This window comes from Thermincola sp. GK-1, from assembly GCF_059412445.1.
The window spans coordinates 1-230,686 of the sequence record NZ_JBSQAT010000003.1; the positions used below are offsets into that span (position 1 = coordinate 1).

General features: G+C 45.7%; 231 protein-coding genes, 2 pseudogenes and 4 riboswitches. Of the genes and pseudogenes, 30 read left to right on the forward strand and 203 right to left on the reverse strand.

Going from position 1 to position 230,686, the window contains the following annotated elements; all coding sequences use genetic code 11:
- Positions 1–227: 227 nt before the first annotated feature.
- A complete protein-coding gene (locus ACSNJE_RS03245) occupies positions 228–1,031 on the reverse strand; it encodes a TIGR02391 family protein (RefSeq protein ID WP_495251980.1) in 804 nt (267 codons plus the stop codon).
- Positions 1,032–1,272: 241 nt separating this feature from the next.
- Here ACSNJE_RS03245 and ACSNJE_RS03250 point away from each other — a divergent pair, with 241 nt between their 5' ends.
- On the forward strand, positions 1,273–1,596 hold the full coding sequence (locus tag ACSNJE_RS03250; protein ID WP_495251981.1) for a tyrosine-type recombinase/integrase: 324 nt from the start codon (positions 1,273–1,275) through the stop codon (positions 1,594–1,596).
- A gap of 109 nt (positions 1,597–1,705) precedes the next feature.
- Here the strand turns inward: ACSNJE_RS03250 and ACSNJE_RS03255 are convergent, their stop codons facing one another.
- The 13 genes from ACSNJE_RS03255 to ACSNJE_RS03315 form a co-directional block, all read right to left on the reverse strand.
- The gene (locus tag ACSNJE_RS03255) at positions 1,706–2,371 is read right to left on the reverse strand and encodes a cobalamin B12-binding domain-containing protein (RefSeq protein ID WP_474773124.1); all 666 of its coding nucleotides are present in this window, start codon (positions 2,369–2,371) and stop codon (positions 1,706–1,708) included.
- A 45-nt stretch (positions 2,372–2,416) separates the two neighbouring features.
- Positions 2,417–3,304 carry a CobW family GTP-binding protein gene (locus tag ACSNJE_RS03260; RefSeq protein WP_474773125.1) on the reverse strand — a complete coding sequence of 296 codons (888 nt, stop codon included), beginning with the start codon at positions 3,302–3,304 and terminating at the stop codon, positions 2,417–2,419.
- A 141-nt stretch (positions 3,305–3,445) separates the two neighbouring features.
- Positions 3,446–4,522: a uroporphyrinogen decarboxylase family protein gene (locus tag ACSNJE_RS03265; RefSeq protein ID WP_474773126.1), complete on the reverse strand. Its 1,077-nt coding sequence runs from the start codon at positions 4,520–4,522 to the stop codon at positions 3,446–3,448.
- A 65-nt stretch (positions 4,523–4,587) separates the two neighbouring features.
- A complete protein-coding gene (locus ACSNJE_RS03270; protein WP_474773127.1) occupies positions 4,588–5,136 on the reverse strand; it encodes a DUF2284 domain-containing protein in 549 nt (182 codons plus the stop codon).
- 64 nt (positions 5,137–5,200) lie between these two features.
- Positions 5,201–8,155 carry a nitric oxide reductase activation protein NorD gene (locus ACSNJE_RS03275; RefSeq protein ID WP_495251982.1) on the reverse strand — a complete coding sequence of 985 codons (2,955 nt, stop codon included), beginning with the start codon at positions 8,153–8,155 and terminating at the stop codon, positions 5,201–5,203.
- Between the two features lie 27 nt (positions 8,156–8,182).
- Entirely contained in the window at positions 8,183–9,004 is an 822-nt protein-coding gene (locus tag ACSNJE_RS03280; protein ID WP_474773129.1) for a CbbQ/NirQ/NorQ/GpvN family protein, read from the reverse strand.
- 430 nt (positions 9,005–9,434) lie between these two features.
- On the reverse strand, positions 9,435–9,986 hold the full coding sequence (locus ACSNJE_RS03285; protein WP_495251983.1) for a DUF2284 domain-containing protein: 552 nt from the start codon (positions 9,984–9,986) through the stop codon (positions 9,435–9,437).
- Positions 9,987–10,042: 56 nt separating this feature from the next.
- Complete coding sequence (locus ACSNJE_RS03290) at positions 10,043–10,726, reverse strand: DUF1638 domain-containing protein (protein WP_495251984.1); 684 nt, start codon at positions 10,724–10,726, stop codon at positions 10,043–10,045.
- Between the two features lie 284 nt (positions 10,727–11,010).
- On the reverse strand, positions 11,011–11,454 hold the full coding sequence (locus ACSNJE_RS03295; protein WP_474773132.1) for a DUF2284 domain-containing protein: 444 nt from the start codon (positions 11,452–11,454) through the stop codon (positions 11,011–11,013).
- Positions 11,455–11,788: 334 nt separating this feature from the next.
- Positions 11,789–11,986 (reverse strand): DUF1638 domain-containing protein, encoded by a 198-nt coding sequence (locus ACSNJE_RS03300; protein WP_052218204.1) that lies wholly within the window; start codon positions 11,984–11,986, stop codon positions 11,789–11,791.
- Positions 11,987–12,204: 218 nt separating this feature from the next.
- Positions 12,205–14,913, reverse strand: coding sequence for an aminotransferase class III-fold pyridoxal phosphate-dependent enzyme (locus ACSNJE_RS03305; RefSeq protein ID WP_474773134.1), 2,709 nt, complete (start codon positions 14,911–14,913; stop codon positions 12,205–12,207).
- 149 nt (positions 14,914–15,062) lie between these two features.
- Positions 15,063–15,791, reverse strand: a complete 729-nt coding sequence (locus tag ACSNJE_RS03310; RefSeq protein ID WP_474773135.1) for a ferredoxin-like domain-containing protein — start codon at positions 15,789–15,791, stop codon at positions 15,063–15,065.
- Between the two features lie 39 nt (positions 15,792–15,830).
- A complete protein-coding gene (locus ACSNJE_RS03315) occupies positions 15,831–16,697 on the reverse strand; it encodes a DegV family protein (protein WP_495251985.1) in 867 nt (288 codons plus the stop codon).
- A gap of 244 nt (positions 16,698–16,941) precedes the next feature.
- Between ACSNJE_RS03315 and ACSNJE_RS03320 the strand changes: the two genes are divergently transcribed.
- The 3 genes from ACSNJE_RS03320 to ACSNJE_RS03330 all read left to right on the forward strand — a co-directional run bounded on the left by ACSNJE_RS03320 (position 16,942) and on the right by ACSNJE_RS03330 (position 19,328).
- A complete protein-coding gene (locus tag ACSNJE_RS03320) occupies positions 16,942–17,451 on the forward strand; it encodes a hypothetical protein (protein WP_495251986.1) in 510 nt (169 codons plus the stop codon).
- A 97-nt stretch (positions 17,452–17,548) separates the two neighbouring features.
- On the forward strand, positions 17,549–18,529 hold the full coding sequence (locus ACSNJE_RS03325) for an ABC transporter ATP-binding protein (RefSeq protein ID WP_495251987.1): 981 nt from the start codon (positions 17,549–17,551) through the stop codon (positions 18,527–18,529).
- The gene (locus ACSNJE_RS03330) at positions 18,522–19,328 is read left to right on the forward strand and encodes an ABC transporter permease (protein ID WP_013120319.1); all 807 of its coding nucleotides are present in this window, start codon (positions 18,522–18,524) and stop codon (positions 19,326–19,328) included. The genes ACSNJE_RS03325 and ACSNJE_RS03330 overlap by 8 nt, the downstream gene beginning before the upstream one ends.
- Here the strand turns inward: ACSNJE_RS03330 and ACSNJE_RS03335 are convergent.
- The 13 genes from ACSNJE_RS03335 to ACSNJE_RS03395 all read right to left on the reverse strand — a co-directional run bounded on the left by ACSNJE_RS03335 (position 19,318) and on the right by ACSNJE_RS03395 (position 34,114).
- Positions 19,318–20,355, reverse strand: a complete 1,038-nt coding sequence (locus tag ACSNJE_RS03335; RefSeq protein ID WP_495251988.1) for a uroporphyrinogen decarboxylase/cobalamine-independent methonine synthase family protein — start codon at positions 20,353–20,355, stop codon at positions 19,318–19,320. The two genes, ACSNJE_RS03330 and ACSNJE_RS03335, sit on opposite strands and share 11 nt — an antisense overlap.
- A 156-nt stretch (positions 20,356–20,511) precedes the next feature.
- Positions 20,512–21,123 carry a thiamine phosphate synthase gene (thiE, locus tag ACSNJE_RS03340; RefSeq protein WP_474773140.1) on the reverse strand — a complete coding sequence of 204 codons (612 nt, stop codon included), beginning with the start codon at positions 21,121–21,123 and terminating at the stop codon, positions 20,512–20,514.
- A 1-nt stretch (position 21,124) separates the two neighbouring features.
- Complete coding sequence (locus ACSNJE_RS03345; RefSeq protein ID WP_474773141.1) at positions 21,125–21,904, reverse strand: sulfide-dependent adenosine diphosphate thiazole synthase; 780 nt, start codon at positions 21,902–21,904, stop codon at positions 21,125–21,127.
- A gap of 84 nt (positions 21,905–21,988) precedes the next feature.
- Positions 21,989–22,097: riboswitch (TPP riboswitch) on the reverse strand.
- Positions 22,098–22,188: 91 nt separating this feature from the next.
- Complete coding sequence (locus ACSNJE_RS03350) at positions 22,189–22,407, reverse strand: ferredoxin family protein (protein WP_152909022.1); 219 nt, start codon at positions 22,405–22,407, stop codon at positions 22,189–22,191.
- An 18-nt stretch (positions 22,408–22,425) separates the two neighbouring features.
- Entirely contained in the window at positions 22,426–23,358 is a 933-nt protein-coding gene (locus ACSNJE_RS03355) for an HD-GYP domain-containing protein (protein WP_495251989.1), read from the reverse strand.
- 257 nt (positions 23,359–23,615) lie between these two features.
- Positions 23,616–25,205 carry a DEAD/DEAH box helicase gene (locus ACSNJE_RS03360; protein WP_052218234.1) on the reverse strand — a complete coding sequence of 530 codons (1,590 nt, stop codon included), beginning with the start codon at positions 25,203–25,205 and terminating at the stop codon, positions 23,616–23,618.
- Positions 25,206–25,244: 39 nt separating this feature from the next.
- Positions 25,245–26,651 carry a metallophosphoesterase family protein gene (locus ACSNJE_RS03365; RefSeq protein ID WP_495251990.1) on the reverse strand — a complete coding sequence of 469 codons (1,407 nt, stop codon included), beginning with the start codon at positions 26,649–26,651 and terminating at the stop codon, positions 25,245–25,247.
- 14 nt (positions 26,652–26,665) lie between these two features.
- Complete coding sequence (locus tag ACSNJE_RS03370; protein WP_495251991.1) at positions 26,666–27,910, reverse strand: competence/damage-inducible protein A; 1,245 nt, start codon at positions 27,908–27,910, stop codon at positions 26,666–26,668.
- 130 nt (positions 27,911–28,040) lie between these two features.
- Positions 28,041–29,540, reverse strand: a complete 1,500-nt coding sequence (locus ACSNJE_RS03375) for an AAA family ATPase (protein WP_474660107.1) — start codon at positions 29,538–29,540, stop codon at positions 28,041–28,043.
- Positions 29,524–30,096 (reverse strand): hypothetical protein, encoded by a 573-nt coding sequence (locus tag ACSNJE_RS03380; RefSeq protein WP_495251992.1) that lies wholly within the window; start codon positions 30,094–30,096, stop codon positions 29,524–29,526. Before ACSNJE_RS03380 ends, ACSNJE_RS03375 begins: the two co-directional genes overlap by 17 nt.
- A gap of 106 nt (positions 30,097–30,202) precedes the next feature.
- Positions 30,203–30,754, reverse strand: a complete 552-nt coding sequence (gene pgsA / locus ACSNJE_RS03385; RefSeq protein ID WP_013120308.1) for a CDP-diacylglycerol--glycerol-3-phosphate 3-phosphatidyltransferase — start codon at positions 30,752–30,754, stop codon at positions 30,203–30,205.
- Position 30,755: 1 nt separating this feature from the next.
- Positions 30,756–32,075: a 30S ribosomal protein S12 methylthiotransferase RimO gene (gene rimO, locus ACSNJE_RS03390; RefSeq protein ID WP_495251993.1), complete on the reverse strand. Its 1,320-nt coding sequence runs from the start codon at positions 32,073–32,075 to the stop codon at positions 30,756–30,758.
- A 98-nt stretch (positions 32,076–32,173) separates the two neighbouring features.
- Positions 32,174–34,114 carry a YgiQ family radical SAM protein gene (locus ACSNJE_RS03395; RefSeq protein ID WP_474773146.1) on the reverse strand — a complete coding sequence of 647 codons (1,941 nt, stop codon included), beginning with the start codon at positions 34,112–34,114 and terminating at the stop codon, positions 32,174–32,176.
- Positions 34,115–34,314: 200 nt separating this feature from the next.
- Here ACSNJE_RS03395 and ACSNJE_RS03400 point away from each other — a divergent pair, with 200 nt between their 5' ends.
- On the forward strand, positions 34,315–34,806 hold the full coding sequence (locus ACSNJE_RS03400) for a YajQ family cyclic di-GMP-binding protein (protein WP_052218187.1): 492 nt from the start codon (positions 34,315–34,317) through the stop codon (positions 34,804–34,806).
- Between the two features lie 26 nt (positions 34,807–34,832).
- On the opposite strand, the gene ACSNJE_RS03405 is transcribed toward ACSNJE_RS03400, so the two are convergent.
- The 12 genes from ACSNJE_RS03405 to mnmH all read right to left on the reverse strand — a co-directional run bounded on the left by ACSNJE_RS03405 (position 34,833) and on the right by mnmH (position 53,130).
- Complete coding sequence (locus ACSNJE_RS03405) at positions 34,833–35,390, reverse strand: hypothetical protein (protein ID WP_495251994.1); 558 nt, start codon at positions 35,388–35,390, stop codon at positions 34,833–34,835.
- A gap of 33 nt (positions 35,391–35,423) precedes the next feature.
- Positions 35,424–36,263: a cytochrome c biogenesis protein CcsA gene (ccsA, locus tag ACSNJE_RS03410; RefSeq protein ID WP_052218185.1), complete on the reverse strand. Its 840-nt coding sequence runs from the start codon at positions 36,261–36,263 to the stop codon at positions 35,424–35,426.
- Between the two features lie 7 nt (positions 36,264–36,270).
- A complete protein-coding gene (locus tag ACSNJE_RS03415; RefSeq protein WP_495251995.1) occupies positions 36,271–37,578 on the reverse strand; it encodes a cytochrome c biogenesis ResB family protein in 1,308 nt (435 codons plus the stop codon).
- A gap of 90 nt (positions 37,579–37,668) precedes the next feature.
- Positions 37,669–42,441, reverse strand: a complete 4,773-nt coding sequence (locus ACSNJE_RS03420; RefSeq protein ID WP_495251996.1) for a cytochrome c3 family protein — start codon at positions 42,439–42,441, stop codon at positions 37,669–37,671.
- A 17-nt stretch (positions 42,442–42,458) separates the two neighbouring features.
- Positions 42,459–43,421 (reverse strand): 6-bladed beta-propeller, encoded by a 963-nt coding sequence (locus ACSNJE_RS03425; RefSeq protein WP_495251997.1) that lies wholly within the window; start codon positions 43,419–43,421, stop codon positions 42,459–42,461.
- On the reverse strand, positions 43,390–46,746 hold the full coding sequence (locus ACSNJE_RS03430; protein WP_495251998.1) for an Ig-like domain-containing protein: 3,357 nt from the start codon (positions 46,744–46,746) through the stop codon (positions 43,390–43,392). The genes ACSNJE_RS03425 and ACSNJE_RS03430 overlap by 32 nt, the downstream gene beginning before the upstream one ends.
- 20 nt (positions 46,747–46,766) lie before the next feature.
- On the reverse strand, positions 46,767–47,708 hold the full coding sequence (locus ACSNJE_RS03435; RefSeq protein ID WP_052218180.1) for an NHL repeat-containing protein: 942 nt from the start codon (positions 47,706–47,708) through the stop codon (positions 46,767–46,769).
- Between the two features lie 80 nt (positions 47,709–47,788).
- Positions 47,789–49,117 (reverse strand): cytochrome c3 family protein, encoded by a 1,329-nt coding sequence (locus tag ACSNJE_RS03440; protein ID WP_495251999.1) that lies wholly within the window; start codon positions 49,115–49,117, stop codon positions 47,789–47,791.
- A gap of 20 nt (positions 49,118–49,137) precedes the next feature.
- Complete coding sequence (locus ACSNJE_RS03445; protein WP_495252000.1) at positions 49,138–50,106, reverse strand: SMP-30/gluconolactonase/LRE family protein; 969 nt, start codon at positions 50,104–50,106, stop codon at positions 49,138–49,140.
- A gap of 27 nt (positions 50,107–50,133) precedes the next feature.
- A complete protein-coding gene (locus ACSNJE_RS03450; RefSeq protein ID WP_495252001.1) occupies positions 50,134–50,802 on the reverse strand; it encodes a tetratricopeptide repeat protein in 669 nt (222 codons plus the stop codon).
- A 387-nt stretch (positions 50,803–51,189) separates the two neighbouring features.
- Complete coding sequence (locus ACSNJE_RS03455; RefSeq protein WP_495252002.1) at positions 51,190–52,077, reverse strand: helix-turn-helix domain-containing protein; 888 nt, start codon at positions 52,075–52,077, stop codon at positions 51,190–51,192.
- 6 nt (positions 52,078–52,083) lie between these two features.
- On the reverse strand, positions 52,084–53,130 hold the full coding sequence (gene mnmH / locus ACSNJE_RS03460; RefSeq protein WP_474773154.1) for a tRNA 2-selenouridine(34) synthase MnmH: 1,047 nt from the start codon (positions 53,128–53,130) through the stop codon (positions 52,084–52,086).
- A gap of 264 nt (positions 53,131–53,394) precedes the next feature.
- Here mnmH and ACSNJE_RS03465 point away from each other — a divergent pair, with 264 nt between their 5' ends.
- Positions 53,395–54,324, forward strand: a complete 930-nt coding sequence (locus tag ACSNJE_RS03465; RefSeq protein WP_495252003.1) for an SIR2 family protein — start codon at positions 53,395–53,397, stop codon at positions 54,322–54,324.
- A 158-nt stretch (positions 54,325–54,482) separates the two neighbouring features.
- Here ACSNJE_RS03465 and ACSNJE_RS03470 read toward each other — a convergent pair whose 3' ends face one another.
- Entirely contained in the window at positions 54,483–54,581 is a 99-nt protein-coding gene (locus ACSNJE_RS03470; RefSeq protein WP_013120289.1) for a DUF1858 domain-containing protein, read from the reverse strand.
- 159 nt (positions 54,582–54,740) lie between these two features.
- Here ACSNJE_RS03470 and ACSNJE_RS03475 point away from each other — a divergent pair, with 159 nt between their 5' ends.
- Complete coding sequence (locus tag ACSNJE_RS03475) at positions 54,741–55,796, forward strand: YkvI family membrane protein (RefSeq protein ID WP_495252004.1); 1,056 nt, start codon at positions 54,741–54,743, stop codon at positions 55,794–55,796.
- Between the two features lie 64 nt (positions 55,797–55,860).
- Here ACSNJE_RS03475 and ACSNJE_RS03480 read toward each other — a convergent pair whose 3' ends face one another.
- The 24 genes from ACSNJE_RS03480 to ACSNJE_RS03595 form a co-directional block, all read right to left on the reverse strand.
- On the reverse strand, positions 55,861–56,820 hold the full coding sequence (locus ACSNJE_RS03480; protein WP_495252005.1) for a glycosyltransferase family 87 protein: 960 nt from the start codon (positions 56,818–56,820) through the stop codon (positions 55,861–55,863).
- A gap of 24 nt (positions 56,821–56,844) precedes the next feature.
- The gene (locus tag ACSNJE_RS03485; RefSeq protein WP_495252006.1) at positions 56,845–58,641 is read right to left on the reverse strand and encodes an LTA synthase family protein; all 1,797 of its coding nucleotides are present in this window, start codon (positions 58,639–58,641) and stop codon (positions 56,845–56,847) included.
- 6 nt (positions 58,642–58,647) lie between these two features.
- Positions 58,648–59,403 carry a polyprenol monophosphomannose synthase gene (locus ACSNJE_RS03490; protein ID WP_495252007.1) on the reverse strand — a complete coding sequence of 252 codons (756 nt, stop codon included), beginning with the start codon at positions 59,401–59,403 and terminating at the stop codon, positions 58,648–58,650.
- Entirely contained in the window at positions 59,369–60,373 is a 1,005-nt protein-coding gene (locus ACSNJE_RS03495) for a lysylphosphatidylglycerol synthase transmembrane domain-containing protein (protein WP_495252008.1), read from the reverse strand. The genes ACSNJE_RS03490 and ACSNJE_RS03495 overlap by 35 nt, the downstream gene beginning before the upstream one ends.
- A 4-nt stretch (positions 60,374–60,377) precedes the next feature.
- The gene (locus tag ACSNJE_RS03500) at positions 60,378–61,823 is read right to left on the reverse strand and encodes a hypothetical protein (RefSeq protein WP_495252009.1); all 1,446 of its coding nucleotides are present in this window, start codon (positions 61,821–61,823) and stop codon (positions 60,378–60,380) included.
- Positions 61,820–63,304 (reverse strand): hypothetical protein, encoded by a 1,485-nt coding sequence (locus ACSNJE_RS03505; RefSeq protein ID WP_495252010.1) that lies wholly within the window; start codon positions 63,302–63,304, stop codon positions 61,820–61,822. Before ACSNJE_RS03505 ends, ACSNJE_RS03500 begins: the two co-directional genes overlap by 4 nt.
- A gap of 42 nt (positions 63,305–63,346) precedes the next feature.
- A complete protein-coding gene (locus ACSNJE_RS03510) occupies positions 63,347–64,756 on the reverse strand; it encodes a BMP family lipoprotein (protein ID WP_495252011.1) in 1,410 nt (469 codons plus the stop codon).
- Positions 64,757–64,803: 47 nt separating this feature from the next.
- The gene (locus tag ACSNJE_RS03515; RefSeq protein ID WP_495252012.1) at positions 64,804–67,128 is read right to left on the reverse strand and encodes an FtsK/SpoIIIE family DNA translocase; all 2,325 of its coding nucleotides are present in this window, start codon (positions 67,126–67,128) and stop codon (positions 64,804–64,806) included.
- Between the two features lie 144 nt (positions 67,129–67,272).
- On the reverse strand, positions 67,273–68,052 hold the full coding sequence (locus tag ACSNJE_RS03520) for an undecaprenyl-diphosphate phosphatase (protein ID WP_495252013.1): 780 nt from the start codon (positions 68,050–68,052) through the stop codon (positions 67,273–67,275).
- Between the two features lie 188 nt (positions 68,053–68,240).
- Positions 68,241–68,465 carry a YlzJ-like family protein gene (locus ACSNJE_RS03525; RefSeq protein WP_052218163.1) on the reverse strand — a complete coding sequence of 75 codons (225 nt, stop codon included), beginning with the start codon at positions 68,463–68,465 and terminating at the stop codon, positions 68,241–68,243.
- Complete coding sequence (locus ACSNJE_RS03530; protein WP_152909019.1) at positions 68,462–69,274, reverse strand: ClpP family protease; 813 nt, start codon at positions 69,272–69,274, stop codon at positions 68,462–68,464. The genes ACSNJE_RS03525 and ACSNJE_RS03530 overlap by 4 nt, the downstream gene beginning before the upstream one ends.
- Positions 69,275–69,354: 80 nt before the next feature.
- Complete coding sequence (locus ACSNJE_RS03535) at positions 69,355–71,019, reverse strand: ribonuclease J (RefSeq protein WP_495252014.1); 1,665 nt, start codon at positions 71,017–71,019, stop codon at positions 69,355–69,357.
- Between the two features lie 319 nt (positions 71,020–71,338).
- Entirely contained in the window at positions 71,339–72,223 is an 885-nt protein-coding gene (gene dapA, locus ACSNJE_RS03540; protein ID WP_052218161.1) for a 4-hydroxy-tetrahydrodipicolinate synthase, read from the reverse strand.
- 42 nt (positions 72,224–72,265) lie between these two features.
- Complete coding sequence (dapG, locus tag ACSNJE_RS03545; protein ID WP_474773166.1) at positions 72,266–73,486, reverse strand: aspartate kinase; 1,221 nt, start codon at positions 73,484–73,486, stop codon at positions 72,266–72,268.
- Positions 73,487–73,498: 12 nt separating this feature from the next.
- Complete coding sequence (locus ACSNJE_RS03550; protein WP_052218159.1) at positions 73,499–74,509, reverse strand: aspartate-semialdehyde dehydrogenase; 1,011 nt, start codon at positions 74,507–74,509, stop codon at positions 73,499–73,501.
- 67 nt (positions 74,510–74,576) lie between these two features.
- Positions 74,577–75,167 carry a dipicolinate synthase subunit B gene (locus ACSNJE_RS03555; RefSeq protein WP_474773167.1) on the reverse strand — a complete coding sequence of 197 codons (591 nt, stop codon included), beginning with the start codon at positions 75,165–75,167 and terminating at the stop codon, positions 74,577–74,579.
- A 14-nt stretch (positions 75,168–75,181) separates the two neighbouring features.
- Entirely contained in the window at positions 75,182–76,102 is a 921-nt protein-coding gene (gene dpsA, locus ACSNJE_RS03560; protein ID WP_495252015.1) for a dipicolinate synthase subunit DpsA, read from the reverse strand.
- A gap of 84 nt (positions 76,103–76,186) precedes the next feature.
- Positions 76,187–76,990 carry a 4-hydroxy-tetrahydrodipicolinate reductase gene (gene dapB, locus ACSNJE_RS03565; protein ID WP_474773205.1) on the reverse strand — a complete coding sequence of 268 codons (804 nt, stop codon included), beginning with the start codon at positions 76,988–76,990 and terminating at the stop codon, positions 76,187–76,189.
- Positions 76,991–77,299: 309 nt separating this feature from the next.
- Positions 77,300–77,569, reverse strand: coding sequence for a YlmC/YmxH family sporulation protein (locus ACSNJE_RS03570; protein ID WP_495252016.1), 270 nt, complete (start codon positions 77,567–77,569; stop codon positions 77,300–77,302).
- 15 nt (positions 77,570–77,584) lie between these two features.
- Positions 77,585–77,908, reverse strand: coding sequence for a hypothetical protein (locus ACSNJE_RS03575; RefSeq protein WP_013120268.1), 324 nt, complete (start codon positions 77,906–77,908; stop codon positions 77,585–77,587).
- A gap of 52 nt (positions 77,909–77,960) precedes the next feature.
- Positions 77,961–78,410, reverse strand: a complete 450-nt coding sequence (gene dut / locus ACSNJE_RS03580; RefSeq protein ID WP_052218156.1) for a dUTP diphosphatase — start codon at positions 78,408–78,410, stop codon at positions 77,961–77,963.
- An 18-nt stretch (positions 78,411–78,428) separates the two neighbouring features.
- Positions 78,429–79,673 (reverse strand): M16 family metallopeptidase, encoded by a 1,245-nt coding sequence (locus ACSNJE_RS03585; protein WP_495252017.1) that lies wholly within the window; start codon positions 79,671–79,673, stop codon positions 78,429–78,431.
- Positions 79,674–79,790: 117 nt separating this feature from the next.
- Positions 79,791–80,909: a D-alanyl-D-alanine carboxypeptidase family protein gene (locus ACSNJE_RS03590; RefSeq protein WP_495252018.1), complete on the reverse strand. Its 1,119-nt coding sequence runs from the start codon at positions 80,907–80,909 to the stop codon at positions 79,791–79,793.
- 13 nt (positions 80,910–80,922) lie between these two features.
- Entirely contained in the window at positions 80,923–81,645 is a 723-nt protein-coding gene (locus tag ACSNJE_RS03595) for a polysaccharide deacetylase family protein (RefSeq protein ID WP_013120264.1), read from the reverse strand.
- Between the two features lie 333 nt (positions 81,646–81,978).
- On the opposite strand from ACSNJE_RS03595, the gene ACSNJE_RS03600 reads away from it, so the two are divergent.
- Complete coding sequence (locus ACSNJE_RS03600; RefSeq protein WP_495252019.1) at positions 81,979–82,191, forward strand: hypothetical protein; 213 nt, start codon at positions 81,979–81,981, stop codon at positions 82,189–82,191.
- A 145-nt stretch (positions 82,192–82,336) separates the two neighbouring features.
- On the opposite strand, the gene ACSNJE_RS03605 is transcribed toward ACSNJE_RS03600, so the two are convergent.
- The 33 genes from ACSNJE_RS03605 to rpsB all read right to left on the reverse strand — a co-directional run bounded on the left by ACSNJE_RS03605 (position 82,337) and on the right by rpsB (position 116,409).
- The gene (locus tag ACSNJE_RS03605) at positions 82,337–83,479 is read right to left on the reverse strand and encodes a glycosyl hydrolase family 18 protein (RefSeq protein WP_495252020.1); all 1,143 of its coding nucleotides are present in this window, start codon (positions 83,477–83,479) and stop codon (positions 82,337–82,339) included.
- Positions 83,480–83,844: 365 nt separating this feature from the next.
- Positions 83,845–85,128, reverse strand: coding sequence for a LysM peptidoglycan-binding domain-containing protein (locus ACSNJE_RS03610; protein ID WP_495252021.1), 1,284 nt, complete (start codon positions 85,126–85,128; stop codon positions 83,845–83,847).
- A 184-nt stretch (positions 85,129–85,312) separates the two neighbouring features.
- Positions 85,313–86,050 (reverse strand): spore cortex-lytic enzyme, encoded by a 738-nt coding sequence (sleB, locus tag ACSNJE_RS03615; RefSeq protein WP_495252022.1) that lies wholly within the window; start codon positions 86,048–86,050, stop codon positions 85,313–85,315.
- Positions 86,051–86,447: 397 nt separating this feature from the next.
- Complete coding sequence (locus ACSNJE_RS03620; RefSeq protein WP_495252023.1) at positions 86,448–87,284, reverse strand: deoxyribonuclease IV; 837 nt, start codon at positions 87,282–87,284, stop codon at positions 86,448–86,450.
- Positions 87,285–87,408: 124 nt separating this feature from the next.
- Complete coding sequence (pnp, locus tag ACSNJE_RS03625) at positions 87,409–89,559, reverse strand: polyribonucleotide nucleotidyltransferase (RefSeq protein WP_495252104.1); 2,151 nt, start codon at positions 89,557–89,559, stop codon at positions 87,409–87,411.
- Between the two features lie 182 nt (positions 89,560–89,741).
- Entirely contained in the window at positions 89,742–90,011 is a 270-nt protein-coding gene (gene rpsO, locus ACSNJE_RS03630; RefSeq protein WP_013120258.1) for a 30S ribosomal protein S15, read from the reverse strand.
- Between the two features lie 123 nt (positions 90,012–90,134).
- The gene (locus ACSNJE_RS03635; protein ID WP_013120257.1) at positions 90,135–90,356 is read right to left on the reverse strand and encodes a hypothetical protein; all 222 of its coding nucleotides are present in this window, start codon (positions 90,354–90,356) and stop codon (positions 90,135–90,137) included.
- Between the two features lie 17 nt (positions 90,357–90,373).
- Positions 90,374–90,604, reverse strand: a complete 231-nt coding sequence (locus ACSNJE_RS03640) for a hypothetical protein (RefSeq protein ID WP_013120256.1) — start codon at positions 90,602–90,604, stop codon at positions 90,374–90,376.
- A 141-nt stretch (positions 90,605–90,745) separates the two neighbouring features.
- Entirely contained in the window at positions 90,746–91,687 is a 942-nt protein-coding gene (locus tag ACSNJE_RS03645; RefSeq protein ID WP_474773176.1) for a bifunctional riboflavin kinase/FAD synthetase, read from the reverse strand.
- A gap of 12 nt (positions 91,688–91,699) precedes the next feature.
- A complete protein-coding gene (gene truB, locus ACSNJE_RS03650) occupies positions 91,700–92,632 on the reverse strand; it encodes a tRNA pseudouridine(55) synthase TruB (protein ID WP_495252024.1) in 933 nt (310 codons plus the stop codon).
- A gap of 16 nt (positions 92,633–92,648) precedes the next feature.
- Positions 92,649–93,629 (reverse strand): DHH family phosphoesterase, encoded by a 981-nt coding sequence (locus ACSNJE_RS03655; protein ID WP_052219129.1) that lies wholly within the window; start codon positions 93,627–93,629, stop codon positions 92,649–92,651.
- The gene (gene rbfA / locus ACSNJE_RS03660; protein WP_013120252.1) at positions 93,619–93,981 is read right to left on the reverse strand and encodes a 30S ribosome-binding factor RbfA; all 363 of its coding nucleotides are present in this window, start codon (positions 93,979–93,981) and stop codon (positions 93,619–93,621) included. Before rbfA ends, ACSNJE_RS03655 begins: the two co-directional genes overlap by 11 nt.
- A 33-nt stretch (positions 93,982–94,014) precedes the next feature.
- On the reverse strand, positions 94,015–96,507 hold the full coding sequence (infB, locus tag ACSNJE_RS03665; RefSeq protein ID WP_495252025.1) for a translation initiation factor IF-2: 2,493 nt from the start codon (positions 96,505–96,507) through the stop codon (positions 94,015–94,017).
- 39 nt (positions 96,508–96,546) lie between these two features.
- Positions 96,547–96,855 (reverse strand): L7Ae/L30e/S12e/Gadd45 family ribosomal protein, encoded by a 309-nt coding sequence (locus ACSNJE_RS03670; RefSeq protein ID WP_052216577.1) that lies wholly within the window; start codon positions 96,853–96,855, stop codon positions 96,547–96,549.
- The gene (gene rnpM / locus ACSNJE_RS03675) at positions 96,836–97,117 is read right to left on the reverse strand and encodes an RNase P modulator RnpM (RefSeq protein ID WP_474773179.1); all 282 of its coding nucleotides are present in this window, start codon (positions 97,115–97,117) and stop codon (positions 96,836–96,838) included. The genes ACSNJE_RS03670 and rnpM overlap by 20 nt, the downstream gene beginning before the upstream one ends.
- A gap of 62 nt (positions 97,118–97,179) precedes the next feature.
- The gene (gene nusA, locus ACSNJE_RS03680) at positions 97,180–98,787 is read right to left on the reverse strand and encodes a transcription termination factor NusA (RefSeq protein ID WP_052216575.1); all 1,608 of its coding nucleotides are present in this window, start codon (positions 98,785–98,787) and stop codon (positions 97,180–97,182) included.
- A gap of 34 nt (positions 98,788–98,821) precedes the next feature.
- Positions 98,822–99,283, reverse strand: a complete 462-nt coding sequence (gene rimP, locus ACSNJE_RS03685; protein WP_052216574.1) for a ribosome maturation factor RimP — start codon at positions 99,281–99,283, stop codon at positions 98,822–98,824.
- 195 nt (positions 99,284–99,478) lie between these two features.
- A complete protein-coding gene (locus tag ACSNJE_RS03690) occupies positions 99,479–103,807 on the reverse strand; it encodes a PolC-type DNA polymerase III (protein WP_495252026.1) in 4,329 nt (1,442 codons plus the stop codon).
- 43 nt (positions 103,808–103,850) lie between these two features.
- On the reverse strand, positions 103,851–104,522 hold the full coding sequence (locus ACSNJE_RS03695; RefSeq protein ID WP_083436703.1) for an MgtC/SapB family protein: 672 nt from the start codon (positions 104,520–104,522) through the stop codon (positions 103,851–103,853).
- A gap of 48 nt (positions 104,523–104,570) precedes the next feature.
- A complete protein-coding gene (locus tag ACSNJE_RS03700) occupies positions 104,571–105,200 on the reverse strand; it encodes a glycosyltransferase family 2 protein (protein ID WP_474773181.1) in 630 nt (209 codons plus the stop codon).
- 59 nt (positions 105,201–105,259) lie between these two features.
- Positions 105,260–106,999: a proline--tRNA ligase gene (locus ACSNJE_RS03705; RefSeq protein ID WP_495252027.1), complete on the reverse strand. Its 1,740-nt coding sequence runs from the start codon at positions 106,997–106,999 to the stop codon at positions 105,260–105,262.
- On the reverse strand, positions 106,996–108,063 hold the full coding sequence (gene ispG / locus ACSNJE_RS03710; RefSeq protein ID WP_013120242.1) for a flavodoxin-dependent (E)-4-hydroxy-3-methylbut-2-enyl-diphosphate synthase: 1,068 nt from the start codon (positions 108,061–108,063) through the stop codon (positions 106,996–106,998). Before ispG ends, ACSNJE_RS03705 begins: the two co-directional genes overlap by 4 nt.
- 11 nt (positions 108,064–108,074) lie before the next feature.
- Entirely contained in the window at positions 108,075–109,175 is a 1,101-nt protein-coding gene (gene rseP / locus ACSNJE_RS03715) for an RIP metalloprotease RseP (protein WP_495252028.1), read from the reverse strand.
- 33 nt (positions 109,176–109,208) lie between these two features.
- Entirely contained in the window at positions 109,209–110,354 is a 1,146-nt protein-coding gene (locus ACSNJE_RS03720; protein ID WP_495252029.1) for a 1-deoxy-D-xylulose-5-phosphate reductoisomerase, read from the reverse strand.
- 29 nt (positions 110,355–110,383) lie between these two features.
- Positions 110,384–111,451 (reverse strand): sporulation integral membrane protein YtvI, encoded by a 1,068-nt coding sequence (gene ytvI / locus ACSNJE_RS03725; RefSeq protein ID WP_495252030.1) that lies wholly within the window; start codon positions 111,449–111,451, stop codon positions 110,384–110,386.
- Positions 111,452–111,462: 11 nt separating this feature from the next.
- On the reverse strand, positions 111,463–112,251 hold the full coding sequence (locus tag ACSNJE_RS03730; RefSeq protein WP_052216568.1) for a phosphatidate cytidylyltransferase: 789 nt from the start codon (positions 112,249–112,251) through the stop codon (positions 111,463–111,465).
- A gap of 20 nt (positions 112,252–112,271) precedes the next feature.
- Complete coding sequence (gene uppS, locus ACSNJE_RS03735; protein WP_052216567.1) at positions 112,272–113,051, reverse strand: undecaprenyl pyrophosphate synthase; 780 nt, start codon at positions 113,049–113,051, stop codon at positions 112,272–112,274.
- 68 nt (positions 113,052–113,119) lie between these two features.
- A complete protein-coding gene (gene fdxA, locus ACSNJE_RS03740; RefSeq protein ID WP_013120236.1) occupies positions 113,120–113,284 on the reverse strand; it encodes a 4Fe-4S ferredoxin in 165 nt (54 codons plus the stop codon).
- A 5-nt stretch (positions 113,285–113,289) separates the two neighbouring features.
- Positions 113,290–113,520 (reverse strand): hypothetical protein, encoded by a 231-nt coding sequence (locus ACSNJE_RS03745; RefSeq protein WP_013120235.1) that lies wholly within the window; start codon positions 113,518–113,520, stop codon positions 113,290–113,292.
- 2 nt (positions 113,521–113,522) lie between these two features.
- Positions 113,523–114,080: a ribosome recycling factor gene (frr, locus tag ACSNJE_RS03750; protein WP_052216566.1), complete on the reverse strand. Its 558-nt coding sequence runs from the start codon at positions 114,078–114,080 to the stop codon at positions 113,523–113,525.
- The gene (gene pyrH, locus ACSNJE_RS03755; RefSeq protein ID WP_013120233.1) at positions 114,061–114,801 is read right to left on the reverse strand and encodes a UMP kinase; all 741 of its coding nucleotides are present in this window, start codon (positions 114,799–114,801) and stop codon (positions 114,061–114,063) included. The genes frr and pyrH overlap by 20 nt, the downstream gene beginning before the upstream one ends.
- Positions 114,802–114,954: 153 nt before the next feature.
- Positions 114,955–115,602, reverse strand: coding sequence for a translation elongation factor Ts (gene tsf, locus ACSNJE_RS03760; protein ID WP_013120232.1), 648 nt, complete (start codon positions 115,600–115,602; stop codon positions 114,955–114,957).
- An 87-nt stretch (positions 115,603–115,689) separates the two neighbouring features.
- Positions 115,690–116,409 carry a 30S ribosomal protein S2 gene (gene rpsB, locus ACSNJE_RS03765; RefSeq protein ID WP_013120231.1) on the reverse strand — a complete coding sequence of 240 codons (720 nt, stop codon included), beginning with the start codon at positions 116,407–116,409 and terminating at the stop codon, positions 115,690–115,692.
- Between the two features lie 297 nt (positions 116,410–116,706).
- Between rpsB and ACSNJE_RS03770 the strand changes: the two genes are divergently transcribed.
- Complete coding sequence (locus ACSNJE_RS03770) at positions 116,707–117,159, forward strand: DUF441 domain-containing protein (protein ID WP_495252031.1); 453 nt, start codon at positions 116,707–116,709, stop codon at positions 117,157–117,159.
- A gap of 92 nt (positions 117,160–117,251) precedes the next feature.
- On the opposite strand, the gene ACSNJE_RS03775 is transcribed toward ACSNJE_RS03770, so the two are convergent.
- The 3 genes from ACSNJE_RS03775 to ACSNJE_RS03785 form a co-directional block, all read right to left on the reverse strand.
- Positions 117,252–118,142 carry a damage-control phosphatase ARMT1 family protein gene (locus ACSNJE_RS03775; protein ID WP_474773185.1) on the reverse strand — a complete coding sequence of 297 codons (891 nt, stop codon included), beginning with the start codon at positions 118,140–118,142 and terminating at the stop codon, positions 117,252–117,254.
- A 31-nt stretch (positions 118,143–118,173) separates the two neighbouring features.
- Positions 118,174–119,313 carry a DUF362 domain-containing protein gene (locus tag ACSNJE_RS03780; RefSeq protein WP_052216564.1) on the reverse strand — a complete coding sequence of 380 codons (1,140 nt, stop codon included), beginning with the start codon at positions 119,311–119,313 and terminating at the stop codon, positions 118,174–118,176.
- A 135-nt stretch (positions 119,314–119,448) separates the two neighbouring features.
- Positions 119,449–119,847, reverse strand: a complete 399-nt coding sequence (locus ACSNJE_RS03785; RefSeq protein WP_495252032.1) for a PilZ domain-containing protein — start codon at positions 119,845–119,847, stop codon at positions 119,449–119,451.
- Between the two features lie 162 nt (positions 119,848–120,009).
- Between ACSNJE_RS03785 and iadA the strand changes: the two genes are divergently transcribed.
- Entirely contained in the window at positions 120,010–121,203 is a 1,194-nt protein-coding gene (iadA, locus tag ACSNJE_RS03790) for a beta-aspartyl-peptidase (RefSeq protein ID WP_495252033.1), read from the forward strand.
- Here iadA and ACSNJE_RS03795 read toward each other — a convergent pair.
- From ACSNJE_RS03795 to ACSNJE_RS03805, 3 genes are all read right to left on the reverse strand, one after another.
- Positions 121,200–121,679 carry a hypothetical protein gene (locus ACSNJE_RS03795; RefSeq protein ID WP_495252034.1) on the reverse strand — a complete coding sequence of 160 codons (480 nt, stop codon included), beginning with the start codon at positions 121,677–121,679 and terminating at the stop codon, positions 121,200–121,202. The genes iadA and ACSNJE_RS03795 overlap by 4 nt on opposite strands.
- 72 nt (positions 121,680–121,751) lie before the next feature.
- Entirely contained in the window at positions 121,752–123,173 is a 1,422-nt protein-coding gene (locus ACSNJE_RS03800) for a sensor histidine kinase (RefSeq protein WP_052216560.1), read from the reverse strand.
- Positions 123,170–123,859, reverse strand: a complete 690-nt coding sequence (locus ACSNJE_RS03805; protein WP_052216559.1) for a winged helix-turn-helix domain-containing protein — start codon at positions 123,857–123,859, stop codon at positions 123,170–123,172. Before ACSNJE_RS03805 ends, ACSNJE_RS03800 begins: the two co-directional genes overlap by 4 nt.
- Positions 123,860–124,088: 229 nt before the next feature.
- On the opposite strand from ACSNJE_RS03805, the gene ACSNJE_RS03810 reads away from it, so the two are divergent.
- On the forward strand, positions 124,089–124,235 hold the full coding sequence (locus tag ACSNJE_RS03810) for a hypothetical protein (protein WP_495252035.1): 147 nt from the start codon (positions 124,089–124,091) through the stop codon (positions 124,233–124,235).
- Positions 124,236–124,455: 220 nt separating this feature from the next.
- Here the strand turns inward: ACSNJE_RS03810 and ACSNJE_RS03815 are convergent, their stop codons facing one another.
- Together ACSNJE_RS03815 and ACSNJE_RS03820 are read right to left on the reverse strand one after the other, a co-directional pair.
- Positions 124,456–124,716 carry a putative Se/S carrier protein gene (locus ACSNJE_RS03815; protein WP_013120221.1) on the reverse strand — a complete coding sequence of 87 codons (261 nt, stop codon included), beginning with the start codon at positions 124,714–124,716 and terminating at the stop codon, positions 124,456–124,458.
- Between the two features lie 143 nt (positions 124,717–124,859).
- Positions 124,860–125,276 carry a hypothetical protein gene (locus ACSNJE_RS03820; RefSeq protein WP_495252036.1) on the reverse strand — a complete coding sequence of 139 codons (417 nt, stop codon included), beginning with the start codon at positions 125,274–125,276 and terminating at the stop codon, positions 124,860–124,862.
- Positions 125,277–125,379: 103 nt separating this feature from the next.
- Here ACSNJE_RS03820 and ACSNJE_RS03825 point away from each other — a divergent pair, with 103 nt between their 5' ends.
- The gene (locus ACSNJE_RS03825) at positions 125,380–126,528 is read left to right on the forward strand and encodes a sensor domain-containing diguanylate cyclase (RefSeq protein ID WP_474773189.1); all 1,149 of its coding nucleotides are present in this window, start codon (positions 125,380–125,382) and stop codon (positions 126,526–126,528) included.
- A 209-nt stretch (positions 126,529–126,737) separates the two neighbouring features.
- Entirely contained in the window at positions 126,738–127,463 is a 726-nt protein-coding gene (gene minC, locus ACSNJE_RS03830) for a septum site-determining protein MinC (RefSeq protein ID WP_495252037.1), read from the forward strand.
- A 37-nt stretch (positions 127,464–127,500) separates the two neighbouring features.
- Here the strand turns inward: minC and ACSNJE_RS03835 are convergent, their stop codons facing one another.
- Together ACSNJE_RS03835 and ACSNJE_RS03840 are read right to left on the reverse strand one after the other, a co-directional pair.
- The gene (locus ACSNJE_RS03835) at positions 127,501–127,680 is read right to left on the reverse strand and encodes a 4Fe-4S dicluster domain-containing protein (protein WP_013120217.1); all 180 of its coding nucleotides are present in this window, start codon (positions 127,678–127,680) and stop codon (positions 127,501–127,503) included.
- Between the two features lie 87 nt (positions 127,681–127,767).
- Positions 127,768–127,899 carry a hypothetical protein gene (locus ACSNJE_RS03840; RefSeq protein ID WP_282432034.1) on the reverse strand — a complete coding sequence of 44 codons (132 nt, stop codon included), beginning with the start codon at positions 127,897–127,899 and terminating at the stop codon, positions 127,768–127,770.
- A 170-nt stretch (positions 127,900–128,069) separates the two neighbouring features.
- Here ACSNJE_RS03840 and ACSNJE_RS03845 point away from each other — a divergent pair, with 170 nt between their 5' ends.
- Both ACSNJE_RS03845 and ACSNJE_RS03850 read left to right on the forward strand, forming a co-directional pair.
- Positions 128,070–128,252: a small, acid-soluble spore protein, alpha/beta type gene (locus ACSNJE_RS03845; protein WP_013120215.1), complete on the forward strand. Its 183-nt coding sequence runs from the start codon at positions 128,070–128,072 to the stop codon at positions 128,250–128,252.
- A 55-nt stretch (positions 128,253–128,307) separates the two neighbouring features.
- The gene (locus tag ACSNJE_RS03850) at positions 128,308–128,403 is read left to right on the forward strand and encodes a DUF1858 domain-containing protein (RefSeq protein ID WP_160315508.1); all 96 of its coding nucleotides are present in this window, start codon (positions 128,308–128,310) and stop codon (positions 128,401–128,403) included.
- A 98-nt stretch (positions 128,404–128,501) separates the two neighbouring features.
- On the opposite strand, the gene ACSNJE_RS03855 is transcribed toward ACSNJE_RS03850, so the two are convergent.
- From ACSNJE_RS03855 to ACSNJE_RS03880, 6 genes are all read right to left on the reverse strand, one after another.
- Positions 128,502–129,044: an NUDIX domain-containing protein gene (locus ACSNJE_RS03855; protein ID WP_474773190.1), complete on the reverse strand. Its 543-nt coding sequence runs from the start codon at positions 129,042–129,044 to the stop codon at positions 128,502–128,504.
- Positions 129,041–131,170: an N-6 DNA methylase family protein gene (locus ACSNJE_RS03860; protein ID WP_495252038.1), complete on the reverse strand. Its 2,130-nt coding sequence runs from the start codon at positions 131,168–131,170 to the stop codon at positions 129,041–129,043. Before ACSNJE_RS03860 ends, ACSNJE_RS03855 begins: the two co-directional genes overlap by 4 nt.
- 98 nt (positions 131,171–131,268) lie before the next feature.
- Positions 131,269–132,405, reverse strand: coding sequence for a putative lipid II flippase FtsW (ftsW, locus tag ACSNJE_RS03865; RefSeq protein WP_495252039.1), 1,137 nt, complete (start codon positions 132,403–132,405; stop codon positions 131,269–131,271).
- A 107-nt stretch (positions 132,406–132,512) separates the two neighbouring features.
- Complete coding sequence (locus ACSNJE_RS03870; protein WP_474773193.1) at positions 132,513–133,136, reverse strand: DUF3786 domain-containing protein; 624 nt, start codon at positions 133,134–133,136, stop codon at positions 132,513–132,515.
- A gap of 85 nt (positions 133,137–133,221) precedes the next feature.
- The gene (locus ACSNJE_RS03875; RefSeq protein ID WP_474773194.1) at positions 133,222–134,331 is read right to left on the reverse strand and encodes an MGDG synthase family glycosyltransferase; all 1,110 of its coding nucleotides are present in this window, start codon (positions 134,329–134,331) and stop codon (positions 133,222–133,224) included.
- Positions 134,332–134,385: 54 nt separating this feature from the next.
- Positions 134,386–134,502, reverse strand: coding sequence for an RCKP-type rubredoxin-like domain-containing protein (locus ACSNJE_RS03880; protein WP_041587722.1), 117 nt, complete (start codon positions 134,500–134,502; stop codon positions 134,386–134,388).
- A 124-nt stretch (positions 134,503–134,626) separates the two neighbouring features.
- On the opposite strand from ACSNJE_RS03880, the gene ACSNJE_RS03885 reads away from it, so the two are divergent.
- Positions 134,627–134,986, forward strand: coding sequence for a sulfite exporter TauE/SafE family protein (locus tag ACSNJE_RS03885; RefSeq protein ID WP_013120207.1), 360 nt, complete (start codon positions 134,627–134,629; stop codon positions 134,984–134,986).
- The gene (locus tag ACSNJE_RS03890) at positions 134,986–135,342 is read left to right on the forward strand and encodes a sulfite exporter TauE/SafE family protein (RefSeq protein ID WP_495252040.1); all 357 of its coding nucleotides are present in this window, start codon (positions 134,986–134,988) and stop codon (positions 135,340–135,342) included. Before ACSNJE_RS03885 ends, ACSNJE_RS03890 begins: the two co-directional genes overlap by 1 nt.
- On the opposite strand, the gene ACSNJE_RS03895 is transcribed toward ACSNJE_RS03890, so the two are convergent.
- Positions 135,235–135,504, reverse strand: coding sequence for an ATP-binding cassette domain-containing protein (locus ACSNJE_RS03895; RefSeq protein WP_495252041.1), 270 nt, complete (start codon positions 135,502–135,504; stop codon positions 135,235–135,237). The genes ACSNJE_RS03890 and ACSNJE_RS03895 overlap by 108 nt on opposite strands.
- Before the next feature lie 278 nt (positions 135,505–135,782).
- Between ACSNJE_RS03895 and ACSNJE_RS03900 the strand changes: the two genes are divergently transcribed.
- Entirely contained in the window at positions 135,783–136,229 is a 447-nt protein-coding gene (locus tag ACSNJE_RS03900; protein ID WP_052216551.1) for a pyridoxamine 5'-phosphate oxidase family protein, read from the forward strand.
- A gap of 4 nt (positions 136,230–136,233) precedes the next feature.
- On the opposite strand, the gene ACSNJE_RS03905 is transcribed toward ACSNJE_RS03900, so the two are convergent.
- The 9 genes from ACSNJE_RS03905 to ACSNJE_RS03945 all read right to left on the reverse strand — a co-directional run bounded on the left by ACSNJE_RS03905 (position 136,234) and on the right by ACSNJE_RS03945 (position 144,269).
- On the reverse strand, positions 136,234–136,665 hold the full coding sequence (locus tag ACSNJE_RS03905; protein ID WP_013120204.1) for a Fur family transcriptional regulator: 432 nt from the start codon (positions 136,663–136,665) through the stop codon (positions 136,234–136,236).
- 186 nt (positions 136,666–136,851) lie between these two features.
- Positions 136,852–138,813: a ferrous iron transport protein B gene (gene feoB / locus ACSNJE_RS03910; RefSeq protein ID WP_474773197.1), complete on the reverse strand. Its 1,962-nt coding sequence runs from the start codon at positions 138,811–138,813 to the stop codon at positions 136,852–136,854.
- Positions 138,814–138,858: 45 nt separating this feature from the next.
- Positions 138,859–139,080, reverse strand: a complete 222-nt coding sequence (locus tag ACSNJE_RS03915) for a FeoA family protein (RefSeq protein ID WP_013120202.1) — start codon at positions 139,078–139,080, stop codon at positions 138,859–138,861.
- 156 nt (positions 139,081–139,236) lie between these two features.
- Positions 139,237–139,395 (reverse strand): aspartyl-phosphate phosphatase Spo0E family protein, encoded by a 159-nt coding sequence (locus ACSNJE_RS03920; protein ID WP_013120201.1) that lies wholly within the window; start codon positions 139,393–139,395, stop codon positions 139,237–139,239.
- A gap of 147 nt (positions 139,396–139,542) precedes the next feature.
- A complete protein-coding gene (locus ACSNJE_RS03925) occupies positions 139,543–140,958 on the reverse strand; it encodes a VWA domain-containing protein (RefSeq protein ID WP_495252042.1) in 1,416 nt (471 codons plus the stop codon).
- A 42-nt stretch (positions 140,959–141,000) separates the two neighbouring features.
- A complete protein-coding gene (locus tag ACSNJE_RS03930; RefSeq protein WP_495252043.1) occupies positions 141,001–141,864 on the reverse strand; it encodes an AAA family ATPase in 864 nt (287 codons plus the stop codon).
- A gap of 74 nt (positions 141,865–141,938) precedes the next feature.
- Complete coding sequence (locus ACSNJE_RS03935) at positions 141,939–142,235, reverse strand: hypothetical protein (RefSeq protein ID WP_474773199.1); 297 nt, start codon at positions 142,233–142,235, stop codon at positions 141,939–141,941.
- An 83-nt stretch (positions 142,236–142,318) separates the two neighbouring features.
- Positions 142,319–143,773: an IMP dehydrogenase gene (guaB, locus tag ACSNJE_RS03940; RefSeq protein ID WP_495252044.1), complete on the reverse strand. Its 1,455-nt coding sequence runs from the start codon at positions 143,771–143,773 to the stop codon at positions 142,319–142,321.
- Positions 143,774–143,876: 103 nt separating this feature from the next.
- A complete protein-coding gene (locus ACSNJE_RS03945; RefSeq protein WP_495252045.1) occupies positions 143,877–144,269 on the reverse strand; it encodes an FxsA family protein in 393 nt (130 codons plus the stop codon).
- 89 nt (positions 144,270–144,358) lie between these two features.
- On the opposite strand from ACSNJE_RS03945, the gene ACSNJE_RS03950 reads away from it, so the two are divergent.
- Entirely contained in the window at positions 144,359–144,559 is a 201-nt protein-coding gene (locus ACSNJE_RS03950; protein WP_495252046.1) for a hypothetical protein, read from the forward strand.
- On the opposite strand, the gene ACSNJE_RS03955 is transcribed toward ACSNJE_RS03950, so the two are convergent.
- The 11 genes from ACSNJE_RS03955 to cobU all read right to left on the reverse strand — a co-directional run bounded on the left by ACSNJE_RS03955 (position 144,556) and on the right by cobU (position 154,837).
- The gene (locus ACSNJE_RS03955) at positions 144,556–144,780 is read right to left on the reverse strand and encodes a helix-turn-helix domain-containing protein (protein ID WP_013120194.1); all 225 of its coding nucleotides are present in this window, start codon (positions 144,778–144,780) and stop codon (positions 144,556–144,558) included. The two genes, ACSNJE_RS03950 and ACSNJE_RS03955, sit on opposite strands and share 4 nt — an antisense overlap.
- Positions 144,781–144,926: 146 nt before the next feature.
- Positions 144,927–146,627, reverse strand: a complete 1,701-nt coding sequence (gene ade / locus ACSNJE_RS03960) for an adenine deaminase (RefSeq protein ID WP_495252047.1) — start codon at positions 146,625–146,627, stop codon at positions 144,927–144,929.
- 17 nt (positions 146,628–146,644) lie between these two features.
- Positions 146,645–146,932 (reverse strand): YkvA family protein, encoded by a 288-nt coding sequence (locus ACSNJE_RS03965; RefSeq protein ID WP_052216541.1) that lies wholly within the window; start codon positions 146,930–146,932, stop codon positions 146,645–146,647.
- Between the two features lie 50 nt (positions 146,933–146,982).
- The gene (gene cobC, locus ACSNJE_RS03970; protein WP_013120191.1) at positions 146,983–147,600 is read right to left on the reverse strand and encodes an alpha-ribazole phosphatase; all 618 of its coding nucleotides are present in this window, start codon (positions 147,598–147,600) and stop codon (positions 146,983–146,985) included.
- A 104-nt stretch (positions 147,601–147,704) separates the two neighbouring features.
- Positions 147,705–148,796: a threonine-phosphate decarboxylase CobD gene (gene cobD, locus ACSNJE_RS03975; RefSeq protein WP_495252048.1), complete on the reverse strand. Its 1,092-nt coding sequence runs from the start codon at positions 148,794–148,796 to the stop codon at positions 147,705–147,707.
- Positions 148,733–149,689 (reverse strand): GHMP family kinase ATP-binding protein, encoded by a 957-nt coding sequence (locus tag ACSNJE_RS03980; RefSeq protein ID WP_052216538.1) that lies wholly within the window; start codon positions 149,687–149,689, stop codon positions 148,733–148,735. Before ACSNJE_RS03980 ends, cobD begins: the two co-directional genes overlap by 64 nt.
- 29 nt (positions 149,690–149,718) lie before the next feature.
- A complete protein-coding gene (locus ACSNJE_RS03985; protein ID WP_052216537.1) occupies positions 149,719–150,312 on the reverse strand; it encodes a cob(I)yrinic acid a,c-diamide adenosyltransferase in 594 nt (197 codons plus the stop codon).
- Positions 150,309–151,703 (reverse strand): cobyrinic acid a,c-diamide synthase CobB, encoded by a 1,395-nt coding sequence (locus ACSNJE_RS03990; protein ID WP_495252049.1) that lies wholly within the window; start codon positions 151,701–151,703, stop codon positions 150,309–150,311. The genes ACSNJE_RS03985 and ACSNJE_RS03990 overlap by 4 nt, the downstream gene beginning before the upstream one ends.
- Positions 151,700–152,683 carry an adenosylcobinamide-phosphate synthase CbiB gene (cbiB, locus tag ACSNJE_RS03995; protein ID WP_495252050.1) on the reverse strand — a complete coding sequence of 328 codons (984 nt, stop codon included), beginning with the start codon at positions 152,681–152,683 and terminating at the stop codon, positions 151,700–151,702. The genes ACSNJE_RS03990 and cbiB overlap by 4 nt, the downstream gene beginning before the upstream one ends.
- 5 nt (positions 152,684–152,688) lie before the next feature.
- Positions 152,689–154,227 carry a cobyric acid synthase gene (locus ACSNJE_RS04000; protein WP_474659987.1) on the reverse strand — a complete coding sequence of 513 codons (1,539 nt, stop codon included), beginning with the start codon at positions 154,225–154,227 and terminating at the stop codon, positions 152,689–152,691.
- Position 154,228: 1 nt separating this feature from the next.
- On the reverse strand, positions 154,229–154,837 hold the full coding sequence (cobU, locus tag ACSNJE_RS04005) for a bifunctional adenosylcobinamide kinase/adenosylcobinamide-phosphate guanylyltransferase (protein WP_052216534.1): 609 nt from the start codon (positions 154,835–154,837) through the stop codon (positions 154,229–154,231).
- A gap of 103 nt (positions 154,838–154,940) precedes the next feature.
- A riboswitch (cobalamin riboswitch) is annotated at positions 154,941–155,118 on the reverse strand.
- A gap of 167 nt (positions 155,119–155,285) precedes the next feature.
- On the opposite strand from cobU, the gene ACSNJE_RS04010 reads away from it, so the two are divergent.
- Entirely contained in the window at positions 155,286–155,807 is a 522-nt protein-coding gene (locus ACSNJE_RS04010) for an HDIG domain-containing metalloprotein (RefSeq protein ID WP_041587718.1), read from the forward strand.
- 100 nt (positions 155,808–155,907) lie between these two features.
- On the opposite strand, the gene ACSNJE_RS04015 is transcribed toward ACSNJE_RS04010, so the two are convergent.
- Positions 155,908–156,069: a hypothetical protein gene (locus ACSNJE_RS04015; RefSeq protein ID WP_160315506.1), complete on the reverse strand. Its 162-nt coding sequence runs from the start codon at positions 156,067–156,069 to the stop codon at positions 155,908–155,910.
- 89 nt (positions 156,070–156,158) lie between these two features.
- Here ACSNJE_RS04015 and ACSNJE_RS04020 point away from each other — a divergent pair, with 89 nt between their 5' ends.
- The gene (locus ACSNJE_RS04020) at positions 156,159–156,284 is read left to right on the forward strand and encodes a hypothetical protein (protein ID WP_461569277.1); all 126 of its coding nucleotides are present in this window, start codon (positions 156,159–156,161) and stop codon (positions 156,282–156,284) included.
- Between the two features lie 280 nt (positions 156,285–156,564).
- Here ACSNJE_RS04020 and ACSNJE_RS04025 read toward each other — a convergent pair whose 3' ends face one another.
- From ACSNJE_RS04025 to hypF, 5 genes are read right to left on the reverse strand one after another with little or no spacing between them, the layout of a single operon-like run.
- Positions 156,565–156,969, reverse strand: coding sequence for a DUF3842 family protein (locus ACSNJE_RS04025; RefSeq protein ID WP_013120182.1), 405 nt, complete (start codon positions 156,967–156,969; stop codon positions 156,565–156,567).
- A gap of 27 nt (positions 156,970–156,996) precedes the next feature.
- Positions 156,997–158,007 carry a hydrogenase expression/formation protein HypE gene (gene hypE, locus ACSNJE_RS04030; RefSeq protein ID WP_474659992.1) on the reverse strand — a complete coding sequence of 337 codons (1,011 nt, stop codon included), beginning with the start codon at positions 158,005–158,007 and terminating at the stop codon, positions 156,997–156,999.
- Between the two features lie 3 nt (positions 158,008–158,010).
- Positions 158,011–159,102 carry a hydrogenase formation protein HypD gene (hypD, locus tag ACSNJE_RS04035; RefSeq protein WP_495252051.1) on the reverse strand — a complete coding sequence of 364 codons (1,092 nt, stop codon included), beginning with the start codon at positions 159,100–159,102 and terminating at the stop codon, positions 158,011–158,013.
- Positions 159,089–159,313: a HypC/HybG/HupF family hydrogenase formation chaperone gene (locus ACSNJE_RS04040; protein ID WP_013120179.1), complete on the reverse strand. Its 225-nt coding sequence runs from the start codon at positions 159,311–159,313 to the stop codon at positions 159,089–159,091. The genes hypD and ACSNJE_RS04040 overlap by 14 nt, the downstream gene beginning before the upstream one ends.
- Positions 159,314–161,605: a carbamoyltransferase HypF gene (gene hypF, locus ACSNJE_RS04045; RefSeq protein ID WP_495252052.1), complete on the reverse strand. Its 2,292-nt coding sequence runs from the start codon at positions 161,603–161,605 to the stop codon at positions 159,314–159,316.
- 140 nt (positions 161,606–161,745) lie between these two features.
- On the opposite strand from hypF, the gene ACSNJE_RS04050 reads away from it, so the two are divergent.
- Both ACSNJE_RS04050 and ACSNJE_RS04055 read left to right on the forward strand, forming a co-directional pair.
- Positions 161,746–162,414 (forward strand): ABC transporter ATP-binding protein, encoded by a 669-nt coding sequence (locus ACSNJE_RS04050; protein ID WP_052216529.1) that lies wholly within the window; start codon positions 161,746–161,748, stop codon positions 162,412–162,414.
- Complete coding sequence (locus ACSNJE_RS04055; RefSeq protein ID WP_052216528.1) at positions 162,415–163,647, forward strand: ABC transporter permease; 1,233 nt, start codon at positions 162,415–162,417, stop codon at positions 163,645–163,647.
- A 21-nt stretch (positions 163,648–163,668) separates the two neighbouring features.
- Here ACSNJE_RS04055 and ACSNJE_RS04060 read toward each other — a convergent pair whose 3' ends face one another.
- The gene (locus ACSNJE_RS04060) at positions 163,669–164,310 is read right to left on the reverse strand and encodes a LysE family translocator (RefSeq protein WP_013120175.1); all 642 of its coding nucleotides are present in this window, start codon (positions 164,308–164,310) and stop codon (positions 163,669–163,671) included.
- Between the two features lie 260 nt (positions 164,311–164,570).
- Here ACSNJE_RS04060 and ACSNJE_RS04065 point away from each other — a divergent pair, with 260 nt between their 5' ends.
- A complete protein-coding gene (locus ACSNJE_RS04065) occupies positions 164,571–164,918 on the forward strand; it encodes a hypothetical protein (RefSeq protein ID WP_495252053.1) in 348 nt (115 codons plus the stop codon).
- Between the two features lie 144 nt (positions 164,919–165,062).
- Here the strand turns inward: ACSNJE_RS04065 and ACSNJE_RS04070 are convergent, their stop codons facing one another.
- A complete protein-coding gene (locus ACSNJE_RS04070) occupies positions 165,063–165,197 on the reverse strand; it encodes a hypothetical protein (RefSeq protein ID WP_282432032.1) in 135 nt (44 codons plus the stop codon).
- 233 nt (positions 165,198–165,430) lie between these two features.
- Between ACSNJE_RS04070 and ACSNJE_RS04075 the strand changes: the two genes are divergently transcribed.
- Entirely contained in the window at positions 165,431–165,967 is a 537-nt protein-coding gene (locus tag ACSNJE_RS04075; RefSeq protein ID WP_052216526.1) for a hypothetical protein, read from the forward strand.
- Positions 165,968–166,015: 48 nt separating this feature from the next.
- On the opposite strand, the pseudogene ACSNJE_RS04080 reads toward ACSNJE_RS04075, so the two are convergent.
- Positions 166,016–166,717, reverse strand: a pseudogene (locus ACSNJE_RS04080) (DEAD/DEAH box helicase family protein); the annotation flags it as partial.
- A 16-nt stretch (positions 166,718–166,733) separates the two neighbouring features.
- A complete protein-coding gene (locus ACSNJE_RS04085; protein ID WP_495252054.1) occupies positions 166,734–166,988 on the reverse strand; it encodes a DUF4145 domain-containing protein in 255 nt (84 codons plus the stop codon).
- A 143-nt stretch (positions 166,989–167,131) separates the two neighbouring features.
- Here ACSNJE_RS04085 and ACSNJE_RS04090 point away from each other — a divergent pair, with 143 nt between their 5' ends.
- On the forward strand, positions 167,132–168,079 hold the full coding sequence (locus tag ACSNJE_RS04090; protein WP_200900993.1) for a DMT family transporter: 948 nt from the start codon (positions 167,132–167,134) through the stop codon (positions 168,077–168,079).
- Here the strand turns inward: ACSNJE_RS04090 and dinB are convergent.
- Both dinB and ACSNJE_RS04100 read right to left on the reverse strand, forming a co-directional pair.
- On the reverse strand, positions 168,050–169,222 hold the full coding sequence (gene dinB, locus ACSNJE_RS04095; RefSeq protein ID WP_474773286.1) for a DNA polymerase IV: 1,173 nt from the start codon (positions 169,220–169,222) through the stop codon (positions 168,050–168,052). The genes ACSNJE_RS04090 and dinB overlap by 30 nt on opposite strands.
- Positions 169,223–169,238: 16 nt before the next feature.
- On the reverse strand, positions 169,239–170,279 hold the full coding sequence (locus tag ACSNJE_RS04100; protein ID WP_495252055.1) for an ABC transporter substrate-binding protein: 1,041 nt from the start codon (positions 170,277–170,279) through the stop codon (positions 169,239–169,241).
- A 191-nt stretch (positions 170,280–170,470) separates the two neighbouring features.
- Between ACSNJE_RS04100 and ACSNJE_RS04105 the strand changes: the two genes are divergently transcribed.
- Both ACSNJE_RS04105 and ACSNJE_RS04110 read left to right on the forward strand, forming a co-directional pair.
- Positions 170,471–170,935 carry a hypothetical protein gene (locus tag ACSNJE_RS04105; RefSeq protein ID WP_474660009.1) on the forward strand — a complete coding sequence of 155 codons (465 nt, stop codon included), beginning with the start codon at positions 170,471–170,473 and terminating at the stop codon, positions 170,933–170,935.
- 127 nt (positions 170,936–171,062) lie between these two features.
- The gene (locus ACSNJE_RS04110; protein ID WP_495252056.1) at positions 171,063–172,469 is read left to right on the forward strand and encodes an amino acid permease; all 1,407 of its coding nucleotides are present in this window, start codon (positions 171,063–171,065) and stop codon (positions 172,467–172,469) included.
- Positions 172,470–172,485: 16 nt separating this feature from the next.
- Here the strand turns inward: ACSNJE_RS04110 and ACSNJE_RS04115 are convergent, their stop codons facing one another.
- From ACSNJE_RS04115 to ACSNJE_RS04330, 44 genes and pseudogenes are all read right to left on the reverse strand, one after another.
- Positions 172,486–173,178: a thermonuclease family protein gene (locus ACSNJE_RS04115; RefSeq protein ID WP_495252057.1), complete on the reverse strand. Its 693-nt coding sequence runs from the start codon at positions 173,176–173,178 to the stop codon at positions 172,486–172,488.
- A gap of 204 nt (positions 173,179–173,382) precedes the next feature.
- Complete coding sequence (locus tag ACSNJE_RS04120) at positions 173,383–174,345, reverse strand: LysM peptidoglycan-binding domain-containing protein (RefSeq protein ID WP_495252058.1); 963 nt, start codon at positions 174,343–174,345, stop codon at positions 173,383–173,385.
- 274 nt (positions 174,346–174,619) lie between these two features.
- On the reverse strand, positions 174,620–174,889 hold the full coding sequence (locus tag ACSNJE_RS04125; RefSeq protein WP_052216518.1) for a translation initiation factor 2: 270 nt from the start codon (positions 174,887–174,889) through the stop codon (positions 174,620–174,622).
- 94 nt (positions 174,890–174,983) lie between these two features.
- Positions 174,984–176,150 carry an LL-diaminopimelate aminotransferase gene (locus ACSNJE_RS04130; RefSeq protein WP_495252059.1) on the reverse strand — a complete coding sequence of 389 codons (1,167 nt, stop codon included), beginning with the start codon at positions 176,148–176,150 and terminating at the stop codon, positions 174,984–174,986.
- 21 nt (positions 176,151–176,171) lie between these two features.
- Positions 176,172–177,155, reverse strand: coding sequence for a dipeptidase (locus ACSNJE_RS04135; RefSeq protein WP_495252060.1), 984 nt, complete (start codon positions 177,153–177,155; stop codon positions 176,172–176,174).
- Positions 177,156–177,284: 129 nt separating this feature from the next.
- Positions 177,285–177,545: a stage V sporulation protein SpoVS gene (gene spoVS / locus ACSNJE_RS04140; protein WP_041587715.1), complete on the reverse strand. Its 261-nt coding sequence runs from the start codon at positions 177,543–177,545 to the stop codon at positions 177,285–177,287.
- Positions 177,546–177,690: 145 nt separating this feature from the next.
- Complete coding sequence (locus tag ACSNJE_RS04145) at positions 177,691–178,470, reverse strand: TIGR00282 family metallophosphoesterase (RefSeq protein ID WP_495252061.1); 780 nt, start codon at positions 178,468–178,470, stop codon at positions 177,691–177,693.
- A gap of 44 nt (positions 178,471–178,514) precedes the next feature.
- Positions 178,515–179,036, reverse strand: coding sequence for a hypothetical protein (locus ACSNJE_RS04150; protein ID WP_495252062.1), 522 nt, complete (start codon positions 179,034–179,036; stop codon positions 178,515–178,517).
- A 219-nt stretch (positions 179,037–179,255) separates the two neighbouring features.
- Positions 179,256–180,779, reverse strand: coding sequence for a ribonuclease Y (rny, locus tag ACSNJE_RS04155; protein ID WP_427916549.1), 1,524 nt, complete (start codon positions 180,777–180,779; stop codon positions 179,256–179,258).
- A gap of 370 nt (positions 180,780–181,149) precedes the next feature.
- A complete protein-coding gene (locus ACSNJE_RS04160) occupies positions 181,150–181,623 on the reverse strand; it encodes a regulatory protein RecX (RefSeq protein WP_013120158.1) in 474 nt (157 codons plus the stop codon).
- Complete coding sequence (gene recA / locus ACSNJE_RS04165; RefSeq protein WP_013120157.1) at positions 181,616–182,647, reverse strand: recombinase RecA; 1,032 nt, start codon at positions 182,645–182,647, stop codon at positions 181,616–181,618. The genes ACSNJE_RS04160 and recA overlap by 8 nt, the downstream gene beginning before the upstream one ends.
- Before the next feature lie 147 nt (positions 182,648–182,794).
- On the reverse strand, positions 182,795–183,085 hold the full coding sequence (locus ACSNJE_RS04170) for a hypothetical protein (protein ID WP_495252063.1): 291 nt from the start codon (positions 183,083–183,085) through the stop codon (positions 182,795–182,797).
- 23 nt (positions 183,086–183,108) lie between these two features.
- Positions 183,109–183,366 carry a hypothetical protein gene (locus ACSNJE_RS04175; RefSeq protein ID WP_483030440.1) on the reverse strand — a complete coding sequence of 86 codons (258 nt, stop codon included), beginning with the start codon at positions 183,364–183,366 and terminating at the stop codon, positions 183,109–183,111.
- 158 nt (positions 183,367–183,524) lie between these two features.
- Entirely contained in the window at positions 183,525–184,445 is a 921-nt protein-coding gene (locus ACSNJE_RS04180) for a magnesium transporter CorA family protein (RefSeq protein WP_495252064.1), read from the reverse strand.
- 287 nt (positions 184,446–184,732) lie between these two features.
- Positions 184,733–184,921, reverse strand: a complete 189-nt coding sequence (locus tag ACSNJE_RS04185) for a hypothetical protein (RefSeq protein WP_013120153.1) — start codon at positions 184,919–184,921, stop codon at positions 184,733–184,735.
- Between the two features lie 211 nt (positions 184,922–185,132).
- On the reverse strand, positions 185,133–186,485 hold the full coding sequence (locus ACSNJE_RS04190; protein ID WP_495252065.1) for an FAD-dependent oxidoreductase: 1,353 nt from the start codon (positions 186,483–186,485) through the stop codon (positions 185,133–185,135).
- Between the two features lie 30 nt (positions 186,486–186,515).
- Positions 186,516–186,731, reverse strand: coding sequence for a transcriptional regulator (locus ACSNJE_RS04195; RefSeq protein ID WP_461569912.1), 216 nt, complete (start codon positions 186,729–186,731; stop codon positions 186,516–186,518).
- Between the two features lie 289 nt (positions 186,732–187,020).
- On the reverse strand, positions 187,021–187,629 hold the full coding sequence (locus tag ACSNJE_RS04200) for an NAD(P)H-dependent oxidoreductase (protein WP_495252066.1): 609 nt from the start codon (positions 187,627–187,629) through the stop codon (positions 187,021–187,023).
- Positions 187,630–187,742: 113 nt separating this feature from the next.
- Positions 187,743–187,919, reverse strand: a complete 177-nt coding sequence (locus tag ACSNJE_RS04205) for a hypothetical protein (protein ID WP_013120148.1) — start codon at positions 187,917–187,919, stop codon at positions 187,743–187,745.
- 160 nt (positions 187,920–188,079) lie between these two features.
- Positions 188,080–188,850, reverse strand: coding sequence for a precorrin-6A reductase (gene cobK / locus ACSNJE_RS04210; protein ID WP_083436695.1), 771 nt, complete (start codon positions 188,848–188,850; stop codon positions 188,080–188,082).
- Entirely contained in the window at positions 188,780–189,712 is a 933-nt protein-coding gene (locus ACSNJE_RS04215) for an energy-coupling factor ABC transporter ATP-binding protein (protein ID WP_052216505.1), read from the reverse strand. Before ACSNJE_RS04215 ends, cobK begins: the two co-directional genes overlap by 71 nt.
- The gene (gene cbiQ, locus ACSNJE_RS04220; RefSeq protein ID WP_474773300.1) at positions 189,709–190,491 is read right to left on the reverse strand and encodes a cobalt ECF transporter T component CbiQ; all 783 of its coding nucleotides are present in this window, start codon (positions 190,489–190,491) and stop codon (positions 189,709–189,711) included. Before cbiQ ends, ACSNJE_RS04215 begins: the two co-directional genes overlap by 4 nt.
- Complete coding sequence (locus ACSNJE_RS04225) at positions 190,485–190,772, reverse strand: energy-coupling factor ABC transporter substrate-binding protein (RefSeq protein WP_474660033.1); 288 nt, start codon at positions 190,770–190,772, stop codon at positions 190,485–190,487. The genes cbiQ and ACSNJE_RS04225 overlap by 7 nt, the downstream gene beginning before the upstream one ends.
- A 1-nt stretch (position 190,773) precedes the next feature.
- Complete coding sequence (locus tag ACSNJE_RS04230; protein WP_474773301.1) at positions 190,774–191,520, reverse strand: energy-coupling factor ABC transporter permease; 747 nt, start codon at positions 191,518–191,520, stop codon at positions 190,774–190,776.
- Between the two features lie 382 nt (positions 191,521–191,902).
- A riboswitch (cobalamin riboswitch) is annotated at positions 191,903–192,088 on the reverse strand.
- Between the two features lie 92 nt (positions 192,089–192,180).
- Entirely contained in the window at positions 192,181–193,266 is a 1,086-nt protein-coding gene (locus ACSNJE_RS04235; RefSeq protein WP_495252067.1) for an adenosylcobinamide amidohydrolase, read from the reverse strand.
- Positions 193,266–194,015, reverse strand: a complete 750-nt coding sequence (locus ACSNJE_RS04240; protein WP_495252068.1) for an ECF transporter S component — start codon at positions 194,013–194,015, stop codon at positions 193,266–193,268. Before ACSNJE_RS04240 ends, ACSNJE_RS04235 begins: the two co-directional genes overlap by 1 nt.
- The gene (locus ACSNJE_RS04245; protein ID WP_495252069.1) at positions 194,008–195,726 is read right to left on the reverse strand and encodes an ABC transporter ATP-binding protein; all 1,719 of its coding nucleotides are present in this window, start codon (positions 195,724–195,726) and stop codon (positions 194,008–194,010) included. Before ACSNJE_RS04245 ends, ACSNJE_RS04240 begins: the two co-directional genes overlap by 8 nt.
- Positions 195,699–196,628, reverse strand: coding sequence for an energy-coupling factor transporter transmembrane component T family protein (locus ACSNJE_RS04250; protein ID WP_052216498.1), 930 nt, complete (start codon positions 196,626–196,628; stop codon positions 195,699–195,701). The genes ACSNJE_RS04245 and ACSNJE_RS04250 overlap by 28 nt, the downstream gene beginning before the upstream one ends.
- Before the next feature lie 43 nt (positions 196,629–196,671).
- A complete protein-coding gene (locus ACSNJE_RS04255) occupies positions 196,672–198,036 on the reverse strand; it encodes a stalk domain-containing protein (protein ID WP_474773306.1) in 1,365 nt (454 codons plus the stop codon).
- Positions 198,037–198,058: 22 nt separating this feature from the next.
- Positions 198,059–199,300 (reverse strand): DUF4430 domain-containing protein, encoded by a 1,242-nt coding sequence (locus tag ACSNJE_RS04260; RefSeq protein WP_474773307.1) that lies wholly within the window; start codon positions 199,298–199,300, stop codon positions 198,059–198,061.
- A gap of 84 nt (positions 199,301–199,384) precedes the next feature.
- Positions 199,385–202,915 (reverse strand): S-layer homology domain-containing protein, encoded by a 3,531-nt coding sequence (locus ACSNJE_RS04265; protein ID WP_495252070.1) that lies wholly within the window; start codon positions 202,913–202,915, stop codon positions 199,385–199,387.
- A gap of 326 nt (positions 202,916–203,241) precedes the next feature.
- A complete protein-coding gene (locus ACSNJE_RS04270; RefSeq protein ID WP_495252105.1) occupies positions 203,242–205,200 on the reverse strand; it encodes a cobaltochelatase subunit CobN in 1,959 nt (652 codons plus the stop codon).
- A pseudogene (locus ACSNJE_RS04275) lies at positions 205,192–207,560 on the reverse strand (cobaltochelatase subunit CobN); the annotation flags it as partial. The gene ACSNJE_RS04270 and the pseudogene ACSNJE_RS04275, both read right to left, overlap by 9 nt.
- Before the next feature lie 102 nt (positions 207,561–207,662).
- The gene (locus ACSNJE_RS04280; protein WP_013120134.1) at positions 207,663–208,019 is read right to left on the reverse strand and encodes a DUF2149 domain-containing protein; all 357 of its coding nucleotides are present in this window, start codon (positions 208,017–208,019) and stop codon (positions 207,663–207,665) included.
- Entirely contained in the window at positions 207,970–208,659 is a 690-nt protein-coding gene (locus ACSNJE_RS04285) for a MotA/TolQ/ExbB proton channel family protein (protein WP_495252071.1), read from the reverse strand. The genes ACSNJE_RS04280 and ACSNJE_RS04285 overlap by 50 nt, the downstream gene beginning before the upstream one ends.
- Entirely contained in the window at positions 208,640–209,359 is a 720-nt protein-coding gene (locus ACSNJE_RS04290; RefSeq protein ID WP_495252072.1) for a DUF2162 domain-containing protein, read from the reverse strand. Before ACSNJE_RS04290 ends, ACSNJE_RS04285 begins: the two co-directional genes overlap by 20 nt.
- A gap of 110 nt (positions 209,360–209,469) precedes the next feature.
- Entirely contained in the window at positions 209,470–209,601 is a 132-nt protein-coding gene (locus tag ACSNJE_RS04295) for a hypothetical protein (RefSeq protein WP_474660719.1), read from the reverse strand.
- Positions 209,602–209,731: 130 nt separating this feature from the next.
- A riboswitch (cobalamin riboswitch) is annotated at positions 209,732–209,915 on the reverse strand.
- Between the two features lie 250 nt (positions 209,916–210,165).
- Entirely contained in the window at positions 210,166–210,621 is a 456-nt protein-coding gene (locus tag ACSNJE_RS04300) for a zinc ribbon domain-containing protein (RefSeq protein WP_495252106.1), read from the reverse strand.
- Positions 210,622–210,815: 194 nt separating this feature from the next.
- Positions 210,816–211,286 carry an HAD family hydrolase gene (locus tag ACSNJE_RS04305; RefSeq protein ID WP_495252073.1) on the reverse strand — a complete coding sequence of 157 codons (471 nt, stop codon included), beginning with the start codon at positions 211,284–211,286 and terminating at the stop codon, positions 210,816–210,818.
- 12 nt (positions 211,287–211,298) lie between these two features.
- Positions 211,299–211,772 (reverse strand): DUF134 domain-containing protein, encoded by a 474-nt coding sequence (locus ACSNJE_RS04310; protein WP_474773310.1) that lies wholly within the window; start codon positions 211,770–211,772, stop codon positions 211,299–211,301.
- Between the two features lie 285 nt (positions 211,773–212,057).
- Positions 212,058–213,395, reverse strand: a complete 1,338-nt coding sequence (locus tag ACSNJE_RS04315) for an FAD-dependent oxidoreductase (protein ID WP_495252074.1) — start codon at positions 213,393–213,395, stop codon at positions 212,058–212,060.
- A gap of 112 nt (positions 213,396–213,507) precedes the next feature.
- The gene (locus ACSNJE_RS04320; RefSeq protein ID WP_083436693.1) at positions 213,508–213,678 is read right to left on the reverse strand and encodes a 4Fe-4S binding protein; all 171 of its coding nucleotides are present in this window, start codon (positions 213,676–213,678) and stop codon (positions 213,508–213,510) included.
- 70 nt (positions 213,679–213,748) lie between these two features.
- Positions 213,749–214,093 (reverse strand): DUF5320 domain-containing protein, encoded by a 345-nt coding sequence (locus ACSNJE_RS04325; RefSeq protein WP_495252075.1) that lies wholly within the window; start codon positions 214,091–214,093, stop codon positions 213,749–213,751.
- Positions 214,094–214,261: 168 nt separating this feature from the next.
- Complete coding sequence (locus ACSNJE_RS04330; protein WP_495252076.1) at positions 214,262–214,822, reverse strand: hypothetical protein; 561 nt, start codon at positions 214,820–214,822, stop codon at positions 214,262–214,264.
- Positions 214,823–214,945: 123 nt separating this feature from the next.
- Here ACSNJE_RS04330 and ACSNJE_RS04335 point away from each other — a divergent pair, with 123 nt between their 5' ends.
- Complete coding sequence (locus ACSNJE_RS04335) at positions 214,946–215,179, forward strand: hypothetical protein (RefSeq protein ID WP_474660711.1); 234 nt, start codon at positions 214,946–214,948, stop codon at positions 215,177–215,179.
- Between the two features lie 78 nt (positions 215,180–215,257).
- Here the strand turns inward: ACSNJE_RS04335 and ACSNJE_RS04340 are convergent, their stop codons facing one another.
- The 11 genes from ACSNJE_RS04340 to ACSNJE_RS04390 form a co-directional block, all read right to left on the reverse strand.
- Positions 215,258–216,937, reverse strand: coding sequence for an ABC transporter ATP-binding protein (locus ACSNJE_RS04340; RefSeq protein ID WP_474773314.1), 1,680 nt, complete (start codon positions 216,935–216,937; stop codon positions 215,258–215,260).
- The gene (locus ACSNJE_RS04345; RefSeq protein WP_495252077.1) at positions 216,930–217,775 is read right to left on the reverse strand and encodes an ABC transporter permease; all 846 of its coding nucleotides are present in this window, start codon (positions 217,773–217,775) and stop codon (positions 216,930–216,932) included. Before ACSNJE_RS04345 ends, ACSNJE_RS04340 begins: the two co-directional genes overlap by 8 nt.
- Entirely contained in the window at positions 217,765–218,736 is a 972-nt protein-coding gene (locus tag ACSNJE_RS04350; RefSeq protein ID WP_495252078.1) for an ABC transporter permease, read from the reverse strand. Before ACSNJE_RS04350 ends, ACSNJE_RS04345 begins: the two co-directional genes overlap by 11 nt.
- Before the next feature lie 46 nt (positions 218,737–218,782).
- On the reverse strand, positions 218,783–220,396 hold the full coding sequence (locus tag ACSNJE_RS04355) for an ABC transporter substrate-binding protein (protein WP_495252079.1): 1,614 nt from the start codon (positions 220,394–220,396) through the stop codon (positions 218,783–218,785).
- Between the two features lie 20 nt (positions 220,397–220,416).
- On the reverse strand, positions 220,417–221,028 hold the full coding sequence (locus ACSNJE_RS04360) for an FmdE family protein (RefSeq protein WP_495252080.1): 612 nt from the start codon (positions 221,026–221,028) through the stop codon (positions 220,417–220,419).
- Positions 221,029–221,647: 619 nt separating this feature from the next.
- Entirely contained in the window at positions 221,648–221,842 is a 195-nt protein-coding gene (locus tag ACSNJE_RS04365; RefSeq protein ID WP_013120111.1) for a CooT family nickel-binding protein, read from the reverse strand.
- 3 nt (positions 221,843–221,845) lie between these two features.
- Entirely contained in the window at positions 221,846–222,265 is a 420-nt protein-coding gene (locus tag ACSNJE_RS04370; protein WP_495252081.1) for a DUF3842 family protein, read from the reverse strand.
- 22 nt (positions 222,266–222,287) lie between these two features.
- A complete protein-coding gene (locus ACSNJE_RS04375; protein WP_013120109.1) occupies positions 222,288–222,593 on the reverse strand; it encodes a PDGLE domain-containing protein in 306 nt (101 codons plus the stop codon).
- Positions 222,594–222,604: 11 nt separating this feature from the next.
- Complete coding sequence (locus ACSNJE_RS04380) at positions 222,605–223,243, reverse strand: energy-coupling factor ABC transporter permease (protein ID WP_013120108.1); 639 nt, start codon at positions 223,241–223,243, stop codon at positions 222,605–222,607.
- Between the two features lie 241 nt (positions 223,244–223,484).
- Positions 223,485–223,937, reverse strand: a complete 453-nt coding sequence (locus tag ACSNJE_RS04385) for a hypothetical protein (RefSeq protein ID WP_052216472.1) — start codon at positions 223,935–223,937, stop codon at positions 223,485–223,487.
- Positions 223,938–224,051: 114 nt separating this feature from the next.
- Entirely contained in the window at positions 224,052–224,534 is a 483-nt protein-coding gene (locus ACSNJE_RS04390) for a hypothetical protein (protein WP_052216471.1), read from the reverse strand.
- 288 nt (positions 224,535–224,822) lie between these two features.
- On the opposite strand from ACSNJE_RS04390, the gene ACSNJE_RS04395 reads away from it, so the two are divergent.
- On the forward strand, positions 224,823–227,897 hold the full coding sequence (locus ACSNJE_RS04395; RefSeq protein ID WP_495252082.1) for an FAD-binding protein: 3,075 nt from the start codon (positions 224,823–224,825) through the stop codon (positions 227,895–227,897).
- Positions 227,898–228,076: 179 nt separating this feature from the next.
- Here the strand turns inward: ACSNJE_RS04395 and ACSNJE_RS04400 are convergent, their stop codons facing one another.
- A complete protein-coding gene (locus tag ACSNJE_RS04400; RefSeq protein ID WP_013120104.1) occupies positions 228,077–229,873 on the reverse strand; it encodes an ATP-binding protein in 1,797 nt (598 codons plus the stop codon).
- Between the two features lies 1 nt (position 229,874).
- Positions 229,875–230,567, reverse strand: coding sequence for a response regulator transcription factor (locus ACSNJE_RS04405; protein ID WP_013120103.1), 693 nt, complete (start codon positions 230,565–230,567; stop codon positions 229,875–229,877).
- Positions 230,568–230,686: the final 119 nt, after the last annotated feature.

Genomic DNA, 230,686 nt, shown 5'->3' on the forward strand with positions numbered 1-230,686 from the left:
TGACACAAAAACGCCTTCTTTCAGGCTTACGGGCTCAAATTGTTGCGGCGGCCAAGGGTATACCTGCTTATTCTTTAGATTAATATTTCGGTTAAGTCGGCAGTAACTCTTTTTTAAGTCTACCACCAGTAGGCTAGCTTTGCTATGCACTTTTTTAGGTGAGAAAATTATTTTTTAAAAAAGTCTTGACGTTTATTAGCTGGTTTAGGCGATGTTTCGACCAATCCCTAAGGACCAGCAAAGTAAACAGACTTATCTATTTGCCGATATAAAAAACTTATCATCGACATTATATCTAAAGCATCTTCAGGATTAATAGGCCAGTCAAGCTCCGGTTCATGGCTTTCCGGATTACGAATTGCATTCATCAAGCCCATGCATAGGTACATAACTCCCTCTTGTTCATTTCTTTCCGTTTCGGTCCGTTGGGAATTAAGTTTTAGAGGCCCCTTCAAGGACAAAGCTGCGCCCATAAGGGCTTGTCCATGTTTCTCAATTTGAGACTTATTTGCAACGTATTTATCAAACGCTTTACAACATTCGAAAACCGCATGAAAATGATGCCCTTCAATAAATAGTTGTCTGCCGTGTTTAATAACTTCAGGATGAAAATTTCTTAAATCAAATTTTTTTGAGTTTTCATTTTCACGAGTTTTTAAGCTAATGTCTTTTTCTCCAGTAACTAAAATCTTTCCATTTTTTTTATTAACAGCCAGCCCATAAAACTTTAAGATTTCATTCATTTGCTCAACTATTAATTCAAATCCCTCTGCATTTCCCAGGTACTCTTCCGGATTACAAACATGTTGAATTAATACAGCAATAGGCTGAGGACCATTGTATTTGAGTTGAAGTTGCTCCAAGGCCCAATAAACCCAACGCCATTTAGTACTTCCATCATGACGAAATTCTGGAAATCCAGCCCTTCGGAATAACTCAGTAATTTCTGTTCCAGTGTATCTATCCCCAATTATTTTTGCTATTCTTTCTAACGCAGCCAAGCTAAATGAATCTATTCTAGGTTTGCCCATATATTGAACCCTCCATCGGTCGAAATTTCGCCCAACACTTTCTATATGTGAACTAAGTAAAAATAAAATTATAAAAAACAACCATAAATGAAATTTTTTCGCTGAATAAAAAATTGTTGACATTTATTATATTTTACCATATTATAGAAGAAAAGTAAAAGAACAAATGTTCGAGGAGGGGGTTATGTTGTTACGTTTCCCGCTACAGTCAATCAAACCATCAATGCTTTAAGATTTCTTTATGTTGAATTATATCAGTCCGATTTTTCTTTTGGAGAAATTGCCCGTCCCAGACCTGATCAAAAAATTCCTGTTTTGCCAAAGAGGTGGCAAATACACCACACGTGCTGTGCAAAAGATTTTTGAAAAAGCAGTAAAAAAAGCAGGCATCCATAAAACGGTGACCTGCCATACTCTTCGCCATTGTTTTGCTCCACACCTTTTGGAAGCTGGAACCGATATCCGTTACATCCAGAATTTACTCGGCCATACCAGTATTGTTACAACCAATATCTATACAAAAGTTCGCAACCCTCACCTATTTAAAATCAAGAGACCTATATAAATGAAAAACAGGTTAACTCAAGCAAAACCAGGATAAGTTAGTGGAATGATAATTAATTTAAGGGTTTGCCCGGTGCAAACCCTTAAATTAATGTTAAACCCGTTATGAATTACTGCATGTCTTTCAAAGCCTTAACCATGTTCAAAGCCTCTTTCAGGGCATTATTGGCGTCCTTGGCAAACCCGTCTGCGCCCCACTTGCCTGCCAGGTCCTCGGATACAGGCGCGCCGCCGATCATAATCTTACACTTGGGGTTCTTCTCCTTGACCTTCTTGATAACCTCAGGCATCCCTACCATAGTGGTGGTCATCATGGCCGAAAGACAGAGCAGGTCTGAGTCAACCCTGAGCTGTTCCTCCACGAATTTTTCCAGGGGAACGTCCCGGCCCAGGTCATGAACCTCAAATCCGGCCACATCAAACATCATCTTGACGATGTTCTTGCCGATATCGTGCACGTCACCCTGGACAACACCCATGACAACCGTACCCTTTACGCCCATATCCTTCTTCTCGATATGGGGCTTAAGGATATCCAGGCCCGCATAAAGAGCGTCAGCGCACATCAGGATTTCGGGAACGAAATACTCCTGCTCTTCGTAAAGCCTGCCGACTTCGTTCATGCCTTCTACCAGGCCCTCGAACACGGCGGTATAAGCATCAACGCCCTCATCCACACAGGCCTGGGCGGCTTCCCTTACCGCATCTTCATCATAATCGATAACTCCCTGTTTCAGTGCCTCAAACAACTCCTTCTCTCTTTCCGCAGTTGCCATTTTCCAATCTCCTCCTTAAAATGTTTGCTTTTGGTCAAACCATTCTCACAAGATATCCAACCGCTGTTCCAATGCTTTCCTGTCGAATTCCTTGCCAATAAAAATTAATTTACTCTCATTTGTCTCGGGAAACTTCTCAAAACCGTAATTACCCTGTACATAATCCATCTTTGCGGCGCCGCCGTCCGGTGTTTTGTAGATTCCCTTGGCCCTGTAAATATTCCCGTATTTTCCGGCCTTCATTTCCTTCAAAATCTCCTCTAGCTGGTTGCTGTTAAATACCTTGTCAGAAGTTATTGCCAGGGAGTCAAAATCATGGTCAAAATGAAGGTGCAGATAATCGGCCCCGTGTTCCCTTATAATGTCAGGAAGGTCGGTCTCACAGTTTACGGTCTGAAGCAGGATTGCATGCTGGTTATGTTTTGCCAGTTCTTCCTCTATGGCTTTCACCGTGTTCTCGTTAACCAGGTCAATCTTGTTGATCAGTATAATATCGGAATTTGCAAGCTGGTCAGTATAAAAATCGCCAAATAACCCGGAGTGAATATTGGCCAAAAAACTATCGGCGTCTATAATTCCGATAATGCCTTCAAATTCCAGCCCATATTCTTCCTTAATGGGTTCCAGGGCCTCCAGGATTCCCGATGGTACGGCCAGCCCCGATGGCTCTATGACAAGTCTTTTGGGGTTGTATTTGGTTTTGATCTCTTTGACCGCCGAAACGAGGTCATTGGCAAGAGTACAGCAAATACAACCACTGGGGAGTTCCACCATGTCAACGGCATCTCCCTTGCTGACCAGTTCAGCATCAATTCCCACATCACCAAACTCGTTCACGATTACAGCGATATCACCGCCTGCCTTCTTTATCACGTTTTTGACACAGGTTGTCTTACCGGCGCCTAAAAAACCGCTGATTATTTTTATTTTCACCTTCTCACCCCCTCAGTTCCCCATGACCGGTCCGGATGAAAAATCCGGAAGGCACCTGATGATACTGTTAACTTTTAATTAGCTTCAACTGACTTATATAGTAGGTTGTTTGAAATGAATACCGGAGGCGAACTAAAATAATTACTTGTACGAACCGTAAGCCTTGGCAGCCTTAATTATTGCCATGGCATTAATTAATGTACCGTTCGGGGGGAATTCACAGCCGGTTGATAGGATAAAACCGCCGTCACAGTCTTTATAGGTCTCAATACACTTGCGGGCTTCTTCCATAACCTGTTCTTCGTTCCAGAACATACCGACTTTGGCAGGCTCAAGGTACCCAATGGAGACTATTTTCTTGCCCCATTTGGCGGCATGCTCTTCCCATGTCTTGCAGTCGGCCGCTGGATATGCGTGGGAAATGGCAACAGGATTAGTCCATTTCTGCTGTACATCAAAGTAAATACCTCCGCCACAGTTATGGAGAACAACAGCTCCGCCGGCTTTTCTTACGGCATCGGCGATTCGCTTGGCAAAAGGAGCTTCAATAGCTTCCCACATCTTTGGACTCATGATAGTGGCAGAAGCATAAAGGGTATCTATTACTATTGCCTGAGCCCCTGCTTCAACTTGAGCCACAGCATATTCCTCAAGAACAGGGGTAATTATTTCACAGGCTTCAATGATGGCATCCCGGTTCTTGATACAATCGATAAACATCTTTTCGTGGCCCCTCATAGCCCCGATTACACCCAGCGGAGCATACACAAACCCGCAGACGCCGTATTCTTTGGCTTTCGCCTTGGCGACTTTGGCGGTAGCTTCGATAACAACCTTCATCCGTCCGGTCTCGCGCGGGTTTATCCTGGGAATTCTCCTGTAATCATCTACTGTTTTAATCCACGGATCATCGGGATCAGCATATGCAGTACTTTCTATAGGGAAAATCACCTTTTGCCCAAATGATCCCGCTTCTACTGAGAGGTCAACCAACATTACGAAAATGTCAAATTCATTATTCATAATCTGGTGGGTCTGTAACAATGAATCAGCAATAAGGTCAGCATCCTGAGACCACTTGTCATATGTAACACCTAATACCCGCCGGGCTGCCCCGCAAACCAGAGAAGCCACCGGTACCCTGTCCGGCTTTTTGTAACTAAGCGCCGCCAGAGCCCTTTCCAAACCTGTCATTTCACTCTTGAACTCATTTCCCATAACTCAAATCCCTCCTAAATATTTTTATTATTTTTTACCTTCAGCCTGATGGCGTCCGGCAATTCCTAATCAATCAACAGTAAGCCGGTATAAATCACCTCCGTTGATAATCCAAGCTGGAAATCAAGCCCGGCATTTTTTGATGTCTTAAAGATATCTACGCCCATTGATTCAATGCTCGGACGTGCTTCATACGGATGACGGCAGGGTTCTCCGGAATGGTACCCTACACATTCGGGACAAAGCTTGCATGATGACGCAATAAAACCGGCTGCCAGGTAATACCCGTCGGTAAGCGCCTTACCTTCAACTTTATTGATTATCCGATGCAGTTTTATCTCCGCTTCTGTTAACTGGTTTGGCTCAAACCCTTCACTTCTGACCTGGACCAGCAACGCGGATGAATACCGTGTGCAAAGTGACTTGAAATGCTCAACTGAATAGTTATGAGGTGGGCACATCAGGTGTTTGTTGTAGTCCCGACAAACCGGCACCTGACATTTCAGGCGAACCCGTTCGTCAATCACCACCTGGCCCGCCGGGATAAACTTTGCCCTGAATGCCCCCTGTTCAAGCGCATAATCCTCGAGAGATTTATATCGTTCCGCCTGCAAGTTGTTCACCTTCCTTGTTTAACATGTTATGTAAATTTCTAAATTTAACGAGTTCTGCGGATTTCTATGTTGTCAAATTCTTATATGTTTCAGTCAGCTTGGTAGGTAGGGCGTTAATGTCATCGATAATGATATAATTAACATTTCCGAATATATATTCCAGATAATCCTGTCCCTTACGATCTACAGTAATGCAAAACGGATTGATTCCTTTCATTTTAGCTTCCCTAAGACACATCCTGGTATCAGTTTCAGCATAGAATTCTTCATAGTCTTTTGTTAACTGGCTGTGATAATCGAAATCAAAGGGTCGGCCGTCACTAAGGATGATGAGGATTTTAATTGCCGCCTGCACTTTCTCCATCTTAAACACCGCATGCCTCACTGCCGAAGCAAGCCGGGTCATCCCGTAACTCTGCAGGCCGCCGAACCTCTGCTTGACTTCAAAGGTATACGGCTCCTCAAAATCCTTGACCACATAAAAGTTAATCTTATCCCTGAGGTCGCTGTTAAAACCGTATATCGCATATTTATCTCCCAGCACCTCCAAGGCCTCAGCCATTACAATAACTGATTCCATTTCCACATCCAGAATGGTTTTCCCATTCTCCGAAATAACTTCATCGGTTGAATAGCTCAGGTCCAGGAGAAAGCCGACAGCCACATCACGTTCTCTTTTGTCTCGCCTGACATAAAAACCCGTCCCCGGGGAAACACCTGCCTTTATTTCTACCATCGCCTCGATAACTGCATCAATATCAACCTCTTCGCCTTCTTCCTGCCTGTTGTGCCTACGGAAACGTTCCGGCTGCAGCATACCGAAATATCGCTTGATAGTATTAATCATCCCATAGTTTTCTTCAAGAGTGCGATCAACAAAAGCTGCCGTACTGGGTTTCAGTAAAATCTCCCTGACCCTGCACCAGTCCTTCTTGTAATCATTAAGAGTGCGATCCCATTCATCGTAATACACAACCATCCGGTAAGGATTTTCCTCATCTTCACGGAACCTGTGCAGAAGTTTTTTCAACCAAAGGTAGAATTCATCACTAAGGTTTAGTGCCTGGTTTTGGGGACTAAAAAACTTTTTGTCTAATTCAATATCCTCTTCCTGACCAATCCCGTTATTTACCTTTGAACCCTCTGCCGGGGAACCGTCAATCTCTTCGTCTGCTTCCATCGAAGTATAAATCAGATCAAACTTCAGTTTTCCCCTATATGCCAGGTTCTTATATTCACCGTCGTAATGTGGGGAAAATTCCTTCTCAAATATTTCCTGCCCCGATAAAATGTTAATAATCCGGCGGGCAAGATTTAGAGATTCCCGGGCTGAAGCTCCGTTTTTCAGTACATTAGCCCAAAACCGAAGGTATTCGGTTTTTATTTTCTCAGGAACATCAGCCTTTGCCCAGGCATTATCAGACCAGAGGTAATGTATCAAAAACGCATACAGATTAGGAGTTCTTTCTTGAATTTCACGTACGGAGGCTTTGACCAATAAACGCATGTCTCTTTCAAGCCCCGGGAATTTCTGCATAGCCAGGTAGTCTACCCTGTTGTCCTCAATATATTCAAACAGCATGCCGAGCTTGCTGTCCAATGCAAGTTCTTTGAATTCAGCTTTGCTTAATTCCATGGTGCCGAATTTCCGGTGGGCAACCAGGTGCATCATCATAACCCGGTAAAATCGAAGGTTGTCACGTTCGTTCTCAAACACTTTGACCAGGTCAGGCAAGTAAATTCTCCGGGTATCAAGAGATCCGAACAATTGGTCATCACTGTGGATTCTAGTTGGAAGGTCCGATGAATTCCTGATAATTACCGTTTCTCCTGTCAAGCCTTCACAATATATGTGAAGCACCTTTTTCACGGACTCTAAGTGCAGGCCGCTCCTCAATCCGGAAATAACATCCCTGCTTTCCTGAGATTTCATGGTAAAATAAGCCAGTTTTTTGCCGCCTAGTTCGGATTTAAGCCCGTATTCAACCCACTGGGCAGCCTCCTTTATGTCCAGTTGCTGTAACAGTTCGGGGGTGGATTTAATAAATTCAACCGCACCTTCGGTGGAATAATCCCGGCTTACTCTTTCTATAAGCCTTACCCACTCTTCTAACTCATTCCACTCCATTTTTTTTAGCACCTGAGGAGTCTTGTCAAAAAACTCCATGGCCAATTCATTGTCTATTGCAGCAAGCCTGTTGCCAAGAAGTGCCCAATGTTTAATTTTACCTGTAAACACGTCCTTGCCCGTAAATACGGCAACCTCAGGAGAAGCTTTGAAAAAAGCGGAAAGAGTACCACGTTTAGCATTGGTAACTTCATAGGCTGCCTCCAGCCATTGATAAATATACTCGCTCCCTGCCGCCTGCAAAAAATTCGGCAATGCCTTAAAAAAAACATCTGCATCATCCGGTTTTTCGATAGCAAGTTTATAACCCTGTTCCAGTAAGCCTGCTTTGTCAAGGCCTTTTCCGTACCGTTCTATCTCCGGCCATGATTTCAGACAGGCAATTGCAGCAGTCCAGGAATACTGAACAATTTTTAAAATCCAGGAGGTTAAGAGGTATTGGTCTGACTTTTCAAGTTTTTCCAAGATGCTTCCGCTGTACTTAAAAAACCAGTTTGTATCATGATTGCTGAACCTGGCCAGAAACCTTCCAATTTGCAGCCAGTTAAGAAATACCTGATTTCCAACCTGTTCTAAAACTGCGGGGCTTTCCTTGAGATAGGATAAAGCACAATCCCATTGACCGCGGCATATCCGCGCACCTTCTTCAAGCCACTGTTTCAGTTCATGTATTTCCAGACGGCTTGCTAAAACCGGTACTGTTCTCCAAAACCAGGTGCCATTTACAGCGCTTGATTTGTGGAATTGCAGTCCTGTATCAATGACCAACCCGGCTTCCGTTTCCGGGAGACCACTTATAAAATCCAGGAAATCCTGCCTTTCTTCCGGGGACAAAGCCTTCAAGTACCGGTCCGCAAACCCGGTAAGTTCCAGGTTCTTTATACCGCCCATAGCTCCACCACCTATCCTGAACAGACCCTAAATGAATATCGAGACGGCGATTTCTTCCAGGCTCATCTGCATAGCGGCATCATCAGTGATTGGTTTAATCATGGCTGCCCGTACTGCTTCCATTACATCTATCCCATTGACAATCAACTGTCCCGCATAGATCAGCAGCCTTGTACTCACTCCCTCTTCAAGACCCCTGTTTTTCAGGTTCCGGATTTTTTGGGCAAGTTCTATTAACTTCCCGGCCGTCGCGTTGTCCACATCCGATTCCCGGATTAGGATCTGCTGCTCCAGTTCGGGTTTCGGATAATCGAAATCCATGGCAATAAATCGCTGCTTGGTGCTCTGCTTCAGGTCCTTAAGAAAGGTCTGATACCCGGGATTATATGATACCACCAGCATAAATTCATCAGGGGCCGTTATTATTTCACCCTTTTTTTCGATCGGTAAAACCCGCCGGTCATCAGTCAGGGGGTGAATAACGACTGTTGTATCCTTTCTGGCCTCTACTACCTCATCAAGATAACATATTGCTCCTATCTTCACTGCCGTGGTAAGCGGCCCGTCTGTCCAGACGGTTTCCGAACCCTTTAATAAATACCTTCCCACCAGGTCACTGGTTGTAAGGTCTTCGTGACAAGCCACAGTAATCAGGGGCCGCTTCAAGCGGTAAGCCATGTACTGGAGAAACCTGGTTTTACCGCATCCCGTCGGCCCTTTGAGCATAACCGGCAATTTGCTTTTAAAAGCCTGCTCAAACAGTTCTATCTCTTTGCCCAGTGGTATATAAAACGGCTCTTCTTCTATGAAAAACTCCCCAATCTTATGTTCTAAAAGTCTTTTTGCCATGTTTTCTTCAACTCTCCCAAAAAGTATTTAAGCAATTACTATAGTTATGGTTTTCTTTGCATACCAGGTTTTGTTAAAATATCTTTTTCAAATACTAAATGTCTATTTAAAAAAAATACCTCAAAAATATTCATCCACCCTCGTTACAATTAAATATAATTTGTTAAACCTTGAATATCCAAAACTATTCCCCAATCGGTAATGATTTGCGCCTAAATGGTGAAAATGATACCTTAAGCAGTTTATGTGGTTCACATCAAATGCTCTTTTCCTTAATATCCATTATCGCTGTTAGTTTTCTTTATTATTCCCAATTATTTCCTTTATCAGCTACGCTGCTCAGCCAATTTCTTCGCGGGTAGTCCTTTTTCCTATAGCTTTATTCATTCAACAACGTTTTTGGCAAACCCAAGGCAATAATTAACTCAACCTACACAAATATCATTCCCATAAAATTAAGGTTTTCTCTGACAGGCCATTCGATTTTAACACCCAGCTCTCGTGCCAGGGTAGTTATATCAATGCCAAATCCTGTGATTCCCGGATGTGCCTCCAGAGGACGCCTGCATGGTTCTCCGGGAGGTGGGCACTCATCACATAGTTTACACCCTCCCACTGTCAGCCCAAAGGCCAGGTGGTTGATGTGGGCCCAGGCGGTTTTTTCAAAATTGCCGATTAACCGCATGAGTTCGTTCTGTGGTTTAAATTTCCTCACTTCCGCCATGGCCTCGTCATTGTACGGGATGGTTAAAACTACTAAGACACCGCCTTTATACTGTGCCAGGGCGTCCCTGATAAAGTTAATATCAGGCAGGTTGGGAGGACAGAACTTATTGCGCCCATAGTTTGGGCATGGAGGAATCATACATTTCAGGCGCACTCTTTCCTCAACTTTTATCTTGGAGATATCAAAAGGGATTATTGTTATTCTAGGATCATCATTATTCTCCCTAAGCAGTTTTGCCAACGCTTCTGCCGGCATACAAACCCCTCCCTTTGAAAATAGTGGCAATCTCATCCCAATTCTGGCATTTTCCACTAAGTTCCCTGAACCATGACCAATTGGCCTTCCTGCAAAAATTCATCTTCTTCCAGCACCCCGTGTGCCGGGACAATCACAAATTCTTCATTGTCCCATGGGCCGGTCAGCAACCTTTTCAGGAATTCCAGGCTTCCACGGGTTTCATGGCACGGCAGTTGAAGAACGTCGGCAAAATCCCTGGTTTTGGCCAGAGTTATTTCAGTCCTGGGGTGTCCGGTATGGATGTACAGCAGCCGGTTATAGTTTTCAAACATCATCTTATAAATGCGGAGGGCTTTTTTAGGCCCGAACTGGATGACGCTCCGCTCATACTCCGGAATCATCATGCGGTCTCCCTCGACCCAGCCGCCCGAAAAATAAAAAGTCTTGTTATCCTTTGACTGCAGCTCATTATATCTGGACATGCCGCCCAGTAAAAGAGGAATACAGTCATGAACCCGGGAAATAACCATTGGGCAGCCGGGCGCCTTTATTCCGCGCAAGGCCCCTCCACATAATCCAAAGCCCAGGATAACCAGCGAATAACCTCTTGTCCTGTCAAGAACAGCCTGTACTTCCCGGTGTAATTTTGCCGGGTGGAGGTGCAGCCCCATGGACACAAACTCGACATCAAACCCGGTTAACGGGCCGAGAACCTTAAGTTCTTCTTTAAACACGTCGCAGCACAAAATCTTCTTCATCCCTGTTCCTCCTTAACCGTTCTATGTCTTCCGAAAACCCCCATTTCGGCGGAATATAGCGTTTTCATCATATGCAGAATTAATTATAATTTTTTAAACCTGCAAACTCAAAAACTATTCTCTGATTGGTAATAATTTGGGGCTGAGTGGCCTGTATCCCCACCCGAATAGTTTACTTGGTTCATTTTGTTTTTTCTGTTACTAATTTTTTAGTGTTCTCAGCAAAAAAATAGCCTTCTTTCTGTGCGTAACTTTAAATAAATATCATACCCATAAAATTCAATTCACTTTTCACGGGCCATTCCACATTTACCCCAAGTTTTCTGGCCAGGGTGGTTATATCTATGCCAAAGCCCGTTATACCTGGATTGGGCCTCCAGCGGCCGACGGCATGGTTCACCCGGCGGGGGGCAGTCGTCGCTCAGCTTACAGCCGCCAACGGTCAGTCCGAAGGCCAGGTGATTAACATTGGCACAAGCTGTTTTCTCAAAAGAACTAATGATTTTCATCAGTTTATTCTGCTGTTTATGCACCCTGATTTCATTTAGTGTTTTCTCATTGTACGGAACGGTCAAAACCACTAACACCCAGCCTCTGTATGCAGCCAGGGCTTTTCGGATAAACTCCAGGTCAGGAAGATTGGGTGGACAGAATTTATTCCTTCCATAGTTGGGACAGGGTGGGATCATACACTTCAGGCGGACCCTTTCTCCTACGGTAATCTCCAAAATATCAAAGGGAATCCCTAATTCTGGGAATCCGTATTCTCTTTTGTAAGCAGTTCAGCTAAAGCTTTAGCCGGCAAAACCCCCCCTCCTCAATCTTTTATTATCAATTTTATGGCTGTCCCCGGATTATTCCGGTCCCCTGTACATGGTCTTTTTCTGCGTCTTGGAGAAACTCACCTTCATCGATTATCCCGCCAGGCGGAATGATCACGAAACTCTCTTTATCCCATGGCCTGCTGACCAACCTCTTTGAGGAAATCCAAATTCCCGGCTGGTTCATGACACGGGAGTTCCAGAATATTCGGCAAAACCCCTGGTTTTGGCCAGAGTTATTTCAAGTCCTGGGGTGTCCGGTATGGATGTATGTACAGGGCGCCTTTATTCCGCGCAAGGCCCCTCCAGATAATCCAAAGCCCAGGATTACCAGCGAATAACCTGTTATCCTGTCAAGAACAGCCTGTACTTCCCGGTGCAATTTTGCCGGGTGGAGGCGCAGCCCCATGGACACAAACTCGACATCAAACTCGGTCAACGGGCCGAGAACCTTAAGTTTTTTTAAACACGTCGCAGCACAAAATTTTCTTTATCCCTGTTCCTCCTTTCCGTTCTACGTCTTCCGGAAACCCCCATTCCGGTAGAATATAGCGTTTTCACCATATGCAGAATTAATTATAATTTGTTAAACCTGCAAAACCTGAAACTATCATAAACAGAGCATCATTGCTTCGTACAGATACAATCCTATTTTTGCTAACTGCTTTTTGGGGTTTTTATTTTCTCAACGTTTTCGTTCTTTAAGGCAGCCTCTTTAATCATTCGGGCCACTTCAGGTGTTACTCCGCCGTTTTTGTTCCAGGGGGTAGCCAGCTTAAAACCATGCCTTTGGGCCAGCTCACGCAGGTAGTAAACATTTTCTACCGGTATTTTTAAGCCGATGCTGAAATCCCTGTATGTTCCTTCCAGCGCCAAAAGCATCGTTTCCGATAAACAGGCCAGGTTTACACCGGGTTCATAACCCATGTTCTGGCCAAAACATATGTCGTCAGGGTATTGTACCAGCCCGCCTTCAATGACCAGGACGTCTTTTCTTTGTTCCAGCACTGCCTCCGATACATCCGGAGGTCTGGCCACGTCACATATAACGCTCCCCGGTTTTAAATGCCCCGGTCCAATCAGATGATTCGTTGAGTTACTGGCCGAAATGATTAAGTCGCTCTGTAATAATGCCTGTTTAATATTAACCGTAATTTTCACCGGTGGATTACTGTATTTTCCTTTGGCAGCCAGGTTTTCATGGATATAACCGTTTATCGAAAAACCCTGGTTTTCCAAAGCCGTTAACAGTTTATTCCATACCTCCGGGTCGTCTTTGCGTTTCCGGTCCAGAAATCCTTTTAACCATTTGGCTATGCCTTTTATTTTGGCTACCTTGCCTTTATAGGCCAGAATTTCCCTAAAAGCCCTTGTATATATCTCATCTGCCAATTGTTCCATCCTGCGTAGGCTGGTTTTCTCTTTTTCGGGGTTCCCCACCAGGACCAGCTTATCAATTTCTTCCGCCAGTAATATGGCGCATACCCGGCCTATGGAACCCGTAGCTCCTATAACACAACCCGTTGATTCCGCCGGGTCTATGCCCATCAACCGGGCCCCTTCGATTAAGGCATCAAAAGCCGTAGCAATGGTATAACTATTACCGGAAGTCACCGCAATGCCTTTTCCTTGCAGGTCGCTGCCACCCCGGCTAACCACCGAAGTGTATGCGCCCAGGCCAACTATCCGCGCTCCCAATGCCTTGGCTTTATCCAGTGCAGTAACCAATACTTTTACTGCATCCTTTCTCGGCATTTCCATCATATGCCGGCCGCTGTATGGAATGCCTATCAGCCATCCTTCCGCTATTTTCCCCGCCTTTGACTTAATAGCCGGTAAATGTACAATTACTTCCGGCTCGGCATCCAAAGATGCCTCCCAATCTATGAGTTTTTCCAGGATGTCTTTAGACGCCTTTTTAAAGGACGGGTTGTTTTTAATGACATCTTCAGATGAGGGGTAGTGAATTAAAAAGGCGAACTTTTCCGTTGGCTTTTCCTCAGGCAGTAATTCAGACCCTGTGACAGCTTTTTTCTCCGATCTGAAGTCCCTGATCGGACCCAGCTCTTTACCTATGATATAACTGTACAGTTCGCAGTGGTCCTGATAGTACAAAGCTTTCACTACTCGTTCCAAACCATGCAAAGCCCTGTCAATTTCAACAGTGGCGACTGTTAATGAAGGCTGCAGACGCAGCGTCATCGGGTTATTCAGGAACGGAGCTACCCTTACTTTATGGACGTTGAGTAAATACCCGGCCAAAAGAGGAGAAAACCCTCCTTGTTCCGCCAGGTACTTCATGCTAAATGATTCTGACCCGTCAAATCCGTTGAACTCCAGTCCAAGCATCAGTCCCCTGCCCCTGATTTCCTTGATTACACCGGGATATTGCCTGTTGATATCTTCTAAGTTTTTTAACAGGTAGTTTCCGGCGCTTTTTGCATTATTGATCAATTGCCTGCCGTTTTCCAGAAGTTTATTCAATACGGCCAGGCCAATGGCGCAGGTAAAATTATTGTTGGCAAAGGTGGAACTGTGCAGCCGGCCAAATTCTTCATTCCATGCCTGCCTTGTACTTAGACAGACGCCCAGAGGAACCAGCCCGCCCCCCAAAGCTTTTGATAAGAGTAAAATATCCGGTTCTACTCCTTCCCTGTCACAGGCAAACAATTCCCCGGTTCTGCCGAGACCTGTCTGGATCTCGTCAACTGCTAACAGAACTCCGTACTTCCTGCAGATAATTTCGGCATTTTTTAAATAACCTTCCTGTGGGACGATTATACCTCCTTCCCCCTGAATCGGTTCCACCAGAAAAGCAGCAATTTCCTTTCCTTCCGACCGCATTTTGTTTTCAAGCATATCCAAATCATCGTAAGGTATATACTCAAACCCGGGAACAGGAGTAAAAAAGGGTTTTTGATATACATCTCTGCCTGTGGCAGATAAAGCACCCATGGTCTTGCCATGGAAGCTGTTTTTTGTAGAAAGAATTTTGGGTTTTCCCGTTGTCGACCTGGCCAATTTAATAGCTACCTCTACCGCTTCCGCCCCACTCTGGCAGAATGTGGCCTGAGCCATTTCACCTGGGGCCAGTCGGAGCAACATTTCTGCTAATTCCACAGCTTTAACCGGAATTGAGGGCTGCACCATAGAAGGCAGTGACAGGTCAAAGTATTTTTTGGCCGCAGCCACAAGTTCGGGTGGGTTGTATCCGAAGGGAACCGCGCCGTATTGGGCAATAAAATCCAGGTATTTATTACCGGCCTGATCGTATAGGTATGTTCCTTCCCCTTTTACATAGGCGACATCCAGTTTAAAACACTCAAAAAGCTTATTCATTGTCGGGTTCAAAGAACTGAACTTCATTGCTGACCATCCCTTCGAAAATTTTGATGTCGTATAACCACCAACATTTAATTATATGCCCAATAAAGCTTATATTAGACGTACTGGCCCATTTTTATGCATAAAAAAAGAATCGCCTTTTTAGCGATTCTCAAGCTGGTATTGCAAAATTAAGCATTTGCCTCAATTAATTCTTGAATAATCTGCTCGTATTCATCCCCGGAACAATCCAGGGCTCGCCGGAAGTTTTCTGTTCCTACTTTATTGAGCAGGCGCCCAAGCCTTTGTCCCTTTTTGGCAACTTTTTCGTAAACGTCAATGATTTTCTCCGTTAACTCCAGGCATTCCTGCTCCGTCTTATCTGTGCAAATAACCTCCGCCAGGCGTCCTGTACCGCTGGCATATCCGCCAATCATAACCGTATAGCCATTATTACCACCCATAAAACCAATATCTTTGACACAACTTTCCGCACAGTTATTCGGACAACCACTGACACCTATCTTTAATTTGCTTGGCAATGGACGTCCATGGTACCTTTTATCCAAAGCAAGCCCGAGAGCAACCGAATCCTGTTTGGCCCTTTTGCAGAAAGTCGTTCCGGGGCAGATTTTTACACTTCTTACACAAAGACCAATGGCCTGCCCTTTTTCCATGCCAAGGTCCCGCCAAACGTCTTCAATATTTTCTGCCGGAATGCCCACCAAGGCAATTCTTTGCGCTGAAGTAAGCTTCAGAGCTTTACAGTTATACTTATCTGCTATGTCAGCAATTTTCCGTAAAGTGTCAGCATCAGTAATGCCACCGGGAATGTGCGGCGCAATAGCATATGTTTCTTTGTCTCTTTGCACAATCGCTACTTGTTCAATGATATCCTTTTTCGTCTCAGTGTTTTCCATTCTCCCAACCCCCATTTATGTTATTAATATTACAAAAAATTATTCAACCGGCTGAATACCTATGCCAACCAATCCCGGTCCGGCATGAACTCCCATGGAGGGACCAATCTGCCCCCAGAAAATTTCCCTGATATCAGCGCAATTTGTATTCAGCAACTTTTCTCTGACCTCCAGGGCCTCAGCTTCAGCTTCTGTTCCACTGTACATAACCGCCAGGTTAACCGACTTTTCTCTGATATATTCTTTTGCTATTTCCACCATTTCTTCCAGTGATTTTTTTCTTCCCCTGACTTTGGAATAAGTGAAATACTTTCCCTGCTCATTAATTGACACAATCGGTTTGATATTCAACAGGTTACCCAGCGTTCCTTCAATCAGGCCGATTCGACCACCTTTACGTAAATACTCCAGCGTCTTAACTACAAAAAAGACTTTGATTTCATCCCGTGATTTTTTTATTTTTTTTACTATTTCATCAAAAACATAACCGGCTTCTCTCAGCCTGACAGCTTTATTTACCAGAAAACCCAGGCCCAGAGAAAGGGCTTTGGAATCCAGTACCTCGATATGCATTTCACTTATTTGCCTGGCGGCCATCTGGACAGCGTTGACAGTTCCGCTCAACCCTCCGGAAATATGCATTGACAGAATCCTGTTAAATCCCTGTTCTTTTAACTTAGTAAAAAGCTCCATTATTTCTCCGAAGCCCGGCATTGACGTTTTCGGTATTTCTGCGGGCATTTTTTCATATATTTCCTGTGGCTCTATATCTATCCTGTCCCTGTACTCTTTGCCCGGATAATTTATCTTGAGTGGCAACACATGAACATCATTCTTCTCGATAAATGCCCTTTCCAGATCGCAGGTGCTGTCAGTGACGATGGCTATTTTCTCCTTTTGAGTCATTAAGTTCCTCCCTTAAACCAAGCTGGCTATAATTGGTATATTCATTGAAAAACACCTTTTGCATTACCACTTTCTTATTATGATAACCGCCGGCCAATTAATGTGCAACAATTTTTTTGGCAGGTTTCTTACCCTTTTAAAAACAGGCCGGCATAACATATCTAATACAAAGATGATAGAGTTTGACAAGGAAATGATAAGAAGTCTGATAAAGCGTTAAGCCCGATAGGAGGTCATGACTCTGTTGAATTTCTCTGTAAAGTACCTGTCCACCTTGAGTGTATTGACTTCTGTAACAGTAATGTTACAGCTTTTTGCCGGTCTGCTTCCCGGCGTGGGAGCCCTAGCCGCAGGTTTTACCACCCTCTTTGTGGCCTTGGCGGCATACAGCAAACCCTTGGGCGGTCTTTTGGTTTATGCCGCCGCAGCAGGACTTATCGGTATTATCATGCCGATAAAACTACCCCTCTTCCTGTTCAGTACAGGTCTGCTGGGATTGTCCCTCGGCGTAACCGTAAAACTTGGCAAGAACATTTCTGTGCTTAGCTCCAGCTTAGTCTTAACTATAGGGACCCTGGTCTTGACCGGCCTCTTAGGCATTCCAGTACTTGGTCCGGCCCTCTCCTATGCCAAGGGTCCCGTATCCTTTCTCATAATTATCTTTGCCTTTTCCTGGATCTTCTGTTTCCTTTGGTATATATTTTTTCAACGGGTAATCATCCGAATGGGACACCTGTTCAGAAATATCAGGTAAATACAGTGACAGGCCGAATCCAGAGCACCTTGGAAATTATACCTGGCTCGGTTATAATAGAAAAGGTAATAAATAAACGGGAGTGAATACGCGAAATATGGCTGCATCTGCTGACCCGGTCATTAAAGCACATAAACTGGTTAAAAGGTTTGGCAATTTTACTGCCGTCGATGCCATTGACCTCTCCGTTATGCCCGGCCAATGTTTTGGCTTACTGGGGCCCAACGGGGCCGGAAAGTCCACTACAGTGAAAATGATTACCGGGCTTTCCCCTATCACCGGAGGGACCCTGGAAGTTTTCGGTTTAAGTATCGTAACCGATGCCCGCAGGATTAAAGCTCACCTGGGAGTGGTAGCCCAGGATGACAACCTGGACCCCGAACTTACTGTTTTGGAAAACCTCATCGTCTATGCCGGCTACTTCGGTATTCCCAAAAAAGAAGCCCGGCAGCGGGCAGAGGAACTTCTTTCATTCATGGAATTGGAGGGAAAGGCCGGGACTAAAGTAGACCACCTTTCGGGCGGTATGAAAAGACGTTTGACTATTGCCCGGGCCCTGATCAACAAACCTAAAATTATTATCCTGGACGAGCCTACGACAGGCCTTGACCCCCATGCCCGGCACATAGTATGGCAGAAAATCAGGCAACTGAAGGAAAATGGGACAACTGTGCTTCTAACCACCCATTACCTGGAAGAAGCCAGTCAATTATGTGACCGGCTGGTGTTTATGCATAACGGAAAGATCATTGACGAAGGCCAACCTGCGGCATTGGTATCCGCACATATAGGTTCCCACGTTCTTGAACTGGCAGGAGGAGATTTTACCGCCATATCCCGGAGACTTCCGGGAACAAATCTGATAAATGGCTTTAAACTTTTTGGCGATACGTTATACATCTATTCCAACCATGGTCCGCAGTTGCAGGAATGGATAAAAGGTCTGGCAATTGATTTCTCATACCAGTTGCTAAGGCCGGCAACTCTGGAAGATGTCTTTCTGAAACTGACAGGCCGGAGCCTGGAAGATGACCAGGTCCCCGGCCTTGAAGGAAAGGAGGATATTCCCTGTGCTTAATCCCAAACCTCTGCTGAAAGGCTTTTTTACTTCATTGGATATATCTCCTGCGTTGGTATCTCGTATTTTGTACCGTCACTGGCTGGTATTTGCCAAAACGTGGAAAGCCAATATCATGTTCAACTTTGTCGAGCCTGTTCTTTATCTTTGGGCCATGGGCTTCGGTCTGGGAGTCTACGTGGCAAATATTCAGGGATATAGTTACCTTGAATTTATCGCTCCCGGCCTGATAGCTTCGTCCGCGATGTTTGCCACCTGCTATGAAGCCACTTATGACAGCTATACCAGGATGTCTTTTCATAAAATATTTTACGCTATTGTCTCAACCCCGGCCAGCATGGATGACGTGGTCATGGCGGAGCTTATATACGGCGCACTGAAAAGTGTTCTGTACGGTTCTGTATTTTTGCTGGTAACAGTTTTATTCGGCCTGGTAAAATCATGGTGGGTCTTTTTAATGCCCATCCCCTTGTTCATTGGGGGCTTGATATTTTCTTCCCTCTCCATGGTTTGGACAAGTATGGCGCCTAATTACGATGCCTTTAATTACTTCTTTACTCTGATCATTACCCCCATGTTTTTCCTGGCCGGGATTTTCTTCCCCGTCAACAACCTGCCTGCCGGGGTCCAGGCGTTTTCCTGGTTAACGCCGCTTTATCATGAAGTAGAAGTGATCCGCAACCTTTTTTATGGGCAAATAAACATGGCTACGTTGGCCAATTTTGTCTGGCTTACAGCTGCCATGCTCCTGTTGATCCGGTTTCCCCTGGTTATGGTCCGCAACCGGCTTATTCAGTAAAAAATTTGGCATATCGGTCTTTCAGTTCATCGGCTGCTTTTTTCAATATATCAAAGGCTTTTTCCACCGATTTTGCCCCATCCGTGTTGACCAAACAGCACCGGGCGGGCGCCAGCCATGCCTGCTGCAGAACCTGTTTTTTCTCTATTCCGTATTGCTCAAGGTGGTTCCACAGTTTCTCCAGGTGGTCTACCAGCGATTGCACCGATTCCCTGTTCATCTCTTCCGTCAGGGTAGGCACAATCCCCCAGGCGATAATACCTCCGCGGTCAAGAAATGCCTTTATTTCGGCGGTAAACCTGGAAAAGATATGGCCCACCCCGAGGGCATCCACAGATAATATATCAAGGTTCTGGTTCAAGAGAAAGGACCAATCCGGGTTACCGCACAGGTGTACCCCTTTGGGTCCCTCCAGTTGGCTCAAAAAAGCGGCATAGTCATTCTTGGCCACTTCACTGGAGTAACCCGTAAAGGAACCGAAAATTATTTCCAGACCCGGCTCATCAACCCATACAAAAGCATTTTTGTTTCTCTCCCTTAATTCTTCATACTGTATGTTGATTTTTCTGGCCATAAAGTCATATAAAAACACTTTGACTTCGTCGTTATAGATAATCGGCTTTTTATCTTTATCGGTGATTTTCATCCCGAAGCTCACCGGACCGATAAATTGGCCCCTGATAGCGCTGTATTTCTCCAGTCCCGGTTGCTGCAAAAAGCTCCTGTATACAAGAGAGTACTGTTCCGTTAATGCAAAAGTGGCTTTCTCTTCGGCTTTTTCCAAAAATTCCGGTAGTTCTTCCATAAACTGTTCAAATTCAAAGTAAATCTTTTGGGCGGCTTCATCAACGGTAATTCCCGGGAAGTGTTCCGTAGCCTGGGCATACATGTCCTCAAAGAAACTCATCTTCGGCAGTTGGGGCCAAAAAGGAATATCCACCGACAGGGCCAGCCGCATTGCCTCGTCAATATCGGTATGCGGCAATATTCCCATGGCTGTTGTTTGTAAATTTCCCTTTAAAGTCATAATATCTCCACCTTTCAAGTCGTACATTTTAACCTTTTTGAAAATTTTACCCTGTTATGCCTGTTCATACCATGACCTGCCTAACAAAAAAGTGTGATATAACGCACAAAACCGGTTGTCATAACAACCGGTTTAAAGTAACTCTGCTTCTAAATATCAGGTCCTTTGACCTTTGATTATTTCTATCAATTTTCCGGGATTGTTGTTTACCAGCAGACCGGATATCGCAGCGACTCCTGCTGCCCCCGCTTTTAAAACCTCTCCAGCATTGCTTTCATTTATGCCGCCGACAGCCAATACAGGCAAAGGATAAACCGTCTGCACAACACGGGAAAGCCACGCCGTCCCGCGGCCTGCCAGGTTTGGTTTGCTTGCGGTAGCATATACATTGCCGGCCAGGATATAATCTGCTCTTTCTGCGGCGGCTGTCTTTGCTTCCTCCGCAGAATGCACGGAAACTCCGATTTTCATATAAGCCGGAACAATTAGCCGCGCATTGTGCAGAGGCAAGGCATCACTCCCCAGATGTATCCCTTCCGCTTCTACGGCCAGGGCAGTTTCTATACTCTTGTTCACAATCAGTTTTACCCCGTATTGTTTTGTAACGGCCCTTATTTCTCTGGCCAGATGATAAAGCTCTTTCAATGGCAGGTCTTTTTCTCTGAGTATTACGCCGTCAATACCCCGTCGGCACAGGGACTCCACCTTTTTCACCAAACACCGGTTTTTCACCAGTTTCCGGTTGGTCACCAGCCATACTTCGGCCATATCATTTCCCCAACCTGGCAGCAATCTCCATGGCCGCCTTTTCTCCAGACAGCAACATACCCCCAAATACAGGGCCCATCCGGTGGCTGCCAAAGGCGGCATTCGCCGCCATCCCCGTCACGTACAAGCCGGGAAATACTTCCCTGGTATTCTCAACTACGTCCAGTTCGCCCTTTAATGCATTCATCGGTTTTTCGCCGGCTACTCCCCCTGTCGGAGTGTTCAGGCGCACCCCCATTTTGCGCGTCAGGGTTTGCGTCACTTCTGCCGGATGGCCGGTTCCGTCAATAACATATTTAGCCCTGACTACCAGCGGATCCACGTGATAGTTGTTCACCTGAACAGGAGTCCAGTTCAGTACTAAACCCGTCACCCTGCCATCTTCCACCATAACGTCTTCGGCACCTATGAGGTTAAAGATTTTGCAGCCCGCTTTCACTGTCATGGACGCGATAGTTGTAACTGATTCTACCGCATCTGCCACATAGTATCCCCGTTCATATTCCTCGCAACTTATGGCGAATTCGTCCAAAATCCTTTTGCCGGCAGACTGTACCACAATCTTATTAAACATCATGGCGCCACCCCACATGCCACCGCCAACGGCCAGCTTCCGGTCAAAAAGCGCCACTTTACATCCTTTCTTGGCCAGGTAGTATGCAGCTACCATCCCTGAAGGACCTCCACCCACAATGGCTACTTCCGTATCCATGTAATCCATCAGTTCTTCCATGTACTTCTGTACAATTCCCCGCGAAATGACTGTTTCATCCAGATGCATTTACCCATTCCTCCTTGTGTATGTTAGAAAAACAAAAACGGTCCCTACGGAAACGGGACCGTGAATACCACTAAGGAAAAAACCCCCAGTTGATTCTACCTTCCCTCCGCTGGTATTACCCAGATCAGGTCATAAGGGTAAAAGGCTGCAGCCTTTTTCTCAGCTTCTTCCAGAAGCACCCCCAGGCGAATGCATACTGCTGTATTCGGTTTTGACTTCTGTTAAAGTGATTTCTGTTCTCAAATTCAATTATAAGATGTCAAACCACTTCTTGTAAAGTCCGGTTAACCAAATTTTACTTCCTGTCGTACCAAAAACAGAGCGTTGTTTTTGCAAACCTTTATACATTTACCGCAGCCGATACATTTTTCTTCGTCAATTTTCATAGATATTTTGCCTTCCGCCGGTGATATGGCTGCCGCCGGGCAATGCATGCGGGGCAAACACCTGTGGTCATTTCGGCATATATCCAGGTTAACTCTGGCTTTAACTGATGGCAGCAAATTGATGGTCACCACCTCCTATGCTCTTGATCCGATGACAGATGATATTTTTTTCTCTTCAATGCTGTTAAAAGCCTCGACAACGGTGGGGTCAAACTGCGTGCCTGACGCACTAAGTATTTTTTGCCGGGCAATATCATATGAAAAGGCTTTCCGGTAAGGCCTATCGGAAGTCATTGCGTCAAAGGCATCGGAAACAGCAATAACCCGGGCCAGGAGCGGTATTTCCTCTCCGGCCAGCCCGTCAGGATACCCTTTTCCGTCATATCTTTCATGATGATGGCGCACAGCCGCCGCTGATTTTTTAAACATAACCAGCGGTTCCAATATCTGCGCCCCTTTTTCGGGATGGCTTTTTATTATTTGATACTCTTCATCAGTTAAACTGCCCGGCTTGGTCAGTATCCGTTCACTGATCCCGATCTTACCTATGTCGTGCAGCAGTCCCGCCTGGGCAACTTCTTTTTCGCTATATGGTAAATCCATGCGTTCGGCTATTAATTGGGCCAACCCGGCCACCCGGTCAGAATGGCCCTTAGTATACACGTCTTTAGCTTCAATGGCATTTACGGCGCTGTCCAGTATACCCAAGGAACAACTTTGCATACGTTCTTCCAGCATATATTTGTCCATACTGAATGATATTGACCGCAGCAGTATTTTTAGTTTTTCCATAACGTCCGCCGCCAGCCCTGTTTCGATGAACAAATAACCATGGTTCATTTCTTCCCCGTTTATTGGTAAAAAGGGCTGCTTTGATAAAAGGTGGGCTATAATTTTTTCTTTTTCCTCCCGGCTGCCTCCTATTTCTTCACCCTTGGAAGTTATTATCCGGTAAGTATCACCAATGTAGACTACCATGGTATATGTAACTTTTATTCCCAGGGTTGCCAAGTCCTTGTTAAACTGAGTCAGGTCTATCATAATTGCTGATTCAGTTTTCTTTACCATTGGTCCCCCTCCCCAGTATATCTGATAACGAGCACTCATACCCCCAGTGGGTATTTGTTAATATTCTATAACGAAAATCCGCTTGTTGTCAACTACTGCCTCTGGCCACTGATATTCCCCGCAATAAAAAAAGGTTAGACTGTTTTCAAGGTGGCAGTACGCGCTAAAACAGTCTCACCTCCATTGTAGCTTTCCCGTCCGTAAATTTTAAGCGAGCGTTTTTTGCAAAATAAGGTTTGCAAATTAAGAATTGTCTTTTACTTGCGCACCTTTGCCGGTTCAACAAAAAGCTTCTTCCCCTTGACTTCGGTTTTGTGCAGCGAATACATCACCTGTTCTGCTACCTGTTGGGGAACTTCCACAAAAGAAAACCTGTCGAATATCCTGATGGCCCCGATTGATTTGCCGGGAATAGCAGCTTCTTCCGCTATAAGTTTGATAATTTCCGGCGGGTTCATTTCCTCCTGTCGTCCTATGTTCATAAACAACCTGACCATCCCCGGGCGGGCTCCTGTCTCACCAAAGTCTGCCTCGTCTATTTCAATTTCCTTGGCGGGCAGTTCCAGATCCAAAGCCAGTTTCAAGGCTGCGCTGGCTATGTCTATGAGATTATAATCTGCAGCCAATTCCTGCACAATGTCCCGGTAAATGTCCAACTGTCCGCCGTTTATGGTGTTGGCCACCTTGTCAATCATTTGCACCTTTTGCCGTTCAAATATATCGGCAATAGAAGGCAGGTTTTTTCGGGCTATCCTGGCCCCAATAATTTTTTCAATCAACCTTAACTGCCTGTATTCTTCGGGGACTATGAAGGTAATAGCTTTACCACTCCTACCGGCCCGGCCCGTACGCCCTATCCTGTGGACGTAAACCTCCGGATCCTGCGGAATATCGTAGTTTATAACATGGCTGACATTTTCAATGTCCAGACCCCTGGCCGCCACATCGGTAGCTACCAGGTAATCAACCTGCCCATTTTTAAACTTTCGCATCACCTTATTCCTTTGGGCCTGGGTTAAATCGCCATGCAGCCCTTCTGCCTGGTATCCCCTTGTTTCCAGGCTGGCGACCAACTCATCCACACCTCTTTTGGTTTTACAGAATATAATAGCAAGGGTTACATCGATGGTTTCCAGGACCCGGCACAGGCTTTCCAGCTTGGTCTTTTCTCTGACCTCATAATATACCTGTTCAATGGAAGGAACGGTGAGTTCGTCTTTACTGACAGCGACCAACCTGGGGTTCTTTAAATATTTCCTGGCCAGTTGCTGAATCTCATGAGGCATAGTGGCCGAAAACAGTAAGGTCTGCCTGGTCTCAGGAGTCTCTTTGATTATGGCTTCTATATCATCGATGAAGCCCATATCCAACATTTCATCAGCTTCGTCCAAAACCAGCATTTTTAAGTGCTGCAGCCGCAGCGTTCCCCTGTTTATATGGTCCAACAGGCGTCCCGGCGTTCCAACTACTACCTGCACTCCCCGTTTGAGAGCCCCTATTTGCCGGTCAATGGACTGTCCGCCGTAGACAGCTAAAGTTCTTACATCTTTGAACTTACCCAGTTTCATTATTTCTTCGGCCACCTGGATAGCCAGTTCTCTGGTGGGAGTGACCACCAGCGCCTGGACGGCCCTGTACCTGGGATTTAACTTTTCTAAAATAGGAATGCCGAAAGCTGCCGTCTTACCTGTGCCCGTCTGGGCTTGACCAATTACATCATGGCCGTTCAATAGAACAGGAATAGCCTCTGCCTGAATCGGTGTCGGTTCTTCAAACCCCATTTCTTTAACGGCCTGTAAAATTCTCCTGCTTAAGTTGAGACTCTCGAAAGTCTTCGTTTCCAGCATCAATCTTTTTCTCTCCTCTACCCTATTCTGTTATGATTTTTATTCTTTTTTAACCTGTTGATAAATTTCGGGAAATATCCTGCGCTCCAAACTGTATCCGCTCTGCAGATTGGAAACCTTGATCGTATCTGCGGCAATCAGATGGTAATCCGATAGCTCTTTTTTCAATTGCAGCACCACCAAGGAATATGGAATATCGTTTTTTGACTTAAACCCGCCTATACCTGCGGCGCCCGTAGTCCCGGCATCAATAATCACTGATTTGTTTCTGATGTTTATTTTGTAAGCATGGTCATGTCCGTGTAAAATTACCGGGACTTTACCTGCCATGCGCAGCGCGATTCTATTGTTATGCACGGCAAGTATATCGGGTTTTTCAGGCATTTTAGTTAATGATTTTGTGAACTTTTGGGCTAAAATCCCGGCTGTTTTGTTATCCGGAGCTGTTATTGACTGTTCATAGGCAGACGGGTCAGGAAAGCCGATGATTTTTAACCCTTTGACGTTGACCGGCTGTCCTTCCAAAACAGTTACGTTGGGAAGGCCTCTTAATTCATTAATAACCTCTCTTGTTTCATGATTCCCCGGTACAAACACGTAAGGTATTCCCATCCGTTTTAGCCGGTCCAGCAGCACAGTTTCTACCGGTGTGCCGAAATCAGAAATATCGCCCGTGTCAATAACCAAATCAACCTTAAAAGTAGTAGCAACCTGTTCAATAAAATCAAAAGCAGCCGGGTTGTTGTGGAGGTCGGAGACATGCAGGACCCGTAGGTCCCCATTGGCTGCCGGTCCCATAGCCTCAAGAGTGTCTACCCGACGGAACATATCGTACAGGTTGTCGGCAACGGTTTGCAACTGTTTGCTCCATAAATCAAATTTGCTAATACCGTTTTGCACCAACCCGATCATCCAGGGAGCTGTTTTTAACATACCTTCATACTCGGGGTTCTCAAAGGCCTGAAAATTGTATGATTTATAGGTAAAGCTCAGGGCCAGGGTCACTATAACCAGCCCTAACAGGGCCCCATACAGATACTCATACCATTTTTTTCTCTGTAGCAGAAGAACCCCCAGCAAACCGCCACACCCACCTAATAAAAGGGATTTGTAAATAAGGGCCTGAAAATTTTTCTCTACATTCCGACGGACTTCATTCAGTAATTCCGTGGTTTTGGGAGTGTCTTCTACCATCTTTTTCAGTTGGTTTAAGTCAATACTCTCCAGGGTAATGACAATGCCCACCGGTGATTTATGGGTATACGCTTTAATTTTTCCCAGCGGGGGAACCTGGATCTCCGTTACTCCTGGTTTGGTCAGGTCCAGTTTTAACTGAGCCTGTAATGCGGCAATCCGGAATTCATTATTTCCAAAAGCATAAAGGGCAAAAGCAGCACCGACTATTACTGCTAAAGAAACCAGAAGAAACGCCAGGAACCTTTTCATCGCCAACACCCTCTCTAAGAGTAGTTTTCCAGTATGTACAATCTGAGCATGTTAAGTGCTGCGCGTGCTGAAAGTTCCCGGATGTTTTCCCTGTCTCCGTAAAACAGGTGTTTTTGGGAAAAGGCTCCGTCTTTGTGTGCCAAACCGGTATAAACAAGGCCCACAGGTTTTTCCGGACTCCCACCGCCCGGCCCCGCAATTCCCGTAACTGAAACAGCCACATCTGTATTACCAAGTTTTTTTACACCCCTGGCCATTTCCAGGGCTGTTTCACTGCTAACGGCGCCAAATTGCTTCAGGGTCTCAGGGAACACCCCTAATATTTTTTCTTTGGCCTCGTTGCTGTAAGATACCACACCATACATCAGGTATTCCGAACTTCCCGGCAGGTCCGTCAACTTCTTGGCAATAAGGCCTCCGGTACAAGATTCAGCCAGAGATACAGTCAGGTTATGTTTTACCAGGAGACGCGCCACCGTCATCTCCATGGTATCTTCATCAAAACCAAATACTTTGTTGCCCAAACGCGTGGTTATTTCACAGGTGATTTGCTCCAGCTCATCCCCGTCTGCCGCGTCGTTTTCAGTCAACAGCTTAACCCATACTTCTCCGCGCTGAGCCTGGTAGGCTATTTCCACATTCCCGTTCTTCCGGTGCAGGTCTGCCAGCAAATCCTGTACCGCAGACTCGCCTATCCCCCATAACTTAATGGTTTTTTGCTTTAACCGGTCTGCGCCTGTCAACCCTTTTTTCTGTAAATAGGGTTTCACGTATTGTTCAAACATGGGCTGCAATTCCCAGGGAGGGCCGGGCAAGACTACAAAAATCTTGTCTCTGGCCTCCAGGATAAATCCCGGCGCTGTCCCCACTTCATTCGTCAAAGCCAGAGCGCTCACTGGCAGGAGGGCCTGTTTCCTGTTAGCCTCCGGCATGTCCACACCCCGGGCGGCGAAAAAAGCCCTGATCCTTTCTAGAGATGCTTCGTGCAACTGCATTTCCAGCCCCAGTACAGCGGCCAGGGACTCTTTTGTAATGTCATCTACCGTAGGGCCCAAACCTCCGGTGACAAAAATCAGGTCTGATTCAGCCAAAGCTGATTTAAGTGCATCTTTAAGGTTTTTCTCATAATCTCCAATTGTTGTCTGCCGCCAGGTCCGAATACCCAATAGCATTAACTCCCTGGCCAGATAATGGGCATTAGCGTTCCGGGTACGACCGGTCAACAATTCCGTGCCTGTATTAATGATTTCTGTTTTCATATTTCACCATCTGGATATTAATAGAATTTCAACCCGTGCGGGAGAATTTAAGCATAACCCTTTTTATTATAGTAGAAAATTCAATAACCCGCAAATTTTATTTAAAAAAAGGGGCAACCTAACGCTGCCCTTATATTGACACTGCTGTACTTTCCATTGTAAACATCAGTTTTCTGAATTCTTCTCCGGATAATCGTTCCTTATCCAGGACGATTTCCACCACTTCTTTGATCCTTTCCCGGTAAGAACTGAGAATCTGTTTCACCTTTTGTTCCTGCAAACCGATGATGGAGGAAATTTCATTATGCAGCAAGTCCTTGGGAATACTGTCTTCAGAAACAACGCCCAGTGACGACAGTCCTGAATAAACAATTTTCTTGGCCACATTAACAGCCTGTTGAAAATCGTTGGCCGCGCCGGTACTTCTGCCGCCCAAAACAAGTTCTTCGGCTACAGCGCCGCCCAGCATGATGCTGATCTGTTTTTCCAGGTACTCCTTGGTGTACAAGTAAGCATCATCTTCAGGAGTCTGCCTGATGTAACCAAGGGCATTTCCTCGTGGACTGATGGTAAGAGTCGATACGGAACCGGGACGCAGAATCTCGCTGACCAGGGCATGGCCCGTTTCATGAACGGCAACCCGGTATAGCTCTTCATTATTCGGCCTCTTGTCCAGTTTCTCACCCATAATTACCTTGTCTATAGCTTCCTTAAAATGTGCCATGCTTATTTTTGATGCACCCTGGCGGAAAGCATAAATAGCTGCTTCATTAGCCAAACTTTCCAGGTGAGCGCCGGAAAAACCAAAGGTTTCCCTGGCCAGTTCATCCAGGTCAACATCGCCGGCTAAGGGTTTGTTACGGGTGTGGATCTGCAGAATCTGCTTTCTTCCTTCGCGACTTGGCAGGTCTACCTTCACATGCCGGTCAAACCTACCGGGTCTTAAAAGGGCTGGATCCAGCATGTCTATCCTGTTGGTGGCAGCAACCAGTAGAATTCGCACGGAATCATCGGTTTTCATGCCATCCATTTCCACCAAAAGCTGGTTAAGGGTTTGGTCATACTCCATGTGGCTGGTTGTCTGGCCTCTTTTGCCGCCAAGTACATCTATTTCGTCAATGAAAATAATGGCATTGGACTTGTTATTTTTGTTCGCCTTCTCTCTTGCTGCGGCAAATAATCTCCTGACCCGCTGCGCTCCGACACCGGCATACATCTCGATAAATTCCGACCCGCTGGTAGCAAGGAACTCAGCGTCGGTATATGTGGCCGCTGCCTTTGCCATCATGGTTTTTCCCGTACCCGGCGGCCCGGTCAGAAGAATACCTTTGAGAGGCCTTATTCCCAGTTCTTTGATCTTCTCGTAACTCTTGATAAAATCCAAGGCTTCTTTTAACTCATTGATGGCAGTTTCCTGCCCCCCAATATCATCAAAGGTAATTCTGTCGCTGTTAACTGAAGTTCCACCGTTATGAAGAGCCAAAGGTTTCACCAACCCTCTGGCCCCGGCTAAAAAGTACATGGCTCCGGCGAACATAATCAAAAATATAAAAGGTACTATATCATATCCCTGTATGCCCAGAAATATAAGAACAGCGATGACAGCTCCTATACTAATTTCTTTGAGCATTATTATCACTTCCCATCGTATCGGCAACAGCTCCGCCCATCTGATAATTCCTGCGCGAAATAATCTCATAAAGGTAGTTATCGCCTTTATACAAAGATACATAGATATTTTCCTCGTCAATATAAACTTTGGCTTTCGCCCCTTTGGCCGCGGCATACCTGGCTACCTCGGCAGGGATACTGGTATAGTTGCCCTTGGCCAAAGCCTCGTAAACCACAAACTGGCTGTCTCTGTAAGCTTCTTCTAATTCCGGAGAGCGCTTGTCCAAAATCTTGATTTGAAACTTTTTATCTCCCAGCACCTTTTCTGTGTCACTTTTAATATCCTGATAAGCGCTGTACAGGTTGTCGGTTTTCTTCAAAGTCAGGGTAATGGTGGTAGTATCTCCCTCTTTATCAATGCTCGGTTTGAGCACCAGCTTGGTCTCGGAATACATTTTAAAAAGAGGTTTTTCAATATTAAACCTTTCATTGACATATTTAATGCCAAAAAGGAGGGCTAGTGTGACAATTATGGCTGTTGCTATGACTATTACTCTGAATCCTTTTATCTGCACTTTTTCCTCCTCCTTTCTTTCTGCTAGGGTCATTATAACATAGTCTTTTATACCTTTCCTTATGTAATGATTGGTATAAAAAAAGTGGCTTCCGCCACTGAAAAAGTCATTTCTGTGATGTTTTCAACAAATGACGGGCTCTTCTGAAGTAGTCAAGGCCCGACCAGACGGTAAAGAATACAGCTACCCCCATAGCCAACCGGCCGATGGAAACATTAAGTTTTAATAAGTTGAAGGGAAAATCGTGGATAAATAAAAAGACGATGGCGATAATCTGCGAAACGGTCTTTATCTTACCCAGCCAACTTGCCGATATAACCACTCCATCGGCGGCTACTACCGCCCGTAGGCCGGTTACGGCGAATTCACGGGCAATAATGATAAAAGCCACCCAAGCAGATATCATGCGCAATTCAACCAGGGAAATCAGGGCGGCAGACACCATGAGCTTATCGGCAAGAGGATCCATGAACTTACCCAGCCGGGTAACCTGATTTCTCTTACGGGCTATATACCCATCGAGCCCGTCGGTACTGGCTGCCAAAATAAAAACTCCCGCAGCTATATACTGCCCGTATTTTACTTTAATTGACAATATCAAAAGGAAAACGGGTACCAAAATAATTCTCGCCAATGTCAGGCGGTTGGCCAGGTTCATCTCATACCTCTCCTATCAAATCATATTCACTGGCATCTGTTATCTTGACCTGCACAATATCACCCGGGTTCAGAGCGGGGCCGGAAAAATAGACCAAACCGTCAATTTCCGGAGCATCGGCATCACTTCTGCCCACATATATTTCTGGATTATCTGCAGAAATTCCTTCTACCATGACTAAAATAGTCGAACCAATCTTTTGCCGGTTTTTTTGCAGAGAAATCTTCTGCTGTTCCCGCATAATAATATCCCGGCGTTTAATTTTTACCTCTTCCGGCACCTGGTTTGCCAGCATCCCCGCTGGAGTGCTTTCTTCCCTCGAATAAGTAAATACGCCGAGGCGATCGAACTTGGCCTCCCGCACAAACTCAAGCAGGTTTTGGAACTGGGCTTCTGTTTCACCGGGAAAACCGACTATCAGTGTAGTACGCAGAGTAATACCGGGAACTTCTTTTCTTAGACGATTAATTAGTTTCATTATCTCTTCCCGGTCGCCCTGCCTATTCATGGCCTTAATTATGTCTTTATCGACATGCTGTATGGGCATATCCAAGTACTTGCAAACCTTGGGTTCACCCCTTATAATTTGAATCAAGTCATCAGTGATCCTGGTTGGATAAGCGTACAGTATCCGGATCCAATGAACCGGTAGACTGGCAATTTCCTGTATTAATTCGGCCAGGGCATATCTGCCATATATGTCGGTTCCATACCTGGTAGTATCCTGAGCAATCAGAATAACTTCTTTTACCCCGCGTCGGACTAAATCATTTACTTCCTGCAGAATAGACTCTTTGGGACGGCTGCGGTATCCGCCGCGAATACCGGGTATGGCACAATAAGAACACCTATTGTCACACCCTTCGGCAATCTTTACATAAGCCGTATAAGGTGGCGTTGACTGCCATCTGGGCAGCGTATGATCATATATGAATTCCCGGTCAGTAACCAGTTCCGGGCGCATGCCTGCCGCAGCATCCCTGACCACCTGCACAATTTTATCAATTTCTCCGGTGCCGATTATACCGTCTATTTCCGGCATTTCTTTCAGCAGTTCGTCTTTATAGCGTTGGGCCAGACAACCGGCAACAATGAGGGCTTTACAGTTACCTTCCTCTTTATACCGGGCTAATTCCAAAACCGCATTAATGGATTCCTCTTTTGCCTCATCGATAAAGCCGCAGGTGTTTACTATAAGAATATCGGCAGATTTTTCTTCCTCGACTATTTTGAACCCTGCTTCTGCCAGGAGACCCATCATTACTTCGGTATCTACCAAATTTTTGTTGCACCCTAAACTGGTGAATCCCACCTTCAGCAATACTATTCCTCCCGTATTAACCTCTACTGTAAAACTCTAATTTTTAGTATAATTTATGCTTACAACAGTGTCAAAACAAATAAACGGCAGATAACCGTTTATTTTCTGCCTTTTCCCCTGCCGGCAGCCCTTTCCCGGTGTCCGTTCCGCTTACCCTCCGTCCTTTTGCCGACGCCGCTCAAGGCCTTTTTGCCTTCCGGTCCCTTGCCTTTTCTTTTATGAACGGCTTTCTCCTTTGCCGTATCTTTGGCCGGCCTCACCAAAGCCTTTGGCCCGTATCCGATCAGGTCTTCCCGGCCTGCTCTCCGTAAGGCTTCCCGGACCAAAGGGTGGTTTTTCGGGTCTCTGTATTGCAGCAAAGCCCGCTGCATCCTTCGTTCCTTTTCACTCTTCGGGACATAGACTTTTTTGCCTGTCAGCGGGTCAATCCCCGTATAATACATGCAGGTTGCCAGGCTTCCCGGGGTAGGCGTAAAATCCTGGACTTGTTCCGGATTATACCCCAGGTCGCGCACATACTCAGCCAGTTCCACTGCATCTTTTAAGGTTGTTCCCGGGTGGCCGGCGATAAAATAAGGAACCAGGTACTGTTCTTTACCGATAGACTTGTTCACATCATAAAAAAGTTGCCTGAAAGCAGTAAAAACCTGTTTCGGCGGTTTCCGCATGGCCTGTAGCGTTCCGGCAGCAACATGCTCGGGCGCAACCTTCAGCAAGCCGCTGACATGGTGTTCACATAGCTCTTTTAGGATTTCCTTTCGTTTCCTGTCAGCCATAAGATAATCAAACCTGACTCCCGACCGGACAAAAACCTTTTTAACACCGGGTATGCTTCTGGCTTTCCTGAGCAGGTCAATATATTCTGCATGGTCAACCTGCAGATTATTACACTTTTCAGGATACAGGCAGAGTCGTTCGGTACACCTTTTGCCCCGGCAGGCAGGGTTGCGGAAATTGGCCGTCGGCCCGCCAATGTCGTGAATTATACCTTTAAAATTTTCGCTTTTGGTCATTTGCCTTATTTCCGTCAGAATGGATTCTGCGGACCTTTTTTGAATAAGGCGGCCCTGGTGGAAATTGAGGGCACAAAAGGCACAACCGCCAAAACAACCGCGGTGGCTGGTGATACTGAATTCCACCTCTTGCAGGGCCGGCACTCCACCCTGCTTCGCATATTTTGGATGAGCTGCACGCATAAAGGGCAGGCTGTATAGCTCATCCATTTCCTTTTCCGAAAGAGGTCTGGCGGGCGGGTTCTGTACCACGTAACCTCCGTCATGTTCCTGTACCAGAGCCTGCCCTGTGTAGGGATTCTGGTTAAGATACTGAATTCTGAAAGCCTCAGCGTATTTTAACTTATTTTCAGCCACTTCTTGAAAAGACGGCAGTGTTTTATATGAAAAGAGCATGTTTTTTTCTCCGCTCAAATCCCTGGTCACAAAAGCAGTACCTCTGATATCATTAAGTTCCTCAATGGCCTCACCTTTTTTCAGGCGTTCGGCAATTTCCAGAATCTGTTGTTCACCCATTCCGTAAACCAGCAGCGGGGCCCGGGCATCAATAAGTATGGAGCGGCGCACCTTGTCATCCCAGTAATCGTAATGAGCAAGCCGCCGCAAGCTGGCTTCAATACCCCCAAGGACAACGGGGACATCGGGAAATGCCTCTCGCACACGATTGGCATATACTATACAGGCCCGGTCCGGTCTGAGTCCCGCTTTGCCGCCCGGTGAGTAATCGTCTTCTGTCCTCTTGTGTTTACCTGCCGTATAATTAGCTACCATGGAATCAAGGTTTCCGGCTGTTATTAAAAAGGCATACCGGGGCCTGCCCAGCACCGTAAAGTCCACGGTGCTTTTCCAGTCGGGCTGGGCAACTATGCCGATCCTATACCCTCTGCTTTCCAGTAGTCTGCCTATTAAAGCTGCCCCAAAACTGGGGTGGTCCACATAGGCATCGCCCGTAACAATGATATAGTCAAGATAATACCACCCTCGCGCTTCCATATCTTCTTTTGACACAGGCAAAAAGTCCTTCAAATAAATACCCCCACAATATAGTTAGCTTCTTAATTATAACACGGTGAACGGGCTTTAGCCTAATTATTCCGAACATCAAGCTGTATTGCCGGAGGCCGATTGGGATTAACTGGCCATTGGCTTCTGGCCACCATTTCTGTTTGCTCTCGACTGGCCATTGTTGTATAATAATAGAAAAATACGCATGGGAGGTATGGAAATTGGCCAAGGACAACAGTTTTGATATCGTTTCCGTGGTGGATAAGCAGGAAATAGATAACGCCGTGAACCAGGCCATGAGAGAGATTGAAAACCGTTTCGACTTTAAGGGCAGTAAAAGTGAAGTCAGGCATGACGGCAATACCATCACCCTGATTTCCGACGATGAATTTAAGTTAAAAAACGTGGTTGACATATTGGAATCGAAAATGGTGAAAAGGAACGTAGACTTAAAGGCTCTGAAGTACGGCAGGATTGAACCGGCAGCCGGTGATACCGTCAGGCAGGTGGTCACTATCCAACAGGGTATTGACAAAGAAACAGCTAAGGAAATCGTTAAGTTCATTAAAAACACCAAGCTCAAGGTACAGGCCCAAATCCAGGAAGACCAGGTCCGGGTTTCCGGCAAGAGCCGCGACGATCTACAGGCCGTTATCAAGGCCGTACGGGAACACGACTTTGGCATTCCCCTGCAGTTTACAAATTATAGGTAAAAAACCTCTCCGTGCCGGAGAGGTTTTTATCTCTTTAAGACCTGCTCCTTAAAACTCACCTCATAAACCTTCCACTTATCCCGCTTTATCAGCTTATAAGTGGTATTGTACTTTATAAGGAAGGGTCCTTCAATCTTGGCCCCCGTTTCTGGGTGAAGATATTCATACGTCCATATCTCTTCTGTCTTCACCTGGGCAGTGAGTTCTTTGGCAGGCTGCTTTTTTGCGGTTGCAGCCTGTTTGGCCTGTTTATTCCCTTTATTTGGCGATTCGTCAGCCACAGCCTTTCCTTGGTCGTTGTCCACCTGTGCGGAAATAAACTTTATACTATCCAGTTCTGCCGATAAAACCTTTTTTTCTTCGTTCATATAAGTTAGGAAAAGTTCCATCCGGCGAACTTCATTCTCCAGTGCTACATTGTTGAGTAAACTAACATCTCCCGTACGCAATACAACCTTAAGAGTGCGGTTATAGTTATTTACGGCATCCTGCAGAGCCTTCTCTTCTGTTTTGCCGGTGCAGCCACCTGTCAGGAATGTCATTATGAAAATATTCAATATAATTATTACCCTTCTTACCAACATTCTTACCACCAAGTCATTATTATTTTGGAAAAACTACAGCTCTAGGTGTTCATGAACCGTATCATAGATTAAAGGCATGCCGAAATACGAAAAGAGAACTATAAAGACAGCAATGATAGATAACCAGGCGCCTCGTTTTCCCCGCCACCCCATAGTTACCCGGAGATGCAATAAGGTGCCGTAAACAAACCAACTAACCAATGACCATGTTTCTACAGGGTCCCAACCCCAGTAGCGACCCCAGGCCTTATAGGCCCACACAGCTCCCGCACCAATCATGATGCTCATACAGATGAATGCAAAGACAGCAAACCGGTAAGTATAAAAATCACAAAAATCCAGAGAAGGTACCCACCCGGGCACATCTTCGCCTGAATCAGTGTTGGATTTACCGGCCCGCCACAGGTACAACCCTCCAAAAAAAGCCGAAATCAATCCCGAACCGTAAGCTAGCTTGGCAAAGGCCACATGTACCCCCAACCAGTAAGTCAAAAAGGTAGACGGGATTTCAGTAGTTTCTTTTGACCCTGTTAAAGCAATCCCTATCATAAAAAAGGCCACTGGAAACAAAACTGTTCCCGTTACCTTCAATTCCCTTTTTATCAAAAACAATACCAGGTACAGTAATATAAACGCCCAAGCATAGCTGTTAAAAACTTCGTACTTCCCCCAGTAAGGAAAGTGCCCAGTTTGCATCCAACGCAATATTATCCCGGCTGTATGAGGCAAAAAACCAATTACGGCTAGATAAGGAGAAAAATTGGTAAGATTTGGTTTTCTAAAAATTATTGCGATAAGGTTGAGACAAGTAGCTGCAACATAAACGGTAACTGCCGCCCAGAATAAAATTACCTGAACTTTTATTGCATCCAAGGTTATATCATCTCCCTTTAAATCTAAATTCTCCGGACAATGTTTGGGAAATACTGGCTACTTCCCGTTTGACAACTTCTTTGCCTGTCCAGGCCAGATAATCTACCCGGTATCCCCTTTCAGTATTTTTTATAAAAATTACCACAGGAGGAAACAGGTAGTATATGATTAGGCCCAGTAAAAACAAAAGGAATCCTCCTGCCAATATATAAGCCCCTGTCATCCACTGCACCCGTACCATTAGATAAGGTATGGTTCCAACGAACCGGAACTTATGCCCGTTTTGCATGGTTATTTCCTGTCCGGCTTTTACCAGCCCGTTATATACTACCTTATTTTCATACCGGGCTACCAGGTGAAGAGCCGGGTTTTTCTCTTGATAGGTGGCAGTAAAATACCTTCCCTCCTTTTTCCTCACATCGGGGTAATAATTAAAGGTCAACCGGTACGGCGTTCCCTTTTGAACAAAGTTTTTGAATGAATACTCCGTACTTGTCCCGTGGTCTAAAGTGTTCAATCCCTGTAGATGGTCAATAATAACTTTATTCTTTTGGTCTCTAATCCTGAATTTAACATAATATCCGTAGGTATCTCGAACCAAAGACAGCAGTCCCATATTCATTTGAGAATCCCTATCAAGAATACCCTCGCTTATCACCTGTCCGTCTTTAATTATACTAACCTTACCTGAAGCGCTTACCCCATCCTTTTCATATTTCATTTCAACTTTATCCAGTAATAGCTGAAAACGGTTATATTTGCTAGGATGCAAAGGTCTCTCATCAATAATGGCGTAATTATGGCGCCGGTCATCAATAATTTTGCCGGGCGGCAAAATCAGGTAGCCCGTAAAACCGGCAAAAATATCTACCATAATACCAAACATGGAAATTACTATACCCAAATGAAATAAAGGGGCGCCCCAGAACCCAATCCTGTTTTTTTGTCCCGCCAGGGTTTCATCTGATAATTGCCAAATTCGGTACTTGTATTTTTTTGCCAAATTAAATATGCCCGGTAAATTTTGCACCTGTTGTGAAATGCCTGCGCTAAAAATTTTCCGGTATTTATGCCACCTCTTTTTGCTGATGATAAATTGCCTTGCCGTACATAACATCGTAACTGCCAACAAAAAAATGTTTAATACCAGGAACCATGTACTGGAAAAGACCTGACCGGAATTCATACGAGGGGCTTGAACCCTGACAAGAGAAGAGTCCAGGATAGTTCCGACAGATATGGCAACTGTCAATATCACAAAGATAATTATAGTTAAAAAAGGAGATAAAAGACTTTGATACAGTTTCTTAAACACTTAACCCCTCCCCCCGCCTTAATAAACATGAAATAAAATTAAATAAAATTTCAGGACCCTTTAACCCTATATCGGGTTAAAGGGTCCAACTTATCGATGGTCAGAACACTGACTAACAGTGGAACTGCAACTGCTTTTGCTGTTATATTGAGGGTGTGCGTAAGTCCCACTGTTTAAATAAGATTCCGGGTCCACATCCGGGCCGCCACCGTCATTAACCGCTATAAAATGCGCTCTGTTAGAACCGTGGAACCTGGTACCATGGCACCTTTTGCAGGATACCTGCATATGATCGGATTTGTTGTTCATGTGTTGGGTCTTATAGTAGTTTTCCTCGTGGCACCTGAAGCAAATAAAATCCGAGGGAAGTCCAGTTCTCGTGTTAATAGAAATATCATAACTTCCTTTGAGAATATTTGGATAAGGAGATCCATGCGGACCTTTTGCTCCGGTGGGACTGCCATGACAATCTGTGCATTTCATTTTACTGGTAGCAGTCCATCCGTTAATTAAGTGAGCGTTAACCCGAGTAGTGTCAAGGTTTGGGTTGTTAGACAACTCCACGTAATGGTAGGAGTAAGTCCCCGTAGTTCTGTAAAATTCGGCAGCAATATCCCTTTTTCCTGCTGCACTGAGATTATTCCAGTAACTGGAATGGCATTTGTAGCAGATTTCCCATTCCTCGGTAGCTTTTTGTTTCCATACCAGGCTACCGCCAGACCTGGTCACCCCGGAAACATTATTCAGGGCTCCTGCTAAATTACCGGTTGGCGTATTTTTTACTGAATGCGGGTCATGGCAGTCGTAACATTCGGCATGGCGATCAGCTATAGAAATGCTGCTATAGTTTTCCGTATTACTGTGTTTTCCGGTCATCGCCAGGGTGGGGTGACTGTTTGACTGGCTGAAACCGTTTGTCCACACATCAGGGCCGGCAGGTGTGGCTCCTCCGCCATGGCACCGTAAACATACTCCACTGGTACTGCCGGGGGTACTGTTGGGGTCTTCCGGATACTTAAGCATCCACGAATTGTCTGAACCATGCGGGTCATGACAGTTTGTACATTGTACCCCGGCATTATAGTGACCGTTGGCAGTAAAGCCAGACTTGTTCCAGGAGCCGTTGGGACCGCTATAATCAGCCGTGGTCTGGTTTGAAAAAGCCGGGAAATAGACGGAATAGGGAACCACCGTTGTATCGTTGACCATTTTCGCAGGCGGCGCATCCCCGTCATGGCACTGTATACAGAACTTGCTCTTTTCCGGTGTCACGCTCCAGTTCCAGTTATCGTTAGTATCGTAAGGGTTCGATACAATATTTGTTTTGGTAATATAATGGGGGTTATGGCAGTTTACACACTCCACGCGTGTATCATTTACTCCGTTGCTTTCCACTTTATGATGAGAGCTTTTTTGGAACAAGCTTTTAATATTTACAGTCAGTCCGTAAGTGCCCGAATTAGCAGTATCCCCATGGCAGTGGTAGCAGTTTTCTTCCTCCTTGGCCTTGGTCAGCCGGACATAGGGGCTGGCATGGTTGTTATGGCACATGACGCATTTTATCTTACTGCCCGAATCAGGCAACGGGAAGTTGCTGCTGTTATGCACTGAGTTCTCAAAAGGTGCATGGGACCCGCCAATGGCATAAATGACCTTGCTGACCTCCACATCGCCGTGGCAGGCGTAACAGAACTGGTTGCCCGAAGAGGCGTAGCCAATAAGATTGCCGTTGGCATCATATTGTGCCGCTGCTAACAGGGACGGTGTCCCGGAGTCGCTTAAATGGGGGTTATGGCAACTGGCACACTCTTTCTGCGTATGGCTCATGGGCAGCGGATGCCGTGACTTGTCCGGGTTATTCGGGTCCACATTGTATTCGTTCTGAATGTCATATTTGCTGCCCGTGCCATTATGGCAAGAGAAACAAACCTTCTGCTCCTGGGTGTCATTGAACAGCATGGATTTTTTTCCCCGGTGCGTGGTATGGCATTTGCTGCACATATTGGTCAGTTTTGGGTAAGAGCCATGGGGGTTGACCCGGAACTGAGCAACCGTGGGAACTTTGATAGATTCGGAAGGCAGTGACTCATTACCTGCCAGGTCAGTGGCTGTAGCCCTGTACCAGTATTCAGTACTGGCATTTAAACCCGTATCGGTATAATGCGTTACGGCTCCGGATATGGTTGCCACTTTTGTAAAGTTGGTACCATCGATACTGCGGTAAATATTATACGAAGAAATACCGGTGTTATCAACTGCCGCGCTCCATGCGAGGTCCACTGTTGTATCAGTACGCCCAGTAGCCCGTAAGTTATATACAGTAGCCGGCACAGTGGTGTCATTAACATTGGAAGTGGTAAAAGTATATTCACCGGAATTCACTACATGCCCTGCCGTATCATTTACTGTTACCCTGAAGTAATAGGTTGTGTTCGGTGTTAAACCGGATAAAAAGACCTGGTTATCATTATTATCATCCTGTACTGTATTTGAATAAGCTCCCGGTGATTTGCCATATGATACCTGTCCATTGGTACTTTTATTGACGCTCCACGCTATATCGGCAGAAATATTACTTACACTTATCACATGTACATTGGAAATAACAGGGGGCGTATTATCAACAATTACCTCCACGTAGGCCTCCATGAAAGCTGTGCTTCCCGTCAAGTCGGGGTCTACAGTTACCAGTTTTAACACATAGGAACCGTTGGCCAGCGAATTTGTGTCCCAGGAATAAAGCGTCCCATTAGTAACAGGCGTAGTGGAATTATGCAGCAGGTTCCAGGTTGTCACAGAATTTCTGCTGGTTCCTGCCCCATAATATACAGACCATTGCACACGCCCGCCAGGCCTGTCTGTTCTGGCGGTACCGGTAATGTCAAATATCCCGCCTACACGCGGTATAACCTCTCCCACAATGGCCGGTGAAGTTATGGTCGCTATGGCACCCAATTGTTCGGTGGTAAAGTTCTGGGTGGGAGTGGTGACAGTGTTTCCGGTAGCATCGGTAGATTTAATGTAAAAATCATACTGAGTGGCACTGTTCAGACCCGTTAACTGAACGGAATGGTTCAATACGTAAGCGCTGTTGGTAATAGTGCTCCATGTGCCGCTGGAAAACGGTTTATAGACGACTTCTGAAGTAGAGGATTCGTCAGTTGTCCATGTCACCGTAGCGGTGGTGCTGCCAACAGAAACGGAAGGACCGGAAGTTACAGTCGGAGCTGTATTGTCCACCGTTACATTTACCGTTGTTTCTGTACCTGTAGTTACCCTAAGCCTTAAAGTATAGGCTCCGTCAGTAACACCGGTCGTGTTCCACGTACCCACGCTGCCGTGATTGACAGCAGCCGCGCCATAATTAATCTGGGTCCATGGCCCGGCGCTGTTGTATCCTGGCGAATACTCCAGGTAATATTCACCGGAAGTTACACCTATAACATTGTAACTTCCGTGTATTGTTGCATTGTTGGAAGGAGAGATAATCTGCGCTGTGCCGGCGCTGGTAATTAACGTATTGCCGGAACTCTGGGGAAACGTACCGTAAGTTTTAGCCAGTATATCCTGCGCGTATAAGATAATTGCATTACTGTCAGCCAGGCTTGCTCCGACAGTAGTACCCACGTTGCCACTGTTTAATTGATAAGCCACGATTAGGTTTTTACTTGTGCCGTCAGCAACAACAAGAGGAGAGGAAAAATTCACAGTGGCACTTTCACCGGTCCAGGTTGTTGTCTCACCTAGTTTTTGTTCCCCCGTATCTATTACCCCGTTATTATTGGCATCATCATAAACCATGACCTTGGCAATAGCGCTGGCCGCCACAGCCGAACCCGTTTCATTGATAGTTAAACCACTGATTCCCGGATCTCCCCAGGCGGCGGTAAGGGTTACCTTCAGCATCTCCTGGGTAGCTCCCGGCATTACGTCCGCCGGGGCCAAATTTGTACTGGTCACAGTCACCTTTCTTTCCCCGACCCATTTCACGGCATTTAACAATAACATCTCACGCCATGTTTGGTCATTAATCCGGTTGTTATTGTTGGCATACCAGGCAAAAGGCATAAAAACCCGGCGGTTTCCCTTTCCATCGTCATAAGTATTAATAGCGCCGTAAGTATTACCGCCTATAATACTGTTGGTGATTATTTTGGCCCCGGTAGTGGCCACCAGGGAATCCTGCCAGTTGGTCTGATAACTGGTTGTTGCTGAGGAGGCCAACCCTTGGTTGACCGGATGGTTGGTATCCAAAACCCGCAGCTCTGTGATCCTGCCCCGGTCGCCGCGGGAACTGGATGTGTTGATTTCGAGAATATCCCTTTGGTCTGTTGATGTACCGGACCGACCCATATCATATAGTATGTCTTCACCCTCAATAATCAGGTTCGCTTTGCTTGTACCGGGTACCGTATTGGTCAGGTTCAGATATTCCTTTAAAAATGCTATATCGTTTCCATCCAGACCGGGAGCGTTGTTCGACGTGGACCTATAACCGACACCCTGAGTAAAAATTACCAGGTCATAATTATCAGCAATAGTGACAAAGTTTGCGTTTACTGCCCCGTTCAGTTTTTCACTGTGTACATCAACAACAAAACCCTGTCCCTGCAAAAAGCTTTGCATGTTCGTTGCCGACGTCCCTTTGCTGTAACTGCTTGGTAAATAGGTATCATCATTGGAAATAATCAGTATTTTGGAAGCAGTCACACCGGCCCTCACTTCCTGGCTTTCGCCATAGAAAAAGGAGAAAACTACCCCAAAAACAGCCAAAATAACAGCTAGAACAATCACTGTAGCTTTAATGCCATATCTGATTCTCTTTTTTCCGACCCGATTTGGGGTAATTGTTACCATGGCCATAGCAGCTTCCTCCTTTACTATGAATTTAGCAAGTAAATATCAGAGTTTTCCCTATTGGTAATATAAAGAAACTTATCCGGCCCCAGGAAAAGACCATGAGGATAGGACAAGCCTATTTTCCCTGATTTATCCAAAATCTTCCCCTGCTCGCTCAAAATAACCACATTATCGGACAGGGTATCAGCTATGTAAATCGCTTTTTTTTCGGGGTCATAAGCTAAGCCCCTGGGCGCGACGAACAACTCTTTCGCAATCTTGTCCAGTTGCAGGTAATCAAGAAACTTACCTTCAAAATTAAAATACAGCAATCGTAAATTATTAGAATCCAAGGCTATAATGCGCCGGTTTTCTTCATCCACTGCCAGGCCGTTAACATAGCTCAGCTCTCCGGGAAAATAGCCGGGTCTGCCAAAAATCAGCTTTAAATTCCCTTCCTGGTCGAAAACAGCGATTTGCTGTCTCTTGGCATCACTGGCATAAAGGTTGCCCTGCGAATCAACGGTCAAGGCCAGCGTTCTGATATCGGGCAGGTTCAATCTATCTTTTTGGTGCGGCAGAGAATCTTTCAACTCGCCGGATTTGTCGTATACCTGTATTTCACCGGTCCCGTAACTTCCCACATAAAGCCTGTTTTTATATAAAGCCACAGAAGTCGGGGTTTTCATTTTCCCGTCAGGGCCACCGATTATCTTTTTGAACCAGCTCCCCAACTTATATACAACAACCCGGTTGTTGCCGCTATCGGCGACAAATATCCTGCCCTCCTTGTCTACCGTTATCCCCATCGGCTGGTTCAGGCGATATTTGCCCGAGGTGCTTACCACCTTGGCCGTGGTTAGCCGCGCTCCCCTGGCGATATGGCTGGAATAAGCCCAGTAAGCAATAGTAAAAAGAAATGACAGCAACATGACAGTCAGGATAAACAGGAAATTTCTTGTCATATATGCCTTATTTTTTATGGCAATCCTCACAGACTCCATTGTAATCCAGCCTCCTTAACCGGGTAGGTCCGTCTGCTACAGCCGTTGTTCCATGGGAGTAATGACAGGTAAGGCAGTTTATTTTTGCATTGGAGGTAGTAGGCGGATGTACGGCCACATCGGGTGTATAACTGCCATCATCAACGAAACTGGTGGGGGTATCCCCTACTTCGGCCAGGAAGCTAAACTTGCTGACATCAGCTTTTTTCACGTCTAATGGCCCAACATACCGGTATATTCTGTATTTGTATGCATTGGTAATCGGCTCCCAGAAAATCTTGATTTTTTGCCCGGCTGCACCGTTTGTTACTTGTAATATGCTGCCGTAAACCGATTCCCCGACTGCATTCCTGGCTGTCACAATATAATTATAGGTAGCCGGTCCCAGGGACCCGCCGTCTAAAATTTCATAATTGGTCAAATTCGCTCCTGTAGGCGCGCCTTCGGTAGGCAACGTGGTATAAAGCCCCGGCGCCGGGTAACTGACCACAAAATCCCCTCCCGGCGATCCGCCTGTCATACCTACGCCTACCCTGTGGCGCCAGTTGATTACCTTGTCGGCTGTATTTTCTGAGTTGTAGACAAGGTAATCAAAGTGACAGGCGCCGCAAAAATCGTTAAAGCCATACACGTAAGTGGCCACTTCCCGACCGGAAGTTGTTTTGACGGCATAAGCCGGACCGTAAACAACACCGGTAACGGTAACCTGCCGGCCGTTCACGGTCGTCCGTAAGTTGCGGTAATTAGATGTACCGTGCGGTTCATGGCAGTTGTTGCAGTCAACGGTCATCGGGTCAGGCGAACCGCCGAATACGGAGTTGGCCAAATCGGTAAAGTGGGTAGATGTGCTGCCCATAGCCAGGTCATACCCGCCCGATAACAAAGGAGTTGGTACATCCCCGTTAAAATAGATGCCTGCTTTAACATCGTAACTGCTACCCGTACCATCGTGGCATAAAAGGCACAAATCAATAATCTTCGGCGCCCGGATAATATTTACGCCTGTCGCTGAATGGGCCGAATGACAATAACCGCACAATGTTGTATTTGTTGTAAAATTAGCATGCGGGTTAATTAAAGTGCCAAATGTCCATTCCTTATCAAAACCAAGATACAGACCGGCGGCATTTTTAACTCCGTCAGGCGCAGTTCCGTCAAGAATTGCCTTGAATGAACCGGCTGCCGGAAGTACGGAATCAAAAGTAAACCTAATCTGCCCGTTAATGGCATCATAAGAAACTGTGCCCGGAACGGGCAGGTTATTTTGATCGACAATCCTTAAAACTGCCGAATTGACTGAAGCCGGGTCCAGGGGATCATCAAAAGTTACTTTAACAATTATGTTCCGCGGCACCAAATCCTGGCCTTCCGCCGGATATACACTTGTTATCTGCGGCGGTGTGCTATCCGATGGGGTACCGCTAACTGCTGCCGATAAAACAGACTCCGCCCCATATCGGTCCACGGCAGCTACCTTATAATAATAGGTGTTTCCATCCTTTAAACCTATATGGGTGTATGTAGTATCAGTAATCGGAGTAGCATTAACTTTTCCGTAAGGCCCGGCCGGATCGCCGGCAACATAAAGGTTATATCCCGCTAAATCCGGAGTATTGCCGTTGAAAGGATCAAGCGGTTCGTCCGTAACAGCGCTCCAGGAAACTATCAGGGTCCGGCCAACGGCAGGATCTGTTACATTTAAACCCGCCGGAGTAGCCGGCGGTCTGTTCGGTATACCGACTACAGCCGTGGAACTGGCTTTATCAGATTCGTTGCTGCTGGTATCATAAGCAGTAACTTTATAATAATAACGGGTAAACTCCGTAAGCCCACTATCGGTAATATTTGTAGTCCCGGCAGGTACGCTCCCCACCAGGGTATTGAAACTTCCTGTAGGGGAAGTGTCTCTATAAATCTTATAGCCGGACAGGTCTGGTTCAGTATTGGGGCTCCAACTGATTTTTAGACCGGTTCCCGTTCCCAGATTGGTAGTATAGACTCCCTGGGGTACGGAAGGAGGAGTAATATCGTTGATAAGGGTGGCATTGGATTCAAAGGTACCTATTGTCTTGATCAAAGATCCTTCCTGGTTTGTAAATGTATTGGTAAGTACCTTTAACCGCAGACTCTTGGTCTGTTCGGCCCCAGCAGCCACATCATAGGTTATGATTATAGATTTCCCTGTTGAATCCACGGTAAAATTAAGGCCGCTGAAGGTAGCAGTACCACCGGAAAAATTGGCCGTTGCCAAAGGAGTGGACGGGGTATCAATAGTTCCATCATTATTGGCGTCAGCGTATATTTTCACGGTAGTTATATTGCTGTCTTTGGTCGCCGTTCCCGTCTGCTGCACGCTGAAACCTGTCAGGGTCGTGTTTTCCCCGCTAATATTGTTCTGTAAAAACAAGCGACCCATTTGTACCCCCGTTGTACCGGGGTTGACATTCGCAGGCGCCATCGATGTAAAAGACGCCTCCATAAACTCGCCGACCCAGTCCACGGAATTTTTGAGCAAACCTTCACGCCATGACTGGGTGGTGATTCCCTGGGTGCCGTTATACCAAAGAAAGCTCATGACAACAGACCTTGAAGCCCTGTTGGTTCCCTCCCAGGCGGACAGAACGGTATATGGCTGCGTTGTGGTTGTAGAATATTTGTAAAGGGGTGTACTGTTAGCATCTTCCGTAATAGGTCTGAAATCATTAGTTGTAAAATTAGAATAAGTTGGGTTGGTACCAGAAATGTTAATTCCCGTGCCTCCGGCACCGCCGCCTGAAACCACATAATGAGTACTGTTCAGTCTGTTAAAAGTATAGGTTGAATTGGTCTGAAGTGATCCAATGGCAGTAGCATGTAAAATACCGGCACGAAATGTTGCGGCGTTAGCACTGCCATTTATTTCCGAGGGCAGAGCATCACCCTCCACAATAACCCTGTGATTGTTGGCCGGGTCGTTCAACTGGTCATAAACCCACTGCAAATCTGTATCGTTCAAACTAGTTGTACCTAAATCGCCTGTGCTAAAGATAATAACATCATAGCCATTAGCCTCTGCATGAGAAGGTAAAGTAGTAGTTGCATTCACCCAGTTAACAGTATATCCCTGACTGGTAAGGTAGCTTCTCATACGGTCGCCGGAAGAATTAGCAGCGTAATCTACATCTACAATATATACTGTTGGCTTCGATGTTACAGCTACGGTGCTGCTGTTGAAATAGAAAAAGGCAGCAACGGCAGTGACGATAACTAAGGCCAATAATCCAATACGCTTGCCAAACTTGCGGTAGTTTAATTTTTTCCCGGTTGTCGTTACCGTTATTCTCATAAGTATCCCGCCTTGCCAGTCTATCTGACTCTCCCAATTACAGCAACACTGTTATCGCCGCGGTCGGCAACATATAATCTGCCATCGGCATAAAACGCCCCATCAGGTACTACAAAGTCCTTTCCTAAAATTTTTGATTCCCAGGCATCTTTTTTACGGCTTATTTCTAATACACGCCGTGCAAGGGCATCTACAACCGCTACCTTTTCATTATTTATGGCGGCTATGCCCCTTGGTAAGGCAAACCCGTTAAGGCCATCCGTTCCACCTGCGAACTGAGCCAGGAACTTGCCTTGCTTGTCAAAAAATTGTATGCGCCGGTTACCGGAATCCGAAACGCAAATATTCCCATTGGGCAAAACAGCAATCCCCATGGCAAACTTAAGTTGACCCGGACTGCTGCCCGGGCCGCCGAATTTGAAAAGCAGTTTTCCGGTCCGGTCGAAGACCTTGATAAAGTGATCTCCCCGGTCAAAGACCAGCACATTATCACTCTTATCTATAGCAATAGCCGTTGGGCTCTTGATATCTACTTTCCTTTGCGGGAAAAATGATTTGAAAGCGCCCTCCGGTGAAAATACCTGAATTCGGTTATTAACAACTTCTGATACAAATATTTCTCCTTCAGAATTTACAGCAATCCCTACGGGATAGCCCAGTTCCCCTTTTTTCTTTCCATAATGTCCGATATTTTTGACCAGACGCCACTCAGGTGTAAAAATCCTGATCCTGTGCCGGTTAGCATCGGCTATATAAATTTGGCCTTTATGAACTGCGATTCCCACCGGCCACGAAAAGGGGTCCTCCTGTGGGCCATAATAGATTATTTTATTCTCCTGGTTTACAGCCACCGACTGAAACTTCAGGTTATCCTGCTGCTCCCTGTAAAACAGGTAAGCAAAGCCCAAAAACGCAACAATCAATAATACCAGTATTATAAGCAACAAATGTTTGACCTTCATCTTTATCACCTGCCCTGCTGCAACCCGTTCTCTCCTCCATTTTCTTTTCAGCCCGGCAAAGAGTGAAAATTCCACAACGCCTATTTTTTGTGGCAGGATTCACAAACCGCATAATTATCCAATCGCAGCATTTTCTGATTGGTCACCCATTCCCTTGTGCTGCCCGGTCTGGGATAACCCACGTTGAACTGTTTGTATGTACCGTGTGCATAATGGCAGGTACTGCAAACTACTGCAGTTCGTTTATCTGCGCCAATGCTCTCGCTGGAGGCACTGGCTTGCAGGGGAAGTTTATCCCCCGGTTTAGGATAAAGGTTTTTTGGGGGGGAGGTACTGTAAACACTGTAAACTTTACTGTCAACCGTCACCGGGTGCCGGTAATACATGGAATAAGTTCCGCCCCGCTCTTTTGCATTGCCGTCATCATAATCCAGGTGGCAGGCAGTACAAAATTCCGTATTCCCCGACACCATATAAACCTCTTCTCCGACAGTCTGATCCTTCACTACAGCATATGCCGTATAACTGACAGTAGTAGCTATAAACTTATCGTTGGATGGGTAGATGACATCGCGCAGCAAGCGATAATTATCATTTGTACCGCCATGTGCTTTATGACATGATAGGCATGTAAAAGTCAGGATTTTTCCGGGCGCACTGCCGTACACGGTCGTGTCTACATTGGACCGGTCATCGACATTATGCTTGGATGTGCCATAATCGGTTCCGATGGGCCCGGCCAAAGAATCTTTCCAACCGTCTGCAGTTTTTACCTTTCCTGACTGCACATCATATTTGCTTTGTGTGGCTGCCGTGCCGTGACAGAAAAGGCAAAGTTCATAATAGGTGGCTTGTGTTAACAGATATGCCTTTAACCCGGCGTGAGTGACATGGCAGGCTGCGCACATGGCCGTTCCAGGTTGATAATTCCCGTGCGCATAATCATTTTGGTAACGGGGGCCGGCGCTTGCATCGAAATCAACGGGAAAAGCCCGGATGATGGAAGACTTGCCACCTTTAGTTAATTTAAAATAATAGTTCTTATACTTTTCCCCGTTACTAAGCGTGGCAGAGGCAGCGGCTGTCCCCTGTCCCCTTAATGTCAGTCCGGTCTGCCAGTTCAGGGCCGTCCCGCTGACAGTCACATCGTTCGCCCATGAAATTGAGGACCCACCGCCCGTATCATCCCAGTAGACGGTAATAGCCACAAAAGAACCATTGTTTTCATATCGCACATAGGCCTCCGGCGAATCTGCACCAGCATCTGCACTGTGTATACTCAGGCCAATCATGCCAAAAATTCCAAAGAGCAATCCGGCAACCGATAGAACTGCCTTCAGCAAGTCTATTTTTATCCCTTTTACTGGAGTTTTGCTTAAATTTACGTTTTGCTCCGTGCTCCCAAGCATAATACCGACCCACTTTAGATTTAATTACCCCAAACAACAATCCTGTTGTTCCCCCAATCAGCAACATATACTCTGCCGTCTTCACCGACATCTATTCCGTTAGGGTACAACATACTGCCATCGTCATTACCGCTCCCCCCAAATGACAACCCTGGTTTGCCGTTAAAATCAAAGGTCCTCACCATACCTGCAATACTGTCTACCACATAAAGGTTTCCGTGCTCGTCCACATCTATCCCCCTGACTAAACCCAATCCGGAAAATTCAGGCGCATTGTTATCTTCTTTTTTGTTCTCGGTTAATGGAAATACCTTTATATTTCCGGTCCCGGCGCTGGCTACATATAATCGGTTATTCTTCTCATCAAGAGCTATTCCATGGGGGTATTGTACATTCCCAACTGTCCTGATCAGCTTTCCCGTCGCATCTAAAACAATAACTTTGTTGCCCGATAAATCACCTATATAAATATTACCCCTTGCATCAACACGCACTGGTCCAGGCTTATCCAGCCCCACAGCATTATCAGTCGGTACAATAAAACCCAAAAAGTCCCCTTGGGGCGAAAACTTCTGCACCCGGCGGTTTCCCGCCTCTGTTACCACAATGTTGCCGTCGGAAAGCCTGGCAACACCGTAAGGATACGAAAGCTTCCCCGGCATGCTACCAAAACCGCCAAATGAATACAGGTATTTTCCCTTATTATCAAACACATCTATGGAATGACCCTCAGTATTGGCAACATATATCTTTTTGGAGTTATGCTCAAAAAACGCACTCATAGGGCGAAGCAGTTTTCTGTCCTTTGAACCATAGATGTTATAGACAAAATTAAAATTGCCGGGTATTGGTCCTACAGAAATTGCAGGCAGGGTACTACGGCGATTATAAAAGAGATATGTAAAAAGCGCGGCAGTAATAATCACTATAACAGTCAATAAAGCCAGATAAGTTCTTAAGTTAATTGTAACTTTTTTTCGTTCAGACAAATTAATCACCTGAATCTGTACTGCATCTCAATTGGTTAAACGATCTATTGCTTCCTTTGCCTCAGGGTAATTTCCATTTAACTTTAGAGCTTTATGGTAGGCATCCAAAGCCTGTTGCACTTTACCCAGTTTTTCACGAGCCAAACCCAAATTATAGTAAGCAACCGGATAACTCCCATCAATACTTACAGATTTTTGCAAACGCCGTTCAGCCGCTTTATAGTTTTTTAGCTGTAAATAATTTATACCTAAAAAGTAGTTCACCCGAGCCGGTTCGAATCCGGAAAACTTATAACTCAGTTTTTCCAGCAACTTTGTCGATTCTGCATAAGCCCCCTTGTCAGACAACATAACACCAAGGTAAAACATGGCATTGGGGTCATCAGGTTGCTCTTTATAAATTTTTTGGGCCAGATTGATGCCTTTTCCCTCATTTCCACTCAAGTATAAGTTTAGAGCCAGTTCCAGCGCCGATATCCGATCATCGGGGTGAAACTGCAGTTTTAATCTTAGTTCTTCCACCCGTTCTTTATAATAGCTGTCCTGTGCTCCGGACAAATAACGTAAAAACCCGTAACCCACGAAAAATAACAGCAAAGTTATAAGTACCAGTGAGATAAGCGCTTTATGTCTATCTATTTCAGCATCAAGGTTAACTGTAATCTTGGCATCCAGTACCTCCCTTAGCCTGCTCATAAGTGTCACTCCATAAATTTTTAGCCCCAAAAAATAATATGCTAAGAACCGGGTTATCCCAAGCCTTAGCCTACTTAATAACAATAACAGATGCGTTGCCCCGGGGAGCATCAGGTGCTGCCCAATGCATTCCTTACAAATACTGTTATATTTGCTTCTGTTTTCTACATTTTAATTAATTGCAGTATCTTTTATGTTGCCGGCAACTCACTCACGAATATAAAAATTTATAAGTATACATAATCACTTTTCGTTATGTTTATTGTACCATTGAAACCATTTTTTTACCATTACAAAAGGATTACAGATATTTTAACTTTTCGCAAATTTTTTGTTATTGTTTACCATATACAAAAAAGAATCCCTGGTAAGGGATCCCATAATATTTTACATACTTCTGGGGAATTTATCTTTGACAACTTGACCGATTGGCCCAAGGGTACCAAGGTTCTGACCATTATATATCACTTCCACAGCGCCGGCATTACCTAATACCAGACGAATTTCTTCTTTTCCGTCAAAGGATTTTATTTGCCCCGGCATCAATGTTCCTGTATAAGCCGTCTGTCCGTCAATAACAACCTTTACCCAGCAATTCTGGTCTTTTGTTTTAAGAACAACATTCACTCCGTCGGTAGCTTGTCCGTTATTGTTTTTGTTCGGCTGATTTTGACTTACCTGGGGGTAGTTCTTCTGTATCTGGTTGTTGTTGCCCGGATTGCCGGCCGGCGTATTGTTAGCGGCATGGTTAGGTTGCGGTGTAGCGCTTTTTTCACCCGGTTTTTGGGGAGAAGCGTTTTTCCCCTGGTCATTGCTCAAATTAATGTTATTTTCCTGCAGGGCCGAATTATTTTCTCCTCCCACACGCTGTTTACTCCACTGGCCGTTAAATACCACCAGAGTAACAATAGCGGCCATAGCTAAAAAAGCTGTGACAGTATAGGTCTTCCACTTCGGAGCTGTTCTCTTTTTTACATAGTTACCCGTTCTTTTATATTTTTTTCGTTGAGGTGGCTGCTTCGGTACCACCTGGTCGGATAAAGCAATTTGGGAAGACTTGTATTGCAAAATAACCTCATCCGGATTTAAACCAAGGTAATTAGCATAAATTTTTAAAAATCCTTTCACGTATGCTTTTCCCGGTATCACGTCATATTCTTCGTTTTCCAAAGCAGCCAGATACCTGGCTCGAACTTTGGTTTCCTCTTCTGCCTCTTCAAGGCTGACACCTTTTCGTTCCCTGGCCTCTCTAAGCATCTCTCCGGTATTTGCCAAGTTCGATCACCTCCCGCCTAATTTTTGGACCGCCAGGAATTTTTTGATTTTTTTGGCCGCCTGTACAGGATCACTGCTGTCAATACTTAAATCAAAGTTATCATCAGGTTTTTCAGGATACCTGTATAACGGGTCATAATAATCCACCAGCAAAGTCGTTATAACATCGTGAAATTGTTTGTTTTCAATCAGCCTGGTTAATTCAGCAACTTTATTTTTGCCGAGCCTTTTTGTTAAAGACTGCAGCGAGCCAGTTAATGATTCAATATTTTGGTTCGGACCTTCGGTATAAATGCGCTTAATCCTCTCAACTCGGCATTCTAGAGGACAGTATAATAATATGTTTATTCCCTCATTCATAGCCTTAAACAATACTTCCGGCAAAATTATCCGGCCAATCCGCCTGCTTTCCCCTTCTACTACAATATATCCCAGAGGTTCAAACCTTTTTAGCTCATCAACAAGCATTCCTTCAAACATCTTTTGCGAAGGCTGGGGTTCCATACCAACGTTGCCAAAAACAGAACCCCGGTTATTGGCCAAACCTTCCAAATCGATAGCCGGCACACTCATTTGGCGTAGAATATTAATGACATCTGTCTTCCCAACACCCGTTAAACCATGGAGGACAGCTACCTTATGCTTCAGTTCCCGGGCCAGGTAGCTGTTCACATACCTCCTGTAAGCCTTAAAACCTCCCGTCAAACGCAAGGCCGGAATACCCATAATGTCCAGCACAGTAGCAATAGATTTACTCCTCATGCCACCTCGCCAGCAATATAGTACTAGGTTGCTGTCCCTGGCCATGTCCTGACATCGTTCAACAATATCAGTCAACTTGGGGCTGACAAGACGCAGAGCTTCTATCTTGGCCTTTTCAGGCGATTGTTGCTTATATATGGTACCGATTATTTCTCTTTCCCGGTCATTAAAAACAGGTATATTAATAGCGCCCGGAATGCATGCTTCGGCGTATTCCTGCGGAGACCTCACGTCAACAAACTGTACATTGGGCAGTTTTAATGCTTCTTCTATATTAATTTCTTTCTGCATTTTGGTCACCTTTCCAATATGAAAACATTCGACATAAACTGTAATTCTTCCTGCTTGGTCCTGACAACCTCATTTTAGGACAACTGCCTTTTATTGTTTGACTCACGCCAACCTCAGTATATCATTGACATATTTTGGGGTCAAGTTTCCCCAAAAACAGCCCCTTTTCAACCACATATGAACAAAATTTTCTATCAAAACCACTCTTTTAGTATAAAATTTGTTTAAATACTTTATCCTAATCTTTGCCGGAGGTATTGAGCAATGTTCGACCTTTATGTCGTAGGGGCAGGTTTTTCCGCAGCAAGTGGTGCTCCCAGAGAGACAGAAATACTGCCGAGAATATTTTCCCAGCCAAAAAACAAGCCATTGGCGAAAATTCTGACTGAGGTTCTCTATCCTGATACGGCTGATTGGCCTGCCAAAGTCTCCTTTCAAGAAGTAATAAGCCGGCTGGATCTTATCCGTTATTACCGGCCATATCCCAATATAGATTACAATTTGATTGACCAATGTGAAAACCGCCTTTTGCAAGAGATGGTAGGGATACTGCACCCCGATAATACAGGTTTAAACCAGGATTTATATCGTCTTTTTGTGCATGATTTGGCCGGCAATGCCGATTTTTTGTCTTTTAATTATGACCTGGTCCTGGAACAAGCTTTGGCGGACCTTGGCGAAACAATTGACCTACACCTTGATTTAAGTGATCATCCAGTTTCAGTCCATAGAGAAGCCAGACCATCGCGGGCCTTGTTAAAATTGCATGGCAGTATAAATCTCAAATTTTGCCCACAATGTAAAACTATTTTTCGTTTCATGCACATTAATGCAAAAGACCAATACTGCCTTGATTGTGGAAGCCTGTTAAATTATTTTTTGGTGGCCCCGACCCTTTTTAAAGCCTACGAATTACCTGCTATCAGGGATATTTGGTATGCGGCCTTAATAAGGCTTATCCGTAGTGAACAAATTTGTTTCATCGGGTATTCTCTGCCCGACAGCGACCTATTAACATATCAAATGCTTGATACAGCATTTCGTATGAACGGAAAAAAACAAAGGGTTTACCTGGTCAACGGACCGCATTTTAACCCTGTAAAATTCATAAATATATACGGGAAAAACTTAATCAACACAAAATTCTATTTTGAGGAATGGGTAGAAAAACATAAAGAGGGTCTAAACCATTAACCAGGCAAACAAATAGCAGCCGATCAATGTTTTAGACCCCTTTGGTTAGCTAAATGTTGTTATTTTTTTATCGCATCATTCAGATCTTTAATCAGACTGTCTATATCGATGCCATGAGCGGCCGCACCTGCGGCAACATTTTCAAACTTGGCAACGCCTCAACCGAAACATCCCATGCCATAGGATTGAAATACCGGAATAGTCTTTGGGTATTTCATCACTATTTCCATGATACTCATATCTTTAGTGATAGTCATCTTTGTTCAGCCCTCCTTTGTTCCCTGATTGAATACTGAATCTAACAACTATTATACAACATCGAGCCCACAATTTCCTCATCTTTTTTTAATTCTTAAACAACTTAATTTGATTTTGGAATAAATAATTTCAAAGGCTATTATATAAGGAGGAACTCCATGAACTATGTTCCGAAGGACTCTTGGAAGGTGGCTGTTACTTATATTGGCACAGTTGTGGGCGCCGGTTTTGCATCGGGCCAGGAAGTGCTGAAGTTTTTCAGCAGCCACGGTTTACCCGGTATCGCCGGCGTTTGCCTAAGCGCCTTGCTTTTTTCCGTCAGCGGTATTCTGGTCTTGGGCATTGGAAGGGCCCTACGGGCGGTATCCTACAAAGAGGTCTTTGAATATATATGCGGCCGGCCGCTGGGATTTATTTTAGAAAAATTAATTACCCTTTTTCTTTTCGCCACTTTAAGCGTATTACTGGCCGGTTCCGGAGCTGTTTTGGCTCAGCAGTTGGATGTACCCTACCTGCTGGGAACTTTATTAACGGTAGTCCTGACCATTATCACCGTTCTCTCCGGAATAAAGGGCATAATCCGGGCCAACAGCATTATTGTGCCGCTGCTCACTGTCGGCTGCCTCATAGTCGGCCTTTCCAGCATCAGCATAAGTTCACTTATTTGTTTTAATGTCAACCAAATAGCCGTACCCGCTTCCTCGACCCCTCACTGGCTTTTATCGGCTTTCACCTATGTTGCCTATAACCTCACCCTCTCCACGGGCGTACTGGCCCCTCTGGGGCATGAGATTGGCAAAAGGAATGCTCTCCTGGCCGGAGGGCTAATCGGTGGCTTGCTTTTAGGCGCCCTGGCTTCCCTTATCAACCTGGCTATATTATCCAATCTGGCGGGCCCCTTGGCCAAGCTGCCAGAAGTACCTATGCTGCAACTGGCAGCGTCTGTGGGGAGACCATTCCAGTTATTTTATGCAATCATCCTGTGGGCAGAGATTTATACCACCATCATCGGCAATGTTTATGGCGTAACAACCCGCATTGTCGAGGGATTTAATCTCTCTTACAAAAGAACTTTAACAGTAATAATGCTGTTGGCTGTATGTTTTAGCCAGGTGGGCTTTTCCCGGTTAGTAGGTTTTCTTTATCCATTGTTTGGGTATGTGTCACTGATTTTCCTGGTCGCTTTGTTTACCAGGCCCTTTAAAAGAAATTGACGATTCTGCCAAGAAGGGCTCTTTTCTGTTATCAGTCTGATGTATAAAAACCAGTATAGACAAGCTACAAAGAATACGTAGTATTCCGACAGGAGACCGGAATATAGCGGTGTTGACCTTTCTGTTCATTCCCTATCTGTTCGTTTTTCAGCAACAAGACAATTGATCGCCGGCTAATGTACAATACTGTTGACACAAAGAAGAAATACATTAGCCAGCTAACCTGGCCAGGTATTGGGATATTTAATTTCTGTTCCCATACCCTAACAATGTCTTTGAGCAAAGGCAAAACAGCAGGGTTAACCAGGCCTCTCTCATAAGCCAAGTTATTAAGTTTCTGCATGTTGTCGAGAAAACCCTGGAAAAGCCATGGTTGTACAGCGTACGACAAAGCCATGATCAAAGCAAAACCTGCCAGGGACCCGACCAAATAAAGGTATTTCCTCCTGTCAGGCACAAACAGGAGTAGGACCAGAAAAAACAGAGGTGTGATTTTAAAAAGAGAAACCACCACAATAAATAAACAGAACAACATTAACCATCCCTGTAAATAACAGAAAAAGGCCACCCATAGTAAAAGCTGCTCAAAAACGGCAATGTTCCCGGCCAGTAAATCAGCAAGAAAGGAGCAGTTAAAAGCCACCAGTCCAAATAAATAAAAAAGAAAGTTCGTGTCCCTGCCAAGAAAAGCATTTACCCATATCCTGTTCAGGACAACCCAGGCAGCTATTTTCAGCACCAGGTAAAAGATGAAAGCCTGTCTGAAATCCATTAAAGCTATCAGGCTAAACACCGGCAGTGTTATGGGAGAATAAACATAATCAAAGACAGCTGCACCTTTTGATACCACTGACAACACGTCTTTATTATAAGGATTGAAACCTTCTGACCAGGCTTTTCCCGCATAGTAGTAAGTATTAAAATCCCACTGAACAGCCTCCTGCTTAGAACCGAAAAATAATATAACACAGCCCAGCAGAACGCAAAACACAAACAATAGGATTTTAGCTCTCATTTCCTTCATGTTTCCACTTCTCTCGTCATGGTTTCACCGATTTGAAGGCGTGACACCCTTTTTGTTCAGCAACCGGTCAGTCAGGTTGTACCTGATTAGCAGGTCGGAGATCCGAAGTTCCTGCAGAGCCAACGCAGCTTCAGGAGTTTGAGGTTCTTTCGCTATGTTGTGGTAGTTATTAGTTTTATCTATATAAGAACCGTCACGAAACACTACAAACCCCTCCCTGGCATTGACCAGGTCACGCCCCATTGTAAGTACGTCACCGGGGTTGAGATTCAAAAGGTTAGCCAGTGTGGGAAATATATCTATTTCGCCCCCGGGGGTATTTATTACTCCAGCCTGTTTTCCCCCGGGAACCCGGATAATTAAAGGAACCCTGTTTTTTCCAACTAGCCAGTCCTGTTTCACATCCAACAGTTTGCCAAATCGGGCCAGTTCGTTTTCGGGCAAAGCAAAATGGTCCCCAAAGATGACTACCAGGGTCTTGTCCAACAGGCCCTGTTCTCGCATTTCAGCCAGAAAAGAACCAATAGCCTGGTCGACATAATGAATGGCATGAAGATAGTTCGCTGCCATTGTCCCTTCATAGGGAGAAAGATTTAATACCTTTAATTTGTCGGGAAAATTATATGGAAAATGGCTTGTCAGGGTAATCAAATAACTGTAAAAAGGCTGTCTGGCTTGCTTGATCTTTTCTACCGATTGATGCAAAAACGATCTGTCGCCCAACCCCAGACCGATTTTTTCGTCTAAAAGGTAACTTTCTCCACTGTAAAAGGTAGCAAAATGAAGTGAAGGATACATGTATTTCCTGTTCCAGTACTCCGGTTCGTTGGCATGCATTACCAGTGTTGAATAACCCGTTTCCCGCAAAACCTGGGGTAATGACCGGTAGTCGTTTTTGGTATACAAAAAATATACTGACCCTTTCTGCAGAGGATAAAGAGATACATTGGCCAGGAATTCGGCATCTGAAGTGTTGCCCTGGTCGGTTTGGCTGTAGAAGTTGGGAAAATACAGGCTTTCTTTCATCAGTTTATTGAGATTTGGCGTGATTTCCTGACCGTTGATGTTAAGGTTCAGAACAAAGCTTTGCAGGGCTTCCACCTGCAATACCAACACATTGGCTCCTTTGGCATAACCGGTAAGTCTTCCCTCTGTCATTTTCCTCCCGGCAAACCTTTTCTCAATCATGGCCATGTCGCCTTTCTGCATGGGTTCTTCACCCAACACCACTCCATCCAAGTAATTGCTGATGTCCGCGAAATGGTAATAAAGCAAGCCGGCCCGATTGATTACCTGCAATCTGTTATTGGCATCAAACTTATTCCCGGAGAAAAAAATGACTGAATAACCGATTGACATCACGGCAACAGCCGCTACAGTCCTCATACAGATATCTCGGCAGGATTTATTATCAGCACCTGTGGAAATTAGGCCAAAAAACGGCAAAAAAATCGCTAGGTCAAGAACTAACAACAAATCAGAAAACTTTATGAGACCTATCACTGAACTCAGCACCGGCCCCACCAAACCTATCTGAACCAACACCGGCGCTGAAATTATATCGCCGTAGTAACGGTAATAAAGGATATCAGCAAACAATAAAAAAGAGATAATCAAATCAAAAACAATTAATACCCACAACCGCTTCCCCGAATTTAAGGCAATGCAGGGGGCGGTTAACATCAATAAAGTTCCCAGGGAAATTGTCCAGGGTATGTTCACGTAAGAACCTGTAACCCAGTTCAAGTACAAAAACTTCGCCGTCAGGCTAAGAACGGTTACCAAATAGGGAATAATATGTACAGAAAACTGTTTCATCATCCGAATTTATTTCCCCCTTGCCTGAACCGGCGATTCCAGCAAAGTCTTCCGAAAGGACTGTTTGTGCAAGATACGCAGTTTTAACACCATGCAAAAAGCCTCAAGCACAATTTTTCTGGATATTTTAGAGGTTCCTTCCCGGCGGTCCGGAAAAATAATCGGAATTTCTTTGATGCGGAATTTGTTTTGGTAGCAGGCATAAAGCATTTCCACCTGGAAGCCGAAACCTTCAGAAGTAATGGTATCCAGGTCAATTTGTTCCAAAACCTGCCGCCTGTAACAACGAAACCCGCCTGTGCAGTCCCGGTACGGCAAACCCAGGACAAGCCTCGCAAACAAACTGCCACCCTTGCTCAGGAGTCGCCGCGACCAGCCCCAGTTTTCCACCCCGCCACCCGGAATGTAACGCGAGCCCAAAACCACATCATATTCCTTAATCTCTCGCAGAAAATCCTTGATATACTTTGGCTGGTGTGAAAAATCGGCATCCATTTCCAGAATGCATTCGATATCAGACCGGCTCAAAGCGTAACGAAACCCCGCAATGTAGGCGGTACCCAGCCCCATCTTGCCCGGGCGATGTATGACATGGACCCGTTCATTATCCCTGGCCAGGGCCCGGACAATTTCGCCGGTGCCGTCAGGAGAACCGTCGTCTACAACCAGTACTTCCAACTCCCCGTTAACCTTCATCAATTCGCCAATCAGTTTGGCTATGTTCTCTTTTTCATTGTAGGTCGGTATCACAACCAGCGCCTTCACCGGTAACCCCTCCCCTTTTGTATGTACTGCCCGTTTTCAGGTAAACAGCAAACCCCAGCACTAACAGGCTCCAGTAGTTGATTATCCTATCCAGTATAGCCGCCGTGACTGCCACACCCTCAGATTGTCCAAAGAACAAAAGTACGCCCACCTTGGTGGCTTCCACGAGGCCCAGACCCGCAGGGGTAACAGGCAGCGCCGTCATCAGCGCCGACACCAACGCTATAAACACCACTGTAACGGCGGGTATGCCCAGGCCCATGGCTCGGCAGACAAAGAAAAAACTCATCCCTTCTAACAACCAAATGCCAACGGTGAACAGGGCTACCGGGCCATGGTCTTGCAAAGAGTCCACAGCTCCCGTATGAAACTTGCTGTACAATTCAGCAAACTTAACCGGCAGCAACCTTGCCACCCGTTGACCGAAACGTTTTAAACCAAAGGTAAGGATTATCAAAATTAATATCACAATAAAGCCTGTCTCCATAACAAGCATCAGCTTGCCAGGAATCCGGCCCTGAAAACTCGCAATCCCGGTAGCGCCGATGAGCAGGTACAAAATAAACAGGTCATAAACCCTTTCCACGAAAATAACGCCTATGGTTTTCGGTAAAGACAAGCAGTACCGTACTTTAACCAGGTATCCTCTGTACAAATCTCCGATCTTGGCAGGTACCAAACAATTAGCAAACCAGGATATAAGTATAATATTCAATAAGTCCGGCGTTTTGGTTGCAAGGCCGTTATTTTTCAACATCAACCGAAACCGCAATGCCCTTAAGGGAAATGCGGTATAATACACCAGAAAAGCTGTTGCATACCAGCCGGGTTGCGTGTTTTTCAGGGCCGACCATACCCTGTCAGGCTCCATCCTGGTGACCATGAGGTAAATAAGTGCAAAAGCCAAGCCAAATGATGCCAGGGTACGCCAGGAAAAAAACTTCTCCCGCAGGTTAATACCTACTTCCAAAACCTCATCTCCCTTGCGCAAATAGATTTGCTACCGGGTCATGATAAATAAGCCGCCAATCCTTTTTATCCTTCAGCAGGGTATTGAGTGGAACATCAGGCGGAACGAGAATATAATCCGGGTCGTATTGCATAAGAATTTCATATGCTCCCTGGCGGGCTTCAATTATTTTCACGTAATCGGGCAAAACCCTGTCCACGAAAATATCGGTCCGGCCGTCAATAAAGGGCCGGTTTTCCGGAAAACACTTCCATAGTATGTATCCGCCCCAGTTATAGTCGTTAAAAATTCGGCCTTGTAACTGATGTTGGATGATATATTCCACCGCCCCGACAGGATATTCCTGCGGGTCGCCATAATCTTCGATGGAGGCAAAAACAGGCCAATTAAGAATACCCACCACCAGCAATACAGCCACCAGGACCCAGTTTACAGGGGCAAATTTCACCGTCTTCAGTCCCCCGAAAGGCCATATTTCAGAAGCATGCTCTACCCCTATGGGAAAACAAGCCAAAGCAAAGAGGGCCATGTTGCGCCCGCCGAACATGGTCAACGCCGTAAAAGCAAGCAGGTAAACTCCGTCGTTTACAGAAATTTTCTTCGGTGATAACAGCAGACTGAAAATGACCCCTGCCAACAGCAGAGCAAACACCTGAAAACGGATATGGTGAAAATTAGGGGCCATCCATTCCTCGATATTTTCCACTATCATTTCTGCATCAACGGTAGTAAAAGGATAGAGCCATATATGGTAAGTATTGGGGTTTAGCAAAGTGGCTAGCACTACTGTCCCCAATACAAACAAAAACTTTTTTCTTTTTCCGGCAGGCCATTTTTTCCCTCGATACCTGCCTAAATGGAAGTCTACCAGGTGGGCCACCAGGTGAAAACCCATGAGAATTATTCCGATGATGTAGGAACCGTGGGAATTAACCCAGAGCAGCATTAGTAACGGCAAGAATATCAGGTAATCCTGCCCTTTTTCATATTGATATAGAATAAGCAGATAGGCGGTAAAAAACAGGTACCCGAACATATGGGGCCTGAAGGTCCAAAAATTCGAAAGGATAACGGCGATAAAAAGGACGGCAATAACACTCCAGGTAAGGTTGCCCTTTGTTCGCCGGTAGCACACATGGAAGGCCATTGTTGAAATTAGACCGAGCACAATTATATTAATTACGACCAGCCCGTGATAACCGCCGGCTTTATATAGAAAAGCATAAATAACCTCGGCCAACCATTCGTGGGCTATCCATTCATGTCCCATATTGGAAAAAGTATACCTGTCCTCACGGGGTACTTGGCCCGTGTCGATGATATCTAACCCTGTTTTTAAATGCCACCAAACGTCGGGGTCGGCAATAGGTTTGGCATGCCCAACGATAAACATTATCAGCAAGGCAAAAAGGGCCACATGCTGTATCTGCAACTTTTTAATCCAGCTCATGTCCCATGTCTCCCCTTTACAACCGGGGTGTAGATTACGGCCGTTTCATCGGCATATACCTTTTGCCAGTGACGATAGTTGCTTAAATAGGCATCCAGCGAAGTTCCTTCCCTGATGATGATGGCATCGGGATAGTATTTTTGCAGTAATTGCGGAGTTTGGGGCAGCAATTTAGCGATTTTCAGATAATCGGGAAATACCTTTGCCGCATATAAATCTGTTCGTCCATCGATCATAACGCGAACATCAGGATAAAGAGTCCAGAGAATATACCCACCCCAGTTGTAATCATTCAAAACTTTCCCATAGAGGCGGTGTTGTTTTATGTAGTTGACAGCACCAACAGGCAAAACCCGCGCTTCAACATGTTTTTCCAAAGGTACTTCCGGCGGCCACACCAGGAATGCTGCAATTAACGTCCCTACGACCAAAACTCCGTTTAACAAATGTTTTACAGCCGAAACTCCGTTAAAAATATGTTCATGTTTATATAGCGAATTTTTCGGCAGCAAAGCGGCCAGATAGTAACCAAACACAGGCCCGGCGCCGTAAACAAAAAGAGCAATGTGGCGAACGGCATACAGGCTCATAAGGAAAAATGTACCCACCAACAGGAGGTCTACCGCCCTGTGTTTACTTTTCCCCAGGCCCATGAGCGCGAAACCCGCCAGAACGTAACCCAGATAAACCATGAAATATGGTTCATGAAAATCAGGCGAAGCCCATTCATTTATCTGGTTTACAATAAAATCACTATTTACTGTTTGTAACGGATAGAACAGCATGTGGTACGAATTGGGGTTAATAAGGGTAGCTAAAAACGACATTAATAAAACAGCCAGAAGTTTTCTTTTTTGGGCCGGTGTCCATAATCTATTAACAAGGGTAGGCAATTGAATCGCAAAAATCCCGCTAATCAGGTACAAGCCTATAATAACCGGCCCCATGATAAAAGAACCGTGCAGGTTAACCCAGGCGATAATAAGCAAAGGCAATATCCAAAGGTAATCCCTGTTCCGGTAAAAACATTCCATAACATAAAGAAAGATAACAAATAACAGGTGCAGGAACATGTGAGGTCGAAAACCCCAGAAGAAATAGGTAAAAAAGGCCCCTGCCAGCATGAGCAAAGCCGAAAGGATAGAGTTTTTTCCCGTTCTCAACTGCAGCAATTGATAATAAAAATAATAAGTTAAAGCCAGCAACAATAAATTCAGTACAAATAATCCCCGAAAATTACCCAGGCTGTACGCGAGGTAGTAAATAACCTCCGCCAGCCACTCATGAGCTGTCCATGGTTTGTCGGACATGGTATAAGAAAAAACATCCGCATGGGGAACTGTTTTGGTCTGCCAGATATACTCTCCAGCCTTCAGGTGCCACCAGAAATCCGTATCATTGACAGGCTGACCATTGACCATAACAAATAGCAGGAAGATAACAGCAAATATAACATGTTGTAATTCCACCCTCTTGCCCATGCCAATCCTCCGATGATTTTCTCCGCTGGTATATTTCGCCAATTATCGATAAATACCTGCCTCCGTTCCTCCACCGGTCTGATTGTCGGTGGAAGGTTGGCTTGCTTCCCCCGTTAACCCTCCGGACTGGTTTGGAGTGCCGGTCTGACTCTGGCCGGGAGTACTGGTCTGACTCTGGTTGGGAGTAACGGGCTGTTGCTGACCCGTTGGTGGCAGAGTACCCCCTCCGGCGGGCTGACCGCTATTGCTGCCGTTACCACCGTTCCCTTCCGGTTTTGTTTTTTGGTTCCTACCCGTTCCCGAATTTGCCTTTGGCCTGCTTTGACCATTGCCGCTTGAACCGAGGCCCGGCTGCCCCTGGGCAGGCGGCAAATTCTGCGGTGCAGCGCCCGGCTCGGGTAATTTTAACTGTAAATCGCCGGCCACGACTATTTTTTCCAAATTAATACTGCCTTTAGCCAACCCGGCCTTGACAAGGTTAATCTTACCGGCTACATCCGGTGGCACCGCGGAACTGTTTACGTAATCCATCCCCTGGTTATTTATTCCGTAAATTACCACACCCGGTTTCAGTTTTTGGGCATATGCCGCTTTCACAATGCTGTAAACAGCGTAATCTACCCTTTTAGCCGTAACGCCGTAACTGTTCCAGGGAGCTGCTTCTGCCTGTTTGGCATCGTTGCCGATAACAAATTTTCTGGCTTCTTTGGCAGCCGTGTAAACCCCGTTACCGGTCTGCCCTGCCACCTGGAATATTATATCAGCCCCATTACTGTATTGGAGATAAGCAAGCTGCTTACCTTTTTCAGGATTTACCAGGGCATCGGCAAAAACCCCGGCGTAGGAAACGTATGCTTTGACACTTTTACCTTCGGAACTATTTATATACTGTATTCCTTTCAGAAACCCTGCCTGATACCTGGTTTCTTCTTCATCCATCTGGGAACCGCCGATAAAACCCACACGATTTGTTTTGGTCAGACTCGCTGCGGCAGCGCCGGCCAGGAAACCGCCATGCTCTTCATTGAAGATAACGCTGGTTACATTCGGTTGGTTCACCACATCATCTATTATTACAAAGTGGATATCTTTGAACTGTTCGGCCACCTGGTTTAAAGACTTGGCCATCTGCGGTCCTACCGCAATTACCAGATCATACTCGTTTTCAGCAAAATAACGCAAGGACTCCACATCATCAACCAAATCGCCCTGGTTCAGCGCCTTATATTCAATACCCAGTTCTTCCTCAGCTTTTTTCATACCGGCTGCCGCACTAATTCCAAGCCACTGGCCTCCCCTGCCGGGCATACCCAATACAACGCCTACTTTGAAGCTTTTCGGGGTTCCCTTGCTCCCCAGCGATGCAGGCATTTTTTCACCGTTTCTGACACAACCGGTAATTAAAATCGCCAGTAAAACGAAAACTAATACAGTGCAAATCTTTTTTCCCATTATAAACCTCCACATCTTTACTTCGTCAGGGAACCGGGGAATTATGACTATTTGTTTTCCAACATGCGTTGAAACTGTTCCATGGTAATCAGGATATTTCTGGGCTTGGACCCTTCATAACCACCGACAATGCCCCGTTCTTCCATCATGTCGATCAACCTTGCCGCCCTGGCATAACCTATTCTCAAACGTCTCTGCAGCATGGAAATAGAAGCCTGTCCACTTTCCAGCAGTACTTTTACAGCATCAACAAAAAGTTCGTCCTCCTCCATATTAGGTGCACTGCCGCCGGTATCGCTCTGGATAACACCTTCGGCAAACTCCGGCTGTCCCTGTTTCTTCAGGTAATCGACCAGGGCTTCCACTTCCTTGTCTGATAAGTAAGCTCCCTGTACCCTGACAGGCTTCGGTGCCCCGACAGGGAAAAACAGCATGTCCCCCTTACCCAGGAGCTTCTCGGCGCCGCTCATATCAAGGATAGTCCGGGAATCCGTCGAAGAAGAAACAGCGAAAGCAATGCGGGAGGGAATATTGGCTTTAATAAGGCCCGTAATAACGTCAACCGACGGGCGCTGGGTGGCCACAACCAGGTGGATGCCCGCAGCCCTGGCCATCTGGGCCAGCCGACAGATAGCGTCTTCCACATCGGCCGGAGCCACCATCATTAAATCTGCCAGCTCGTCTATGACTACTACAATAAAAGGTAACGGCTCCTTTTCCCCTTCATAACCTTCACTCTGAATCAGGTTATTATATCTCTTTATATCTTTTACTCCAGCTTGAGCAAATTTTTCATACCTCTTCTCCATCTCTCTGACCACCCAGCGGAGCGAACCGGCAGCTTTCTTTGCTTCTGTAACCACCGGCGCAATCAGGTGGGGAATCCCGTTATACGTGGTCAGTTCAACCATTTTAGGGTCGATCATAATCAGCTTGACTTCGTTAGGTTTGGCCTTATACAAAATACTGGCAATTAAAGTATTCATACAAACGCTTTTTCCTGACCCGGTAGCACCGGCAATCAGAAGGTGCGGCATGCTGGCCAGGTCGCCTATAATAGTGTTGCCGGCTATATCCTTACCCAATGCAACAGTAAGTTTGGAAGAGGAATTCATAAATTCAGGGCTTTCAAAAAGCTCCCGTACATGGACCATGGATATTTCTTTGTTGGGCACTTCAATCCCTACCGCCGCTTTACCTGGTATCGGCGCCTCTATACGGACATCAGAAGCAGCCATACTCAGGGCGATATCATCAGCTAAGCTGACAATTCTGCTTACTTTCACGCCCGGCGCCGGCTGCAGTTCGTACCTGGTAATAGCCGGTCCCCTGGAAACCTGTGTAACCCGGGCCTTGACTCCAAAGTTGGCCAACGTTTCTTCCAGAATTCTGACATTGTCGGTAATATCCTTACTCATCCTTGTACTTTTTAGTTTTACATTTTTGGTCAATAGGCTTAGAGGAGGCAGGTTATACCCGTCTTCGCCGCCTCCCCCCACCTTTAGCTCAGGTGTTTCCAGTTCAGCATTTACCTTGTTTTTCCCTTTCCCTCTTTTTTCAATAATGGCGTCAATCCGCGCCAGTTCGCTGCCGCTTTCCGTCAGTTTTTCAATTGGCTCGGAATAAATATTAACCTGGAGTTCATCACCGTCATCTGCATAGTCAGCAAACTTTATTTCCCTGCCCTGTCCGGAAACGCCGTCTTCGTATTGGAGCACTCCGTTATCCAGAAATATAGGCACCTTTTTCTTGTTCGCAAAAATAGGCAGTTGCGGCTCGCCGACCGGTGATTGGTCGGGTACTTCCACCTCTTCCTCTTCAGTGAAAATAAAATCAGCAATGCCTTCCTTAAGCCGCTGCATAAACGCCAGCACATTAGCCGTAAAACGTTTAAAAAGGGTAATTGCCGATATATTGGTAATCAGGATTACATTAATAATAAACAAGGTAATTAATACTATATATGTACCGGTTTTACCAAACAGGTTAATGAACACGGCGCTGAAAGCGCCTCCGATAATACCGCCGCCGCGCCCTTCCCAACCGGCCTGAAAAAGGCTTTTTTCTTCCGACTGGATATGTATGAATGTCAACACCATGGCCAGCAGCGCAGCAGCGCCCAGTAACTGGTGGCTAAACTTTGTCTTTCTTCTTTCTTTGATTAGTTTAAAGCCATAAAAGGCAACTATAAAAGGAAATATGTACTTGCCTTCACCGGCCAGCCGCTGTAGCGCCATATCAACAAACTCACCCACGGCTCCGGTCGTTTTGGAAAACAGACTTACCAGGCAAAGAACAGAAAAAGCCAGAAAGGAAATACCCATTATTTCGAATTTTATTTCCTCGTTTACAGCTACCTTATTTTTGGCCATTTTCTCACCTTCCCCAAATATATGTTCTACGTTTTTCGGTAAATTCCTTTGTTAAATTTCAGGCCTTAGGTCCGCCGGCCCCAGTTCTTCATCAACAAAGAAACCCTTGCAAAGCAAGGGCCGGAAATAAAATTAATGATATTTTTACAAAATACCTGTGAGTTGCAAGATAATCACCAAAATGCCCAGAGCCCATACATAGTAAGAAAAAACCTTCAAGGTTCCCTGCCGTAAGATACGGAGCATAATTCTAATCGCAAAGTATCCGGCTACTGCCGAGACAACAGTACCCACTATAAGCGGTATGGTCCCCACTCCTACCGTTCCGGCTTCGATAACATCTTTGGCGTCAACAAGAGCAGCGCCCAATATGGCAGGAATGGAAATAAGAAAAGAAAACCGGGCAGCTGTATCCCTATCTATTCCCCTAAATAATGCCCCGGCTATGGTAAGCCCGGACCTGGAAATTGCCGGAAGAATAGCCACACCTTGCATAAATCCGACAAAAGCTGCATCTACATATGTAATTTGGTCAATCCCTTTATTTCTTTGGCGAATAGATTCTGCCCACCAGAGGATTACCCCTGTGGCAATAAATTCAATGCCCAGTGTACTGCCGGAAGCAAATATTTTTTCGAAAAAATCTTTCAAGCCCAGTCCCATAATGCCTGTCGGGATTGTGCCTGTAATAATCAGGGCGGTCAACCGCTGCCAAGGTTTTTTCAGTAAAGCCAGGATGTCCTGCCAGAAGACGGCAAATACCGCTACAAGAGTTCCTAAATGAACAAAGACATCAAAGGTAAGTACCCCTTGAGATAACCCAAAAAATCTCTGAAATAAAACCAAATGCCCGGAACTGCTGATGGGCAGGAATTCGGTTAACCCCTGAATCAATCCGAGAATAGCAGCCTGTAAAACTGTCATGCTTACATCTCCTTATAGACAAATTATTATTCTGTGCAAACAATGTTATTATAACACAGTTTTAAATCAATTTCATCAATGGTTTTTCCGGAGGGTACTGTCAGGATTAATTTGGTGAGAAGGAGCAGAGGATTCCTCCGCTCCCTGCCAATGTCAACAATGAGGACTTCAAGAGAAGAAACAGCGGCTCATGATTTGAGTACAGGGGTAAAGGTTAATTCGCTGCCTGGCTGAAATTCGGTTTTTAGGTAATCCTGTGGGTCGGTGCTTAGTACGCGTACTACCCTGCACTGGTCCATAGCTATTGGTTCAACAAGCAATTTAGTTCCCTGCACCTCAATCTCCTGATATTTATATTGTTCATTATCTTGTTTAAATATATCCTGGGCCGGCCAGGGCATATAAATTATCATTGCAGAGGCCTCCCCTGGTTATTACGACGCGCTTCAATTAATTCCCTCAGCTTATTCATGGCCTGGGAGACCCCGCCAACTTCATCTATTAATCCCACGTCCACGGCGTCTTTACCAATTAAGACAGCGCCGATATCTCTGGCTAATTCCCCTGTTCTGAACATCAGTTCCCGCAGCTTGGTTTCCGATATTTTCGAATGCTTGATGATAAAATTCACCACCCGGTCCTGCATCTTATCAAGGTATTCATAAGTCTGAGGTACCCCTATGACCAAACCTGTCAATCGTATTGGATGCACGGTCATACCCGCCGTTTCGGCGATAAAGGAATAATTTGTGGCTACGGCTATAGGTACTCCTATACTGTGCCCACCCCCCAGCACAAGAGAAACGGTAGGTTTTGACATGCTGGTAATCATTTCCGCTATAGCCAGTCCGGCCTCCACATCTCCACCGATAGTGTTCAAGACAACAAGCACGCCTTCTATTTCGGGGTTTTCCTCCAAAGCAACCAATTGAGGGATAATATGTTCATACTTCGTTGCTTTGTTTTGCGGCGGCAATACCAGATGCCCTTCTACCTGCCCAACGATGGGCAGCACATGAATATTGCTTTTCATCTGCGGTACATTTATTTGCCCCAGTTCCTTGATGGCGTTAATGTCATTTCCCTTGACAGTCCCTGCCATCGTTTTTCTCGTTCTTGGCGGAGACTGGGGAGAAGTATTCGGCAAAGTTTCCGGAGAAACAGAGGGTTCATCGGGGATAGTTGTACTTTCACTGTTTGTTTCCCAGTCATGATTAGACATGCAATCACGCTCCCGCATTAATTGTCCTTTTTAGTATGCTTAAACCCCCAAAAAAAATACGCAGCACAAAGCTGCGTATTTTACACTTCCATGATGATGGGCAAAATCATCGGTCTTCTTCTGGTTTTCTCGTACAGATATTTACCGATGGCATCCCGCACGTTGGACTTAATGGATGCCCACTCGGTAATCCCTTTCTCCTCGCATTTTTCCAGCGCCAGTTTTACTTTTTCCTTGGCTTCTTCCATGAGCTTTTCGGATTCCCTTACATAAACAAAGCCCCTGGATACAATATCCGGGCCGGCAACTACTCCCCCCGTTTCTTTCTCAATGGTCACAACGACAATTAATATACCGTCCTGTGACAGTTGTTTCCGGTCACGTAACACTATATTTCCTACATCCCCCACCCCGAGACCGTCTACAAGCACTTTACCGGCAGTAACCCTACCGCTTATCCGGCCGCGATGCCTGGAAAATTCCAAAACATGTCCATTTTCCGCGACAAAAACGTTTGAACTGGGAATACCCATATCCACGGCCAACTGCGCATGTTTTATCAGATGCCTGTATTCTCCATGCACTGGGACAAAAAATTTGGGTTTTACCAGGTTGATCATCATTTTTAATTCTTCCTGACTGGGGTGTCCGGAAACATGAATGCCGGAAAAAGATTCGTATATTACATTGGCGCCTTGTTTAAAAAGGTGGTCTATGGTTCGGGCAACAAGTTTTTCATTTCCCGGAATCGGTGTGGCTGAGATTATTACTGTATCTCCCGGTATAATTTCTACCTGCCGATGGTCATTTAATGCCATCCTGGTCAGGGCAGACATGGGTTCACCCTGACTGCCGGTCGTAAGGATAGTTACCTGGTTGCTTGGCAAACGATTGATCTCATCTAAATCAACTAAAATATCTTCGGGGAATTTAATATAACCTAATTCACTGGCTATACTGACCACGTTCAGCATACTTCTGCCGACTATGGCTACTTTCCGCCCGTATTTATAAGCCGTGGAAATGGCTTGCTGCAACCTGTGGACATTAGATGCAAAGGTGGCAATAATTATACGGTCTTTTGCCATCCTGAAGGTTTCGTCAAAGGTAGCGCCTACTACTCTCTCTGACATAGTATAACCCGGTCTTTCCACATTCGTACTGTCGGATAGCAGTACGAGTACACCTTTTTGTCCCAGCTCGGCAATCCTGTGAAAATCCGTTACATCGCCGTCTACCGGTGTTTGATCCAGTTTAAAGTCTCCAGTATGTAAAACCGTTCCAACCGGAGTGTGGATTGCAATAGCCACTGCATCGGGAATACTGTGGCTAACTCTTATAAATTCAACTTTAAACGGCCCGATATCGACAACGTCACGCGGTTTAACCGTTACAAGAGTAACGCAGTTAGACATACTGTTTTCCTTCAGTTTTCCCTGTAAAAGTCCCAATGTTAACTTGGTACCGTATACGGGAACGTCTAAATCCTTCAGAATATAGGGTAACGCCCCGATATGATCCTCGTGTCCATGAGTTAGAACTATTCCCCGAACAATATCCTTATTCTCAAGCAAGTAGGTAATATCAGGAATTACAACGTCAATCCCTAACATTTCCTCTTCCGGAAACATTAAACCTGAATCAATGACCAAAATATTTTCCCCGTACTTCACCACCATCATGTTTTTACCAATTTCACCTAAACCACCTAGTGGTATCAAATTTAATTTCAATTCTTTGGCCATCTCTACACCTCCTGTTCGCAAACATCAAACAAAAAACATGAGAAAACCAGGAGAAGCAGAGGAAAATATCCGGTTGTCAACCCGTTCTGGATTCAGATTTTAATAATAACAGCCGACCATAAACACCTGTTAATATTATAATTGATTTCCTAATTACTAACAAGGTAATTTTACTTAACATTCCCGCCAAGACTATCAAATATTATAACCTTGTCCCGGTATTTTAATACAAAGACAGCACAGGCTTAATGAACAAAAGCATCCATTGCATCAAAGCATAATTTCCTAAATAAAAAAGCGCACTGTTGTACGCTTTTTTTCACTTCAATATACCCTTCTGTAGCAGCGTTTTTCTGATGACCTCGCTTTCAGCAGGACCCGCAGGTCCCAGTGGCGGCCGAAGTTCGCCGGCGGCAAAGCCCAACATATTCATGGCTGCCTTTACCGGTATAGGACTGGTGGTGATAAACATGGCTCTGAATACCGGTAATAAATCGAGGTGAATACTTTTGGCTTTTTCTACATCTCCTCTTTGAAAAGCGGCAATCATCTCATTCATTTCCTTTCCGACAACATGAGCTGCTACACTTACCACACCGCAACATCCCACAGCCAGAAGAGGAAGCGTCAACCCGTCATCGCCGCTATAAATCATGAAATTGTCAGGGGTCTTCCGCCTTATTTCACCTACTTGGTCCAAACTACCGCTGGCCTCTTTTAAAGCAACTATATTATCTATCTTAGCAAGTTTCGCTGCCGTATCGGGAAGCAGGTTGCAGCCAGTCCTCCCGGGAACATTATATAACATCACCGGAAGACTTGTATTCGCAGCAATGGTTTTAAAGTGGTTATACAGACAATCTTGCGGGGGCTTATTATAATAAGGGGTCACCAGCATAACCCCGTGAACACCTATGGATTCGGCTTCTTTGGTCAGTTTAACGGAATCAGCAGTAACATTAGATCCTGTTCCGGCGATTACTGTAACCCTGTCTCCTACTTCCTCCATAACTACTTCAAAAAGTCGCAGCTTTTCTTCCTTAGTCAAGGTCGGCGATTCTCCCGTTGTGCCGGCGACAACAATGCCATCGGAACCGTTATCTGCCAGGTACCGGGCAATTTTTCTGACCTCTCCGAAGTTCACAGCCAGATCCTTGTCAAAAGGCGTAATCATGGCTGTCATAACCCGTCCGAATGTCTCCAAAATCTTTCACCTTCCTACTTTTTTAAAATACACCACTGTTATTTATTCGTTTAACTTAAATTTTTTGTGCAACGCCCGGATCGCTCTTTCCATATCTGCCTGTTTTACCAGACACCAGATGGTAGAATGAGAGTCAGCAGTTTGCAATATCTTAATTTTTTCTTCTGCTAATGCCTCCACTATGCGGGCCATTACTCCCGGGACCCCGGCCATGCCTGCCCCGACAGCCGATACCTTGGCGCAACCGGGAACTGCCTCCACGGCAAACCCCATGTTCTGCAGAATCTCTATAGCCTTGGCACTGACCTGGTCCTTTACGGTAAAAATAACCGCTTCCGGGTAAACATTAATAAAATCAACACTTATACCGGCCAAAGCCATAGCCTTGAATATCTTCAGGTGAGCATCCTCAATTTCCGGGTAATTAGCCGTAATAATTTTCAGTTGGGTTACGTTGGGAATATGGGCAATGCCTGTTATAACCTTGTCTTTTTGTATTTCAATGGGGCCGTTTTCACTTTGGGCAGTAACTAAAGTACCGGGCGCATCGGAAAAAGTACATTTCACCCTTAAGGGAATATTTTTTTGCATAGCGATTTCCACTGCCCGTGGGTGAATTACTTTGGCCCCCTCATGAGCAAGCTGGACAATTTCATTATAGGTAACTACATTGAGAGTCTTGGCATCATCCACTATGCGTGGATCAGCTGTCATAATACCGTCCACATCGGTATAAATATCAACAGCTTCCGCATTTAAAGCAACTCCCAAAGCAGCGGCAGTGGTGTCACTTCCGCCCCGGCCTAGAGTTGTGACATCCCCGTCCTTCGTCACTCCTTGAAAACCTGCTACAATAACTATGGTATCCTGGTGGGCATACTTGTGGATCAAAGCCGGGTTTATCTCCTGGATATGAGCGTCGGTAAAACAGTCGTCAGTAATTATGCCTGCCTGGGACCCGGTCAGAAATACGGCATTATACCCCTTGGCCCTTAAGGTGGCAACCATAGCCACTCCGGAAATAATTTCACCGCAGGACATCAGTGTATCCAATTCCCGGGGAGGAATATCCGGGGAAATGTTTTCCACAAATTCAAGTAGGGTATCTGTTGCGTAGGGGTCTCCCTGCCGGCCAATTGCCGAAACAACTACCACCGGACTATAACCTTCGTTTTTAGCACGGATTATTTTTTGCGCCACCATTTCGCGCAGCTCACTGTTTGCCAGAGATGTGCCACCAAATTTCTGGACCAGGTATTTCAAGTCATTCACCTCTTACAGGCAGTTATATTTGATTAACAATTCAGCTATCTGGACAGCGTTTGTTGCAGCCCCTTTCCTCAACTGGTCTGCTACAACCCACATGTTTAAGCCGTTTTCTATAGAATTGTCTTCTCTTATCCGCCCGACAAACACCTCGTCGCGGTCAGAAGTAAACAGTGGCATGGGATATTTTTTTTCCCGGGGGTCATCCAATACGATTATGCCAGGAGCAGAAGCCAGTACTTTTTTAGCTTCTTCGGCAGTAATTTTTCGTTCGGTTTCTATATTGACAGATTCAGAGTGGCTGCGGTAAACAGGAACCCGTACCGTGGTTGCAGTTACTTGAATAGAATCGTCATGCATGATCTTTTTGGTTTCGTTAACCATTTTCCATTCTTCTTTTGTATAATCCATATCAGCAAACACATCAATATGGGGAATCAGATTAAAGGCAATTTGGTACGGAAAAACCTTCGGGACAACTTCCTTACCTTCTGCCAACTCTTTTACCTGTTCAGTAAGTTCATCGATGGCTTCTTTACCGGCGCCCGACACAGCCTGGTAAGTAGATACGACAACCCGTTTGATTTTGGCTGCGTCATGAATGGGCTTTAAGGCAACAACCATTTGAATGGTTGAACAGTTCGGGTTAGCAATTATCCCCTGATGGTTTTTCACATCTTCAGGGTTTACTTCCGGAACTACCAAAGGCACTTTCGGGTCCATTCTGAAGGCGCTGCTGTTATCAACAACCACAGCTCCTCGGTTGGCGGCTTCAATAGCAAACTCTTTGCTTGCCGACCCGCCCGCAAACAGGGCGATATCAACGCCGTCAAAAGCCTGGGCCGTAGTAGCTTCAACAGTATAAGTATTTCCGCCAAAAGGTATCTGTTTTCCGGCTGACCTCTGAGTAGCCAGAGGTTTCAGGCTTTTTACCGGAAAATTGCGTTCGGCCAGGATTTTAAGAAGTTCTTGTCCTACTGCGCCAGTGGCGCCTACAACTGCTACGTTAAATTTTTTCATAACTTCCCCTCCGTCTTTTTGCAAGATCTATTTTAAGGCTAACACCCGCACCACAAGCTTTTACATTTTAATCCAGGTAATCTATGAGAACAGGTTGATATTGTCTACCCTTCAGCGCCTCCAGGGTTGTGTCCAGCAACAAATCCATATGCGCAACCAAAGAATTCTCCTTCGCCTTCGGATTATCCTGCCCGAAAGGTACCATATAAATGTTTTTCATATTTAACAAAAGTCCAATATTTTTGGCATTCATACCCAATCCGTCATTGGTTGCTATAGCCAGTACGACGGGCCGCTGGTTACGTAAATGGGCCTTTATGGCCATAAGTACCGGGCCGTCGGTAATGCCATTAGCCAGTTTAGCCAGGGTATTACCTGTACAGGGAGCTACTACGAGGACATCAAGAAGTCTTTGGGGACCTATAGGTTCAGCATCGGTTATAGAATTTATTGGTTCTTTTTGGCATGTTTTTCTGAGGAATTCTTTCCAGTGCTCAGCCGTTCCAAATCTGGTGTCATCTTCGGCTACCGTTTTGGAAATGATGGGAACAACCGTGGCTCCTTCTTTTATAAAAACATCAACCTGTGCCAGTGCTTCTTTTAAGGTGCAGTGAGAACCTGTGACAGCAAAACCAATCCTTTTATCTTTCAGACGCATATTAGCACCTCCGACTAATTTCCAGAGCCGTTACAGGCCTTTGTAGCAGTCAGCAGTTCTTGCCTGATGAGATTTGGTATAACCTTAGCCAAAATAAGCCCTGCGGTTTTTGGCGCTACCTTTCCCGGTAATCCTGGCGCAAGGATTGCTTTGATACCCAGTTCTTCAGCGGCGTTAAAATCGGTCCCGCCAGGTGCAGAAGCCAGGTCAATAATCAGTAGGCCAGGTTTGGCACATTCCAAAACATCTCTACCCAAAACCATCGCCGGAACTGTGTTATATACTACATCTGCTACTGCAAGGCACTCACCAAGCTGGAGGTACGTCAGGGGTTCAAATCCCATTTCATAAGCTCTGGCCCGGTCAGAAGCTTTCCGTGCCACTACACTTACTTTTGCCCCCATAGCTGCAAGTACACGGGCCAACGTCATGCCGGTCCTGCCGAAACCTAAAACTACCGAACGGCTGCCGTGGATGGTAATCGGCAATTCCTCCATGGCCATCTGAATCGCTCCTTCCGCAGAAGGAATGGAATTTAGAATGGCCACCTCATCCATGTCTGCCAGTTCAATCAGTTTTAAGTTTCGATTTTGCGCCAATTCCTTAAGTCGTGTCTTTGCCACACCTACAAATATAACGGTTTCCGGCGATATGCCGGACATCACATTTTCATCGAGAACCAGCGGTACAGGCGAATAAAGAGCTCTGACCCTTCCGTTTTCGTCAATCCCCGGCATGGGTAAAATGATAAACCTTACATCCCGGACAGCCTCGTGCAAACTTTCGCAGGTCTGAATCATAGAGTGTTGTCCGAATTGTGGTAAGCCGATAACCCTAACAATGGCCCCAAGTTTCAGCAATTCGGGAACAAGATACAATTCCCTGTCATCCCCGCCGATTACAGCTATGGGTATCCCTTTAAGCTCTGAACACATGCAGTAGACGACCTCCTTCGTACGACCAACTACTTTCAATATATGAATCATACGATGGGGAGGTGCTTGTCTGAAAGACTACGGTTATTCTGTTATCAAATTTTCCAGGCCGTAAATCACTCCTTTCATATCCATTACTTTTCTGATGGAAAGAATAACTCCAGGCATAAAAGATTCCCTGTTTAATGAATCATGCCTTATAGTCAGGGTTTGTCCTAACCCACCGAAAATAACTTCCTGGTGAGCTATTAAGCCCGGGAGCCGAATGCTGTGAATCCTCATACCTTCAAATTCTCCGCCCCGGACTCCGCTTATTTTTTCATATTCGTTGATATGACCTTGCCGGAAAACAGCTCTGTTCTGCTGGATTAGTTCTGCCGTCTTTAAAGCTGTCCCTGAGGGTGCATCCAGTTTCTGGTCGTGATGAAGTTCAATTATCTCCACATGAGGCAGATATCGTGCAGCCTGGGCAGCAAATTTCATCATTAATACGGCGCCTATGGCAAAGTTAGGGGCAATGAGTACGCCTAACCCCTGTGCTTCCGCTATTTTTTTGATTTCCTCAAGCTGTTCAGGTAAAATTCCCGTTGTACCAACTACTAAATTTACCTTGTTCTCCAAAACAGTTTTCATATTTTTATATACAGTATCGGGTCCGGTGAAATCCACTACTACGTCTACATCTGTTTCCTGTAACAGTTTATTAAGGTTGCGGACTACCAGTACTCCGGTAGGTTCCAATCCTACTAACGGGCCAATATCAAAACCATTGTTACGTATGTCTATGGCACCGACCAATTCCATGTCCGGTTCCTTGTGAACAGCTACTACAACCTCCCGGCCCATCCGACCGCAAGCTCCGTTTACAACCACTTTTATTTTGTTTATAAAAACCAACCCCTTTATGGTCTGATAATAACTCTAAAGGCCTCATAATACCTTAAATTTTATTTTCTTATAAATGGCTGAATATGTCAAGTTATGGCCGATTGGTATAATGTATACTCAAGTTTTCGCCCCCGATCCAGTTCTAAAAAGGCAGTCCTTTCATAAAGATAAAGGGATAGGTATTTAACACCTATCCCTCATCCTGTTGACAAAGGCAGTTCTGAAAAATTTTCTCTTCAATCCTAGGGACAGGCGTTTAACCTATCCCTGTACCTGTAATACATTGGGACTGCCTTTTTAGAAAGCTTCCTACCCTAAATAGCTCGATAAATTCGGCACTGTGCTGTCCAGGTCTACAATAACAACCTCTTGGCCTATCTTTCTCACTGCTTCCCAGGGAATAATAATGTTCTGCTTATCAACCCAGAAACTGATCAGGTTATTTTTCTGCGGCAGGATGATTGACTGAATTAACCCCGTCCGCGGGTCAATAATCAGGTCAGCTTCGCCGATGACTCCCAATCTGGAGCCGTCGTTTATATTTATTATTTCTTTACCTTCCAAATCACTAAGCCTCATATTAACACCCCATAATTATTTAAATAACAAACTCCAGATTCTCTGGATAAAGGGCTGTATCAAGGCCAACATTAACGAGGTGCCGGCTACCGGTTCAAATCTTATACTGTATAATTCCACCGTGGAAGGCAGCTCCAGTCCAAGAAAAGTCGCCAACAGTATCAATGACAAGTATATTCCACCGGCTGTGGCGATTAGATTACCGATAGCTTCTGAAAGCATGGAAGCCTTGCTGTTTCCGAGAATCTCACCGATACCTGTTTGTGACTGTGCCCTGATCTTAACCCGTTGATAAACCGATAACCCTATCAGGCCGAATATAACAGCCAGTTGAATCAAATAGGACACCCCCCACTAAATAATATGTGAGGGGTGGTAATTTATGACGTTATTATTTTCCTGTGTGTCCAAAACCTCCGGCATTTCTTTCCGTTTCAGTCAGTACTTCCGCTTCCGTTATATGAGCCTTCACTATTTCATTAATGACCATTTGGGCAACCCGGTCGCCACGGTTGATGGTAAAAGGCCGGTTACCGAAGTTAATCATAATGAGCCCTATCTCCCCCCGATAATCAGCATCGATAGTTCCGGGAGTATTCACAAAAGAAATGCCGTATTTTAAGGCTAAACCGCTTCGCGGTCTGATCTGCGCCTCATAACCGGGCGGTAATTCAATAGCAATGCCCGTAGGGATAAGCCTTATTTCCCCTGGTTCAAGTACCAGAGTTTCCTCAACAGCCGCATACAAGTCCATTCCCGCTGAACCCTCTGTCATATACCTGGGCAGGGGCAGGTCCCGGGCATGCTCCAGTCTTTTTATCGCCAGCCTTATTTCTTTCATAATTTCCTCCGCAATAAACTAAAGTACAATATCAATTTTATGGTCCATGGGGCCAATAGACGTCAATACCATTTTATCCGAGGCAAAAAGCTGTTCAGCCAGTAACTGGACATCTTTTATCCCGACACGGTTGATTTTTTCCACGGCTTCCTCAGGGGTAATAATACGACCGAGGCACAACTCCGATTTTCCTATCCTGCTCATCCTGTTGCTAACGTTTTCCAGGCCCAGGTACAGACTTCCCTTCAGTTGTTCTTTGGCCCGAAAAACTTCTTCTTCCGTTACCTTACCCGCTTTAATCTGTTTAAGTTCTCTGGAAATCAGTTCCACTACCGGCCCGATGTTTTTCAGACTCAGTCCAGTGTAAATGGAAAACAGACCAGCGTCTTTGTAGGAATTATGATAAGAATAAACAGAATAAGCCAATCCTCGTTCTTCTCTGATTTCCTGGAACAGCCGGGAACTAATCCCTCCGCCCAGAATACTGTTCAGCACGTAGAGGGAATATATCTGTTCGTGGTCCAATGGCAGTCCGGGGACGCCAATACACAGGTGAACCTGCTCCGTGTCTTTTTTCTTCGTGGCTACCTGGTATACAGGGACCGGCTTTGCATAATTACGGGCCGTGCTCTTTCCTTCCATCCGGTCAAATAAAGGAGTAATGAGTTCCATTACCCTGTCATGTTTCACGTTACCTGCCACAGCTATGACCAATTGATCCGGGGTATAAAAGGTTTTTAAAAAGGAAATTATATCTGCCCGGTTTATCTTTTCCACCACTTCCCTGGTACCTATTATTGACCTGCCAAGGGGGTGGTTGTTCCAAAGCGTGCTGGCAAAAAGGTCGTGGATCAACTCATCGGGAGCATCTTCATACATATTGATTTCTTCAATAATAACATTCCTTTCCTTATCGATTTCCTGAGGGTCATAAAGAGAATTAAAAAACATATCTGCCAGCAGATTCAGTGATTTGGGAAAATGCTCGTCCAGGGTCTTGGCATAATAGCAGGTATACTCTTTGGCAGTGAAAGCGTTTAACTGACCGCCTATTGCGTCAAGTTCCTCAGCTATTTGTTTGGCAGACCTGTTCTTGGTCCCTTTAAACATCATGTGCTCGATGAAATGAGCAATGCCACTGTTTTCATCTGTTTCATCACGGGAACCGACGCCAACCCACAGTCCTATGGAAACTGAACGCACATGAGGTATTTCTTCTGTAACAACTTTGATACCGTTCGGCAATTGTTCTTTAATATACATTAAAAAATCCTCCTTAGGTAAGGTGGAAAAAGACTTTTTAAAATACCTAAATTACATTCGCGAAAGCAAGCGAAATTCCTTTAATTTTTTTTTAAAATGTCGAAACTATGGCCGACTTCAGCCAATAATCTTCTGTATCCATGAAAGCACCCGGTTTTTCAGTGAATTTTCCGGTACTTCATTTAAGGCAACCAGTTCTACCCTGCCGACCCTTTGTCTGTCAATGTTTACTTCCATCCAGCCCAAAGTCTGTCCGGCTTTCACAGGGGCTTGCGGTTTCCGTTCAAGAACCAGCCGCTTTTCTAAACTGCCTGGCCGGTCCTTAGGTACAAGTACGCCCAGGTCAGATTTAAAAGCCAGTTGCACTTTGGGATATAAACCGTTTTGCACATCGGCATAACCAAAATATTCACCGGCAACAGCAACCTGCTGGTAATAATAATTATTGAACCCATATTCAAAAAGTTGTATAGAATCACCGTAACGGTCACCGCTTTTTAAAACGACAGCAATCAACTTACGACAATCTTTGCTGGCAGACGATACAAGGCACTGTCCGGCCGCCTTGGTGGTGCCGGTTTTGATACCGTCAGCCCATATATATCTCCATAATAACTTATTCGTATTCTTCAAATGTCTGTTCCAACTCTGCCCGTACCAATCGATCTCCTTTTCTTTCTGGGCTACGATTTCGGCAAAACGCCGATTCTGCATAGCATATCTGGCAATGAGAGCCAAATCATAAGCCGTAGAATAATGGTTTTTAGCTGGTAGGCCATGAGGATTAATAAAATTTGAGTTCCATGCCCCCAACATTTTGGCTTTTAAATTCATAAGCTGGCTGAACATCTCAATGCTGCCGCCTATATGTTCCGCAATGGCTGCACATGCATCATTGCCTGATTTCATTAAAGCTCCCTGAATTAATTCATCCAGGGTTAATTTTTCGCCTGCCGAGAGGTGGATACTTGACTCTCCCACGGCGGCCGCCCTGGGGCTCACTACCACTGTTTCTGCAGGGTTTCCCATATCCAAAGCGAGAATGCCGGTCAGAATTTTTGTTGTACTGGCAGGCGGCCTTCTTTTATGAGCATTTTTGGCATATAATACCTGACCGGTATTGGCATCCATTAGTACGGCAGCATCGGCCGAAATAGCCGGTTGCCAGGCCAGGCAGGTATTCGCTTTTAACAAAAATATTGTGAAAAAAATGATCCCTGCGCGAAACCTTTTCATATTACCTCCACATTTACTTTATACCAATAATTTCTGAAACCGTTACAAATTTATATCCCTCGTCCGATAACCGCCGAATTATTTCAGGCAAAGCTTTTACAGTAGGGGCTGTCGGATGCATTAAAACTATAGCCCCATTATGGCTTTTTCTCATGACGCGGTCTACAATGACTTGAGGCGCCGGCCGCTGCCAGTCGATAGTATCAATACTCCAGAGAATAGTTTTGTAGCCTATGCTTCCGGCAGCCTCCAGCACCATGTCGTTATACTCCCCATATGGCGGAGCAAACAGGTTCGTTTTTTTCCCTGTCAGTTGATAAATTATCTTTTCGGTTTTTTTTATTTCATCGATATTCTGCTTTTTTGACAGATAAGTGGGGTGAGGATGTGAATAACCATGGTTTCCCATTTCATGCCCCTGCTCCGCTATTTGCCTGGTCAGCTCAGGAAACTTTTCGGCCCACTGCCCGCCCATGTTAAAGGTAATGTGCACTTTGTTCTTTTCCAGTATTTTTAACATTTCCGGTACAAATTCTTCTCCCCAGACCACGTTGCAGGTCAGAGCAATCTGTTTTTTACCGTTATCACCCTGATAAATAGGCTTGAACTGAGTTGATACAGTAGACAGAAAATTATACTGCACAAACTTATATAACAGCGTTAAGGCCAGGAACAATCCCACTACCCAGGCCAATTTCCGCACTATCCTGGAATACTCGAAAAAGTATACCTTCATAAATTTCCTCCTCGTCGTCCCTTTTTATCTAAATTAATTCTTATGCCCCCGGCAGTCAGGTTAGTACATAAACCTTTCAAGAAATGGAGGGCACATTATTCTTCCGCTCACGGACGAAATCTCCTCCGGCAGCCGCTCCCACTGCGTGGGTCGCGGGCCGGAGGACGATTTAAGTCCCCGCTCCAGAATAATGTGCCCTCCTGGGAAGTTTAAATTATTCCTCCGTTCCAATTCCCATGCCAGTCAATTGGAGGGGTGGGCAGGGTTCTCCGGCTACCGTTTGGGAGCGACTGCGCCCGCAAAACCGCAGCCGGGCAGACAGGAAGTTCCCGCATGTTTGCAGATGGCGAAGGCCGCCGGGAAGTCCGGCGCTCAACGCAGGTTGCGTGTCCGGACGGGAGGCGGCCTGACTTATTAGAAATGCAACATGAGCCATCGAGTTCGGGAACGCTGCCTGCCCGGCCAGGGTTTGCAGCACCAAGCTCCCAGGTAGCAGAGAAACCCTCCCACCCTGCCGTCATTCTTCAGCACCAAGCTCCGGGGTAGCCCAGCCACCACACCCACCCTTAAAGCCCCGCTCCGGAAAAAATTTAACTTCCCCGAATTTTTTAGAATAACCTTTGCCTGAAGAGGTATAATAAACACCTCTCCCCTAAGCTGTTGAGAAGGTCGATTTTAAGTGGAGTTTATTTTATCGGGCCAGCTTGCTGCTCATGGTTTCCCAAAAAGCTCCATCTTCGAAGCCGAGTCTCCACACAGCAATACCTCCGACATCATATTTTTTCACCAATTGGGCCTTCAAAGCAGCACTTTGGGTACTTTCAAACCAGACGGTGCGTTTTTCACCGCTTGTCCAATAATAAAAATAGGGTACCTGGGCCTTGGCATCCCATTGTATTTTAGCCCCGTGTTGCTTGGCCAGTTGCAAAGCTTTGCTCGAAGATACGGTTCTGCCTTTTCCTTTTTGTCCCCAGTCATAGCCATAGGTTCCTATACCCAACAATAACTTATCCTTGGGAATCTGGCTTGTTGCAAATTTAAGAACATTTTCTACCCAGGGAAGAGAAGCAATAGGCCCCGGTGACCCACCGAACCAGTGCTCATCATAAGTCATTAACATTACCCTATCGGCCACGCTGCCAATGAACCGGTAATCAAAACCGCCGCTCCAAGCGTCTTGCTTATTATCCCAGGTCTTGGCCGGTACGGAAACCGTTAGCAGGTACCCTTCCGCCCGGAGCTTATCCTTCAGCAGCTTAAGAAAATCATTAAACTTATTTCTTTCACTGGGGCTGATATTTTCAAAATCGATATTGACACCGGCCAATGTCTTTTCCCTGATTAGTTTTAAAATGTTTGCAATCAGATTGTTACGCGCTTTGCTATCGTTAAGTACAGCACTAACCAATTGCCGGTCAAAGCCGTTATTGTTAAAGTTATGTACCAATACTAATACATTTAGCCCTTTTTCATTGGCAGCCCGCAACAAATTACCGGTTAACTGTCCGCTAAGATTACCGTATTTATCCACTCGATATGCAAAAGGAACTACGGCAGTCATATACTGGCCATATTTTTCAATCGATCGCAGAGACCCTGTATCACCGGGCCAGTCTTCAGCATAATAACCAACCCTTTCAAAATATGCAGATTTTACTTTTTCCCAATAAATCTTTTTAACCCTGTCAAATTTGGTAGGCCCGATAACAGGCCTGACAGCCGACAGCTTGTCCACAGCATTTTTTTCTTTTACCGTTATGTTATCATATTGCTGGGCAAAAGCTAAAAGTCTTTGGCTCTCAAAAATCATAAAAATGCTCAGTGCAAATAGCACAACACAAATCCGCTTTGGTATAAAAATTTTTCCCCTCCCCTTTCTTTGGCTTCATCTTTTAAATCAAGTATAAATTGCCAAAGAAAGGCTGGCAAAGACGCTCTAATTGTTCCTATTATTTATATTTCTGATTAACATATGGATGTACAGACATATTCAGGTAGTTATAGTATTCCTGTCCACTCCCAGCTATTGCCAAAGCTAAAACAACCGGAATGGCCCAAATCACCGGCGAAGGCCAAGGTGGGTCGTAGCGACTGTGATCCATGGATGGCATTCATCGGGTCGGTGATTTGGGCCATATAGCAAACAATATATTTTTCCAAATAACGTTTCCCAGTGCGGAAACACTTGAATGTACTAAATTAATTCCCCGCCGCCTTCTGCACCATTTCCTGGTGCTTGGTATCAATTGTGTTGCTATTGTGCGTTCTGCTGTTTAAAAAATGCAGGTCAAAATGTCCTGGAAAATCGTTATCTGCTATGGTTTGAATACTGTGGGGCATACCGGCCATGGAACCTGCAATCACCTTATCATCTACGTAAACCAGTACAGCTCTTCTGTTCCAACTCCATTGTCCGCCGTAGATTTCCTTCATAATTTCCGTATCGGCGGCGGTCAAAGGTTCTACATCGGCATGGTTTGAACCGCCCAACCGGCGAACTCGAAAACTCTTGCCTGTATCGAGGTCTTTCAATGTGGCTACGTTGTAGGTATCAAATAGCCAAGAAACGTATTCCCAATCCATAAGCTCCCCATAGCCTTCTTTTCGGTTCGCTTCGGGGTACGGAATCGTAACGGGTTGATCGCTGTTCTGCGGAATAAACAGGGGTTGGTTGACCATGAGCAAGTCTGTATGTAGGTGATTGGTAGCCGTAATTGCAGCTTCCGTGGTACCGAAGCGTTGGGCTAGCAGCCAAAGGTTGTCCCCGGCTTTGGTATGGTATAAAACTACTCCCTCCGGTATCATCCCCCACTGTCCGCCATAAGGGATAGGCGGTTTAGGTGGTTCTGCTGGCGCCGGAACCTGAGGTTCCTTAGTTTCGTTCGGTATCTCAATATCCTGAGGACTAGCCGGAACCTGCGCCTTTTCAGGTACAAACAAAACCTGCCCCACCCATAGCAAATCAGATTTCATTTTGTTTACCAGCTTCAACATCTCAATGTTAGCGTTAAATTCTTTGGCAATTAAGTAGAGGGTATCCCCATTTTGTACGGTATATCGCGCCTGAGCGGGTACAGGAAGTTTAAGTGACTGACCCACATAGATGGTAGAACTCTTCAACCCATTGGCTGCCATTATTTCACTTATGCCAATGCCAAATCGCCGGCTAATCAGGTAAAGGCTATCGCCTGACCCAACCGTGTAAGCGGCTGATTTCGGCGCTTCCCGTACATAGCCCGTGGATTTGGGAATTTTTAAGACTTGACCCGGCACTATCTGGGTAGACGTAAGTTTATTGGCGCTCATAATTGCTTCCACAGGAGATTCAAACTTCCAGCCAATCAGCCATAGAAAATCACCAGGCTGAACCTTGTAATATACGTCAGCAGGTTCCGCTCCGGCAACAAAACTCGAGGTTGTGAATACAAGCACAAAAATGATACACAGAATAGTTGCAATAATGATTCTTCTACTACTTCTCATTACTTCCCTCCCATATATTACTTTAATTGTTAATTATGTTAACACCTCCTTGTATTGGCGGGGTATGGTTATACATTTAGACATGTTTCAACAACTTTCCTCGTGGGAATTTGGACCATTTACTTTGCAAAAGAAACAAGGACTGCCCAAAATTGGTTGGGCAGCCCCTGGGGAAAGGAAGAGTCTACTTGGCAAAAATGTGGTTGCCAATTTGTTTAATTTGTGGCCTGGTCCATATCCACCTGCTGGTGGATTTCGCAGGATTGAAATAATAGAGAGCGCCCCCTGTGTTGTCCTTACCCTGAGCAGCTACATAAGCAGCACGGATAGCCTCCCTTGACGGTTGTAACCATATTTGACCGTCCTCAACAGCATCAAAGGCGCCCCTCTGAAATATTACACCGGGGACGGACTTGGGAAACTGGGGAGATTCTACCCTGTTTAGAATTACAGCTGCGACGGCAACCTGTCCTTCAAAAGGTTCTCCTCTGGCCTCGCCGTTTACAGCCCTGGCCAATAGCAGCAGATCTTTCTCCGAAAGTTTTACACCGGAACTATTCCTACCAACGTGCTGTTTTCTGCCATTGTCCTCGCCGGTACCGTTTAACCGGGCAAAGGTTTTTTCATCTACAGTACCCGTAACGGCCAGGTTGTTCTTTTTCTGAAACTCTTTGACCCGGTTTAAGGTGGTGAAGCCATAAATCCCATCCACAGCTCCAACCTGAAAACCTTGTTCGTTGAGTTTGTGCTGAACCCACCTTACGTCAGACCCCATTTTTCCGAAACTCAGAATTCTGTTTAATCCTTTCTGGCTGTCAAAACCTGGAACAACAGTGGCAAACATCATGGAAACAATGATACCCAAGATAAAGAGAACCTTTAGATATTTTTCCAAATAATTATTGTTTATTTTTTTTGACAAATTCTTACAACCTTTTTCTAATGAAAACATTTTCGCTTTTAAAACCATTTTAGCCTTTTTCCAAAATGGCAAAAACTCATTTTGTAAAAAGTTTTTGCAAACATTTTTCAAACCAATTAAGAATTCTCTGCTTGATCTGAATGTGAAAAAAAGCTTAAAATCCTTATCCGTCATACAGTCTCCTCTCCTTTCTCCTTCCGTGAAGGACAAATTCAAGGGGGCTCTAATACTTTTCCGATTATAACGGAATTAAGAACTTTAAGCAACTGTACAAAACTTTTTAAAACATATTAGGCACGCAAAATACCGCAACAAATAAAAAGAAACCGCAAAATGCAGTAAAAAACTTATAAAATCAACTAAATAAAGGCTATTGTATGATTGCGGTAATGTTTGTTTATTCTGCCAATGACCGCAAGGTCTTCAAGTTGCTTACCCAATCACCTTCTTTATCTACAGGAGTCTCCAGAATAAACGGCACTTCATAAAGTCTTTGGTCATGCAACAGCGTCCGAAAGCCTTCGGGGCCAATAAGGCCCTTGCCAATGTGGGCATGCCTGTCCTTTTTTGACCCAAGCGGGTAGGCGGAATCATTTGCATGAATAACTTTAAGCAAATCCAGACCAATAACGCTGTCAAAATCCTGTAAAGTTTTTTGCACAGCTTCCTCCGTAACCAGGTTATAACCGGCGCCAAAAGCATGGCAAGTATCAAAACAAACGGCCACTTTATCTGTTTTCAGTCTTTCCATGATCCACGCCAAATGCTCGAATCGGTAGCCTAACTCATGGCCTGCGCCGGCAGTATTCTCCAGCAAAATGGTCACCTGGCCGGCATAGTTGTTGATTATTTCTGCCAAACCATTTACCATCTGCCGCAAACCTATTTCCTCTCCGGTTCCCCGGTGAGAGCCGACGTGCAGTACCAAGTACTGCGCCTGCAGTTGATCGGCACGTTCCAGATCTTCCAGGATGAGCCGGACAGCATATTTGTGCATTTCTTCATCGGGGTTAGCCAGGTTTAAAATATAAGGCATATGTACTATTACAGGGAAAATCTTATTTTCCGTTACTAACCTATGAAACTCATTGAGCTCTTCCTCGGTAAAAGGGCGCGCCTTACCTCCTCTTGGGCTTCTTGAAAACATCTGAAAAGTATTACATCCGTATGAAACGGCCGATTTGACCGCTTCCGGCAGGCCCTGGCCAATTTTTACATGCATACCTATTCTCATAACTCTTCCTCCACTCGTTACAGACTCATCAAGCACTTATCAGGTTAAGCCTGTTTTAAACGGCGCCCCATCGGACTTCATTAAACGGCAAAAAACATAAACCGGAACCGGTTTATGTTTTTCTTTAACTTTCAGTCTGCTGTTGCGCTTTCAGGGCTTCTTTCCTGGACAGGTTTATTCTGCCCTGTTCATCAATCTTGGTTACTTTAACCATTATCTCATCACCAACGGATACAACATCTTCCACCTTGCCTACCCTTTGTTCGGCCAACTGAGATATATGAACGAGGCCTTCCTTGCCGGGCAGCACCTCTACAAAGGCGCCAAAATCCATAATCTTTACTACCCTTCCCAGGTACATTTTACCGACTTCCACATCGGCAGTAAGTTTGTCTATTATTTCCCGTGCCCTTCGGCCGGCTTCCTCGTCAACGGCGGCAATGAATACACGGCCGTCATCTTCAATGTCAATTTTTACACCCGTTTCATCAATAATCTTTTTAATCGTTTTGCCGCCCGGACCGATAACATTTCTTATCTTCTCGGGATCAATGGTAAAGGTAATGATACGCGGGGCATAAGGTGAAATTTCAGGCCTTGGCTTATCAATTACTTCAAGCATTTTAGACAATATATGCATTCTGCCTTCCCTGGCCTGTGTCAAAGCAACCTGCAAGATTTCCTTGCTGATCCCGGCAATTTTGATGTCCATCTGAATAGCCGTAACACCTTTTTCAGTTCCGGCCACTTTGAAATCCATGTCGCCTAAGTGATCTTCCATACCCTGGATGTCAGTCAACACGGCGAAGGTATCTTCCTCTTTGATTAACCCCATGGCCACTCCGGATACAGGACGTTTGATAGGTACGCCGGCATCCATCAGTGAAAGGGTAGACCCACAAACACTACCCATAGAAGAAGACCCGTTTGATTCCAACACCTCGGATACTAACCTGATGGTATAAGGAAACTCATCTTCCGATGGAATCATTGGTTCCAGCGCTCTTTCAGCCAGGGCTCCGTGACCAATTTCACGCCGTCCGGGGCCGCGCATGAAACGGGCTTCTCCCACACTGTAAGGTGGAAAATTATAGTGGTGCATATAGCGTTTAGATTCTTCCACCCCAAGCCCGTCCAAAATCTGCTCATCACCGACAGCTCCCAGCGTTGTTACGGTCAAAACCTGAGTCTGGCCCCTGGTAAAAAGGCCCGACCCATGGGTCCTTGGCAGAATCCCCACATGACATTCGATGGGACGCACCTCGTCCAGTTTACGACCGTCTATCCTGACTCTGTCCTGAATGATAAACTTGCGCATTATCTCTTTTTCCAGTTTATTAACGGCGTCAGCCACATGTTTTAAAGCGGCTTCATCTTCGGGAAAGACTTTTTCCGCAAAGTATGTTTTGATTTCCTCTTTGGCGTTCTCTATGAAATCTTCCCGTTGCTTTTTGGAGAAACGTTTTTCGATACACTCTTTTAAGGTGTCAAACATTTTATCGTAAGCATATTCACGGACCTGTTTCTCGATTTCTTCATCCAGCAGAAATAATACCGGCTCTTGGCGTGGTTTGGCAACACCGGCATCCAGACATTCCCGGGTGAAATCCTCGAGGAATGATACAATTTTTTTGATTTCCTCATGTCCGTAAGAAATAGCTTCCAGGATAACTTCTTCAGGAACCTCCTTGGCGCCCGCTTCCACCATAATAACTGCGTCTTTGGTACCGGCTACCGTTAGATGCATATCGCTTACTTCCGCCTGGGCAATTGTCGGGTTAATAATGAATTTGCCGTCAACCCGTCCGACAACTACCGCTCCAATAGGTCCAAGAAACGGAATGCCGGATATCATAAGGGCAGCCGAAGCTCCATTAATAGCTGTCACATCAGGAGCATTGTCCTGGTCAACAGACAGAACGGTGGCTACAATATGTACATCATTCCTGTAACCCTTTGGAAACAAGGGGCGGATAGGCCTGTCAATCAGCCGGCTGGACAAAATAGCCTTTTCGCTGGGCCGTCCTTCCCTTTTGATAAACCCTCCCGGAATTTTCCCAACAGCATAAAGACGTTCCTCGTAATCAACCGTTAAAGGAAAAAAGTCTATTCCCTCCCGGGGCTCAGGCGAACACGTTGCTGTAACCAAAACGGCAGTGTCACCATAGCGACAAAATACTGCACCTGTCGCTTGCTTGGCCATCCTACCGGTTTCAATTACCATTTCCCGGCCGCCGATAGGGAAACTGCGTATAATTACTGGGCTAGAATCCATAATATTAAAGTCATAACCTCCTCTTGAAATACATGCCAACAAATTGTAGTTCGACATATATCCTAGTATTTCCTGCATTGCATAAAAAATAACCGCTTTTTCCACCTTTTAAAAAGGTATTCTGCTCAGTCCTGCCAGCCGTGAAATTGTACAACAAAAAGCGGGTATTACCCCGCTTTTTATTACCGTCTTAAACCAAGTTTCTCGATTATGTTACGGTACCGGTCAAAATCTTTTTTCTTTAAGTAATTCAACAAAGCTCTCCTTTGACCAACCATTTTCAGTAAGCCTCTCCTGGAATGGTGGTCCTTTTTATGTTGCTGCAGGTGTTCAGTGAGATAATTAATCCTTTCGGTAAGGATGGCAATCTGCACTTCCGGAGAACCCGTATCAGCCTCATGCAGCTTGTACTTATCAATAATCTCCTTTTTCTGCTCCGATAACAGCGCCATAATCTTCACCTCCTCTTTTTTTATAAATCGCCATTAGCCAAGTATACCGCCGAGGAAACGAATAAACCTAGCCAATGGTTCTTGTCTATAATTAACCGGTTCTACACCGGATAATTATCACTATTATTTTCCTATCACTGTAATCACTAATCGCCCTGAAGAAATATCTTTGGCAACAATATCAAAAATTCTTCCTGATTTGGCAAAAAATCCTTTAAATCTGGTAGCGGTCGGAATACAGCCCGGTATTTCCCTGGCTGCATTAATTATGTCCGCGTAAGTTATCTTTTCCTGGCGCACATCTTTTAACCGTTTGCGCGCATGCTCGGTAATGATAACCCGCATCCAGATATCCCTTTTACCTACTTCTCATATCCTTTTGGATATATAAATATTTTGTCTTCCTGAGCCAATATGGCAAACAGGGCATCCTGAAATGCCGCAATAAAAGCGTTTTCTATATTGGCATTAAAATAGTGGTTTTCCAACTCATGCCGTAGGGCATTAAATTCCTCGCTGAAAAGAATCTCCGCAATATCCTTGACAAACTTCTGAACATCCTGTTCACAATATGCGGAATCCGGCAAGGCCATGTCAACGTCTCCTTTCCTACCGGGACGTTACCGTAATATTTTAGCATACAATCACATTATTGTAAATAAAGCAATTGTGCTCCAGCCGTAAAAAAGTGCCCGATAATAAATTTCTTTCTAAAATTATATTTACCCAACATGTCATTTATTCTCAGGAACCTGATTAAGGATTCTCCTTGCCAGACCAGCATCTATACAAATCTGCCTGGTCAGTTCCTCTAAGTCCCGAAAAGACTTTTCGGCACGCAGGCGCGCAACAAACTCCACTTTAATCTCGTGGCCGTAAAGATTGCCATCGAAATCAAATATGTGTACCTCTAAATTTACGGGATTTTCCTTTTTCAACGTTGGTTTATTGCCGATATTGGCAACACCGCAATGCTTCTCCCCAAGACCGGAAACCCGGACAGCATATACTCCTTTGGCCGGAACGAGGATTTCATGGTTCAGATCAAGGTTGGCTGTCGGAAAACCTATTTTCCGTCCCAGTTGTACCCCATAAACGACTTTACCCCTCACATAGGGAAAATAACCCAAATATTTTCTGGCTTCAGTAACCTCGCCGCGAAGCAGCAACTGCCTAATCAAAGTACTGCTCACTTCAACGCCGTCCACAGTTACCGGCGGAACCACATCAACTCTGTAATTTCCTTCCGGAGCATACTCTCTTAAAAGTTCCGGTGTCCCTTTACCGCCTTTACCAAAAGAAAAATTATATCCTACAATAATTCCTTTCGCTCCTACACCTTCGACCAATATTTTTTTAATAAAGTCAGCAGGTTCCAGATTAGCCATCCGCCCGGAAAAACCGGCTATGACCATCACGGCAATCCCCAATTCAGCCATCATTCTTATTTTTTCTTCCTTCGGTAATAACAAAGGTGGATAACTATCAGGTAGCAAAACCTTTAGAGGGTGGGGATCAAAAGTAAATACAACTGGGGTTCCGGAAATTTCGTCAGCCATCTTTCTCGTTCTTCTGACCAACTCCCGGTGTCCCAGGTGGACACCGTCAAAATTACCAAGCGCCACCACCGGATTGGGATAATTTTTCACGTCTCTTATGTCGTAATATACTTCCATGGTTTCTCCCCTCTAACCAAAAACCTTAATCGGCTGAAAAACCCTTCTTTTCCTGTCTCCCAATTTTTCAACCCTTGCTTCTGCTACTGCCAGTAAACTCCCATTTTTGTCCTGCAACCTGACCAAACAGCCCTGCGTGATTTCACCCGGTTCGGTCACAAGTCCTGAGGGATAAATTTTATTCCCGTTAATAACTGCTTTTACAGCGCTCTCACGCACCAGAATCACCGGAAAGCCTATCAAAGCACTGTCTATAGGCTGCAAGGCTTTAAGGACCTCTTGTTTCCGGGCAAGTTCATCAATTTCTTCCAGGGTGTACGCATCCATTAACTTAAAGGGGCCGGAAGATGTGCGAATCAGGTAGCTCATATATGCTCCGCAACCAAGAGCCTGTCCGATATCATGGCATAGAGTCCTTACATAAGTCCCTTTGGAACAGGTAACGTCAAACATTACTTCCGGATGGGTGCTACCTAAATTCGTAAACCTTTTAATAATCAAAGAGTGAATAACTACTGTCCGCGGCGGACGAACTATTTCTTTCCCCTGCCGGGCCAATTCGTACAGTTTCCTGCCACCGATTTTTACCGCCGATACCATGGGCGGAACCTGCTCAATAACACCAATAAACTTTTTAAAACAATCGGCTATATCACTTTGTTTCAGGTAAGAAGCATCCTTTACCTCAGTAATCTCGCCAAAACCGTCCTGGGTAGTTGTCGTTACCCCAAATTTTATAATCCCGCGGTAGCTTTTGGTTCCTTCCGTAAGAAATTCGGCTACCCTGGTGGCTTTGCCGATACATACAGCTAAAACCCCGGGAACACCGGGGTCTAGAGTCCCGGTATGTCCTACTTTGCGTGTCTGGAAAGTTTTCCGCAAAAAAGATACCACATCATGGGAGGTCATCCCTGGGGGTTTCAAAACGTTAATAATACCGTCCACTTTTAAAAGTCCCTCCTCAACAATGACTATTTCCAATGTGAGCAAGAACTGCCGCAAGAACTTTTTCTTCGGCTTCCTGGAGCGGCATTTCTATCTGGCAGCCGGCTGCCTTCGGATGTCCTCCGCCGCCAAAGAAGGCAGCAAGTTTGTTGACATCGACTGTTTCTTTCGACCGGAATCCGACTTTCACCCTGTTCGGAGCAATCTCCCTGAATAACAACCCAACTACTGTTCCCCTAACCTGTCTGGGGTAATTTACGATACCCTCTGCATGCTCATCTTTGGCGCCCAATTCCTGGGCCAGTTGAAGAGGAATGGATATCCAGGCTACCCTTCCGCAGTCTGAAACCTTTAGCCTTGATAAGGCCCTGCCCAAAAGGAGTAACCCTGTCACATCCTTGTTTTCAAACAGGCATGTATTGATATAAGCTGCATTAATGCCTGTTTTGAGCAGCTCAGCACATATCATGTGTGTTTTGTCGGTTGTATTTTCATATCTGAACGAACCTGTGTCCATGACCAAAGCTACGTAAAGGCAGGTGGCCAAGTCCTGGTTTACAGGTTTATCGAAAACGTTAATTAACCGGTAAACCTGTTCTCCGGTAGCCGCTGCCGTCGCATCAATATAGTTATAAGTACCATAAACCTGATTACTGATATGATGGTCAATGTTTATTAACACCGGCACTTTTTTCAAACGGTCGGCCAAATATGCCCCTACCCTGTTTAAGTCAGTGCAATCGAGAATCACCGCAGTATCTGCGTCATCAGGAAATTCTTCTGGAGGTTTGATTTCCTGGACCAGCGGAAGAAATCCATATATTTGGGGTATAGGATCAGGGGTCAACATAGTGACTTTTTTGTCCATAGACTTCAGAAACAATCCCATGGCCAAGGTAGACCCTATACTATCCCCATCAGGCATAGCATGGCCGCAAACAATTATATGTTTAGCCTTCCGTATGGCCTCCGCCACTTGATCCAGGTTATTGTTCATCATTGCCTCCATCCTTCTGAACCCGATTTAGAAGCTCCATAATCCTTGCTCCGCGTTCAATCGATTCATCAAACCGGAATTCTACTTCCGGAGTGTATCTTAATCTGATCCGCTTCCCCAATTCGGACCGGACAAAACCCTTGGCTTTATTTAATGCCTGCAAAGTCTGTGCCTTCTCTTCATCACTACCGTACACACTGATATAGATGCGCGCATGCCGCAAATCCGGACACACTTCTACACCCGTTACGGTGACAAAACCTATTCTGGGGTCCTTTATTTCGCCGCCCAACATTTGGGTAACTTCCTTTTTAATCGCTTCTGCTACTCTGGAAGCCCGATGGCCTGACATATTTGCCACCCCCAAAACCTAATTCTTCTCCACTTATAGCTCCCGTGTAACCTCTTCCATAACAAAGGCTTCGATGACATCCCCCTCTTGTATATCATTATAGTTCTCTATCATAATGCCACATTCGTAGCCTTCCGATACCTCTTTCACATCATCTTTAAAGCGTTTTAATGAACCGAGGTTTCCTTCATGGATAACAATGTTGTCCCTGATAACCCTAACCTGGGCATTTCTGGTGATTTTGCCCTCAGCTACATAACACCCGGCAATTGTACCGACCTTGGACACCTTGAATATAGCCCTGACTTCCAGCCTGCCGATAATAACTTCCTTGAACTCAGGATCGAGTAGACCCTGCATAGCGGCTTTGACATCCTCTATTGCATTATAGATAACCCGATAAAGACGGATATCAACCTTTTCTGTTTCTGCCGCTTTGCGAGCATTAGCGTCAGGTCTGACGTTAAAACCGATAACAATTGCATTGGAAGCAGAGGCCAACATGATATCGGTCTCTGTAATAGCGCCGACACCGCCATGAATGGCATTAACCCTTACTTCATCAGTACTTAGCTTCATAAGGGATTGCTTCAATGCCTCTATAGACCCCTGGACATCAGCTTTGATAATTATATTGAGTTCCTTAACATTACCCTCCTGAATTTGTTTAAACAAATCGTCGAGGGATACTTTAGTGGTCGCCTTAAGTTCTTCTTCCCGTTTTTTGGCCAATCTTTTTTCACTTATAGTTTTGGCCGTCTTATCGTCCTTCACGGCATGGAAAATATCTCCGGCCTGCGGAACATCGGAAAGTCCTAACACCTCCACGGGTGTGGAAGGGCCGGCCTTTTTAACCCTGCGTCCCTTGTCATCTATCATGGCACGTACCTTGCCATGGGCTGTTCCGGCCACAATGGAATCACCTATTTTTAAAGTTCCTGTCTGAACCAAAACAGTAGCCACAGGACCGCGGCCTTTATCAAGCTCAGCCTCTATAACGGTACCCTTGGCCAACCGTTTAGGGTTAGCTTTTAATTCCTGGACCTCAGCCACTAACAAAATCATTTCCAATAAGTTTTCCAGACCCTCACGGGTTTTAGCCGATACCGGAACACAAATGGTATCTCCTCCCCATTCCTCAGGAACCAGTCCGTGTTCGGTCAGTTCCTGCATAACACGTTCCGGTCGAGCATCAGGTTTGTCGATTTTATTGATAGCCACAATTATAGGTACTTCTGCAGCCTTGGAATGGTTGATGGCCTCCACGGTCTGAGGCATCACGCCGTCATCTGCGGCAACAACAAGGATGGCAATATCCGTCACTTGCGCTCCCCTGGCCCGCATGGCAGTAAAAGCCTCATGGCCGGGAGTATCCAGGAACGTGATTTTTTTGCCGTCATGCACAACCTGGTATGCTCCGATGTGCTGAGTAATACCGCCGGCTTCACTGGCAGTTACGTTGGATTCCCTTATGGCATCCAACAGAGAGGTCTTACCATGGTCGACATGTCCCATTACAGTAACCACACAGGGACGTGGAACCAAATCTGCCGGGTCATCCTCTATTTCCTCAATAAAATCATAAGTAGACTCGTCAACTTTTATGTCAACTTCAAATCCAAACTCGTTGGCCAAAATTTCAGCGGTCTCTACATCTACTTCCTGATTGATAGTGGCCATTACGCCCAAGCCCATTAACTTTTTAATCAATTCCCCGGCCGACTTATTCATTTTCATGGCCAAATCTTTAACCGAAATGGTATCACCATGGATTTCAATAGGTTTAACCTGTTTGGGCGGTTGACTGCCGGCAGGTTTTTGGACCTCAGCTTTGTCTTTTTTCTGTTTGGGAGCCATAACTTTTTGTTCAAGCTTTTCCTTTTCTTTCACTCTATGCGGTCGCTCCCAGTTTTTCTGCCGGTCTTTCCGCTGCTCGCCACGAACCGTTTGTTCCGGCGCTGCAGCTACGGATTGCGTTGCTTGAGGACCCGGACCGGGTAGTCTCTGGCCTGCCGGCCTCGGCCCCTGACCTGCCGGCCGCGCTGCCTGACCAGGCGGTCTCTGACCTGCCGGTCTCTGACCTGCCGGCCTCTGACCTGCTGGCCTCTGACCCGCCGGCCTCTGACCCGCCGGCCTCTGACCTGCCGGCCTCTGGCCCGCCGGCCCCTGACCTGCCGGCCTTTTACCTTCTGGTCTCGCTGCCTGGCCCGGCGGTCTCTGCCCTACCGGCCGCGGCCCCTGACCCACCGGCTTCTGACCTACCGGCTGCGGCCTCTGGTTGCCCTGCTTTTCTCTGTCTTTTATAGCCACAGCCTCAACCTTTTTAGGTGCCTCTGCCGCGGTATCAGTCTGCTCATTCTTTTCCTTTTTCCCTGCTGCCGCAGCTCTTACCTTAGCCACCTCTTCGTCTTCCAGGGCGCTCATATGATTTTTTACCTGAATCCCTAGACGGGACAAAAAGGCAATCAGTTGTTTACTTTCCAGTCCTAACTCTTTAGCCAATTCGTACACTCGCATCTTTGCCATACATTCACCCCCGAAATAGTGGGCACCCGTAAATGTCTATTACAAATTACTTGAAAATAATTCCTTTATTCGTCGGGCAAACCCCTCGTCAGTTATGCATAAAACAGACCTGGGAGATTTACCGAGAGATATTCCGAACCGCATTTTATCTCCGGCAATTATATGTTGTACTCCCATCAATCCGGCTAATTGAATAAATTTGTTTTTTGTCCTGGCTGACGCATCATTTGCCAAAATAACCAGTTTCCCTTTGCCTTTATGTAAATTAGCTTCCACCGCAGCTTCTCCCGATATTAACTTACCTGCCCTTTGGGCTAAGCCCAGCATATCATAAGCTTTTTGTGTCATGACGTAACTCCAGGTTTTTTTGCAGGGCATCATAAATCTCCTGTGATATTGGTTGTTTAAAAGCCTTTTCCAGCCTTTTCCCTTTTATGGCTTTCTGCAGGCACTCGCCCGTAGGACAGATGTACGCTCCCCTGCCGGATTTTTTACCCGTAGGGTCTATCTCAAATTTTTCCTCCGGTGTTCTTACAATACGCACCAGTTCCTTTTTAGGTTTCATTTCCTGGCACCCAACACACATGCGCAAGGGAATTTTTTTGGCCATATCAACATCACCCATTAAGATTTCTTTTTCGAAGCCTTGTTCATTTTCACAGGCTCGCCAGTTTAATCATCATAATCGTCATAATCATCGTATAATTCTTCTTCAAAGTCCAGGTCCTTTTTCGCCTTTTTCTTTTTCCTGGGCTTCTTTTTCACGGGTAAATCATCTTCTTCAGCTTCGAAATCCGGGTCTTTATCCTTCTTGCCCTTCTTTTTCTTTTTAGTCTTTTTTGCCTCTTTGGTCTCCTCTTCTGTCACTATTTCTTCATCACAGGCAGCGATATCTGTGTTATCGTCATCATGTTCTTCCGCAATTTCACCATCATGCCATTGGTCTTGGTTCTCGTAGTTTTCTTCATAGTTTGCCTCATTATCGTTATCGGCATCATAGCTTTCAGTATAGTCATATTCATCCGGATAGTTTTCATCGTATTCTTCATACCCCTGCTCATACCCGGCGTTTTCGTCATATCCTTCCTCATATCCAAGGTATTCGCCGTCTTCCTGGTCGTAATCGTATTCTCCTTCGGCATATTCCCCGTTATATTCATCTTCATAATATTCTTCCCCGGCATAGTCCTGATTGTCAAGTGTGATATCGTCGTTTTCCTCAAACAAGTCATCATTGTCAGCCATTTCAGCCATTTGTGATTCGCTTTTTATATCTATTTTCCAGCCGGTTAATTTCGCAGCTAACCTGGCATTTTGGCCCTCTTTACCGATAGCTAGAGATAATTGATAATCAGGAACAATAACCCGGGCAATTTTTTCGGCTTCGTTTACCTTCACATCCAGTACCTTTGCAGGGCTCAGAGCATTTGCAACAAACCTGGCAGGGTCAGGACTCCATTTGACTATATCGATTTTTTCTCCCTTTAATTCGTTCACTATTGTCTGTACCCGCATACCCTTGGGACCTACGCATGCTCCTACGGGATCAACATTTTCATCCTTGGAGTAAACGGCTATTTTAGAACGAGCGCCCGCTTCCCTGGCCACAGATTTTAATTCTACTACTCCATCATGGATTTCCGGAACTTCCAGTTCAAATAGCCGTTTCAACAGTCCCGGGTGAGTTCGGGATACCAATATCTGGGGCCCCTTGGTTGTCTTTTTGACCTCTACTATGTAGGTTTTTATCCGGTCGCCATGGCGGTATTCTTCACCGGCTATCTGCTCGCTGGGAGCCAGAATAGCCTCCGTCTTCCCAAGGTCCACATAGACATTTTTGGGATCCTGCCGCTGGACTATACCTGTAACAATGTCGCCTTCCCGGTTAGAAAACTCTTCGTAGATAATGCCCCGTTCTGCTTCCCTGATTCTCTGTACAACCACCTGTTTGGCCGTCTGGGCTGCAATACGGCCGAAATCCCTGGGGGTAACCTCAATTTCCACAATATCACCCAGCTCGTACCTGGGATCACGCTTTTGGGCCTCCTCCAGAGAAATTTCCAGCCGGTCGTCTTCTACTTTTTCGACCACGGTTTTCCGGGCGAATACTTTAATTTCTCCGGTTTCCCGATCAATATCTACTCGTACATTCTGTGCTGAACCAAAATTCCTTTTGTAAGCAGAAATCAGCGCCGCTTCTAAGGCCTCCAGAAGAACGTCAATGGCAATGCCCTTCTCTCTTTCCAGTTCTTCAAGGGCCTCGATGAACTCCGTATTCATTTGTTTACTAAACCTCCTTATTCAATTGAATTTTTTAAAATTCTATCTCCAACCTGACGGAAGAGACCTTATCCAGCGGTAACGCTTTATCCGTACCAGATATCCCGATGACTACTTCGTTGTCGATAAGTCCTTTCAGTTCCCCTATAAATTCTTTCTTTCCGTCAATGGGAGCATACGTAGAAACTTTCACCTTGCGCCCGGCATACCTTGCAAAGTCTGCAGGTTTCTTAAGTGGCCGGTCCAGCCCCGGGGAAGATACCTCCAACATGTATTCATGTGGTATAGGGTCCTTTTCATCTAACAGCGGATCCAGTCTCTGAGCAATCATCTGACAGTCATCCAGACTTACCCCCTGGGGTTTATCAATAAAAACCCTTAAATACCAATGAGCGCCTTCTTTTACATATTCCACATCCACCAATTCCATCCCGGCATTCTCTACTATAGGCACCGCCAACTCCGTTACAAGATCTTCAATTTTACTTTTTGCCAATTTTTTACACTCCTTACCCGTGAAATGTGTATTTAATAGTTATCTTATCCCATAAAGGATCATTCCATAGCGGTAATTTTCCAAAAGAAATATGAAAGAGTGGGCTCAACCCACTCTGATTCGCGAAAAATCAGTTCTCCAATCAGCTAAGTCTTTTTTATTATACCATAAAATGTATGCATTGGCAAGTCCACGTTAGAACAAAGCCAACTGGTCTGTTTCAGGCAAGTTGCGCAGGCATCCGTGATTCTGCAAAACCTCGACCACCGTTTTACTTATTCTGGCCCTGGTGCGTAAATCTTCGATAGAGGTAAACTTGGCCTCGTCCCGGGCCCTTTCTATACTGCGGGCTGCAGCTTCCCCCACGCCCTGCAGAGCGGCAAAAGGAGGCAGCAAACCCTCTTCCGTGATCAGGAACCTGGTAGCCGTGGATTCAACCAAACTAACAGGCCTTATCTTTATCCCCCGGACATACATTTCCAGCGCTACTTCCAGAATGGTAAGCAGGTTCTTTTCCTTGGCAGACGCTTCATTGCCTTTATTTTCAATTTCCCTGATTTTGTTTAATACTGCTTCTTTGCCGCGGCATATGATATCAGCATCAAATTCATCTGCTCTGACCGTAAAATAGGTGGCATAAAAAGCTTCGGGATAATATACCTTGAAATAAGCAATCCGAAATGCCATCATCACATAAGCTACCGCATGAGCTTTCGGGAACATGTATTTTATTTTTTTGCAGGAATCGATATACCATTCAGGCACATTGTTTTCCCGCATGTATTCCTCATCCTCAGGCTTCACCCCTTTGCCCTTCCGCACACCTTCCATGATTTTAAAGGCGCGGCTGGGTTCAAGGCCCTTGTAAATTAAATATACCATAATGTCGTCCCGTGTGGATATGGCTTCCGAAAGAGTACAGGTCCCGCTTCTGATTAAATCCTGGGCATTATTAAGCCAAACGTCGGTACCGTGGGAAAAACCCGAAATCCGCACCAGTTCGGAAAAAGTTTTGGGACGTGTATCCTCTAGCATCTGCCGGACAAACTTGGTACCAAACTCGGGAATGCCATATGTACCAACATTGGAACGGATATCATCAGGCGTTACACCCAATGATTCCGTACCGGAAAATAACTGCAAAACCCTCGGTTCATCGAGAGGAATGGTCTTGGCATCCACTCCTGTTAAATCCTCCAGCATCTTTATAACCGTAGGGTCATCATGGCCGAGGATATCTAGTTTGACTATCCGACCGGAAATAGAATGGTAATCAAAATGAGTTGTGATGACTCCCGATGTCTTGTCGTCGGCCGGGAACTGCAGAGGAGTGAAATCGTGCACATCCATATCCCGTGGTACAACCATGACTCCGCCAGGATGCTGGCCGGTAGTTCTCTTAACCCCCGTACAGCCCGATGCCAGCCTGGTGATTTCAGCATTACGTTTGATGATTTTTCTCTCTTCCAGATAATTTTTAACAAAACCAAAAGCGGTTTTGTCAGCAATAGTACCCGTTGTCCCCGCCCTGAAAACATACCCTTTACCGAAGAGTTCTTCCGTAAATTTGTGTGCTCTGGGCTGATATTCCCCCGAAAAGTTAAGGTCTATATCAGGTACCTTATCCCCTTTAAAGCCCAAGAAGACTTCGAAGGGAATGTCATGGCCATCCTTTTTCAAAGGTTTACCGCATACAGGGCAGTCCTTATCCGGCATATCAGCCCCGCTGCCGTAAGAGCCGTCGGTAACAAACTCACTGTACTTACAGTTTCTGCATATATAATGGGGGGGTAAGGGGTTAACTTCTGTAATCCCTGTCATAGTGGCCACAAAAGAAGAACCAACAGAACCCCGTGAACCAACCAGATAGCCATCCTCGTTGGATTTCTTTACCAGTTTGTGAGCAATCAGGTACAAAACAGCAAAACCATTGGTAATTATGGAATTGAGTTCCTTATCCACTCTCTGCTGGACAATATCCGGCAAAGGGTCTCCGTATATTTTTTTAGCCGTTGAAATCGTAAGTTCAATTATCTGCTCTTCGGCGCCCTCTATTTTCGGTGGAAAGAAGTCATCAGGCATCGGCTTGATCGAATCAATTGACTCCGCTATACGAACCGGGTTTTCAATGACAACTTCCCTGGCATTTTCCAAACCCAGGTAACTGAATTCTTCCAACATTTCTTCCGTTGTTTTCAGATACAGGGGCGCTTGGTTGTCCGCATCTTCGAAGCCTTTCCCGGCTAATAATACAGCACGGTATACGGCGTCTTCAGGGTCCAAAAAATGTACATCGCCTGTGGCTACCACGGGCCGGCCAATTTTGCGGCCCAGCTCAAAAATTTTCCTGTTCAGTTCCCTCAATTCATCATAAGAATTTACCCGGCCTTCCCTGAGCAAAAACTCATTATTGCCAACAGGCTGTATTTCCAGGTAGTCATAAAACCCGGCGATCTCTTCCAAACGTTCCTGGGGCGCATTATCGAGCAGGGCCCGAAACAGTTCTCCGGCTTCACAGGCCGAACCAATGATTAATCCTTCGCGTTTTTTTATTAACTCGCTTTTAGGTATCCGCGGATGCCTGTGGTAATACTTCAAATGGGAATCGGTAACAAGTTGGTACAGGTTTTTTAGACCCTGCTGGTTTTTCACCAAAATGACCACGTGATGGGAACGCAGCTGATCGATGTTTATATTGCCTATCAGAGAATTAATCTGTCCCAGGGTGTCAATATTGTGCTCTGCCAGCCTTTCCAGAAATTTTATTAAAAGCTGGGCCGTTGCCTCCGCATCGTCCACCGCCCGGTGATGGCTTTCCAGCTTTACGTTAAATTCCTTGGCCAGGGTCTTTAATTTATGGTTTTTCATGTCGGGAAAAAGACCACGGGCCAGTCCCAAAGTATCCAGTACCGGCTGCGCCAATGTCCTGTTTAAAATTTTCTCCATATTTGCCCTGAGAAACCCGGTATCAAACTGGGCGTTGTGAGCGACCAAAACCGCATCACCAACAAAATCTATAAACTTGGGCAGTACCTCTGCAATTGGCGGCGCATCACTTACCATGTTGTTAGTTATGCCTGTAAGTTCCTGAACCTCAGGTGGAATCTCCCGGACGGGACAAACAAAGGCGCTGAACCTGTCCAGAATTTTATTACCATGGATTTTAACGGCGCCAATTTCAATTATTTCATCCGTGACAGGAGAAAAACCTGTGGTTTCCAGGTCAAATACCACGTATGTAGCGTCCTTTACCGCTTCTTCACGGGGATTTATGATAATCGGCGCTCCGTCTTCTATCAAATAGGCTTCAATGCCGTAAATAATTTTGACATTAGATTTCTGGGCCGCTTCATAGGCCTCTGGAAAAGCCTGTACCACGCCGTGGTCAGTTATAGCAACGGCTGCATGTCCCCACTCGCCCAATCTGGCAACCAGATCTTTTACATCCGTCAGTCCATCCATAGCGCTCATCTTGGTATGTAAGTGCAGTTCAACTCTTTTTTCTTCGGCGTTATCCATGCGGACCACAGCTTCTGCTTTATTGACATCCCGCACCAACAGTATCAGTTCGTGTGAATAGCGGTCATACTGTACCGTACCCTGTAACTTCACCCACATATTTTTTTTCAGGACATCGCCCAAAAACTGTCCGCTTTTTTCATCCTCGAAACATTTTACCGTGATGGAGTCAGTCAGGTCGGTAATGTCAAATGTTACCAAACGCCGCCCACTGCGCAACTCTCTGGTTTCCAGGTTAAATACCCGCCCAACAATGACCACGTTTTTTTCTTCATCCTGGATGTCTTTAATCGGTATCGGTTCTCCACGGATAGCTTTTCCGAACAGAATTTCACCAGAAGCTGCCGGCTTCTTTTCATTGTCTCCGGACATCTTTTCATTTTTCTTGGCGAAAGCCAGAATTTTTATTTGCTCCCGGAACTGGGCCTTTAAGGTTTCCTCTTCTTCCAACCAATCCTGCGGCAAAGGATCGGCATCGTTGTCCAGCTCCAATGATACTTTAACTTCCAGACCAAATTTTTTTAATATGTTTGCGGCAATTGTGTAGCCGATTTTTTTCTGTTCACATATTTCCAAACCGACCTGTCCGCCTACAAAAATGCGCAGTAAATCATCGTCAACTTCCCACCGCGCTTCTCTTAACCAACCGTTGAGAATAGGGTGGCGATCCGTTATTTCTTCAACCATTGGCGACCAATACTGCTGCATTAAGCTTTTTAGGTCCCTGACAGGCAAATTAAAACTGATTGCAAATTCCACTTTACTTAATTGTGGAATTTCTCGCGCAATCAGTTGTTCCAGAACTTTTAAATGTTTAGTTTCTACAATTTCCGGAAGTGTCAGGTGAATACGCCACATCTTTTTTGCGTTGCTTATTTCCACCTTGGCAACGGAAGCCTGCAAAAGAACTTTTTTTACTTCATCGGGTAAATCAGCTTCGGCAATAAAATCAAACAGGTTTTTTGCTTGTGTCCTTTTCACGCCATGCACACGACCCGTTGGCACTAAACATCCTCCCCGAATCTTTTTGTCTCTTTTGTAAGGCAATTTAATCATTGTGTGATACCTGGTGTACCCCCGGCACATCGGCAAGCATATGCATCAATTCCTGCATGTCCAGGTCATGAGGCATAATCACATCTACTTCCATTAAGATCTGGTGACCTTCCTTTAACTGTTTAAGCTGAATATTATGGATATTTACTCCGTGGTCACCCAGGAAACAGCCTATCCTTCCCAACTGTCCCGGTCGGTTATCAATGGTCAGTAGCAGGGACTGATAATGGCTTACCCCGGCCATCAGTCTCTCAACTTTTCCGAGGTAAATCAGGGCTAAAAAGACTACTCCCGTAGTAACCAGAGCCCCAAAATAAACTCCGGCGCCGACTGCCAGACCTACCCCTGCCACCACCCAAAGAGTGGCGGCAGTAGTAAGACCCTTAACGGTGGCTCCTTCCCGCATAATCGTACCGGCGCCCAAAAAACCAATGCCGCTTACCACCTGAGCTGCTATTCGCGCCGGATCCATAGGCGTATCATGTCTGTACTGAAAATATATCTCCTGCGAAACTATCATAATTAAGGCGGAACCGACACAAACCAAAATATGGGTCCTAAAACCGGCAGATTTATTTAAACTTTCCCGTTCAAGGCCGATCAGGCCGCCCAGTACACAAGACAATACTATGCGCATAACCACATCGTATTCTGTAAATGTCATCCGGCGCCCTCCGTATTTGGCCATTGCATGAGGCCAATTCTTAAGTATTTAATTACGGCCAACACACTTGGCAATTTCCCAATACATTTTCATCCTGGCTTTAAAGCCTTTAATTAATCCCAGTTTTTCTTCCTTCATCAAATGCGACATTTGTTTTAATTCTACTTCCTTGAAGGAAATTCCTGCAGATTTTACAAAACGGGTCAGGGCTATTTCAACCCCAAAACGCGAAAGATCCAGCCCGGAGACCGTTTCAAAAATTTCTCTTTTCACCGCCCGTTGACCACTCAAATACGGGGTAAGAAACTGGGCCAAATCGGTAGCAAATCTTCCTTCATCAAAAACTCCAATGGTCATTTCCGTCTCACCCTGCAAAACAGGGTTAATCAGGTCATAAACATGGGAAGGCTGCAAACCAATCAAATCGGCATCCAAAAAAAGAATTATGCCGGCCTGCGTTGAACGCACACCGACAACCATGGCGCCGCCTTTACCCACGTTGCTGCGCAGGTTAATAACCCGGGCCCCTGCCTCTTCGGCAATTCTTCCTGTATTGTCTGTTGACCCGTCATTTACCACGATGATTTCCTTCACCAGGGGAACTTCCCTGACCGTTTTGACCACCTGGGCTATGGTTTTTTCTTCGTTGAAAGCAGGGATAACTGCCGCCACGTCCATATATACCTAACCTCCTGAATATTCGGTATCAGGTATATATTAGACTGGATATGCCCTGCTTATTCTTCTATGCGGTATGAATTGAGCCTTTTCATTTCTTCGTCCACCAGATTTTTTACATAAGTGACAACTTCCTCTACAGGCAGGTCCCTAGTGTCGCCGGTCTTGCGCAGGCGGACCTCTACCCTGCCTTCGTCAACAGCCTTATTCCCAACCGTTACCCGGATCGGGTAGCCAATTAAATCGGCATCCTTAAACTTCACACCGGGCCGTTCGCTTCTGTCGTCAATAATGACTTCTATCCCGGCCTCAAGTAGCTGAGAGTAAATCCTTTCGGCCAGTTCCACCTGTTCAGAAGATTTGGCACTTACGGGAACTACTATTACCTGGAACGGCGCTATGGACATAGGCCAGATAATCCCATCCTGATCATGGTTCTGCTCTATGGCCGCCGCCACAGTTCTGGTAATTCCTATCCCGTAACAGCCCATAACGATGTACTGTTCCTTCCCGTTTTCGTCAAGAAATTTGGCCCCCAACGCCTTGCTGTATTTGGTACCGAGTTTAAATATTTGGCCAACCTCTATCCCTCTTGCCATGGCTAAGGTGCCGTTACATCTGGGGCACGGCTCACCGGCCTGCACAATACGGATATCGGCTTCCATATCAGGCTTGAAATCTCTGCCGGGTTTGACGTTTTTCAGATGATAACCTGTTTTGTTTGCGCCCGCCACAGCATTGACCATTTTCATCACTTCATGGTCAGCTATAATAGTGACGTTCTTCAAACCTACCGGCCCGGCAAAGCCCACTTCGGCTCCTGTTATTCTCTGTACGGTCTCGCTGCCGGCCAGGTCAAGATGCAGAGCCCCCAGAACATTCAACAGCTTGATCTCGTTAACTTCACGGTCTCCCCTGACCAGAGCTACCACTTCTTCTTTTTCTGTTTCATAGATCAGGGTCTTAATCAGGTTTTCCGGACCTACTCCCAGCATGGCCGTAACCTCTTCTATAGTTCTCGCATTAGGCGTAGCCACTTCTTCCATAGGAAGCATGTCCATCGGTGTAACTGTGTCAACAGAGCAGGCTTCTGCTTTTTCCACGTTGGCCGCATATTCACATTCCGTACAATAAACTATGGCCGCTTCGCCAGATTCTGCAAGCACCATAAATTCGTGGGTGGAACTCCCGCCTATGGCGCCGGAATCGGCCTCTACGGGACGAAACTTTAAACCACAACGGCTGAATACGCGGGTGTAAGCATCGAACATCTTGTTATAACTCTCGTCCAGACCCGCCTCATCGCGGTCGAAGGAATACAAGTCTTTCATGATAAATTCCCGACCGCGCATCAAGCCAAAACGCGGCCGCCGCTCATCGCGGTATTTGTTTTGTATCTGGTAAAGAAGCATGGGCATTTGCTTGTATGACCGAATCTCGTTGCGAACCAGGTCAGTGATAATCTCTTCATGCGTCGGACCAAGGGCAAAAGAACGCCCATGGCGGTCTTTTAACCGGAAAAGTTCGTCTCCGTATACATCCCATCTCCCCGATTCCTGCCACAATTCTGCAGGCTGCATAATAGGCAGTATTAATTCCTGCCCCCCTTTTCTGTCCATCTCCTCCCTTACAATCTGGGATACTTTTTTAATGACCCGATTGGCTAATGGCAAATATGTATAAATACCCGATGCGGACTTCCTGATGAAACCCGCTCTCAACATTAAAATATGGCTGATAACTTCTGCCTCAGCCGGAACTTCACGCAGGGTTGGCGCAAGAATCTCTGATGCCCTCATTCCTTCTCCTCCCTACACATATTTTTAATTTCCTCCATAAGTTCATCCAGGAGGTTTTCTTCTTTAACCCTTTTGATTATTTCGCCTTTACGGAACAGTATTCCCACTCCCCGACCGCCGGCAATCCCGATATCAGCTTCCCTTGCTTCACCCGGACCGTTTACCACACAACCCATAATAGCCACCTTTAGAGGCCTGTCCAGGCTATGCAGTCTCTTCTCCACTTCTTCTGCCAGGGGTATAAGATCTATCTGGGTCCGGCCACAGGTCGGACATGATACAATTGTAGGCCCGCGTTCTCTAAGATGCAGACTCTTTAATATTTCATAAGCAACCCATACTTCTTCCACAGGGTCGCCCGTTAAAGATACCCGTACCGTATCGCCAATGCCCATACTGAGCAGGGCGCCTATGCCCACTGCTGAACGAATAGTTCCCGTTCTTATGGTACCGGCCTCCGTTACCCCTATGTGTAAGGGGTAATCCACCTGCTCAGCCATCATCCGGTAAGCTTGAATAAGCAAGGGAATCTCAAAAGTCTTTAAAGATATTTTTATATCGTAAAAATCCAAATCCTCCAGTATATGTACGTGGTTGAGGGCGCTTTCCACCATACCCTCTGCTGTAATACCACCATACTTTTCGATAATCTTTTTTTCCAGCGACCCGGCATTGACCCCTATCCTGATAGGAATTTTCCGCCCTTTGGCTTCATTTACAACGGCCCGCACCTTTTCGCGGCCCCCTATGTTTCCCGGATTCAGCCGGAGCCCGGCGACACCGTTGTCCATAGCTTTTAATGCCAAACGGTAATCGAAGTGAATATCAGCAATTACCGGCAGCGGTGACTGCCGGGTAATCTCTTTTAAAGACTGGGCGGCTTCATCATCAGGTACGGCAACCCTGACAATTTCACACCCGGCCTCCGCCAGCCGCCGAATCTGATCCAGGGTGCCGGGAACATTCCTCGTATCGCTATTGGTCATGGACTGTACCACAACAGGAGCGTCCCCGCCAACGGGCACATTGCCGATAAAAATCTGCCTGGTTTTCCTCCGCTGCAAATCCCCACCCCCTAGCCGATTATGTGTAAAATATCTTTATAAGTTATAACCACCATCAACAGCAGAAGGAGGCTTAACCCCACCAGGTGGATAAAGTTTTCCTTGGAAGGATCGACAGGACGCCCCCTTAATCCTTCTATACCCAGGAAGATAATCCTGCTGCCGTCAAGGGCAGGAATGGGGAACAAATTGAACAGCCCTATCTGGATACTGAGAAATCCTGCCAGTTGAATAAGCGGCATAATGCCCATCTCCGCCGCCTTACCCAATTCCATAGTGATTCGGACTGGACCGCTCAACTCAACAGGCACCTGCTTAGCAAACATTTTACCGAGAAAATCAAAGGTCAGTGCAAGAACCCTGTAGGTATGGACAGTACCCAAACTTATGGATTTCAGTATACCCGGTCTCTCTATAACAGGCGCTATGCCAATGAGACCGATTTTATTTGTTTTGTCTAACTCCGGCACAACGATAAAAGACTGTCGGCGATTGTCTCTTTCGACTGTCAGGGTCACTTTTTTATTGGCGCTGTTATGAATTACGTCCACCAGACCCTCCCAGGTTCGGACGGGCTTATTATTAACAGCCACCACCTTGTCCCCTGGTTTGATCCCTGCTGCGGCAGCAGGTTTTCCGGGAGATACTTCCTTAATTACGTTTACCGGCAACCCAATATAAGCATACATAATCGCATAAAGAAATACGGCTAAAACAAAATTCATCAGTGGACCTGCTGCAATTACAGCAATCCTCTGGAGCGCTCCTTTGTTGTTAAAACTCCGTTCGGGATCAACGCAGAAATCGAAATCAACGCCCTTCTCAGCACATAGTTCTTTCCGTTTTTCCATCTCCCGGTTATCCTCTTCCGCATCCATACCGGCCATGCGGACAAAACCGCCCAAAGGAAGTGCCCTTAAAGTGTAGAAAGTTTCGCCCTTAACAAACCGATATATTCTGGGTCCGAAGCCGATAGAAAATTCGAAAACCTGCACCCCCATCAACTTGGCCACCAAAAAATGGCCCAACTCGTGAAAAATAATCATCATGCCGAAAACAACTATAGCCGGTAATATTGTGTAAATAACAGTATGCAAAAAAGACTCTAACATAAATCCCACCTTCCTTGCTGTCAAAAATGTCGCTTACAGCAACGTGTAAACTTCCTGTCTGGCCCAGGCATCACATTCCAGAATCTGGCTTAACTGCGGCTTTTCTATCAACCGGTGTCTTTCCATCACCTTGAGAATTATATTCGAAATATCGAGGAACTTTATCTTTTTCTTTAAAAAGAGCGCCACTGCCTCTTCATTGGCTGCATTCATTACCGCCGGCATGGTTCCTCCTTTCCTAGCCGCCGCAAAGGCTATATCCAAGCAGGAAAAAGTCTGCCTGTCCGGTTCTTCAAAGGTTAAGTTTCTGATTTGGCTCAAATTAAGCCGGGGAAAATTATTAGGTTCGCGCTGCGGATAAGTTAAGGCATACTGAATAGGTAACTTCATATCCGGCAGTCCTAACTGTGCGATTATGGAACCATCGACAAACTCGACCATCGAATGGATTACACTCTGGGGATGAATGACCACGTCAATGTTGGATAAATCCACGTCAAACAACCACTTGGCTTCGATAACCTCAAGCCCTTTATTCATTAAAGTAGCGGAATCAACAGTAATTTTAGCGCCCATGCACCAGTTAGGATGACGCAAGGCATCTTCCGGACCGATATGAACAAGCTGCGACCGGTTTTTTCCCCGGAAAGGCCCCCCCGACGCCGTAAGGATTAATTTCCTGATTCGCCGGTTATCTTCCCCGTTCAGGCACTGAAAGATGGCGGAATGTTCACTGTCGACTGGCAGTATCTTCACCCCGTATTCATGGGCCAAAGCCATCACGATATCCCCGGCAGCAACCAGAGTTTCCTTATTAGCCAGGGCAATATTTTTGCCGGATTTTATAGCTTCTACCGTCGGAACAAGCCCTAAAGCGCCTGTAATAGATGTAACCACTACATCTGCTTTGCTAAAGGTAGCAACTTCCACCAGCCCCTCCGGGCCAGCGGTAACTTTACATTCCAGATGCCCTATTTTTTCTTTCAGGTCATGATAAAGATCTTTTTGGCCTATGCAAACCAGTTGGGGCCTGTACCTGGCCGCCTGCTCTGCCAGCAGCTCCGTGTTGGAACCGGCCGCCAGGGCAACTACATTAAAATGATCTGGAAATAAATCTATGACTTCCAGTGTTTGGGTGCCTATAGAACCGGTACTTCCTATAATAGCAATATTTTTCACCGTTTTTTTCTCCCCACGTATGTAGTATTTTATCCTAAAGGCCAATCAACAATACCCGCTTTGGCCAGCGCTTTCAATCCTATCAAAAACAAAGGCCCCAAAACAAGTCCCAGGGGACCGAAAATCTGCAGACCAACGTAGATGGAAATTAAAGTCGCTAAAGGGTGTAAACCCATCGCATTGGCCACCACTTTAGCTTCCAATACCTGCCTGATAATTACTATTATAATATAAACCACACCCAGTTTTACAGCAAATACAACATTATTATTAATTATTTCCCATATGATCCAGGGTATATAAACAGTACCCGGACCTAACACCGGAATCAGATCAAAAACCCCGATCATTGCCGCCATCAAAAGGATATATGGCGCATCAATAATAGCCAGCCCAATTAATGAATTGAAAAAAGTTATACTTATTAAAATCAACTGGGCCCTGGCGTACCCGAAAAGGGCCGCACTCACATCCTTTAAAACCTGAATGGTCTTTGACCCCCAAGGTTCAGGCATTATACGCAGCCAAAACCCTATAATAACCCGGCGGTCCTTGGCCATAAAAAAAGTGGCAATCAGGCTGACAAAAATTATCACCAAAATTCCCGGGACGGAAGAAACAAGAATAATAAATTGGTTCAACATTTCCTTAGTAAAAGCCTGCAATTGGGTCAAATAAGCGCCAATGTTTTTTTCGATTGTCCCCATATTGTTGGCAATAAACTCCAGCAGGCTAGCGGGTAGGCTGAAATAAAAACTTTCGGCAGTTGCCCGTAAATGAACGATGTTTTTAGCCAGCATTTCCGTATACATGGGCAAGGAAGAAGAAAACTCTATTAACTCTGCAACCAGCCGAGCAACAAACAGAGTCAATAAAGTACCTGTCAAACCAATGATCAGTATCAATGATATTATCACCGCCGGCGCTCTTGGCAGTTTTGCTTTGGACTGCAGCAGGCGCACCAGCGGCTCAATAAAAACAGTCAATACGCCGGCAATAACAAAAGGTACAATATACGGTAATATGTACCGGTAAAACAGGTATGTGCCTGAAACTATAATCAGGATGACAAAAAGATTTTTTATCAGGTGTTTCAAAAAAAGTCACCTCAATTTATTATAAACAACTGAACATAATAGTATACCAAGGGCGCAGTAAATAACATGCTGTCGAAACGGTCAAGTACTCCCCCGTGCCCCGGTATGAGGTTTCCGGAATCTTTGACCCCTGCTTTTCGTTTCATAGCCGATTCAACCAGGTCGCCTGCCTGCCCCACAATACCGGCCAAGAATCCAATAACCAGCAAGTGTATCATGGGAACTTCTTTTAAAAAAAATGACATCAAAAGTCCGGCCAGAGTGCTGCCAATTAGCCCACCAACAGCCCCCTCAATTGTTTTTTTGGGGCTGATGGTAGGGGCCAGCTTGTGCCGGCCTATCCCCGAGCCAACAAAATAAGCCATTGTATCTGTAAACCACGTGGCCATAAAAACAAATAAAACCAAATAAAAACCGAATTCCAACGCACGCAATAACAGAATGTGGCTTAGTAACCAACCAAGATAAATTGTCCCTGTCAGGGATAGGGCGCCGTTTAATATGTTAAAACGAGTTCCGATAACAGTCCGGCATAAAAAGACCCAAATAATTATGGTAACAACCAGTGCCAGCTTAATTTTTTTAGGAAACAAAACTGAAAGGATGAATAAAATAACTCCTATCAACATTCCGGGTACCCAGACTTTGACCTGCATACCCTCGGCAATTCTGGCAAATTCCAATACGCCAATTACCGCTAAAACCGTTATCACAGCAGCCAGGTACCAACCACCCAGCCATACAGAAAAAAGCAATATGGGTATTCCGATAACAGCACTTAAAACCCGGTAAAGTAACATAATTATACCTCTTAACTTTCTTATAATCCACCAAACCTGCGCTGGCGTTTTTGAAAATCAATAATCGCCTGCAGCAAATGTACCTTTCTAAAGCTGGGCCACAAAACCGGCGAATACCACAGTTCAGAGTAAGCTATCTGCCACAGCAGAAAATTACTAATCCGCAGTTCCCCTGAAGGCCTAATGACCAGGTCCGGTTCCGGCATTCCAACGGTATACAAATGCTCGTTAACCACTTTTTCATCGATTGCCTTAAGATCCAGTTTTCCCTTCAGGACCTCACCCGCAATCTTTTGTACAGCTTCCACTATTTCCAGACGCCCACCGTAGTTTAAAGCCAGGGTAAGGGTCAAGCCTGAATTATTACCGGTCAGCTCAAAGGCATCCGACAGAGCCTTTTGAGCGCTGGCAGGAAGCTCTTCTATCCGGCCAATAGCTCTCACTTTAACATTGTTCTGATGCAGTTCCCGCATCTCTTTGCCCAAATATTCTACCAGCAAATCCATTAAAATATTAACTTCTTCCTGCGGTCGCTTCCAATTTTCGGTAGAAAAAGCATAAACGGTTAAGTATTTAATTCCCAAGGAGGAACAGGTTTTCACGATATCCCTTAGCGACTCTACACCTGCCCGGTGCCCGGCAGCCCGCGGCAACCCTCTGCGGGCTGCCCAGCGTCCGTTGCCATCCATAATTATGGCAATATGCATGGGAAGTTTGTTCATATCAATAGCAGCTAGCAGTTCTTTTTCTTCCGCCGGGTTCGGTCGAGATTTGCCAAAAATTTTGTTCCAAAAACCCATACACATAGTGCCTCCTTAGGAATTATATGGCTAAAACAAACCCCCTCGGAAAGGAGGGGGTTTGAAGACTACTCTTCTACAATGGCTCCTGTCGGGCAAGCTTCAGCGCAGGCGCCGCAGTCAGCGCATGCGTCGGTGATCTTGTAGATATCACCTTCCTCAATAGCACCGTTAGGACAGGTGTCTAAACAAGTACCACAAGCTACACACTCATCGGTAATTTTGTATGCCATAGCTTCTAAGCACCTCCTTTCAGATAATCCTGGTATGCAACAACAACCTGGAGTAGATTGTCCCCAACTGGTTTGAGGCGCACCACCTTAGCTCCCCCAATTGGCTCTGTTGCAAAAATAGGTTTCGTTACTTGCACTTCTTTAACTTTGTAACCCAACCGGTCCAAAGTCTCCAAAGCTTCGTTAATATCGAATCCTATAAGGTCAGGCAAATCCTTCGCAGTGCCTCCGTGCAAGACTAGACCTCCATAATTTCCTGTTCTTTATGTTCCAGTAACTGGTCTACCTCTTTTATATATTTATCGGTCAGCTTCTGTATTTCTTCCTGCCCTCGCCTGTTATCATCTTCAGATATATCGCCAGATTTTTCAAATTCTTTAAGCTGGTCATTAGCATCCCGTCGAATGTTTCTGATAGCCACCCGACCGTCTTCCGCCTTTTTCTTGCAGATTTTTACCAGTTCAGCCCGGCGCTCCTGAGTAAGTTGCGGAATATTCAGACGAATCACTGTTCCGTCATTGTTCGGGGTTAACCCCAAATCTGATTTCATAATAGCCTTTTCGATTTCTCCCAACACACTTTTATCCCATGGCTGAATTACCAACAAACGGGGTTCGGGAGCAGATACCTTGGCCATTTGGTTAATCGGGGTTGGTACTCCATAATAATCTACCTGAATTTTTTCCAGTAAAGCCGGAGTTGCCCGACCGGTTCTCAAGGTGGCCAGGTCTTTCCTCAATGCTTCAACAGCTTTCTTCATCCGGTCTTCTGCCTCATTAATTATGTCTTTGACCATTTAATTCACCCCCGACATAAGTACCTATATTTTCTCCCATAACTACTTTTTTGATATTGCCTCGTACATTCAGGTTAAAAACTATAATCGGTATTTTATTGTCCATGCACAGGGAGGTAGCGGTGGAATCCATAACCCCCAGGCCTTTGTTAAGTACGTCAATATAACCAAGTTCGTAAAATTTTTTGGCGTTCGGATTTTTCATGGGATCACTGTCATAGACGCCATCTACCTGTTTAGCCATAAGAATAACATCAGCTTCAATTTCTGCGGCCCGCAAAGCAGCAGCCGTATCGGTAGAAAAATAGGGATTTCCCGTTCCGGCGCCGAAAATGACGACCCTTTTCTTTTCCAAATGCCTGATAGCTCGGCGGCGGATATAGGGCTCCGCTACTTCCCGCATTTCAATAGCCGTTAAGACCCGTGTATCAACCCCGATTTTTTCGAGGGCATCCAACAAGGCCATTGAGTTGATGACAGTCGCCAGCATGCCCATATAATCTGCCGTTGCCCTATCCATTCCTTTACTGCTGCCGGCAATACCGCGCCAGATATTTCCTGCGCCAACAACGATGGCCACTTCCACACCAAGCAAACTGATCTCTTTGACCTGCTCAGCAATGGAATTGACCACATCCGGGTCGATACCAAATTTCTGCTGGCCTGCCAGCGCCTCGCCGCTCAACTTAAGCACAATGCGTCTATATTTGGGTTGCTCCATGAAATTATAGCCCTCCCGCCTATATGCAGATTTATTTTCTACACATTGCTCAAAAATCCTTTTTCGGGAAATTATATTTTTTGAAAAAAAGAGAACAACATTGTGTTTGCAAGAGTTCCCAAGCCCTCAACGTGTTCCCTTTTTCGTCCATCCTTATTTTTTCATTTGGGCGGCAACTTCTTCTGCAAAGTTATCCTGTCTCTTTTCAAGACCTTCGCCCATTTCATAGCGCACAAACCTGCGAATAGAGATTTTTTCGCCTATTTTAGCTACTTTTTCATTTAAAAGTTGTTCAATAGTTAAGTCAGGGTCCTTAATGAACGGCTGCTCCATGAGGCAAACTTCTTTAAAGAACTTCTCAATCCTGCCGTTAACCATTTTGTCTACGATAGCTTCCGGTTTGCCTTCATTTAATGCCTGTGCCCTAAGAATTTCTTTTTCCTTCTGAACAATTTCTTCAGGCACTTCTTCTCTACGCACATATTCGGGTTTGGCAGCAGCAATCTGCATTGCCACATCTCGCACAAAGCTCTTGAATTCATCTGTCTTGGCCACGAAATCAGTTTCACAGTTTACTTCTACCAATACGCCAATTTTTCCTCCGGCATGAATATAGGAATCAACAATACCTTCTGCAGCAATCCTGCCGGCCTTTTTGGCTGCAGCGGCCAAGCCTTTTTCTCTCAGGTACTCGATCGCTTTTTCCATATCACCGTTGGTTTCCATTAAAGCCTTTTTGCAGTCCATCATTCCGGCGTTGGTAATTTCACGCAATTCTTTTACCATTGCAGCTGTAATCATGCAAAAGACCTCCTTATTTTTAAAAAGGCAAATATATTAAATAAGGGTGACGGTTAGGGATCTCCCCCTAAACGGTCACCCTTACCTTTATTCCGCAGCGGCTGTTTCCTCATCGACTACATCCTGGCCCTGATTGCCTTCCAAAACAGCATCAGCCATTTTGCTCGTCAACAGCTTAACTGCTCTAATAGCATCGTCATTTCCGGGTATGACATAGTCAATTTCGTCAGGGTCACAGTTGGTATCAACGATAGCTACGATAGGTATGCCAAGTTTTCTGGCTTCGGCTACAGCGATACGCTCTTTACGAGGGTCGATTACAAACAGAGCGCCGGGTAGTTCCTTCATATCCTTGATACCGCCCAAAAACTTTTGCAGTTTTTCCTTTTCATGCTGGAGCGCAGCTACTTCCTTCTTGGGCAGGACTTCAAAGGTTCCGTCAACTTCCATTTTCTCCAGTTCCTGAAGACGGTTGATACGTTTGCGGATGGTGTGGAAATTGGTTAACATACCACCCAGCCAACGTTGATTGACATAGAACATACCGCAACGTTCAGCCTCTTCTTTAACTGCTTCCTGCGCCTGTTTCTTGGTGCCGACAAACAGAATTGTTTTTCCCTCGGCAACAGTATTTTTAATAAACTCATAAGCAATTTCTACCATCTTTACTGTTTTTTGTAGGTCAATTATGTAGATACCGTTCCTGTCAGTAAAGATGTATTGAGCCATTTTGGGATTCCAACGCCTGGTCTGATGACCAAAATGAACCCCGGCCTCCAGCAGTTGTTTCATAGAAATAACGGCCACAAGGTTCACCTCCTCTCAACTGGTTTTAATCCTCCGCCTCTTTCATTTCTACGCCGGACCGGAGACCCGGCACCGCGGCGTAAATCAAGGAGACGTGTGTATTTAACACCATTGGTTATTTTATCATAAAATGCCACCCGGTGCAACAATATTATAGCTCGGACTGGTAATTTTTATACAACGGCGGTGGGTTGGTCGTTCAAAGCTAAGAATAGAATATCATTTGTTAGAGGCGCATAAGTTAAAATGAGTTCATAGGTTATATGGTAAGGATATAATTCAAGGGGGACTTAATTTATGTGGGGGGAAGCCCTTCTGGTTACCCTGATCCTGATAGGCATCCTTGGTAGGTCCAATATTATCGCGACGGCAGCATGTATTTTACTGGTTCTAAAACTCTTTAACCTCCACCAGTTTTTCCCTGTTCTGGAACGCAGAGGCCTGGAATTAGGCCTTTTATTTCTAACCATTTCCGTTTTGGTACCTTTTGCTACCGGCCAGGTATCTATAAAAGATATATCTAATAGTTTTATCACCATTTCGGGAATCCTAGCCATCCTGGGCGGCGCCATCGCCACCTATATGAACGGCCAGGGTCTTAATTTGCTGAAAATGGATCCGGAACTACTGGTTGGCCTGGTAGTGGGGTCAATAATCGGCATCGTCTTTTTCAGAGGTATTCCCGTTGGCCCCCTGATGGCCGCCGGGATAACGGCTCTCTTTGTAAAGATTATTAAATTATTTAAATAATACTGTGATGGTGAAACCGCTTAAATATTTCTCTGGGCCCTCTGTGGATTCTGCGGTTTAAAAAATTTACACTAACTGTTCACTGTTCACTGTTAACTGTTAACTGTCAACTGTTCACTGTCCACCGCATTTCTCTTAAACACAATAGCACCATATCTGACACCCAGGTGCTTGGCCACCAGTGGACATTTGGCCTTCAAAAGAAAATAGGTTTTCTCCCCTGCCAGAACTGTGCCTTCCAGGGATTCGTAATTAGCTTGCCCTTTACTGATGACCGTATCGGCATTTTGGAAAACCGTTAAAAATTCCTCACTGCAGTATTTTTCTACTGTGCCCAGGTAACTATTGCCATTGGTGATCACACGGGCAACCTCCGGGAGCCCGGCTGTGTTGGCGTCTTGGATTGTGGCGTCATTAAGGATGAATCCGCCCTTTACCCCATAAAAAACTTCTTTATGCATTGCCCTTAATTGTTCGGCTAAAAGCCTGTCAAAGACAATTTCGCCGCTGTTATCCCCGATAATTAATACTGTTTCAGCCTTGGCAATATCCTGTTTAAACCGGTCATAGTCGTTAATGGTAAAATCAAATTTAAGCGCATCTTCCAGGGCCTGAGTCAAGTCAAAGTCATCAAAAAGGCCCAGATCGACCACATTGCCGGCCACCGAAATTTTTAGGGCTGTAAACAAGGGGTCTTCAGACCCGGCAATAGTCTCCCTGAGGTCTTTAATATAAGAAAGGGCCCGTTTGTTTGATTCCTCTTTGGCCTTGAAAAACGGGTCATTACCGCCAAGCATTTCCGCCAGCCGGTGAATTACCAACGTTGAATTTTCCGCCGGTGTTTTATCATCAGGCAGGGAACTGATCAAAGGGAGCAGCCGCTTGAGTAATTCATTCCATTTTGCCCTGGGTACTTCTCCTTTTTCCAAAGTATTTATAGCCTGCTGCAAATAGCACGGGATACATTCTGCCGAAACTAACAAGGTCTTCTCTCCTTTTCATGAAATTATAAAGTTACTTAAACAGTAACCTGGCTAAGGGTGATTTCTTTATATCCACGGCCTTGCGGGGGCATAATTCCTGGCAGCAAAAACAACGGATACACTTGTTTAAGTCTATTTCCGGCGCTTTATTTCCCGCGCTTAAAGCTTTTGGCGGGCAGTTATTTATGCATTCCCGGCAGAAGATACATTGATCTTCCATGAAAACCGGCTTTGGTTTAAGCCACGATTCCAGAAACCTGTTCAGAAGATCGGGAATTGGAAATCTGGCTTCGCCCGTATAGTCAGGGAGAGCAAAGGGCTGAATATTAAAATCGGTAAGTTTATAGCCCATAAGTTCCACTTGGTTTATGGAAGCCGGAAGACCCCTGTTTTCTGCCGCTTTAACAGTTGGTATAGAAACAGGTTCTATGCCCGCCAGGGCAGCCGCCACCACATCAAGGGCCGGTGCGCTGGTACTGACCAAAAGGGCGCCTACCTTCTTAGGGGTCCCTGCTGAAGGGCCCTTACCTTCCATACCAACTATGGCGTCCATGATATTCAGGGTAGGTTTTAGACACTCCGTTAAATCAAGCAGCATCTCAGAAAAATCCATTACCCTGGGCATTTTAAAATGGTATTCTGCCTTCAGCATGCCGGGAATGGCCCCGAAATTAACTTTCACAGCGCCTGTAAATTTAGTCATCATATGTGTTTTCAGCTTGGACAAGGATATGTAAATGTCTGCATCGACAAGGGGCTTAATCAGGGTAAAACGTTTGATAATTTTACCTTCCGGGTAAGGTACATCAATTTCCTGGGTGTTGAAGTTCAGAGTAGCACCGGTTTTACGGGCCACTTCCTCAATTCCGGCTGTTCTGTAAACGGCTTTTAAAGCCATTTGATTATAAGGCCCCCCGGGACTGTCCCCGATAATGACCGTGGCGCCGCGTTCCTGCAACAGGCGTACCATGGCCTCCACGACGGCCGGGTGTGTTGTGACGGCATCTTCCGGTTTCTTTTTCATCAACAAATTCAGTTTTAAGAAAACGGTCTGGCCGGACCTGACAAATTTATCAAGGCCCCCCAGCAAGGTAAAACATCGTTTAAGGGCTTCTTTCAAAAGTTCTGGGTCGTAGTCGCCGCATTTCCATAAGACTACCTGTTCCAACATGAATGCTCCTTTATCGCAAATTTACCAGTCAATATTTTTCCACTGTTTGGACAAGACTTATACCTTTATCCATCTTCAGTATACCAGTTAGGAATCAGGAAGCAAACAAAAAAGTGCCCTGCCAGGCACAAAATGTTATAAATGATTCAGGAACTTATATTGTTTTTTTGTTTCTTCCGCGATATAGGCCCTCACTTTTTCCCGGCGCCGGTCGTTTATATTGAAAAACTGTACGGCAATAAGGTTTCCTTCCATGACAGGTTCACACCTGACAACACGGGCCAGCACACGTTCATCGCCAAGGTGCGGTAAATGCAAAGTAACCCGCAAAACCATACCTATCGGCAATTTCAACTGAGAAACGAAGCTCAGGCCATCCTCACCCAGGTCACGGCATTGTCCGAACCCCTTTTTATCCATCAGGTGTTTGACATCTCTTTTTTGAAATCTCATTATATTAAATTCCACAGACATGTCTGCCGGGATTCTGAAGTAACGCCTTAGATACACGGTTTTACTTTTGTCAACAAGCATTATCATCACCCAGAACAGTAAAATATTGTTATTGTTAATTTTATTTTACATAAACCGGCGGAAAATTTCCAGAGCTTTTTGCAGAATTTAAATAATTTTCTTTAAATTCGCCTACAATAATACCATGCTGAAGATTTGGATAACCACAGACGGAGGTAGCTTATGTTTACGGTAATCAGAAACGGCCACCTGTTCGCTCCGGAAGACATGGGCAAGGTGGATATCCTTATCTGCGCCGGGAAAATCATTCATATAGGCGCCCTGATAAATGTATCGGGACTGCCGGTGGAAACAAAGATAATTGCCGCCGATAATATGTATGTTGTACCTGGTTTCATAGACCAGCATGTCCATATTGCCGGTGGAGGCGGCGAGGCCGGCCCGGCCAGCAGGACACCGGAAATCAAGCTCCACCAGTTGACCACCAATGGCATTACCACAGTAGTTGGCCTGTTGGGAGTAGATGGGGTCAGCAGGAGTGTGGCCGGTTTGCTGGCAAAAGCACGAGGCCTGGAACAGGAAGGAATTTCCACTTATATTTACACCGGGGCCTACGAGATACCGACCAGAACTTTTACTGACAGTTTGAGAAGCGACCTGGTTTTAATTGATAAGGTTATCGGCTGCGGGGAAATCGCTATTTCTGATCACCGCTCCGCTCAACCAACCCTGGAAATGCTGGCTAAACTTGGGGCGGAAGCCAGGGTTGGAGGTATTCTGAGCGGCAAAGCCGGCATAGTACACGTTCATGTAGGGGAAGGAAAAAAAGGACTACAGTTATTATTTGATGTGATAAATAATACCGATCTGCCAATTACTCAGTTTAACCCAACTCATACAAACAGGTTGGACAGGCTCTTTTACCAGGCTATAGACTATGCTTTAAAGGGCGGCTATATTGATCTGACAGCAGGCATCAATCCCAGGGATGACGGGCCCAGGGTCCTGCACGTGGTACAGGCGGTAAAATACCTGATAGACACAAAGGTCAATCTTAAACAGATTACAGTAAGTTCGGACGGCAACGGCAGTCTGCCACATTTCGACTCCGCCGGCAACATGGAGTCCATTTCGGTGGGATCGGTGGAAGTATTATGGAAGGATGTGCGCGAATTAATCAAACAAAACATTTTATCCTTTCCAGAGGCCATTTCACTGATTACCTGCAATGTAGCAGCCCTGTTAAAACTTGCCGGTAAAGGGAAAGTCAAAGTTGGTTATGATGCCGACCTGGTCCTGTTAGATAAGGACTTAAATATTGATACAGTAATTGCCGGGGGCAAAGTAATGGTTCAATGCGGCCAAGCCCTAGAAAAAGGGTATTTTAAAGAGGCTGCCTTCCAGACAACCTCCTAAGTTCCACCGCCACCACCGGCACCACCGCCGCCACCACCCTGGCCCTGTACTATTTGCATAATGGATTGCTGGACCACGTTACGCAGGCTTTTTTGTACTTCCGGTGTAGTCAGGGCTTTTTGGATATGCTCCTGAAAAAGCTTTTGAATTTCCGGGGTTTGCAGTGTGGCGCTCATATTTTTCTGTAATTCTTTTCCTACTTTAGGAGCGGCAAAGCTTTCCATTACGGCCTGTTGAAGCAGTTTCATGGCCTCCGGCGACTTTAACAGATCTTCCATCTGCTGTTTGGCCACTGCGTTTTCGATCAGTCTTTTGGTTTGGCCCGAATTGACTTCCTCTTTTACCATGCCCTTGACGTCTTCCCTACTTATTTCCGGTTTCCGCTGCGGAGAACCTACACTGAAGGAACAACCGGTGACAGATAAAAGAATAAAGCATATCAGCAACAGGTTGAAAAGAACTTTCCATACCTTCATAAAAAACGCCTCCGTTCAGGCTATATCTTTTCACCTTGCTGCTTCTTTTATACTTATACTTTAGGAACTGAATTACGTGCCGGATAAATTTTTCCCGCCTGCAGGCAGTTTTATTATAAAAGTTGTTCCTTTACCTGGCTGACTTTCTATATCAATGGACCCATTATGGGCGTCAACTAATCTTTTTACAATAGCCAGACCCAAACCGGTACCACCGGCCCCCTTGGCCCTTGATTTATCGACCTTGTAAAAACGGTCCCAGATATACGGTAGATCCTCCCCGGGAATGCCTGGCCCGTCATCGCTGAGGGTAATTCCGATCTCTTGGGTTTCCTGCGAAACCTTTAATACAATTCGATTCCTGGCATACCGCACGGCATTATCCATGAGGTTTGTCAATACCTGTTCCAGCCTGTCGCTGTCCACAAGGGCTATTGCATTTCCGCTTGATTCAAAAGAAGTCCTGATTCCCTTCTCTTTCAGTATGGGCTGATATTTAGCCAGCGTTTTGCCGGCCAGTTCAGCAATATCTACGGGTTGCTTATTCAATTCCAGGACCCCTTCTTCAATTTTTGTAAAATCCAGCAGGTCGTTGACTAATCTTATTAACCGGGAGGTTTCGGAATGAAGGATATCTAAAAAGCGGGCCCTTGTTTCAGGATTCTTATCCTTATTGTCCTGCAGGGCCTCAACGAATCCCAGAATGGAAGTCAAGGGAGTACGGAGGTCATGAGAAACATTGGCCAAAAATTCGCGTCTGGTTTTTTCAAGCTTTTCCAGTTTATCGGCCATATAGTTAATTGACCTGCCCAGGGTCCCGATTTCGTCTGCGGAAACTATTTCCAGGCGTTCGCTGAAATCTCCATTCGCAATTTTACGGGCGATCCAATCCATTTCTTCCAGCGGCGCAAAAACGCTTTTGGAGAAGAAATAGCCCACCAGCACCGAAAACAGCAAAGTTGCAAAGGCAGCGTAGATAAACAAAAGCCAGGTTTTTTTCAGCGTTTCGGTGATGCCTATTACAGGGGAATAAAGAATTACTCCGCCAATTACTTCATTGCCGTTTTTGATCGGTGTCGTTACCCAGATCACGGGTTCTGAATAAAATTGTGACTGCCCTTCTCTAATGGCAACGTTGCCCTTCTGGAGTTCCCTGATTTCTTCTTCGTTTATCCGGTCGCCTTCATGGCGCCACTGATGAGCCGAGGCTGTAATTACCGTGCCGTTGGGACGGATGACCCACACTTCTGTCCCAAGATTGCGGTCTGCTCTGTTCAACCAGGCGACCAGATCAGTTGGGTCTTTATTTTCCAATAAAATAGGCCTGATAAGCTCGGCTATATCCGCACCTTTGACAATCAATTCGGAACGTTTGTTGTAATTGAAATAATTCGTAAGCAGGATCGTCATTAAAAATCCAAGTACTGTGAAACTGGCCAATATAATAACCACATAGGTACCAATCATCTTTTTGAACAGCTTATCACCTATCAATTTTCCGGCACCTCAAACCTGTACCCCAGGCCCCAAACCGTGTGCAAGTATTCCGGAGCTCCGGGAATTTTTTCAATCTTTTGCCTGATCCTCTTGATATGTGAATCAACGGCCCGGGTTTCTCCGGCGAAATCGTAACCCCAGATCCGGTTCAGTATTTCTTCACGGGTAAAGACTTTCCCGTTGTGCCGGGCCATTAAAACAAGGATATCAAATTCCTTGGGCGTCAGATCTACATAGCTGTTATTAACCTGTACCGTCCGGGCTTCCAAATCGATAACCAGGTGGGGAAAAATAAGTTCGTCCCGTTTTTTGCCGCTGCGGTTCTGGGCCCTGCGGAGAACAGCCTTCACCCTGGCCACCATTTCCCGCGGGCTGAAAGGTTTGGTTATGTAATCATCGGCCCCGAATTCCAGGCCTAATACCTTGTCAATTTCCTCCCCCTTGGCAGAAAGAAATATAATCGGTATTTCATACTTGTCCCGGATTTCTCGGCAAATGTCGAATCCGTTTTTTCCCGGCAGCATCACATCAAGCAAAATTAGGTCAGGCCGGTATTCAGAGATCACCTGTTCCAGATTATTGCCGTCAAAAACAGTCTTGACCCGGAAATCTTCTTCCAGGTAAACAACCAGCAGCTCACAGATATTTGGGTCGTCATCCACAACCAGAATCTTCTGTTTCATACGATCACCTTTGCCAAGCTTATTAATGAAAATAATTTCTTATAAAAACGACAAAACCCTTTTTTAAAGTATAAGAAAATATAGCCAGGGCCGAATTGACTCCGGCCCAAAAAACTCCCGCTACCGGGAGTTTCAGGCTGTCGACAAAGGTCTCACGGATAAATTTGGGAAACTTAAATATTTTCCGGAGCGAGGCTCTAATTTCGTTTTTTATGGAGGGGTGGGTGGGGTGCTCAGGCTACAGCTAAGGAGCGACTGCGCCTGCAAAGCCGCAGAAAAGAAGGCAGAGAGTTCCCGCATGTTTGAAGATGGCGAAGGCCGCCGGAAAGTCCGACACTCAACTCAGGTTGAGTGTCCTGGACAGGAGGCGGCCTAACTGTCAAGGAAATCATTATGAGCCATCGAGTTCGTGAACACTGCCTTCTTGGCAAGGTTTTGCAGCATAAAGCTCCATGGTAGCGGAGCGCCCGCCCACCCCTCCTATAGACCGGCCTGAAAATATTGGAGCCGAGGAATTATTTAAGCTCCCCTCAATAGTGCTAATTTGACTTTGTCTACAAACTGAAACTCCCGTTACCGGGAGTTTTTCAATAAATTTAGCGGCGTGGCGGTCTGTTGAAGTAATGTGTGTCCCCGCAGGGAACCCTCTTGGCTTTCAAAATCTGCAGGTACCGTTCACTGTTACTGCGGGAGCATTTAACCGCCAGCCCGCAACTGGCCGAGATTTCTCTGGGCGTAGGAATAAGGACAAATTCCGCTCCTTCCTCAGTGAGAATTTTTTCCGCCTGCAGCGCCGACTGTGTATTAGGAAATGTTATGACACAAAATTCAGTAAGGTTAAAGATATCCTGAAGCATAGGTTTCACCTTCTCGAATTGTCGTATAACTTGCAGTATGTACAGTAACTTACTTTTTTATTATAGTATTCAAGAAGGCCTGTGTATGGTCCTTTATGGTGTTAATAAATTATTTTTATTAAATGGGTATTTGACGATAACAATTATTTATTTGCCTCCAGGTAGCTTTTTAAAAGTTGTAGGGTGGTGACAGTAAAACCTTTTGTTTTTAATTTAAAAAATACCTCCATCGGTTGTCCTGTTTCGTCCAGATAGGTTATATTGAGAACCCACCGGTTCCAGAAAGGGTTCCAGAGTAATAAAAAAAACGGCGAACCAAAAAAACCGGAAATCCATTGATTTTTCACAGGATTCAAAGAAACCATTTTTACTTTGATTATTTTCAAAAAACCTAATTTAAACTCATCATGCTCCTGCTTCCCTTTAAAATGCAGAAAGTGGTTATCAAAATACAGCAAACCCCGGACTTTGGGCAGCCAAAAACTCTGTTTTTCATTTGAAGCAATTATACCGTACAGGTCGGCCCTGACAATGAATTTTTTCTCCATAATTTCTCCCATAATTTTTGCACCTGCCAAAGGAAATTATCTCTGATTTAAGAGGTTATTTCAGGATATTGTAGAAATATATAGAAACAAGGTTTTTGATTAGGGGTGATTCTCGTTGACCGCGACCGGCAGTAAAAAACAAAAGGCCAGGGGTTTATTTAAAAGGGCTACAGGCCTTCTTGCGCGGTTTAACGCCCTGCAGAACGAATTAAAAGCAGTAAAGAACAAACTGGAACGCACTGAATTCGAAGCCAAATTGTTCCGGGAAATAAATACGGCTCTGACATCAACTTTTGAATTGCAGGAAATTCTTCCCCTCATTCTCCAGGTGATGACCACGCTGGTCAATACCCAGGGCGTGTCCATAGCGCTGGTAAACGAGGAGGATAAAACGTTGCGTATAGCAGAAAGTTATGGCCTCGACCCGAAAGATATAGAAAACTTTTATATTTATTATGCCAGAATCAATACGGGCCCTTTCAAAGAAGTTATGGAGAAAAAAAGTCCTTCCTTTTTCGGGCCAGAAAACAACTTGTACATTCCCCTGCTGATGAGTGTACCTCTCGTTTCCCGGAACAAAGTCATAGGATTTGTAAATATTCATTCCATGTATCAAAACAAAAGTTTGACCCCGGATAAAATTGCCCTTGTAAATGCGCTGGCCAGTCAGGCTTCTATTGCAATCAGCAATGCCCAGCTTTTTAATGCTATGAAAGAGCAGGCTACCATAGACCCCTGTACGAACCTGTTTAACTTCAGATATTTTCAGCAGAAACTTGATGAAGAAATCAACAAAGCAGCGGCCAACGGTACGGCTTTATCACTAATTATACTGGATATCGATTTTTTTAAAAAAGTCAACGATACTTACGGACACTTATACGGCGATCAGGTTTTACACGAAATCAGCAAAATCCTGAAAAGCAATGTCCGTTCGGAAGATACGGTCTGCCGCTACGGCGGCGAGGAATTTGCCATTATATTCCCCAATTGTACCCAGAAAATTGCCGAAAGGATTGCCGAGCGTATCAGGGCTAAAATTGAAGAAACCACCGCCAATGACCGCAGAGGTATATTTAAAAGCCCGGTTACGGTCAGCGTCGGTGTGGCCGAATATACCTCTGACATAAACAAAACCATGCTGATTCACCGGGCTGATTGTAGCCTGTATTATGCCAAAAATACAGGGCGGAACCGGGTTTGTGGTTACGATGCCAACCTGGAAACGGAATATGAAAAGTACTTACCAAAGAATAACTATTAAGAATTTCTAACAAGTCACCAAAAAATATATCGTAATTTTTCCCCAAAACTTGATATGCAGCGGAAAATTTTTGGCTCATCTACAGGAATCTTTCTGGAATAAAGAGTTGATATATATGTAAATATGTATAAAAATTGCAGGGAATTTCTTGCTTTAAGTCGAAACATGCAGTGACACGGCAGCACTAAAAAACTCATCAGGGGGTTAAAATGAAAAAAGAAAGCGTTAATATTAAAGGAACGATAAACGGATTAGTGATCTGCATTGACCCTGAAACAGAACTTGGCACCATAAAAGCTGATCTAGAAGCGAAAATTTTAGCCAGCCCGGGATTTTTTAAAAATGCCAAGTTTAAAATATTTGCCGGTGAAAGATATGATCCCTCCATCTTTTCTGAACTGGAACAGCTTTGTTGTAGCCATGGTATGATTCATGCTCCGGCTATACCATGGCCACCGGAAACAAATAACGTTTCCAACCAGGTCAGGGCTGCTCTGCAGGAATCAGCGGCCGGTTTACACAGCCGGGGTTTCCAAACTACCGATTCCCCGTTACCGGTGAACAGAAATTCTGCTTTGCTTGAAGATACCCTACTTATTCATCGTAACCTGCGTTCAGGACAAAAACTGTATTATCACGGCAACCTAGTGGTTTTGGGCGATGTTAATCCCGGAGCGGAAATTTGCGCCGGTGGGGATATTATTGTGATGGGTGTTTTACGTGGGATTGCCCATGCCGGCGCTGCCGGAAATGAAAATGCTATTATACTGGCCTATCGTCTGGAACCGACCCAACTTAGAATCGCCGATAAAATTACCCGCCCGCCGGAAAAGGACACCAGGGCTACCCAACCGGAGTTGGCCAGGCTTTCGGGTAACCAGATGATTATCGAACCATACCGGTCGCAAAAAAATTACTGGGAAGTTATTGCATAAATAAGGCTGCCTGAAAGGGCAGCCTTTTTAATATCCTCTATTCTTCCAAATTTATTGCCTGGGGTGGACATTCCTCGGCGCAAGCCCCGCATTCCAGGCAATTGCCCTCATTTTCGGCTTGGGCTTTACCGTCTTTTAAAACAAATACATCTGCCGGACATACGTCCACACAGTTGCCACACCCTGCACAAAGGTCCGCATTAATTTTAGGCCCCATATAGCCCCCTCCTATCCTTTTTTTCTTGTGGTAACAGTTTATTATGATAGTCAGAGGTTTATGCCGGACCCTTGGAAACACTTTGGGTTATTGCCGCAAAACCAGTACGTAAAGTTCTTCTCCCTGGTGCATATTGTTTAAACTTTTTTCAAACTTCTGCAGTTCTGCTACTTCGCTATCTTTCAGTTCAGCTATATGCATTTCGTTTAGTTTATTCACTGTTAATCCTCCAATCATTAATTGCTTTATTTAAAGTATTCCACGAAAAACTACATTTTATTTAACCTTCTTCCGCCAAGATACCAAAAACTTATAGCTTTTATTATTCATATTATTATTTCATTTTTAAAACAATAATAACGGGTGCGCATTAAAAAGGAGGTAATTTTGTGGCCAGAAGACGTGGTCTGATGTCCGATACTCTGAAGTACGAGTTGGCCAAAGAGTTAGGCGTTTATGACACGGTCCGCACAAGTGGTTGGGGCGAAGTATCCAGCAGAAACTGCGGAAACCTGGTCCGGTTAGCCATAGAGAAAGCCGAGCGCATGATGGCTGAAAATACCTTACAATAGCGCACCTGCCGGGAGGTTGCCACCTCCCGGCGCAATTAAATCCGAGGTGATAAAAGTGATAACGGAAAATACGGTGATAAGAGATATTCTCATGAAACACCCGGAATCAGCACGTATCTTCATGAAATACGGCATGCGCTGCATTGGATGAGGCGGTGTTGCCTATGAAACCCTTGGGCAGGCTGCCCGAGGCCACGGAGTCAATTTAGATGATCTGATGAATGAACTGCAAAAACTGGAAGAACCGTCCTAAGACTGGGCGGTTCTTCCGGTCTTTACAGCGTAGGCTAGGCAAATCCCCACAATGGACTTGGCATCTTTGATTTCACCACGGGCAATCATCGACATAGCTTCTTGCCAAGAAACCTTTTCGACGCTCAGAAATTCGTCCTCGTCTAATGACTGCTCCTCCTGGACCAACCCGGTAGCCAGGTACAGGTGCATAATTTCGTTACTGAAACCGGGCGTAGTATAAAAAGTGCTTAAATGTTTCCAATCCATGGCTTTACACCCGGTTTCCTCGTATAATTCTCTTTGGGCACAATGCAACGGCTCTTCCCCGGGGTCCAATTTTCCGGCCGGGATTTCCCAGAGGATTTCACCGACTGGATGCCTGTATTGTTTGACCATGATTATTTCTTCACCGTCCAGGGCGACAATGCTGACGGCGCCAGGATGAATTACCAGTTCTCTGGTGGCCGTTTTGCCGTTGACCAGCTCAACCGTATCCAGTCTAAATTCAAGCACCTTACCCTTGAATTTAATATCGGAGTGCAATAGTTTTTCCCTCATCTTTTCACCTCATTTAAGTTTCTGTCTTCTCCTGTCACCTCACGTGGGTTTTTACTTTTGTCACCTCGCGTAAATTTTTGACTTCTACGTCCAGCAGTTGCCTCAAGGAAATTCAGGATTTTTTGCGCATCCATATGGTCGAGACCATATATTCCGAAAACATAACGGTCTAGTTCGGAAGCCAAGGCAGTTAGTTTATCGTCGGCACATTGAGTAATTTCTTTGGCCATATCAATGACCTTTCTTACATCAGGCCTGCGTTCCGGTTCTCCGGTTTCCCAATAGGGTATGGGCAAAGTGACCAGGTAGGTGCTGTTAATCCGCATGTAACCGCTGGCCAGGTGTACAGGCCAGTAAAGTACCCGGTAATAAAATTCAAGTACCGATGAATTTAGCAATGCCAATAGGTAGTAGAGTTTATCAACATTGTATCCGTTCCCGGCCAACGGGATAAAATATACCCTGCCTGCAGCCCTGCCTTGAAAATCAATGGCGGCTTTTAATCTGCGGGCAATGCCGGGAACAACCAGTTTTATTTCTCTAAACAATTTATTCTGTTGTTTACTGACATGAACTGCGCTGATAAATTTATCGGTTTCCTTTACTCTGTAATTATTAATGTCCCCAGCCAAAAGAATCCGAAACCATTCTGTTCTTTTATCAGGTTCACCGGTAATATGTTTACCGAAACCTGCTGTCGCAATTCCACAATGGATATCTTTTGTATTGAGCCGGCCGGGCCAGGCGTTAATTTTTTCAATGACCGGCAAAATTCCCCGGGAAATGCCGGTACTGATCAGGGATGGGCCCAAGTTCAGAAAAAAATCCTGGGGAATTGTATTCGGGTTTTGCTCTTCTATTTTATTTTTCCCCGGCAGAACAATTCCGTCAATAATAGTAACAACGGAATTTTTTCCCGGCGCCCGGTTTTCAAGAATCAGAATTACAGGGTAAATCGATGCGTCAGCAAAGATTTTTTGCGCAGATACATCAACAAGTTTTTTCAATGTAGTTTCCTTAAGCATCAACCTTCTCAATTCTATACCATAATCGGCCACCATAAATTTGTTGCTCACTATATAACTTAATATCCCGCCGGGTTTTAAAGACTTGATGCCAAATTCCATAAAAGGAACGATAGAATCAAACTGGCCAGTGGCTGTGGAAAAAAGCTCCCTTATATTTTTCTTGAGTCCTGCAGGAATGCTTTTGTTAGCGATGTAAGGCGGATTACCGATTACCAGGTCATATTTGACTCTTCTTTCCGGGCTGATTTCAAGTGTATTGGACCATTGCACCGCGACTTCCAAACTTTTTAAAAAACCTTTAAAATCTCCGGCGCAATGGTTGATACCGTAATAGTAAAGGGCCAGCCTGGTCAGACGTACAGCATCAGGGTCAACATCTATTCCTCTAATATGATTATCCATTATATGAGAGGAAAGATTTTCGGGAACAACTACATTTCCCTGCCTCACTTCACCTGACAGAGGAGTGGCAGATGAAAATATCTCTCCCAGTTGCTGATAAAATTTCAGATATTGCCGAAAAACATAGACCAGAAAGGCGCCCGAACCACAGGCCGGGTCAATTACAGTATGATTTTTTAGTTTGGTTAAATGTTCCTGCAAAATTCTATAATCAGCCCTGTCCTTCCTGATCTTGTTCAACAGGTCTGCGAAAAAAGCTTGCAGGGTTCTATTTACCATGTAATGTACAACCGGCTCTGGAGTATAATATATGCCTGTTGGCTTCCGTTGATTTTTCTTTTCGAGAAAACACTCGTGAATCAAACCCAAGATCACAGGAAACTCATGTTTGGTGAGATAATCGTCCCACTTCCAGGAAAATTTTTCCACCACTTCCAGTGCAATACTATCCATAAGATTTTCCGGGACAGGGCAAGCTTCCATATATGACAGTTTTCCGGGGAAGATAACGTCTGTTAATTTATGCCGGGAAAAATGCCGGTAAGTAACCGCTCGAATAACCAGTTCTTCAAGGAAGTCCATAGTTATGGCAGTCTCATAACCGACATGTCCCCTTAGCCGTTCTTCCAGATAATTAATTATCGCAAAAACTTCTTTTCGTTCTCGATTAATGTTGAAATCAAGTTGTTTTCGCATTGTTTTTCTCCATTTGAAATTAAAAGAACTAAACTAATTTTACTGGATATTAAAAGCAAAGGCTACCTACTAAGGGCAGCCTTCTCCTCTAATTATAACTAATAATCGGTTAAAACAGTTGTTTCCTTGACCGCTGCTTGTTTTTCCGGACAGTACTTCGATATATTTAAAAGTATTCCCACGCCAACCATTTTAAAAAACAATGATGATCCACCGTAACTTATAAACGGCAGTGTAATCCCTGTTACCGGCATAGAACCGGTGGCAACGGAAATATTCATAATTGCTTCAACGGTAATCATGGAAGTAATACCGATGGCTAACAGGCTGCCGAAGGAATCGCCAATATTGTATGCGATGCGCAGGCCCCGAACCAATATTATGATAAATAAAATAATAATGAATAAACCGCCGATAAACCCGAGTTCTTCTGCCAGGACACTATAAATGAAGTCGGTATAAGATTCAGGCAGGTACAGGAACTTTTGCTTGCTATGCCCTAGTCCGACACCCATCACGCCGCCCGATCCTATAGCATACAGGGACTGTATTATTTGATAGCCGGTACCCCGGGGATCTGCATACGGGTTCATAAAAGCAATAAATCTGGCTAAACGGTATTTCTCACTAAAAACTGCCGCACTGGCCAGCACAGCGCCCGTCAGCGCCAGCGGAGTCAAGTGAGATAACCGGGCCCCGGCCGCAAAAAGCATAACAAAAGAAGTAAAAGCCAAAGCCATCGTAGTTCCAAGGTCTTTCTCCAGTACAATCAGGACGCAAATCACGCCAATAATAAAAATAGGCGGCAGTAAACCTTCCTGAAAGAAAGAAATTTTATCCTGCTTATTGGCCAGGACCCTGGCCAAAATCAAAATAGTGCACAATTTTACTAATTCCGAGGGCTGAAAGGATACCGGACCCAACTGCAGCCAGCTGTTGGCGCCATTTCTGGTGTCAGCAACACCCGGTATTAGCAGCAGGACCAGCAATAACAAGGTTATAAACAAAGCGGGACCTACCAATCTTTTTAGCCTCTTGTATTCGAAATTGGCTGCAAAGATAAGGCCGCATATACTTAAGCAGCTCCAAATTGCTTGCTTGTAAAAAAATAAAAAGGGTTTGCCGAATTTAGCCGAAGCAAAAGCCGAACTGGCGCTAAGCACCATAATTAAACCGGTACTCACGAGAAGAAGCACGGGAATTAAGATGTACCAGTCAACACTTCTCCTTTTCATATATACCCCTCAGACTGTATTATGCTATGCTAATTAATTCAACAAAATTAAAATAATTCCTCGTAGATAGCTACAAAAATCTAAGAAAAAATAATGTGAAAAACAAATTAACTCTGCCTCTGTTTGAACATACCGCACAACTGATAAACAACTAGGCTGGATACCAGGGCATAATCTTCTGTTGGTAGGTAATGACATGCAGAGGCGTCAAAAAGAATATTGCCGGATGCGGGAAATTCATCATCCGCAGCCCAAATTACATACGTAATCGGTACCCTGGGAAAAACATGAATAGTAACGCTGACATCACCCAGTGACTGTCTTTGCCCACCAATTTTTTCAGCTAGTTCAGCAAAAGCTTCAGGATTTTTTCCAAAGGCGCTGAGCATGGGGTTAACTGCCCTTCTGGTAAAAGGTTCAATATAAATAGCGCCGTCAGGCAGTTCCTTAAAAGAAATGAGCCTGTTCTGCAAAGGCGCACCGTTTGCCGTAACAAGGTAATGCAGTATAAGGATTTGCACGTTTAACGGGATTTCCCCGTCTTTATCAGCAAATTTAATCTTGCCGTCAGGATAGGTAACCAGATAATCTTCATTGATATATTTTACCTTAAAAGTGTTTGTTGCTTCATCATATAATGTATCACTGTTCACAGCAATCTCCCGGGGACTTTTTTTACCCAGCTTGTCCACTGCCACCTCATAAGCGGCTTGCAAATTATAATTGGCCACAATGCTCACCTCAATTTGGGCTAATTTTCATAATATTCTTATTTCTCCTTACTATGTTTGAAATCCTTTTTACAGTTGGCACATTTTATTTACTTTCTACCAGGTTTAACAGGTAATCTACCGTATCGGCAGCTGCCTTTGGCCTGCCCAACACCCGGCACATTTCCTTAACCTGTTTGATTTTTACCGGGTTTTCAAGCAATTGTTTGACAGTGGGAATTAATAGATCCAGTTTTCTGACCTTTACCGCCACGCCACAGTTCAACAAAAACTCCGTGTTCCTCTCCTCCTGGCCCGGTAACGGGGACACTATAACCATCGGGATCCCGGTGGCTAAAACTTCTGCCGTGGTCAGTCCGCCGGGCTTGGTCACTATCACGTCACTGGCGGCCATTAATCTGGGAATCTCTTCAGTAAATCCGAAAACTTTCAAATTCGCCTTGGTCTGCAAAAGGTCAAGAGCTGTTTGCAGTTTATGGTTTTTACCGGCTACAGCTATAATATTGATGTCCAAATCAGAGTTACCAAGTTCGACAATTATATTTTTTACATCTCCCAGGCCCAGCCCGCCGCCCATGACGAGAAAAGTAGTCTTGTTCTCCAATTGCATTGACGTTCTGGCCTCTTCTTTGGAGGGCAGTTGAGAAAATTCCGGCCGCACCGGGATACCAAAGGCCTTTATCTTTTCGGCCTTTATTCCATGCCTGATAAACAGGTATTTCAGTTCTTCGGTAGGAATAATATAAGTATCAATGTGGTCATGCAGCCAGAAGCTATGGACGGTATAATCGGTCAAAATAGCCAATAAAGGCACGTCTAGCAGTCCTCTGCCTTTAAGCATGGACAGCATACCGGCCGGAAAAGCATGGGTACAGATAACAGCATCAGGTGCAAAAGAGTCAACCAATTTTTCCAGCTTGCTGGACCAGAGTCCGTGGAGAATTTGCCGCAAATCTATAAACTGATCACCCTCTTCGGCTTGCGCATATAATTTTCCCCATATTTTGGGGCTGAATTTCAACGACTCCATATAACTGCCTACTATGACCTTATTAAGGGTAGGGTTAATATAATCAAAGGTATTTACCAACATTGTTTCAGCGCCTGGAAACCGGTTTTTAATTTCAGCCATTAACCCCAGGGCAGCCAGGTCATGTCCGGCACCAATAGAAACAGAAAAAAACAGGAAACGCATCCCTCAGTACCTCCCGCCCCTATCTATATTGGAAAACGGTGACAGACGTCACCGTTACTTCTTTTCCTCTTCTTTTTTAAAACTGTCGGATGCACCGCACTCGGCACATTTCCTAGGTTTACACCTGCCTTCGCGGATAGCTCCACAATTTGCACATTTCCAAATAGCCATAGTATCGCCTCCATTACTAAATATATCTATATTATAATCCAACTTTCACCTCTTTTTCAAACTTAGAATAAATCTTTGACAATGTGGCAAAATGAATTTGTCGGTAAATCAGGAGGGAACAATTTTGCGGATAGCACATGGGATAATGATACCAGTAGTGGGTATATTGACAGGGGTAATCAACGGGTTATTGGGCATCGGTGGCGGAACGATTCTTATTCCGGCCATGGTTGCGCTCATGGGCGTAAGTCAACACAAAGCGCACGGGACTTCTCTGGCCATTATCCTGCCAACGGCTTTAGTAAGTTCGTTTGTTTACAGAATAAACGGAAGTATGGATATCTATCTTGCTCTACAGGTTGCCATTGGTGGCATGATAGGCGGTTACCTGGGCGCCAGATTGATGAATTATATACCGGCGGCATCGCTGAAAAAAATATTCGGCGCTTTTATTCTTGCCGCAGGAATAAGGATGGTCATGTGATGGCGCTTGTCCTGCTTGGCCTGGTATGCGGGGTTATCAGCGGTCTGGCCTTAGGAGGCGGCACACTGTTAGTCCCCGCATTAATCATCACTATGAACTTTAGCCAGCACATGGCCCAGGGCATATCCTTGGCTTCTTTCCTCCCCACTTCCCTCGTGGCTGTCATTACCCATTACAGACACGGAAACGTAGATACAAGACTGGCTTTTTCACTGGCCGTCACCAGCGTTATTGGAGCCGTGGGAGGCTCATATCTTGCGCACTATATATCGGCCCAAAATCTTCGCCAAGTTTTCGGCTTTTTCCTCATTATTATGGGGTTGTACGAAATACTCAACCGGAAAAAGGTGCATTGAACAGATTTTATAAAGTATTAATTTTATCAGTGTTGTTTTGCCGGCCCCATTTTTGCCGATCAGGCCCAGTGTTTGCCCTTTTTTCAGGGTGAAATTAATGTTTTTCAGGATTTCCCGGTCAAATTTCTTGTTTAAGTTAACTGTTTGGATTACCACATCCATATCAAACTACCCCTGCCCACATCACATTTTGCGGAATAGCTATTCAACTATTCACCGGATTTTTCGCTAATTATAAGGTATTTACCATCCTATTGTCGGGTTTCTTCCCCTTTTCGTCCCGGCGGTTCTGAAAAACAGCCATCCAAAATGATGGTCGAAAATCCGGTCTTTTTTCCAAAAATACCTCCCATTCTTGTAACTATAACTTTATAATAAAATTATATGGAATATTGGGAATACAATTCACCTACAATATATAACCTGGGAGGGGTTACAGAATGAGCAAAATCATCGGGGATTCATTGCCGCCTGAGCTGTTTGAACTGTTTAAACAGGAAGCAACCACGGTTATAGTATCTACCATCTCGGAAGACGGGTACCCTCATGCCCTGCCCGTGCACCTGTTAACTGCTAAAGATAATAAAACTGTCCGTATGGCCCTTATGAAAGGCCACCAGACTACGCAAAACATTAAAATAAACGGGAAAGCCTTTATTACTGTGCTGGAAGGTCCGGACATTGCGCTAGGTATTAAAGGCACTGCCAGAATTGTCAGAGAACCTATGGAAGGCAACGCTGCCATGGTAATGGTTGAATTCAATGTGGAAGAAGTAAAAAGCGATACCACTCCGACAGTTGTAGTTGTCCAGGGAGTCCGTACTTTACACCGGTCAGCCAAAACAGCGCAGTTTTTCCGGACCATGTTCGACGAACTAAAGTTCTAGTGCTCTACCGGCATTTTTCACAGTACCCGTAAAACTTGAGGTGATGGTCCGTTATTTTGAAGTTGCTTTTCCTGGCGATGGCTTCTTCCAATGACTCCAGCAAATCATCCTCAAATTCCAACACCCTGCCGCACCTGGTACAAATAAGGTGATGGTGATGGTGAACTTCATTCTGCGCTAATTCATACCTGCTACGCCCGTCGCCAAAGTCCATCCGCTGTAGAACATCAAGTTCATACAGCAGGTCTAAAGTACGGTATATAGTGGCCATACCTATTTCCGGATCCGTTGCTTTTACGATTCCATAAACATCCTCGGCGCTTAAATGACGGTCCGGATTGGCCCGAAAAACCTCCACTATGGTTTTCCGTTGCGGGGTCAGTTTGTAATCTTTTTCCGCCAGTTTTTTGGCTATATCTTCCATAGTATGAGTCATCGGCAAACCACCTCAAGAACATTTTTCTTTAATCAGGCACTGCGAACAGTTCCCCTTGCACCCCGGCTGGATAAGCAGGGTATTGCAGCGGGGACATCTGGTTGTTTTTGAATCTGAAATAAGAATTTTACAGTTCGGACAGGTTACTTTAATGTTTTCTCCATGCATAGGCAACATTCCTTTACACTAAGTTTCTAAGGTTTTTGAAGGAATTATTTTGTTGGCCACAGACACAATTGCCATTACTGCCAGGAAAACGAGGATAATACTGCCACCGCTAACAAAGGCCTTGGGACCGCTGAATAACTTAAACAACTGATTGACTATTCCGCCAACAAAGAAGGCAATCCCCAGAATGGTTATCCAGGTTATGGCAGCTTCTTTTTTGCCACGTTCTTTAAAAATAACCATAGCTGAAGCAATGCAGGGCACAAATATTGTAATGGTGATTAGGGCCACTATCGTCTGGGACGGAGAAAGGTCTAAACTTGCTAAACCGGCAGCGCCGAAATCCCGGCGCACAAAACCCATGATAAAGGCATTGGCAGCTTCCTTAGGCAGGCCTAACCATCCCACTGTAAGGGGTGATAAAAGCCCTTGCAAAACCCGTAATATACCTGTCACGTTTAGGATACCAACAATTAAGGCGCCTAATGCAAAGAGAGGCGTGGCTTCTTTCAAAAACATATAAGATTTGGTCACTGTTTTGGTAACAACATTATTCAACCTGGGCACCCGCAGCGGAGGCAGATCAATTAAGAATTCGCTTGATCTTCCCGGCAAAACACGGTTCATGATCGTTCCTACAGTAACCAGCAAAGTCAGAATTGCGGCAACGTAAACCCCTACATAAGCTGCAGGCATGCCCGCCAGCATACTGACAACTACAGCTAACTGGGCCGAACACGGTATAGCCATGGCCAGCAGGAAAATGGCGATTCTGCGTTCCCTGTCGGAACCCAGCAAACGGGTAGTAATGGTCGCCATCGTAACACAACCAAAACCCAGAATAATGGGTATAACGGCCCTTCCATTTAGACCGATGCCGCTTAATATACGGTCAGTCAGAGTAGCGATGCGAGGCAGGTAACCGGAATCCTCAAAAGCTGATAAAACCAGATAAAATCCGACCACAAGTGGTAACAGGAGGCCAAGTATATATGTTACTGTCATGGTCAGCACACCGAATTCTCCAATTAATAAAGTGCCTATAACTGACTGCTCACTGAAAATTTTAGAAACCAAACCCCTGATAAAAGGTTCGTACATGCCCTGCATGACAGTTTCTTCCGTAAATCCAACTACCGTCCCGGCAATAAAAACACCAATTAACTCATACATTCCCCACAGAGCCAGTATGAGGAGCGGAATGCCTGTCCAGGGCCTGATCATCAATCTGCCCAAAATGGTGGAAAATGATGCTCCTTTATTGGATTCACTGACAACATGGCTGACAATGTCGTTAACTCTTTCACGCCTTTTAATGTAAAGCTCTTCTCTTTTATCTCCCGGCGCAATACCATGCCTTTCTGCAATAATTGGGTCTCCTTCAAGAATAAGTAAAGCTTCGCCCTGGCTGCCTACCCTGTCAACAAGTGTATTCAGTTGTTTTTGCAGCTCATGGTCAATGTTTCCTTGCCGGGCGCAGCATATTTTCTTTTTCAGCTCCTCCAGGCCGATCTTTTCCGTGGCTACCGTGGGAATAACAGGGACTCCCAGCAGATCGCTGAGCAGGTCAACATCTATTTTCCGCCCCTGTCTTTCAGCTTCGTCCAGCATGTTCAAGGCTACTACTACGGGCACACCCGTATCTATAATCTGCTGAGTCAGGAACAAATCTCGTTCCAGGTGTACGGCATCCACTATGTTGATAACCACATCGGCATTAAGAATAATATCCCGGGCAATCCTTTCTTCGTCGTTAAAAGATGAGATACCGTATACTCCGGGTGTGTCAATAACTACATCGTTACCGAATTTACCGTGGGAAATTTCCAAAGTTGTTCCCGGATAATTGGAAACATCCACATACATGCCTGTTAAGGCATTGAAAAAGACCGATTTGCCCACGTTGGGATTGCCAGCCAGGACAATTTTTTTCGCGTCTGACGGAATTTCTATTTTGAGACCTGAATCATGACAATGCATAGCAATCACTCCTTCGACTGTCGCGATGGTTTTTGGACGTATATTTTAGCTGACCAGTTCTACATCGATGTTCCGAGCTAATTTCCTGCCGATAGCAATTTCCTGGTTCTTTTTGCTGACTACAACAGGGCCGGCGGGAATTACCTCTTCACACCTCACAATTTCTCCTTCCGCGATACCAAACCTGATGGCTTGCGCCCTGACCAGAGCATCTTTAATGAATTTAATTTTAATGGTTTGCCCTTTTTTGCACATATCCAGATTCATAGCAGCCGCCTCCCATAGGTTGTGATTGATAATTATTCTCAATGGAGATGCAAAAAAATAAAATCCATTGATATTGATTCTCAATTACAAATATATATCATGATTCTACTGTTGTCAATAAGCTACAACCATCGGGAAATCAGATTTAATACTTTTTTAACAATTAGCCTTCATATACTCAACTATAAGGTTGTCTATTCTGCAGCTACACGCGTAAACTTCAGGGTCAGAAAAGCTGAAGTTTTTTATGGCCGCAAGTAATGCCAGTTTATCCTGCAACCTTTTTATCTCTGTTTCCAGGCGTATTTTATCCATGGCCTGTTCCCTCCTGCCGGTTAAATCTCCTGTAGCCGGTTACGTTTAACTCATTTTTGTTATATTCTATTGGATTCAAAACCTTGCTATAACCGAAAAGATTCCTGTTTACTGTCGAATTTTGTTTTCCAAGTATCTTACCAGCGGCTACAGTATTTTCCTGGCAATCCTACTTAGCTGCTCCAGATTTCTGCATTCCAAGACCCTTTTGCAAAAAGGAGCATAGGTTTTCATAATGCTGTCTTCGGAATCCCAGACCTCTGCCCGTTCAGGGTTTAACCAAATGATAGTTTTCACCCGGTCTTTTAACTTTTGTAGATATTCTGACTGATGAGGCCGGTAATTGTTGCGGCTGTCGCCAATAATCAGTAAAGTCACCTTTCTGTTAAGCTGTTCGCTATAATTTTCATACAGCTCCCGGAAAACCTGTCCGTAATCCGAAAAACCCGTTTTTGAAAATTTCAGGCTATTATACATTTCCTTTATCGCTTCGTTTATTTCCCTGTTTTGAAAACATGCGGTAGCTTCAGCGATAGTATCAACAAAAACAAAGGACCGTACGTGCAAAAACCGGCTCTGGATAGAGTACATCAACTGCAGCATAAATTCACTGAACCGTTTGACAGAGCCTGATACGTCACAAAGTACCCAAAACTCGGGCCTGGCAGGAACTGTATCCTGATAGGCGGGCTTAATCGGCACTCCACCGGTGGACATTGATTTGCGAATAGTCCTCTGCAGAGCTACAGTTCCCTTTTTGGCAGCTTTTTTCCGGAATTTTGCCCTGCTGGCTAACTGATGGCCCAAGCGGGAGATTTTTTTGTGCATTTCCTCAACCTGGTTTTCACTCAATAGAAAAAAATCTAATGTATTCAGGTTTTCCCTTTCCAACACAACTGTTAACGCCTTTTCGCCAAAACGAGCGATAAGTTTTTCCTCCAGAGCCTGCCTGAGTTCTTCCTCCAATTCGGTCAGCCGGGCCTGCCATACCCACCACAAATCTCCGCCCGCTTTCTCAGCTTCTTTCTCCAACTGATTTATGCCCATGTTCCACTCAAGATAAACTTTGACCTTTCTCACCAACTCATCAATATCAATAATGCTTTCCTGTTGCAAGTCACATAGGCTTTTAAGCCCTTTATCTATGTATGCCCGGTACAGACTATGGTCGCCAAGCCTAATCAGATGGACAAAAACATCTTTATAACTCCCGCTGTCACCCGCTCCCTGCCCTGTTCCGGCATGGGTAAAGAAGTTTTCTGCAAAATTTTCGGTAGCCTTTAATTCCCTGCGCTGGAGGGCAATTTCGCCATAACCGCGATGAGCGCCGGCTTCGTTTTCAGGCAGCATCAGTAATCGCTCAAAAAAGATGGCAAAAAGCTTGTCAAAGGTCCTGGAAAAGGCATGGTCCTTGACAAGGGTAGATTTTAACGTTTGATAAAAAACCGGCTTGCTCAGGCCCGTTAACCTTAACCCTTTCAGGCAATCATTTACTTCGGAAACAGAAACCTTTATCCCAGCTTTCCGCAGCAATCTGCAAAAATATAAAATTTGCTCTTCCATGCCAACCTTCCCCAAACAGCATCCTTGTACGCTAAAATTTTTTTAACCGAGGAGACCGGAAATACGATCCTGTATCTTTTCCACATCCTGTTGGTACTTGATTAACAAATTAATTGTATTTTCCACTGTTCTGGCGTCCAGATTTTTAACGCCCATCAAGATCATGGTTCTGGCCCAGTCTAGGGTTTCGCTGATGCTGGGAGCTTTTTTCAAAGGGATTTTGCGCAGGGCCTGGACAAAATGTACTATTTCTTTGGCGAGGTCCTGAGAAATGCCTGGCACTTTAAGGCGGACTATGGCCAGTTCCCTTTCAAAGGAGGGGTAATCGATATAAACATGTATGCAGCGGCGTTTCAGGGCATCACTGAAATCCCTGTAGTTATTGCTGGTGAGAACAACAATAGGTATTGACCGGGCTTTTATCGTTCCCATCTCCGGAATGGAAACCTGATAATCAGACAGGACTTCCAGAAGAAAGCTTTCAAATTCCTCGTCGCTCTTATCCAACTCGTCAATTAACAGGACGACGGTTTTCGGCGCCTGGATGGCTTTTAACAGCGGCCGTGGCAGGCAAAATTCCTCGGAAAAAATGCTCTTTTTCGTATCTTCCCATGACCTGTCCGTCAGGTGATTCGCTTGTATTCTAAGCAGTTGCTTCTGGTAGTTCCATTCAAAAAGGGCCTTTGATTCATCCAATCCCTCATAACATTGTAACCGGATCAAATCAGTTTGCAGGGCAGACGCAACTGCCTTGGCCAGTTCAGTCTTGCCAACGCCGGCCGGCCCTTCTACCAGCAACGGCTTATTTAATTGAACGGCCAGAAAAACCGATGTGGCCAGTTTTTCATCAACAAGGTAATTTACTTCAGATAGGCGTTCCAGCACATCATTAACTGTTTTAAACATGGTAAGTTTACCTCACTTAGGCAAGTTCTCACTAAAAACCCACTAACACAAAGTTAGTGGGGTATTATTAAAATTTATGAAAGCTTGGAAGGATCAAAAACCGAAGTATACAGGTTCCAATCGCAATCCTGGTCACCGTCCAGCCAGTGCATGAGATACTCCAATTTTTCCCTGCTCGGGCGGTACATATCAAAAATCAGCCCCACATTATGATAACTAACCAGATTATATAGAACCTCCGTAACCAATTCGTCGCTTGTTTCCACATTGTCAGCAATCATTTCATAAGCCCACTGGGAAACTTCTTCCGTGGATATATGGCCGGATAGGTAATCCTCCAACACTTTCTTGATGGTTTCTCTGGTGATCAATTTGAACCAAAACCCCCTCACCAAAACTGAAGTTCAGTACTATTATAACATTTACCAGGATGACATGCCAATTAATTGCGCAGTTACAAACTATAGTTAGGCGCTTCTTTCGTAATTTGCACGTCATGGGGATGACTTTCCTTGAGACCGGCCGTGGTAATGCGCATAAATTTGGTATTTTTACGAAGAGCCTCAATGTTGGAAGTACCGCAGTAACCCATTCCTGCACGCAAACCGCCTATCAATTGGTAAACCGTTTCCGAAAGAGGCCCCTTATAGGGAACGCGCCCTTCGATGCCTTCCGGCACCAGTTTTTTCTCGTCTTCCTGGAAATACCTGTCCTTACTGCCGGCCTTCATGGCGCCTAATGAGCCCATGCCCCGGTAAACCTTAAAGCTTCTGCCCTGGTAAATTTCAATATCTCCCGGGCTTTCCTCCGTTCCGGCAAAGAGACTGCCAATCATAACCACATTGGCGCCGGCGGCAATGGCTTTCACAATATCTCCCGAATACTTAATACCACCGTCAGCAATGATAGGTATACCGTGCTTTTCAGCTTCTTCCGCGCAGTCCATGATAGCGGTGATCTGGGGTACACCAATGCCGGCGACCACCCTGGTGGTACATATAGAACCGGGACCAATACCTACCTTGACACAGTCCGCTCCGGCCTTTATCAAGTCCACTGTGGCCTCGGCCGTGGCCACGTTGCCGGCAATGACATCCACATCAGGATATTTCTTTTTAATCATGTATACGGCATCCAGTACGCCCCGGGAATGGCCGTGAGCAGTATCGACGGTTATTACATCTACTTTGGCATCCACCAGTGCGCTGACTCTGTCCATCATATCTTTGGTAACACCTACAGCCGCGCCGACGACCAGCCTGCCTTTGTGGTCTTTTGCCGAATTGGGATAACGGCGAGCTTTTTCTATATCTTTAATGGTAATTAAACCTTTAAGGTTAAAGTTTTCATCCACAATAGGGAGTTTTTCCACTTTATGTTTCTGCAGGATGGCTTTAGCCTCTTCCAGGGTAGTCCCTACAGGAGCAGTGATAAGGTTTTCCCTGGTCATTACTTCACCAATGGGCCGGTCATAATTTTCCACAAAACGTAAATCCCGGTTAGTGAGAATACCTACCAGTTTATTATTAACCGTAATGGGCACGCCGGAAATTCTATACCTTTCCATGAGGCTTAAAGCTTCCCTGATGGAGTTTTCCGGTGAAAGGTAGATAGGATCGGTAATAACCCCGTGTTCAGACCTTTTCACCCTGTCCACTTCCAGAGCCTGCTGGTCGATGGACATGTTTTTATGAATGATACCGATACCGCCTTCCCTGGCAATAGCAATAGCCAGCCTGGATTCGGTAACCGTATCCATCCCGGCGCTCATTAACGGGATATTGAGTTTGATTTTTTTTGTCAGGTATGTAGAGGTATCAACATCCTTGGGCAGTACTTCCGACTTGGCCGGAATTAACAGGACATCGTCAAAGGTTAAACCTTCTTTTACTATTCTTTCTTCCCTCATTGCCGTTCCCCTTTCCCCTAGTCTATAAATTTAATATTTGATTATTATATCACAAATTGGTAATTACTTCTACAGCCAAAAAAACTTTTTTCGACAAAAATAGTTATCTCCACATATAAAACCGGATTTGTCCGTTATCAATCCATTTTCTGATTTTTTTCTTTAAAAATTCCCTGACCATCTTGCGGGTGGGAGGAAGTAGAAAAACAAATCCGGTAATGTCTGTCAGTAAGCCCGGTGTAATCAGCAATATACCGCCTACCAGGACCAACAGGCCGTCCAATAGATGATTGCCAGGTACCTGGCCATATTCCAGTTCCCTGCGAATGGCCCGGATAACCTGCAGTCCTTCCCTTTTGGCCAGGAAAGCCCCAATCAAACCTGTACCGCAAATGAGGGCAAAGGTAACTCCGATACCCGTTATGCGGCTTAGTTCGATGTAAATTAGTATTTCCAGTACCGGGACAGTTATAAATAAAAGAAACAACCGTGACATTCTTTTCCTCCGGAGACAGTTTTAAAGTATAAATATTAATGAACAATCGAGGGCACACTATCGAAAAAACAATGGGAGCGTCGAATTTTATGAAAAATATCGGTGAGCAAGAAAACAATGAAATTCCCTGCAACTATTCCTTTTTCTTCTATGAACATCCCGTTTATTCCTCCAATATGATTTATGGAATTGAACGGGATATACCGGAAGAACCGGAAGAAGAAAAGACTGCGGCAGACGAGTCAATAGAAAGTTGGGGTTGGGTCAATAATGTGGACAAAGACTTTTAGTCTTGTCCAATTGTTGAACCCAGCCCCTTTCGTTCAAATTGATTTCTCAGATAATAAATTGTTTTTTCCGTAACCCCGAATTCCTCGGCCATTTCCATGTCCGATTTGTTTTGGGCCAATCCGTCTATGAAACTATCAAAATCAATCCCGACCTCATCGGTCATCTCTATGAGACTTGGCCCTGCGCTCCATGGCACCCTACTGCGAATAAATTCTTCCATCGTAAATAAATCTCCCTTCTGCCTTATTTACCAGTTATTTTAACCAAATAACCCGGTTATAATAACTGCATCAGCATATAGGGAGAAAAAACAATAATCCGCACTTATAGTTTACCAAACACACTATGTCAAGAGTTGTCGGGGTTTTACTTGCCGAATAGGGGAACTATATCAAATTGTCGTACATCGACGATACCCTTGTCCGTTATTTTCAGTTCCGGAATTACTGGCAGCGCCATAAAAGAAAGAGTCATAAAGGGCGCATCCAAATGGCAGCCAAGGTTAGCCGCTTCCCTATTTAAATTTTGCTGTCTGGCGGCAACTTCTTCCACCCTCAAATCTGACATAAGCCCTGCAATTGGTAGTGGTAATTCCGCTTTGATCTGGCCGTTATGCACTACCACCTGTCCGCCGCCCATGTCAGCAACCCTGGTAATGGCTGTATAAATATCCTCATCATTACATCCTACAACAATGATATTGTGGCTGTCGTGGGCAACACTGCCGGCCAGGGCGCCTTCTTTAAGACCAAATCCCTGAACCAGTCCTACCCCGACATGGCCGGTTCCTTTATGGCGTTCCACGACACAAATTTTCAGAATGTCCCTGCTGACATCCGGAACAATTTCGCCGTTGTCAACCTTGACCGCCAGGATACGTTTTTCTGTAAAAATCTGTCCCGGTACCACCCCTATAACTTTAGCAATACCTCCTGCTGCCTTTATTTTTAACCGGTGTTTATCCAGATTTACAGGTAGTCGATTAAAGGTGGTCATACTCATTTGGACGGGTTCCATGGTTTTACCTTGCTGGGCTACCAGCTTCCCGTTTTTGTAAACTTTGTCCACCTTAAACTCTACCAGGTCCTCAAAAACTACCAGGTCAGCTTTATAACCCGGCGCAACGGCGCCATGACCTGCCAGTCCGAAATACCGGGCAGGGTTAATGGTTACCAGCGAGATGGCTGTAACCGGGTCTAATCCTTTGCGTACTGCTTTTTTCAACAGGTAGTTCAGATGACCCCTGCTCAAAATTTCGTTGGGTGGCAGGTCGTCGGTGACAAACATACAATAACGGGCTGTCCAGTTGTTCACCAGCGGCAGCAGTTGTTCCATGTTTTTGGCGGTTGAACCCAGCCTAATCATAATATGCATCCCGCGGGCCAGTTTTTCCCTGGCCTCTTCCAGTGTAGTACATTCATGGTCAGACCTTATGCCCATACCGGCATAAGCGTTTAACTGTTTCCCTGAAACTCCGGGGGCATGGCCGTCTATCACACGTCCGGCAGCGGCCCGTAATTTTTTTAACACCTCCGGATCACCGGAAATAACTCCCGGATAGTTCATCATTTCCCCCAGACCCAGTACTCTGGTGTTGTTTAAAAGCGGCTTCATTTCATCAGCCGTAAGCTCAGCGCCTGAGGTTTCCAGGTAAGTGGCCGGCACACATGAGGGCAGCATAACGTAAATATCAATGAGGGATTTTTTGCCTGATTCAATCATAAATTTTATTCCCTCTATGCCCATGACATTGGCAATTTCATGGGGGTCGGTTACCACTGCTGTTGTTCCAAAAGGAAGTACCGCCCTGGCAAATTCGGCAGGTGGCAACATAGAACTTTCGATATGTATATGGCCGTCAATTAACCCCGGTGCCACGTATCGGCTGCCCAGGTCTATGATTTCCCGGGCTTCATAATCACCGGCGCCGACAACCAGGCCGTCATAAAAGGCTATTGATGTTTTTTCAATGTTTCCGGTAAAAACGTTGACCAGCCGGCAGTTTTTCAGAAGCATGTCCGCTTCTTTTTCGCCCCGGGCAACCTTTAAAAAAGCCTGTCTGCGCATGTCTTGTCCCCTCTTGCTTATTTTTGCCAGTATTCACGAATTATGTAATCAGGCACACTGGCTATGAACCTTTCCAGCATAAGAAACAACACCGTTAAGTCGTCAAGCTGACCAAAAAAAGGCACAAAGTCGTTAATAAAGTCCACCGGCAAGAAAAAATAAACCAACGGGCCACCGACAAAAAGAGCTTTTTTCCACCACTCCACCCTTTTATCCCATATCAGATGCCAGACCAGTGGCGCCGATTTGGGGATGTTGAGTAAAATTTTTAGGCGCCGCGTGACAGAGGAGTCTAACCACGGCATAATAACACCTCCTGTATCATTTTACGCCGGCCACGATAAAATGATACTCTTTAAAACAGGTGGCTGGTATCGTTTAAAGCGCATAAAATAGCCCGTTTTTCCGGGAAAACTTCTATTATATTCAGACATACATTATCCTGTTTTAACTTCCAGTAATCGTTAAAATCCATACCTAAAATTCCGGCAATGATGGTGCGGTTAGTACCACCGTGAGCCACTATAACAATGTTCTCCCCGGCATGCTTTTCCACCAGTTGCCAGAACATACCGTTGGTCCGGTTAACCACCTCTTCCAGACATTCGCCGCCGGGAATTTTTGTTTGCCACGGGTTTTTCCGCCAGTTCAGCATCACCTCTTCGTAGGCTGCGACTATTTCGGCGTAAGTCAACCCCTCCCAACAGCCAAAATTGGTTTCCCGGAATTCCCGTAAGGTAATAACCTGCTTATTATGGTGCCTGGCAATAGCCGCTGCCGTTTCCCGGGCCCTCGACAAATCGCTGGAATAAACAGCATCAATTTTTTCCTTAGCCAGCCTGAGACCGATTTTTTCGGCTTGTTTTTTTCCTTCGTCGTTTAAAGGCACATCTTTATGTCCCTGGTATTTTAAAGATTTATTCCAATTGGTCTCACCGTGCCTGACCAGATAAATCCTTACCATATCATCCATAAGCAATTTCCTTTCCCGTCCTGATAAACATACCCTCGCAATGTTTCGACAAATATATATTCTCTGTATCTGCCACCCTGTCCTGCCTGAAGTATGGAATGACATTACAAATTTACCGTTTCCGGCAAGGCCTGTAGCAGCATGTTGTTATCATCCCTTTTTCTAACCGCTACCCTGATATACCCGCAACCGAGATTCTTATAACTGCTGCAATCCCGGACCAGAATACCTTTTTTGCCCATCATTTCAGTAATTTCTGTAGATGTCCGGCCTGTTTTGCTTACATCCACAAAGACGTAATTGGCCGATGGAGGATAAGGATGCAGTCCCGCTATTTTTTTTAGTTGTTCATACAGGTATAGTTTTTCCTTCTGCACCATATTTACAGTATCCTGCATGTATTTTTCATCCTTCAGCGAGGCAACACCTGCTATCTGGGCCAAAACATTTACATTCCAGGGGTCTTTATGGGACATCATTTTACTGACCAGGGACCTATTGCCCAAACCGGCGCCCAGTCGCAGGCCCGGCAGGGCATGAAACTTGGTCAGAGAATACAAAATAAAAAGGTTTTCATACCTCTTTACCAGGTCCATCACGGAATATAAAGTTTTTTCGGCCAGAAAATCAATAAAGGCTTCATCAACGATAACCCAGACATTTTTCTTGCGGGCTTCCCTGATAATATATTCCAGTTCTGCCCGTCCAGTAAGCTGGCCGGTGGGGTTATTGGGGTTGCAGATAAAAACTGCGTCCACATTTTTCAATGTGTTCACCACCTGGTCCACATTTAAAAGAAAATTCTCTTCCCTGTTTAACGGAAGAGACTTTATTTGACAGCCTGCCGATATGGCGGCTGCTTCATATTCGCCGAAGGTGGGCGCCGGAATCAAAACTGCCTGGGGCTTCAGTACGTGCATTAATATAAATATCAGTTCCACTGCCCCGTTGCCCATTATGATGTTCTCTAATGGGAGTCTGATATATTCTGCCAACGCCCGTCTTAATTCCAAACAATCCGGGTCCGGGTAATGGGCAACCCGGTCCAAACTGTTCCGGATAGCCTCCAGGGCCTTGGTGCTGGGACCAAGAGGGTTGATATTAGCGCTGAAATCGATTAAATCACTGATGGCTATTCCATACTTTTCTGCTGCTGCTCGCAGGTTTCCTCCATGCATATGTGGTAGGGTTGCCATAAGCCTTCTCCTTCCCTTTCGACCCAAATTTCGGCGCCGCCTTGAATAACCCGGACCGGTCCCATAACCTGAACGTCAAAGAGGGACAAAACTGTGTTTTTCAGTTTTTCCCAATCAACGCTGTTCCTTCGTTCAAAAAGCATCCCGATAACCGTCCCGCTATGAGCCACATTTACGCCCACGCCGCCGAAATCGGTACACACTTTATGCAGTTCTGCCAGGAGCGGCTTTTCCAGTATCTTTTGATTGGCATAGGCGCTGGTAGTGGCGCATGCACCGACCATTTTCAGGTCGCCCTGGGCCAGAGCCCATTCCAGTTGTTCTAAAGCCTGCATGACGGTCCGTTCGTTGATGCGGTTGAGAAACTTCAGGTTTAACCGGGCATTAAATTCATTGGTGTCCACTATACCGCCCGGGTCTATGATTAAAATGTCCAAATCAGGGACTCCTGCCATTGGTCTGCATATTTTACCCCGTAAATGATCAAAAGCCACTATGCCGGGAAACATCAACCCATCGGTAGGCTCTACCGACAAAGCAATCCGGGCTATCTCGCCGGCAGGCACTTTTTTGCCCAGGGCCTGGGCCACTGCCACACAGGCAGCCGTAATATCAGCGGTACTGCTGGCCATTCCCTTTCCTGCAGGCAAATCAGATGTAATATGTACATAACCGCCTATGCCGTCTGCTTCCACCGAGGAAAGCAATTTTCTGACAGCGGCGGCTGTTTTTTCGCGGCCTGCCGGAAGGATAAGTTCATCCATGTCCGGAGATAACTCGACAACAGCCGTTGAATACATGTTTATAGGACATGTGACAAGGAAATTGACTCCGTTCCACAATCCTTGAATCAGCTCACCGCACGTACCGGGAGCCCTGGCCATATATTTCATAGTCTTCCTCCTAAGAGCGATACATTTTTCTAGTATTCTATACCGCGGCGGCTCGTAACACCCTTGTTGATTGGGTGTTTGATTGCTTTCATTTCTGTAACCAAATCAGCAGCATCAATAATTTTCTCCGGAATCCCGCGGCCAGTGAGCACTAATTCCATATGAGCAGGCTTTTTTTCAATAAGTTCCAGGACCTGATCTTCGGAGACCAGGTTGTACCTTAAGGCATTCCCAATTTCGTCCAGAATGAGCAGGTGGCATTCCTCTTTCTGCATGACCTCCCAAGTAAACTGCAGAGCCTTTTGGGCCAGTTCCCGGTCTTCGCGGGAAGGTCCACGGCTTTTTATGAAACATTCACCGCAGCCGCGGCATTTTTCCATACCCTGACGGATTAAAGCGCTATATTTGCAGCCGATGCCAAACTGGTATATTTGCACGTAGGGAAACAGTTTGGCACAGGTGGATAATTCCCCGGCATAACTGCTCCCTTTTAAAAACTGAATTATACAAACCTTATAACCATGGCCGACGGCGCGGAATGCAAGTCCGAGCGCTGCTGTAGTTTTACCTTTTCCGTTACCTGCGTAAACCTGAACGAGACCCAGTTCATTATTATCTGTCATACACTATTCCCTCCTGCCAGCCGGCATTTTTCCAAAAAACTTTTCGCTGCTTCGATGTTGGTAGCAAAATGAACATGAATATAACTGGCTAAAATATTCCCATCGGCGTACCCCGATAGCACCTGTTCCCCAGAGCGGTTGCGGCTTACCCGATAGGCAGGTTTTTCCATGTGTTTTTCACAATCTAATTCGGAATAATGAAATTCGTGCCCTTTTAACGTTGTTCCTGCCGGCCCCAGGAGATTGTCCGCAGCACAATAGGCTGTAACGTACCCGAGGCTAACCAGCTTGGGTTTCATTACGCTGATCCCGGGAACTAAGCCCACCAGGGGGTAATGCACCCCTTCAGCAGTGGTGATACCATCCGACAGATACATAAAACCGCCGCACTCAGCATATACAGGTTTTCCGGATAGGCCGAATTCCTTGATTTCTTTTAACATATTTTTGTTGTCCGCCAGTTCTTCCAGGTAAATTTCCGGATAACCGCCGCCTATATACAGGCCATGCAGGTCAGCAGGCAGTCTTTCATCACGCATCGGGCTGAAAGGTATCAATTCAGCGCCCAGATGGCTTAAGATATCCAGGCTGTCCTGGTAGTAGAATGAAAAGGCTTCGTCCCTGGCAATACCGAGGCGCACTCTTGTTTTGCCCGAAATTTCGGGAAAAAGACGTGGTTTCTCCGGCAGTTGCAGTTCAGGAGCTGACCCGGCAACAGTAAGCAATTTTTCCAGGTCAATGTCCTGTTCTATTATATCCACCAGACAATCTATTTTTTCCGGCAGTTGTCGCCCTTCTCCCGTGGGAATTAGCCCCAGGTGCCTGGAAGGAAGTTCCAGTAGTTCGTTTTTCCTGATAGCCCCAACAATAGGGATCCGGCAGTATTTTTCGATAGCTTCGGAAACCAGTCCCAGGTGCCGGTCGCTACCCACCCGGTTCAGGATAACACCGGCAATATTTAAGGCCGGATCAAATTTTTGAAATCCCAATACGACTGCGGCAGCGCTCCGGGCCGTCGAACGGACATCAACTACCAGGAGTACCGGGGTATTGGTAAGTTTCGCTATCTGGGCCGAACTTCCGGCATCGTCAATACCACTGGCCCCGTCGAACAACCCCATGACCCCTTCGATTACATTGATACCGCCCTGCTGCGCCGTGCGGCAGAACAATTCATAGACCTTGTCTTGGCTGAGCATCCAGCAGTCCAGGTTCCGCCCCGGGTTTCCCGTTGCCACCGCATGGTAACTGGGGTCTATATAATCGGGCCCAACTTTAAAAGGGTTTACTTTATAGCCTTTTTTCTTTAACAGGCCCATAATGGCTGTTGTAATTGTGGTTTTGCCGGAGCCGCTATGGGTTCCGGCAATGAGTATTCTTGGTGCTTTCATAACAGGTTTCCTTTCGCGAATGTGTGAATGATTTGCTCCATTAGAAAATAAACGGCAGAACCTATTACCAGAGCCAGGAATGACCCGATAATGATCATTTCCAGAGCTTCCAGTATTTTTCTGGGTTCCAAGGGATAAAGAGGGTCGCCCATATAAGCGCGGAAGGATTTTTCTCCCCCATATACATTAAAACCTCCCAGCCTGATGCCCAGCGCCCCGCTGATGACTGATTCCGGAATACCCCCGTTAGGGCTGGGGTGACTGGCGGCATCGCGGTGCATGATATAAAAGGCTTTTTTGGCGTTGCGTCTGGTCAGGAATGCTACCGCTATCAGAAGGTAGCCACTGATGCGCGCCGGAATATAGTTAGCCAGGTCATCCAGCTTGGCCGAGACCCAGCCGAAATTGATGTATTTTTCGTTTTTATATCCCACCATGGAGTCCAGGGTGTTAATCGCTTTATACGCAAGGGCCAGGGGGGCCCCCCCCAGGAAGGCGTAGAAAAGCGGTGATAGAATACCGTCCACAAAATTTTCGGCCACACTTTCCACAGCGGCTCTGGTTACTTCCGCTTCGTCCATGTTCTGGGTGTCCCGGCCCACCAGCCAGCCCACCATCTCCCTGGCTTTGGGCATGTTTTTGCTGACCAACTCGTCAAAAACTTGCCTGGCTACTTTATACAAAGTCTTGACGGACAAGCAGCTAAAGATCAGGAAGACCTGCACCGGCGCTGCCAGAAAGGGATGAAGGGAACGGGCAGCCCATAAGACCAGTTCTGTTATACCATAGGTTCCTCCTACAATAAAGAGGGTAAGCAAAAAACCTGCCCTTTTATCCCCCAAGACCGGAGATACCCAGCGCCGCAAAATAGCTTCCGCTTTGTCTATAGTTTTGCCGATAATGACCACCGGATGAGGGATGATAGTAGGGTCACCAAAGATTAAGTCCAGGAGATAGGCCACCCAAATCTGCAGTACCATCGCAATTAAGCCTCCAGGCCCATAATCTTGTAAATAAGGTCTATGTTCATACTGGCCCGTACCACATCGGCCAGTTTGTTAAAATCACGCTCACGCTGTTCCTTTACTGTAAGAACTTCATCTTCCACCAATGGTTCCCAGCCTTTTTCCTCTCTAATCAGGTTTATTACATGCCTGCGAAATGCGTCGTTGTCAAAAATCCCGTGGATATAGGTGCCGAAAACCCGTCCGTCTTCGCTGACTGCTCCGTCCAACACATTGGTTTCCCGTGTGGAGCGTTCAAATATGCGGAAAGCCGGCAGGATACCTTCCCCTATAGTAGACCTGCCCATGTGGATTTCGTATCCAGTTACTATTTGACCGGTCAAACCCTCCATGAAACAGCCGTGGCCTAAAACTTCAGCCTGGACTTGAGTGGTGATTTTATCCGGTTCAAATACTGTCACCATATTCAGCAAGCCAAGGCCCTTCAGTGATTCAATTTCCGACTCGGTATGTAGCGGGTCATGGAGTTCTTTGCCCAGGATCTGAAAACCGCCGCAAATTCCGATGACCGGCTTGCCTTTTTTCCTGGACTCGATTATTTTCTGGGCTAATCCCGTTTTTTCCAGAAATACCAGGTCCTGAATAGTGTTCTTGCTGCCGGGAATAATAACCAGGTCCGGATCACCGAATTTATCGGCCTTGCCCACGTAACGCAAGTGCACGTCAGGTTCGTCCTCCAAAGGGTCAAAATCGGTAAAATTGGAGATATGGGGAAGCTGAATAACCACAACGTCTATCTTATTCGGCAATTCTTTTAAACCGGCCTCCAGAGTATCTTCCGGTATTGTGTCTTCTTCTTGGACACGGAACCCTGTAAAATAGGGAACTATTCCCACAACCGGTATCCCTGTTTTCTTTTCCAGGAAATCAACGGCCGGTTGGAACAGTTTTACGTCCCCTCTGAACTTATTTATTACTATTCCCGCTACCCTTTTGCGGTCATCAGGATCCAGCAGCTCCAGGGTGCCGACTACGGAAGCCAGAGCTCCGCCTTTATCAATGTCGGCTACCAGCAACACAGGACAGTCGGCCATACGGGCAATCCTCATGTTGACTATTTCTGTGTCCTGCAGGTTGACTTCCGCCGGGCTGCCGGCCCCCTCTATAACAATGATGTCAAACTGCTCCTTCAGTTTATTTAAGGATTCTTCAATGACTCCCAGCGCTGTCATGTTGTAGGACCGGTGGTATTCCTGGGCCGACATGTTACCCACAGGTTTGCCTAAAACGATTACCTGCGAGGTGGCCTGCCCGGTAGGTTTCAAGAGGACAGGGTTCATGAGCACACTGGGCTCCAGCCCGGCAGCCTCGGCCTGGACTACCTGGGCCCGTCCCATTTCGCCTCCGTCTTTGGTCACGTATGAGTTAAGAGCCATGTTTTGTGATTTGAAGGGAGCAACTTTGTAACCATCCTGTAAAAATATCCGACATAAAGCTGCCACCAACACGCTTTTACCAACGTGGGAACCTGTTCCCTGAAACATAATACATTTAGCCATATCAATCTACTCTCCCAATCTCATTTAATATTTTTTTGCCCATTTCTTTTATTTCCACCGGTATCCCGGCAATCACCAGATATACCCGGTCTGCCGCTCCAGCCATAATCTGGTTGGCCCTGCCTACAATTTCCTGGTATTTGCGGGATAACCTGTCGGCAGGTATCAATCCCAAACCAGATTCGTTGGAAACTACCACCAGCGTTGTACCTGTCTCCCGGGCAGCGGCAACAATTTCAGATATCTGCCGGAGCATTCTTTCCTCTTCTGCTTTAAATTCTTCCTCATGTTCCGGCAGTTCCTGCCGGAACATGAGATTGACTAATAAGAAGGTCAGACAGTCAAGCAAAATCACATTTCCAGGCTTCCCTTCGCGCCGGACGGCATCTGCTACGTTAAAGGGTTCTTCTACATTTAGCCATGATGCCGGACGCCTTGCACGGTGGATTTTCACGCGCATTTCCATTTCCGGGTCCTTTACCAGCGCTGTAGCTATGTAAACGACCGGTTTGCCCAATCCGGCAACCAGGGCTTCAGCAAACTGGCTTTTCCCGCTTCTGGTACCGCCCGTTACAAGTATGATCTCTCCCTGCGCTTCATTTTTTGTCATATCGTTCCTCCAAAAAAATTAATCCTCAATAAGCATGAGGATTAAGTCCGCTAATACAGGCAAAAAGCCCGCCAATATCGAACCCAATCCCTTTCTCGCGAAGGTATTGTGTTCACCTCCAGTCGGGTATCCTGGCTCCCGGATCTTCAGAGTTCCTTGCGCCTTCCCTATTTGCGCAAAATAAGTGGCATATGCAAGGGCCCTCCCCGGTTACAGTGGCGGAGACCGCTCAGGATTGTCACCTGATTCCCCGGAAAATTTCTGAAGGCAACCTTGTTAAAATTGTTATTATTATTTTTTTATTCTACAAAATACAGGCAATTCCTTCTTCAAAAATTTTTTTGAAAAAACAATATGATTGCCGCCTATGGCCTTTAATGCTATACTCATTCTGTATAGCCTATGGCCTTTAATGCTATATTCATTCTGTATAGAGGATGTGAAAATGATGTGGCGCAGAATAAGGCAATTTGTTGCAGCATGCAAGGCAGAAATTACCCCTGCTGATGAAGCTTTTACATCAGATTTTCTTAATCCTGTGGAAAAGTCCCTTTTTGACCGGCTTGATGCTGTAACGGCTAAACACAGTATTAACACAGCCAGAACAGTTCTGCGCTTGGCTCAGTCTTATAACCTTTCTGCCACCGAAAAGCAACATGCAGTTAAAGGCGCCCTGCTGCATGACATAGGTAAAAGCTTGGTCAAAATAACCAAGTTCTATAAAGTTTTTTATGTTTTGCTGGGCAGGTTTTTATTTATCGGCACATGGAAACCTCCGCATACCATAGCCGGAGTTAATAAATTTCTCTATACCATGTATGTGGCCAAAAACCATGCCAAATTAGGCGCAGACCTGGCCGAAAAGGCAGGGTTGGATAGCAGGCTGGTCCGACTTATCCTGTATCATCATGCTGAAAACAGTACCGACCCAATTATCAATATTATCAGAGAAGCCGATGAACTGAACTAGTCTCCTTCAAGTGACCTATACCCCAGTTTATTTTGTGCTGCAAAACCTTGCCAGGTGGTTCTCAAACCGCTATGGAGGCCAAGCAACCGTTGCTTCAAGGTTACGGGCGGAGACAGTGTAAACTCCGTTCGGTTGAAATCACTGAACCCGGCCGAATCGTCATCCTGACTTGCGGCCGGGTTTCCGGCGTCCGTGCCGGAAACAGTGATTTCAAGCCCTCACTGTCGTTAACACTGTCTACCCACCCTTCACCAAGTCGCAACTTATTGTTTGACCTCCATAGCGGTATCTTCTTTTATCCTTAAAGCGATGGTTGTTTCACCATACAAGGCCTACTTGCAACGAGGAGGGGTGGGTGGGGTTCTCGGGCTACCGTTAAGGAGCGACTGCGCCCGCAAAACCGCAGCCAGGCGGGCAGGGAGTTCCCGCATGTTTGAAGATGGCGAAGGCCGCCGGGAAGTCAGGCACTCAAGTTAAGTTGAGTAGCTGGACGGGAGGCGGCCTGGCTTTCGAGAAATGCAACTTGAGCCATCGAGTTCGGGAACACTGCCTGCCTGGCCAGGGTTTGCAGCATAAAGCTCCTTGGTTGCGGAGAACCCTACCCACCTCTCCATAAAACTAACGGACTTAAAATTTAAGCTGCACGAAAGGTAAACCTGCAAAACACCCAACCATACCTTCCTACTGATTTCAGCCAGTTAAACACCGGTCAACGTTACTTGACGGGGAACTGGGTTAAGTAAGAAGGTTGTTCCGATCACCGGTTTTTTAACCTGGCCATTAGCCGGTCTAGCAGGTGGGGTAAAGGACCTTCTTCGGCGCCGACCACTTCTATGCCCGCTCTGTTAACAGGCAGCAGCAGCTTGGGGGCAGGACTCGATGCTATTGCCTCAGCCATGCGCGGAGTCAGCTCGCCCAGCATAGAATTGGCTACAATTATGGAAATGGTCCCGATAATTAAATCTACTTTGTTGGCGTTACAAACAATAGCGTTTTCTCCCGAAGCGCCTTCGTTAGCCCCTGCTTTTAGCATTGCCGAGGTAGCCATGGCATTGGTTCCCAGGGCAATTATTTCTGTTTCTTCCGGAAGCTCTTTGCGTAGGCGTTCCACTATATATTTCCCGAATCCGCCGCCTTGCCCGTCGATGACGGCTATCCTCATGGTGATTCACCTTCCCCGGGCCGGAGATCAGCAAATTCTCGGTAACTGCTCCCCAACCAGCATATCAACAATCCTCTTGCCGCCAACGGCTGTTTTTAGCACTACCTTGCCCGGATGCTCGCTGACAACTTCGCCGATAATGGCGGCATTTTCTCCGTATTTTTCACCTTGCATGACTGCCAGTATATCTTCAGCTTTTTCTGCCGGCACAATCGCCAGCAATTTACCTTCGTTGGCCACATAAAGGGGGTCAAACCCCAAAAACTCACAGGCCGCCATAACCTCGTCACGAATGGGCAGTTCTTTTTCGTGCAGTACTATACCTACATTGCTTTGCCCGGCAATCTCGTTCAGGGTTGTGGCCACGCCGCCCCTTGTCGGGTCCCGGAGAACCCTGATATCTTTTGTTACTTCCAGCATCTTGGCCACCAGCTTATTCAGCGGGGCACAATCGCTGGCAATCCTGGACTGAAAACTTAGACCCTGCCGCTCCGCCATTACGGCCATACCGTGGTCGCCGATAAACCCGTTGATAATAACCTTGTCCCCCGGTTTGGCGTTATGTCCCGAAATATGGATGCCTTCTTCCACGATACCAATACCGGCCGTGTTAATAAAGAGCTTATCGGCAGAGCCTTTTTCCACCACTTTTGTGTCGCCGGTGACTATGTCAACGCCGGCTTCTCTGGCCGCTGCCTGCATGGAGGCCACAATTTTTTTCAGAATGTCCATTTCCAGGCCTTCTTCTATAATAAAACCTACGCTTAAATAAAGGGGCTGGGCGCCACCCATGGCCAGGTCGTTGACAGTCCCGCAAACGGCCAGTTTGCCGATATCTCCCCCCGCAAAGAAAATGGGGTTGACCACAAAGGAATCAGTGCTGAATGCCAGCCTTGTCCCCGGAACTGATACTTCCGCCCGGTCATCAAGTCGGTTCAGGGCTTTATTTCCAAAGGCCGGTAGAAAAACCTCCCGCACCAGATCATGGGATAATTTGCCGCCGCTGCCATGGGCCAGCAGCACCTTATCATATTTCAATTTCTAGCCCTCCCTCGTTCCGTATTTGTAATAGGCGGCGCAGGTTCCCTCCGTGGAAACCATGCAGGCGCCAACAGGATTTTCCGGCACACAGGCCTTTCCGAAAAGCTTACATTCGTAAGGAACTTTTACGCCGCGCAGGACCTCGCCGCAGATACAGCCAGGGTGCTCTCTGGCATTTTCTACTTTGATGTTAAATTTGGCTACCGCATCATACTTGGCGTATTCCCGTCTAAACTTCAGCCCGGTACCGGGTATATGTCCGATACCCCGCCATTCGGCATCGGATATTTCGAACACTTTAAACAACAGTTCGCGGGCACGGGGATTGCCGTGTTCAGGAACCCCGCGGGTATACTGTATTTCCACTTTGGCTTCTCCGACCTCAATCTGTTTGACCAGCATGTAAATCCCCTGCAGCATGTCCAGAGGTTCAAAACCAACGATTACCGCCGGCACATGATATTCTTCGCAAATAAAACGGTAAGGTTCAACGCCCAGTATAGAACTTACATGGCCGGGGCAAATAAATCCGTTGATGCCTATTTCGTTGGAATCTAGCAAAGCCCTGATGGCCTCCGGAATTAGTTTTTGGGCGCCGACAACAGAAAAGTTCCTGAGCCCCAAACGCTCCGCAGCCAGAACTGCCGCGGCAATGGTCGGCGACGTGGTCTCAAAGCCGATGCCGAAAAAGACCACTTCTCTGGTGGGGTTTTCCTGAGCCAGTTTCACAGCATCCATGGTAGAATATACAATCCGTATATCGGTTCCTCTAGCCTTTTCCTTGGCTAAACTGGAATAAGAACCGGGAACCTTCATCATATCCCCAAAGGTGGTCATAATTAAACCGGGTATTTTACAGAGTTCCAGGGCTTCGTCAATTTGCCTGTTTGGAGTAACGCAAACAGGACAGCCCGGTCCCGAAATGAGCTTTATATTAGGCGGCAGCACATCACGGATGCCGTGCCGGAAAATAGATACCGTATGCGTGCCGCAAACCTCCATAAGTTTAACGTCTTTTTTTGATATGTCTCTGATTTTGCGGATAAAAGCCCGGGCAACATCACTGTCCCGAAATTCTTTAAGATACTTCATGCTCCAGCAGCTCCTTGAAAATCTCTAAAGTCTTTTTGGCCTCTTCTTCATCGATAACCTGAATAGCAAAACCGGCATGAACAAGCACATAGTCTCCCACCTGGGCTTCCGGGACCAGCTCAAGGCTTATTTCCCGCACGACTCCGGCCAATTTCACTTCCGCAGTGAAATCATTCCTTGCTATTATTTGACCTGGTACGGCTAAACACATTTAATTACCACTCCTTTCGTTTGCAATTACGGCCTGACCTAGGGCAATTCCTCCGTCATTGGTGGGGACCTGCCTGTGAATATAAGTTTTAAATCCCTGCCCGGTCAATCGGTCCAAAGTCATTTCCAGGAGCAGGAGATTTTGAAATACGCCTCCGCCCAGGCAGATGTCCGAAATATTGAACCTATCCCTTATTTTCACACAGGTTTGTACAATCAGCTCAGCTACGCCGAGATGAAACCTGTAGGCAATTTCCTCCAAAGCCCGTCCGCTTTTCAGGTCGTCAAGAACTTGTAAAATGATCGTTAGCTGATCAATTATCCAACCTTCAGGGTCGGATTTGAACTGAACCTGATATGATAAACTGCTATCCTTATTATACCAGAGACGGGCCCTTTGTTCCAATTCCACGGCCCCCTGGCCTTCGTAATTTACTGTCTCCCTGATACCAAGTAAGGCTGAAACGGCATCGAACAGCCTGCCCATACTGGAAGTCAGCGGCGAGTTTATTTGTTTATCAATCAACTCCCCCAGCATGGTCACCCGCTCTATGCCGCACTTTTTAACCATGGATAGTTTCTCTTTTTCTAGGTCTGCCGGCTTAAATAATTGCAGCAGATAGCTGGCTGCCATCCGCCATGGTTCCCTGATGGTTTTAGCCCCGCCTGGCATGGGCAGGTAGTCGAGGTGAGCCACTCTGCGGAAATCCTTTAAATCTGCAACCAGAAATTCGCCGCCCCATATCCTGCCGTCGGTCCCGTAGCCGGTCCCGTCAAAGGCGACCCCGATGACCGGGCCTGTTAAATTGTGCTCGGCCATACAGCTTGCAATATGGGCATGGTGGTGTTGAATGCCTATCTTTTTCGGGTGGTCCTGTTGCAAGGCGTATTTTGTCGACAGGTACTCCGGGTGCAGGTCATAGGCAATTATTTCGGGCTCGACAGCAAACAGTCTTTTATATAATTCTATCCCTTCCGTAAAGGATTCCAGGGTTTCCAGGTTTTCCAGATCCCCTATATGGTGACTGACAAAGGCATAAGACCCTTTTGTCAAACAAAAAGTGTTCTTCTGTTCAGCGCCGCAGGCCAGAATTTGTTTGCATTGTTTCTGCAATAAGATGGGCCGCGGAGCATAACCCCTTGACCTTCTAATCAGGTATTCCCTGTTCCGGAATATCCGCGTCACCGAATCGTCACAACGGTGCCGGATTTCCCGGTTATGCATCAGGAAATAGTCGGCAATTTCCGCCAGACGTTCCAGTGCGTCCCGGTCCTTGTAAGCAATAGGTTCGTCGCTTACATTGGCGCTGGTCATTACCAGCGGGCCGGTAAAATATTTAAAGAGTATATAATGGAGCGGTGTATATGGCAGCAGTACCCCAAGAAAGTCGTTTTCCGGCGCCACCTGGTAAGCCAGGTCATAGGATTCCTTTTTTTTCTTTAAAAGTACAATTGGTCTCTTTATGCTCTTTAACAGGCGTTCTTCGCTGACAGAAATGTGGCAGTAAGAAAGTGCACTGTCCACGTCCTTAAACATCACCGCAAAAGGCTTGTCCTCACGATACTTTCTGGACCTCAGTTCCCTGACCGCCTGTTCGTTTTTGGCGTCACAGGCCAGGTGGTAACCACCGAGGCCTTTGATGGCAATAATGTGTCCCCGGAGAAGAAGTTCAGCCGTCTCTCGGATAGGGTCATCCACAGGCAGAACTTCGCCGCGCCTATCTGTAAGAAAAACCTGGGGTCCGCACGCCGGGCAGGCATTAGGCTGAGCGTGAAAACGGCGGTCAGCCGGGTTTTCGTATTCATCCAGGCATTGTGCGCACATGGGGAAACACTTCATCGTTGTTTTCGGCCGGTCGTAGGGAACATCCTCTATAATCGTGAACCTGGGACCGCAGTTGGTACAGTTGATAAAAGGATAAAGGTACCTCCGGTCTGACGGGTTAAACAACTCCGCCAGGCAGTCATCGCATATGGCCACGTCAGGCGAAATCAAGGTTTGTTTTTCTTCTTCTCCTTGGCTATGTTTAATGACAAAAGAAGAACAACCCTTCAGTTCCCTCTCCCTCTTATCAACTTTTTGTACATCGGCCAGCGGTGGCGGGTAGTATTTTATTTGCTCTATAAAGTTGTCAATGTCTTTTTCCTCACCTTCAATATCAATAATCACGCCCTGGGTTGTGTTGGCCACTTCACCGGACAGGCCGTACCGTTCCGCTAATTTATAAACAAAAGGACGGAAGCCGACTCCCTGTACAATTCCGTTTACTGTTATTGTGTAACGTTTCCGCAATTGGCGCCCACCTTCTTTTTCGAACCACGTTCTTTTTATTATACCATAACGAAAATGATATTTTTACAGTTTATTTTGGATGTTTTATGCCGAAAATAAAACCAAGTTGCAACTATAACTGTTAATTGGGAGATTGTCGAATGGGCATTGCAATAGAATCGCTCCATAAAAGTTACAAAAATGGCGATGAAATTACCGAAGTTTTAAAAAATGTCAACTTAACCGTAAGTGACGGCGAATTCGTGGCTATTATCGGCCCTTCCGGTTCAGGAAAAACGACTTTAATGAATATTATTGGCTGCCTGGACCGGCCCACCAGGGGAAAATACCTGTTGGCCGGACAGGATACCGGCAAACTGAATGACAGAATGCTGGCCAAAATAAGAAACAAGCATATTGGATTTGTCTTCCAGTCCTTTAATCTGCTACCCCAATACACTGCCCTGGAAAATGTTGAACTGGCCGGTCTTTACGGCAATGAACCGCCGAGAAAAGTAAAGGAAAAGGCAAAAGAAGCCTTGTCTGCCCTGGGATTAGAAAACAGGTTGAAGTATAAACCGAACCAGTTGTCCGGTGGCCAAAAACAGCGGGTAGCTATTGCGCGGGCTATCATAAATTCGCCTTCTGTCATTTTAGCAGATGAACCCACGGGCAGCTTGGACTCGAAAACCGGTCGCGAAGTTCTGGATATTTTTAAGGATTTAAACCGGAAAGGAAAAACAGTAATTATAGTTACCCATGACTTAAATATTGCCAGGGAAGCCAACCGAATTTTAAACATAAAAGACGGCATTGTGGAGGAAGCCTAAATGAGAATTAGAGAAACCTTTCGCAGCAGTTTCAAATCATTGTTTCATAATAAATTGCGCAGTTTTCTCACTATGCTGGGCATCATTATAGGCATTTTTTCAGTCATCATGCTCACATCCATAGGCGAAGGTGTAAAGCACCAGGTTACTTCGCAGGTAGAATCTTTGGGCGCAAACCTGCTTTATGTATTCCCCGGGAAAATTGAAATTGGCCCGCAGAAAGCCGTTGAAAGTAAGCTGGGGGTTAGGTCAGGCGGATTTGGGCAGAAAAGCACGCTTACTTACGATGATGTACTGGCTCTGAAAAACAAAAAACATATCGCTGCGGCCACAGCCATGTACGGAGGCATTGACTGGCTTGATAAAATGAGAATTTACGTTTCCACTACCGGGGTAGACGAAGACTTTTTTAAAATCAATCAGCCCGACTTACGTTGGGGAAGGTTCATTTCTAAAAAAGAACGCGAAAATAAAAAAAGAGTAGCTGTAATTGGACACCAGGCCAATAAAGAAATTTTCGGCGGCAAAAATTCCGTAGGTAGGTTTTTTAAGTTAAACGGTAAGGAATATAAAGTAGTTGGGGTGTTAAGTTATAAAAAACCGGAAAATATGGGGCCCCACGAAGAAAATATTAACGTTAAAATTTTCCTGCCCATCACTGAAATTATTGATCGGGCAGAAGATAAGCATGTCAGCCAGATCATTGCCCAGGCCAATTCTGCCAAAGAGGTAAAGCCGGCAGAAAACATTATTAGAAAAACCCTGCTGAAATCCCATAAGGCTGTAGAATTTACCGTCCTTAAACAGCAGGATATGCTGACGGTCATAAATAAAATTTTAGGTATCCTAACAGCCGGTTTGGGTGGAATTGCAGCCATTTCCCTTTTGGTCGGCGGCATTGGAATTATGAATATCATGCTGGTTTCTGTCGCTGAGCGTACCAGGGAAATCGGAGTGCGCAAGGCCATTGGGGCCAGCCGCCGGGACATATTAGTGCAGTTTTTGATTGAAGCCATATTCCTCAGTATAATCGGCGGTATTATTGGCACCCTGGCAGGTATCGGAGGGGCCAGAATGCTGCCATCGATTTTCCCCGCCATTCAGACGGCCTTATCGGTTCCGGCAGTAATTATAGCTCTGCTGTTTGCCTTGCTGGTTGGGGTCTTTTTTGGTGTTTACCCCGCTACCAAAGCGGCAAAACTGGACCCTATAGAAGCCTTGAGAAATGAATAAAGAAATGGTTGCTACCACTTTTTACCTGAGCATGTTCATACCGGCTGTAGTCCTGTAGGTGAGCAGGGCAACTACTCCAAAAACTATAATCATTATTCCGGCCACCCGGTTAATCCATTTCATCAGGGACGTATCAATGCCGTGTCTGACAACACTGACCCCGTAACTCAAAAAAAGCCACCACAGCGCAGAACCCAGGAAAACTCCCGCCACTAAAACACCTACCGCTGAGTAAGTCGTTCCGCTTCTGGTCAAACCTACACCGGCAAATATGCCGGCAAAAGCCAAAATCGTCGCAGGATTGGTCAGCGTTACCAGTAAAGTGGAGATATAAGCCCGCAAGAGGCCGCTGCCTTTCAGCGATTCTTCCGCTGCAGCCGGAGCAGCATTGAATGTCCGGAAACCCATAAAGCAGAGAAACAGGCCGCCCAAAACATGAATCCAAGCCTGGTGTTCCACCATGAACCTTCCCACAAAAGTAAGACCGAAACCTGCCAACCAGCCGTAAAAAGTATCGGCGGTAGCTGCTCCCAGACCGGAAACAAAACCGGCAAGCCGTCCCTCCTTCAGTGTCCGCTGTATGCACAATAAAGCCACAGGTCCTACCGGTGCAGCAATAGCAACACCCACACCGATTCCCTTAATAAAAAACTGTCCAGCCATAGTTTACACCCAAACCTTATTAGTTTACAGATTGTTGTTTATGAAATAACAATTTTTTATGTATTCGACAGTTTACCGTCAATCCCTTCAGTAGTATAAACTTATGTTTGTTATTATAAAATTTTATTTTTCAAAATTTTATATTGATAAACAGAACCGTCTCCATTAAAATAATAAGAGTGTGTAACCTTACAGAGCCGACCAGGGCTCTTTTTCATTGGTTCCACTCATAAATTTAGCAACCGGAATGAGGAGACATGATGAATATTATTACAGGAAAGTCCGAAACAGCTATTGATAAGCAGGTTAAAGACGGTTGGTTTATACATGGTTTAAGACAGCCGGGAGAACTTGTCGACCTAGACCAGGTACAGGTTGGCGGTTACTATATCTATAAAGAAAAATTCGGTATGGTAACCATCGTTAAAGTTATAGAAAAACTTTCTGAAAACGGATGGTCGGGTTTTCGCCTTATGATAAAGCGGGTCTTATATTCTCCATGGCCTGTTCAAAAAGGTACTGTATTTGAAGCAGGATATTATACCAAACTGTTTAATTATCCAACTTCCTGGCATTTGGAACCATGTATGTCATTAATAAAAAAATAAGCCGAAAAACTTACTTGTCACGAACAGGGACAAATGGTTCCTCCGCTCAAAGACGAAATCAAAAAAAAGGGAGGACATATTGCCGCTGTGTAGGTAAAACACACGTTGCTCCGAGGTTACGGGCGGAGACAGTGTAAACTCCGTTCAGTTGAAATCGCTGAACCCGGCCAAATCGCCGTCCATGGCTCGTGGCCGGGTTTCCGGCGTCCGTGCCGGAAACAGCGATTTCAAGCCTTCACTGTCGTTAACACTGTCTATCCGCCCTCCACCAAGTCGCAACTTATTGTTTTACTCCACAGCGGCTATTTGTTTTCCTGGCAAGCTTTTGCAGCACAAAGCTCTGGGGTAGCCGGGTCACCCCACCCACCTTCCGTATTAAGGCTGCTGCTCATCTCATCCGGCAATACAAAAAAATAAATATTATCCAGAAAATCTGAAAAACTAAACTATGATATATTTAATTCTTAAATACAGTGCTCATTGAACTAATCTTTTATTTGAGGTGAAGCGGCATGCCGAAACATTTTATTTACCCGATATACACCGCAATTATAGGGCTAATTGCCATAACGGTTGTTCCCAAAAAAGACATCCGACGGTTAGCTTATTTTGCGATACTTTGTGGCGGGGTATTTGATACGCTAATTATTCTTGTCGTAACACATTTATTAAAAATAGGCGGTTATATAAATTTTGGTCCCTTCGGGATACTTGGGATCCCCTTTTTTCCGCCCATAGCATGGACAATCTATTTCGTATTATATTTTTATACCATACCCCAGACAAAACCATGGGTCTACATTTTTCCCGTTATATCTGCAATGTACAGTGTACTGTTCTCCAATGTCCTGGCCAATTTAGGTATTTTCAAATGGAACTATGGTCAGGTTATAGTACCGTTTTTAATTTATCTTACGTGGCATTTCTTGAATACATTCGCTTACATCCGGTTATTTGAACCAGATAATGAACTTGCCAATTCGTCAACTCATGGCCGGATGGCTTTTAAGCCGGCTCTGCTGAAAAAAATTTATTATAAACGTAAATAACAGTGGGATTAAGCCCCCAGGACTTCTGTTGCGTAACAATCATTTAGTACCTAAACAATTCCATGCTTTAGGGGCGCCAAATTTATCTATGTATTTCAGATGTTGCTTCACCACAAAACTGTCTTTATTCAACCTGTTTATTTCGCCAACCAATTCCCAAATAAGCCTGTTACGATAATTTATATAACGTTCTTTCTGGTAGTCCAGATGCTGCAGTTCTTTGACCAGGTCTACTTTTATGTTAAAATTTATCCATGCCTGGGCCGAAAAGGTCTTTGCACAACCTGGTCCCCCGCCCGATCATTTGCCAGAACTTGGCCTTGGACCTGACCTTCTTGAAAAATGCCAAGTTGACCACTTCCGGCACATCTATCCCCGTATCCAGCATATCAACAGAAACGGTATTTGCGGCATCTTTTCCTCATACTGCTCTTTTTCTTCTTCGCTCAAATTATCGTAGTAAATGCCTTCCTCCATGAATTTGAGGCCCGTTTCCACAGTATAATAGGGCACCAGGAACCCATCACCCACCGCCTCCCCGTATTCATAGGCATAGGTGGGGATGTTATTTCCCAGGTCAAAGACATGGTAAGTATTCTTGTCTATGTCATCCTTTGGGGTAGCGGTTAAGCCTATCAGAAGGGCATCAAAATATTCAAAAATAGCTTGGTATTTCTTATAGATACTCCGGTGGGACTCGTCTATGATAATCAGGTCAAAGTGCCCGACTGTAAATAACTTCCGCCCATCCGCTTCACAGACTGCTTTAGAGCACGGCTTCTTCCCGGGTTATTTTATTGCCGGTATGGGCCGCCATATTGCCCAGTTTAATGATATATCTAATCAAAGGAAACAGTTTCGGCTCCAGGATATCCAGGAAAGTACGGTCGTGAACCAAACTGAAGAGGTTGTCCTGGTAGGGGACTTTAAGGTAGCTATCAGCGCTGTAAACCCACTTGACAGCCAGCTCCAGGGCCCGCCTGGCCAGAATGGCGCAGGCAGCCGGGCTATTTATATCCATGTGTATCAGTGGTCAGGCCTCCTTTTCTCTTTTGGTTTTACCTTATCAAGGCCCCTGATAAACAAAAGATAAGTTATCTGTTCGGTCACAGACAAATTCATGTTATAATAAAGTTACTAAAAAAACTACATAGGAGAATTGTTATGCGAAAGTTAATGCATGATACAACTACAGACAAGCCTTTAATAAACCCCTACCTGGCGGTGCTGGTAGGGGTTTTAGCTGTATCATTTTCTTCTCTTTTCGTGAAATTGTCTTCTGCCCCCTCTTTAGTGATAGCGACTTACCGGCTTTTGTTTACTTTCCTCATCCTGGCACCCTTTACAGTTACAGTAAAGCGTTCCCATCTGGCGAGCATGTCACGGCGTGAAGTCCTCCTGGCTGCCGCCAGCGGCATTTTTCTGGCCATGCATTTTTTCACCTGGTTCACTTCCCTGAAATATACCAGTGTGGCCAGCTCAACGGTACTGGTTACCACCCAGCCTGTTTTTGTCGTGTTAGGCTCTTATCTTTTCTTCAGAGAAAAGATTACCGCCAGAGCAATGCTGGGTGGCGCCCTGGCCCTCACCGGAAGCGTCATAGTTGGGGCATCGGATTTCCGGGTAGGCGCTGATGCCCTTTTCGGTGATGTCCTGGCCCTCGCCGCTGCTGTTTTGGTATCGGGTTACCTAATCATAGGCCGACGATTACGATCTATGGTAAGCCTTTCAGCCTATACTTTCGTTACTTACGGCAGCGCTTCCCTGACCCTTGTGCTCATCAGTCTTGTTTCAAGGACTCCTTTTTTCCCGTACTCATTAAAAGATTGGTTGCTTTTCCTGGCCCTGGCAGTGGTATGCACTATCCTCGGCCATACCTCGTTTAACTGGGCTCTTCGTTACCTTCCGGCTTCGGTGATTGCCGTAAGTGTACTTGGTGAACCCATTGGGGCCATTATATGGGCATTTGTATTTCTGGCCGAAATACCTACACCCAGGCAAATTTTTGGGGGGACAGTAATCCTTATCGGTATTTACATATTTACCAGAAGCAGCCGTACACCCCCTGCCAGAGAAATCCAGTCAAATTTTCATACTGGTCTTCGCCAGTGATATGCCTCTTCTTACACTTGCGTGACCAAAACGCTTCTTTATTTCGTCACAAACCTGGTTCAGCCTGCGCAGTTTCTCTTTTTCACAAAACAAGTCCATCTGTTCAAAGGTCTTTTTCTCGAGGTTAGTGACACTTACACCCACTAACCTGATTTTTTTATTTTGAGGCCAATTTGCGGCTAGCAGCTTCATAGCCGTGTTAAAAATTTCTTCTGTAGTATCTGTATGCTCCAAAAACGTTTTAGACCAGGAATGATTACGAAACTTGGTGTCTCTGACTGTAACCACAACAGTTTTATAGACATATTCCCCCAGCCGTACCCTGTAACCCACTTTTTCCGCCAGGTCCATAATGACAGGCCTTATTTCAGCCGCTGTACAGTCCCGGCTCAGAGTAAGCTGGTTACCGATTGATTTGGTTTCTTCGCAGGCGTGAGGATTGACGGAGCTATAACTGATTCCGTTGGCCGACATATGTAAAATCCGCCCGGTGGTCCCAAAGCGTTCCTCCAGGCAGCTTACCGGATAATTGGCCAGGTCTCCTATGGTCTTGATGCCAAGCGCACGCAACCTTTTCTCGGTTTTTGGGCCTACCCCGTATAATTCGCCGACCGGCAAGGGCCATAGTTTATGGGGAACATCTTTTTCCGTCAGCAACGTCAGGCCGTCCGGCTTTTTAAGTTCAGCGGCCATTTTGGCCAGCAGCTTGTTGGGACCGATGCCCACAGAACAAAGCACGCCTACTTCTTCACGGATTCTGTTTTTTATCTGTTTGGCTATTTCAATGCTGTCACCAAAAATCCTGCACCCTGATACGTCAACAAAGGCTTCGTCTATAGAAGCAGGCTCTACCAGGGGTGAAAAGTCCCGCAAAATGGTCATGATTCGTCCGGAAAACTCCGCGTACTTGTTATGTTCAGGTTTTATGAATATGGCATCTGGGACAAGTTTTTGGGCTGCCCACCTGGGCATGGCCGTCTTCACACCGTACTTTTTTGCTTCATATGATGCAGCCAATACAATCCCGTGGCGCTTGTCGGGATCCCCGCAAACTATCACCGGCTTGCCCCGGAGGGCCGCATCAAGAGCCTGGTGGACTGAAGCATAAAAGGAATTCATATCTACCAATAAAATGTCACACAAGTGAAGCCACCCCGTTTTAACGGTACTGGGCCTTCTCCAGTACGGACTTATTTCCTGCTTTTTTGCCGATAGCAGAGACAACGTTTTCCCAGGCAATTTCGTTCAGGTCTTTAGGAACTTTGCGGATGTAACCATATTTTTGCATGAATTGAGCAAAACCCATAAGCCCGTAAGGAGTGGAGGTATAGTTTGTTCCGGGCCATGTCAGGTATTTATATGTCTCTTCCTCTGATAATTTGTACTCGGGTGCAAGTATCTTGGCCGCTTCCCTCGTATTATTATTGACAAAGTATATGGCATCGTTTACAGCAGCACAAAATGCCGCATAGGCCAGCGGGTATTCATCGTGGAATTTTTTGGTTGTTACCCCTACCAGGAACGAGTGTTCCCCGCCAAAGGCTTTTTCGGCGTCCACAATCTGTTTTATGTTTTTTGCTTCCAGTTCTTTAAACAAATAAGGTGGAGAAGTAAAATGCGCACTTATAGCTGCTTCACTTATAAGCGCGGTAGCCCCGTCCGGATGGGTCATGGAAATAAGATTTTTGTCTAATGCTTTGGCATCACCCAGTTCCTTTTCGGCAGCCATGGCCAACAAAATATGCTGGACACTACCTGGTATGGGAACAGCTATTTTATCGTTTTTTCCCAAATCCTTTAAAGAATTTACAGTCTTTTTGTTGGTTTGCAGCCCTTGCGGAGAACTGGCCAGGGCTACAGCGATTTTCCAGTCTACTCCTTTATCCCACGCTACCAGGTATGGTGGAATTCCCATAAATCCTACATCCAGGTCACCTTTTACCAGGGCTTCCCTGATAACCCCTCCAGTACCCATTTGCTTCCACTCAACTTTAACACCGGGCAGATACTTTTCCAATAGCTTTTTTTCCTTCATTATCTGAAGTGGTGCGTAACCGATTCCGTATTGCAGCGATATCCTGATTTTAGGAGGAATTTTTGCATTACCGCCAATACCGGCATCTCTGTTTCTTGCTGTTGAACACCCTGCAATGATAAACATACACAACACTAACACTGATGCTATGGCTTTTTTACGCAAATTACATCAACCCCCAGATATTTTAATTTTAAAATACCCTTTAATTTTAATTTGAAATCGACCGGAATAAAAGCGCTATATATTTTTTCTATAGGGTCATGCAAAACAGTTATAAAAACTTTGTAACCTCTTTTCCATATCACTTTCTGTTAACATCAATCATATTATGTAACCAAAGGGAGGGAATCTAAATGGCTAAAATCGTATTACCCAGTGACGGGATTGTTAACGGTTCCATTAATAATAAGAAAGGTACCAAAGCTACAATTTCGGCCAACGTTTCCTGCCAGCTTTTCTCACCCGTTGGCACTGTCAGCGGCACCGTACAGTTTCCCAGCAAATTCGGCTTGCTGCAAAGATTTAGCTTTAGCTCAAAAACGCCGGTCTTTGTCCGGACTTTTAAATTTGGCGGAATTGAAAACGTAGAAGCTGTATTCAAAAAAGTCACGTTAATAAACTTCGATACAAACACCGCAACCAAAAACTGCGTTCTTACACTGGTGGCGAGCCAGGTAGTACCGAACATCTGGGTAGGAGCATTCACCATTATCTGTCCTAACGGCCAGAAAATCGTAATCTTCGGAGTGTTCTCCGGCAACGTTACCGTCAACAGACAGGTAAGTTGTGGCGTCCTGCCGCTTTTCAAAAACCCCTAAAAGGAATCGCTTATATATCCGGCTATCTAAAATCACCGATGAGCAATCGGTGATTTTTTCCAATTATTATTCGTAGATTTTAGCAAATTAATATAATATCGAATGTATAAAGGAGCTGGTACTGCTCATGAAATACCATCACCTGGTACTGCAAACGGTCCAATACCACCAGGAAAAGAAAAACAGAGGTAAACTGAAGTGGTGGCATTTGACCCTTATCGGCATGGGGTCTATTGTCGGCGCCGGTTTTTTCTTAGGCAGCGGAGTCGCAATTAATCTTGCCGGCCCGTCTGTATTGATTGCTTACTTGGTAGGCGGACTGTTATCTTATCTCTCCTTCGCAGCCCTGGCAGAAATGTCCGTAAATGACCCAAACCCCGGCTCCTTTCGCCACTATACCAGAAAAGCATTAGGCCGCGGTGTAGGTTTTGTCTGCGGCTGGATGTATTGGATTGGCGGTGTTTTTACAATGTCCAGCGAAATTACCGCCCTCTCAGTTTTTACCAAATATTGGTTTCCCCATGTGCCCTTGTGGGTTTTTTCCATTATTTATTCTGTGCTGGCTTTGGCAATAAACATTACGGGCGCCAAGAATTTTGGCAAAGCGGAATCCATTTTTGGCATAATAAAAATAACCACCCTGGTCAGTTTTATCTTTTTTGGCGTCCTTGTTTTCCTGAAAATCATTCCCGTTTTGCCCCCGGCCGGACAAACGGCATCACATAACATTTTCTCGTTCCACCGGTTGTTTCCCAATGGGTTTTCGGGTATGTGGTCAGCCTTGCTTTTTGTTCTTTTCTCTTTCGGAGGTATAGGGGTGATCGGTTTTGCCGCCAATGAACTGGAAAACCAAGAAGACCTGTATAAGGCCAGCACAATTCTTGTTTTAGCTCTGACTGTTATCTATTTTTTATCAATTGTGTTTGTTTTTTATTTTGTGGCTTGGGACAGCATAACAGGCGCACAAAGTCCCTTCGTTACAGCCCTGTCGTCTTTTCATATTCCGTACTTTAGTTCCCTCTTTAATTTAATTATCATAACTGCTGCCTTTTCCACCATGGTCGGTGCCCTATATTCCATTGCCTATGTTCTGGTATCTTTGGCCAAGGACGGTCAAGCGCCGCCATCGCTGGCAAAACTGAACAAAAAGGGCGTGCCCGTGAAGTCTCTTGCTGTAAGCTGTACCGGATTGGCCATTGCTGTTGTTTTATCTTTTCTTCTTCCCAACTCTGTATTTGAACTGGTTACAACCGCTGCCGGAATAATGATGATTTTAAACTGGGTTTTTGTTTTCGCTGCACAAATAAAAAATCGCCCCGCTTACGAAAAATCGCTGGGGAAATTAAAATTTAAAATGTTTGCCCACCCCTTTTCATCCTATTTGGGCATAGGTATGGTCTTCTTTGCCATTATCGGCTGTATCTTTAACCCTCACCAGAGGATAGGCTTGATTGTAACCCTGTTAACGATTATTCTGATCAGCGTCGGCTACCTGCTGGCTTCCAAATTAAACCTTCTGGGTAAAAAGCTATAGCTTTTGCCAGGTGGGTTCAAAATGTATCTTTTATACCCCAGAGCCCTAAATTATTTTCACGGGCTTCCCGCTGATAATTTTGAAAATAATCGGCATATTTTACGTTGGGCGGAACGGTCATCAGTTGACCATAACCATCCAGTAAAAGCCGGGCGTTAAACATTTTTGCCCTGATTTCGCTATCCGTTGTCGAGGATGGCCGGGCCATCCATACATATGCCAACAGTCGACCATACTTGTCCCGCTCACTTATGTCTGTTTCCAAGTAAACCTTTTTCCCGGACAAGTGGGACCTGGTATAATCCGCAGCCTCACGCCCATATGGTTCCACCCCTTTTTGGGGATGATGGATTTCGGGAGTATTTACCCCGGTAAGCCGCACCTTTTCTTCATCCCCGGAAACCAGCCTGACATAGACAGTATCGCCATCTACCGTCCTTGTTACCGTACCCGGTATTAATCTTATTTGTTCCCCGTTGCCCTGTTCAGATGTAAAGTCACGTGTTTTACCCTTCGTTTGTGGCAACCTGTATAAACTCCGGTTTTTTTCGTCATCTTTGTTTATTCCCGCTGTATTAGAGGGCTTACCGGCATTGGGATCAACTTTTGGAGCAATCCTCGGATGAACCAGACTTTCCGCCCAAATAAGCGCCAAGAAAACTACTATGTATAAAATATAGCGGCGAAATGACCAGTTTGACCGTTTCAATGTCTTCCTCCTGTTTTTGCTATATTGTTGAGATTTTTATTTCGTATATTCGTTTTGGCTAATATTAATTCCTGTTACTTTTTATAAAAAGAACAAAAGTTTCTGTCGAAACCTTTAGTCAACTTTTGTTGATATCCGCAAATCATGCTTTGAGGTTATCCTAAATATTAAAAAACCCGTATACAAAATATACGGGAAAAATGTCTACTCTCCGGCCGCCTTACGGACCATCGCCTGGTGATCCTGGTCTACTGTAGGACGGCCTGATTTTGTATAAGAAGAGCCATGTGTCTTGCTGTCTTTAAAATGGATACAAATATGTCCGGGAAAATTATTATCGGGAATAGAATCTTCTGCATGGGGCATACCATTAATGGAACCGGCTATGTATTTTCCGTTAACCAAAACTACCACTGCTCTCCTTGTCCAACTCCACCGACCACCGTATAATCGCTTCAGAACAGCCGTATCTTCTGCAGTCAAAGGCTCTGAATCAGCATGGTATGTTCCCTGCAATCTCCTTACCTTGAAAGTAAGCCCGGTATCAACATCAATTACTGTTGCTTTGGCTCCTCGGGGGAAAAGGTTGTTCACCTCGCTCCAGGGAATTAGCTCGCCTGTTCTGATGCTGCTTACTTTCATCTCCGCAGCTCTAATGTTATTTATGCTGCTGCGTGAAGGAGGAGTTTTGTAACTTACCTGTTTTTTGCTGTAAGAATTTTCTACAGAAGCTCTTTTTAAAGCCGCTAGATTTTTATACTTCCCGGATACTGGGATAATAAGCTCCTGACCAATCGACAGCTTGTCCGATGTAATCTTGTTGGCCAGCATAATTTCATCTATAGAAACGCCATATATAATGGCCAGGTCATATAACGTATCCCCGCTTTGAACCTGGTATTTAAAATCTTCAGCCGGTTTGGCTTCCCGCCCTCTACTGGTAGGCCCTTTAGCTGTGGGGTGACCACTTTTGACGGCAATTAATTTCTGTCGGTCGGAATTATCACCTATTTTTTGGCCTACATCCTCCTTTAAGGCAACATTCTTTCTAGGTGGATCAACTTGCTTCACTGCTTTATCGCCGGATGTAAAAGCAAATACCGTAATACCCGCAGCTAAAACAAAAGTTGCCATGCCCTGGGCCATTTTCCGGTAACTAATAAACATTTTCTTCCTCCTTCCGGAACTCGCACTTTCTATTACAAAAAACTAAGCATTGCCACAATTTCCTGATATGGCAAACGCATCCATGTTATATCAATTCGGGCAATTTTTTATTTTTCCTCTTTTTGAAGTAAATTCCTACCAAAATAACAGGCAATTATGTGTCTGCTTGTACACACTGAAGGCCTACCGTGTCAAAAAAATGTAATTAAAATCTAATTTTCTGATTATTCACAATTAGCACGCAAATGTGAATAAAATTGTGGATAACTTGTCACTATAGCACGTTATTCAGATTCTTTTTATACAATTTTGTCTCTAATTCAATAATCTGTCTGTTTTTATGCCATAATTTCCTAGCATATTTGGCATTTACTGCCTGTAATTTTTTATTCAATCTTTCCAGTTGGGTCACCGCTTCCATCCTTTCCCGTTCAACTCTTTCAACCAGGTTCATTAGCACACGGCGGCTGAAACGCAGTTGTTCGATTTTTTCTTCCAGTTCTTTTATCCTTCTCTCCAAAGCCATATCTCTAATTTCGCTCACTCTGTCACCACCCTTTATTTGCCTATTATATGCCGCGGGTGGTAGATTTAGACTTAACTCATAAAAAAACAGCAGGTTACCAACCTGCTGTTTTTTAAAATTTAAAATTTTCACCGATTAGTTGCACCGCTTTAGCGATAATCTCCTCCTCTTGAACCAGGGCGATGCGTACATACCCTTCTCCCTGACCGCCGAAGGCTATTCCTGGAACCACAACGACACCCGTTTTCTCCAACAATTGGCGGGCAAATTGAACGGAAGATGTATAGTCTGCCGGCAGTGGCGCCCAGACAAACATAGTGGCCAGAGGCTTGTCTACATACCAGCCTATTTTTGCCAAGCCTTCAATAAGCAAATCCCGTCTCCGGCGGTAGTTCTCAACATTTTGCCGAACAATGTCCTGGGGACCCGTCAGTGCTGCTATCCCCGCTTCCTGCACAGGCAAAAAAACCCCGTAATCTATATTGGATTTTATACAAGCCAAAGTATCTATGGCTTCGGCGTTTCCTACCACGAATCCCAAACGGCAACCGGCCATGTTATAAGTTTTTGAAACCGAATGAAATTCTACGCCTATATCCTTCGCTCCCGGTATTTCCAGGAAACTCATCGGCTTGTATCCGTCAAAAGCCAGTTCTGAATAAGCAACATCATGGCAAACCAGGATGTCATACTTCTTGGCAAATTCCACCACACTACGGAAAAAGTCATAATTTGCTACCGCTGCCACCGGGTTATTGGGATAGTTCAAAATCATCATTTTTGCTTGCCGGGCTATCTCTTCAGGTATAGCTTGAAGGTCAGGAAGAAAAGCGTTTTCCTTTAATAAAGGCATGGGGTAAATTTTTCCCCCAGCTAATCTTACACCGGCAGCATATACAGGGTATCCCGGATCGGGAACCAGGGCAATATCGCCTTCATCCAGGTACCCCAAAGGCAGGTGACCCAACCCATCCTGGGACCCCATTAAGACCAGGGTTTCCTTTTCCGGGTCAAGGCTTACGCCAAATCTTTTTTTGTACCAATGGGTTATTGTTTCCCGCAAAAGAGAGAGGCCCCGGGACGTGGGATAACCGTAATTATTCAGATTTTGTACTCCCTTTAGTAAGGCCTCCTGTACGTGCTTGGCCGGAGGTTGGTCCGGGCTGCCAATTCCCAGGTTAATAATTTCTTTTCCGGTTTTAGCTACCTTGGCTTTTAATAAGTCTATTTCAGCAAAAATAGCAGATGTCAGGTTTTCTAACCGTCTGGCCCTTTCCATCCGTAATTTTCCTCCACTCTTTTAAAGAATTTTTGCAAGATAATCCAGTAAATTTTGTCCCATAATATTTTTTACTTCTTCCAAAGTATAGCCGCGCTTGAACAGAGCAATTACCAGGTTGGGCATTTTAGTGACATCTTCCAGTCCGGCCGGGGTCTCTTCAATACCGTCGTAATCAGATCCTATGGCAATGCATTTCGTCCCCACCAGGCCGGCGACATGGTCTACATGGGCAAGAAATGAATCCAGGTCTCTTTCTTTGCCGATAAAATCCGGGGCCAAAGTTAAGCCAATCACCCCACCGGCATCGGCAAGGGCTTTTATCTGCTCGTCGGAAAGATTCCTTGGGTGATCATGTACCTTTCTACAGTTGGCATGTGAAACCATAACGGGTTTCTCTGATACCTGCATGGTATCCCAGAATCCTTTTTCGGCAATATGCGCCAGGTCAACAATCATACCCAATTTATTCATTTCCCGCACAACCCGCCGACCAAAGTTTGTCAACCCGCCGCCGGAAGTGCTCTCCCAAACACCATCGGCGATATCGTTTCGTTGATTCCATGTCAGCCCAATACCCCGCACACCTAAACGGTACAAAACATGTAAAACATGTAAGTCACCGGCTAATGCTTCGCCGCCTTCAATTGTTAACAATGCAACTTTTTGCTGTTTTTTCTGAATAGCCCTTTTTATCTGGCGGTACGAAGTGCCTAAAACTATTTCCTTATCATTAGCCAGTACCTCTTTATAAAAAACGTCAATTAACTGGAGAGTCCTTTTTAAGGCGCGTTCCGGTTTATATTCGCTGCCGATAAAAGCGGCAAAAAACTGCAGGGCAACCCGTCCTTCCTCCATACGAGGGAAGTCCAAATGCCCTGTAGAGCTTTTTTCCATAAATCTTCTTTTGTTCTGTGCCAAGTCCAGCAGTGTATCGCAATGAGCATCAGCGATAAACCCGCTCATAAAGAAATCCCGAACCTTGGCTTCCAATGTGGCCCCCATCATACAACACCCCTGTCCATTATATAAATTCCATTCTATTATATGATGGAAAAACCTGTTTATTCAGGCAGAATAAACAGGTTTATCTGGGCCATATGAAGTTATCATCAGTCATAGTTGGCCGTCACATTACCTGGGTTCCACAATCAGTTTAATAGCGGTACGCTCCTCACCGTCAATAATAATGTCTGTAAATGCCGGTATACATATTAAGTCTACTCCACTGGGCGCCACAAAACCTCTTGCGATAGCTACTGCTTTCACGGCTTGGTTTAAAGCTCCCGCACCAATAGCCTGGATCTCCGCACCTCCTCTTTCCCGCAGAACTCCGGCCAGTGCTCCTGCAACTGAATTTGGGTTAGATTTTGCTGAAACTTTCAACACTTCCATCATTGCAACCTCCTTAATTGTGGAATCTATTTCCGATATTTCTATAAAGCATATATTCGCTAACTACAAAAAAATTCCTCTTTTTTCAAGAATTATTTTTAACCTTTTATTTTAATATTCCAACAATTAAGAAAGTAACTTGCCTTTAACCCTCGATATTAAATATTCTCTCGATATTTCTGGCTTTTCCGGATAATTCATCAAATTCTATAACTACTGCGTTAAACTGATAAGGCCCGTCGGCAACTTCAAACCTGACCGGCATTTGAGTTAAAAATTTTTGCAGGACTAAATCGGTCTTCACACCTAATACCGAATTTTTAGGTCCCGTCATACCTATGTCGGTAATATATGCCGTTCCATCCGGAAGGATGGTTTCATCAGCTGTTTGTACATGGGTATGGGTCCCGCAAACGGCTGTAACTCTGCCGTTTAAATACCAAGCCAGGGCGATTTTTTCTGAGGTGGCTTCTGCGTGAAAATCAACAAATATATTTGGTGTAATATCCTTTGTTCCCTCGAGAATCTCTGCTACTGTCCTAAAAGGACAGCGTAAGTTGGGCATAAATACCAAGCCTGAAATATTAATTATAATTATTTTGGTATTTTGTACCCCGCACACCGTATATCCTAAACCCGGCGTTCCCTCCGGGTAATTTGCCGGCCGTACAATCCTTTTCTCTTTATCAATAAAAGTGAAAACATCTTTCTTATCCCAAACATGGTTACCCATGGTTAAAATATCTATCCCGGCGTTAAACAATTCGTTCGCTACGTCCTGGGTAATTCCGGTGCCGCCGGCAGCGTTTTCTCCGTTGGCCACTACTACGTCAACTTGCAATTCTTTTTTGAGACCCGGCAACGTCTCCTTTACCGCCTTTCTTCCCGGTCGGCCAACAATATCTCCGATCATCAATAACCGCAATCTAAATCCTCCTAGCTACTTACCGAAAGCTCCCCTATTCTTCTCTACTTGTTAAAAACAAGGACCCGCCCGTCTTCACGGAAAGCAATCAGGTTCTTTCCCTGGGTAGATGTCTTTAAATTTTCCAGCATATGTTCAATTAGTTCTTCCTGCATCAATAGGTCTTCTTCCATAATGTAATCGTTAGTTTCCGTAATAAGATCTTGGCTGAAATAATCATGTACCAGTTCCACAATTAAGGATAATTCTTCCTTTGTTAAGGTGTTGACATCGCGACAGATTTCCAGCAGCGTAAAGTTATCGCAAAATTGGAAATGTACTTCTGTTTTGGTTGCTTTTTTACCCTCCAGCAGGTTATAAGTTTCTATTCCTTCAAGGATAAGTTTATTGAAATTATTTATTTCCTTCTCATCCAGTTTTGTTGAAAAAATAAATGTAAACTTTAAAACCTGGGTTCTGGGGTCGTAATTAATAGTACCCACCTCGGGATATCTCACTAAAATTGAAATTAGAAGCCCAATACTGTCAGTAACCTCATTATCTTTCTGCTTATACTTCCAAGTCATAGATTTCACCCCACAAAAGTTATTGTATCATAAATTCTTTCTTCATACCAGAAAACCCTGCAAATAAAAAAGAAATCATTAAGTTTTCCTGTTCTAATTTATAGCAACAAGATTTCTTGAAAATTTGGGTAAATACTTTTATGGGATACAATGTTCTTCTAGATAAATAATATTTAATATCAATTAGAAACGACCTCTTTAAAAGAGGTCGTTGGTTTCCTATTTAGCATATTCGATAGCCCTGGTCTCTCTTATCACCATAACCTTAATCTGGCCGGGATAATCGAGTTCCTCCTCAATTCTTTTCACAATATCTCTAACAAGCCGTACGGCGGCCAAATCATCGACCTTCTCGGGTTTCACCATAACCCTTATTTCACGTCCGGCTTGAATAGCATATGACTTTTCAACACCTTCAAATTCGTTGGCTATACTTTCAAGCTTTTCAAGACGTTTAATATATGATTCCAATGTTTCTCTGCGTGCTCCCGGTCGGGCAGCAGAAATGGCATCAGCAGCCTGAACCAAAACAGCTTCGATAGTCTGCGGTTCTTCGTCACCATGGTGAGCGGCAACAGCATGTACTACCTCGGAAGACTCCTTATATTTCCTGACCAGGTCGGCACCGATGGTAACATGCGGCCCCTCAACTTCATGGTCGACTGCCTTACCAATGTCATGCAGCAAGCCGGCTCTCTTGGCCAAGGCAACATCAGCGCCCAATTCAGCGGCCATCAACCCGGCCAGATGAGAAACTTCGAGGGAATGTTTCAAGACATTTTGGCCATAACTTGTTCTGAACTTCAGCCTGCCCAACAATTTAACCAATTCGGGATGCAACCCATGTACACCGGTTTCAAAAGTTGCCTGTTCACCGGTTTCCCTGATCTGGGCATCGACTTCTTTTTGGGCCTTTTCTACCATTTCCTCTATCCTTGCCGGGTGAATACGCCCGTCAAGAATGAGTTTCTCAAGGGCAATGCGCGCTACCTCACGTCTTACCGGATCAAACCCGGACAGGATAACAGCTTCAGGCGTATCATCAATTATCAGGTCAATACCCGTTAATGTTTCCAGGGTCCTGATATTCCGGCCTTCACGACCGATAATCCGGCCCTTCATTTCATCATTGGGCAAAGATACAACCGTAACTGTTACTTCCGCCACATGGTCGGCAGCACATCTCTGGATTGCTTGGGCAATAATATCCCTTGCTCTTTTCTCGCCCTCTTCTTTGGCCTGGGTCTCGACCTCCTTAATCATCATAGCAGCTTCGTGCTTGATTTCCTCTTCAATATTGGCCAACAACAGTTCTCTTGCTTCTTCTGAAGTCAATCCGGAAAGACGCTCCAATTCGGCTACCTGCTTATTATGCAGTTCCTCAAGCTGCGCCCTGATGGCATCTATCTGGCTTTCCTTACGGTTTAAAGACTCCTCTTTTCTTTCAATAGATTCCGTCTTTTTATCGAGGTATTCCTCTTTCTGCATTAACCTTCTTTCCAGACGCTGCAGCTCGTTTCTGCGCTCTTTGTTTTCCTTTTCAACTTCATTCCGAAACTTGAGAACTTCTTCCTTGGCCTCCAGAATGGCTTCTCTTTTCTTAGCCTCAGCGTTTTTCTCGGCCTCAGCAATTATTTTTCTGGCAGCTTCTTCAGCAGAAGCAATTTTTGCTTCGGCCAGCGCCTTCCTAAGAAAATACCCTGCTCCAAAGAAAACAACCGCAGCTACCATGACGATTACTATAACTAATTCCGTATTAATGTCAATTCACCTCCCATTCAAATTTTTGCTTCATCTTTCGATTAACTTTTGTTTGCATCCGGAGATTACGTTTTAAGGCCTGTTTAAAACGCAATCTTCCAGATAATAAGAAGAACCGAGTGAAACTCGGTTCGAATAAGACCTCCTACCACTTATGTTACGGGTGCAGACATCAAATTACACATATTCTTCTGGTAAAGTATATTTGTAATTTAATCATGTCCTTTTATACCTGTTGCATATTACCAACATATATAGAAAACCCGTAAAATGGTAGTAAAATCTAATTCTAGTTTCTCCCATCATTTATTTTATAGTTTTTTGGATTATCTGTCAAGATGATGGGATACCTTTATTCACAAGGGTTCTCGGCCTCTTCCCACCCGTATTCGGCCAACAAATGATTGACAATTTCCCTTGGAAATCCTCTCCTTCTGAGGAAAGCATAAACTTTTCTTTTGTTAAGCCTGCCGGTTTTTCTCTTTTTTTCAACCAGGCGCCTGGCCATTTCGAATTCTTCCTCATCGGAAATCAGCCTGTTTACCTGCTCATCAATCAAAGCCCTGTCAATTCCTTTAAGGGCCAGTTCATGCTTAATCCGCCATCTCCCATAGGACCTTACCTTACATCGGTCACGAATCCAAAGTTCGGCAAATTCCTCATCATTAACAAGGTTGTAATTTTCCAGCATTTGCACTATCTGCCTGATAATTTCTGCGGGGTAGTTTTTACCGGCCAGTTTATCCTCTATCTCTTTTTTTGTCCTGGGGCGGAAAGTCAACAGCTTAAAAGCATATTCCTTGGCCCGGCTGTAAATATCATCCATTTATTTCCAAGCCCTCATCTGTAACCTCAGGGTTTTTGTGCAAACCAAGACTTTCCCTGATCTTTTCCTCAATTTCGTTGGCAATTTCCGGATGCTCTTTCAAGTATTCCTTAACATTTTCCCTGCCCTGCCCCAGTCTCTCGTCCTTGTACGAATACCAAGCGCCGCTCTTATTTAAAATATTTAAATCTGTTGCCATATCAATAATACTGCCTTCCCTGGAAATACCCTCGCCATAGGTGATATCAAAATCTGCCTGCTTAAAAGGCGGCGCAACCTTATTCTTTACTACTTTAACCCTGGTCCGGCTGCCAATTACATCTGCGCCCTGCTTTAAAGATTCAATTTTCCTTACTTCCATCCTAACACTAGCGTAAAATTTCAAGGCTCGCCCACCTGGCGTGGTCTCCGGGTTGCCAAACATTACGCCTACTTTTTCTCTGATTTGGTTGATAAATATTGCCGTTGTGCGAGACTTGCTAATGGCACCTGTCAATTTTCTTAAGGCCTGGGACATCAACCGGGCCTGCAGGCCGACATGGGCATCGCCCATTTCACCTTCTATCTCTGCTCGCGGTACCAGCGCCGCAACAGAGTCAACAACAATAACATCTATGGCGCCGCTTCTGACCAGGGCTTCAGCAATCTCCAAAGCCTGCTCGCCGGTGTCAGGCTGGGATACCAGTAAATTGTCTATGTCCACCCCTAATTTTCTTGCATAGTAGGGGTCCAGAGCGTGTTCCGCGTCAATAAAGGCAGCCGTTCCGCCAAGTTTTTGCGCTTCAGCAATAATATGTAAGGCAACTGTCGTCTTACCTGAAGATTCCGGCCCATATATTTCTACAACCCGGCCCCGGGGGACCCCTCCCACCCCTAACGCAACGTCCAGGGCAAGAGCCCCGGTGGGGATAACCTCAATGTTCATTTTGGCTGATGCTTCGCCAAGCTTCATAATGGAACCTTTGCCAAACTGCTTTTCGATTTGGCTCAACGCCATATCCAAGGCCTTTAATTTATCAGACATGTTAATCCTCCTTATCAAACATTTGTTCGATTCCACTGTAATAATTATACATTTAGCGCTATACGGTTGTCAAACATATTTTTCAATTAGAGGCCCGCTTTTTCCTGCTTTTATCTTTTTATAATTACAATCATTACAGAACCTCATTCAGAGTAAGTTCGTTTTCGGATGGCTATTTTTGTTCAGTAATTCATCAATAAATTTTACCGCTTCCTCGACGGCCGTTTTTACGGTCTCCGGCAACTGCTCCGCATGATTTTGCAAAACATATGCAAAAGCCTGCCCGTGATTCTGCAAGGCCTCCGTAGAAGTAGCCCAGCATGCTTCAATAACATCCTCCAGCATGCCTGCCGCTTTCGTCAGTCCCTGATTCATCAGTAGCTCATATAAATACAGGGCTAATTTATAAACATCCTGGTTGCTTGTGATTATCCTCATCAGGCAATGTTCCTTTCCGAATTCTAAGGCATTCCTCTTTTTTCTTCGATCAGTTTTTCGATTCTGTTCATCAGGACCTTTTTAGAACGTTCAGCAAGGTGGGAAACCTTAAGTTTTTCTTTTTTTTGCCACAAATCCTCTTCGCCGGTGGTTTTCATAAAAACATTTTTGTCAATTAGTTGGGCATCTACACATTCTCCATAACACTCGATACAGAAATCGTTTTCTCCCGGCGCTTCTTTGTCGTCATATTCGGCCAAACACTTTGGACATATTTTCACCGTTTCCACTTCCTTCATGAGAATTCCTGGTAAGGAAAGGTTTTCGACAATAATTTCCTTTTTCCTCTAAATATTTTTGTTCATTTTCCCGGTCGGTGATTGCAGCCCCACAACAGAGGTAAAGCCGGGAATTCCCGGCATTACCTCTGTTATATGTTTTATTTGAGCCAACCGCGGCGTTTGAACCAGGTGTAGATTCCTGCCGTAATCAGAACCATCACCAGCCAGGTTGCCGGATAACCGTAAGTAGTTTTTAGTTCCGGCATATATTTGAAATTCATCCCGTAAATTCCCACAATAAAGGTTAAGGGTAAAAAGAAGACTGAAAAAATGGTTAATACCCTTATTACTTCATTGGTCCTGTGCGACGCTAAGGAAATATGCGTATTTAATATATCGTTGCTGGCTTCGCGCAGCGCATCGGTCAGCATCAGGTACCGCTCCAACCGTTCCCTGATATCCTGGTAAACCGGCGCAAATTCATCGGTATAGTCATCAATTTTCAGTATTACATCATATAACTGTCTCAATACTCTGCGAATTGCCGATACCTTGCTCCTGAATTCATGGATTTCTTTTATATTCACCGGTGTATCATCATTGGTAAATATTTTTCCTTCATATCCTTCGATAGCTTCTTCCAACTTTTCAAAAGCTAAAGAATAAGAATAGACCGCCCCTTTAACCAGGCCCAACAGGATGATCAGGTTAGATTCAGATTTCTCATCTCCCGCACACCGGTTTTTCCACTGATCTTTCAGTTCATTGACAAAATCCAACTCTGACCTGTGTACGGTAATAATAAAGTTGTTACCCAAAAATATGGCTAACTTCCTGGTTATTTTATGGATACTGTCAGTCTGCAGCCTACTTCTGGTATCGTAAGCCCGCAGGATGATGAAAACGGTGTTTTGTACTTTTTCAAACTTGGGCTGGTGAATCGGGTCCAGACAGTCCTCCAGGGAAGTAGTGTGCAAGCCAAATCTGCCGGCCACATCCTGCAATTCTTCTTCCGTCGGTTCCACAAGGTCCAGCCATAAAAAGTTATTTTTTTTCGATTCCAAAACTGTTTCAACCATATTATCACCGGCGCTTATTATATTTAAAGCTCTTTTTTATTCAGCTTTTCATCTGTTTCTATTTTAGTACTTTTTCAGTAAATCCAAAAATATGTAAGGTTTACCTTCTTTATTTACCACGTACGTATAAACGCCGCTGGAGTTTTCTTGATCTTAATTATCAGTCTAAAGGGCCCAAGGTATCCCTGACGCCTTCATCATTCCCTGTAACGGGAATTGGAACAGACAGACCTTAATCGGAAGGAAACCTTGCGCCCCTTTTTAAACCTTAATTATTTCACCAAACTTTAGCAGCATGAAGAACTGTTGCCCTGACCGGCAAAAACGCGGAAGCCGCCGCCAAATATGCTCCTTCGGTAATCGATATAAAAACTGGATGCAAATCTCATAATATCTTTGCCAATAACATACTTAATACCATTGTTCTCAACAATTTTGTCTCCTTCATTAGCTGACTTGTCCAAAGCCAAACCCAACTGGGGTCCGCCTCAGCCAAATCCGTTGAAGATTATCCGTACGAATGGAGCATTGGCTTTTTCTACTTCTTTTTTTATTTCCTTGTATGCATTTTCAGAAACCTTTACCATAACTATTTACACCCCCCATACCCCCACTGGGTATTTCTAACGGTTATTGTATCATATCTTTCTACAGCTTACAAGTACTTTTTAACTTATAGACTAAAGTTCATACTCGTTTTAACTTCTTTTGTAAATCTGCAAGACCGACCAGTATAGCATCATAGACTGGACTAAAGGGCGGCGCATAAGCCAAATCCATGTCCTGTACTGCATCCACCGTAGCGCCCAGGTGCATACATGCAGCAAATACATCTATCCGTTTTCCGGCCCCCGCTCCTCCTACAATCTGGGCTCCCCATAGCTTTCCATCCTGTTTGCCGGCTATTAATTTGATATATATTTTTTCACTACCCGGGTAATATCCGGCCTTTGTTCTGGCCAGGATAACTGTCTCAACGTATTCTATGCCGTGCTGCTGCAGCTCTCTGGCGCTTAACCCTGTGCGCGCTATTTCCATGTTCATTACTTTTGCTATGCCTGTACCCAATACCCCGGCAAATTCTGCATTTCCACCGGCTGCATTTTCGCCGGCCACACGCCCCTGCTTATTTGCTGTAGTACCCAGGGGAATATAAACATCTTCACCCGTAAGGCGATGTCTTACTGTGGCGCAATCGCCGGCAGCATAAATGTCCGGAATACTGGTCTCCATCCTGGTGTTCACTTTTATGGCATTCCTGATACCCAGTTCAATCCCGGCATCCTCAGCCAGTTTGGAATTAGGCACAGTTCCAACAGCCAACAGTACCATCTCGGAAACTATTTCCCTTTTGTCGGTTACTACCTTTTCTACCGCTTCCCGACCTTCTATCCTCATCAGCTTCTCAGCAGTAAATACCTCTACCCCGTTTTTCTCCAGATATTCCTTCAGAATAGCTGCCATATCTTCATCCATATTAGGGACTATTTGAGGGGCTAATTCAACGATTGCTACCTTACAACCGAGCTTCAGCAGCATCTCCGCCATTTCCAATCCAATATAGCCGCCACCGACTATTACCGCATTTTTCGGTTTTTCGTGGGAAATATAGTTTTTTAATTCCATGGCATGACCCATATTTCTAAGAACAAATACATTTCTCAAATTTACTCCCTCTACCGGTGGAATAAACGGCGACGCTCCCGTTGCGATGATAAGCTTATCATAATCCACCTCTTCAACAGTCCCCAGTTTCTTAACGGAAACCTTTTTGTCGGCAGGGTTAATCTTTAAAACCTCGTGGCCTACACGTACATCTATATTCTGGGCCCTGAACTGTTCTATGGACCTGGCCACCAGTTTCGCTTCATTTTCAATCTCTCCGGCCAAAAAATAAGGAAATCCACAAGCTCCGTAAGATATGTAAATCTCGTTTGTAAAAACTGTAATCCGGGCATCAGGTTTTACCCGGGCTGCTTTGGCGGCAGCGCTCATTCCTGCCGCAACTCCCCCAATTACCACAATCCGGTCATTGCTCATTTCTTTATCCCCCTTTATTTTTCACCTTGCTTATAACCACGGAATTTTATCCGTTTCCTCCCCCGTCAGTATAGGCTCAATTTGGGAATAAAGCGGTTCTGGAACATCTTTGAGTTTCATATCGTCAATTTTCAATATTTCAGTAGTTTCGCATTTAATTCGTTGAGCCAATTCCTTTGCCGTTAACCCCTGGTTCTTGCGCAGTTCCTTAACGGTTTTCCGGCGACAGGAAGTAAACCAAAACATCCAATCCCCCCAACATCTATATGAAAAATTCTTATTATTTCCATAATACCATATCGGACTAAACTTTCAACCGTTATTTAATATTATAGTGGCTGGCTAGTTCATTAATTTGTTTCCTTACAAAAAATAGTTTTTGGAAAAATCTTTGTTAAAAAAACATACACATTTTTTCTCTGTGAATCCTCTGTGTACTCCGCGGTCGCTGTGGTAAATTGAAAACAAAAATATAGCGGCCAGGGTCAGTGGTTACCACCATCCACCGGCCATTAGCCGCTAATCACTTATTTTCTTAAACCTTGTCGGCCATCTTCATAGCAATATGGTCTGCTACCATTTTAGATACTTCCTGCAGCATCTGTTTCCTCTTGTCATCACTGACAGCCGGAACCGCGTACAGGTTTTTGTAATCTACTTTTTCAAAACCGCAGAATTTTAAGGTTCCGTTAACCATGCAGGTATTTATCGCATCCAGGATACCGTTTTTCCTCATGTTTTCTTCATCGGCGCCGGAAGTAGTTATAACCATTGCCGATTTTCCTTTCAACAGTCCTTCAACCATCCCCTGTTCTGTTTGCCTGTAAGCAAACCCGTGGGACAGTACCCTGTCTATCCATCCTTTTAGAATAGCAGGCTGTTCAAACCACCAGATGGGATAAATAAATACCAGAGTATCTGACTGCCGCACTGCTTCCTGTTCCCCGGCTATATCTGCGGGAACCTGGCCCTGGTAAATCTTTTGCAGGTCTTCTGTAGATAGCAGCGGATTCCAGTTCATCCGGTAGAGATCTTTGATTTCATAGGACACCTTCTGCTGCTCCAGGGCTTTTTTTACCGTTTCCAGAACAGCGGCGTTATAGCTGTTGGGATTGGGATGGGCAAACACAATCAACGCCTTCATATACTTCCTCCTTCACATTAATATCTGGTTTTAGGATATATATTTGTGCTGTTTTATATACAGGAAGTAAAAAATAATTTAGCGCCGCTAAACGGCGCTAAATTATTTCACACCTATTTGAAACCCTTGGCAATATCATCAGGAGATACCTGCTCCTGCTTACCCCGCTGTTTGTATTCGGTATATACTTTGGCAAAATCTTTATTATGGGAAGAAGTCAAATATGTAAATACCATCAAGGCGCCTATTATAAGAACCAGGATAACAGCCAACTTTCCCTGATCCGACATAAGGTTTCCCCCTTTCACCGGGAATTAATTGACTATATTTTTGCACTATCCCGTTCCTTTTAGAAAATTATAGCATTTGTCCGGACATACTACAAGCTCCCAACCAGGAAAAAAATTTAACCCGTTTTGGCCAAGAGGTAACCTGGCCAACCCGGGTTTTCTAAAGCAATTTAAGTTTTTGCATCAACTTATAAAGGCTGTCATAGTCGGTTACTTCAAATTTTTCTTTCTGCCGCTCACGCTTAATTACCACTACCGGCAGCCCCAGGGACAAAGCAGCTGAAACCTTGGTATCTGTCCCGCCTGCCTTGCCGCTGTCTTTTGTTATGATAACCGAAGCGTTATACATCTTGAACTGCTGCCTGTTCATCTCTTTTGAAAAGGGCCCCTGCATGGCGACAATATCCTTGGGTGTCAGGCCAAGGTTTTGACATTTCTGGATAACTTTCCAGTCGGGCAGTACCCTTACTACCACCCTTTTCCCTTTAATATGTTCATTTTCAAGAAAACCTTCCAGGTTATTGCTCCCTGTTGTAAGAAATATGGTATCACCAAACTGAGCAGCCTTACTGGCTGCTTCTTCCCATGAGTAAACAGGATTTATTAAAGGATGATCGGGTAAATCCGTTTCTTCCCGCACAAGCCTGATATAAGGGAGATCCTGCTGCTGGCAGACTTCCTTAGCCATTTTAGACAAATTACCGGGAAACGGGTGGGTGGCATCTATAATTACCGAAATTTTTTTGTCGGCACAAAACCGGTAAAAATTATTTATCAAAATAGCGGGTTCCACAGCCTTGACTCCAGGGATACCGGAAGCAGTTTTTGTTCCGTGGGCGGTAGCTGTCACAGCATAAATCTCATTTCCTTGTACGGCCAACTGGGATATAATTTGCGTCCCTTCCTTCGTCCCTGAAAGTACTAAGATCATATTGGTTTTCTGTCCCTCCCAGGTATTTAGTGCAGTTGATCATTTTGATGAGTTCCTTTTTATTGCGGGGATATGGCGTTTTATTGGTTAAGAAACCCTTTTCTATCAAAAGACCGGTTATATCCAGTATCCAGGGGCGTTCAAGTCCGGCTTTCCTGATTAAAATATCGTCAGCAAATATGTCTTCTGGATTCCCTTCACCGATGATTTTCCCTTCGTGTATGACGAAAATATAATCAGCCCATGCATAAGCCAAATCCACATCGTGGGTAGAAATGATCACAGTTGTTCCTTTTTCGTTTATATCCCTGAACAAGCACTCTATCTGTTTGGCGTGTTTAGGGTCAAGCCAGACGGTCGGCTCGTCGGCAATTATCACTTTAGGGTCCATAGCCAGCACATCGGCTATGGATACCCGCTTTTTTTGCCCGTAACTCAGGAAATGAGTAGGTTTATCTTTAAGTTCACTGATACCCGTATCCTCCATGGCCTGCAGGACCTTTTCCCTGGCAGTTTCCCTGGACAGCCCCATGTTTAAAGGCCCGAAAGATATTTCCTGGTATACACTGGCGGAAAATAATTGTGTGTCAGGGTCCTGAAAAACAACCCCCACATCTTTACGCAACTGCAACAGCGATTTTTTGTCGTACTTGACTTCAACTCCGTTAAAACGCAGCTTCCCTTTTTGGGGTTTTAAAATACCGTTAAAATGAAGAAACAAAGTTGATTTTCCGGCGCCGTTTGATCCCAACAAAGCAATTTTGGCCCCTCTCCTGATACGAAGAGAAGCTCCTTTTAATGCCCGCGTACCGTCAGGATAGGTGAATTCCAGTTCTTCTGCCTCGATAATATATTCGTTCATAACACACTGCCCCCAAACATTAAGGCTGTAAAAAGCAATCCAAGTTCAATCAATACTATCATACCGATGTTCCGTTTGGAATAGTTAAATTCCGGCTCCAAAACCTGCAAGTCGCCGGTATAGCCCCTGGCCGTCAATGCTGTAAAAAGCATAGATGACCTTTGAAAAGACTTGGCAAACAAAGATGATATAAGCTGGCTGGTGGATCGGTAAGAAGTGGCCAAGGTAGCATATCCGCACCTGGATGATTGACTGGTATGTATCTTTTGGGCCGTTTCCATCAGCACAAAAATGAACCGGTATACCAATCCCATAAGTTCAATGAATAAGGCCGGAACCCTGAGTCTCTTCAGCACCGAAATCATTTCTACCATTGGCGTGGTAAGAGATAAAAAATACAGACAGGATACGGCAGCCAACGCTTTTCCAAAAATATTTAACCCCAAAACCAGGTCAGTGTGGCGTATCCCCAAGGATAAGGGTCCGAGATTCCAACGGTAAATCCAGTCGTAACCGGTACCACCTACACTTATTATCACCGTCAACACACCTATAAACAGAAAACCGACGGGTAACAGCATTAATCTTAGATAAACCTGCCAAGGTATTCGCGCCAACGCCAATACCCCGAAGCCCATTAAAACCACGACTGCTGCGTAGAGGTGAATGGAAGTAAAGGCCAGGCAAAGCCCCATGGTGACGATACTGAAGATAAATTTTTCTACAGGATGCACGTATCTTAAACGGTTAGCATAAGCCAACTGATCAATATTTAACATTTTACCTTCTCCGTCCCGGCTTTTTTACCCCGCACATAACCTACATAATATCCTATAAATCCGGCGCCAAGGGCCGCCTGCAAAGCAAAGAGCAAGCTTTCAATTTCTCCGCTGGGCGGTTCCCATACCGAGGAAAACCAGGGTTTGTAATCGGGTTGAATTTCAGTAATAACCTCTTCCGCTTTTCCGTCTGCGCCGCCAAATTCCGCATCCTTATGGATGATAAGCGGGGTGATAATTAACGCAACAACCAGCAGTAAAAGTAAAATATTTTTTTTCATTTTATACCTCCTCTCCTATTACCGATAACTCTTTCAGTTCCTGCTTATTATATGATTTCAAAAAGTTAAATACAATTACCGTTAAAATCCCTTCACTTACGGCTAATGGCAACTGAGTCACAGCAAACACGCTCAAGAACTTAATAACCGATGTGGCAATACCACCCTGAGCGGCGGGAAATGCGATAGCCAACTGCAGTGAAGTAACTACATATGTAAGCAGGTCACCAAAGAAAGCTGCCAGAAAAACAGATAACCAGGCAGGCAGTCCCAATTTTTTGCCCAATTTATATATCCAGTAGGCCACGAAGGGACCTGCCACTGCCATGGAAAAAGTATTTGCCCCAAGGGTCGTAATTCCGCCGTGAGCCAGCAATATAGCCTGGAACAGCAAAACAATCACGCCAATCACGGTCATTGCCGTAGGCCCAAAAAGTATCGCTCCCAGGCCTACTCCCGTCGGATGGGAACAACTTCCGGTAACCGAGGGTAATTTTAGAGCCGAAAGTATAAAGGCAAATGCGCCAGCCACACCTAATAATAATTTCAAGGATGGGTTATCTTCAACCTTCTTTTTTATCGTCCGAAGCCCCATAACCAGGAAAGGTATCGTCAGAACTGACCAGAATATGGACCATTTAGCCGGTAAAAAACCTTCCATGATATGCATGGCATAAGCATATTCCGGCACACTGAACAGAATTAAGGCAAATAAACCCGTTAATATGAGTGTCGTGTAACGATTCACAGAAATCACTCCTCATTTTCAGATTATGCTTTATAAGTTTTAACCAATTCAAAACGTTTTTTCAGTTTCAAAGAAAAACCCTGGTCGTCAGCCAGGGAGAAAAGCGTTTTAAACAAAGCCTAATCTAACCACCTCCCGGAAATGACGCGGTGAACTAGAATAGGCCGCTTTTACAAGTCCGGGTCATCATGAAATTAAGTATATTTTAATTCCATTCCCCGTCCATGTAAAAAGTTATTATCATTTAAGTTTTATCCCTCGGGATAAAACACCTATTTGAATTATTAAATTGTTACATCAAAAAACTCCTGCCACTACAGGACAGGAGTTAAAAAGCAAGCTCAGCTCGCACTCTCAACCTCCCCATCCATCGTGGGTACTACCGGTGAGTTCAGAATAAGCAGGTTTCCTGGCTCGAGATCATCACCGTTTCTGCGCCTTCCCAGGCTACCGCCCAGTGGCATAATGCAGAACGATTTCCTCCTACAGTGGCGGGACCGCGCCGGATTCTAACCGGCTTCCCTATTATGTCCTTCTAATAAGGACCACTTATTCCACAATATTCTGTTTGAGGTTATTATAACATAAAATTGTCCGCATTGTCCAGAACTTTTCGTATTCCGAACGTGTTACCTGTCATCATGCTGATTCAATCAGTTCTTAACAATTAAACTCAGCACTGCTATCCAACAGTTTTATCGTCAATTCGATAAACAACCGGCTCAAATAGTCAGGGGGATCATGTACCCTATTACAGGTCGAGACTTTCCCGGCGAACGATTGAATAAGCTTTTCTCCAATTTCCATTACCGACCCGGCAGACAACAATCCCCATGTATACTCGTCCAGCAGATGTATCAAAGCCGCAGCCAAAGTTACTAACCGTTCTTCCCCAGCCAACCGGTTTAGTCTTTCGATGAACATTTCCCGGCTCAGAATGGCCCCATCCCGCCGAGCTTCCTGCCAGAAATCCTCATCCTTAATCCCGTATCTCGCCCAACGCGCCAGGAAATTCCGCTGGCGTTCCGGCCCGAGACCGGTCTCTTTGAATAAAGCTTCTTTGACAGCTTCTTTAACAGTCACCCCAATCAATTCTCCTAATTTTGAATGTTTTCCGGCATCTGTATACCTGTATGGGCTTGATGGATTAGATACCACAATAATCTGGTCACTGCCTGAACCGGTAGCAATACCCCGGGAGTAACGGCTGGGTGCCATGAGTTCCTGTAAAGCGGCTGTTTTCGCTTCGGTAGCCGTCACAACAGTTCGCACCAAAGTATGGGAAGGCAGGTTGCCATTTATGATAAGTATAATATTTATGGTCCCGCCCAGGACAGTATACTGCCCGTCCGCCTCGTGGTAGGCCGCCGGGTCACCGGCCCGGCCCCCGTTAACATCCACTCCGGCAGTTACCAGGGCTGTAACCTCTAACTGTTGAAAACCCGCTGCCTTTATGGCAATATTTTCCATTCTAGCAGCAGTCAATAGACCAGCGGTACGTTTGGGGGGTAAATGCAGTTTAGCGGCCAATTGTTCCAAATACTGTTCTGCGCTACTATTGGGCAGATTTTTCACATGACACTTTTCCGGAGGCAGGCAGTGATTAAACACTGCTTCAAGATCTTCCCGAATACCGCCGTTAATCCTGGACGTACTTATAACCAGGCGCGGGCCGGGGAAAAAAACAATTATCGTATTATCCATCCGGTATACTTTTTCCCCGCTTTTCGTTTCATAAATTAACATCACATATCACCTTGCGCCTTGTTTTTTTGTTGAGCCGGAGTCTCAGGCAAATAACTCGCCTCCAGCTTTCTGCGGAAACGGGTTAAAATCCTGGTAAAACCGGCCCCAAAAAGCAAATAAAAGACGGCATTCCCCAAGGCATGGAAGGTGTCAAACCAGAAACTGGCGGCATAAGCGGCCAAAAATGACTGCCAGTTCAGCGGGTAAATAAAGGCCGTCCAGAACCACAGATTCATGATCCAACCAAACAAATAACCCCAGGCGATATGAAAGATTACCATGGCCCGGCGGCCTATACGGGGATAGAGACTCTTGAGCACACCCGCGGTAGCTCCGGCCAGACCCCATGCAAACATCTGCCATGGCGTCCACGGCCCCTGGCCCAGAAAAAAGTTAGCCACAATCGCAGCGGTTGAGCCGGTCATAAATCCCGCCCGCGGCCCAAACACAAAACCCGAGATTATAACAATAAACGTAGTCGGCTGAACATTGGGCAGCGCCGCAAAAGGTACCCTTCCCACTGCGGCTATGGCGCCGAGCACGGCAATAACCGCTATTTCACGGGATGAAGCAGTACTTTTTTCAAAGCCCCAGTATAAAAACGCCAATGCCGCAGCCACAATTTCAGCGGATAATAAGCCCCAATTCTGCCCGGAGACAGAATTGTCGCCCCGTATACTCAGTATCAATAACACCGCCACTACTGACAGAAATAAAGGGAAGCGCCATCTCAACCCACTTTTACGCATGAGTACCATCCCGCACCATGCCCTGCAATTCCCGCATTTCCTCAACAGCCTCGGCCACTGTGAGGATGCCGTCAACAGTCCCTCTGAACAGCCTGCTCATTTGGGGCGAATAAAAAACCGAGCCTCCCAAAACTTCGCGTTTTGACCCTGTATTGACTACCCGGCCATCGAACATCAAAATCACGCGATCGGCGTATTCCGCCGCAAACTCGATATCATGCGTAACCATAATTATTGTAATCCCTTCTTCCCTGAGTTCCGAGAGCAAATCACCCAATTCATTTTTCAGGCGATAGTCAATGCCGCGGGTAGGCTCATCCAACAAGAGCAGTTGCGGCCGCGATGCCAATACTGCCGCCAGGGCAACCCGCTGCCGTTCACCGCTGCTCAAATCCCGCGGGTTGGCGGTACGATAGTGAGATAAATTCAGTTTATCTAAAAGATTCTCGATACGCCCAAAATCTGACAGCCCAAAATTCTTAAGAGTAAACAGCAGTTCTTCCTCCACTGTATCCTGAAACAGGTAGTCGTTTGGGTTTTGGGATAGGTAGCCCACATACCGGGCCAACTCCGCTAACGGTGTTTTTCCGGTATCCCTGCCCATTACCGACACGCTGCCGCGCCCCGGTTTCAGGAGTCCGGCCACAACTTTAAGCAAAGTAGATTTTCCGGCTGCATTCTCTCCCAGAATAACTACAAATTCTTTTTGTTCAATGCGGCAGTTGACGTTGCGCAGCGCCTCCCGGCCACCCGGATAGGTAAACCAGACATTTTTCAGTTCAACCAAGGTATTTTCTCTGTTTTCTTGCCCCGGTTTGCTTCTAACCTTTAAGTCTCTCTTATTTGGTAAGGGCACAGGCGCTGTCCGGTTGGCCCGGGCCCCCGGCATTGCATAATACGGCTTGAGCGCCTTACGTCCCTCTTTAACAGTAAGCGGTATGGTGGAAGCGCCGAGAGAAGCAAAAAATTTTGCCACCGGCGGGACAAAAGGAATGGATTTCTCTACTTCCCACCGGGCCACCTCGTCCGCCGGGCCGCCCTTTAATATTTCCCCGCATTCCATAATTATCAACCGGTCAGCCACGTGAAAACACCTTTCCAGGCGTTGTTCGATTAAAATAATCGTTAACCCCATTTCTTCATTTAACCGTTTAACTAAATTAAGCAGTTCCTCGGCAGCAACCGGATCCAACTGTGAGGTGGGCTCATCCAAGATTAGTACCTTCGGCTGCATAGCCAGGACAGAAGCCAGAGCCAGTCTCTGTTTTTGACCCCCCGACAGATTGCCGGTAAACTCATCTTTCACTGCCGATAAATCAAGAAAACTCATCACTTCGGCTACCCGGCGGAACATTTCATCCTGCGGCAGCGATAGATTTTCCAGACCAAAAGCTATTTCAGCTTCCACACTGGTCATTACCAACTGTTTCTCGGGGTCCTGAAAAACAATACCGACTTCCCTGGCCAAACTGCGCCGGTCTATTTCACGCAAGTTCCTACCTTGAAACAAAACCTTGCCCCCGAATTTTCCGCCGTAAAAATCAGGTATTAATCCGGCCAGCGCCCGCGCCAGGGAAGACTTGCCCGAGCCTGAACCGCCAGCTACAAGCAGGAACTCTCCTTCTTCAATAGTCAGGTTAATGTTGTTTAGAGCCGGCTTTTCAATGTCAGGGTAATAGTAAATCAGATTTTTGATTTCAAATAGCGGCAATGTTTCCACCCCCAGCTTAACGCAACCGGAACAAGTAAACCTATCAACAAGACGGCCAAAACTAACAAGTTCATACTTCCGTCAATCAGATATCCCAGTTGCGGATAATATTCATATGTGCCATAACCTTTGAAGAAACCGTATAGCCCGGAAGTTAACGCTAAACCACATCCTGACAGGCAAAGCAAATCCCGCGGCCGGAACAATTCCCGCCGGTAGCTGGAACGGGGCCCGCTGCCGAAAGCCCTTGCCTGCATGGCCTCCGCGATTTGTAAAGAACCCTCTAGAGAAGATAAGAGCAAGATATTGAGCAAGGACGCGTATTTTTTTATCTTTTCCTTCAAATTCCCCGAAGCAAAATCTACTCCCCGCATCCGCTGTACTTCACTGATACTATTTACATCTCTGACCATAGCAGGAAACATTCTGGTAGCCAGGGATATAATCAAACCGGACTTATGAGCAAGGCGGGAAAATAATTGTAATGTTTTATCGGGATGCATAATGAGATTATATAGGCAGAAAACGCTTATCACAGCCAACAGCCGCACGCTCATCGCCGCCCCGTAGCAGATGGCTTCCAGCGTTATTACCAAACGCCCCAGAACAGGAATCCTGGGGCCGTACCAAAGGACGGTTTCCCCGGCATGGACCATAAGAGGATTGACAATAATAATCAAGACGATCATACCCAAACTAACTTTTAAATAGGATTCCCATGCTTCTAATCCATCGGCAGCCCAAATGGCCAGCGCAGTAACGAGAAGGAGCCCAGCCAGGTAGAAAGGGTGTGAAAAGACAAAGGCCAGGAGAAATAATACTGCTATATAAGTTAGCGCGGCCACCGAATGCAAACTCTGCAAAAAAAGCCCTTTTTCCCGGTAAAACAACTGGTCAAACACGGATTAACCACCTCTGCTAAAATTTTAAGCGTAAATACCTTACTTATTTTGTTATGATTACGGCCTGGGCTGCCTGGTCCCAGTCTACCCGGAACCCAAAGGACTCCGCTACATAGCGGGCAGGAAGGTAAGTACGGCCATGGCGCAGCACCGGCGCCACATCCATCTGACGCGGGGCATTGTTTGTGTAAATTAGAAGGCTGCCAACGGCCAGCCTAACGCAGGCGCCGTTCAGTGATAATGTAATAGTACGGGACTTACTGTCCCAGTTAACCCCACTCTCAGGTATCCCCAGGGCATAAGCCAGATAGCGCACCGGTACATAAATGCGGCCGTTTTGAGTAAAAGGCGCGGCATCGGTTTCATGCTTCTGCGGCTGCCCGCCAATAGTAACAACATATTGTTTTTTGCCGGCTTCAAAGCGTACGGTCCGCTCCGGCAAGGCAGCGGAAGGCTGTGAGCGGAGCCTGTTAAACAAGGTATCCCTATAATAAACGTCTGCCAATGCCATTAAAGCCTGCTGGGTAGCCATTTCACTGGCGACGCCGCCTTTTAGATGACTAAAAGAACCATCAGGCAGTTGAAAACTCAAGAGGGCGGTTACCGGGTTTCCGCCGGACTTCAACCATTCCTGTCCGGTGGGGTCAACTCCGACTGCAGTCAATCCCTGGATAACCACGCTACATGACTCAGGGTTTTCCGTACCCCAGGAATTGAACCCGCCGCTGTCTTTTTGCGCACTTCTCAAGTAAGCCACGGCTTTCTGCACCACCGGGCTGTCCTTTTTTTCGCCCAGCGCGCCCAGAGCCATTAGAGCCATGCCGGTTGAATCCACATCGGCAGTATCCCTGTCGGCCGCATCCCAATAAAAAGACCCGTCGGCATGTTGTTGATTAACCAGCCACTGCAGCGCTTTTGCTTGTTCTTTACTGCTCGCGCCGGCCGTGTGTAAAGCCAAGACAGCCCATATATGGGCATTAACCAGGTCTTCTCCCCCGTTAATCACATTATCGGCATACTTGCCGCTCGGGAGCCGGGCATCCCGGAGTTTCTGCACCAAGTTTTGCCCTTTGTAGTTATAAGGGTCCTGGCCTGCGGCAAACAGGGTTAAAACAAGGGTACTGTAATCGTTTGTCTCTCCTGCTTTAAGATTCGCAAACAATTTTTCACATGCCAGGCCCACGGATGTATTCCCCAAATCCCTCCCCGCCGCAGCCAAAGCAATATAACTCCATGGCAATAGGCCGCCCTCTTTTTTCTCTTTTTGCCATAACCAATCAGCGGCCTTATCCATTGCCGTTTTAATTGCGCCTTTATCTGCAGCAGGCTCAGCATATGCTGCCATGGGAGACAAAATGCCGGCCAGCAGAATCAAGACCAGCGCCATACAGAACCACTTCTTTTTCATACCCTTTGACCTCCTTTGAATTTTATTGTATGGGTAAAGGAATTACCTTCCCCGAATCAACGGCGGCGCCAAAGCAATACTTTATTTCCTGTGGGCGTTCACTCAAAACAGTCACGGCATTTTCCAGACCCTGGCGGTCAACCCCTGTTACCAACCATAACACACCTGCGTCTCCGCTACCTACACCAACCGCCACAATTGCGCCGCTGCCCTTCCCGCAGGCTCCGGCAATTTGACCGGAAGGTGTCAGCAGGTTAAACCGGTCATCTGAAAAATTAACATATAGGCCGCTTTTTATACCCCTTTCGTTCATTCCGTTCAGTATTTCGCTCTGCTTTAGAACAGTCCAGGGACCCACCACCATAGCCGGTCCGTTTCTTTTTGAGATTCCTTCCCCATTAAAAGGCGCCACGCTTACCGGCGTTACCCTAAATTTTTCCAGTCCGCGTTTTATTTTTTGGCCCTGGTCTTCATAACCGTCGGCACAGAAGATTACTGCCCCCTTGTTTTTCCCGCTGTAACCGCGCAGAAACGGCTCCGGGTATGCCCCAATCACTGCCGGAATAAACATGGTCCCGCTCCAATCATGGTAATCCCACCAGATGACATCTCCCGGGCCAGGGATGTACTGGTCGGCGCCGACAGAAGCCATAACCCCGTTCACCCAATAAAACCAGTCCTTTTTCGTGCGCTTGCCGCCCGATTTACCTGTATAGCCGGAAGCCACACCGTTGATGGATTTAACAAAAGTTCCCCCATTGGCTGTTTCTATGTTCAGATTTTGGTTTAAGATGTCCAGCACCGCATCCCCGGGGCGGAAACCGACCGTTTCCGCATACATTGAACGGCGGCCGAAATCCTCCGTCACCCATAGTTGAACGCCTGCCTCGTTTTTCGGCGGATTACTCTCCGGTACTTTCTTTATAGTTAATTTGCCCGACAAGTCGGCGCCGGTTACCTGCCCTTTTTCCGCAGCCGAACCGGCAGTATTTTTTGTCCCGGCTTTTTTAACGCCGGAACCAACATTTACATCACCGGAATCAACATTAACAACGCCCGAACCGGTATCATAGGGCATAATCCTGGCGTTGCGGGCACCGCCGGCATCACATGAAGCGCTGCCGTCTTTAATACCGCCGGATAAAGCTTGACCAGGATCTGACGGCCCCTGCCGCCCGGTAAGCCTACCGGAATAAACAATCGGCCCCAACAACCCCAGTAAAATAACCAGGATTCCCAGTAAATAAAGCCCTCTACTTTTCACCGTCTACCCCTCCTGAGAAGTTGATTCTGCTCTCTACTCTCGTTTACCCAGGAGTAAACGAGATTTTCCGCATTCACATAACCCCTACACCGATTCAAGCATACGATAAATCATTACCGCGCATTCCGCCCTGCTCGCCGGAGCAGCAGGCCTGAATGCCCCGTTGGGGAAACCTTTTACCAGGCCGTGCGCCGCCGCAGCAGCCACACCTGTTTTGGCCCAGGACGAAATATCCCGTTGGTCGTTGAAATGTAACTCCTTCCCAGAAGTCTGCAGGTTAAGCGCCTGCGCCAAAATGGCAGCCAGTTCCTCGCGAGTAACAGGACGGTCCGGACGGCAGGTACCGTCGCCAAATCCCTTAATCAGCCCAGCCCGGACAGCCGCGGCTATGTCCTGAGCATACCAGGCGCCGGCCGGTACATCGTTAAAGACCGCTTTATCCTCCGTTTTTTTCGGCAGAGCCAGCGCTTTGACCAGCAGGCTGACCAATTCTGCCCTGGTAATTGGGCGGGCCGGCGCAAAACGGACTTTATCAACTCCATTGACTATTCCGGCCCCCGCCAGTGTTTCAATACTGTGGCGCGCCCAGTCATAAGAAGTGGAAGTTACATCGGCAAAAGACCTTTTTGTCTCTTTGGCAAATACGGCATAATCGGAAAAATGCCGAATTTTCGCCACAACCAGCCCGTTTGCCGCATCCACTACCGCGGGGATAGCGACCCATGTGCCGTTAACCTTGTCGTACCAGGCCAGGGCCAGGTTCTCCGGTTTGGTAAGGCGCGGGATTGCCACTTTCAGAACCAATGTCGCCGGAACCTTAAAACTGGTCCCACCGGGTCCGAATTGATAAACAGACGATACCGGCCGGTAACCTGCGGGAGTACGCGCCTCTGCACCGTTGATTCCGCCAGCGCCTGGTATGGTACTCTCTTTAACAGTTATTTCCGTATCACGGTCAAGCGCTTTGGCCGGAACACTCATCCCCACCTCGCCTAATGTATCGGTTATGGTAGTTTCTTGATTGGCCTCTGCTTTCTTGGACAGTTCCACCGTATTTTGGGCCAGTATCTTTTTCAGAGCAATTATTTCGGCCAAAATGGTGGGCTGGGCGTTGTTCACCACGACTGCGGCTTTGGCTGATTCACTCAGGGGCCCTAACTCTCCGGTATCCCCTTTTAGCCCCAGCGTTTCAGCCAGTTTATCCAGCGCTGTCCCAACTTCACCGGAAATCTGTGTTGCAAATGAAGTATTCTGGGGCTGTCCTGTTGTTGAACTCTTAAACAGGCTATCCCAGGAAGGACCGTTGGAGTTCATCTCAGTACTGTACCACCAGATGATACGATCACCTTCATTGACGGTTTTATCACAGGCCAGCACGCTGGGTACTGAATTATTGACACTGTACATCCACCCGTTCACTCCGCTGTTGGCCTGACCGGCAATACTTTTGACAAAACCCTTGTCCTCTGTATAGCTGAGTCCGGTGGCATGAAGAGCGCCCAGAGCCGTCAGGCCCCACTCGCCGTTTTTGCTCACCGTGACACTGCCTGGGCCATAGAGACGTTCACCGTTTTTACCGACCACCGCAATACTGACACTGTATTCATTTGGAGAAGACGGAACAGACGGATTGCTATTGCTATTGCTACTGCTGCTGTTGTTGTTGGCGCTGTTGTTATTGCTGCCACTGGCCTCTGTACCGGCAGCACTCTGGAGGACATATGCATAAAGGGCCTCGGCAGCTCCAAAAACATTTCTCGATGTCCCAAAACTTCCGTCTTCGTTCATGGTTTTCGTCACCAGATATGAGACCGGATTAACCCTTTTGCCGTCAACGTTCCTGGTCCACTCCGTACTTTCAGGGTCTTTACCGAGCTGGCGCAGGGTTATAATAAGTTCAGAGTTATCCACGGCAGGGTCATCCCATGGCGACACGTAAACACCGCCATCTTCTTGCTGCAGTCCTTTCAGGTAGGCAATCCCCTTGTCAACAGCCGCCTGAATCCCGGCATCCACCGCGGCGTCAGGCAGGTATGTGAGTGCCCTGATGGCCTGGGTGGTAGACAGAAAATCCGGGTAATATGTATCCCCGAACTTCTCTCCCCAGGATCCGTAAACATCTTGCTCCACGCTCTGTTTGGATAAAATATATGCTTTGGCATTTTCGGTATGAAAACTTCCGCTGTTGATCTTACCCGCTTCGCCCAGGGCGATATAGGCCCACATATCGCTGTAAACGCTGTTATCAAAGGAACCTTTACCGGGTTCTTCCGCCCTTTGCCTGTTAATCAGGAGGTTGGCCAGCCGGTCCCGGCGGGCTGAATCGTTCCAAATATTTACGGCAAGTAAGCACTGGGCGATGGTTTTGGTCCGGGACTTTTTAACCCAAAGGGAATCATTACCGGCATAGTCATTGTACGTTTTTCCAAGAGATTTTAAGGCAATTAAAGTCTCGGCGGTGGAGAAGGTATTGTCCCACTGGGAAGGTATGGCTGCCGTATCGGCATCCTGGATGTCCATAAGATAGGTCAAGCCGTCCTGAATGGCACTGTAAACAGGACTATCCGGCGTGTCAGCCCCGTCAAAATAGCTGAGGGCGGTGATAACCTGCGCCGTCAGGTCGGCTTCCTCGGGAGAAAATCCGCCCCAGGCCGCCCCGGCCGGGCTGCCCCAACTATTGCTGTGAGCATGTTTGAAGTTACTAAGATACTCAAGGGCTTTGGCCTGGTCAATTCCGGCAAGTTTACCGGTCTTCCCCAGGGCCGTCAAGACAGTTACATGGTCATAAATATTGTTGCCAAAGTAAACTTGGTCAGCAACAGTTGATGCTTTACTTCTAATGGCAGCAGCCAGGGTATCAATATGTACCGAATAGGGATCAACAGCGTTTAAAGCGATAAGTTCTTTGGCCAGGCGTACAGCATCCAAATCGGCAGCATTATCTGCAGCGGCGTTGGCAGACGTTATTATGACATCCTTAAGCGAGGTCCCGTTATACACCCACTCACCGGTGGAAATGTCCTCACCGGCTGCGACCAGCGCTTCCACGCACCGGTAATCAAAATCCCAACCGTTAACATTATAGGCCATATTTCCGTTCCGGTATTTGTTCTTGTAATAGTTGACGGCTTTGGTAATTGCCTCGTGCACCTGATCATAGACATCTGTACCGACCGTAAGGTCATTTTTAACCATTGCCAAAGCCTGTAAGGGCACTTTGGTACCGTACTCATTGGCATAAGGACCAAAACTGCCGTCGGTATTCTGAGTGGCTATAATGTATGAAATTAAACTGTTGCTGTCCCCCAACTGGTCGGCCAGATTTTCTATTTCACTTTTTAATGTCTTGCCGTTATTGGTCCACTTTTCACCTGCCAGGTCCTCCCCGGCCAAAGTCAGCACATAGGCGGTATACCCGTCAATTCTTTCTCCGGATTTATATTTGTGGTTAATGAATTTTACGGCCTTACCGGCCATCTCACCGGCCGAATAGAGAGCCGTTTGTTCCGCGGCTGCCGCCTGGTTTATTACGCCCATAGTAATCACATTGCTTAAAAGAAAACAGATAGCTACCCACAGAGCAATCGGGCGTAATTTTAACTTATATTTTCCCATTCTTCCCAGCCCCTTTCCCTAAATTTCAAGAACAATTTAAAAAATCCCCGGTCTATCCAGACCAGGGAAGTGATAATAAAAACGGCCTAATCTAATCACCTCCCTACAGCCTGCGGTGTATTAGAATAGGCCGTCTGCTTTAAGGCCGGGTCATCATGAATGTAAGTAAATCTGTCCGGATTTACACTCATTCCACGGTCTAAAGCAATCAACACGGTCATAGCATTTAAGTTTTACCCCTCGGGGTAAAACACCTATTCCTGTATATTTTGTTTTAAAAACAACATGCCCTCCGCACGACGAAATATTAGGTGTAAGAATTTTAGCTATTTCAACAGGTATCCTTTGGCGAAAACAGCTACTAAAGCTATAGTACCGATTATAGCAAAAACAGTGACACCTTTTGCCCCGCCGCTTGCGTTTGTGCCCTTATTTTCAGGCTCAATCTCATATGCCTTTGCCTTTTTATAAGACTTCTGCTCTGCTTCCGGCCCAGCACCGACATTGGCAGACTCGGCACGTTGTTGCATTGCCACCTGTTCTGTACCTGAAGTAGAAAGCTCTTCACCTAGGGAAGGCCGAATCCCTTCTCCCTGCTGGCGTCCCTCCTGATTAGATATATCCCGGGTATTCTCCGCCGACTTTACCGGCTGCTGTTCCGGCAACTGTTGTTCAGGATCTGGTTTTGGTGCCTCCTGCCCGGTCATAGCCGGAGGAACAGTCAGACTGTCGCTATCCGAGGAATTATTGGCAGACGCGGTGGCCTGATTAGTAACCGGCCTGGACTGAATCTGCAACTCTTTATTTGTTGCTTTGTTAAAAACGTCCTTAAATTTAGCCAAAGTATTGTTATCCAAGGTAGAATAGTTAGCCATCCATTCATTGAACTTCAGGTTGGCACAGGTATGGTGGCAGCATACCACCCCATACTCAGCAGCATTTTGGATATATAAATCCGCCAGCCTGGCCAGGGTTTCCTGGTCGGCGTTCCACATATTCCGCCGGGCAGCTTCCATATTCCATCCTATAAGGGCCTGCAAAGCATAGGGATCCAGTTGACTGCGCACCTTTTCATCAAAGATAAGAGTCTCGGCCACTTTCTGCCAGGCCCGGTCGTCAACCGCATCAAGGGTGCTGTCAACACCGAAGAGGTTGGCAATGTGGTCGGCAATCTCTCTCGATCCCGCATAACCTTCCTTGAGCATTCCTTCAATCCACTGGGGATTTAAAACACGAGTAACCAGTTCTGTTGTCAGGAACCGTTCAAAGGTTTGTACAGTAGGATTGGCCGCATTGCGCGTATTAGCGATATATACTCCCACCTTCTGTCCGGAAGCCGCTTCGGCCGCCAGCTTCAAGCCGCCGAGGTACTGGTAGACATCGTCATTGTCCAGTACTCCCCATAGGGAATCCCTTACCTGGACAACCGCTTCCACATTCTTCAGCAATTGCTGGAATGCTTGCACAGCCGGTGTGCCATAACTGTTTCTACCATAAATGTAGGACATTCGTGACATGTAAACATCCGTTAACTCCTGCCGGTTGTCCCAGGCGCCGGTAGCTTTTACCAACTCGGAAACTCCTGTCCCGTAGGTTCCCGGGGGTTCGCCAAAGATTCTGGCTGAGGCCAGAGAATCGGCTTCCGCCTCGGACATACCCCCGGCCACCAGTGTTTCTTTAAGTTCCTGATAGTGCTTTCTTACCAGGTTGTTGTCAGGGATTTCATCCAGCATGGCAATCTGCCTGAATGCATCATCAAGGACATTGATGACATGAGAGAAGGTGTCCCGGAACAGCCCGGAAATTGTTACCACCACATCGATCCGGGGGCGACCCAGTTGTTCGACCGGCGTTATCTTGACTTTGGATACCCTTCCCGCACTGTCCCAGACCGGTTCGGCCCCAATCAACCGCAGAATCATAGCCACACTTTCACCCTGGGTACGCATGGTTTCTATTGCCCAGAGTACCACGCCTACAGTTTCGGGATAATTGCCATTTTCAGCCTTATATTGTTCCAATAACCGGTCGGCAATTTTCTTACCGGTCTCCCAGGCTATCTTGTCCGGAACCATCCGCGGGTCAAAAGAAACAAGGTTCCGCCCTGTAGGCATAACATCAGGCACCCTTACCGGATCCCGGGCCAATCCCGGTTCGATGTATTCCCCCCGCAAAGCTCTCAGCAGGTTAACTATTTCATTAGAAGTCAGGATCAGGTTCTCCCGTATCTGCTCGCGGCTGCTTTCACGGTTCTCTGCATCATAGGCAACAATGGAATCGGTCATCAGGTCCAGCAAATCGCCTTCAGGAGCCAACCCAAAGGTATGCAGTCCATAAGGCATTAATTCTGAAGTAAGTTCTTCCAGGTAACCTTCCAGGACTGCTGTTATATCAGCAAAGTTTTCGTTATCAAAATTGATACCCAGAACCTGGTCAAGGTTGGCTTCTTTTGTTTTGGTAATTATTTCCTGCTGCAAGGCCTCTCGTCTGGATAAATTTTCTTCACCGCTTACAGAGTTGTATTCTGTAATCAAGCGTTGCAGTTCTGCCAATTCACCGTATAACTCGGGCTTAATCATCGGAGGCGTTAAATGGCCTATCGTCACCGCATACCCCCTGCGTTTTGCCTGAGTAGCTTCACCCGGATTATTTACAATATAGGGATAAATGTCAGGCATGTTGCCAATCAAGACATCCGGCCAGTCATCTTCTCCCAGCCCCACGCTCCTTCCCGGAAGCCATTCCAGGGTGCCGTGGGTCCCCAGGTGAATCACCGCATCGGCCCCGTATTCCTTCTGCAGCCACAGGTAAAAGGCAATATACTGGTGCGGTGGGGGCAGGGAGGGCGAATGGGCAATTTTATCCGGGTCGTCCGCCCAGCCACGCATAGGCTGCGGGCCAATAAAAATATTACCGATTCTCGCCCCAGGAATGACGATCTCCCCATTATATACCATAATATTTCCTGGAGGGGCCCCCACTCCTTTTCTACCTGGTCGCGCAGTTTCTGAGGCAATGCCTGGTACCACTCCAGGTATTTGTCTAAAGGAAGAGTCATGGCCCCGGCTTGAATCAGGGCTTCCAGTTCACCGGGAGCCCAACTGCCGATATTTCTCCCCTTTTCAAAAATTGTTCTGTCCAGCGACTCAGCACTGACATCTCCTTCCACCACGTATCCATCGGCCTGCAGGGCCTTTAAAATCTGGTAAACGCTCTGGGTAACATTGAGATAAGCGGCGCCGATGCCGTCTTTTCCGCCATCATGGTTGTAATAGATAAGGGCAATTTTTTTGTCGGCATTGGGTTTGTTACGCAGATTTACCCAGCTTAAAACTCGGCCGGCTACCCGTTCAATCCGGTCAGGCAGGGCAAGTTTCTTTTCGATCACAGCTCCCGTAATTTCATCAACAGTCACTACCCTGTTACCGCCCATCATTATCGGTTCAATCCGGCCATCCAGTTCAGGGTAAGCTATCTGCCAGGGTACCTCACTGCTGAGGCCGGCCGGGTCGTTCTCCCAGTCATCCAAATTGCTGGTATAAACCGGGGCCATCACCGGAACGTTTAACCGCTTAAATAGCTCAACCCCCGCCCCTGAATTACCGTAAATGAAATTAAAGCCCATCGCTGCCACAAGAAAATCTATCCGGGAACTACCGTCTTCATTCATAAAAAATTGTTCAACTGCGGCTTTTTTGTTTGCGCTGTTCGTAAAGACCAGAATTACATTATTCCCTTTTGCTTCCAGGGATTCAAGTAATTTCACATACATGTCCATATCATCGTTTTTAAATGCGGTGTCAAAGGTAATGATGCCAATCCAGGGCGCCCCTTCCTTGAGTTTTCCGGCTTCCCTGTACCAGGCCAGGTAATCGTCAATGGTAGTAAATGTACCTGGAAAAAGCTTCGGCCCGCTATCCTCCACGGTTGGCTCGCTGTCACCCACGGTAGGCTGATCGCCGGCATCATTATATACACTGTTGTAAACACTTTCATATACTGTATCATATACTGTTTCATTAACTGTTTCGGTTGACTGATCCTCTGTCGAGCTACCTGTTTCTGTCCCTGTAACATAAACATCTTCGTACACTGTTTCACTGACTGTTTCATTACCAGGTTGGTAAACGGAATCATATACCGCATCATACACTGCAGCAGGATGGTAGATAAACATCCCTGCCACTGTCAGAGGTGACAAATCCTGTTCACTGGTAGTCAACAGTTTTTTGTAATCGGATAACAGATACAGTTCCAGCCGCCGCATATTTTCCATAGTCCCGTTGGTGAAATATTCACTTAAATAAGCGGCCTTGGAATTATCCACATTTTCCAAATCAATTGAACGTGTGGATAAAATTGCGGCTTTCTGAGCATTATATACCTCAGATACAACAGAATTAACTGTGGTCAGATTACTGGAACCAATCATTTCAAGCAAAAAGATATCAGCATCCTTAGCTTCTTTTTTAATTTGCTCTACCGTTTCCGTTGAACTCAAACCTGAAGAACTAAATACTTTGAATTGAAATTTATACCCTTGGTCAAGCAATTTTTTATATGCCTCTACCAGCGCAGGAATATAGCCTTCACTGCCTAACAGTATAACCAGTTTAGGGCCCTCCGCCTCTTCGGCCCGGACCATGTCCACCGGCAGTAAACCAAATATTATTAATCCCGTCAGAAAGACTGCTAACCCTCGGCAAGCCACAGCTCGTCGCAATCGATTAAGCTTTATAAACAAAATTTATTCACCTCCGCTTTTTTCCTGTTCAATCATGATCAGCTTACCTGTCTTGGGATCCCGGTAAACCGTTCCCATTTCCTGATACCCGGCACCGCCCCCTGTTTCAACCTTAGGCAACTCTTTCATTTCTCTCCCCTTCTGGACATTAACCGCCTTCTGGATTGCCTGCAACATTTGCTGCCGTTCTTTCGGCGTGGCTTTGCTAAAGAGGACATTCTGCAGATTCCAGGAAAGGACCAGGGCCACCATAAGACCGCAGGCGAATACCAGCATTACATCAATGAGGTTGGCCACGCCACTCATGGGATCAACTACGTCTTCCCCCAGCCGCGACCGTCTTGCTCTCCTGAGCGGCATCCCCTTCACCTCCCAGTATAATTTCCAGGATCGCCTCCAAATCGGTTAAATCTTTTTCATACCAGCGCCGCCTGACCTTGGAGATCAGATAAGCGATACCCCCGGCCGCAATCCCCACCACAGTGGTATCAAAGGCCACAATAACGGCCTGGGCCAGGGAAGTAAGGTTCCCCTGCCCTAAGGCCGCCAACCCCGGGCCCAAGGGAATCAGAGTGCCCATCAAACCTAAGACCGGACCTAATTTAGCAATCAGGTCGGTTTTCTCCAGGGTCTTCATGCCCTGAAATTCCAAGTTGTCCAGCGCTTCCCTGGCCAATAACCTTTTGGTTTCGGAATCCAGGTCGGCATTAGCGATCATGCGGAGGAGCATTTGCTTTTGTCCGGAGGGCAAGGAACTTTCAGTTATAACCTTTTGCAGGTTTTGTAGCTGCCAGGAATGGATTTTTCCCATGTTCCGGAGCATAACCAGCAAATCTGCCGGTCGGCTCCTTTTCCTCACCCTGCTCTCTGCGGCGAAGGCGCCCAACTCAGCAAAGGCCAGAGCAACGATTATTATCAGGGCCAAAATTACAGGCAGCAAAAAACTCTGGGAAATTACATGCAAAATTTTACCAAGGTATTCAGAACCGGGAATAACCACAGTCATCACCTTTCTTTAATATAGTTTTTTGGTAACGGAAATATCCGATTAAGGTCAATCCGACAAACCCTATCACCACCCTGCCCAATAATACGGGTGAAGCAACCTCAACAGGCTCCAACGGCATGGTCATACCCCGGACAAAATTGGGAATAAGCAGTGAAAAGGCCAGGGTAAGCGTTCCCATAAAGAATAACAGTTGGTTGAATACGGTTATGGGCCGGAATTTGGTAAGCTTAAGAAGCGTTCTGGTTCCCAGGGCGGCCCCTATGACTGACAGGGTAAAAACAACGGCCGTACCGGCGCCCAAAATTGATATACCCACACCGGCTGCTGGAGCCAGCATAATTACGGAAAAAGCCAGGGCCACCAGACAAAAAGGACATGGCAGAAAACTTAGCCAGGCCAGTTTTTTTCGGTTTCTCTCTCTTCCCCCACCTACTGGTTCAAATTCCTGAAGCCCCAGATATATCAGTAATATGGCTGCTAATACAGCGCCCACAAAAGTATAGCGGTCGAGAAAATTTACCAGCAATTTCTGGTGTATGGCAAAGGTTTTGGCCAAAAGGAACAATATTGCCCCGAATAGTGAGGAAACCAGTACAATAGCCTTCCGGTTCAGCCATGACGTTCCCAAAATAAGCCCGGTTTTTATGCTTAAAATTAAGGTGGCAACCAGGAAACCTGATTTTAGCAGCAAAAAATCTCCCTCCTTTCTTGGCAAATAAAGATATCCTTAAAAATGGATTAACAAAAAAATCCCCGGTCTATCCAGACCAGGGAAGTGATAATAAAAACGGCCTAATCTAATCACCTCCCTACAGCCTGCGGTGTATTAGAATAGGCCGTCTGCTTTAAGGCCGGGTCATCATGAATGTAAGTAAATCTGTCCGGATTTACACTCATTCCACGGTCTAAAGCAATCAACACGGTCGTAATCATTTAAGTTTTACCCCTCGGAGTAAAACACCTATTCCTGTATATTTCTTTTTAAAAACAACATGCCCTCCGCACGACGATGCAGAGGGCAAAAAAGCCTGAGTCTCTCCCTTCCCATCCATCGTGGGTACTTACGGCGAGTTCAGAATAAGCAGGTTTCCTGGCTCGAGATCATCACCACTTTACGCCTTCCCAGGTTAAACCCAGTGGCATATTGCAAAGTGATTTCCTCTTACAGTGGCGGGACCGCGCCGGATTTGCACCGGCTTCCCTATTATGTCCTTTCAAGAAGGACCACTTATTCCATAATATTCTGTTTGATGATATAATAGCATGAAATTGTCCGCATTGTCCAGAATATTTAGAGTGAACCTCCGCCGGGACAAGCCCGGCGGCTTCTTAAAAGCAGCCGGGTCCGCCCGGACGGTCCTTAGCACCTCATCGGGAGACGCCTGCCTGAAGGCAGGTCTTACTCCTCCTCAATGCGCTACATCCTGGCGCCCAAGTTAACCCCAGACGCTGGATGGCCCGGTCCATGGGCGTCTACTACTCAGCGTAGATACGTCTTTATGCGGCTTTCTTTTTATGGCTCCGCATCGGAGCTAACACCACTGGCCGCGAGTAAGACACCATCTCCGGCAACCTACGACCCGGGGTGAACTGGCCGTTTACTGCTAAGTCCAGTATGCCCGTAGCACCTATTACGTCACGGTGCGCTCCGCTGAAACCGCATTCCCTGTTGCCGCACCGGTAAATCCGGCCAGTTTGCTTCGTATACTTGCCGCATATCGGGCATGTGCCGGAGGTGCCCCGTTCTTCGATTTTCTCCAGGGTGATTCCATGCCGCTTGAGCTTATATTCCAGAAGATCCCGCAGCCGGCCGAAGCTCCAGTGGCTCATCCGTTGGTTGTGGTGCCGGCCGCATTCCTGTTTCCTTACGCCCTGCGGGTCGCCGATGTAAATCTTTGGGGCTCCGATATATTTACGAATAGTTTCAGTGCTGACATTGCCAGCAGTACCGATGTAATAACCCCTGCTCTACGCAATGGTTAATTTTTCTTTCCATACCTTTATTTTACCACAAGAACAAAGGTTTGATTTATATGTTTAACTTAAGCGATTTAAAAGGCCCCCTTCATCCTACCCCACAAGGGGGTAGGTTTTCGGGGGCGGATTTATATAAAATTCCGGCTTCTCTGCGATAAGTCCGGCGCCGTTTATCTACGCAAAGTTGCTGTTATTCTTTTAGGATTCAAGAGCAAACTTAATCCTTCATCTATATTTTTAACTACTATATCCGCCTGTGCCAAAGCCTGGCCGGCACAACCCTCCGGCCCAAGAACAGCAATACCCAGAGCGGCCCTGCTCAGCATGGCGACATCGTTCACCCCGTTTCCGACAGCAACGGTCCGGGAAGCACCGATCTTTTCAACAAAGGCCGCTTTATCCGAGCCGCCGTTTTCCTGGTCTATAATCACAACCTCCGCCTGGATACCGGCACACTCCAAAGCAACAGTACCAAAGGTATCTGCCGTTAAGATATAGACTTTGAGTACTCCGGCCAGTTCTTTAATAATTTTTCCGGTGGTATTTGCAAGCTTACCGTCAAAAGCAAGGGTACCGTTGAAATCCAGGACAAGATTTTCTAATATAAGACTCCTGTAACCCGGTATTGATATCTCAATCATCCAGTCACCACGCTACCTTTCCATTTCCCGCCACTTCCGACATCCTTTAACGCAAAACCCATTGTTGCGCTTACAACAAAAGATTTCTTTGGAACCACAGTATGGACACTGACACTCGTTATCCAAAACCTTTTGATAATTTTCGTAACTTTCTTCCCATTGTTTTCCACAATTCCGGCACGTAACCCTGCAAATGTTCCTGGTAAAGTCCCCGCCCTGTACCCTTAAAGCTTTCCCGTGAATAAGGGCGGTGGCTATTTTCGTCCGGGCATCGCTCAAAATCCGTTGAAAAGTCTGGCGGGATATCTGCATCTTTGCAGCGCACTCATCCTGATTGAGATTCAAAATATCTTTCAGCCTTATGGCCTCAATCTCTTCGACCTTCAGGATCTCCTCCTCCAGACCACACCTGGGCCTACCAGCAGGAACAAAACATATCTCGCTGGGAACAAATTCGACTCTCCGCCATTTTCTTGGTCTAGGCACTTTTATAACCCCCGTCTATAGAGCTTCTTTGCTCTATATTATACAAGTCTTATTATACAAAAAAAATTGCCCGGAAGAAAATACTATATTTTATCCCAGACAGTTAAAATCATCAAAAATTTGCAATTCGTCCCAAATTCCCCTGATAGCTATTCCCGCAATACTATGGGGAATATTTACTACCGGTATCCCTTCAGCAAGTGACTTATTTACTTCCCTGTCAAAGGGAACCTTACCTAATACTCTGACATTGGCCTCTTCACACTGCCGTATAATATCTCCAGTTTATTTAACCAATGAATTTTCTGCCGCATTGGTAATAGTATACATTGTTGGACCCGGGGTAATTAAAGGGTGGGTCCCCATTTGCAGAGCAAGAATTTGTGATGCCGTCATACGGGTTTGCACAGCTAAACCAATTATATTTACCAACTCACCGACCGATTGCCCGCCACAGGCCTGCCCTCCTAAAATAACCCCGGTTTCCTTGTCAAAGACCAACTTGACTATTTGCTTTACAGCCCCCGGTAAGCAAGCGGGATGCCTATCATAAACCTGTACTGATCCTATTTTTGTGTTAAATCCTCGCACCCTGGCATTTAGCTCAGTTAACCCCACCGAACCGAAAGAAATTCCATTCAGACTTGTTAAAACAATACTTAATGTCCCATTTCTAAACATTCCGGTCAAATTATTAAGGTTATGAGCGGCAATTTTTGCTTCCGTGGCAGCAATTGACGCCAACATTACAGAAACAGGCTCCCCTGTAAGGTAATCCTGTTTTGAGGCACAATCGCCGATAGCATAAATGTCTTTATCTGCTCTCATATATTTGTCCACCTTAATGGCGCCGAATTTATCAAGAGGCAAACCTATCGCCTTTCCCAATGTTGTATTGGGGTAAGCTCCTGCAGCAAAAATCACAGCATCAACGTCCAATTTGTCTCCACCGGTCAACTCAATTTGTTTTACCTTTCCTTTATAGCCTATGAATTTCTTGACAGTTTCCAATTTGTAGATTTTAATACCTATTTCGCAGAGTATTTTTTCTACCATTTGTGCAAACTCGGGGTCAAACGACTGCCAAAGACATGTGGGACCGCATTCCACTATGGTTAGGCTGCCATCGATCAATTTTGAAAGCTCTTCCGCCAACTCAACACCAATGAACCCGCCGCCGACAATTACAACTTTCTTCTTTTCTTTTAAATAATTCTTAAGTAGGGTAAGGTAATCCAAATCCTTAAAAATAAAATAAATATTGTTAAAATCACTACCTTCCCCAATTCCCGGAACAACCGGTAAAGAACCCGTGGCCAGAACAAGTTTATTATAAATAATTTTTTCCCCACTTGCTGTTACGGCTAATTTTCGCTCTTTATCAATTGCTGTTACTTCGTCAACTAATATGTTAACTCCCTTTTCCACCATGCTTTCATCAGAAACGGCATTATTATCCGGCGACTTTAAAGTTCCAAAGACATATGGAATTCCGCAAGGAACCAACGCCTTGTTTTCTCTGCGAACCAATGTAATTTGGGTTTGCGGATTTATTTTAAATATTGAAGACACAAACCCTCTCCCCGCTACGTTACCGCCAACCACAAGTATTTCAGTTTCCACATCTTTTCCCCCTTACAAAAATTAGGCAAATAGTTAAACTAGTTAAACCAAAATGCCCTCCGTATCATTTACGGAAGGCAATAACACTTGACAAGTTTTTATACTAAGCAGATTACTCTATAGAAATTGCTCCGTGGGGACATTCATCAACACATGTTCCACAGTCTACACATGTATTTGTGTCAACATGAGCCACACTATTCACACTAATCGCCCCTACCGGACATACCTCCACACACGAAGCACAACCCGTACATTTTTCTTCATCAACAATAGCCGCCATACTAAAATCTCCCCCCACAGTCCGAAATAACTCCACCTTGTTACCCGGTATATGCTACAAATGACTATAATCACCTATTTTCTTCTGCCTGATTTAGTTCAGAAATCTTCTTATTAATAGTTTCAATTTCAGCTTGTAATGCCTTAATTCTACCCTGTAAAAATTCTTTTTCATCTACCGGTGCGGGAACATGGTTACGCCATACAGACGGCAGCCGCTTACCGCCGAACCTCCGGCTTCCGCCAAAGCAACGGCCGCGTCCCCCGCCGTAAGGAGTTCCTCCCCGGCCTACTCCGCACAGGGTGCCATAACTAGCAGAAAGTTTACCCTGTTCCACGGACGAGGAGCAGTAACAGAAACCGCCACCTGTTCCCGGACCTTGACCAAGCGGCCCTGTACCGTCAAAACCCGGCATACTGATACCCCCTTTCTTAACCCGAGCATATTTGTTTAGGGCATATGCCCATTATTATATTACTCCTTTTTCTGGTTTTTGTCAAATGCCCAAAATAAAAATTCGAAAAAAAACTATGTTTACTTAAGTCCGACAAAAAATTCGGGTTTATAATGGTTTCTAATAAAGTTATCTTCGTACCTGCCAAACCATCATACCGATATTGGTTTCCACTTCTTCCTTCACTAAACCGTCAACAGACTCATTTGCAACAAATTCACGTAAGCTTTCCAGTACTGCAGGTGTAATGTCGGTGTAACCGGCTAACCACTCCCTTAGTTTCCCGGTCGTTTCCTCCACAGATTCTTCATTGACCCATTTGGCGTTAATAAACTTTAGTGAAGGAAAATATCCCATGGCATAGACCAGGTTAAAAGGAAAAATGATATCCATGGAGAGATCCGACCAGGCTTCCTGAAACAGTTTTGGCCATAACTTTTCCGGCAAGAAAGCAATATTGAAAACCCCTTCTTTTTCGGCGCTTTCTTTAAGTATCTCCAGCATATTGGATGCAGGAGCAAGGGCCCTGTTTTTGGCAAAACTGCCGGCCCGGTTATTCCACATTGTCACCGATCTTTGTAGGTCTTTGGCAGGTTGCTTTTGTTTTGAGCGGATATTCCCGGCCTGTTCCCAGGCTGCCGCCCAGAAATCAACCATTTTGTTTTTCTCAAATTCGTTTCCGTATGGCATAATTACCTCCTGTCACAGTTTCATTGCCGGAGCAGGCCGCCGGTAAATTTCCGGGTATAAGCCTGTTATTTTTGCAAAAGCTATAGTAAAAGTAAACTGAACCAATCTTAAGGAGGTTAAACTATGAGCTGCTCCAGTATCAAACACCGATTCGACCAGTTGAAAAATCAAGGCGGTCTAAATTTTGATGAAGCCGTAAATCTTTATAATGACCTTCAGGGTTCCCTTGATGCCCACAGGTTGGAACTGCAGGAACTGCAAAAAACCGGTGACCAGAACCGGATCAATCATTTGCAGGAGCATATCAAAGACGGCGAACAGATACTGTCGGAATTAAGAAATATGACCCTGCAGTAAGAAGAGGTTCTCCTCTTCTTTTTTCTTACTCTGGTCCTGCAAAACAAAAATACCTATGCGGTTGAACAATTCTCAACATTATACTGCAAAGCAAACCATTCCCTTAACATCCAATGAGGGAGCGGCTGCCAACAGGCTCCTGGTATACGGGTGTTTGGGCATAGAAGTGACACGGTGGGAAGGCCCTTCTTCCACGACCCTGCCCTCCCTGAGAACAATAATCCGGTCGCTCACCTTCCGGGCCAGGGCAATATCATGGGTAATAAACAGCAAACTTAGCCCCTTTTTTTCCTGGAGATTAAGGAGCAGTTTCAGTATCTTGGCCTGGACACTGGGATCCAGGGCCGAAGTTGGCTCATCGGCTATGAGTAATTTGGGAGCCAGTATCAATGCCCTGGCAATAGCCACCCGCTGAGCTTCGCCGCCGCTTAAGTGGTGCGGGTAGGTCAGCAGGAACTCCTCCGTAGCGGGTAACTCCACTTCTTCCAGCACGCGTTTTACCTTTTCCCTGCGCTCCATTCGGTCACCTACTTCATGTATCTCCAACGGTTCACTCACAGCTTCCAGGACCGTTTGCCGGTGACTTATGGATTCGGCGGGGTTCTGGTAAATCATCTGTACCTGCCGGTAAAAATCTTTACCGCGGCGCTCAACCGGCCGGCCGTTTAAAAAAATTAGCCCCTCTGACGGTTCACTGCTGCCTGTTATAATCCGGGCCAACGTCGTTTTTCCCGATCCGCTTTCGCCGACAAGGGCTACCGTTTCCCCCTCATACAGGGTAAGATTTATTTTTTCCACTGCGCGCAGACGGCCAAAAGACTTACCTACATTTTTTACTTCCAGCAGCGGAACTATTCCCCCCAAATGACAGGCCACCATACGCCCGCCGTTTTCTATTAACTCAGGGCATGTCTGACTGCATGCGGGCATACTCTGGGTGCACCGCGGCGCAAAGGGGCAACCCCTGTTCGGCCGTGAAAGCCGGCCGGGAATACCCTGCAAGTCCTTGGTAGTGGTCATATTCGGATAGGCGCGCAACAGTCCTCTGGTATACGGGTGTTTAGGGCTGGACAGGATTAGGCCCGTGGGACCCAGTTCCACTATTCTGCCCCCATATAAAACAGCAGTTTTTTGGGCCAGTGTGGCTGCCGTGGAAAAATCATGGGTAATCACCAGCATCGTGTGCTGCCGGCCAATTTGCTGCAACAGTTTAATAATCTCTGCCTTCGTAATAGGGTCCAGCGCGGAAGTGGGCTCATCCATGATCAGCAGTTCCGGGTCATTAGCCAGAGCCATGGCAATAAGCGCGCGTTGCTTCTGTCCACCGCTTAACTGGTGCGGGTAGAAGGAATGAAAATCAGGGGAAATCCCGACCCTTCTTAATAACTCCCCGGCTCTTATTTTTGCTTCCGGGCTGGTATACAAACCGTGTTCCACCATGGGCTCCATAACCTGATCAAGAATAGTGTACAAAGGGTTCAGGGCATTTTCCACGTTTTGAAAGACCATGGCAATCTGATTCCACCTGATTTCAGACATTTCCCTCTCAGTCAACCCCAGCAGGTTACGGCCCCGGTAAAGTATTTCACCGGTACATTCCCCATCGCCGAGACCGATAATGCTGCGGCCCAAAGTGGTTTTTCCTGTGCCTGATTCCCCTATCAGGGCAAGGCATTCACCCCTGGTCAGGGTCATGTTGATGTCTTTCAAAATCCTGGTCTGGCCAAAACTTACCGATAAATTTCTGATTTCAAGCATGCCTTCCCCTCCTCAACCTCGGGTCCATGGCTTCTTCCAGGGCATAACCGATAAATGTAAAAGCCATAACAGTCGCCGACAGGGATACACCTACCGGCATAAGCCACCACTGCCACACATCAAGATAAACGTATTTTAACGCATGATACAGCATTTTCCCCCAACTTACGGTTGTAGGGTCCGTTACCCCCAAGAAGGAAAGCCCGGCCTCCATAAAAACGGCCCGCCGCGCTCCCTGAACCAGGTTGGCCACAAGTATAGGGCCGAGGTCAGGAATAATATGGCGTCTTAATATATACAACGGCCCGGCTCCAAAAGTTCGGGCAGCCCGGACATGGGCTTTTTCTTTTAAAACCAGGGTCTGGGACCTGATAATCCTGGCGCCGCCGGGCCAGGTAAGCAATGATAGCAACAGTATCAGGCACCACAAGCTTGGCTGGATATAAGCGGCTATTATGATAACCACTAGCATTGGGGGAATTACCAGCAGGGCATCTACCACCCGCATTGCCACTTTTTCGTAAAACCCGCCCAGAAACCCCGCCGTCGCCCCGACAACACTACTTATGGCCGTAGAGAAAAAAGCTACGGTAACGGCTACCAGCAGGGAAGTTCGGGCGCCATATAACAGCCCCGCAAAAATGTCCTGCCCGACGTCATTGGTGCCCAGCCAGTGTTCCCTGGATGGAGGCCGGAAAGAAGCCGTTGTCTGTTCTGTAGGGTTAAAGGAAGAAAGTACAGGCGCAAAAACAGCGGCGCCGACTATCAGCGTCAATAAAATCAGACCAAGCCGGCCTAATTTGTTGGATTTAATCTCCTGCCAGTATTTAACGTGCATGTCTTAACCTCGGGTCAATCTTTTTATATAAAATATCAACAGAAAAATTGGCTGTTAAGACAAAAACTGTTACCACAAGGAAAACTCCCTGCAAAAGGGGATAATCCCTGGTTTGCAGTGCTTTTTGAATCAAGAGCCCCAACCCAGGGTAGGAAAAAACCGTTTCGATAAACAGAGCCCCGGTCAGCATCCTGCCGACCTGCATACCCGTATGGGTAATTACCGGCAGCAGGGAATTTCTTCCGGCATGCCGGTATCTTACCACCTGATCATTTAAGCCTTTGGCCCTGGCGGTAAGGATAAAAGCCTCACCAAGGGTGGTTACCATACTGTTTCGGGCCAGGAGATAAGAACCGGTCAAGTTTACCAGAGTCAGTGAAACGGCAGGCAATACAAGGTGTTTTAATACATCGACTACAAGAGTTATACCCGCATAACCGGCATAGGGAGTCATGGCCCCATTAAGGGGGAAAACTTCCCAAACCACCCCGAACAGAATCAAAAAAACCATCCCGAGAAAAAAATCGGGTAAACCGTCCAAAAACATGGTTCCGGCAAGCATGGCCCGGTCAATTTTTTGACCGCGCCGCCAGCCCGATTCTATCCCCAGCAGGGTACCGATAATTGTTGAAATGCTTATTGCGGTTCCTACCAAAAGGAATGTCCAGGGAAGCGCCCCCAAAATAACTTTGTTTACCGGAGCATTATAAAAATACGAATAGCCCAGATCACCTTTTAACAGCGACAACAAATATGTTCCAAATTGCCCCGCGAGGGGCCGGTCGAGGGAAAACCGCTCGACCAGCCGCGCCTTCAACTCCGGGGTCATCTGAATCATGGCCTCCTCTCCGTAAATAGCTGTTAAAGGGTCTCCCGGCATCAACCGGGGAAGAAGGAAATTTAACGACAGAATGATCAAAAAAGCAACCAAATAGTTGACCACATCTTTTAACTTAAACATTTTCCCCTCCGCGTTTTACTGGCCGACCGTTACCTGTACCCGGCGGCTACCGGCGCACAAAAGCCCATTTATTCAGGGGCAGGGGCACCCCAGCACCGATACCTTTCTTTGTGTTAAAAATTTTCATTTTCCCGTCATGGCCGTAGTACCAATCGGGATAATACAGGGTTAGACCAGGCATTTCCTCCGCATAAAGCTCCTGGATTTTTTCCACTTTTGCCCTGCGTTCGTCGGGATTCATCGTTGCCACCTGTTCCTTCAGCAGACCGGTTAAAACCTTGCTGCCGGTATATCTTATACTGGTAACCCCTTTGCCTATGGTCACCTTATTTAAAATCTCGGCGTCGCCCCCCAGTCCTCCGTGCCCGGACAGGGCCATATCAAATTTCCAGTCCTGCACCATGGAGTCAAGAGTTTTGGCTTCCAGACTTTTCAGATTAACCTTGATTCCCACTTTTTCCAACTGTTGCTTGATAAACTGCCCGTCTCTTTCATAATCCGGACTGATAAGAAGCTCGACAGTCAAATCCTGACCGTTTTTGACGAAATAACCGTTTTTCAGTTTATATCCAAGCCCGCTTAAAATCTCCTTGGCTTTTTCCGGGTTGTAATCATACCTTTGTACATTGGGGTTGTACCATTCCGAATCAGGGGAAAGGAGTCCCGGTTTACCCGCCAGGGCATACCCTCTCTTAGTTGTTTTGACCAACTGTTCACGGTCAATGGCATAAGCCAGAGCCTGCCGGAATTCCCTGGCCGAAAAAGGTTCCTTCTGATGGTTAAATAACAGTTTCAGGGCCCAATCGTATTGTGTCTTTATTACCGACAGCCCTTTATTGACTACCTCTTCTTTCAAGTCCGGCGGAATCTGGGCAAAATTAACCTCTCCTCTCTCCAAAGCAACTGCCGCCATTTCATTGCTGACTTTAACAAATTTAAGTTTTTCCACTCGCGGACTGCCCAAATAATAGTCCCGGTTGGCCTCGTACAGGTAAGTCCCCTGTTCTTTATTGTAATCGGCCAGTTTAAAAGGTCCGGTACCTATTACCGCCTCGGGCCCTTGAAACTCTTCAGGTTTTTCGACCTGTTTCCAGATATGCTCCGGCAATATAGGCAGCGTTCCGGCCACATTATTCAGGAAAGGGGCATATTTTTCTTTGAGGTACACCTTCACCTTGTAGTCGTCAATGATTTCAACCCTGGCTATCTTGGTGGTATCAACCCAGTTATAAGGGTGTTCCCTGGTATAATCAAAGGTGAAAGCAACATCCCTGGCGGTAAATTTCTGCCCATCATGCCACTTCGCCTTTTCATTAAGCTCAAAATAATAGGCATTTTCTCCTTCGATATATTCCCATTTTTTGGCCAGAGCCGGTATGAAACCCTTCTCGTCTTTCCATACAAGGGTATCAAAGATAAAACTCATCCTTACATACCCTGGACCCCGCTGGTAATGGCTGTAAGGAGTGGGATAGCCCCAGTCTCCGGTAGGGTCAGCTACAGTGTAGACAGGTATTTTGTCCTGTGAACTGACACTTTGCATGCCTTCCGTCTGCGCTTTTTCAGTTGATGCTGTTTTGCCGCAACCGGTAAAGATAATACTGCTAATCATGATAAAAGAAATCAGCAAAAACAGTTTTTTTCTCAATAACCTGCACATTGATACTTTGTGAACCTCCTTTACCAACCTCTGCTGTATTCTTCTCCCGCACATTCCAGGCATACCATCTTGCCGTCTTTGACCCGCACGCGGGGTTCCATGGCTCCTTCACCACACTCAGCACAAATGATTGTGTCAAATATGCGCGCTTTCTTGGGAAAGTCGAGTTTAACCTTCTCCACCTTGCAGAACTCCTCGGCAGATAGTTCCAGGATTTTTTGCGACCTCTCCACGTGCTTTTTCTTAAAACAGTCACATTCCTCATCAGTTGCTTCGCCTTTCATGACCAGGTCCATCAATTTCCGGTGCTCGGGGTCGCGTCCCATGACATCGGGTTTCACAGAAACCCGCACCGCCTCGCCGGTTTTCCTGTTGCCAAAGGTATAAACCTGTTTGCCATAATCCCGGTAGATCAGGTTCCCTTTGCCGATGGTGCAGCCCGTTAAAACCTGGATGGCATCAACGCCGCAGGCATCGTTTTCCACAATTGTTACCAATTCCTCATCGGCAGCCCTGGCAACACCAAGTTCGTTAAGAGCTATGACCGCCGCCTTAAAACCCAGCGCCAGTCCGGGGCAGATATGCCCGTGAAATTCCACACACTTTTCCCATGGGGTTAATTCTCTGCACATTTAAACCCGCTCCTTTCAACAATTGGTTTCTAAACGTTTTTTACTCCTTTATTCACATCCGGCTTAAATTTTTCATCCCAGGACACCGCAATATTATCGAAATACTCTTTTCCTTTTGTCAAAAAAGTCAGCTCCCTTCCGCCTTAAACATTCCCCCTTCAAAACAAAAGCCATGAAAACCTGCCCATTCCTTTCGGGCAAGACCTTCATGGCCTGAAATCCTGACTTTTGAAGCTGTCTTTTTGTAACCAGTCACTTTAAATATCACACGGTATCTTCTTGATACCTTATTCCTTTTATACCTATTCTATTTAATTCTACAAATTCCTTCTTGATTAAAAAAATATTTTAGAAATTTCTGAACCATTTCTTTTTGAATAAATGAAAAAAGATCCCCGGCAGGGAGAACTGCCAGCATCCTCCCTGCCAATCGAAAGGAGGTATAAAAAAACAATATATTATTAAGGAGGTTAATTCCGGTCCTGCCAAGGAAACCGGAAAATCTGTGACAAAAACAAAATGACCATAAAGTGCCTGTGCGGCTTCTTTTCCGCAAGACAACCTTCATGGCCATCCTTCCACATTCCTATAATTTTTTCACAGCAATTATCTTGCCATCTTACTGTTCGGTTTTCTCAATAATTATTTTGTGATCAACCAGAGCCATTTCCACAATCTTTCCCTTAATTATCTTCCGTTGACCGAAAATATTTTCCAGCAGCAGCTCATCCCCGTTGGGTATCACTTTGTCTACAGAAGATAAGAGCAATTCTTCATTATCCCTGGTTCTTATATATGCATTGGCTTCACACATTGGTCATACCTCCTTTTCAATGATTGACTGCAGTTGTTTGACCAAACAATCTGCCATATGGGGCAGGGGTTCGGTTTTTGCGCCGACAATTGTAATGCGCCCTCTGTTAATAGGAAGCAATACTTTAGCCGCACTGCTGTTGGCCACAGCGGCTGCCATAGCCGGGGTAAGTTCACCCATCATTGAATTGGCCGCCAGTATGGCCACAGTGCCGACTATAATATCTACTTTGCCCATGCTGTTAACGATGGCATTTTCACCTGTAGCGCCTTCGTCGGCGCCTGCCTTCAACATCAGCGCCGTTGCAGCCGAATTGGTACCGAAAGCCCATATTTCAACCTTATCGCCAAAGGCCTTGCGAATTTTTTCCACTAATACCCTGCCTATTCCCCCGCCTTGTCCGTCAATAACAGCAATTTTCATCCAGGGCCTCCCTACCCTTGTTTTATTCTATTTTCGAATTTTTTAACTTCCTTGTGGTTGCCAGTTTAGCTACCCCATACATTAAGCCAAAAGTCAAAATTGTACCGATAACGCCGGCAGCGCTGCCTGAAATCTTTTCATTTCTTATCCAGGGCACTGTGTAATCGGGCATCGGCGACTGAATAACTTCTTTCCCCTCAGCTTTATGCAAAAAACCTTTGTCTTCCGCCACTCTTTCCAGACCGTCGGGATGGGAAGAAGCAAAAGGTGAAAGAAAAGCAGCAACCGCCAGAGCAAACAACAAGGCAATAATTATTTTCTTAGACATAACTTTTCACCTCACACACTTTCAGTCTGGCTTACTATCTCAGCTTTAACCTGAGTCAGGTATCCCAAAACAACGGTAGTTATTATACCTTCTCCTATACCTATCAGCGCATGCCACCCGGCCATAGCCGGCAAGCCGACCTGCATGGGTATGGTTCCTGAAAGAGCCAGCAGGACAGTACACACCAGAGAAGCAACAAATGTCGAAGCCCACGAAGCCACAAAAGAAGCAATTAAAAACCTTGTTTTTGTCGGCGCGCCGCCGGCAATAATTCTGTAAAGGCCATATGCCACCCAGGGCGCTACAATACCCATCAGCAGAATATTGGCACCCAGTGCCGTCACTCCGCCGTCCAGGAAAAAGAAACATTGCACAATCAGAACTGCGCTCATTATCAGGGTAGCTGCCCAAGGTCCCAGAGTAATAGCCGCCAGCGCCGCCCCGATTAAATGGCCTGATGTTCCACCCGCAACAGGAAAATTGACCATCTGGGCAGCAAAGATAAACGCAGCCATAACACCCATTTTCGGTACCATCCGTTCATTTAAAGTTTCCTTGACTTTTTTTACCGAGTAGAGAAGACTGCCACCGCTTATAGCATAAGCGCTTAGCCATGTTTTGGTATCCAGAAACCCGTCTGGAATATGCATAATAACTACACCTCCGTTGATTAATAAATAAAAAAGCCACGAAAGTATCTAACCGGTTCATCCGGTAATGACCTTCATGGCCTCCTGTTCAGTATCAACAATGTCTGTTCTTCACCCATGCAAAATTGCCTTCCTGGCAATCATATCAATGCAACATGTGCTAAGAACTTTACCCTTTACGTATTTAATTCTACAACAAATAATCAAGTCCTGCAAGATATTTAAAAAATTTTTTGAAAACTTATTCAGTTTCCCGCACACTGTATTTAACGTAATTTTTTATAACAAAGGCAGTGGTCAGGCCAAAAGATATATGGATAAGCAGCATAAAAAGATTATCAATAAACTTGTCCTTGATGGGTAGGTTTAACAACCTGGCAATCATACCACATACTATAAACCATGCACCAATACCAAATAAAAATCCCTTCAGCAAGACAAAACGGTATTTCGTGATTTCCAACAAAAAAATAAATATCACTCCCAGGATGGAGCCACAAATCAAATGTATGATAAACCCTGTTACATTTCCCGTTACAGTGCCCAGTTCAACATCTGTTGAAACTATGGCAGAAGCAGCAAGTAACAGATTTGTCGATACACCTGGGATCAAATTCACCAGGTAATCCAGCCCGACCATTACCAGAGACCCGGCGAGTCCGGCAACTCCCCCTGCTATTAATCGATCCTCCATCCAATTCACCTTCCAACCAATATTTTTTGTAGAAAGGTGAAAGTTATTCAAACCGGGACAGATATTCGTCGCTTTATTTGCGAATTCCGTAAATTTCTCCTTAAACTTTGCGTATTAAATGCCCTGGCGGTCAGAACCACATATTTTTTTAATCGGGCAATTTTCCACGCCCAAAAGCCCGCATATTTTCGTAAGGATAATCCGTAAAACCGCCACATAAACAATGCCAGTCAAAAAGACGAAGTAGTAATACACTGCTGAAACATCGGTCACAGTGATCTTTGGCAAAAATATATGGCTGTACTCGGAGAGGTAAATTGCCGGGAAAAACACCTTCTTAAACAAGTCAAAAAACATGGTCAGAGCTGCGGCAAGGGCGCCGCCGGTGATGGATAAGCCGAAATAAACCAAAGAACCCCTGTTATGATACCACCTGTAAATATAATAGTGAACAATGGCTAAAACACCAACCAGAAAACCTATCGCCGGAATACCGAAACTGAACTCAGCGAGGTAAATCAACAGTGGAATAAAATAGAGCATAGTACCTAGCTCCAGAAGAAAAACAATAGCGCTGAATAACTTGGTCTGTTTCAATCAAACCCCTCCAAAGCAAATCTACTGTTATACTGATTAGTGACTTATTTTCGACATTTTTCATCTTATTCCTCTTCTCCTTAAAAACAGGACCAAATTTTTCTTAACAGTAATATTTTTGGTATTTATTTCTTTTTTACTTTATTTATCAAGTCAAGGGAATAAAATCTTCCTTTCTAAAAGTGTTGCATATTTTTTGTATTTGCATTATAATAGAAATACCCCAAGGGGGTAATGGTATATAAATTTTTATTGTTATATTTGATCATACTTAAGGAGGTCTTTCTCATGAAAAGCAGGCTGGAAAAAATTTTTCCCGGAAGAGTATCTTTCGATCTTGTAGAAAGGACGCTCTATTCCCACGACGTGGCTAACCTACCCGCAGCAGTCGAAAAAATGGTCCTGAAAACTGCCGATGCCGTTGTACAACCTGTTTCAACTGAAGAAATTGTGGAGTTGGTTCGCTACGCCCGGGAAAAGAAGATTCCTTTAGTTCCCCGCGGCGCTGCTACCAGCGGCTACGGCGGAGTTATCCCGATTAAGGGCGGTATTGTTGTGGCCTTCACCAGGATGAATAAGGTTCTTGGTATAAATAAGGAAAAGAAAACCGTTACTGTGCAACCTGGCGTAATCTGGGAAAAACTTGAGCAAGAGCTGCAAAAAGAAGGCCTTTCCCTCAGGCTCTATCCTTCCAGCGCCCCCGGCGCCACTGTTGGTGGCTGGCTTGCGCAGGGCGGCTCCGGTATAGGCAGCTTCGAGTACGGATTTATCGGTGATAACATTGTCGAAGCCAAAGTGGTCATCCCTTCCGGCGAGGTAAAAACATTTAAAGGCGAGGAAATTGTGCTAATTAACCAGGCCGAGGGCATCACCGGATTTATCGTCGAAGTTACTCTCCCTGTCCGTGACTTGTCGGAAGAAAAACTTATTCTCGCCGCCTTCGATGATTTCCGCCGGTTAGTGGCAACCATTAAAGAAATTACGGCGGCTTCCCTCCCTGTGTGGCATATCAGCTTTACCACAGCCGATTTCATTAAGAATAAAGTCGATGCGGTGGAAACTGCCTCCCAATATAACATTGAAGGCGTTCATGCAGAAAACAACAGGGAAATTACTCACCCACCACACGGCAAACACCTGCTTATGGTCGTCTACCCTGGTTCCCGAGAAAGCATGGTAGCTGACAAGCTTGTTTCCATTCTTAACAGTTCAGGCGGAGAAATACTGCCGGATAAGGTAGCCCAACATGAATGGTCTGAGCGCTTCTATACCATGCGCGTGAAAAACCTGGGCCCGTCCCTGATACCGAGTGAGGCTATCATTCCTTTAGATACCATCGCCGATGTGGTGGAGGAAGCGGGTAAAAAACTTGAAGGCATTTCCATCGAAGGTAGTCTGGTAAAAAAAGACAGCGTTACCCTGTTAGCCTTCCTGACCGGTGATGAAAGGACCGCCGCTTACAACATCGGTTTTGCGAAATCTCTTGTTATGATGGAGATTGCCAAGGCTCACGGAGGTCGCACTTACTCCACCGGTTTATACTTTACCGATGAAGCGGAAGAAGCCCTGGGTAAAGATGTATTCGAAAAAATGTCAGCATATAAAAAAGCCGTTGACCCTGATAATATCTTTAACCCCGGTAAGGTTCTTTCCTCCACAGGCAACCCCGTTCTTCTGAGGACTGCCATGAAAGCAGCCAGGGCCACCGAACCGTTATTGAACATTGCGGAAAAGTTTTTAAGCGATAAACCCAAAGTAAAAAAACGTTTAGCCGAAGTTATGGCGCGCGCTTCCTTTGCCTGCGCCCAGTGTGGGTACTGTGTGGATACCTGTACCTTGAACATGGGCTTTGGCTGGGAAAGCTCAACACCACGGGGCAAGTGGTATATCCTGAGAGAATATCTGAAAGGAAACCTACAGTTGGACCAAAAAACAGTGGATATGTTCCTTATGTGTACTACCTGTAAACGCTGCAACCCTGTTTGTCAGGTTAACCTGCCCATTATGGAACTTTGGGATGCCTTCAGGCCTATGCTGGTTAACGACATGGGCTTCTCCACCTATAACGGTTTTGAAATGATGGCTGCCAGCGTGGAAAGTGACCTGAACATCTGGGCCGGCCGGAGAAATGAAAGGGATGCGTGGATACCGAAAGATATCGAAATCAAGGATAAGGCTGAAATAGCTTACTGGGCCGGTTGCACCGCCTCCCTGGTTACCACAAATACGGCGGTAGGCGCTGCCAGAATCCTTAAAGAAGCCGGCGTGGAATTTACCACTCTGGGCAAAGACGAGGGCTGCTGCGGAACGCCAATGCTGGTGGCTGGTAAACTGGACACCTTTGAGTTTATCTTCAGAAATAACATTGAAGGATTGCTCAAACGCGGGGTCAAAGAAATTGTTATTTCCTGCCCCGGCTGTTATATGGCCTTTGCCCACCAGTATCCCATTTGGGCGAAAAAGCTCGGTTACCCCTATGAATTTAAACTAAAACACATCTCTGAAAAAACGGAAGAACTGATTAAAGAGGGTAAACTGAAATTTAAAAAGCCGGTCAATAAACGGCTGACCTGGCACGATTCCTGTCATATCGGACGCCATAGCGGCATCTATGACGCTCCACGGAATGTGTTGAAATCAATTCCCGGCGTTGAATTCGTTGAAATGGAGCATCACCGTGAAGATGCTTTGTGCTGCGGCAGTGTGTTGACTAGGATTGCCGCGCCGCCAGTAGCAGATAAGCTTGGCGATATGCGGGTACAGGAAGCTGTTGATGTAAAAGCTAATGCCATGATAGCTACCTGTCCGTGCTGTGAAGTACAACTGCGTGCTTCCGCAAAACATGCCGGCAAAGACATGCCGATTCTTGATTTCACCGACTTCATCCTGGAGGCTTTGGGATACGAATACCAGGACAGTTCAGAATACACCCTGTACATGTGGAGCGTCTTCGAAAAAGCCCTGGAAATAATGACCGTCGATGGCATAGTGGATATGATGGCCGATATGATGCCGGAAATCATGGCGGCAATGCCTTCTTCCATGCAACCGATGATGAAGGGTATGGAATCCCTGCCCGGCCCCGTACAAGGCCCGGCCCTGGCCATGATGGAAAAAATGATTCCTACCCTGATGCCCATGCTACTGCCGCAAATGATGCCAAAACTTATGCCAAAAGTGCTTGAATTGATGAAACAGTATATTCCGCATATGCCGGTTCAGATGGAAGAAAAGCTCCCGACTATGCTGCCTAAGGTAATGGAGAAAATAATGCCGGCTATGCTGCCGCAGGTAGCTCCCAAACTGGCGCCGAAGATGACCGAGTATATGAAAAACGCAAAAACAATGAAGAAAGCTATGTAATATAGCGAATTAAAAAAAGGAGGGCATATTACTTCCGCCCAAGGACGAAATCCCCTCCGGCAACCGCTCCCACTATTTGGACCGCGGGCCGGAGGACAATTTTAGTCCTGCTCCGGAATAATACGCCCTCCTGCCTTTCTGATTGCTTTTTAATTTGACTGGCGCTGTATTAATACAAATCATGATTCAGCCAGGGGAAACACTATTTTAAACGTGGTCCCCCTGCCCAATTCACTTTCTACCTCGATAGTCCCGTGATGCAGTTCCACAATCTGCCTGGCTATGGCTAAGCCCAAGCCCGTGCCGGCCCCTGTCCGCGTACGTGATTTATCCACTTTATAGAACCGCTCCCAGATGAAAGGGATATCTTCCTTGGGTATCCCCTTGCCTGTATCGGTGATGGCTATTTCTACACCTTTGAGGCCCACATCGCCTACGGAAACGAAAATCTTTCCACCCGCGTCGGTATAACGCACAGCATTATCCAGAAGAATTATCAATAATTGAACAAGCCGGTCCTCATTACCCATGATATAGGGGATATTCTGCGGAATATCCAGCTCCACGGCAATGCCTTTGATATTAATCTGCGGCTCCAGTTTTTCAACGGTGCTCCTAATAACTGCTCCTACATCAAGAGGTTCCAGTTCAAGGGATATTTTCCCCGATTGCAGGCGGCTTAAATCCAGTAAATCGTGAATTAACCTCTCCAGCCGCTGGGTCTCTTCCCTTATTATATTATGATACTTTTGGCGGATTTCCGGATCTTCAACAGTACCGTCCGACAACGCTTCGTTGTAGCCCCGGATGGCAGTTAACGGAGTTCTTAATTCATGGGAAACATCACTGACAAAGTCCTTACGCATCTGTTCAAGTTTCTCGGCTTCACTGATATCCTGCAGAACGCAAACGGTGCCGGAAATATTTTCCCGACTGTCCTTGATAGGAGAAGCCAGGGCCAGGACAGTAATATTCTCTTTTTTTAAGGTGGCCGATTTACCGATTCCCTCTTCCAATACCTTTTGAATAATTTCGGCGACCCCACCGGAACAACATTCCTTTATATTCCGGCCAATGGGGTCCTCGGCAAACTGCATCAGTTTTCTGGCCATGGTGTTGACACGTACCACAGTTCCCGTCCTGTCTGTGGCAATAACACCTTCCCCCAATGACATGATGAGGGATTCTATTTTGCTTTTTTCCTGGTGTAGGGCATCTATGGTTTCGGAAAGCTTGTCACCCATGTAGTTGAAAGATGCAGCCAGTTCCCCCACTTCATCACTGGACTGCACTTTGACGCGCGTCTGGTAGTCGCCCTTGGCCATGGCCAGGGCAGCAGCCGTTATTTGATGTAAAGGATTGGAAATGGCCTTGGACAGATAAACGGCCAGTAACCCGGCCAATATAACGGCTACCAGTGTCGCGATAATAAGAAAAGTATAGACCTTTTGCAAAGTGACTGTAACTCCCGTTACCGGGGCATGTAAAAAAACAGCCCCGATAACCTCATGCCTGCCGGCCGCACGGTCAACAATAGGCACAGCTACAGATACCATGGGCTCGGTGAAATGTGGGGACTCCCCGACCTGTTTTACCGTTTCACCGTTAAGTACCCGGTTTGTTTCCTCGGGTGGAAGTTGAAAACCCTGCCGCATCATCATCCGGCCCCGACCACACTGGCTTCCCCGGGAAACCATGCGGATAAGTCCGTTCTTGTCAACCACCCATACACGGGCGTCAACAAATCGTTCCAGGCTGTTGATTATATACCTGGTTGTATCCTCATCCAGTTCTCCTTTCAGGTATTGGGCGGTAATACTGCTGATTTCCTGTCCCTTGGTAGTCAGTTCGTCCTCCTTCATATTCAGGAAATAGTTTTTCATCAACTGCGACAAAAACACGCCCAATACGGCAATACTTATTAATATTACCACCAGGTGAGTAACCATCAGTTTTTTAAATAAAGTCTTGCTCACTTTAACTCACCTCAAATTTATACCCCACGCCCCAAACGGTCTTAATATCAAAAGATGTGCTTTCTTCAGCGGAACCAATTTTTTTTCTGATTCTTTTTATGTGAGTATCTACTGTCCTGCTGTCACCAAAATAGTCATAGCCCCACACTTTTTCCAACAGTTGCTCCCTTGTATACACCCGGCCGGGATTGCTGGCCAGCAACCATAGTAACTCAAGTTCCTTAGGGGTAAAAGGAATCTCCCGGCCTTGGAGTTTGACGGTAAAATCCATAATGTTTATTTCCAGGCCGTTATATTTCAGTACCTGCTGTTTTCCGGAATCTGTGGAAATATCGCTTACCCTGCGCAAAACAGCCTTGATTCTTGCTACCACTTCCCTTGGGTTAAAGGGCTTCGTTATATAATCATCGGCTCCCATTTCCAGACCAAGGATTTTATCCATATCTTCGTCCTTGGCCGTCAGCATAATAATTGGTACTCTGGAATGCATCCTTATTTGCCGGCATACTTCCAGCCCATCTATTTCCGGCATCATCAAATCTAATACAATCAGATCAGGTTTTGTGCTGTTGGCTTTATCCACGGCCTCCCTGCCATTCTCAGCAAAAAATACCTCGTATCCTTCCTTTTGCAGGTATATCTTTAACAGCTCAATGACGTTCGGGTCGTCATCAGCAACGAGTATTTTGCTCATACCTACACCTCCAAAAGTTTGTCTGATTAAATTATATCAGATTCAACCGGGAAAAATAAAAAAACTTCATTTGTTCACAATAAGTTCACATTTGTGTCCTAGATTTGTCAAATTAAAGA

What these genes read in the sequence shown, in the direction of transcription:
- ACSNJE_RS03245 (WP_495251980.1), bottom strand. Translation starts at nt 1,031, where the DNA reads ATGGGCAAACCTAGAATAGATTCATTTAGCTTGGCTGCGTTAGAAAGA.
- ACSNJE_RS03250 (WP_495251981.1), top strand. Translation starts at nt 1,273, where the DNA reads ATGTTGAATTATATCAGTCCGATTTTTCTTTTGGAGAAATTGCCCGTC.
- ACSNJE_RS03255 (WP_474773124.1), bottom strand. Translation starts at nt 2,371, where the DNA reads ATGGCAACTGCGGAAAGAGAGAAGGAGTTGTTTGAGGCACTGAAACAG.
- ACSNJE_RS03265 (WP_474773126.1), bottom strand. Translation starts at nt 4,522, where the DNA reads ATGGGAAATGAGTTCAAGAGTGAAATGACAGGTTTGGAAAGGGCTCTG.
- ACSNJE_RS03275 (WP_495251982.1), bottom strand. Translation starts at nt 8,155, where the DNA reads ATGGGCGGTATAAAGAACCTGGAACTTACCGGGTTTGCGGACCGGTAC.
- ACSNJE_RS03280 (WP_474773129.1), bottom strand. Translation starts at nt 9,004, where the DNA reads ATGGCAAAAAGACTTTTAGAACATAAGATTGGGGAGTTTTTCATAGAA.
- ACSNJE_RS03285 (WP_495251983.1), bottom strand. Translation starts at nt 9,986, where the DNA reads ATGCCGGCAGAAGCGTTGGCAAAACTGCTTAGGGAGAATAATGATGAT.
- ACSNJE_RS03290 (WP_495251984.1), bottom strand. Translation starts at nt 10,726, where the DNA reads ATGAAGAAGATTTTGTGCTGCGACGTGTTTAAAGAAGAACTTAAGGTT.
- ACSNJE_RS03305 (WP_474773134.1), bottom strand. Translation starts at nt 14,913, where the DNA reads ATGAAGTTCAGTTCTTTGAACCCGACAATGAATAAGCTTTTTGAGTGT.
- ACSNJE_RS03310 (WP_474773135.1), bottom strand. Translation starts at nt 15,791, where the DNA reads ATGGAAAACACTGAGACGAAAAAGGATATCATTGAACAAGTAGCGATT.
- ACSNJE_RS03315 (WP_495251985.1), bottom strand. Translation starts at nt 16,697, where the DNA reads ATGACTCAAAAGGAGAAAATAGCCATCGTCACTGACAGCACCTGCGAT.
- ACSNJE_RS03325 (WP_495251987.1), top strand. Translation starts at nt 17,549, where the DNA reads ATGGCTGCATCTGCTGACCCGGTCATTAAAGCACATAAACTGGTTAAA.
- ACSNJE_RS03335 (WP_495251988.1), bottom strand. Translation starts at nt 20,355, where the DNA reads ATGACTTTAAAGGGAAATTTACAAACAACAGCCATGGGAATATTGCCG.
- thiE (WP_474773140.1), bottom strand. Translation starts at nt 21,123, where the DNA reads ATGGCCGAAGTATGGCTGGTGACCAACCGGAAACTGGTGAAAAACCGG.
- ACSNJE_RS03345 (WP_474773141.1), bottom strand. Translation starts at nt 21,904, where the DNA reads ATGCATCTGGATGAAACAGTCATTTCGCGGGGAATTGTACAGAAGTAC.
- ACSNJE_RS03355 (WP_495251989.1), bottom strand. Translation starts at nt 23,358, where the DNA reads ATGGTAAAGAAAACTGAATCAGCAATTATGATAGACCTGACTCAGTTT.
- ACSNJE_RS03360 (WP_052218234.1), bottom strand. Translation starts at nt 25,205, where the DNA reads ATGCTGGAAACGAAGACTTTCGAGAGTCTCAACTTAAGCAGGAGAATT.
- ACSNJE_RS03365 (WP_495251990.1), bottom strand. Translation starts at nt 26,651, where the DNA reads ATGAAAAGGTTCCTGGCGTTTCTTCTGGTTTCTTTAGCAGTAATAGTC.
- ACSNJE_RS03370 (WP_495251991.1), bottom strand. Translation starts at nt 27,910, where the DNA reads ATGAAAACAGAAATCATTAATACAGGCACGGAATTGTTGACCGGTCGT.
- ACSNJE_RS03375 (WP_474660107.1), bottom strand. Translation starts at nt 29,540, where the DNA reads ATGCTCAAAGAAATTAGTATAGGAGCTGTCATCGCTGTTCTTATATTT.
- pgsA (WP_013120308.1), bottom strand. Translation starts at nt 30,754, where the DNA reads ATGAACCTGGCCAACCGCCTGACATTGGCGAGAATTATTTTGGTACCC.
- ACSNJE_RS03405 (WP_495251994.1), bottom strand. Translation starts at nt 35,390, where the DNA reads ATGTTGGTAAGAAGGGTAATAATTATATTGAATATTTTCATAATGACA.
- ACSNJE_RS03420 (WP_495251996.1), bottom strand. Translation starts at nt 42,441, where the DNA reads ATGGCCATGGTAACAATTACCCCAAATCGGGTCGGAAAAAAGAGAATC.
- ACSNJE_RS03425 (WP_495251997.1), bottom strand. Translation starts at nt 43,421, where the DNA reads ATGGAGTCTGTGAGGATTGCCATAAAAAATAAGGCATATATGACAAGA.
- ACSNJE_RS03430 (WP_495251998.1), bottom strand. Translation starts at nt 46,746, where the DNA reads ATGAGAATAACGGTAACGACAACCGGGAAAAAATTAAACTACCGCAAG.
- ACSNJE_RS03435 (WP_052218180.1), bottom strand. Translation starts at nt 47,708, where the DNA reads ATGAAGGTCAAACATTTGTTGCTTATAATACTGGTATTATTGATTGTT.
- ACSNJE_RS03440 (WP_495251999.1), bottom strand. Translation starts at nt 49,117, where the DNA reads ATGCTTGGGAGCACGGAGCAAAACGTAAATTTAAGCAAAACTCCAGTA.
- ACSNJE_RS03450 (WP_495252001.1), bottom strand. Translation starts at nt 50,802, where the DNA reads ATGAGCAGGCTAAGGGAGGTACTGGATGCCAAGATTACAGTTAACCTT.
- mnmH (WP_474773154.1), bottom strand. Translation starts at nt 53,130, where the DNA reads ATGCAGAAAGAAATTAATATAGAAGAAGCATTAAAACTGCCCAATGTA.
- ACSNJE_RS03465 (WP_495252003.1), top strand. Translation starts at nt 53,395, where the DNA reads ATGTTCGACCTTTATGTCGTAGGGGCAGGTTTTTCCGCAGCAAGTGGT.
- ACSNJE_RS03470 (WP_013120289.1), bottom strand. Translation starts at nt 54,581, where the DNA reads ATGACTATCACTAAAGATATGAGTATCATGGAAATAGTGATGAAATAC.
- ACSNJE_RS03475 (WP_495252004.1), top strand. Translation starts at nt 54,741, where the DNA reads ATGAACTATGTTCCGAAGGACTCTTGGAAGGTGGCTGTTACTTATATT.
- ACSNJE_RS03480 (WP_495252005.1), bottom strand. Translation starts at nt 56,820, where the DNA reads ATGAAGGAAATGAGAGCTAAAATCCTATTGTTTGTGTTTTGCGTTCTG.
- ACSNJE_RS03485 (WP_495252006.1), bottom strand. Translation starts at nt 58,641, where the DNA reads ATGATGAAACAGTTTTCTGTACATATTATTCCCTATTTGGTAACCGTT.
- ACSNJE_RS03500 (WP_495252009.1), bottom strand. Translation starts at nt 61,823, where the DNA reads ATGAGCTGGATTAAAAAGTTGCAGATACAGCATGTGGCCCTTTTTGCC.
- ACSNJE_RS03505 (WP_495252010.1), bottom strand. Translation starts at nt 63,304, where the DNA reads ATGGGCAAGAGGGTGGAATTACAACATGTTATATTTGCTGTTATCTTC.
- ACSNJE_RS03510 (WP_495252011.1), bottom strand. Translation starts at nt 64,756, where the DNA reads ATGGGAAAAAAGATTTGCACTGTATTAGTTTTCGTTTTACTGGCGATT.
- ACSNJE_RS03515 (WP_495252012.1), bottom strand. Translation starts at nt 67,128, where the DNA reads ATGGCCAAAAATAAGGTAGCTGTAAACGAGGAAATAAAATTCGAAATA.
- ACSNJE_RS03520 (WP_495252013.1), bottom strand. Translation starts at nt 68,052, where the DNA reads ATGACAGTTTTACAGGCTGCTATTCTCGGATTGATTCAGGGGTTAACC.
- ACSNJE_RS03525 (WP_052218163.1), bottom strand. Translation starts at nt 68,465, where the DNA reads ATGATAATTTATATGCCCTGGCCGGCCCAGGATATATTTAAACAAGAT.
- ACSNJE_RS03530 (WP_152909019.1), bottom strand. Translation starts at nt 69,274, where the DNA reads ATGTCTAATCATGACTGGGAAACAAACAGTGAAAGTACAACTATCCCC.
- ACSNJE_RS03535 (WP_495252014.1), bottom strand. Translation starts at nt 71,019, where the DNA reads ATGGCCAAAGAATTGAAATTAAATTTGATACCACTAGGTGGTTTAGGT.
- ACSNJE_RS03550 (WP_052218159.1), bottom strand. Translation starts at nt 74,509, where the DNA reads ATGAAAAAATTTAACGTAGCAGTTGTAGGCGCCACTGGCGCAGTAGGA.
- ACSNJE_RS03555 (WP_474773167.1), bottom strand. Translation starts at nt 75,167, where the DNA reads ATGCGTCTGAAAGATAAAAGGATTGGTTTTGCTGTCACAGGTTCTCAC.
- dpsA (WP_495252015.1), bottom strand. Translation starts at nt 76,102, where the DNA reads ATGTGTTCAGAGCTTAAAGGGATACCCATAGCTGTAATCGGCGGGGAT.
- ACSNJE_RS03570 (WP_495252016.1), bottom strand. Translation starts at nt 77,569, where the DNA reads ATGAGGCTTAGTGATTTGGAAGGTAAAGAAATAATAAATATAAACGAC.
- dut (WP_052218156.1), bottom strand. Translation starts at nt 78,410, where the DNA reads ATGAAAGAAATAAGGCTGGCGATAAAAAGACTGGAGCATGCCCGGGAC.
- ACSNJE_RS03585 (WP_495252017.1), bottom strand. Translation starts at nt 79,673, where the DNA reads ATGTATATTAAAGAACAATTGCCGAACGGTATCAAAGTTGTTACAGAA.
- ACSNJE_RS03590 (WP_495252018.1), bottom strand. Translation starts at nt 80,909, where the DNA reads ATGAAAAGGTTTCGCGCAGGGATCATTTTTTTCACAATATTTTTGTTA.
- ACSNJE_RS03595 (WP_013120264.1), bottom strand. Translation starts at nt 81,645, where the DNA reads ATGAAGGTATACTTTTTCGAGTATTCCAGGATAGTGCGGAAATTGGCC.
- ACSNJE_RS03600 (WP_495252019.1), top strand. Translation starts at nt 81,979, where the DNA reads ATGTTTGCAGATGGCGAAGGCCGCCGGGAAGTCCGGCGCTCAACGCAG.
- ACSNJE_RS03610 (WP_495252021.1), bottom strand. Translation starts at nt 85,128, where the DNA reads ATGAGAAGTAGTAGAAGAATCATTATTGCAACTATTCTGTGTATCATT.
- ACSNJE_RS03620 (WP_495252023.1), bottom strand. Translation starts at nt 87,284, where the DNA reads ATGAGAATAGGTATGCATGTAAAAATTGGCCAGGGCCTGCCGGAAGCG.
- pnp (WP_495252104.1), bottom strand. Translation starts at nt 89,559, where the DNA reads ATGGATTCTAGCCCAGTAATTATACGCAGTTTCCCTATCGGCGGCCGG.
- rpsO (WP_013120258.1), bottom strand. Translation starts at nt 90,011, where the DNA reads ATGGCGCTGTTATCGGAGCAGAAAAAGGAGATTATTGATAAGTACAAG.
- ACSNJE_RS03635 (WP_013120257.1), bottom strand. Translation starts at nt 90,356, where the DNA reads ATGCGGGTTATCATTACCGAGCATGCGCGCAAACGGTTAAAAGATGTG.
- ACSNJE_RS03640 (WP_013120256.1), bottom strand. Translation starts at nt 90,604, where the DNA reads ATGGCCTTGCCGGATTCCGCATATTGTGAACAGGATGTTCAGAAGTTT.
- ACSNJE_RS03645 (WP_474773176.1), bottom strand. Translation starts at nt 91,687, where the DNA reads ATGGAAGTATATTACGACATAAGAGACGTGAAAAATTATCCCAATCCG.
- ACSNJE_RS03655 (WP_052219129.1), bottom strand. Translation starts at nt 93,629, where the DNA reads ATGAACAATAACCTGGATCAAGTGGCGGAGGCCATACGGAAGGCTAAA.
- rbfA (WP_013120252.1), bottom strand. Translation starts at nt 93,981, where the DNA reads ATGTCAGGCCATCGGGCTTCCAGAGTAGCAGAAGCGATTAAAAAGGAA.
- infB (WP_495252025.1), bottom strand. Translation starts at nt 96,507, where the DNA reads ATGGCAAAGATGCGAGTGTACGAATTGGCTAAAGAGTTAGGACTGGAA.
- ACSNJE_RS03670 (WP_052216577.1), bottom strand. Translation starts at nt 96,855, where the DNA reads ATGACACAAAAAGCTTATGATATGCTGGGCTTAGCCCAAAGGGCAGGT.
- rnpM (WP_474773179.1), bottom strand. Translation starts at nt 97,117, where the DNA reads ATGGCCAAAAAAATTCCCTTGCGCATGTGTGTTGGGTGCCAGGAAATG.
- nusA (WP_052216575.1), bottom strand. Translation starts at nt 98,787, where the DNA reads ATGAATACGGAGTTCATCGAGGCCCTTGAAGAACTGGAAAGAGAGAAG.
- ACSNJE_RS03695 (WP_083436703.1), bottom strand. Translation starts at nt 104,522, where the DNA reads ATGACATTTACAGAATACGATGTGGTTATGCGCATAGTATTGTCTTGT.
- ACSNJE_RS03700 (WP_474773181.1), bottom strand. Translation starts at nt 105,200, where the DNA reads ATGGACGTGGCGGCAGTTATCCCTGCTTTCAACGAAGAAAAAACCATA.
- ACSNJE_RS03705 (WP_495252027.1), bottom strand. Translation starts at nt 106,999, where the DNA reads ATGAGGGCATCAGAGATTCTTGCGCCAACCCTGCGTGAAGTTCCGGCT.
- rseP (WP_495252028.1), bottom strand. Translation starts at nt 109,175, where the DNA reads ATGTTAGAGTCTTTTTTGCATACTGTTATTTACACAATATTACCGGCT.
- ACSNJE_RS03730 (WP_052216568.1), bottom strand. Translation starts at nt 112,251, where the DNA reads ATGTTACTTTACCGGGTTTTAAGTGCTGTTATCGGAATACCCATATTG.
- uppS (WP_052216567.1), bottom strand. Translation starts at nt 113,051, where the DNA reads ATGGGTTTTTGGAACAAAATTTTTGGCAAATCTCGACCGAACCCGGCG.
- fdxA (WP_013120236.1), bottom strand. Translation starts at nt 113,284, where the DNA reads ATGGCATACAAAATTACCGATGAGTGTGTAGCTTGTGGTACTTGTTTA.
- frr (WP_052216566.1), bottom strand. Translation starts at nt 114,080, where the DNA reads ATGGTCAAAGACATAATTAATGAGGCAGAAGACCGGATGAAGAAAGCT.
- pyrH (WP_013120233.1), bottom strand. Translation starts at nt 114,801, where the DNA reads ATGGAGCAACCCAAATATAGACGCATTGTGCTTAAGTTGAGCGGCGAG.
- tsf (WP_013120232.1), bottom strand. Translation starts at nt 115,602, where the DNA reads ATGATTACAGCTGCAATGGTAAAAGAATTGCGTGAAATTACCAACGCC.
- ACSNJE_RS03770 (WP_495252031.1), top strand. Translation starts at nt 116,707, where the DNA reads ATGTGGGGGGAAGCCCTTCTGGTTACCCTGATCCTGATAGGCATCCTT.
- ACSNJE_RS03780 (WP_052216564.1), bottom strand. Translation starts at nt 119,313, where the DNA reads ATGTTGGAACAGGTAGTCTTATGGAAATGCGGCGACTACGACCCAGAA.
- ACSNJE_RS03785 (WP_495252032.1), bottom strand. Translation starts at nt 119,847, where the DNA reads ATGCTTGTTGACAAAAGTAAAACCGTGTATCTAAGGCGTTACTTCAGA.
- iadA (WP_495252033.1), top strand. Translation starts at nt 120,010, where the DNA reads ATGTTTACGGTAATCAGAAACGGCCACCTGTTCGCTCCGGAAGACATG.
- ACSNJE_RS03795 (WP_495252034.1), bottom strand. Translation starts at nt 121,679, where the DNA reads ATGAAGGTATGGAAAGTTCTTTTCAACCTGTTGCTGATATGCTTTATT.
- ACSNJE_RS03805 (WP_052216559.1), bottom strand. Translation starts at nt 123,859, where the DNA reads ATGAAACAGAAGATTCTGGTTGTGGATGACGACCCAAATATCTGTGAG.
- ACSNJE_RS03815 (WP_013120221.1), bottom strand. Translation starts at nt 124,716, where the DNA reads ATGCTTCAGGATATCTTTAACCTTACTGAATTTTGTGTCATAACATTT.
- ACSNJE_RS03820 (WP_495252036.1), bottom strand. Translation starts at nt 125,276, where the DNA reads ATGGGAGAAATTATGGAGAAAAAATTCATTGTCAGGGCCGACCTGTAC.
- minC (WP_495252037.1), top strand. Translation starts at nt 126,738, where the DNA reads ATGAAAAAAGAAAGCGTTAATATTAAAGGAACGATAAACGGATTAGTG.
- ACSNJE_RS03835 (WP_013120217.1), bottom strand. Translation starts at nt 127,680, where the DNA reads ATGGGGCCTAAAATTAATGCGGACCTTTGTGCAGGGTGTGGCAACTGT.
- ACSNJE_RS03855 (WP_474773190.1), bottom strand. Translation starts at nt 129,044, where the DNA reads ATGAGGGAAAAACTATTGCACTCCGATATTAAATTCAAGGGTAAGGTG.
- ACSNJE_RS03860 (WP_495252038.1), bottom strand. Translation starts at nt 131,170, where the DNA reads ATGCGAAAACAACTTGATTTCAACATTAATCGAGAACGAAAAGAAGTT.
- ftsW (WP_495252039.1), bottom strand. Translation starts at nt 132,405, where the DNA reads ATGAAAAGGAGAAGTGTTGACTGGTACATCTTAATTCCCGTGCTTCTT.
- ACSNJE_RS03875 (WP_474773194.1), bottom strand. Translation starts at nt 134,331, where the DNA reads ATGCGTTTCCTGTTTTTTTCTGTTTCTATTGGTGCCGGACATGACCTG.
- ACSNJE_RS03880 (WP_041587722.1), bottom strand. Translation starts at nt 134,502, where the DNA reads ATGGCTATTTGGAAATGTGCAAATTGTGGAGCTATCCGCGAAGGCAGG.
- ACSNJE_RS03890 (WP_495252040.1), top strand. Translation starts at nt 134,986, where the DNA reads ATGGCGCTTGTCCTGCTTGGCCTGGTATGCGGGGTTATCAGCGGTCTG.
- ACSNJE_RS03895 (WP_495252041.1), bottom strand. Translation starts at nt 135,504, where the DNA reads ATGGATGTGGTAATCCAAACAGTTAACTTAAACAAGAAATTTGACCGG.
- ACSNJE_RS03900 (WP_052216551.1), top strand. Translation starts at nt 135,783, where the DNA reads ATGAGCAAAATCATCGGGGATTCATTGCCGCCTGAGCTGTTTGAACTG.
- ACSNJE_RS03905 (WP_013120204.1), bottom strand. Translation starts at nt 136,665, where the DNA reads ATGACTCATACTATGGAAGATATAGCCAAAAAACTGGCGGAAAAAGAT.
- feoB (WP_474773197.1), bottom strand. Translation starts at nt 138,813, where the DNA reads ATGCATTGTCATGATTCAGGTCTCAAAATAGAAATTCCGTCAGACGCG.
- ACSNJE_RS03915 (WP_013120202.1), bottom strand. Translation starts at nt 139,080, where the DNA reads ATGAATCTGGATATGTGCAAAAAAGGGCAAACCATTAAAATTAAATTC.
- ACSNJE_RS03920 (WP_013120201.1), bottom strand. Translation starts at nt 139,395, where the DNA reads ATGGATAAAATACGCCTGGAAACAGAGATAAAAAGGTTGCAGGATAAA.
- ACSNJE_RS03925 (WP_495252042.1), bottom strand. Translation starts at nt 140,958, where the DNA reads ATGGAAGAGCAAATTTTATATTTTTGCAGATTGCTGCGGAAAGCTGGG.
- ACSNJE_RS03930 (WP_495252043.1), bottom strand. Translation starts at nt 141,864, where the DNA reads ATGTTTAAAACAGTTAATGATGTGCTGGAACGCCTATCTGAAGTAAAT.
- guaB (WP_495252044.1), bottom strand. Translation starts at nt 143,773, where the DNA reads ATGAGGGAAGAAAGAATAGTAAAAGAAGGTTTAACCTTTGACGATGTC.
- ACSNJE_RS03945 (WP_495252045.1), bottom strand. Translation starts at nt 144,269, where the DNA reads ATGTCACGGTTGTTTCTTTTATTTATAACTGTCCCGGTACTGGAAATA.
- ACSNJE_RS03950 (WP_495252046.1), top strand. Translation starts at nt 144,359, where the DNA reads ATGAAAAATATCGGTGAGCAAGAAAACAATGAAATTCCCTGCAACTAT.
- ACSNJE_RS03955 (WP_013120194.1), bottom strand. Translation starts at nt 144,780, where the DNA reads ATGGAAGAATTTATTCGCAGTAGGGTGCCATGGAGCGCAGGGCCAAGT.
- ade (WP_495252047.1), bottom strand. Translation starts at nt 146,627, where the DNA reads ATGCGCAGACAGGCTTTTTTAAAGGTTGCCCGGGGCGAAAAAGAAGCG.
- ACSNJE_RS03965 (WP_052216541.1), bottom strand. Translation starts at nt 146,932, where the DNA reads ATGCCGTGGTTAGACTCCTCTGTCACGCGGCGCCTAAAAATTTTACTC.
- cobC (WP_013120191.1), bottom strand. Translation starts at nt 147,600, where the DNA reads ATGGATGATATGGTAAGGATTTATCTGGTCAGGCACGGTGAGACCAAT.
- cobD (WP_495252048.1), bottom strand. Translation starts at nt 148,796, where the DNA reads ATGGCAACCCTACCACATATGCATGGAGGAAACCTGCGAGCAGCAGCA.
- ACSNJE_RS03980 (WP_052216538.1), bottom strand. Translation starts at nt 149,689, where the DNA reads ATGAAATATATGGCCAGGGCTCCCGGTACGTGCGGTGAGCTGATTCAA.
- ACSNJE_RS03985 (WP_052216537.1), bottom strand. Translation starts at nt 150,312, where the DNA reads ATGACAGATAATAATGAACTGGGTCTCGTTCAGGTTTACGCAGGTAAC.
- ACSNJE_RS03990 (WP_495252049.1), bottom strand. Translation starts at nt 151,703, where the DNA reads ATGAAAGCACCAAGAATACTCATTGCCGGAACCCATAGCGGCTCCGGC.
- cbiB (WP_495252050.1), bottom strand. Translation starts at nt 152,683, where the DNA reads ATGGTACTGCAGATTTGGGTGGCCTATCTCCTGGACTTAATCTTTGGT.
- ACSNJE_RS04000 (WP_474659987.1), bottom strand. Translation starts at nt 154,227, where the DNA reads ATGGCTAAATGTATTATGTTTCAGGGAACAGGTTCCCACGTTGGTAAA.
- cobU (WP_052216534.1), bottom strand. Translation starts at nt 154,837, where the DNA reads ATGACAAAAAATGAAGCGCAGGGAGAGATCATACTTGTAACGGGCGGT.
- ACSNJE_RS04010 (WP_041587718.1), top strand. Translation starts at nt 155,286, where the DNA reads ATGTGGCGCAGAATAAGGCAATTTGTTGCAGCATGCAAGGCAGAAATT.
- ACSNJE_RS04025 (WP_013120182.1), bottom strand. Translation starts at nt 156,969, where the DNA reads ATGAGGATAGCCGTCATCGACGGGCAAGGCGGCGGATTCGGGAAATAT.
- hypD (WP_495252051.1), bottom strand. Translation starts at nt 159,102, where the DNA reads ATGAAGTATCTTAAAGAATTTCGGGACAGTGATGTTGCCCGGGCTTTT.
- ACSNJE_RS04040 (WP_013120179.1), bottom strand. Translation starts at nt 159,313, where the DNA reads ATGTGTTTAGCCGTACCAGGTCAAATAATAGCAAGGAATGATTTCACT.
- ACSNJE_RS04050 (WP_052216529.1), top strand. Translation starts at nt 161,746, where the DNA reads ATGGGCATTGCAATAGAATCGCTCCATAAAAGTTACAAAAATGGCGAT.
- ACSNJE_RS04055 (WP_052216528.1), top strand. Translation starts at nt 162,415, where the DNA reads ATGAGAATTAGAGAAACCTTTCGCAGCAGTTTCAAATCATTGTTTCAT.
- ACSNJE_RS04060 (WP_013120175.1), bottom strand. Translation starts at nt 164,310, where the DNA reads ATGGCTGGACAGTTTTTTATTAAGGGAATCGGTGTGGGTGTTGCTATT.
- ACSNJE_RS04065 (WP_495252053.1), top strand. Translation starts at nt 164,571, where the DNA reads ATGAATATTATTACAGGAAAGTCCGAAACAGCTATTGATAAGCAGGTT.
- ACSNJE_RS04075 (WP_052216526.1), top strand. Translation starts at nt 165,431, where the DNA reads ATGCCGAAACATTTTATTTACCCGATATACACCGCAATTATAGGGCTA.
- ACSNJE_RS04085 (WP_495252054.1), bottom strand. Translation starts at nt 166,988, where the DNA reads ATGGATATAAATAGCCCGGCTGCCTGCGCCATTCTGGCCAGGCGGGCC.
- ACSNJE_RS04090 (WP_200900993.1), top strand. Translation starts at nt 167,132, where the DNA reads ATGCGAAAGTTAATGCATGATACAACTACAGACAAGCCTTTAATAAAC.
- ACSNJE_RS04105 (WP_474660009.1), top strand. Translation starts at nt 170,471, where the DNA reads ATGGCTAAAATCGTATTACCCAGTGACGGGATTGTTAACGGTTCCATT.
- ACSNJE_RS04110 (WP_495252056.1), top strand. Translation starts at nt 171,063, where the DNA reads ATGAAATACCATCACCTGGTACTGCAAACGGTCCAATACCACCAGGAA.
- ACSNJE_RS04120 (WP_495252058.1), bottom strand. Translation starts at nt 174,345, where the DNA reads ATGTTTATTAGTTACCGGAAAATGGCCCAGGGCATGGCAACTTTTGTT.
- ACSNJE_RS04130 (WP_495252059.1), bottom strand. Translation starts at nt 176,150, where the DNA reads ATGGAAAGGGCCAGACGGTTAGAAAACCTGACATCTGCTATTTTTGCT.
- ACSNJE_RS04135 (WP_495252060.1), bottom strand. Translation starts at nt 177,155, where the DNA reads ATGGGGGCCACATTGGAAGCCAAGGTTCGGGATTTCTTTATGAGCGGG.
- spoVS (WP_041587715.1), bottom strand. Translation starts at nt 177,545, where the DNA reads ATGGAAGTGTTGAAAGTTTCAGCAAAATCTAACCCAAATTCAGTTGCA.
- ACSNJE_RS04150 (WP_495252062.1), bottom strand. Translation starts at nt 179,036, where the DNA reads ATGACTTGGAAGTATAAGCAGAAAGATAATGAGGTTACTGACAGTATT.
- ACSNJE_RS04160 (WP_013120158.1), bottom strand. Translation starts at nt 181,623, where the DNA reads ATGGATGATATTTACAGCCGGGCCAAGGAATATGCTTTTAAGCTGTTG.
- recA (WP_013120157.1), bottom strand. Translation starts at nt 182,647, where the DNA reads ATGTCTGATAAATTAAAGGCCTTGGATATGGCGTTGAGCCAAATCGAA.
- ACSNJE_RS04170 (WP_495252063.1), bottom strand. Translation starts at nt 183,085, where the DNA reads ATGAGGATAATCACAAGCAACCAGGATGTTTATAAATTAGCCCTGTAT.
- ACSNJE_RS04180 (WP_495252064.1), bottom strand. Translation starts at nt 184,445, where the DNA reads ATGGTTGAAACAGTTTTGGAATCGAAAAAAAATAACTTTTTATGGCTG.
- ACSNJE_RS04190 (WP_495252065.1), bottom strand. Translation starts at nt 186,485, where the DNA reads ATGAGCAATGACCGGATTGTGGTAATTGGGGGAGTTGCGGCAGGAATG.
- ACSNJE_RS04195 (WP_461569912.1), bottom strand. Translation starts at nt 186,731, where the DNA reads ATGTTTTGGTTTACTTCCTGTCGCCGGAAAACCGTTAAGGAACTGCGC.
- ACSNJE_RS04200 (WP_495252066.1), bottom strand. Translation starts at nt 187,629, where the DNA reads ATGAAGGCGTTGATTGTGTTTGCCCATCCCAATCCCAACAGCTATAAC.
- ACSNJE_RS04205 (WP_013120148.1), bottom strand. Translation starts at nt 187,919, where the DNA reads ATGTCGGATCAGGGAAAGTTGGCTGTTATCCTGGTTCTTATAATAGGC.
- cobK (WP_083436695.1), bottom strand. Translation starts at nt 188,850, where the DNA reads ATGATCTTAGTACTTTCAGGGACGAAGGAAGGGACGCAAATTATATCC.
- ACSNJE_RS04215 (WP_052216505.1), bottom strand. Translation starts at nt 189,712, where the DNA reads ATGAACGAATATATTATCGAGGCAGAAGAACTGGAATTCACCTATCCT.
- cbiQ (WP_474773300.1), bottom strand. Translation starts at nt 190,491, where the DNA reads ATGTTAAATATTGATCAGTTGGCTTATGCTAACCGTTTAAGATACGTG.
- ACSNJE_RS04225 (WP_474660033.1), bottom strand. Translation starts at nt 190,772, where the DNA reads ATGAAAAAAAATATTTTACTTTTACTGCTGGTTGTTGCGTTAATTATC.
- ACSNJE_RS04235 (WP_495252067.1), bottom strand. Translation starts at nt 193,266, where the DNA reads ATGTTAATTTATGAAACGAAAAGCGGGGAAAAAGTATACCGGATGGAT.
- ACSNJE_RS04240 (WP_495252068.1), bottom strand. Translation starts at nt 194,015, where the DNA reads ATGCGTAAAAGTGGGTTGAGATGGCGCTTCCCTTTATTTCTGTCAGTA.
- ACSNJE_RS04255 (WP_474773306.1), bottom strand. Translation starts at nt 198,036, where the DNA reads ATGAAAAAGAAGTGGTTCTGTATGGCGCTGGTCTTGATTCTGCTGGCC.
- ACSNJE_RS04265 (WP_495252070.1), bottom strand. Translation starts at nt 202,915, where the DNA reads ATGGGAAAATATAAGTTAAAATTACGCCCGATTGCTCTGTGGGTAGCT.
- ACSNJE_RS04270 (WP_495252105.1), bottom strand. Translation starts at nt 205,200, where the DNA reads ATGACCGATTCCATTGTTGCCTATGATGCAGAGAACCGTGAAAGCAGC.
- ACSNJE_RS04280 (WP_013120134.1), bottom strand. Translation starts at nt 208,019, where the DNA reads ATGCCGCTCAGGAGAGCAAGACGGTCGCGGCTGGGGGAAGACGTAGTT.
- ACSNJE_RS04295 (WP_474660719.1), bottom strand. Translation starts at nt 209,601, where the DNA reads ATGATTACGACCGTGTTGATTGCTTTAGACCGTGGAATGAGTGTAAAT.
- ACSNJE_RS04305 (WP_495252073.1), bottom strand. Translation starts at nt 211,286, where the DNA reads ATGATTGAGATATCAATACCGGGTTACAGGAGTCTTATATTAGAAAAT.
- ACSNJE_RS04320 (WP_083436693.1), bottom strand. Translation starts at nt 213,678, where the DNA reads ATGGCGGCTATTGTTGATGAAGAAAAATGTACGGGTTGTGCTTCGTGT.
- ACSNJE_RS04325 (WP_495252075.1), bottom strand. Translation starts at nt 214,093, where the DNA reads ATGCCGGGTTTTGACGGTACAGGGCCGCTTGGTCAAGGTCCGGGAACA.
- ACSNJE_RS04330 (WP_495252076.1), bottom strand. Translation starts at nt 214,822, where the DNA reads ATGCCATACGGAAACGAATTTGAGAAAAACAAAATGGTTGATTTCTGG.
- ACSNJE_RS04335 (WP_474660711.1), top strand. Translation starts at nt 214,946, where the DNA reads ATGAGCTGCTCCAGTATCAAACACCGATTCGACCAGTTGAAAAATCAA.
- ACSNJE_RS04340 (WP_474773314.1), bottom strand. Translation starts at nt 216,937, where the DNA reads ATGCTTGAAATCAGAAATTTATCGGTAAGTTTTGGCCAGACCAGGATT.
- ACSNJE_RS04345 (WP_495252077.1), bottom strand. Translation starts at nt 217,775, where the DNA reads ATGCACGTTAAATACTGGCAGGAGATTAAATCCAACAAATTAGGCCGG.
- ACSNJE_RS04350 (WP_495252078.1), bottom strand. Translation starts at nt 218,736, where the DNA reads ATGTTTAAGTTAAAAGATGTGGTCAACTATTTGGTTGCTTTTTTGATC.
- ACSNJE_RS04355 (WP_495252079.1), bottom strand. Translation starts at nt 220,396, where the DNA reads ATGTGCAGGTTATTGAGAAAAAAACTGTTTTTGCTGATTTCTTTTATC.
- ACSNJE_RS04360 (WP_495252080.1), bottom strand. Translation starts at nt 221,028, where the DNA reads ATGTGCAGAGAATTAACCCCATGGGAAAAGTGTGTGGAATTTCACGGG.
- ACSNJE_RS04365 (WP_013120111.1), bottom strand. Translation starts at nt 221,842, where the DNA reads ATGTGTGAAGCCAATGCATATATAAGAACCAGGGATAATGAAGAATTG.
- ACSNJE_RS04370 (WP_495252081.1), bottom strand. Translation starts at nt 222,265, where the DNA reads ATGAAAATTGCTGTTATTGACGGACAAGGCGGGGGAATAGGCAGGGTA.
- ACSNJE_RS04375 (WP_013120109.1), bottom strand. Translation starts at nt 222,593, where the DNA reads ATGTCTAAGAAAATAATTATTGCCTTGTTGTTTGCTCTGGCGGTTGCT.
- ACSNJE_RS04380 (WP_013120108.1), bottom strand. Translation starts at nt 223,243, where the DNA reads ATGCATATTCCAGACGGGTTTCTGGATACCAAAACATGGCTAAGCGCT.
- ACSNJE_RS04385 (WP_052216472.1), bottom strand. Translation starts at nt 223,937, where the DNA reads ATGGAGGATCGATTAATAGCAGGGGGAGTTGCCGGACTCGCCGGGTCT.
- ACSNJE_RS04395 (WP_495252082.1), top strand. Translation starts at nt 224,823, where the DNA reads ATGAAAAGCAGGCTGGAAAAAATTTTTCCCGGAAGAGTATCTTTCGAT.
- ACSNJE_RS04405 (WP_013120103.1), bottom strand. Translation starts at nt 230,567, where the DNA reads ATGAGCAAAATACTCGTTGCTGATGACGACCCGAACGTCATTGAGCTG.